General features: G+C 63.2%; 225 protein-coding genes, 10 tRNA genes and 1 pseudogene (1 of these 236 running past the window's edge). 142 read left to right on the forward strand and 94 right to left on the reverse strand.

Translation table 11 applies throughout. The features are described 5' to 3' along the window. Positions 1–61 precede the first annotated feature (61 nt). Genes aspS through lepA form a run of 3 tightly spaced genes read right to left on the reverse strand, consistent with a single transcriptional unit; the run spans position 62 to position 4,688 of the window. Complete coding sequence (gene aspS, locus V9F06_06680; GenBank protein ID MEI2617308.1) at positions 62–1,876, reverse strand: aspartate--tRNA ligase; 1,815 nt, start codon at positions 1,874–1,876, stop codon at positions 62–64. Next, complete coding sequence (locus V9F06_06685; protein MEI2617309.1) at positions 1,873–2,862, reverse strand: MazG nucleotide pyrophosphohydrolase domain-containing protein; 990 nt, start codon at positions 2,860–2,862, stop codon at positions 1,873–1,875. The genes aspS and V9F06_06685 overlap by 4 nt, the downstream gene beginning before the upstream one ends. Then, positions 2,859–4,688 (reverse strand): translation elongation factor 4, encoded by a 1,830-nt coding sequence (gene lepA / locus V9F06_06690; protein ID MEI2617310.1) that lies wholly within the window; start codon positions 4,686–4,688, stop codon positions 2,859–2,861. The genes V9F06_06685 and lepA overlap by 4 nt, the downstream gene beginning before the upstream one ends. 195 nt (positions 4,689–4,883) lie before the next feature. Here lepA and rpsT point away from each other — a divergent pair, with 195 nt between their 5' ends. Next, positions 4,884–5,153 carry a 30S ribosomal protein S20 gene (rpsT, locus tag V9F06_06695; GenBank protein ID MEI2617311.1) on the forward strand — a complete coding sequence of 90 codons (270 nt, stop codon included), beginning with the start codon at positions 4,884–4,886 and terminating at the stop codon, positions 5,151–5,153. On the opposite strand, the gene V9F06_06700 is transcribed toward rpsT, so the two are convergent. Then, positions 5,150–6,205, reverse strand: a complete 1,056-nt coding sequence (locus tag V9F06_06700; protein ID MEI2617312.1) for a hypothetical protein — start codon at positions 6,203–6,205, stop codon at positions 5,150–5,152. The genes rpsT and V9F06_06700 overlap by 4 nt on opposite strands. 305 nt (positions 6,206–6,510) lie before the next feature. On the opposite strand from V9F06_06700, the gene V9F06_06705 reads away from it, so the two are divergent. Together V9F06_06705 and fabF are read left to right on the forward strand one after the other, a co-directional pair. Then, entirely contained in the window at positions 6,511–7,467 is a 957-nt protein-coding gene (locus V9F06_06705; GenBank protein MEI2617313.1) for a D-glycerate dehydrogenase, read from the forward strand. After that, entirely contained in the window at positions 7,460–8,710 is a 1,251-nt protein-coding gene (gene fabF / locus V9F06_06710; GenBank protein ID MEI2617314.1) for a beta-ketoacyl-ACP synthase II, read from the forward strand. Before V9F06_06705 ends, fabF begins: the two co-directional genes overlap by 8 nt. 67 nt (positions 8,711–8,777) lie before the next feature. Here the strand turns inward: fabF and rpoD are convergent, their stop codons facing one another. Continuing rightward, positions 8,778–9,974, reverse strand: a complete 1,197-nt coding sequence (gene rpoD, locus V9F06_06715; protein ID MEI2617315.1) for an RNA polymerase sigma factor RpoD — start codon at positions 9,972–9,974, stop codon at positions 8,778–8,780. 271 nt (positions 9,975–10,245) lie between these two features. On the opposite strand from rpoD, the gene ruvC reads away from it, so the two are divergent. From ruvC to larB, 3 genes are read left to right on the forward strand one after another with little or no spacing between them, the layout of a single operon-like run. Then, the gene (gene ruvC, locus V9F06_06720; GenBank protein ID MEI2617316.1) at positions 10,246–10,743 is read left to right on the forward strand and encodes a crossover junction endodeoxyribonuclease RuvC; all 498 of its coding nucleotides are present in this window, start codon (positions 10,246–10,248) and stop codon (positions 10,741–10,743) included. Next, the gene (locus V9F06_06725) at positions 10,740–11,531 is read left to right on the forward strand and encodes a TlyA family RNA methyltransferase (GenBank protein ID MEI2617317.1); all 792 of its coding nucleotides are present in this window, start codon (positions 10,740–10,742) and stop codon (positions 11,529–11,531) included. Before ruvC ends, V9F06_06725 begins: the two co-directional genes overlap by 4 nt. Further along, positions 11,528–12,283 carry a nickel pincer cofactor biosynthesis protein LarB gene (larB, locus tag V9F06_06730; protein ID MEI2617318.1) on the forward strand — a complete coding sequence of 252 codons (756 nt, stop codon included), beginning with the start codon at positions 11,528–11,530 and terminating at the stop codon, positions 12,281–12,283. Before V9F06_06725 ends, larB begins: the two co-directional genes overlap by 4 nt. On the opposite strand, the gene meaB is transcribed toward larB, so the two are convergent. The 5 genes from meaB to pth all read right to left on the reverse strand — a co-directional run bounded on the left by meaB (position 12,268) and on the right by pth (position 17,081). Next, complete coding sequence (gene meaB / locus V9F06_06735) at positions 12,268–13,230, reverse strand: methylmalonyl Co-A mutase-associated GTPase MeaB (GenBank protein ID MEI2617319.1); 963 nt, start codon at positions 13,228–13,230, stop codon at positions 12,268–12,270. The genes larB and meaB overlap by 16 nt on opposite strands. Before the next feature lie 2 nt (positions 13,231–13,232). Continuing rightward, positions 13,233–13,664, reverse strand: coding sequence for a cobalamin B12-binding domain-containing protein (locus tag V9F06_06740; protein ID MEI2617320.1), 432 nt, complete (start codon positions 13,662–13,664; stop codon positions 13,233–13,235). 15 nt (positions 13,665–13,679) lie between these two features. Continuing rightward, positions 13,680–15,329 (reverse strand): methylmalonyl-CoA mutase family protein, encoded by a 1,650-nt coding sequence (locus V9F06_06745; GenBank protein MEI2617321.1) that lies wholly within the window; start codon positions 15,327–15,329, stop codon positions 13,680–13,682. Positions 15,330–15,526: 197 nt separating this feature from the next. After that, positions 15,527–16,384 (reverse strand): 3-hydroxybutyryl-CoA dehydrogenase, encoded by an 858-nt coding sequence (locus V9F06_06750; protein MEI2617322.1) that lies wholly within the window; start codon positions 16,382–16,384, stop codon positions 15,527–15,529. A gap of 73 nt (positions 16,385–16,457) precedes the next feature. Further along, positions 16,458–17,081 carry an aminoacyl-tRNA hydrolase gene (gene pth / locus V9F06_06755; GenBank protein ID MEI2617323.1) on the reverse strand — a complete coding sequence of 208 codons (624 nt, stop codon included), beginning with the start codon at positions 17,079–17,081 and terminating at the stop codon, positions 16,458–16,460. A 148-nt stretch (positions 17,082–17,229) separates the two neighbouring features. Here pth and V9F06_06760 point away from each other — a divergent pair, with 148 nt between their 5' ends. Next, the gene (locus V9F06_06760) at positions 17,230–17,634 is read left to right on the forward strand and encodes a TatA/E family twin arginine-targeting protein translocase (protein MEI2617324.1); all 405 of its coding nucleotides are present in this window, start codon (positions 17,230–17,232) and stop codon (positions 17,632–17,634) included. Here the strand turns inward: V9F06_06760 and V9F06_06765 are convergent. Continuing rightward, positions 17,625–18,380 (reverse strand): class I SAM-dependent methyltransferase, encoded by a 756-nt coding sequence (locus V9F06_06765; protein MEI2617325.1) that lies wholly within the window; start codon positions 18,378–18,380, stop codon positions 17,625–17,627. The two genes, V9F06_06760 and V9F06_06765, sit on opposite strands and share 10 nt — an antisense overlap. On the opposite strand from V9F06_06765, the gene tgt reads away from it, so the two are divergent. The 7 genes from tgt to alr all read left to right on the forward strand — a co-directional run bounded on the left by tgt (position 18,274) and on the right by alr (position 25,883). Beyond that, the gene (tgt, locus tag V9F06_06770; protein MEI2617326.1) at positions 18,274–19,473 is read left to right on the forward strand and encodes a tRNA guanosine(34) transglycosylase Tgt; all 1,200 of its coding nucleotides are present in this window, start codon (positions 18,274–18,276) and stop codon (positions 19,471–19,473) included. The genes V9F06_06765 and tgt overlap by 107 nt on opposite strands. Positions 19,474–19,638: 165 nt before the next feature. Beyond that, a complete protein-coding gene (locus tag V9F06_06775) occupies positions 19,639–20,841 on the forward strand; it encodes a hypothetical protein (GenBank protein ID MEI2617327.1) in 1,203 nt (400 codons plus the stop codon). A 68-nt stretch (positions 20,842–20,909) separates the two neighbouring features. Then, positions 20,910–22,202: a UDP-glucose/GDP-mannose dehydrogenase family protein gene (locus V9F06_06780; GenBank protein MEI2617328.1), complete on the forward strand. Its 1,293-nt coding sequence runs from the start codon at positions 20,910–20,912 to the stop codon at positions 22,200–22,202. Beyond that, positions 22,183–22,617: a holo-ACP synthase gene (gene acpS / locus V9F06_06785; GenBank protein MEI2617329.1), complete on the forward strand. Its 435-nt coding sequence runs from the start codon at positions 22,183–22,185 to the stop codon at positions 22,615–22,617. Before V9F06_06780 ends, acpS begins: the two co-directional genes overlap by 20 nt. Next, the gene (locus tag V9F06_06790; GenBank protein ID MEI2617330.1) at positions 22,614–24,158 is read left to right on the forward strand and encodes an NAD(P)H-hydrate dehydratase; all 1,545 of its coding nucleotides are present in this window, start codon (positions 22,614–22,616) and stop codon (positions 24,156–24,158) included. The genes acpS and V9F06_06790 overlap by 4 nt, the downstream gene beginning before the upstream one ends. A gap of 29 nt (positions 24,159–24,187) precedes the next feature. Next, the gene (locus V9F06_06795; GenBank protein MEI2617331.1) at positions 24,188–24,670 is read left to right on the forward strand and encodes a CBS domain-containing protein; all 483 of its coding nucleotides are present in this window, start codon (positions 24,188–24,190) and stop codon (positions 24,668–24,670) included. Positions 24,671–24,674: 4 nt separating this feature from the next. Then, a complete protein-coding gene (gene alr, locus V9F06_06800) occupies positions 24,675–25,883 on the forward strand; it encodes an alanine racemase (protein MEI2617332.1) in 1,209 nt (402 codons plus the stop codon). Between the two features lie 41 nt (positions 25,884–25,924). Here alr and V9F06_06805 read toward each other — a convergent pair whose 3' ends face one another. Then, complete coding sequence (locus V9F06_06805) at positions 25,925–26,446, reverse strand: excisionase family DNA-binding protein (protein ID MEI2617333.1); 522 nt, start codon at positions 26,444–26,446, stop codon at positions 25,925–25,927. Positions 26,447–26,683: 237 nt separating this feature from the next. Here V9F06_06805 and V9F06_06810 point away from each other — a divergent pair, with 237 nt between their 5' ends. Next, positions 26,684–28,435, forward strand: coding sequence for an ABC transporter ATP-binding protein (locus tag V9F06_06810; GenBank protein MEI2617334.1), 1,752 nt, complete (start codon positions 26,684–26,686; stop codon positions 28,433–28,435). Between the two features lie 18 nt (positions 28,436–28,453). Then, positions 28,454–30,274 (forward strand): ABC transporter ATP-binding protein, encoded by a 1,821-nt coding sequence (locus V9F06_06815; GenBank protein ID MEI2617335.1) that lies wholly within the window; start codon positions 28,454–28,456, stop codon positions 30,272–30,274. Between the two features lie 38 nt (positions 30,275–30,312). Here V9F06_06815 and V9F06_06820 read toward each other — a convergent pair whose 3' ends face one another. Genes V9F06_06820 through V9F06_06840 form a run of 5 tightly spaced genes read right to left on the reverse strand, consistent with a single transcriptional unit; the run spans position 30,313 to position 35,832 of the window. Next, positions 30,313–31,101, reverse strand: a complete 789-nt coding sequence (locus V9F06_06820; protein ID MEI2617336.1) for an MBL fold metallo-hydrolase — start codon at positions 31,099–31,101, stop codon at positions 30,313–30,315. Further along, a complete protein-coding gene (locus V9F06_06825; GenBank protein ID MEI2617337.1) occupies positions 31,101–31,805 on the reverse strand; it encodes a YggS family pyridoxal phosphate-dependent enzyme in 705 nt (234 codons plus the stop codon). The genes V9F06_06820 and V9F06_06825 overlap by 1 nt, the downstream gene beginning before the upstream one ends. After that, a complete protein-coding gene (pgeF, locus tag V9F06_06830) occupies positions 31,802–32,605 on the reverse strand; it encodes a peptidoglycan editing factor PgeF (GenBank protein ID MEI2617338.1) in 804 nt (267 codons plus the stop codon). Before pgeF ends, V9F06_06825 begins: the two co-directional genes overlap by 4 nt. Beyond that, a complete protein-coding gene (locus V9F06_06835) occupies positions 32,602–34,191 on the reverse strand; it encodes a fused MFS/spermidine synthase (GenBank protein MEI2617339.1) in 1,590 nt (529 codons plus the stop codon). The genes pgeF and V9F06_06835 overlap by 4 nt, the downstream gene beginning before the upstream one ends. Before the next feature lie 3 nt (positions 34,192–34,194). Then, positions 34,195–35,832 carry a thiamine pyrophosphate-binding protein gene (locus V9F06_06840; GenBank protein MEI2617340.1) on the reverse strand — a complete coding sequence of 546 codons (1,638 nt, stop codon included), beginning with the start codon at positions 35,830–35,832 and terminating at the stop codon, positions 34,195–34,197. A gap of 106 nt (positions 35,833–35,938) precedes the next feature. Between V9F06_06840 and V9F06_06845 the strand changes: the two genes are divergently transcribed. The 3 genes from V9F06_06845 to V9F06_06855 all read left to right on the forward strand — a co-directional run bounded on the left by V9F06_06845 (position 35,939) and on the right by V9F06_06855 (position 38,628). Then, the gene (locus tag V9F06_06845; protein MEI2617341.1) at positions 35,939–36,520 is read left to right on the forward strand and encodes a TIGR00730 family Rossman fold protein; all 582 of its coding nucleotides are present in this window, start codon (positions 35,939–35,941) and stop codon (positions 36,518–36,520) included. 136 nt (positions 36,521–36,656) lie between these two features. Beyond that, positions 36,657–37,424 carry an enoyl-CoA hydratase/isomerase family protein gene (locus V9F06_06850; protein ID MEI2617342.1) on the forward strand — a complete coding sequence of 256 codons (768 nt, stop codon included), beginning with the start codon at positions 36,657–36,659 and terminating at the stop codon, positions 37,422–37,424. Positions 37,425–37,443: 19 nt separating this feature from the next. Beyond that, a complete protein-coding gene (locus V9F06_06855; GenBank protein ID MEI2617343.1) occupies positions 37,444–38,628 on the forward strand; it encodes a CoA transferase in 1,185 nt (394 codons plus the stop codon). Between the two features lie 4 nt (positions 38,629–38,632). Here V9F06_06855 and fmt read toward each other — a convergent pair whose 3' ends face one another. After that, positions 38,633–39,574: a methionyl-tRNA formyltransferase gene (gene fmt, locus V9F06_06860; protein MEI2617344.1), complete on the reverse strand. Its 942-nt coding sequence runs from the start codon at positions 39,572–39,574 to the stop codon at positions 38,633–38,635. Between the two features lie 158 nt (positions 39,575–39,732). Here fmt and V9F06_06865 point away from each other — a divergent pair, with 158 nt between their 5' ends. From V9F06_06865 to V9F06_06900, 8 genes are all read left to right on the forward strand, one after another. Continuing rightward, entirely contained in the window at positions 39,733–44,106 is a 4,374-nt protein-coding gene (locus tag V9F06_06865) for a DUF2298 domain-containing protein (GenBank protein MEI2617345.1), read from the forward strand. Beyond that, positions 44,103–45,452, forward strand: coding sequence for a DUF2298 domain-containing protein (locus V9F06_06870; GenBank protein ID MEI2617346.1), 1,350 nt, complete (start codon positions 44,103–44,105; stop codon positions 45,450–45,452). The genes V9F06_06865 and V9F06_06870 overlap by 4 nt, the downstream gene beginning before the upstream one ends. Then, complete coding sequence (locus tag V9F06_06875; protein MEI2617347.1) at positions 45,403–46,377, forward strand: DUF2298 domain-containing protein; 975 nt, start codon at positions 45,403–45,405, stop codon at positions 46,375–46,377. Before V9F06_06870 ends, V9F06_06875 begins: the two co-directional genes overlap by 50 nt. A 121-nt stretch (positions 46,378–46,498) precedes the next feature. Further along, positions 46,499–47,065 carry a translation initiation factor IF-3 gene (gene infC / locus V9F06_06880; GenBank protein ID MEI2617348.1) on the forward strand — a complete coding sequence of 189 codons (567 nt, stop codon included), beginning with the start codon at positions 46,499–46,501 and terminating at the stop codon, positions 47,063–47,065. Between the two features lie 79 nt (positions 47,066–47,144). Next, positions 47,145–47,351, forward strand: coding sequence for a 50S ribosomal protein L35 (gene rpmI / locus V9F06_06885; protein MEI2617349.1), 207 nt, complete (start codon positions 47,145–47,147; stop codon positions 47,349–47,351). Positions 47,352–47,381: 30 nt separating this feature from the next. After that, positions 47,382–47,744, forward strand: a complete 363-nt coding sequence (rplT, locus tag V9F06_06890) for a 50S ribosomal protein L20 (GenBank protein MEI2617350.1) — start codon at positions 47,382–47,384, stop codon at positions 47,742–47,744. 44 nt (positions 47,745–47,788) lie between these two features. Next, positions 47,789–48,571, forward strand: coding sequence for an RNA methyltransferase (locus tag V9F06_06895; protein ID MEI2617351.1), 783 nt, complete (start codon positions 47,789–47,791; stop codon positions 48,569–48,571). A 111-nt stretch (positions 48,572–48,682) separates the two neighbouring features. Continuing rightward, on the forward strand, positions 48,683–48,979 hold the full coding sequence (locus tag V9F06_06900) for an HU family DNA-binding protein (GenBank protein ID MEI2617352.1): 297 nt from the start codon (positions 48,683–48,685) through the stop codon (positions 48,977–48,979). A 69-nt stretch (positions 48,980–49,048) separates the two neighbouring features. Here the strand turns inward: V9F06_06900 and plsX are convergent, their stop codons facing one another. From plsX to mtnP, 7 genes are all read right to left on the reverse strand, one after another. Further along, positions 49,049–50,086 carry a phosphate acyltransferase PlsX gene (plsX, locus tag V9F06_06905; protein ID MEI2617353.1) on the reverse strand — a complete coding sequence of 346 codons (1,038 nt, stop codon included), beginning with the start codon at positions 50,084–50,086 and terminating at the stop codon, positions 49,049–49,051. Between the two features lie 27 nt (positions 50,087–50,113). Next, positions 50,114–52,075 (reverse strand): DNA topoisomerase (ATP-hydrolyzing) subunit B, encoded by a 1,962-nt coding sequence (gene gyrB / locus V9F06_06910; GenBank protein MEI2617354.1) that lies wholly within the window; start codon positions 52,073–52,075, stop codon positions 50,114–50,116. A 4-nt stretch (positions 52,076–52,079) separates the two neighbouring features. Continuing rightward, positions 52,080–53,006: a hypothetical protein gene (locus V9F06_06915; protein ID MEI2617355.1), complete on the reverse strand. Its 927-nt coding sequence runs from the start codon at positions 53,004–53,006 to the stop codon at positions 52,080–52,082. Between the two features lie 32 nt (positions 53,007–53,038). Next, a complete protein-coding gene (locus tag V9F06_06920) occupies positions 53,039–53,413 on the reverse strand; it encodes a metallopeptidase family protein (protein ID MEI2617356.1) in 375 nt (124 codons plus the stop codon). Positions 53,414–53,578: 165 nt separating this feature from the next. Next, entirely contained in the window at positions 53,579–55,237 is a 1,659-nt protein-coding gene (locus V9F06_06925) for a penicillin-binding protein 2 (protein ID MEI2617357.1), read from the reverse strand. Continuing rightward, complete coding sequence (locus V9F06_06930) at positions 55,238–56,545, reverse strand: FtsW/RodA/SpoVE family cell cycle protein (protein MEI2617358.1); 1,308 nt, start codon at positions 56,543–56,545, stop codon at positions 55,238–55,240. It abuts the gene before it with no gap. Then, positions 56,542–57,417, reverse strand: a complete 876-nt coding sequence (gene mtnP, locus V9F06_06935; protein ID MEI2617359.1) for an S-methyl-5'-thioadenosine phosphorylase — start codon at positions 57,415–57,417, stop codon at positions 56,542–56,544. Before mtnP ends, V9F06_06930 begins: the two co-directional genes overlap by 4 nt. A gap of 143 nt (positions 57,418–57,560) precedes the next feature. Between mtnP and V9F06_06940 the strand changes: the two genes are divergently transcribed. The 10 genes from V9F06_06940 (at position 57,561) to V9F06_06985 (ending at position 68,449) form a co-directional block, all read left to right on the forward strand. Then, positions 57,561–58,952: a hypothetical protein gene (locus V9F06_06940; protein MEI2617360.1), complete on the forward strand. Its 1,392-nt coding sequence runs from the start codon at positions 57,561–57,563 to the stop codon at positions 58,950–58,952. Beyond that, positions 58,942–60,390, forward strand: coding sequence for an O-antigen ligase family protein (locus V9F06_06945; GenBank protein ID MEI2617361.1), 1,449 nt, complete (start codon positions 58,942–58,944; stop codon positions 60,388–60,390). Before V9F06_06940 ends, V9F06_06945 begins: the two co-directional genes overlap by 11 nt. Continuing rightward, the gene (locus V9F06_06950) at positions 60,314–61,258 is read left to right on the forward strand and encodes a UDP-glucuronic acid decarboxylase family protein (GenBank protein MEI2617362.1); all 945 of its coding nucleotides are present in this window, start codon (positions 60,314–60,316) and stop codon (positions 61,256–61,258) included. The genes V9F06_06945 and V9F06_06950 overlap by 77 nt, the downstream gene beginning before the upstream one ends. Before the next feature lie 4 nt (positions 61,259–61,262). Beyond that, positions 61,263–62,792, forward strand: a complete 1,530-nt coding sequence (locus V9F06_06955) for an O-antigen ligase family protein (GenBank protein MEI2617363.1) — start codon at positions 61,263–61,265, stop codon at positions 62,790–62,792. Between the two features lie 18 nt (positions 62,793–62,810). Continuing rightward, positions 62,811–63,875, forward strand: a complete 1,065-nt coding sequence (locus V9F06_06960; GenBank protein ID MEI2617364.1) for a lysylphosphatidylglycerol synthase transmembrane domain-containing protein — start codon at positions 62,811–62,813, stop codon at positions 63,873–63,875. Positions 63,876–63,879: 4 nt separating this feature from the next. Next, positions 63,880–64,995, forward strand: coding sequence for a glycosyltransferase family 1 protein (locus V9F06_06965; GenBank protein MEI2617365.1), 1,116 nt, complete (start codon positions 63,880–63,882; stop codon positions 64,993–64,995). Then, positions 64,992–65,159, forward strand: coding sequence for a hypothetical protein (locus V9F06_06970; GenBank protein MEI2617366.1), 168 nt, complete (start codon positions 64,992–64,994; stop codon positions 65,157–65,159). Before V9F06_06965 ends, V9F06_06970 begins: the two co-directional genes overlap by 4 nt. Positions 65,160–65,162: 3 nt before the next feature. After that, positions 65,163–66,782, forward strand: coding sequence for a flippase (locus V9F06_06975; protein MEI2617367.1), 1,620 nt, complete (start codon positions 65,163–65,165; stop codon positions 66,780–66,782). 37 nt (positions 66,783–66,819) lie between these two features. After that, positions 66,820–66,893, forward strand: a tRNA-Asp gene (locus V9F06_06980). A gap of 203 nt (positions 66,894–67,096) precedes the next feature. After that, positions 67,097–68,449 carry a DUF4010 domain-containing protein gene (locus V9F06_06985; protein MEI2617368.1) on the forward strand — a complete coding sequence of 451 codons (1,353 nt, stop codon included), beginning with the start codon at positions 67,097–67,099 and terminating at the stop codon, positions 68,447–68,449. A 48-nt stretch (positions 68,450–68,497) separates the two neighbouring features. On the opposite strand, the gene V9F06_06990 is transcribed toward V9F06_06985, so the two are convergent. Further along, positions 68,498–69,778, reverse strand: coding sequence for an MFS transporter (locus V9F06_06990; protein MEI2617369.1), 1,281 nt, complete (start codon positions 69,776–69,778; stop codon positions 68,498–68,500). Positions 69,779–69,949: 171 nt separating this feature from the next. Then, positions 69,950–73,090, reverse strand: coding sequence for a glycosyl hydrolase (locus tag V9F06_06995; GenBank protein ID MEI2617370.1), 3,141 nt, complete (start codon positions 73,088–73,090; stop codon positions 69,950–69,952). A gap of 173 nt (positions 73,091–73,263) precedes the next feature. Between V9F06_06995 and V9F06_07000 the strand changes: the two genes are divergently transcribed. Beyond that, a complete protein-coding gene (locus V9F06_07000; protein ID MEI2617371.1) occupies positions 73,264–74,544 on the forward strand; it encodes an ATP-grasp domain-containing protein in 1,281 nt (426 codons plus the stop codon). Positions 74,545–74,547: 3 nt separating this feature from the next. On the opposite strand, the gene V9F06_07005 is transcribed toward V9F06_07000, so the two are convergent. Beyond that, positions 74,548–74,856 carry an oxidative damage protection protein gene (locus V9F06_07005; protein MEI2617372.1) on the reverse strand — a complete coding sequence of 103 codons (309 nt, stop codon included), beginning with the start codon at positions 74,854–74,856 and terminating at the stop codon, positions 74,548–74,550. Positions 74,857–74,891: 35 nt separating this feature from the next. On the opposite strand from V9F06_07005, the gene V9F06_07010 reads away from it, so the two are divergent. From V9F06_07010 to V9F06_07020, 3 genes are all read left to right on the forward strand, one after another. Further along, positions 74,892–75,857, forward strand: a complete 966-nt coding sequence (locus tag V9F06_07010; GenBank protein ID MEI2617373.1) for a formyltransferase family protein — start codon at positions 74,892–74,894, stop codon at positions 75,855–75,857. 61 nt (positions 75,858–75,918) lie between these two features. Further along, positions 75,919–77,181: an MFS transporter gene (locus tag V9F06_07015; protein ID MEI2617374.1), complete on the forward strand. Its 1,263-nt coding sequence runs from the start codon at positions 75,919–75,921 to the stop codon at positions 77,179–77,181. Between the two features lie 83 nt (positions 77,182–77,264). Further along, positions 77,265–78,620: an aspartate aminotransferase family protein gene (locus V9F06_07020; protein MEI2617375.1), complete on the forward strand. Its 1,356-nt coding sequence runs from the start codon at positions 77,265–77,267 to the stop codon at positions 78,618–78,620. Positions 78,621–78,648: 28 nt separating this feature from the next. On the opposite strand, the gene V9F06_07025 is transcribed toward V9F06_07020, so the two are convergent. From V9F06_07025 to V9F06_07075, 11 genes are all read right to left on the reverse strand, one after another. Next, complete coding sequence (locus V9F06_07025; GenBank protein ID MEI2617376.1) at positions 78,649–79,872, reverse strand: PQQ-dependent sugar dehydrogenase; 1,224 nt, start codon at positions 79,870–79,872, stop codon at positions 78,649–78,651. 2 nt (positions 79,873–79,874) lie between these two features. Beyond that, on the reverse strand, positions 79,875–80,849 hold the full coding sequence (gene hpt / locus V9F06_07030) for a hypoxanthine phosphoribosyltransferase (GenBank protein ID MEI2617377.1): 975 nt from the start codon (positions 80,847–80,849) through the stop codon (positions 79,875–79,877). After that, on the reverse strand, positions 80,846–81,880 hold the full coding sequence (locus tag V9F06_07035; GenBank protein MEI2617378.1) for a phosphatase PAP2 family protein: 1,035 nt from the start codon (positions 81,878–81,880) through the stop codon (positions 80,846–80,848). The genes hpt and V9F06_07035 overlap by 4 nt, the downstream gene beginning before the upstream one ends. 4 nt (positions 81,881–81,884) lie before the next feature. After that, complete coding sequence (locus V9F06_07040; GenBank protein ID MEI2617379.1) at positions 81,885–82,349, reverse strand: (2Fe-2S) ferredoxin domain-containing protein; 465 nt, start codon at positions 82,347–82,349, stop codon at positions 81,885–81,887. Positions 82,350–82,463: 114 nt separating this feature from the next. Then, complete coding sequence (locus tag V9F06_07045; GenBank protein ID MEI2617380.1) at positions 82,464–82,772, reverse strand: ferredoxin family protein; 309 nt, start codon at positions 82,770–82,772, stop codon at positions 82,464–82,466. A gap of 48 nt (positions 82,773–82,820) precedes the next feature. Continuing rightward, positions 82,821–84,365: a chlorite dismutase family protein gene (locus V9F06_07050; GenBank protein MEI2617381.1), complete on the reverse strand. Its 1,545-nt coding sequence runs from the start codon at positions 84,363–84,365 to the stop codon at positions 82,821–82,823. Positions 84,366–84,425: 60 nt separating this feature from the next. After that, entirely contained in the window at positions 84,426–87,032 is a 2,607-nt protein-coding gene (locus V9F06_07055; protein MEI2617382.1) for a pitrilysin family protein, read from the reverse strand. A gap of 122 nt (positions 87,033–87,154) precedes the next feature. Beyond that, positions 87,155–88,162, reverse strand: coding sequence for a ketol-acid reductoisomerase (ilvC, locus tag V9F06_07060; GenBank protein ID MEI2617383.1), 1,008 nt, complete (start codon positions 88,160–88,162; stop codon positions 87,155–87,157). An 83-nt stretch (positions 88,163–88,245) separates the two neighbouring features. Further along, complete coding sequence (gene ilvN / locus V9F06_07065; GenBank protein ID MEI2617384.1) at positions 88,246–88,767, reverse strand: acetolactate synthase small subunit; 522 nt, start codon at positions 88,765–88,767, stop codon at positions 88,246–88,248. A gap of 8 nt (positions 88,768–88,775) precedes the next feature. After that, positions 88,776–90,518 carry a biosynthetic-type acetolactate synthase large subunit gene (gene ilvB, locus V9F06_07070; protein ID MEI2617385.1) on the reverse strand — a complete coding sequence of 581 codons (1,743 nt, stop codon included), beginning with the start codon at positions 90,516–90,518 and terminating at the stop codon, positions 88,776–88,778. 343 nt (positions 90,519–90,861) lie between these two features. Then, the gene (locus tag V9F06_07075; protein MEI2617386.1) at positions 90,862–92,064 is read right to left on the reverse strand and encodes an ISKra4 family transposase; all 1,203 of its coding nucleotides are present in this window, start codon (positions 92,062–92,064) and stop codon (positions 90,862–90,864) included. 70 nt (positions 92,065–92,134) lie between these two features. On the opposite strand from V9F06_07075, the gene V9F06_07080 reads away from it, so the two are divergent. The 7 genes from V9F06_07080 (at position 92,135) to V9F06_07110 (ending at position 96,471) form a co-directional block, all read left to right on the forward strand. Further along, complete coding sequence (locus tag V9F06_07080; protein ID MEI2617387.1) at positions 92,135–92,299, forward strand: hypothetical protein; 165 nt, start codon at positions 92,135–92,137, stop codon at positions 92,297–92,299. A gap of 249 nt (positions 92,300–92,548) precedes the next feature. Continuing rightward, positions 92,549–92,621 (forward strand) — tRNA-Arg (locus V9F06_07085). 682 nt (positions 92,622–93,303) lie between these two features. Next, positions 93,304–94,404, forward strand: coding sequence for a DNA (cytosine-5-)-methyltransferase (dcm, locus tag V9F06_07090; protein ID MEI2617388.1), 1,101 nt, complete (start codon positions 93,304–93,306; stop codon positions 94,402–94,404). 25 nt (positions 94,405–94,429) lie between these two features. Next, positions 94,430–95,248 carry a hypothetical protein gene (locus tag V9F06_07095; protein MEI2617389.1) on the forward strand — a complete coding sequence of 273 codons (819 nt, stop codon included), beginning with the start codon at positions 94,430–94,432 and terminating at the stop codon, positions 95,246–95,248. Positions 95,249–95,268: 20 nt separating this feature from the next. After that, entirely contained in the window at positions 95,269–95,568 is a 300-nt protein-coding gene (locus V9F06_07100) for a hypothetical protein (GenBank protein ID MEI2617390.1), read from the forward strand. Positions 95,569–96,209: 641 nt separating this feature from the next. Then, positions 96,210–96,297 (forward strand) — tRNA-Ser (locus V9F06_07105). An 84-nt stretch (positions 96,298–96,381) separates the two neighbouring features. Then, positions 96,382–96,471 (forward strand) — tRNA-Ser (locus V9F06_07110). A 25-nt stretch (positions 96,472–96,496) separates the two neighbouring features. Here the strand turns inward: V9F06_07110 and corA are convergent. The 6 genes from corA to V9F06_07140 are packed head-to-tail and all read right to left on the reverse strand — an operon-like array spanning position 96,497 to position 104,553. Continuing rightward, positions 96,497–97,459: a magnesium/cobalt transporter CorA gene (gene corA / locus V9F06_07115; protein ID MEI2617391.1), complete on the reverse strand. Its 963-nt coding sequence runs from the start codon at positions 97,457–97,459 to the stop codon at positions 96,497–96,499. Then, positions 97,456–98,376 carry a ribokinase gene (locus V9F06_07120; protein MEI2617392.1) on the reverse strand — a complete coding sequence of 307 codons (921 nt, stop codon included), beginning with the start codon at positions 98,374–98,376 and terminating at the stop codon, positions 97,456–97,458. The genes corA and V9F06_07120 overlap by 4 nt, the downstream gene beginning before the upstream one ends. Positions 98,377–98,403: 27 nt before the next feature. Beyond that, positions 98,404–101,064, reverse strand: coding sequence for a transglutaminase domain-containing protein (locus tag V9F06_07125; GenBank protein ID MEI2617393.1), 2,661 nt, complete (start codon positions 101,062–101,064; stop codon positions 98,404–98,406). Then, positions 101,061–102,287 carry a PrsW family glutamic-type intramembrane protease gene (locus tag V9F06_07130; GenBank protein ID MEI2617394.1) on the reverse strand — a complete coding sequence of 409 codons (1,227 nt, stop codon included), beginning with the start codon at positions 102,285–102,287 and terminating at the stop codon, positions 101,061–101,063. Before V9F06_07130 ends, V9F06_07125 begins: the two co-directional genes overlap by 4 nt. Then, a complete protein-coding gene (locus V9F06_07135) occupies positions 102,284–103,555 on the reverse strand; it encodes a DUF58 domain-containing protein (GenBank protein ID MEI2617395.1) in 1,272 nt (423 codons plus the stop codon). Before V9F06_07135 ends, V9F06_07130 begins: the two co-directional genes overlap by 4 nt. Further along, positions 103,552–104,553, reverse strand: a complete 1,002-nt coding sequence (locus tag V9F06_07140; protein ID MEI2617396.1) for a MoxR family ATPase — start codon at positions 104,551–104,553, stop codon at positions 103,552–103,554. Before V9F06_07140 ends, V9F06_07135 begins: the two co-directional genes overlap by 4 nt. Before the next feature lie 347 nt (positions 104,554–104,900). On the opposite strand from V9F06_07140, the gene polA reads away from it, so the two are divergent. From polA to V9F06_07190, 10 genes are all read left to right on the forward strand, one after another. Next, positions 104,901–107,660, forward strand: a complete 2,760-nt coding sequence (gene polA / locus V9F06_07145) for a DNA polymerase I (GenBank protein MEI2617397.1) — start codon at positions 104,901–104,903, stop codon at positions 107,658–107,660. Positions 107,661–107,738: 78 nt separating this feature from the next. Continuing rightward, positions 107,739–108,017 carry an FmdB family zinc ribbon protein gene (locus tag V9F06_07150; GenBank protein MEI2617398.1) on the forward strand — a complete coding sequence of 93 codons (279 nt, stop codon included), beginning with the start codon at positions 107,739–107,741 and terminating at the stop codon, positions 108,015–108,017. 124 nt (positions 108,018–108,141) lie between these two features. Further along, positions 108,142–109,533 carry a cysteine--tRNA ligase gene (cysS, locus tag V9F06_07155; protein MEI2617399.1) on the forward strand — a complete coding sequence of 464 codons (1,392 nt, stop codon included), beginning with the start codon at positions 108,142–108,144 and terminating at the stop codon, positions 109,531–109,533. Further along, positions 109,484–110,287 carry a 23S rRNA (guanosine(2251)-2'-O)-methyltransferase RlmB gene (rlmB, locus tag V9F06_07160; protein ID MEI2617400.1) on the forward strand — a complete coding sequence of 268 codons (804 nt, stop codon included), beginning with the start codon at positions 109,484–109,486 and terminating at the stop codon, positions 110,285–110,287. Before cysS ends, rlmB begins: the two co-directional genes overlap by 50 nt. Positions 110,288–110,452: 165 nt before the next feature. Further along, complete coding sequence (rplI, locus tag V9F06_07165; GenBank protein MEI2617401.1) at positions 110,453–110,959, forward strand: 50S ribosomal protein L9; 507 nt, start codon at positions 110,453–110,455, stop codon at positions 110,957–110,959. A gap of 3 nt (positions 110,960–110,962) precedes the next feature. Next, positions 110,963–112,414, forward strand: a complete 1,452-nt coding sequence (gene dnaB, locus V9F06_07170; protein MEI2617402.1) for a replicative DNA helicase — start codon at positions 110,963–110,965, stop codon at positions 112,412–112,414. Beyond that, positions 112,399–113,049, forward strand: coding sequence for a DnaD domain protein (locus tag V9F06_07175; protein ID MEI2617403.1), 651 nt, complete (start codon positions 112,399–112,401; stop codon positions 113,047–113,049). Before dnaB ends, V9F06_07175 begins: the two co-directional genes overlap by 16 nt. A 19-nt stretch (positions 113,050–113,068) precedes the next feature. Next, the gene (locus tag V9F06_07180; GenBank protein ID MEI2617404.1) at positions 113,069–113,725 is read left to right on the forward strand and encodes an ATP-binding protein; all 657 of its coding nucleotides are present in this window, start codon (positions 113,069–113,071) and stop codon (positions 113,723–113,725) included. Positions 113,726–113,842: 117 nt separating this feature from the next. Next, on the forward strand, positions 113,843–114,790 hold the full coding sequence (gene cdaA / locus V9F06_07185) for a diadenylate cyclase CdaA (protein ID MEI2617405.1): 948 nt from the start codon (positions 113,843–113,845) through the stop codon (positions 114,788–114,790). Beyond that, positions 114,783–116,033, forward strand: a complete 1,251-nt coding sequence (locus V9F06_07190) for a CdaR family protein (protein ID MEI2617406.1) — start codon at positions 114,783–114,785, stop codon at positions 116,031–116,033. Before cdaA ends, V9F06_07190 begins: the two co-directional genes overlap by 8 nt. A gap of 3 nt (positions 116,034–116,036) precedes the next feature. Here the strand turns inward: V9F06_07190 and V9F06_07195 are convergent, their stop codons facing one another. From V9F06_07195 to V9F06_07255, 13 genes and pseudogenes are all read right to left on the reverse strand, one after another. Continuing rightward, positions 116,037–116,654, reverse strand: coding sequence for a response regulator (locus V9F06_07195; GenBank protein MEI2617407.1), 618 nt, complete (start codon positions 116,652–116,654; stop codon positions 116,037–116,039). Between the two features lie 140 nt (positions 116,655–116,794). Further along, positions 116,795–116,868, reverse strand: a tRNA-Pro gene (locus V9F06_07200). 76 nt (positions 116,869–116,944) lie between these two features. After that, positions 116,945–117,338 (reverse strand): annotated as a pseudogene (rplL, locus tag V9F06_07205) (50S ribosomal protein L7/L12). A gap of 51 nt (positions 117,339–117,389) precedes the next feature. After that, positions 117,390–117,929 carry a 50S ribosomal protein L10 gene (gene rplJ / locus V9F06_07210; GenBank protein ID MEI2617408.1) on the reverse strand — a complete coding sequence of 180 codons (540 nt, stop codon included), beginning with the start codon at positions 117,927–117,929 and terminating at the stop codon, positions 117,390–117,392. A gap of 192 nt (positions 117,930–118,121) precedes the next feature. Then, positions 118,122–118,844, reverse strand: a complete 723-nt coding sequence (gene rplA / locus V9F06_07215; protein ID MEI2617409.1) for a 50S ribosomal protein L1 — start codon at positions 118,842–118,844, stop codon at positions 118,122–118,124. A 64-nt stretch (positions 118,845–118,908) separates the two neighbouring features. Then, entirely contained in the window at positions 118,909–119,328 is a 420-nt protein-coding gene (gene rplK, locus V9F06_07220) for a 50S ribosomal protein L11 (GenBank protein ID MEI2617410.1), read from the reverse strand. Positions 119,329–119,411: 83 nt separating this feature from the next. Then, positions 119,412–119,975, reverse strand: a complete 564-nt coding sequence (nusG, locus tag V9F06_07225) for a transcription termination/antitermination protein NusG (GenBank protein ID MEI2617411.1) — start codon at positions 119,973–119,975, stop codon at positions 119,412–119,414. A gap of 74 nt (positions 119,976–120,049) precedes the next feature. Beyond that, on the reverse strand, positions 120,050–120,277 hold the full coding sequence (secE, locus tag V9F06_07230; protein MEI2617412.1) for a preprotein translocase subunit SecE: 228 nt from the start codon (positions 120,275–120,277) through the stop codon (positions 120,050–120,052). A 164-nt stretch (positions 120,278–120,441) separates the two neighbouring features. Continuing rightward, positions 120,442–120,514: transfer RNA gene (locus tag V9F06_07235), tRNA-Trp, on the reverse strand. 15 nt (positions 120,515–120,529) lie between these two features. Next, positions 120,530–120,700: a 50S ribosomal protein L33 gene (gene rpmG, locus V9F06_07240; protein ID MEI2617413.1), complete on the reverse strand. Its 171-nt coding sequence runs from the start codon at positions 120,698–120,700 to the stop codon at positions 120,530–120,532. 109 nt (positions 120,701–120,809) lie between these two features. Then, on the reverse strand, positions 120,810–122,009 hold the full coding sequence (gene tuf, locus V9F06_07245; GenBank protein MEI2617414.1) for an elongation factor Tu: 1,200 nt from the start codon (positions 122,007–122,009) through the stop codon (positions 120,810–120,812). A gap of 100 nt (positions 122,010–122,109) precedes the next feature. Continuing rightward, a tRNA-Tyr gene (locus V9F06_07250) sits at positions 122,110–122,191 on the reverse strand. A 1-nt stretch (position 122,192) separates the two neighbouring features. Then, positions 122,193–122,267: transfer RNA gene (locus V9F06_07255), tRNA-Thr, on the reverse strand. 185 nt (positions 122,268–122,452) lie between these two features. Between V9F06_07255 and rpsO the strand changes: the two genes are divergently transcribed. Together rpsO and V9F06_07265 are read left to right on the forward strand one after the other, a co-directional pair. Further along, positions 122,453–122,722 carry a 30S ribosomal protein S15 gene (rpsO, locus tag V9F06_07260; GenBank protein ID MEI2617415.1) on the forward strand — a complete coding sequence of 90 codons (270 nt, stop codon included), beginning with the start codon at positions 122,453–122,455 and terminating at the stop codon, positions 122,720–122,722. A gap of 340 nt (positions 122,723–123,062) precedes the next feature. Next, a complete protein-coding gene (locus tag V9F06_07265; protein ID MEI2617416.1) occupies positions 123,063–125,372 on the forward strand; it encodes a polyribonucleotide nucleotidyltransferase in 2,310 nt (769 codons plus the stop codon). Positions 125,373–125,979: 607 nt separating this feature from the next. Here the strand turns inward: V9F06_07265 and V9F06_07270 are convergent. Further along, positions 125,980–126,969, reverse strand: a complete 990-nt coding sequence (locus V9F06_07270; protein ID MEI2617417.1) for a lysylphosphatidylglycerol synthase transmembrane domain-containing protein — start codon at positions 126,967–126,969, stop codon at positions 125,980–125,982. A 179-nt stretch (positions 126,970–127,148) separates the two neighbouring features. Between V9F06_07270 and larE the strand changes: the two genes are divergently transcribed. Then, a complete protein-coding gene (larE, locus tag V9F06_07275) occupies positions 127,149–127,988 on the forward strand; it encodes an ATP-dependent sacrificial sulfur transferase LarE (protein ID MEI2617418.1) in 840 nt (279 codons plus the stop codon). A 39-nt stretch (positions 127,989–128,027) separates the two neighbouring features. Here the strand turns inward: larE and V9F06_07280 are convergent, their stop codons facing one another. After that, positions 128,028–129,104, reverse strand: coding sequence for a dipeptidase (locus tag V9F06_07280; GenBank protein MEI2617419.1), 1,077 nt, complete (start codon positions 129,102–129,104; stop codon positions 128,028–128,030). A gap of 262 nt (positions 129,105–129,366) precedes the next feature. Here V9F06_07280 and V9F06_07285 point away from each other — a divergent pair, with 262 nt between their 5' ends. From V9F06_07285 to V9F06_07295, 3 genes are all read left to right on the forward strand, one after another. Next, positions 129,367–130,446 carry a M42 family metallopeptidase gene (locus V9F06_07285; GenBank protein MEI2617420.1) on the forward strand — a complete coding sequence of 360 codons (1,080 nt, stop codon included), beginning with the start codon at positions 129,367–129,369 and terminating at the stop codon, positions 130,444–130,446. 180 nt (positions 130,447–130,626) lie between these two features. Then, entirely contained in the window at positions 130,627–131,619 is a 993-nt protein-coding gene (locus V9F06_07290; protein MEI2617421.1) for a tyrosine-type recombinase/integrase, read from the forward strand. Further along, positions 131,582–132,877 carry a hypothetical protein gene (locus V9F06_07295; GenBank protein ID MEI2617422.1) on the forward strand — a complete coding sequence of 432 codons (1,296 nt, stop codon included), beginning with the start codon at positions 131,582–131,584 and terminating at the stop codon, positions 132,875–132,877. Before V9F06_07290 ends, V9F06_07295 begins: the two co-directional genes overlap by 38 nt. Here V9F06_07295 and V9F06_07300 read toward each other — a convergent pair. From V9F06_07300 to V9F06_07320, 5 genes are read right to left on the reverse strand one after another with little or no spacing between them, the layout of a single operon-like run. Further along, entirely contained in the window at positions 132,867–133,298 is a 432-nt protein-coding gene (locus V9F06_07300) for a hypothetical protein (GenBank protein MEI2617423.1), read from the reverse strand. The genes V9F06_07295 and V9F06_07300 overlap by 11 nt on opposite strands. A gap of 21 nt (positions 133,299–133,319) precedes the next feature. After that, the gene (locus V9F06_07305) at positions 133,320–134,288 is read right to left on the reverse strand and encodes a uroporphyrinogen decarboxylase family protein (protein MEI2617424.1); all 969 of its coding nucleotides are present in this window, start codon (positions 134,286–134,288) and stop codon (positions 133,320–133,322) included. Next, on the reverse strand, positions 134,289–134,843 hold the full coding sequence (locus V9F06_07310; protein MEI2617425.1) for a site-specific integrase: 555 nt from the start codon (positions 134,841–134,843) through the stop codon (positions 134,289–134,291). It abuts the gene before it with no gap. Between the two features lie 20 nt (positions 134,844–134,863). Further along, positions 134,864–135,517: a hypothetical protein gene (locus V9F06_07315; GenBank protein ID MEI2617426.1), complete on the reverse strand. Its 654-nt coding sequence runs from the start codon at positions 135,515–135,517 to the stop codon at positions 134,864–134,866. Continuing rightward, positions 135,517–136,194: a helix-turn-helix domain-containing protein gene (locus V9F06_07320; GenBank protein ID MEI2617427.1), complete on the reverse strand. Its 678-nt coding sequence runs from the start codon at positions 136,192–136,194 to the stop codon at positions 135,517–135,519. Before V9F06_07320 ends, V9F06_07315 begins: the two co-directional genes overlap by 1 nt. A 143-nt stretch (positions 136,195–136,337) precedes the next feature. On the opposite strand from V9F06_07320, the gene V9F06_07325 reads away from it, so the two are divergent. From V9F06_07325 to V9F06_07580, 52 genes are all read left to right on the forward strand, one after another. Beyond that, entirely contained in the window at positions 136,338–136,529 is a 192-nt protein-coding gene (locus V9F06_07325) for a ribbon-helix-helix protein, CopG family (GenBank protein MEI2617428.1), read from the forward strand. Then, a complete protein-coding gene (locus V9F06_07330; protein ID MEI2617429.1) occupies positions 136,526–136,834 on the forward strand; it encodes a helix-turn-helix domain-containing protein in 309 nt (102 codons plus the stop codon). Before V9F06_07325 ends, V9F06_07330 begins: the two co-directional genes overlap by 4 nt. A gap of 80 nt (positions 136,835–136,914) precedes the next feature. Continuing rightward, complete coding sequence (locus tag V9F06_07335) at positions 136,915–137,289, forward strand: hypothetical protein (protein ID MEI2617430.1); 375 nt, start codon at positions 136,915–136,917, stop codon at positions 137,287–137,289. Beyond that, positions 137,286–137,516 (forward strand): hypothetical protein, encoded by a 231-nt coding sequence (locus V9F06_07340; protein ID MEI2617431.1) that lies wholly within the window; start codon positions 137,286–137,288, stop codon positions 137,514–137,516. Before V9F06_07335 ends, V9F06_07340 begins: the two co-directional genes overlap by 4 nt. Then, entirely contained in the window at positions 137,513–138,037 is a 525-nt protein-coding gene (locus V9F06_07345; protein ID MEI2617432.1) for a hypothetical protein, read from the forward strand. Before V9F06_07340 ends, V9F06_07345 begins: the two co-directional genes overlap by 4 nt. Positions 138,038–138,065: 28 nt before the next feature. After that, positions 138,066–138,632 carry a hypothetical protein gene (locus tag V9F06_07350; protein MEI2617433.1) on the forward strand — a complete coding sequence of 189 codons (567 nt, stop codon included), beginning with the start codon at positions 138,066–138,068 and terminating at the stop codon, positions 138,630–138,632. Between the two features lie 102 nt (positions 138,633–138,734). Beyond that, positions 138,735–139,529: a helix-turn-helix domain-containing protein gene (locus V9F06_07355; protein MEI2617434.1), complete on the forward strand. Its 795-nt coding sequence runs from the start codon at positions 138,735–138,737 to the stop codon at positions 139,527–139,529. Continuing rightward, entirely contained in the window at positions 139,526–140,050 is a 525-nt protein-coding gene (locus V9F06_07360; protein ID MEI2617435.1) for a hypothetical protein, read from the forward strand. Before V9F06_07355 ends, V9F06_07360 begins: the two co-directional genes overlap by 4 nt. Before the next feature lie 126 nt (positions 140,051–140,176). Continuing rightward, a complete protein-coding gene (locus V9F06_07365) occupies positions 140,177–140,368 on the forward strand; it encodes a hypothetical protein (GenBank protein ID MEI2617436.1) in 192 nt (63 codons plus the stop codon). A gap of 97 nt (positions 140,369–140,465) precedes the next feature. Beyond that, positions 140,466–140,885 carry a hypothetical protein gene (locus V9F06_07370; GenBank protein MEI2617437.1) on the forward strand — a complete coding sequence of 140 codons (420 nt, stop codon included), beginning with the start codon at positions 140,466–140,468 and terminating at the stop codon, positions 140,883–140,885. Beyond that, positions 140,882–141,118 carry a hypothetical protein gene (locus tag V9F06_07375; protein MEI2617438.1) on the forward strand — a complete coding sequence of 79 codons (237 nt, stop codon included), beginning with the start codon at positions 140,882–140,884 and terminating at the stop codon, positions 141,116–141,118. Before V9F06_07370 ends, V9F06_07375 begins: the two co-directional genes overlap by 4 nt. Continuing rightward, positions 141,115–141,528 carry a hypothetical protein gene (locus V9F06_07380; protein MEI2617439.1) on the forward strand — a complete coding sequence of 138 codons (414 nt, stop codon included), beginning with the start codon at positions 141,115–141,117 and terminating at the stop codon, positions 141,526–141,528. The genes V9F06_07375 and V9F06_07380 overlap by 4 nt, the downstream gene beginning before the upstream one ends. Positions 141,529–141,562: 34 nt before the next feature. Beyond that, positions 141,563–142,141: a putative metallopeptidase gene (locus tag V9F06_07385; GenBank protein MEI2617440.1), complete on the forward strand. Its 579-nt coding sequence runs from the start codon at positions 141,563–141,565 to the stop codon at positions 142,139–142,141. Beyond that, positions 142,138–142,512, forward strand: coding sequence for a hypothetical protein (locus tag V9F06_07390; protein MEI2617441.1), 375 nt, complete (start codon positions 142,138–142,140; stop codon positions 142,510–142,512). Before V9F06_07385 ends, V9F06_07390 begins: the two co-directional genes overlap by 4 nt. Then, entirely contained in the window at positions 142,509–142,691 is a 183-nt protein-coding gene (locus V9F06_07395) for a hypothetical protein (GenBank protein MEI2617442.1), read from the forward strand. Before V9F06_07390 ends, V9F06_07395 begins: the two co-directional genes overlap by 4 nt. Next, complete coding sequence (locus V9F06_07400; protein ID MEI2617443.1) at positions 142,688–143,059, forward strand: hypothetical protein; 372 nt, start codon at positions 142,688–142,690, stop codon at positions 143,057–143,059. Before V9F06_07395 ends, V9F06_07400 begins: the two co-directional genes overlap by 4 nt. 330 nt (positions 143,060–143,389) lie before the next feature. After that, positions 143,390–143,623 carry a hypothetical protein gene (locus V9F06_07405; GenBank protein ID MEI2617444.1) on the forward strand — a complete coding sequence of 78 codons (234 nt, stop codon included), beginning with the start codon at positions 143,390–143,392 and terminating at the stop codon, positions 143,621–143,623. Positions 143,624–143,695: 72 nt separating this feature from the next. Further along, positions 143,696–144,286 (forward strand): hypothetical protein, encoded by a 591-nt coding sequence (locus V9F06_07410; protein MEI2617445.1) that lies wholly within the window; start codon positions 143,696–143,698, stop codon positions 144,284–144,286. Beyond that, a complete protein-coding gene (locus V9F06_07415; protein ID MEI2617446.1) occupies positions 144,287–144,487 on the forward strand; it encodes a hypothetical protein in 201 nt (66 codons plus the stop codon). Next, on the forward strand, positions 144,484–144,777 hold the full coding sequence (locus V9F06_07420) for a hypothetical protein (protein MEI2617447.1): 294 nt from the start codon (positions 144,484–144,486) through the stop codon (positions 144,775–144,777). Before V9F06_07415 ends, V9F06_07420 begins: the two co-directional genes overlap by 4 nt. A gap of 40 nt (positions 144,778–144,817) precedes the next feature. Further along, complete coding sequence (locus V9F06_07425; protein MEI2617448.1) at positions 144,818–145,216, forward strand: hypothetical protein; 399 nt, start codon at positions 144,818–144,820, stop codon at positions 145,214–145,216. 996 nt (positions 145,217–146,212) lie between these two features. After that, positions 146,213–146,288 (forward strand) — tRNA-Gly (locus tag V9F06_07430). 207 nt (positions 146,289–146,495) lie between these two features. Continuing rightward, a complete protein-coding gene (locus V9F06_07435; protein MEI2617449.1) occupies positions 146,496–146,684 on the forward strand; it encodes a hypothetical protein in 189 nt (62 codons plus the stop codon). After that, positions 146,668–147,951, forward strand: coding sequence for a hypothetical protein (locus V9F06_07440; protein ID MEI2617450.1), 1,284 nt, complete (start codon positions 146,668–146,670; stop codon positions 147,949–147,951). The genes V9F06_07435 and V9F06_07440 overlap by 17 nt, the downstream gene beginning before the upstream one ends. Before the next feature lie 17 nt (positions 147,952–147,968). Continuing rightward, positions 147,969–149,588, forward strand: a complete 1,620-nt coding sequence (locus V9F06_07445) for a hypothetical protein (GenBank protein MEI2617451.1) — start codon at positions 147,969–147,971, stop codon at positions 149,586–149,588. A 102-nt stretch (positions 149,589–149,690) separates the two neighbouring features. Further along, on the forward strand, positions 149,691–150,572 hold the full coding sequence (locus tag V9F06_07450) for a phage minor head protein (protein ID MEI2617452.1): 882 nt from the start codon (positions 149,691–149,693) through the stop codon (positions 150,570–150,572). A gap of 81 nt (positions 150,573–150,653) precedes the next feature. Further along, positions 150,654–152,060 (forward strand): hypothetical protein, encoded by a 1,407-nt coding sequence (locus tag V9F06_07455; GenBank protein MEI2617453.1) that lies wholly within the window; start codon positions 150,654–150,656, stop codon positions 152,058–152,060. 34 nt (positions 152,061–152,094) lie between these two features. Beyond that, positions 152,095–152,460: a DUF2190 family protein gene (locus V9F06_07460; GenBank protein MEI2617454.1), complete on the forward strand. Its 366-nt coding sequence runs from the start codon at positions 152,095–152,097 to the stop codon at positions 152,458–152,460. Positions 152,461–152,500: 40 nt separating this feature from the next. Next, entirely contained in the window at positions 152,501–153,673 is a 1,173-nt protein-coding gene (locus V9F06_07465; GenBank protein ID MEI2617455.1) for a hypothetical protein, read from the forward strand. A 22-nt stretch (positions 153,674–153,695) separates the two neighbouring features. Then, on the forward strand, positions 153,696–153,860 hold the full coding sequence (locus V9F06_07470; protein MEI2617456.1) for a hypothetical protein: 165 nt from the start codon (positions 153,696–153,698) through the stop codon (positions 153,858–153,860). Between the two features lie 6 nt (positions 153,861–153,866). Beyond that, the gene (locus tag V9F06_07475; GenBank protein MEI2617457.1) at positions 153,867–154,268 is read left to right on the forward strand and encodes a hypothetical protein; all 402 of its coding nucleotides are present in this window, start codon (positions 153,867–153,869) and stop codon (positions 154,266–154,268) included. Continuing rightward, complete coding sequence (locus tag V9F06_07480; GenBank protein MEI2617458.1) at positions 154,269–154,652, forward strand: head-tail adaptor protein; 384 nt, start codon at positions 154,269–154,271, stop codon at positions 154,650–154,652. Between the two features lie 13 nt (positions 154,653–154,665). Further along, positions 154,666–155,106, forward strand: coding sequence for an HK97 gp10 family phage protein (locus tag V9F06_07485; protein ID MEI2617459.1), 441 nt, complete (start codon positions 154,666–154,668; stop codon positions 155,104–155,106). Further along, positions 155,107–155,478 carry a DUF3168 domain-containing protein gene (locus V9F06_07490; protein MEI2617460.1) on the forward strand — a complete coding sequence of 124 codons (372 nt, stop codon included), beginning with the start codon at positions 155,107–155,109 and terminating at the stop codon, positions 155,476–155,478. Further along, the gene (locus tag V9F06_07495) at positions 155,471–155,719 is read left to right on the forward strand and encodes a hypothetical protein (GenBank protein ID MEI2617461.1); all 249 of its coding nucleotides are present in this window, start codon (positions 155,471–155,473) and stop codon (positions 155,717–155,719) included. The genes V9F06_07490 and V9F06_07495 overlap by 8 nt, the downstream gene beginning before the upstream one ends. Further along, positions 155,709–155,939 carry a hypothetical protein gene (locus tag V9F06_07500; GenBank protein ID MEI2617462.1) on the forward strand — a complete coding sequence of 77 codons (231 nt, stop codon included), beginning with the start codon at positions 155,709–155,711 and terminating at the stop codon, positions 155,937–155,939. Before V9F06_07495 ends, V9F06_07500 begins: the two co-directional genes overlap by 11 nt. Then, positions 155,917–156,657, forward strand: coding sequence for a hypothetical protein (locus V9F06_07505; GenBank protein MEI2617463.1), 741 nt, complete (start codon positions 155,917–155,919; stop codon positions 156,655–156,657). Before V9F06_07500 ends, V9F06_07505 begins: the two co-directional genes overlap by 23 nt. Positions 156,658–156,685: 28 nt before the next feature. Beyond that, a complete protein-coding gene (locus tag V9F06_07510; GenBank protein ID MEI2617464.1) occupies positions 156,686–157,090 on the forward strand; it encodes a hypothetical protein in 405 nt (134 codons plus the stop codon). A gap of 21 nt (positions 157,091–157,111) precedes the next feature. Next, the gene (locus tag V9F06_07515) at positions 157,112–157,513 is read left to right on the forward strand and encodes a hypothetical protein (GenBank protein MEI2617465.1); all 402 of its coding nucleotides are present in this window, start codon (positions 157,112–157,114) and stop codon (positions 157,511–157,513) included. A gap of 322 nt (positions 157,514–157,835) precedes the next feature. Continuing rightward, positions 157,836–160,190, forward strand: a complete 2,355-nt coding sequence (locus V9F06_07520) for a hypothetical protein (GenBank protein MEI2617466.1) — start codon at positions 157,836–157,838, stop codon at positions 160,188–160,190. Further along, positions 160,190–161,017, forward strand: a complete 828-nt coding sequence (locus V9F06_07525) for a hypothetical protein (GenBank protein MEI2617467.1) — start codon at positions 160,190–160,192, stop codon at positions 161,015–161,017. Before V9F06_07520 ends, V9F06_07525 begins: the two co-directional genes overlap by 1 nt. A gap of 77 nt (positions 161,018–161,094) precedes the next feature. Then, entirely contained in the window at positions 161,095–161,313 is a 219-nt protein-coding gene (locus V9F06_07530) for a hypothetical protein (protein MEI2617468.1), read from the forward strand. Next, positions 161,314–161,691 carry a hypothetical protein gene (locus V9F06_07535; protein ID MEI2617469.1) on the forward strand — a complete coding sequence of 126 codons (378 nt, stop codon included), beginning with the start codon at positions 161,314–161,316 and terminating at the stop codon, positions 161,689–161,691. Between the two features lie 19 nt (positions 161,692–161,710). Further along, positions 161,711–164,734, forward strand: a complete 3,024-nt coding sequence (locus V9F06_07540) for a hypothetical protein (protein MEI2617470.1) — start codon at positions 161,711–161,713, stop codon at positions 164,732–164,734. A 17-nt stretch (positions 164,735–164,751) separates the two neighbouring features. Next, entirely contained in the window at positions 164,752–165,066 is a 315-nt protein-coding gene (locus tag V9F06_07545; protein MEI2617471.1) for a hypothetical protein, read from the forward strand. Further along, positions 165,063–165,290, forward strand: a complete 228-nt coding sequence (locus V9F06_07550) for a hypothetical protein (protein ID MEI2617472.1) — start codon at positions 165,063–165,065, stop codon at positions 165,288–165,290. The genes V9F06_07545 and V9F06_07550 overlap by 4 nt, the downstream gene beginning before the upstream one ends. Before the next feature lie 2 nt (positions 165,291–165,292). Next, positions 165,293–165,568 carry a hypothetical protein gene (locus tag V9F06_07555; protein ID MEI2617473.1) on the forward strand — a complete coding sequence of 92 codons (276 nt, stop codon included), beginning with the start codon at positions 165,293–165,295 and terminating at the stop codon, positions 165,566–165,568. Continuing rightward, positions 165,552–165,797, forward strand: a complete 246-nt coding sequence (locus tag V9F06_07560; protein ID MEI2617474.1) for a hypothetical protein — start codon at positions 165,552–165,554, stop codon at positions 165,795–165,797. The genes V9F06_07555 and V9F06_07560 overlap by 17 nt, the downstream gene beginning before the upstream one ends. Next, complete coding sequence (locus V9F06_07565; protein ID MEI2617475.1) at positions 165,794–166,234, forward strand: hypothetical protein; 441 nt, start codon at positions 165,794–165,796, stop codon at positions 166,232–166,234. The genes V9F06_07560 and V9F06_07565 overlap by 4 nt, the downstream gene beginning before the upstream one ends. Further along, a complete protein-coding gene (locus V9F06_07570) occupies positions 166,235–167,620 on the forward strand; it encodes an N-acetylmuramoyl-L-alanine amidase (GenBank protein MEI2617476.1) in 1,386 nt (461 codons plus the stop codon). Positions 167,621–167,665: 45 nt separating this feature from the next. After that, positions 167,666–167,914 (forward strand): holin, encoded by a 249-nt coding sequence (locus tag V9F06_07575; GenBank protein MEI2617477.1) that lies wholly within the window; start codon positions 167,666–167,668, stop codon positions 167,912–167,914. 588 nt (positions 167,915–168,502) lie between these two features. After that, positions 168,503–169,195 carry an MBL fold metallo-hydrolase gene (locus tag V9F06_07580; protein ID MEI2617478.1) on the forward strand — a complete coding sequence of 231 codons (693 nt, stop codon included), beginning with the start codon at positions 168,503–168,505 and terminating at the stop codon, positions 169,193–169,195. Positions 169,196–169,206: 11 nt separating this feature from the next. Here the strand turns inward: V9F06_07580 and V9F06_07585 are convergent, their stop codons facing one another. Continuing rightward, a complete protein-coding gene (locus V9F06_07585) occupies positions 169,207–169,629 on the reverse strand; it encodes a hypothetical protein (protein MEI2617479.1) in 423 nt (140 codons plus the stop codon). A 228-nt stretch (positions 169,630–169,857) separates the two neighbouring features. On the opposite strand from V9F06_07585, the gene V9F06_07590 reads away from it, so the two are divergent. Next, positions 169,858–170,592, forward strand: coding sequence for an NAD+ synthase (locus V9F06_07590; GenBank protein MEI2617480.1), 735 nt, complete (start codon positions 169,858–169,860; stop codon positions 170,590–170,592). Between the two features lie 67 nt (positions 170,593–170,659). Here the strand turns inward: V9F06_07590 and V9F06_07595 are convergent, their stop codons facing one another. Both V9F06_07595 and V9F06_07600 read right to left on the reverse strand, forming a co-directional pair. Then, a complete protein-coding gene (locus V9F06_07595) occupies positions 170,660–170,950 on the reverse strand; it encodes a hypothetical protein (protein MEI2617481.1) in 291 nt (96 codons plus the stop codon). Beyond that, a complete protein-coding gene (locus V9F06_07600) occupies positions 170,947–171,951 on the reverse strand; it encodes a type I phosphomannose isomerase catalytic subunit (protein ID MEI2617482.1) in 1,005 nt (334 codons plus the stop codon). Before V9F06_07600 ends, V9F06_07595 begins: the two co-directional genes overlap by 4 nt. 168 nt (positions 171,952–172,119) lie before the next feature. Here V9F06_07600 and V9F06_07605 point away from each other — a divergent pair, with 168 nt between their 5' ends. Further along, positions 172,120–172,410, forward strand: a complete 291-nt coding sequence (locus V9F06_07605; protein ID MEI2617483.1) for a ferredoxin — start codon at positions 172,120–172,122, stop codon at positions 172,408–172,410. Between the two features lie 12 nt (positions 172,411–172,422). Here V9F06_07605 and V9F06_07610 read toward each other — a convergent pair whose 3' ends face one another. Beyond that, positions 172,423–173,619, reverse strand: coding sequence for a nicotinate phosphoribosyltransferase (locus V9F06_07610; GenBank protein MEI2617484.1), 1,197 nt, complete (start codon positions 173,617–173,619; stop codon positions 172,423–172,425). 139 nt (positions 173,620–173,758) lie between these two features. On the opposite strand from V9F06_07610, the gene V9F06_07615 reads away from it, so the two are divergent. The 4 genes from V9F06_07615 to menA all read left to right on the forward strand — a co-directional run bounded on the left by V9F06_07615 (position 173,759) and on the right by menA (position 178,202). Further along, positions 173,759–174,283 (forward strand): deoxyuridine 5'-triphosphate nucleotidohydrolase, encoded by a 525-nt coding sequence (locus tag V9F06_07615; protein ID MEI2617485.1) that lies wholly within the window; start codon positions 173,759–173,761, stop codon positions 174,281–174,283. Positions 174,284–174,553: 270 nt separating this feature from the next. Continuing rightward, the gene (locus V9F06_07620; protein MEI2617486.1) at positions 174,554–175,702 is read left to right on the forward strand and encodes an ABC transporter substrate-binding protein; all 1,149 of its coding nucleotides are present in this window, start codon (positions 174,554–174,556) and stop codon (positions 175,700–175,702) included. 23 nt (positions 175,703–175,725) lie between these two features. Beyond that, on the forward strand, positions 175,726–176,520 hold the full coding sequence (locus tag V9F06_07625) for an ABC transporter ATP-binding protein (protein ID MEI2617487.1): 795 nt from the start codon (positions 175,726–175,728) through the stop codon (positions 176,518–176,520). Then, entirely contained in the window at positions 176,517–178,202 is a 1,686-nt protein-coding gene (gene menA, locus V9F06_07630) for a 1,4-dihydroxy-2-naphthoate octaprenyltransferase (protein MEI2617488.1), read from the forward strand. The genes V9F06_07625 and menA overlap by 4 nt, the downstream gene beginning before the upstream one ends. On the opposite strand, the gene V9F06_07635 is transcribed toward menA, so the two are convergent. After that, positions 178,199–179,020 carry an MBL fold metallo-hydrolase gene (locus V9F06_07635; GenBank protein ID MEI2617489.1) on the reverse strand — a complete coding sequence of 274 codons (822 nt, stop codon included), beginning with the start codon at positions 179,018–179,020 and terminating at the stop codon, positions 178,199–178,201. The two genes, menA and V9F06_07635, sit on opposite strands and share 4 nt — an antisense overlap. Before the next feature lie 168 nt (positions 179,021–179,188). Here V9F06_07635 and V9F06_07640 point away from each other — a divergent pair, with 168 nt between their 5' ends. Next, positions 179,189–180,271, forward strand: coding sequence for a M20/M25/M40 family metallo-hydrolase (locus V9F06_07640; protein ID MEI2617490.1), 1,083 nt, complete (start codon positions 179,189–179,191; stop codon positions 180,269–180,271). 21 nt (positions 180,272–180,292) lie between these two features. Here the strand turns inward: V9F06_07640 and V9F06_07645 are convergent, their stop codons facing one another. Continuing rightward, positions 180,293–182,233: an ABC transporter ATP-binding protein gene (locus V9F06_07645; GenBank protein MEI2617491.1), complete on the reverse strand. Its 1,941-nt coding sequence runs from the start codon at positions 182,231–182,233 to the stop codon at positions 180,293–180,295. Between the two features lie 109 nt (positions 182,234–182,342). Next, positions 182,343–184,418: a GAF domain-containing sensor histidine kinase gene (locus V9F06_07650; protein ID MEI2617492.1), complete on the reverse strand. Its 2,076-nt coding sequence runs from the start codon at positions 184,416–184,418 to the stop codon at positions 182,343–182,345. Between the two features lie 261 nt (positions 184,419–184,679). Between V9F06_07650 and V9F06_07655 the strand changes: the two genes are divergently transcribed. Continuing rightward, the gene (locus V9F06_07655; protein MEI2617493.1) at positions 184,680–186,809 is read left to right on the forward strand and encodes an LUD domain-containing protein; all 2,130 of its coding nucleotides are present in this window, start codon (positions 184,680–184,682) and stop codon (positions 186,807–186,809) included. Here the strand turns inward: V9F06_07655 and V9F06_07660 are convergent. Together V9F06_07660 and V9F06_07665 are read right to left on the reverse strand one after the other, a co-directional pair. Beyond that, entirely contained in the window at positions 186,806–188,233 is a 1,428-nt protein-coding gene (locus V9F06_07660) for an amidase (protein ID MEI2617494.1), read from the reverse strand. The two genes, V9F06_07655 and V9F06_07660, sit on opposite strands and share 4 nt — an antisense overlap. A gap of 100 nt (positions 188,234–188,333) precedes the next feature. Next, positions 188,334–188,762 carry a Fur family transcriptional regulator gene (locus V9F06_07665; GenBank protein MEI2617495.1) on the reverse strand — a complete coding sequence of 143 codons (429 nt, stop codon included), beginning with the start codon at positions 188,760–188,762 and terminating at the stop codon, positions 188,334–188,336. Between the two features lie 84 nt (positions 188,763–188,846). Between V9F06_07665 and V9F06_07670 the strand changes: the two genes are divergently transcribed. From V9F06_07670 to upp, 3 genes are read left to right on the forward strand one after another with little or no spacing between them, the layout of a single operon-like run. After that, the gene (locus tag V9F06_07670) at positions 188,847–190,112 is read left to right on the forward strand and encodes an MFS transporter (GenBank protein MEI2617496.1); all 1,266 of its coding nucleotides are present in this window, start codon (positions 188,847–188,849) and stop codon (positions 190,110–190,112) included. A gap of 14 nt (positions 190,113–190,126) precedes the next feature. Next, positions 190,127–190,930, forward strand: a complete 804-nt coding sequence (locus V9F06_07675; GenBank protein ID MEI2617497.1) for a hypothetical protein — start codon at positions 190,127–190,129, stop codon at positions 190,928–190,930. Continuing rightward, complete coding sequence (gene upp, locus V9F06_07680; protein MEI2617498.1) at positions 190,927–191,637, forward strand: uracil phosphoribosyltransferase; 711 nt, start codon at positions 190,927–190,929, stop codon at positions 191,635–191,637. Before V9F06_07675 ends, upp begins: the two co-directional genes overlap by 4 nt. 94 nt (positions 191,638–191,731) lie before the next feature. Here the strand turns inward: upp and V9F06_07685 are convergent, their stop codons facing one another. After that, positions 191,732–193,120: an aspartate aminotransferase family protein gene (locus V9F06_07685; GenBank protein MEI2617499.1), complete on the reverse strand. Its 1,389-nt coding sequence runs from the start codon at positions 193,118–193,120 to the stop codon at positions 191,732–191,734. A gap of 295 nt (positions 193,121–193,415) precedes the next feature. Here V9F06_07685 and V9F06_07690 point away from each other — a divergent pair, with 295 nt between their 5' ends. Beyond that, positions 193,416–194,465: a phosphoglycerate dehydrogenase gene (locus V9F06_07690; protein MEI2617500.1), complete on the forward strand. Its 1,050-nt coding sequence runs from the start codon at positions 193,416–193,418 to the stop codon at positions 194,463–194,465. A 33-nt stretch (positions 194,466–194,498) separates the two neighbouring features. Here the strand turns inward: V9F06_07690 and V9F06_07695 are convergent, their stop codons facing one another. The 3 genes from V9F06_07695 to V9F06_07705 form a co-directional block, all read right to left on the reverse strand. Continuing rightward, positions 194,499–195,284: an NAD(P)/FAD-dependent oxidoreductase gene (locus tag V9F06_07695; protein ID MEI2617501.1), complete on the reverse strand. Its 786-nt coding sequence runs from the start codon at positions 195,282–195,284 to the stop codon at positions 194,499–194,501. After that, positions 195,274–195,525: a hypothetical protein gene (locus V9F06_07700; GenBank protein ID MEI2617502.1), complete on the reverse strand. Its 252-nt coding sequence runs from the start codon at positions 195,523–195,525 to the stop codon at positions 195,274–195,276. The genes V9F06_07695 and V9F06_07700 overlap by 11 nt, the downstream gene beginning before the upstream one ends. A gap of 132 nt (positions 195,526–195,657) precedes the next feature. Then, a complete protein-coding gene (locus V9F06_07705) occupies positions 195,658–196,821 on the reverse strand; it encodes a hypothetical protein (protein ID MEI2617503.1) in 1,164 nt (387 codons plus the stop codon). Between the two features lie 138 nt (positions 196,822–196,959). Between V9F06_07705 and V9F06_07710 the strand changes: the two genes are divergently transcribed. Continuing rightward, positions 196,960–198,171: a PLP-dependent aminotransferase family protein gene (locus V9F06_07710; protein ID MEI2617504.1), complete on the forward strand. Its 1,212-nt coding sequence runs from the start codon at positions 196,960–196,962 to the stop codon at positions 198,169–198,171. Positions 198,172–198,251: 80 nt separating this feature from the next. On the opposite strand, the gene V9F06_07715 is transcribed toward V9F06_07710, so the two are convergent. The 3 genes from V9F06_07715 to V9F06_07725 form a co-directional block, all read right to left on the reverse strand. Next, entirely contained in the window at positions 198,252–199,121 is an 870-nt protein-coding gene (locus V9F06_07715) for a DNA-formamidopyrimidine glycosylase family protein (protein ID MEI2617505.1), read from the reverse strand. A 1-nt stretch (position 199,122) separates the two neighbouring features. Further along, on the reverse strand, positions 199,123–200,304 hold the full coding sequence (locus V9F06_07720) for an AI-2E family transporter (protein MEI2617506.1): 1,182 nt from the start codon (positions 200,302–200,304) through the stop codon (positions 199,123–199,125). A 123-nt stretch (positions 200,305–200,427) separates the two neighbouring features. Next, positions 200,428–200,784 (reverse strand): hypothetical protein, encoded by a 357-nt coding sequence (locus V9F06_07725; protein MEI2617507.1) that lies wholly within the window; start codon positions 200,782–200,784, stop codon positions 200,428–200,430. A gap of 215 nt (positions 200,785–200,999) precedes the next feature. Between V9F06_07725 and V9F06_07730 the strand changes: the two genes are divergently transcribed. Then, on the forward strand, positions 201,000–201,410 hold the full coding sequence (locus V9F06_07730; protein ID MEI2617508.1) for a hypothetical protein: 411 nt from the start codon (positions 201,000–201,002) through the stop codon (positions 201,408–201,410). A 97-nt stretch (positions 201,411–201,507) separates the two neighbouring features. Continuing rightward, entirely contained in the window at positions 201,508–203,280 is a 1,773-nt protein-coding gene (locus tag V9F06_07735) for a heme o synthase (GenBank protein MEI2617509.1), read from the forward strand. On the opposite strand, the gene V9F06_07740 is transcribed toward V9F06_07735, so the two are convergent. Further along, positions 203,277–204,506, reverse strand: coding sequence for an alkaline phosphatase family protein (locus V9F06_07740; protein ID MEI2617510.1), 1,230 nt, complete (start codon positions 204,504–204,506; stop codon positions 203,277–203,279). The two genes, V9F06_07735 and V9F06_07740, sit on opposite strands and share 4 nt — an antisense overlap. Before the next feature lie 29 nt (positions 204,507–204,535). Then, positions 204,536–204,814 carry a hypothetical protein gene (locus V9F06_07745; protein ID MEI2617511.1) on the reverse strand — a complete coding sequence of 93 codons (279 nt, stop codon included), beginning with the start codon at positions 204,812–204,814 and terminating at the stop codon, positions 204,536–204,538. Positions 204,815–204,952: 138 nt separating this feature from the next. Between V9F06_07745 and V9F06_07750 the strand changes: the two genes are divergently transcribed. From V9F06_07750 to V9F06_07760, 3 genes are all read left to right on the forward strand, one after another. After that, the gene (locus V9F06_07750; GenBank protein ID MEI2617512.1) at positions 204,953–206,215 is read left to right on the forward strand and encodes an MFS transporter; all 1,263 of its coding nucleotides are present in this window, start codon (positions 204,953–204,955) and stop codon (positions 206,213–206,215) included. Positions 206,216–206,738: 523 nt separating this feature from the next. Beyond that, positions 206,739–208,685: a peptide ABC transporter substrate-binding protein gene (locus V9F06_07755; protein ID MEI2617513.1), complete on the forward strand. Its 1,947-nt coding sequence runs from the start codon at positions 206,739–206,741 to the stop codon at positions 208,683–208,685. Positions 208,686–209,141: 456 nt separating this feature from the next. Continuing rightward, positions 209,142–211,091 (forward strand): peptide ABC transporter substrate-binding protein, encoded by a 1,950-nt coding sequence (locus V9F06_07760; GenBank protein MEI2617514.1) that lies wholly within the window; start codon positions 209,142–209,144, stop codon positions 211,089–211,091. A gap of 76 nt (positions 211,092–211,167) precedes the next feature. Here the strand turns inward: V9F06_07760 and cphA are convergent, their stop codons facing one another. From cphA to pyk, 5 genes are all read right to left on the reverse strand, one after another. Further along, positions 211,168–213,825 carry a cyanophycin synthetase gene (gene cphA / locus V9F06_07765; protein MEI2617515.1) on the reverse strand — a complete coding sequence of 886 codons (2,658 nt, stop codon included), beginning with the start codon at positions 213,823–213,825 and terminating at the stop codon, positions 211,168–211,170. Positions 213,826–213,911: 86 nt separating this feature from the next. Next, positions 213,912–214,718 carry a cyanophycinase gene (locus tag V9F06_07770; GenBank protein MEI2617516.1) on the reverse strand — a complete coding sequence of 269 codons (807 nt, stop codon included), beginning with the start codon at positions 214,716–214,718 and terminating at the stop codon, positions 213,912–213,914. A gap of 63 nt (positions 214,719–214,781) precedes the next feature. Further along, complete coding sequence (locus tag V9F06_07775; protein ID MEI2617517.1) at positions 214,782–215,312, reverse strand: PaaI family thioesterase; 531 nt, start codon at positions 215,310–215,312, stop codon at positions 214,782–214,784. Then, positions 215,312–216,964: a Mur ligase family protein gene (locus V9F06_07780; protein MEI2617518.1), complete on the reverse strand. Its 1,653-nt coding sequence runs from the start codon at positions 216,962–216,964 to the stop codon at positions 215,312–215,314. Before V9F06_07780 ends, V9F06_07775 begins: the two co-directional genes overlap by 1 nt. A gap of 88 nt (positions 216,965–217,052) precedes the next feature. Next, positions 217,053–218,546 (reverse strand): pyruvate kinase, encoded by a 1,494-nt coding sequence (pyk, locus tag V9F06_07785; GenBank protein MEI2617519.1) that lies wholly within the window; start codon positions 218,544–218,546, stop codon positions 217,053–217,055. Between the two features lie 110 nt (positions 218,547–218,656). Between pyk and V9F06_07790 the strand changes: the two genes are divergently transcribed. Further along, positions 218,657–218,926 carry a hypothetical protein gene (locus V9F06_07790; protein ID MEI2617520.1) on the forward strand — a complete coding sequence of 90 codons (270 nt, stop codon included), beginning with the start codon at positions 218,657–218,659 and terminating at the stop codon, positions 218,924–218,926. On the opposite strand, the gene V9F06_07795 is transcribed toward V9F06_07790, so the two are convergent. From V9F06_07795 to V9F06_07805, 3 genes are read right to left on the reverse strand one after another with little or no spacing between them, the layout of a single operon-like run. After that, complete coding sequence (locus V9F06_07795; protein ID MEI2617521.1) at positions 218,917–219,834, reverse strand: dihydrodipicolinate synthase family protein; 918 nt, start codon at positions 219,832–219,834, stop codon at positions 218,917–218,919. The genes V9F06_07790 and V9F06_07795 overlap by 10 nt on opposite strands. Then, positions 219,831–221,114, reverse strand: a complete 1,284-nt coding sequence (locus tag V9F06_07800; GenBank protein ID MEI2617522.1) for a mandelate racemase/muconate lactonizing enzyme family protein — start codon at positions 221,112–221,114, stop codon at positions 219,831–219,833. The genes V9F06_07795 and V9F06_07800 overlap by 4 nt, the downstream gene beginning before the upstream one ends. Further along, positions 221,107–221,337: a hypothetical protein gene (locus tag V9F06_07805; GenBank protein MEI2617523.1), complete on the reverse strand. Its 231-nt coding sequence runs from the start codon at positions 221,335–221,337 to the stop codon at positions 221,107–221,109. The genes V9F06_07800 and V9F06_07805 overlap by 8 nt, the downstream gene beginning before the upstream one ends. A gap of 165 nt (positions 221,338–221,502) precedes the next feature. On the opposite strand from V9F06_07805, the gene ytxJ reads away from it, so the two are divergent. Then, positions 221,503–221,847, forward strand: a complete 345-nt coding sequence (gene ytxJ, locus V9F06_07810) for a bacillithiol system redox-active protein YtxJ (GenBank protein ID MEI2617524.1) — start codon at positions 221,503–221,505, stop codon at positions 221,845–221,847. Between the two features lie 44 nt (positions 221,848–221,891). Here ytxJ and V9F06_07815 read toward each other — a convergent pair. After that, positions 221,892–221,964, reverse strand: a tRNA-Lys gene (locus V9F06_07815). Positions 221,965–222,154: 190 nt separating this feature from the next. On the opposite strand from V9F06_07815, the gene hemE reads away from it, so the two are divergent. Both hemE and hemH read left to right on the forward strand, forming a co-directional pair. Beyond that, positions 222,155–223,192 carry a uroporphyrinogen decarboxylase gene (gene hemE / locus V9F06_07820; GenBank protein MEI2617525.1) on the forward strand — a complete coding sequence of 346 codons (1,038 nt, stop codon included), beginning with the start codon at positions 222,155–222,157 and terminating at the stop codon, positions 223,190–223,192. A 46-nt stretch (positions 223,193–223,238) separates the two neighbouring features. Then, positions 223,239–224,183 carry a ferrochelatase gene (hemH, locus tag V9F06_07825; protein ID MEI2617526.1) on the forward strand — a complete coding sequence of 315 codons (945 nt, stop codon included), beginning with the start codon at positions 223,239–223,241 and terminating at the stop codon, positions 224,181–224,183. 24 nt (positions 224,184–224,207) lie between these two features. Here hemH and V9F06_07830 read toward each other — a convergent pair whose 3' ends face one another. Beyond that, positions 224,208–225,080, reverse strand: a complete 873-nt coding sequence (locus tag V9F06_07830; protein MEI2617527.1) for an LLM class F420-dependent oxidoreductase — start codon at positions 225,078–225,080, stop codon at positions 224,208–224,210. Between the two features lie 101 nt (positions 225,081–225,181). Between V9F06_07830 and V9F06_07835 the strand changes: the two genes are divergently transcribed. The 4 genes from V9F06_07835 (at position 225,182) to V9F06_07850 (ending at position 230,015) form a co-directional block, all read left to right on the forward strand. Further along, complete coding sequence (locus V9F06_07835) at positions 225,182–225,541, forward strand: hypothetical protein (protein ID MEI2617528.1); 360 nt, start codon at positions 225,182–225,184, stop codon at positions 225,539–225,541. 105 nt (positions 225,542–225,646) lie between these two features. Then, the gene (locus V9F06_07840) at positions 225,647–227,365 is read left to right on the forward strand and encodes a CocE/NonD family hydrolase (GenBank protein ID MEI2617529.1); all 1,719 of its coding nucleotides are present in this window, start codon (positions 225,647–225,649) and stop codon (positions 227,363–227,365) included. Between the two features lie 67 nt (positions 227,366–227,432). After that, a complete protein-coding gene (locus V9F06_07845) occupies positions 227,433–229,121 on the forward strand; it encodes an amidohydrolase (protein ID MEI2617530.1) in 1,689 nt (562 codons plus the stop codon). Between the two features lie 12 nt (positions 229,122–229,133). Beyond that, positions 229,134–230,015: a fumarylacetoacetate hydrolase family protein gene (locus V9F06_07850; GenBank protein MEI2617531.1), complete on the forward strand. Its 882-nt coding sequence runs from the start codon at positions 229,134–229,136 to the stop codon at positions 230,013–230,015. A gap of 74 nt (positions 230,016–230,089) precedes the next feature. Here V9F06_07850 and glp read toward each other — a convergent pair whose 3' ends face one another. Further along, positions 230,090–230,686: the final stretch of a gephyrin-like molybdotransferase Glp gene (glp, locus tag V9F06_07855; GenBank protein ID MEI2617532.1), read on the reverse strand. The gene runs 648 nt beyond the window's last position; 597 of the gene's 1,245 nt are visible here — the last part of the coding sequence; its start codon lies beyond the right edge, outside the window — the gene reads right to left on this strand; the stop codon is at positions 230,090–230,092.

Consider the following 230,686-nt stretch of genomic DNA (forward strand, 5'->3'; position numbering starts at 1 on the left):
ATGTGGTAGCCAGATGACTCGAATCGGATCATCTGGCTACCAGCCTTCGCCTTCGGAAGGATTATCCGCCACTCGCGGATGATTTCGGGGTCTTGACGCTGATGTGAAGCTCATCGAGCTGCTTGAGATCGACTGTGCCGGGCGCGTCGAACATCAGGTCGCGGGCAGATTGATTCTTCGGGAACGCCATGACTTCACGAAGCGTCGACTCTCCGGCGAGAATCATCGCAATCCGGTCGATGCCTGGCGCGATCCCGCCATGTGGCGGCGCGCCGAACTCGAACGCGCGTAGCAGGTGGCCGAAGCGAGCCTCGATCTCCGCATCCTCGTAGCCCATCAGCGCGAAGATTCGCCGCTGGAGCTCGCGCTGATGGATGCGAATCGAGCCGCCCCCGACTTCAAAGCCATTGAGGACGATATCGTACGCCTTCGCCCGTACCTTGCCAGGATCGCTTTCGAGGAGCTCGATATCCCCGTCGAGCGGCGCGGTGAAGGGGTGATGCATAGCGTCCCACCGCCCGGCTTCTTCATCCCAGCCAAGCAACGGGAAGTCGATGACCCAGCAGAACGCCGCGACGGACGGATCGGTCAGCCCAAGCTCGTCTGCGAAGCGCTCGCGGAGTCGGCCAAGCACGTTGGCTGCGACAATAGCTCCATCTGCAACGAGCAGGATCAGATCCCCTGCCACCGCGCCGGTGGCATCGACGATCGCGTCGATCTCGGCTTCGGACAGGAACTTGGCGATCGGCGAACGCACTGACCGGGCCCCGTCCTCGCCAGACTCGATTGCCAGCCAGGCGAGTCCCTTCGCCCCGAAGTTCCGCGCGAACGTGGTCAACTCATCGATCTGCCCTCGGCTAACTCCCGACTTGCCGGGCACTGCGATACCCCGGACGACGCCGCCAGCCTCGACCGCGCCACGGAAGACGCCAAACTCCGAGGCTGCCACTGCCGCGGACACATCGGCAATCTCCAGCCCGTAACGCAAGTCCGGCTTATCCGTGCCGTAGAGACGCATCGCATCGTCATAGCTGAGCCGCGGGAAGGGAACTGCCTGGATCGTCATACCAGTCAGCCCGACGAGCTCAATGAAGAGCCCCTCGGTCAGCTGCATGATCTGCTCCATGTCAACGAACGACATCTCCAGATCAAGCTGGGTGAACTCAGGCTGGCGGTCGGCTCGTTGATCCTCGTCGCGAAAGCACCGTGCGATCTGGTAATAACGATCCATGCCGGCCACCATCAGGAGCTGTTTCATCTGCTGAGGCGACTGCGGCAGCGCGTAGAACTGGCCTGGATGCAGCCGGCTCGGCACGAGATAGTCACGCGCGCCCTCCGGTGTGCTCTTGATCAGAATCGGTGTCTCGATCTCGATGAAATCGCGATTGTCGAGGTATTCGCGAATCTTCTTGATGATCCGATGTCGAAGGATGAGGTTTTCCTGCATCTTCGACCTCCGTAGGTCGAGGTACCGGTACTCCAGTCGCAGCGATTCGTCAACATCTGAGTGATCTGTGATCTCGAACGGGGGAGTCCGCGCTGCGTTGAGGATCACGAGATCATTGACGACGATCTCAATGTCACCGGTCGGCATGTTTGCGTTACGTGTGCCCTCTGGGCGAAGCTGAACCGTCCCCGCGATCTGGACGACATATTCGGACCGTACCTGCTCGGCGATATGGTGCGCCTCGGGAGAGTCCTCTGGGTTGCATACTGCCTGAGTCAGGCCATAGCGATCGCGGATATCGAGAAAGATCAGCCCACCGTGATCGCGGCGGCGATTGACCCAGCCCTTGATCGTCACAGATCGGCCGGCATCCTCTGCCCGCAACTCGCCGCATGTCAGGTAGGGACGGAGCTTATCGATCGTCATCATTCGGTGGTCGAACCTCCTCGATTCAATTCGTGGCTTTCCTGTTGTTTCACTCGATTCCAGATCTCGAGCACTTCTTCGGGCGATTCTGCCCGCTCGCCGCCGAACACGTGCGGGTGACGACGCACAAGCTTGTCACTCAGCAGCGCAACCGTATCCTCAAGCCCGAACCGGTCACGTTCTGCGGCGATCTGGGCAATCATCAGGATATTGCCGAGGATGTCACCGAGCTCATCCGCGGCGTGCGACCAATCGCCATCTTCCAGCGCCTCACGCAGCTCGTCGATCTCCTCGGTGATGTAGTCGAGCGTTGATAGCTCAGACTGCTCACGATCCCATGGGCAGCCATCCGGACGACGAAGTCGTGCGTAGATTTGCCGCAGACTGGCGACCGACGTGCTCTTTGCTGGCGAGTCGTCGGCGGGAATGACGATGCACCCATCGTCGTTGGGGGCAGGCAGGCTCGCCAGGCCCAATCGCCGCTGAAGATACTGGCTGGCGGCTGCTGTGACAGCATCGCCGTACCAATTCGTGATGACTGTCGTCATCGAAGGATCCAGCGCGAGAAGGCCAGCGTCGAACGGGGCGGCTGCGCGCGCCTCAGCAAGCGCGAGCGCATCGACAACCACCAGCGAACCACCCGTGGCAGGTAGCGAACCACCAGAAGTCAGCACGTCCGCGCGCGCCGCGAGGCGCCGGACCGTCTCATCGCCAATCGCCCCCGTTGCCCCAAGGAGATACACAACCTCGTGAGCGCCAACCTCAGTCGCCAGAGAGACGATGTCCTCGGCGATGCGGCCAGACAAACCGAAAGCAGTCTCGCCGTCAAACAGTGAATCGTAGTCGCGGATGATCTCAAGCTCATCGCGAAACGCGGCAGGGATCAAACGCATGCTTCGGGCGACTACCAGCGCCGTCGTGGGAATATGGGACAACCACTCGACGCCATCACCGCGGGTGACAGCGCGGGCATCGATAGTGATCGTCATCCACCGCGCTCCGAACCGCGCTCATCGCCGAGGCTCAGCACCGCCATGAATGCCTCCTGCGGGATCTCAACACTGCCGACCATCTTCATCCGCGCTTTGCCCTCCTTCTGCTTCTCGAGAAGCTTGCGCTTGCGAGTGATGTCCCCGCCGTAGCACTTGGAGAGCACGTTCTTGCGCATCGCCTTGATCGTCTCACGGGAGATGACCCGGCTGCCAATGGCCGCCTGAATCGGAACCTCGAACATCTGACGCGGGATCAGCTGCTTGAGCTGACCAACCAGCGCCCGGCCGCGCGTGAAGGCATCCTCACGGTGTGTGATGAGCGAGAGCGCGTCGACAGGCACGCCGTTCACCAGCACGTCGAGCTTCACAAGGTCGGCTGCGCGCATGCTGTTGAACTGGTAGTCCAGTGAGGCATATCCCTGTGTGCGTGACTTGAGCTGGTCGTAGAAATCGACAATGAGCTCGCCGAGCGGCATCCCGAACTTCATCGACACACGATCTTCGTCGAGGTAATCCATCGTCTCGAACGCGCCGTGGCGGGTCGTGACCAGCTCCATGATCGTGCCGATATAACGCGACGGCGTGATGATCGTCAGATCCATCCACGGCTCGCGGATTTCCGCGATCTCACCGGGACTCGGCATATCAGAGGGGTTGTCGACCAGGATCACGTCGCCGCTGTCCTTGACGACCTCATATTCGACACTGGGAGCGGTCGCCAGCAGCTCGAGCTTGTATTCGCGCTCAAGCCGTTCCTGGACAATCTCCATGTGGAGCAAGCCGAGAAACCCACAACGGAACCCGAAACCCAGCGCGTCCGATGATTCCGGCTGATAAACGAGGGATGCGTCGTTGAGCTTGAGCCGTTCCAACGCGTCCCGCAGCTCCGGGTAGGCCTCGTTGTTGACCGGGTAGAAGCCCGCAAACACCATCGGCTTGGCCGGCCGATAGCCGGCCAACGGATCAGTCGCTGGTCGGCTGGCCAGCGTGATCGTGTCCCCGACCTGGACATCGCTGACATCTTTCAACCCGGTCGCGACGTAGCCAACTTCACCGGTCTTCAGACCGTCGATCGGTGTCATGCTCGGACGAAATACGCCCGTCTCGAGGATATCGGCCTGCTTGCCGGTGGCCATGAGCCTGATACGAGCGTCGGCTGGCAGGCCACCATCAACCACCTTGACATAAGCAATGACACCCTTATACGCGTCATAGTGCGAGTCAAAGATCAGCGCTCGAAGGGGCGCGTCGGTGTCGCCACCCGGCGGCGGGACCTGCTGGACTACAGCTTCGAGAATCGCTGTGATTCCGAGGCCGGCCTTTGCTGATGCGGGGATAATCTCCGATGGCAGCAGGCCGATCAGATCACCCACCTCCTGAGCTACTCGCTCGGGCTGTGCGTTCGGCAGGTCGATCTTGTTGATAACGGCAACGATGGCGAGATTATGCTCGAGAGCCAGGTACACGTTCGCGAGCGTCTGGGCCTCGATCCCCTGTGCGGCATCGACGACGAGCAGCGCACCTTCGCATGCGGCGAGGGTTCTGCTTACCTCGTACGTGAAGTCAACGTGCCCGGGAGTGTCGATCAGATTCAGCTCGTAGGTTTCACCGTCGCTCGCCTGATATTCCATCCGGACAGCGCGAGCCTTGATTGTGATGCCCTTCTCGCGTTCCAGATCCATTGAGTCGAGGATTTGCTCGACCATCTCACGCCGCGTAACCGTGCCGGTTTGCTCAAGCAACCGGTCGGCGAGCGTTGACTTGCCGTGATCGATATGGGCGATGATGCCGAAGTTACGGATGTGTCGTCGATCGTCAATCAATCCGTGAGGATCCTCTCGCCATCTGGCGTCGAGTCGCGTGAAGGCCAACAATCAAGTATACCGGCCGGGAGCGCGCGGCTTGCAGTGGCAGCCTGCGGCGTCGTTCGGTACAATTCCGGGGTTCGCTCGCCCACGATGTCGGGCGTGCTTTCTGTGTTCATGAGCAATCTGTCCGCACGACGGAGGGGGTCGAGCTTGGCCAACAACAAGTCAGCCGAAAAGCGCGCGAGGGTGGCCGAGCGCCGCCGTGTCCGTAACCGAACCTATCGCTCTGCGTCTCGCACGATGGTGCGCCGGGCCGAGGAGCTGATTCGGGCCGCCGAAAAGGAAGCCGCAAGTGGCGCGGTTCTCAACGCACAGGCGATGCTCGATCGCGCCGCCTCGAAGGGCGTCATCCATCCGAACAATGCCGCGCGCCGCAAGTCGCGACTGATGGCCAAGTACAACTCCATGGCGACAAGCTAGGGCGAACGACGGCTCGGGCCAGCGCTCATCCTGACAGCCTCGGCGATCTCCGCCACAAGCGGAGCAACGACCGTCGAGGCTGTTTCGCGTCCTGCTTTGATCGACGCGTCGGTATCCTGCAACAGTAGTGCAATTCGACGATGCGCTGACGCCGGTATCCGGCCGCCCCGGCTCGACGCCATTTTGATCCGAGGTTCGCTAGCGCCGGCAGCGCCAGCAATAGTCGCTGCGCCATATTCCCGGACATAGCGCAGCGAGGCGAGTATCGGGGCTTCGGACGCGAGCGAAGCAACGATCAGCTCTGCCGGTTGACCGGCGTCGAGCATCTTCTCAAGCTCGATGAGCGCCCGGCTTGTCTGCCCAGCAAACACCGCATTATTGAGCTCGAACGCAACATACCCACCTCGATCGACGACCAGGAGGCGAACGAGATCCGCGTCGATAGTCCCATCCGACGCGCTGACAAGCTTGTCGATTTCACTGGCAATCAGGCGCGTATCTGGAGTCGCCGTGGTGAACTTCGTCGGAGCCCTCTGCCAGACACCTGGGTAGAGCAGGTCCAGCAACGTCGTGGCTGCGGTGGGATGCATCTCTGCGCTGCGAGACCGCGCTCGTTCGACGACCCACGCTGCGAGATCCGCGCCACGTGGGATGACATACGACTCCTCGTCCCACCCGAGCGGCTTGATCGCTTTGCGCGCGGGGTGATTCGCCGCAACCGAACCCGCATGGCGCATCAGCACTACCGTAGTCGATGGGCAACTCCGTAAAACGGCGACCAGGTCGGCCCATGGAACACGGCCAGCTGGCTCTTCTTCGGGGTCGCTATCTGCGGAGCGTCGGGCGACGACAAACGGCTGGCTGAGAACGACAACGCGCTCTCCGCCAAAGAATGGCGCAGACTGGCACGCTGTAGCAATTTCGGAGATCGTCGACGATTGCACATCGATCGTCGTGGTACTTAGCCCCTGGGGGTCGAGCGATTGCCGAAGTGACAACACGCGCTCATCAATACGAAGATCGTCGTCGCCATAGAGAAAGATGCTCACCACTGATCCGATCCTTGGCCGCGGCGTCTGGTCTGGCGCGCTGGTGTCGAGAATGAGGAGTGGGTGAGACGAACCGAACCAGATGGGCTAGCTTTCAAGCCTGCATCCGCAGGTGGGAGTCCGGAGGAGCGGTTCCTGGGAACCGGCCAACGACGCCCGAAAACTAGTGATGTTGGCCCGAAACGCTGTAACCATCCGGCCGGTGTCATCGTCTCACCCAGGGCCAAGTATAGCCCAGCCGCGCCCGCCGCTGGCGGGCTCACCGGACACTGACTACAATGCCGAGCACACAAGGGAGGGACGTGACGATGCAGGTCGCGGTGACGAGGCGAATTGACGATGACGCACTGGCAATTCTCGCCAGTATCGGGCAGTTACGGTATTGGGATAACGACCTTCCGCCCGACCGAGACGAGCTCCTGAAGCTCCTCGATGGCGTTGATGGCGCGTTGATGCTCCTCACCGACCGGGTCGATGCCGGCCTCCTCGACCGATGTCCGTCGCTTCGGGTTGTCAGTAACCTCGCCGTTGGTTTCGACAACATCGATGTCGCTGCCTGCACTGCACGGCGAGTTGCGGCCTGCACGACGCCGAATGTGCTTACCCAGACGACGGCTGAATTCACTATCGCATTGCTGATGGCCGTCGCTCGCCAGGTTGTCCCGGCCGCCCGCGCCGCGCGCGATGGCGACTGGAAGACATGGTACCCGTTTCGATTTCTTGGCCGCGACCTGGCCGGCGCGACGCTCGGGATCGTCGGGCTCGGGAGAATCGGCGCCTCCGTCGCTCAGATGGCAACAGGGTTGGGGATGCGCGTCGTGTATAGCAGCGGGAGAACAGACGAACGTTACCAGCGTCTCGACATCGACGAACTCCTTGAGACAGCCGATATCGTGTCTCTGCACGTCCCAGCTACTCCCACCACTCACCATCTGATCGACGCCCACGCATTGGCACTGATGAAGTCGGACGCGATTCTGATCAATACCTCCCGCGGGACTGTGATCGACGCCGACGCGCTGGTCGCAGCATTGGAGGAAGGCCGGCTATTCGGAGTCGGGCTCGATGTCACCGACCCGGAGCCACTGCCGTCCGATCACCCACTCTACAGCTTCGACCGAGTGACGATCGTTCCGCACATCGCTAGCGCGACGATGACAACCCGGATGCGCATGTCGTCGCTGGCAGCGCAGAACGTCGTCGCAGTGCTGACAGGGGTCGAGCCGCCACATTGCCTGAATCCGGAGGTTCTCAGGAATGTCTGATCGCGCGGGCGCCAATCCTGTCGTCGTCACTGGCGTTGGCTGTGTTACCCCACTCGGTATCGGATCCGCCGACTCGTGGAATCGCGTCGTGGCTGGCGCTGGTGGTGTGGTCGCAATCGATCGATTTGACACATCCGGCTTTCCCGTCCGAATCGCGGCGCAGGTCCCGGGCTTCAGTGGCGATCGCTGGTTCCCACCAAAGGAGGTCCGGCGGACTGATCGGTATATTCAGCTTGCCGCGGCGGCCACCGACGAAGCAGTTCACCAGTCAGGGCTGAAGATCACGACCGCGAATCGCGATCGAGTCGGCGTTGTCATCGGCTCTGCCATGGGTGGCATGGAGACACTGGAGAGCGGCTTCGCGACGTTGGCAACTCGCGGGCCAAACAGGGTCAGCCCGTTTTTTGTGCCAATGATGCTCGCAGACATGGCGTCGGGCATCGTCTCAATCCGTCTCGGCGCGCGCGGGCCAAACCTCGCCACGGTCAGCGCCTGCGCGAGTGGAGCTCACGCGATCGGGGAATCGGCGGCAATGATCGCCCGTGGCGATGCTGATGTCGTAATTGCCGGTGGCGCTGAAGCCGCGATTACGCCGGCCGGTGTAGCCGGATTTGCCGCCGCCGGCGCTCTCTCGACCCGTAATGACGATCCAACCCACGCCAGCAGGCCGTTCGACCGCGAGCGCGACGGGTTCGTGCTTGGCGAAGGGGCCGGTATCCTTGTTCTTGAGTCACTCGAGTCAGCACTCGCGCGGGGAGCAGCGGTGCTCGCTGTCGTCTCTGGTTATGCCGCGACCGCGGACGCCTCGCACATCGTGCAGCCGGGTCCCGAAGGTGAGGGCGCGGCGCGCTCCATGCGCCTGGCAATCGAGCGTGCCGGCCTCACCCCCGCCGATATCTCGTACATCAACGCTCACGGGACTTCGACGAGGCTCAACGATGCATTCGAGACACGATCAATTCGCACCGTGTTCGGCGCGATCACGCCGCCGACGTCATCAACCAAAGGCGCCACCGGCCACCTCCTCGGCGCGGCGGGGGCGGTCGAAGCCGTCTTCTCGGTGCATGCCCTTCAGGCACAGACAATGCCGCCGACAATCAACTACGAGCACCCTGACCCGGAATGTGACCTGGACTACGTGCCAAACGACGCGCGACCGGGGGAGTTGCGTCACATCGTCAGCAACTCGCTCGGTTTCGGTGGACATAACGTTTCACTGGTGTTCAGCGCGTACGAGGAGTAATGCGTTACGCACAGCGAGACCGGCGGTCAACTACGACCGCCGGTCTCGCACATGTCGGATTCACTGATCAGTCGAGATATCCGCGAAGCGTCCTGCTATAGGATGGGTGACGGAGTTTACGCAGCGCTTTTGCCTCGATCTGGCGGATGCGCTCGCGAGTGATGCTGAACTCCCGCCCAACCTCCTCAAGCGTGCGGAACTTACCGTCCTCGAGACCGAAGCGAAGGATGATAATCCGACGCTCCCGTTCCGTCAGCTTGTCCAGCGCGTCGCCGATCTGTCCTCGTAGCAGTTGCTGCGAGGCTAGCTCGAGCGGTGGTGGCATCGAATCATCCTCGATGAAATCCCCCAGGAAGGCATCGCCCTCCTGCCCGACGGGCGCTTCGAGCGACACCGGCAGACGTGAGACATCGAGTACCTGGCGGACCTTTGCGATTGGCACGTCCATCGCGCGGGCGATCTCCTCGTGGGTTGCCTCGCGCTCGAAGATCTGCTGGAGCCGGTGGCCGGTCTTCTTGACCCGATTGATCGTCTCGCCAACGTGAACCGGCAGCCGGATCGTGCGGCTCTGGTCGGAAATGGCGCGCGTGATCGCCTGGCGTATCCACCAGGTCGCGTAGGTCGAGAACTTGAAGCCCCGGCGGTAGTCGAACTTGTCGGTGGCTTTCATCAAGCCGATATTGCCTTCCTGGATCAGATCCAGGAACGAGAGCCCGCGCCCCACGTACTTCTTCGCCACTGAGACGACGAGTCGAAGGTTGGCCTGGATGAGGTGCGACCGAGCCTTCTCTCCGTCGTCGCGATCTGCTTCCAGCTCGCGTCGCTCGGACTCGTCCGCGTAATCACACCGGGCGAGACGGTCGGCAGCGTGCAGCCCACGTTCCATCCGTTTGGCCAGCCAGACCTCTTCCTGCATCGTGAGCAGATCGGTTTCGCCGATCTCCTGAAGGTAGAGGCGGACAGAATCTGTGGCTGCGCCAGCGAGGTAGGCTTCGGCATCGTCACGCGAAGGTCTGGCGAACGGATCTACCTCGGAGACACCGTTGGACGACTCGATGGCCCGGGATCGAGTCAGTTGAAGTCGCGGTGGATTGAGATCAGCGGCTGGTGGATCGTCCAGGATTTCCACGTTATGCTCAAGCAACGAAGACCAGAGTTCGTCAATCGCTGCGATGTCCTCTTCCAACCTGGGAAACGCGGCAATGACCTCATCCGAAAGCAGGAATCCCTGATCCTTACCCTTGGATAGAAGGCTCGATACCATGCTCGATTGCCCCTCCCGCCCGTACGTCTCCAGTCGCTACAGTGGCGTATCGAACGAGTCGGGCGTATTCGCGGGGAGTTGCCGGCGAACGATCGAAGGGGTCCCAGAATGCCGGCTCAATTGGCGAACACGAGTATCCTTGTCATTCGTTGTGGGGTCGCCCGTAGCTTGCCTGATCGGCAGTATACGGCAGGTTTACCCACATTTCAATACGTTGGCAGGCGCGAGCTGACAATTGCCATGCCGAATCGGCTGATTCAGGAGCCTGATCGTGATCACTCTCGGCGTTGACCCGGGCACCGCTCTGCTAGGCTATGGTCTGGTCAGGGGTGAAACCGAACCGTCGCTCATCACCTACGGAGTCGTCTCCACTACGAGTTCCGAGATGATGGAGCAGCGACTGTTGCAGGTCTATGACGCGGTTCGGAAGCTCATCGAAGAGTATGAACCGGACGAGTTGGCGATCGAACAGCTCTTTTTTGCCCGAAACGTGACGACCGCTCTCGCCGTCGGCCAGGCACGGGGCGTCGTTTTGCTCGCGGCGGCACAGAGCGGGATACCTGTATTCGAGTACAAACCGTCCGAGGTGAAGCAAACGATCTCTGGCTACGGTAAAGCCGACAAGCAGCAGATCCAACAGATGGTTCAGGTGCTGCTTGAGATGGACGAGATCCCAACGCCGGACGACGCCGCCGATGCCCTTGCCGTAGCGATCTGTCACGTGCACTTCAGTCGAATGACTCGCCAGTATGGAATCAGGGTCCGGTGAGCGCGAGACCACGAAAAGTGCGTGCCGATGAGCTGGTTCTCCGGCAGGGGTTAGCCGAGTCGCGATCACGCGCAAAGACGCTGATAGTGGCTGGGGAAATCCGTTCCGGCGATCGCATCATCCTCAAGCCGGCCGAGTTGGTCGACGAGACGCTCCAGCTCGAAGTCCGCGCGAAGCTTCCATATGTCAGCCGTGGAGGCTTGAAGCTCGACCACGCACTCAACGAGTTCGAGATCGATGCGACCGGCATGATTGCGGCTGATCTTGGCGCGTCTACGGGCGGCTTCACGGACTGCCTGCTCCAACGTGGGGCTGCGAAGGTCTACGCGATCGACGTTGGCTATGGTCAGCTCGACTACCGTCTGCGGTCCGATCCGCGTGTCATCGTGATGGAACGAGTCAACGCGCGGTATCTCGAGGCGCTCCCTGAGCTGGTCGACTTCGTCTGCATCGACGTGTCGTTCATCTCGCTCCGATTGATTCTGCCGGTGGCCCGTCGCCTGCTCGGTGGATCCGGCGTCTGCGTCGCGTTGATCAAGCCACAATTCGAAGCCGGGAAAGAGAGCGTCGGAAAGGGTGGCGTCGTGCGCGACCCGAAGGTTCGCCAGCATGTCGCGAGACAGGTTGTCGAGGCAGCGCGGGAGACTGATTTCGCTGTCCGAGGATTGGTTCCGTCGCCCATCACCGGGCCGGCCGGGAATATCGAATACCTGATCTGGATGACGACCGGCCGAGACACAGCGAACGACGTAGATATCGACGAGGTGTTCGAAAGGGGAGATTGGTGAGGGATCCATTCGCTGCCATCGTCGCCGCGCTGAACAACACTGGACATAGCGAGACTCCAATAACGACCGAGGTTCGAATCGACCTCGACCGACGGCGGCGGACCGGCTCTCCGGAGATCGTCTTCGGCCAGAACAAGACGGACGAACAGATCATCCGCGCGTGCGAACGGCTACTTGCCGTCGAGCCGCGAGTGATCGTCTCACGAGTCGGCCGGGAACGAATGGAGCAGCTTGCCAGCGCGCTGGGCGATGTCACGGTCGAGCAGCCGTACCCGGGAGAAACGGTGATCCTCGCCCGTCCAGATGCTCCGATCGTGCGGAGCATTGGCCACGTTGCGGTGATCACTGCCGGGACGTCCGACCTTTCCGCCGCGGGGGAGGCAGCGACCGTCGCCTTCGAGCTCGGCTGCCGGGTCACTGTTGTCGCTGACGTCGGCATCGCCGGGCTCCATCGCCTCGTCCAACCGCTCCGGGATCTCATAGCCGACGATGTCGCAGTCATTATCGTTGCCGCAGGGATGGACGGGGCGCTACCGACAGTCGTGACCGGGCTCGTAGACGTGCCAGTAATCGGGCTGCCGACGTCGGTTGGCTACGGTGTCGCCAGCGGAGGGAACACCGCGCTCGGCACGATGCTATCGTCGTGCACGCCGGGGTTGGCGGTCGTCAACATTGACAACGGCGTCGGGGCCGGGGTCTTCGCGGCGCGAATCGCCCACGCCGCGGCACGCCACAATCAGGGTTCGCGCTGATATCGGCCGGCAGAACGCTGAGCAACAGCGGTCGCGACGGTGAGGGGGTCCGTGCTGCGCGCGAATAGCGACGCGAGGAGACCCTGCGTTTCCGGCTCAAGAAGAACACTGTCGACCTGTGCCGCCAGCCAGCGCCGGGCCAGTCGGGCAATCTCTCTCCGATCTCGCCTGTCGCGTCGGGATCGGCCTTCGCCAGTCTCAGCCAGGAATGCAGCATGTTGCTCGATCTTCTCGATCAGCGTGTCGGTGTTGCGTTGCTCGGTTGCCACCGTCTCGACGATCGGCGCAACCCAGGCGCCATGATCGCCTAGCCGAAGCATCATCCGCAGATCACGAACGAGATCATTCGCGCCTGCGAGATCGGCCTTGTTGACGACCAGGACATCGGCAATCTCGAGCACGCCGGCCTTGATCGTCTGAATCGCGTCGCCCAGCCCGGGCACCTGGAGCAGGAGCGTCGTATCGGCCAACTCGCCGACATCGACCTCGTCCTGCCCAACGCCGACAGTCTCGATCAGAATGATGTCAAACCCGTAGGCGTCGAGAAGATGGACGACGGCGCCAACGGCCAACGACAAGCCACCCATCTCGCCACGAGTCGCCATCGAGCGAATGTAGACGCCCGGATCGTCAAAGTTCTCGATCATCCGAATCCGGTCGCCCAGCGTAGCGCCACCAGTCAGCACGCTCGAAGGATCGATCGCGACAACGGCGACGGTCTTCCCGCGCGCCCGATAGCCACGAATCAACGCGTTGGTGAGGGTGCTCTTGCCGGCGCCCGGCGGCCCGGTGATACCGACAACATACGCGTTGCCGGTCAATTGATAGACCTCGGAAAGCGCGCGCATCCCGGCCGGCTGCCCATTCTCGACCCACGAGATCAGCCGGGCGAGGGCGGCGCGGTCGCCCGTGCGGAATCGGGCAACGAGCTCTTCTTGCCGGGTCACGATCACTCACCGCTCCGATCGGGTGCGTGCTCGCGGATGAAGCGAACCGCCTCCTCCATCGGCGTTCCAGGGCCAAAGACCTCAGCGACGCCGAGCTCCTTGACATGTGGAATGTCCTCGTTCGGGATGGTGCCGCCCGCGACAACGAGAACGTCGGTGACGCCCGCCTTCTCCAGCTCAGCGAAGATCTTCGGGAACAAGGCCAGATGCGCGCCGGACAGGATCGAGAGCCCGATGACGTCCGCATCCTCGTCGATCGCTGCCCGGGCGATCATCTCGGGAGTCTGGAACAGTCCGGTATAGATCACTTCCATACCCGCGTCGCGAAGCGCGCGAACCATGACCTTTGCGCCACGGTCATGTCCATCCAGCCCCGGCTTGGCGACGAGGACGCGAATCGGCGTCGTTCGCGGATGCGCTGTAGAGACCATCATTCCCTCCACCCCTCGCTAGACAACCAGCAACTGGCGATACTCGCCGTAGACGCGACGCAAGCTGTTTGTAATCTCGCCGAGCGTTGCGTAGGCGTTGGCGGCATCGATTAGCCACGGCATGACGTTCTCGCCGGCCCGCGCGGCATTCTCCAGCCGCTCGATCGATGTCCTCCAGATCTCGGGGTCCCGCTCATCGCGCACGCGTCGCAAGCGTTCGATCTGGCGGCCCTCTCCATGAGGATCCATCTGTAGCAATGGAATACCGGGTTCCTCGTCAGAGCGAAAGGCGTTGACGCCAACGATAATCTTGCGTTGGTCGGCCAGAGCCTGTTGGTAACGATACGAGCTGTCGGCGATCCTTCGCAGGAAGTAGCCCTCCTCGATAGCCGGCACGACGCCGCCATAGGATTCGATCTCATCGAAGATGGCGAGGACACGCTGTTCCATCTCGGTCGTCATTGTTTCGACCGCATACGAACCGCCTAGTGGATCCGTGATGTTTGCGATACCGCTCTCGCTGGCAAGAATCTGCTGAGTCCGAACGGCAATTCGCGCGGCCCACTCGCTGGGAAGCGCGATCGCTTCGTCCAGCGAGTTTGTGTGGAGACTCTGCGTCCCGCCGAGAACGGCAGCCAGGGCCTGGATCGTTGTCCGAATAACGTTGTTCTCCGGTTCCTGGGCGGTGAGCGAGCAACCGGCCGTCTGGGTGTGGAACCGTAGCCACAATGACCGCTCGTTCTTCGCGCCATAGCGCTCGCGCATCAAGCGAGCCCAGATACGACGAGCCGCGCGGAACTTGCTGATCTCCTCGAAGAAGTCGTTGTGACAGTTGAAGAAGAACGACAGGCGTGGGGCGAACTCGTCGATATCGAGGCCGCGCTCTAGCGCGGCGTCCACGTACGCAAGGCCGTCGGCCAGCGTAAATGCAAGCTCCTCAGTCGCCGTCGCGCCGGCCTCGCGGATGTGATAACCGGAGATCGAGATCGAATTCCACAACGGCATCTCTCGGGTGGCGAACTCGATCGTGTCGGTGACAAGCTTCATCGACGGCGAGGGCGGAAAGATGAACTCGTTCTGAGAGGTGAATTCCTTGAGGATGTCGTTCTGCAACGTCCCGCGGAGATTCTCGCGGGGCACCCCGCGCTTCTCGGCCGTTGCGATATACATCGCCCAGATGACGGCAGCCGGCCCGTTGATCGTCATCGACGTTGTCACAACGTCGAGCGGGATCTCATCGAGCAGCGCCTCCATATCGGCCAGCGAGGAGACGGCGACGCCGCACTTGCCGAACTCTCCGGCAGCGAGCGGGTCGTCCGTGTCGCGGCCGTAAAGGGTGGGCAGGTCAAACGCGATCGACAACCCGGTCTCACCGTGATCGAGGAGGTAGCGGAATCGCGCGTTGGTCTCTTCAGCGGAGCCAAAGCCGGCGAACATGCGAATCGTCCACAGCTTGCCGCGATACATGGAGCTATGGATCCCGCGAGTGAAGGGATACGCGCCGGGATCACCAAGATCACGCTGATAGTCGAAATCAACACGGCGCAGATCGGCGGGTGCGTAGACCGACTGGACGGCTTCGCCAGAGACGGTCGTGAACTCCCGCTCATCCGGGGGTGATCCCGCATAGCGCTCGTCACCGGGCATGCGCGAAAACGGTCCGGCCATGGAACCCTCCTTCAGTACGTGGCCTGAGGTCGGCGTCGTTGCCGACTGGAGGTGTGAGCGAGCCGAATCTGATGGCGCTCTCAATCTATCCTACCCGCAGTCGCTCTGCCATGGGTAGCGTCACAGGATCTTTTTGCGCTCCGGGCTCCGATGTTGCGAGTTCAGCGTTACTGGACCGTTCCGACGGAGTCCTGCCGCTATCGTGTTCGGTAGTCGTAGAATCCTTCGCCGCTCTTGCGGCCAAGCTTGCCGGCAGCGACCATCTTGCGGAGCAAGGGGCAAGGACGGTACTTCGGGTCACCGAGGTCACGTTGCAACACTTCGAGGATATCGAGGCAGACGTCAAGCCCGATCAGGTCTGCGAGCGCGAGTGGGCCCATCGGGTGATTCATACCCAACTTCATCACCTGATCGATATTGTCCCGCGTCGCGACGCCTTCCATCAGGCAGTAGATCGCTTCGTTAACCATCGGCATCAGCACCCGGTTGGAGATGAAGCCGGGGAAATCGTTCACCTCGACTGGCGTCTTGCCGACCTTCACCGCAAGAGCCGTCACCGCGCTGACAGTCTCATCATCGGTCTCAAGGCCGCGGATAATCTCGACCAGCTGCATCACCGGGACGGGGTTGAAGAAATGCATTCCGATTACCCGCTGGGGCCGGCGCGTCGCCGCGCCGAGCATCGTGATCGGAATCGATGAGGTATTCGACGCCAGAATCGTCCGTTCGGGAGCCATCTCGTCGGCCCGCTCGAAGACCTCACGTTTCAGGGCAAGGACTTCTGGAACCGCTTCGATCATCAGGTCCACGCCGGCCAACGAACCGAAGGATGTGGTTGATTCGATGAGGCCGAGCGCAAGAGCCATTGTGTCTGCGGAGATACGTTCGCGATCCACCCCCCGCTGCAGGTTCGCGCGAATCGTCGTCAGCCCACGATCGAGGCTCTCCTGGCTGATGTCCACCATCGTTACCGGAACGCCGGCCTGCGCCATCACCTGCACAATGCCATTACCCATCGTCCCGCCGCCGACCACCGCGACCCGCGTAATTTCCACGTCTGTTCTCCTCCGCTCACGCGCCCGGTTAGCGGCCATTCGACCGGCAATACCGTAGGCGCCGGTATTTGTATCACCTGCTGCCGGGTGGCACGTCCGCCGTCAACTCGATCGTTGGCTTTCGATTGAATTGGTTCATTGCCGGCACGAGACCCTCTTGCAACCAGACCACGATGGCATCTGCTGCCAGATCGAGCACATCTCCGAGGCGCTGCCGCTCGGCTGGCGAAAATGGCGAAAGAACATATGGCACAGTCGGGCCGGTCGCAGGTCGCGAGATGCCAACGCGAAGGCGCGGGAAGCTCGATGAACGCAGATGGTGGATGATCGAGGCGACGCCATTGTGACCGCCATCACTGCCCTCTCCGCGCAGCCGGATGCTTCCAAATGGGAGATCCAGGTCATCCGACACTACCAGCAACCGATCGCGCGGAACCTTGTACCAGCGCGCCAGCTCCGCGACGGCAACGCCACTCTCGTTCATAAACGTCTGCGGCATCGCGAGGACGAGTCGCTGGTCGGCGAGCCGAGTTTCGCAGATCTCCGATTGGAAGCGGCTGCGAGTAGTTCCCGCAGGCAGTCGACTCCGCAGGCGATCCAGCACCATGAATCCGGCGTTATGGCGTGTCCCTTCGTAGCGCCGGCCCGGGTTTCCTAGCCCGACAATTAACCAGACATCACTTCGTTCCTGGCGCACGTGGTCATCCCCCCTCGCCCGACGGCGGAACCAACGGAACCAATCAGTGTTCTCGTAGCCAGAGCGCCGCAGCCCCGATGGTATACTCCGCGCTTGATGCACCGCTAATTTCTCACGCCGCCCCGGCGGCGCACCTCGGAGCTCAGACATGAACGTGTTCGGCATGGGAACCCCGGAAATCCTCGTGATCATGATCGTCGCCCTGATTATCTTTGGCCCGGGCAAGCTCCCGGAAATTGGCGCGCAGGTCGGCAAAGCCGTCCGCGATTTCCGTCGGATCACGAAAGAGATGACCGACGAGTTCGAGGGCTCGATCAACGATGTCCAGTCGTCGGTCACCGACGTCAAGGAAACCGTCAGCAACGTCCAGAAGGAGACCGTCGCGATCGCACAGTCGATTCCGTCTGCGATCGAAGGCGGCAGCCGTCCGGCCAGTTCCGCTTCCCCGAGCTCGGCGCAGCCCAAGTCGGCAGCAACCCGAGAAGATCCCTTCGCTGATCTCGCCGCGCTCGACGAAGCCGGAGATCAGCCCGTCGCGCATCCTCAATCATAGTTGGGGCGCCGCCCCATCCACCAAACCGACTCCCCCCAACGATCTTTACGGATGACTATGCTGCCGACAAGAAGATCATTGGTTGGCGCTTCCGGCGACGCACTGTTCTGCTTGCCATAAATGATCCGGGCGAGGATCCTTCTCGGCTGCGACCACCGGCCCGCGGTGATCGATCCTCCGAGAAGGATCCGCACCTCACCGCCGGGCCGAAGAACGCGGGCGACCTCGCGGAAAACGGCGGCATCGAAGATCCAGACACCCGGGTATGTTGACGTAACAACATCCATTGACCCGTCGCTCACCGGGAGCGCGCTCGCACTCGCACACACGACAGGCACACCCCGGCGTTGCGCTCGGTGAATCATGGACATCGATCGGTCAATGCCAAGCGCGAGGACTCCTGCCCGAGCGGCCCGCGCAACAAGGCAACCCTCGCCGCAACCAAGATCGAGCAGTGTGGCAAAGATCGGTGGGTCGAGCGCCATCATGCGGCGGCCATTCCAGGCCGGCCCGTTCAGCAGTCGACCTGCGGGTTCGTGCAGAAACGCGAGCCTCCCGTAGAGGAGCGAAAACCCCCAACCCAGTGCTGCGCGGCGGATCTCGACTACAGGTCGACGGCTGGCTGGCATACTACCCGGCATGTTGATGCAGCCTCTCGATGCGTTTACCGTAACCGCTACCGATGGACGCGCGCGGCGTGGATTGCTTCGCCTACCGCGTGGCGTGGTTCGCACGCCTGCGTTCATGCCAGTCGGGACGCAGGCGGCAGTCAAGGCCCTCGACCCGGCCGATCTTCGCGCCGTCGGCAGCCAGATCATCCTGGCAAACACGTATCATCTCATGCTTCGACCGGGCGCCGATGCGCTGGAACACCTCGGCGGCGCCAGCCACTTCATGCGATGGGATGGACCACTACTCACTGATTCGGGCGGCTTTCAGATCTTCAGCCTGGCAGGAACCCGGAAGCTGACAGCCAACGGCGTGATATTCCGTTCGCATAGCGACGGGTCGCAACACGAGTTGACCCCGGAGCGCGCGATGAAGCTGCAGTCTCAGTTCGGGTCGGATATCACGATGGCCCTCGACGTTCTGGCCGGATTCGGCGCCGATGACGCCGAGCAGGCCGCAGCTATGCGGTTAACCCACGAGTGGCTGCCGCGGAATATCGCCGCCTTTCGCGCCGAAAGTGGCGACGACCCGACGCGGGGCTTGCTTTTTGGCATCTGCCAGGGCGGATTCGATCTTTCGCGTCGGGTCGCGTCGGCGGCGTTCGTCGCCGAGAGTGGCGTCGATGGCTGCGCGATCGGTGGGCTCAGCGTCGGCGAGCCGAAGGATGTCATGGGCGAGATGCTCGCGGCTTCGATCGATGGGCTGCCGGCCGACCGTCCTCGATACCTGATGGGGGTCGGATCACCAGAAGACCTTTGGAATGGCGTTGCGGCAGGCGTCGACCTGTTCGATTGCGTCCTTCCGACGCGAGTGGCGCGACGTGGCGCGCTGTACACTCCGACCGGACGCGTCGATATCGCTGCCAGTCGATTTCGCCTTGTCGACGAGCCGATCGATGCGTCATGCGACTGCTATACGTGTCAGACGTTCAGCGCCGCCTACGTGCACCATCTCTTCCGCGCGCGAGAGTTGCTCGCCTATCGGCTGGGCTCGATTCACAACGTGCGCTTCCTTCATCGGCAAACGGAACGGATGGCGACCGCGATCGAGGCGGGGACGTTTGCCGAGGACCGAAGCGAGTTCATCAGCACGTATCGCCCCGCCGACCAACAGATCGCCGCGCAACAGCGCGAGAAGCACCGCATCGCGCGTGCGCACAGCACACGCTGAGCGATCGCGCATCGCTATGAGCAGGCAATGACTTCGCAAGCTGGAGATCCGAGACCAGAGCCCGTAAGCCCGGCCCCACAATTCGACGGGCCGCGGTCACCGGAGAATCAAATCAAGAGAGCGTGGCTCGTACTCGGCGTCGTCAGCGCCTGGTCGTTTATCCTGTTGGTTGCGCTGATTTCCGGCGTCGTCTGGGCGAGTCGCCATGCGACCGAGGCTCACGACGCGCGAATCACGTTCATCAGTGGCAGTGGGGTGTTGATCCGGTCGCCGGCCGATACGGACTGGCGTCTGATCGACGCCGACCAGATGGTCAGCGAGGGCGATCGAGTATCAACTGCTCTCGGCACCGTTGTCACGCTGACCGCCTTTGACGGAACCACGGTCGAGATCGCCGAGGATTCGGTCGTGATGATCGACCGAATGCGCTCGTCACGATTCTTTGACCGGACGAAGCTGGTTACGCTGCGGCTAGAACGCGGCGCAGTCTACGCGAACATGGTTCCGTCGGGTGACTATTCCTATAGCGAGCTCGTGATCGAGGCCGCCGGATCCCGGGCGGTCATGGCATCCGAAGTCTCCAGGCAGCAAGAAGGCGCATTTCTGGTCGAGATTGTGTCGCCGGGAGATGGCTCAGCGCCAGCAGACGCCAGTGTTCGCGCGGCCGTCCTTCGTGGGCAAGCGACGGTGACGCGCGCCGATCGCGAATTGACACTGACCGAGAATCAGCAGACGGTCATCGATCCGACAGGAGTTGCCGGCAAGATTACCGCGCCGGTGCGAGAGCTTCTTGTCAACGGCTCGTTCGAGAACGGACTGGCCGGCTGGGTCGACTTCCGCCAACAAAATGCCCAGCAGGCCGGGATCGTCCCTGTCAACGCATCTGTTGACCTCGTGAGCGATCAGATCCAGGGGGCTGACGTCGTCGCGCTTGCAATCTCTCGCCCGTCTGACGGAACTGCCGGAACCGTACAGGCGGGTGTGCGGCAACGTGTCGGCAAGACGCTGCGCGTCATCACATCACTCCGACTTCAGTTCGACGTGCGGATCACAGATCAGCAGCCGGCCGGCGGCGGCGATGATCTCAACCAGTTCCCGTTGATCGTCATGCTCGACTATATCGACGTCGAGGGAAAGGAACGGACCTGGTCGCATGCCTACTACGCCGTCTCTGACCCGGATCGACCGATCGATGAATTTCGTGGTTCGCGCGTCGAACGCGACGCCTGGAGCCGCGTGTCATACGACCTGAGCAATCTGACGCCGTTGCCGAGACAGATAACCGCGGTCGTGTTGTACGCTTCGGGACAGAGTTACCAGACACGTGTAACCAACGTGTCGCTCACCAGCGGCGAGCTCCTCAGGTGATGAGGCATGCCCGGATTGACGCAAGCCACGAGCGTGGACGCAGGGTCGGCGAGAGGAATTGACGATTCATGGCGCGGATCAGCATCATCGGCAGTGGCTACGTCGGACTTGTTTCCGCGGCCGCGTTCGCTGACTTGGGCAACGATGTCACTGGTATCGACATTGATGAGAACAAGGTCGCATCGCTGCGGCGCGGCGAATGCCCGATCTACGAGCCGGGTTTGCCCGAGCTACTGACCCGCAACCTGAAGGCCGGCCGGCTCCGCTTCACAACATCCTATGCCGATGCCGTCCCCGACTCCGAGTTCGTCTTCATTTGCGTCGACACACCCCAGTCATTCAACGGAGAGGCCGACATGCGCGCGGTACGCCGCGCCGCAACGACCATCGCACAGCATCTACGCGGGGCGACAATCCTCGTGAACAAGAGTACGATGCCGATCGGATCCGGTGATCTCGTTGCGAAGATCGTCAAGGAACACACGTGCGACGAGGTGAATTTCTCCGTCGTCAGCAATCCCGAGTTTCTTCGCGAGGGCTCCGCGGTGCACGATGTCATGCACCCCGAGCGCATCGTTCTTGGATCGGATGACCGGCAGGCCGCCGAAAAGGTGGCCGATCTGTACCGTGTCCTCCAGACGCCGATCGTCATCACCGATCTCCGCTCGGCGGAGATGATCAAGTACGCGTCAAACGCGTTCCTGGCGACAAAGATCTCGTTCATCAATGAGATCGCGCGGATCTGCGAACGCGTCGGGGCAGATGTGACGGTGGTCGCGAAGGGCATGGGACACGACGCTCGGATCGGTCCTCTCTTCCTGGAGGCAGGCATCGGGTATGGTGGCTCCTGCTTTCCAAAGGATGTCAGCGCACTGGCATATATGGCCGAAGAGGCCAACACACACCCCCAACTGCTGCGTGCCGTTATTGAAATCAACAATGACCAGCGGCGGCGATTTGTCCAGAAGCTACAGGAGCAGCTCGGCGATCTGACCGATCGACAGATCGGCGTATGGGGGTTGGCGTTCAAGCAGAACACCGACGACATGCGCGAGTCACCTGCGATCGATATCATCCGCATGATCGAGCAGCGCGGAGGGACGGTTCGCGCTTACGATCCGGCTGCCGCTGAGAACGCGCGCCCGCTCCTCCCTAACACTACCATCTGCTCCAGCCCCTACGATGCGATCGACGGAGCCGATGCTCTTTGTGTCATCACGCCATGGAACGAGTTCAAACAGGCCAACCTCGGACGCGTCGCCGAGCTGATGCGGACGCCATTGCTGCTGGACGGGCGCAATCTGTATGACCCCAGCGACGTTCAAGCACACGGACTGACATATGTCGGCATCGGGCGCTGAGTACGAGCCGATCTGGGACAGCGAGGCTGCCGGTCCTGTCGAGGTCGGCATCGACATCATCGAGATCGAGCGGATCGGGCAGACGCTGGAGCGATTTGGCGATCGTTTCCTGACCCGCGTGTACTCTCCTCGCGAACGCGAACGCTACGGCAAACGGGTGCAGGAGCTCGCCGCGCGCTTCGCTGCGAAGGAAGCGACGATGAAGGCGCTGGGGACGGGCGTGCGTGGCGTTCGCTGGCGTGACATCGAGGTGCTACCCAACCGACGAGGCAAACCGATCCTCGTGCTTCACGACACCGCCCTTCGCCGCGCGCGACTGCTGGGCTTCACACATTTCGCGGTGTCACTCACCCATTCCCGCGGCGACGCTATGGCGATCGTCATCGCGTCCAAGGTCCCGGTCGATGTGAAATGACAGTGTTGGTGACGCCGGATGAGATGTACGCTGCCGAGCGGCGCACGATCGACGCGGGGACGACTGCGGATGCGCTGATGCGCCGCGCCGCTGAGGCAATTGCCAGCTGGATCGACCGCCATGTCATGACAGATGGGGCCTCAGCTCGCCGGATAACCGGGCTTGTCGGCCCGGGCAATAACGGCGGTGACGCCCTGGTCGCGCTCGGCATTCTCTCCCGTTCGAACTGGCTCTGTGAAGCCGTCACTGTCCATCGCAACGAGCCCGGCGATCTGCCATTGACTGATATCGAACGAGCTGGGGTCGTCTTCACCGAGACGCCCAATCTCGCCAACTGCGATGTCATTCTCGATGGCGTGTTCGGTTATCGCAGTCGTCCGACGCTGCCACCAGATATCGCCGTGTTGTTCCGCGGGATCAATGCGGTCCGCGCCGCGCGACCGGTTCCCATCGTCGCGATCGACGTGCCGTCAGGCATCGACGCTGGCGTCGGCGAAGCGGCAGTTGACACGTTGCGCGCCGACGTCACCCTCTGTCTCGGATTGCCGAAGTTGGGAATCACGCGTGAGCCGGCCGCGTCGATGGCAGGTGAGCTGATCGTCATCGATATCGGCATCGAGCCGCCCGAGATTCATGGTCGAGCAATGCTCCTGGACAGAGCATCGGTCAGCCCGATGCTTCCGCGCCGGCGGGCGACCGCCCACAAGCATGGAACTGGCGCAGTCCTGATCGTTGGCGGCGCGCCGACCTACTACGGAGCTCCGAGATTGTCGGCGGAGGCAGCGTTACGCGCTGGCGCCGGGCTTGTCGCGGCCGCTGTTCCCCAGCAAATCGCGCCTGTGCTCGCGTCACAGGCGCCAGAGACGGTGCTGGCGCCGCTTTCAGATGAGAACCAGTTGCGCGCAATTCTTGATTTCGTTGCCGAGCGCGAATCGACGCTCCACGCGCTGGTCGTCGGGCCTGGTCTGGGGCGATCCGCCGCGGCAGCGTCTATCCTCGACGGTCTGCTATCCGAGCGCGCTCCGGCTCCGATTCGACGCCTGACAAAGGTCGTCGACGCCGATGCGCTGAACTGGATGTCGGGGCTAGCCGGCCCTCCCGATGGACTCGAGCCTGGGTCCGCCGTCCTGACGCCCCACCCGGGAGAGCTGGCGAGACTGATGCATACCGATCCTGTATCGATCCTCGGCGATCCCGTCCACTGGGCGCGTGAGACTGCCGCGCATTTCGGGCAGGTTGTCGTACTGAAGTCGGGATATTCGCCGGTCGCACGTCCCAATGGGGATGTCTGGCTCGCTCAGCGCGCGACCCCCGAGCTGGCGACGGCCGGCACGGGCGACGTGCTCGCCGGCCTGATTGGTGGGCTGCTCGCCCAGGGTCTGTCCCCCTGGGATGCGGCGCGAGTTGCCGTGTATTCCGGCGCCGAGGCCGGCCGGCGCGCAGCCCGGCATCATGGCACGATGGGCACCGTTGCACGGGATGTGATCGACGAGATCGGGGGCGTTCTCCGTGACCTTGCTGAGCCTGTCTGGCGCACGTGACGTATTGATTCTGGAGGTGAATGATCGTGATGAATACCGATGCACGCGTGGCGACGATCATGTCGACGGATGTGATTGCTGTCACACCAGAGACAAGCGTGACTGAGCTCGCGCGACTGATGGTCGAGCATGATGTCTCGGGGATCCCTGTCGTCGATGATGGGATTCTCGTCGGGCTTGTGACTGAGGTCGACGTCGTCTCCCGGGAAATCGATGTGGATCCACCTGCTTTCGGCACATTCCTGGATGCCATCTTCCGGCTTCCGTGGGACAAGTCCGACGAAGAGTTGCGCCGGGTCCTCGCCTCGACAGCGGGAGAGCTCATGACGCGTGACGTCAAGACCATCTCGCCCGACGCGCCGATCCGTGACGCGGCGAACATGATGTTCAAGCAGGAACTGAATCCGCTACCTGTCGTCGATGAGCATGGCCGACTGCTAGGCATCATCTCTCGCTCCGACATCGTCCGCCTCGTCGCCGAGGCATCCGAAATCGCCGATCGGAGCGTCTAGCCGCGTGACAGATAGTCAGCAGGGGAGCGTCGATCGCGGCGTCGGCGTTTCCGAAACACATGCGACGATTGACCTCGACGCTTATCTACATAATATCGCGCTATTGCGCTCGATGGCGCCGGCCGGATCGGCCTTCATGGCCGTCGTCAAGGCGGACGCCTACGGCCACGGGCTGATCGGTTGCGCCCGCGCAGCCGCTGAGGTGGGTTGCGAGTGGTTGGCGGTTGCGCGAGTCACCGAGGCGATGCGGTTGCGAGCAGCCGGCATTACGACGCCGACACTCGTCCTCGGCCCGCCCGTATCCTCACGTCTCGCCGAAGCGATCCGGGCCGATGTAACCTTCGCCGCCGGAAGCTGGTCGATGGTCGAGGCGCTTTGCGCAGCAGCTCGCGAGGCAGGGCAGCCCGCGCGCGTTCATGTCAAGGTCGACATCGGCATGCGCCGGTACGGTTTCATGCCCGACGAGCTGCCGACGGCTCTCGAACGCCTGACCAACATGAACGATCTGGATATCGACGGATTCTTCAGCCACTTCTCCAGTGCAGACGAACCGGGGGCAGAACCGACTGGCGAGCAGGTATCCACGTTCTCAGCCGCAGTCGAGGTAGCGCGGAACGCGGGCATCAACCCACGTTGGGTCCACCTGTCCAACAGCGCCGGGATCATCACAGGGAGAACCGGACCGACCAATCTCGTCCGTGCGGGCGCCGCGACGTACGGGCTATCGCCATCACCCGAGGTGCCGTGCGATCCACGGTTTCGGCCGGTGATGTCGATTCGTAGCGTCGTGACCCGAGTCAGCCAGGCTCCGGCCGGCGTCGCTGTTTCCTACAACGCGATCTATCGCACGACCAACACTGAGACGCTTGCAACCATTGCAATCGGGTATGCAGATGGAATACCGCGTCCGTTGGCGAATCAGGGTTGGTTCGTGATTGGCGGAACGCCACGGCCAATCCGCGGACGCGTCTGCATGGACCAGACAATCGTCGGCGATGCTGACGGAGTGTCCGAGGGAGACCAGGTCGTCGTCGTTGGGCCAGGAGCAACGGGCGCGATGACATTCGAGGACATCGGTCCGATGGCTTCGACGAACAACTACGAGGCTGCGACCCGCCTTACCGCGCGGGTGCCTCGGATCTATGTCCGCGATGGACGCGCGGTGGCCCGAGAAGACTGGTTGTGCGACACCCCGGCGCAGGACAATGAATAAGGCCGGCGCAGTTGCGCCGGCCTTAACTCTCGTGACCGATGCTAGACGACGCCGCTCGCGTCGCTGAGCAGAGACTCGACATCGCGTTGGACGACGAACGTGCGGCCGGACATCTCGTCACGAACGTATCCGAGATGGCGCTCATCCATCCAGCGATAGATCGTCGGCCGGGTGACGCCCAGGCGTTGGGCTGCCGCGCCGATCGAGACCAGTTCCGATGGCTCGTATGCACGATACTTGGCCATTGAAAGCATTCCGCCCAGCGGCGTCTCCCAGAATGACCGCGGCACCATGTAGTCTTCTGCCATCGGTGGCCAGAACAGGAGCTGAAGGACGCTATCGATTGCTTCGAGCACCCGATCCTTCGGCTCGCGAATTTCGCCTCGGGCGAGCTGAGCGAGGCGAAGTAGATCCGTTCCCAGCGGACCACGCCTCAGTGTCGTCATATCCAGCGGACGCTCTGCGTCCGGGAACAGCCGGCTCACCAAACGGTGATGATGACTGTAGACGATCCGCAACGCCTCATCGATGACGTTCTGGTAGTCGGTTCGTTCCCCCTCCACGCCTGCTCCTTTCGCGCGGCGCAACGTGTATGTCCTCTCTGTACGTACCCATTGTATCTGCACTCTCGCGATCCCGTCAATCGTCCACAGGACGAAAATCTATCGTTTGTACGCGGGAAAAGTCAGCAGGCGAGGATTATCCGCAACCGGGCGCAAGAGAGGCGCGCGCGTCTTACCGGGCATCTGCTATAGTGAAACGTCTGACCGGACATCGTTGCCCCGGCCGAGGAGCGATCTATGCGCGTCATCTGGCGCATTCTGACCTATTTGAAACCGTATCCGTTGAGCCTTGTCGTTGCCTATGTATGCCTGTTCGTCGCCACCGGCGCGCAGCTTGCGGTGCCACGGCTCGTTCAGAGAGTGATCGACCATGGGATCGTTCAGAATGATCAGCATGCGATCCTGACAGGGTCACTGCTGATCATCGCCGTCGTGACGGTCCAGGCGGCCTTCACCTATGTCCGCTCATATCTCTTTCAAGCGCTCTCGGAACGCGTCTCGACCGACGTTCGGCATCAGCTTTACGGCCACCTGCTCACCCTGCCGTTCCAGTTTTTCGATGTCGCTCAATCTGGCCAGTTGATGTCTCGCGCGACAGAGGATGTCAACGCCATCCGGCGCTTCCTGATGTTCTCGTTGCGCATGGTGATTTACAGCGTGACAGTGTTCATCATTGTCAGCATCCTGCTCCTGCGCGAACACCTGAAGCTCGGGCTACTTTCGCTCGCGATGATGCCGGTGCTGGCATTCACGGCGCTTTACTTCTCGTCACACGTCAGGCCAATGTTCGCAAAGGTGCAGCAGCAGTTCGGCGAGATGTCGAGTGTGCTGCAGGAGAACCTTGCCGGAACCCGGGTTGTCCGGGTATTCGCGCGCGAGGATGCCGAAATCCGCCGGTTCGATCACTCACTCGACGAGTTGTATGGTCGGCAGATCGAAGCGATTCGCTACTATTCATTCTTCTTCCCATTCATGCAATTCCTTGCTGGCGCGTCGTTGGTGATCGTGCTCTGGTACGGTGGCCGGCAGGTGCTCAACGGGTCTCTCTCGATCGGCACATTTGTCGCGTTCAACCTGTATCTGACGTTGTTGGCGATGCCGCTCCGTCAACTCGGCTGGATCATGAACTCCGTTGCTCGTGCGATTGCATCCGGAGATCGTATCTTCGAGATCATCGACACGCGACCCGCGATCCGCAACCGGGCTGATGCCGTGACGCTGGACGCTCCTCGTGGAGATGTCGCGTTCACCGACGTGACGTTCACCTACCCGAATACTTCACGCCCCGCGGTTCGCGACGTCAGCCTCTCCGCGCCGGCCGGCGGCGTCGTCGGCCTGATCGGCGCTACCGGCAGCGGCAAGAGCACGATTCCCAGCCTGCTGGCCAGGTTCTACGAGGTGTCGCACGGTACGGTGACTTTCGATGGCATCGATGTGCGCACGATCGAGATCGGGAGCTTGCGGCGAAACATCGGGTTCGTGCTTCAGGAGACGTTTCTGTTCTCCTCGACCATCCACGACAACATCGCGTTCGGCAACCCGACCGCATCACGCGCAGAGGTTGAGACGGCGGCTCGAATCGCGCAGGCCTACGCGTTCATTAGCGAGATGCCAGACGGGTTTGACACTCGGCTCGGCGAACGCGGTGTGTCGCTTTCGGGCGGCCAACGACAGCGCGTCGCAATCGCACGGGCAATCTGCGCCAATCCCCGCGTCCTCGTCTTCGACGACGCGACATCCAGTGTCGACACTCAGACTGAATACGAGCTTCAGCAGGCTCTCGCGCGTGCGATGGCCGGTCGCACGACGTTCATCATCGCCCAGCGTGTCTCCAGTCTGAAGGAAGCCGACGAGATACTCGTCTTTGACGATGGGAGCATCGTCGAACGCGGGACACACCAGGGACTCATCGCGCAGGATGGCCACTATGCCCGTCTGTACGAGCTGCAGCTCAAGGATCAGGAGGAGTTCGTCACTGCGGCCGATTAGGCCGAGCGGGCGATAGCCATGTACCAAGCGACAGATCCTGACGATCTCCTCGGCAGAGCGTACGACAGCCGCATAACACGACGCCTCATCTCCCAGGTCGGGCCGTATAAACGCCCTGCGGTAATCGCAGTGGCGCTGATCCTGATCGTCACCTTCCTGGAGCTGTCGATCCCGTTTATGTTCGGGCTCGCGGTCGACATCGTCACCAACGCGATTAGTGGGACGACTGGGCGCACGTTTTTCGGCCACGCGGGAGCCACTGGGCTGAATCTGCTCGGCGCCGCCTTCCTCGTCGTGCTGGTGCTTCGGTTTCTTGCAAGCTACTTCGAGATGTTCCTCATGGGCCAGGTCGGTCAGCGCATTGTGTACGATCTGCGCGCGTCGATGTTTGCTCGTATTCAACGACTCGGTATTCGATATATCGACCGCCGCGGTGTCGGGTCGATCATGTCGCGGATCCAGAACGATGTCTCCGTCATCGACCAGCTGTTCTCCGACGGTCTCGTCGACATCCTCTCTCAGGTGGCGCTGCTGGTGGGGATCATCGTCCTCATGTGGATGACGAACTGGCAACTGGCGCTGGTCTCGTTCGCGCTGCTGCCCGTCATGGTCGTGCTGATGGTGTTCTGGCGTCGGAAGGCTATCCTGACGTACCGCACGACCCGAATCACGATCGGCCGCGTGAACGCGTTCCTTGCCGAGAATATCGCCGGTATGCGAGTGATCCAGTCATTTACCCGTGAGCCGCGCAATCTGAAAACGTTCACCGGCATCAACGACGAGAACCTCGACGCCAACATCGATGCGGCGCGGTTGTCCGCATTCCTCTTTCCGTTCGTCACCTTCATCGAATACGTGACGATTGCGCTTGTGTTGTATGTCGGTGGGCGGATGGTCGGCGGAGTCGCCTTTACCGTTGGGGAGCTCGTCACATTCGTCGCCTACGTCGGGCGCTTCTACGATCCGATTAACCAGCTGTCACAGGCCTACAACACGCTCCAGGCGGCAACCGCTGCGGGTGAGCGGATTTACACGATTCTCGATACCGAGAGCGAGATCACCGACGCTCCAAACGCGGTCGTGCTTCCGCGCATTGAAGGACACGTTGTCTTCGATAGCGTCCGGTTCGGCTACGAAGAGGCCGAGGTGCTGCACGATATCAACCTCGATGTCCAGCCAGGCGAGTCCATCGCATTCGTTGGGGAGACTGGCGCCGGCAAGTCGTCGATGATCAACCTGCTGACACGTTTCTACGACGTGCGAGACGGCGCAATCCGCATCGACGGACACGACCTCCGCGATGTCACGCAGGAGTCACTCCGCTCCCAGCTGGGTGTTGTCCCGCAAGACACCTTCCTGTTCGCCGGCACCATTCGCGACAACATCCTGTTCGCGCGCCCGGACGCATCCGAAGAAGAGATGATTGCCACAGCGAAGGCGGTCGGCGCGCACGACTTCATCGTCAACCTTCCCGGTGGATACGACGCCGAGGTCCACGAGCGAGGAGCAACACTCTCAGTCGGTCAACGTCAGCTACTCTCCTTTGCCCGCGCGCTCATTTCCGATCCGCGGATCATCATTCTCGATGAGGCAACATCCAGCGTCGATACGGAAACCGAGCTCATTATTCAGGGCGCGTTGCACACGCTACTCGCTAACCGGACATCGTTCATGATCGCTCACCGGCTATCGACGATCCGTGAGGCCAGTCGAGTTGTCGTCCTCGATCACGGACGGGTCATCGAAATCGGCTCCCATGACGAACTGCTTGAGCGACAGGGCGCTTATCACAAGCTCTATACGATGCAGTTCCGTACTACGGCCGCCGCCGCCGACTAGCGACGACCTGGTCGCGACAGAGTGACGCGAAGGTAAACTCAGACCCCCATGCCCAGTGATAGCTGAATAGCGGGAAGAGATGTCACGTCGGTGCGCTCGAATCGGTCGAGCACGCCGACCGGCGTCGCATACCCTGCCAACGCAATCGCCTCGCGAGCGCTGGCAAGAGCAATCGCGGCCGAGTTGTTCTTGTCCGACAGGTGAGCCAGCCAGATCGCCCTCGTGCGAGCAGTTGTGAGGGAAACCAGGGCAGCGGCGCAATCATCATTGCTCAGGTGACCGGTCGGGCTTTCGATACGTCGCTTCAATCGGGCAGGGTAGGGGCCGGATCGAAGCATCCGGCGGTCGTAGTTTGATTCAAGCACGATGATATCGGCGTCACGTATGGCGTCGACCACCGACTCCCCGACGTAGCCCAGATCGGTGAAAATCGCGATTCGGGTCTTGCCGTCGTCAATGACGAAGCCACACGGTTCAGCCGCATCGTGGGACACGGACACGAACCGGATCTCGACCCCCGCTTCGGCGAAATGTTCGCCGGCCGACCGTGGGCTGAAGGGTCGCTCCGAACGAATCGCCTGGAATGTGCCGCGCGTCGTGACGATCGGGCTGCCGGTGCGTCGGGCAATCGAATCAACCGACCGGATATGGTCGATATGTTCGTGACTTACGATGATTGCGGAGAGCCGGTCGTGAACGTCGAAGTCGCGGAGCGCGGCCTGGATCGTCCGGACTCCGACACCGCAATCAATGAGCATCGCCGCGTTACCGGTGTCGAGAAGAAAGCCGTTGCCGCTGCTGCCAGAGCCCAGCGAGACGAGTCGCATCATGCTCCCGGCGGCGGCGCGAAGATCGCTCGCCCGACTCGCACGATCGTTGCGCCTTCCTCGACGGCCACCTCGTAGTCGTTCGTCATCCCCATCGACAGGTCCGCCAGGTTGGAACCCGGGAAGTCACGCTTCAGGCGGTCGCGAAGCTGCCGTAATTCGGCGAACACCGGGCGAGCTTCTTCCGGTGTCGCAGTCAAAGGCGCCATCGTCATCAACCCACGCAGCTCGAGGTTCTTACGGGCCAGCACCGCCTCAACCATGGCTGCCGCGTCATCAGGGTCGCATCCGTGCTTCTGCTCCTCGCGGGCCACATTCACTTGCAGGAGGATCGGCTGGATCACACCGGCAGCCTCGCATCGTGCCTGGAGAGCATCGACCAGCGAGAGCCGGTCGACTGAGTGGATGAGCTGGAATCGCCCAACTGCGTGACGCACCTTGTTGGTCTGCAAGCTGCCGATCAGATGAAGCACCAGGTCGTCGGGCGAGTCCTCGAACTTGACGAGGGCGTCCTGGATACGATTCTCGCCGAAGTGACGCATGCCGGCCGCGTATGCCGCGTCGACGTCCGCCCGGCCAACGGTCTTGCTCACTCCGACGAGCGTAATCTCGCTGGGATCGCGGCCGGCCCGCTCGGCGGCGAGCGTGATTCGCCCCTCGACCGCAGCAATTCGCGCGGCGATGTCGGTGATGATTGATGTCACGGTCGGCCCCTCTCGGACAACTTCGCCACCATTAGCATACGACCAGCCATCGCCACGCCACGCGCCGCAGCGCGATAGGAGAAGAATCGGTCGATCTGGCAGCGAACACAACCGCCGCTGATTTCGACATTGCCCTCAGCGACACCCACCGAGGCGAGCGCCCGCATATTGGCGGCCCAGAGATCGAAGTGCGTTCCGCCGGAGGAGATGGCCTCGCCATTCGGGTCCAGGCCACTGGCGCGCCAGGCATCGGCTACCTCCACGCCAACCTCGTAGCAACACGGGCCGATCGACGGACCGATACCGACGAGAAGATCTGCTGGGCTGGATCCGAACGCATCGCGCATAGTCTCGACTGCCGCCGGGGCAATGCCGGCCACCGTGCCGCGCCAGCCAGCATGGACGACGCCGACCGCGTGCCTGACAGGGTCGTAGAGAACGAGCGGGACACAATCGGCGACGATGACTCCTAGCGCGACCGAGGGATCGGCCGTGACCAGAGCATCGGTCGCCGGGAAGCCGTCGAACGCGGGATATCGGCCACGTCCACGACTATCACGGTCGACGATTTCGACTCGTGAGCCGTGCGTTTGCCGGCCAATCGTCAGCGACGCGGGCTCGATCGATACCTCGTTCAAAAAGTCGGTCCGGTTGGCCTCGATGATCTCGGCAGTCGTTCCCCGGCCATGGCCCACATCGCCGTCGTGGCCGTCACCACGACGGCGGCCACTCATGCCGTGGGCAATCGGTTGCTCGGCGAGTGATGTGAACCGGAAGGCGACGCGCCCGTTGGAGCTCATCTCTCCTCCGTCGCAGCGCGCAGGATGATCTGATCGACGACAAGCTCGACCGGCGCCAGGTCGTCGGTGAAGACGCGGTCATGACCTGTCCATTCGCGGATATTACCCGTCTCGATCGCGATATCGCCGACCTGGCGAATCAGAGATCCTTCAGGAATATTCGCGATATTCGCTGCGAAGCTGGCGATGTCGGTCGGCTGCTTGGTGGCGATTACCATGCTGTTGGTGAACCGTGCGACATCGATGATGTAGACGTTCGGGAAGACCGACGCCATCGTCGAGGCCATGACATCGACCAGGCGGAAGTCGGTCGTCGTGCGGCCGGCGTTCAGCACGACCACGCCATCGTCGTTCAGATGGTCGCTCGCCGACTGAAAGAACTCCCGGGTCGTCAGGTGAAACGGAATGTACGGCTGACGGTACGCGTCTACACCAATAACGTCGTACTTCTTTTCGCTGCGGCTCAGGTAGTAGCGGCCATCATCGACGACGACGTTGAGGTTCGGTTCGTTCATGTTGAAGAACTTGCGGCCAATGTCGACAATCTCGCCATCGATCTCAACCCCGTCAATCGGTATTGGACCGTATGCGGCGGTGAACTGCTGGGCCACCGTGCCAGCGGCAAGGCCGACCAGGAGCAGACTGTTAACATCGTCGGGGGTCGCGTTGGCGTTGAAGTAGGAACCGACCATGAAGTAGTCCCACGGGCCACCCGTCAACTCCCGGTTGGGTGAATAGATCGAGTGGGTGGCGTGACCCTCGTTGAGAGCCAGCCGGGTCTCGTCCTGATACTGAATCACCTGAACGTAGTTGTAGCGCGTCTCCGCCTCGTAGATGACTCGGCCATATTCAGGGGGACGAATCAGGCCGGCCGGCTGAATCACCGGGACCAGCGCCACGACGAGCAACATCGCCACTGACAGCGCGACTTCACGGACCGCCGGGACCGCCGCTAACGCCAGCAGCGACGGGATGAGCATCGCCGACGCAAGAATAAGGAATGTCGTTCGGGTTCCAAACACCGGAATCAGAAGAAACGTCGGCAGGAAGCTTCCGATGATCGAGCCGACCGTCGAGAGCGCGTACAGCGATCCGGCGGTGTTACCGGCGGCGGCGACATCGTCGAGCCGTAATCGGACGGCGAACGGCGAGACACAGCCGAGCAACGTCACCGGGACCGCAAAGAGCAACATCGTTCCAAGCAACGACCCGTAGAACGCGCCGACCGACACGTTGTCGAACGCAGCCAGCGAGATCTCGAGAATTGGCCGTGACAGCATCGGAATGAAGGCCACACTGAACCCGGCAACAGCCGTCAGTGTGTACAGAACCGCGGGCTCAGGGTAGCGATCGGCGATCTTGCCTCCGAGGAAGTAGCCGATCGTCAGGTAGAGGAGCGTCAGGCCGATCAGGTTTGCCCAGATGAAGGTCGACGACCCGAAATACGGGCCAACCAGACGGGAGGCGCTCGTCTCGACGGCAATACTGCAGATGCCACCGACGAAGACAATCGTCGATAGCACGGCAGCCCGCGGATCGAGCCAGGCCGGCCGGCGGTGAGAAATACTGTGTGATGCGGATACCACGCGCTAGTAGCTCTCCAGATCGATCGGCACGTCGATGATTACCGGCATGTCGCTCGACTTCGATCGTTCCAGCGCCGAGGTCAACTCCTCCGGTGAATTCGCGCGAATGCCTTCGATTCCATATGCCTCGGCAAGCTTGACGTAATCCGGATTCACGAGATCGACCGCAACGTAACGGCCAGGGTAGGTGCGGCGCTGCGCAACCTTAACAGCGCTATGGGTCGCGTCATTGAAGATCACCATCGTCACTGGAATACGGTGATGGACTGCCGCGCCGATCTCCTCCATCGTGAACTGGAAGCCGCCATCTCCAGTCATCGAGACGACCTGCTTGTCCGGGCAGGCGACTTTCGCGCCTATCGCGGTGGGCATCGCCGACCCAAGCGTCCCGAAGCCACGTGGGAACGTGTAGGTGCGTGGCTCATAGATCGGGAAGTAGCGGACCCCTTCGTACGCCATCATCGTCATATCGTTGCAGAGGATGGCGTCGCGATCCATCCCGGCCCGCAATGCATCGATGTACTGAACGTAGCCTGCTGTCCTTACATCTGCCGGCTCCTGAAGCCGGTCGCGGACTTGCGCGACAGTGCGCTCGTCCCAACGATGCTTTGGCAGCGAGCCGGCGTCGACTTTGGCGAGCAGCTGGTCGAGCGTCGCGGCCGCATCGGCGACGATACTGACGGTCGTATCGTAGCGCTTGCCATGCTCCGACGGGTCGATGTCGATGTGAATGATGTTGGCTGGCAGCGGCATCGTCGCCTCACCAGTGGTGCGCACGCCAAGCCCACTCCCGACAACGATAGCCAGATCGCTACCACGCATGATCTCCGTCGTCGGGTTGTCGGCGGTCCAGCGGTATCCGAACGAACCGACAGCGTAGGGATGATCCTCCGGAATTGCTCCCTTGCCCATCAACGACATAACAACCGGAGCGCCAAGCGCCTCGGCGAGTCGGGTGACGCGAGCAGATGCCTCAATCGACACCGCGCCGCCGCCGGCGAAGATCATCACGTTCGAGGCGCTGGCAATGAGCGTTGCCGCGTGTTCGATCTCCGCGGAGATATCGACGGCCGGCGCCACCGGAGCAGCGACGATCTCCCCGAGGTCGAGCTCTTCGGCCATGACATCGATCGGCACCTCCAGATAGACTGGCCGAGGTCTGCCTGTGCCAAGCGCTGCGAATGCTTCGTTCATCGCAGCCGGAATCTCGGCGGCGCTCATAACACGCTTCGCCCACTTGACGAACGGCCGCATCACCGACATCTGGTCGGTGATCTCGTGCAGGTTGCCTTCGAGGCTGTCGAGATATTTGCGCTCGAGGTTCGTCGCGATAATGAAGATGTTCGACGAGTCGGCAAACGCTTCACCCACCGCGGTCGCGACGTTCGTAACGCCGGGACCGGTAACGATCAGCGCGATACCCGGCTTCCCGGTCGTCCGGTAGTAGCCGTCGGCCATGAACCCGGCGCCCTGCTCGTGCCGCGCGAGAATATTGGTAATCGTCGGGTGGTCGATGAGGACATCGTAGAGGTCCAGGTTATGCACACCGGGAATCCCGAAAACCGTGTCGACGCCGTTTGCCTCTAACGCCTGCATGATCGCGACGCCGCCGCGCACACGGCTTCCAACAGAGATCGTCATCGTCTTCGGTTCCTCCCGGCCTTGTATCGATCCGCGCATACTACCCGGACAAGTATATGCAGCGTCGTCGCTACAGGTACGATAGGCGCGATTGGGAGGGGCGTCGATGCGGACGATCTGTGTATTCTGCGGCGCCAGATCGGGTGTGGATCCGCGGTATTCGGAAACGGCGAGCAATCTCGGAGAGCTGATCGCAACATCCGGACGGCGACTGGTTTTCGGCGGGGGCGACATCGGGCTGATGGGCGCTGTGTCCGCGGCTGCCCATGCGTCGGGTGGCGCAGTTGTCGGCGTCATACCGGCGTCACTGATCGATCGGGAGCTGGAACGCTCGCCAGAGATCGCGCTGCGGGTCGTTCGGACGATGCACGAGCGCAAAGCGATGATGGTCGAGCTATCGGATGGCTTCGTCGCGTTGCCCGGCGGCTTCGGCACGCTCGACGAGCTCTTCGAGATCCTCACCTGGTCTCAGCTCGGCATCCATCGCAAGCCGGTCGGGCTGCTGAATTCGGGCGGCTTCTACGATCGGTTGCTGGCGTTTCTGGATAGCCTTGTCGCCGATGGATTTCTGCTGGGTGGCCACCACGAGCTGTTGATCGTCGATGACGATCCTGCCAGCCTCCTGGATCGGATGGACCGGTGGGTCGCGCCGGATCTGGCGAGGTGGGCGGACCTCGAAGATGTCTGACTCAAAGCGCGTTGCGCGTGATATTCCTCATATGCGTACAAGAACCGTTATCCGCAATATGATGATCGGCGAGCTCCCCTGATCGCAGATGCCCACCGACGTCGACGCTGATTGCCAATGAGAGTGAGATGATGCTGTGAACGCGACGGAATCGAGCCTGTTGGTTGCGGCCGATGGGGACATCGTCACCTGGACTCTGAATCGGCCGGCTGTCCGCAACGCGGTGAATCTGGCATTGCTGGAGTTGCTCGACGCTGAGCTCGACGCGCTTCGCCGAAATCCGCCCCGCGTCCTGATCCTCGGCGCGACCGCGCCCGGGTTCTGCGCAGGGATCGACCTCAAGGAGTCACGAGACGCGACCGCTGAATTCGCCCATGTCCGAGTCACGTTGATGCATCAAGTGCTGGACAAGCTGCGGCGCTTTCCATCTCCGGTTATCACGGCGATCGACGGGGCCTGCGCAGGTCTCGGGGCCGAGTTGGCTATTTCGGGAGACCTGCGAGTGGCATCGCCGACATCCAGATTCGGCTATCCAGAGCCACGCGTCGCCGTTCCGTCGCCGTCTCACCACTTGATCTCGCTGGTCGGGCTGGCCCGTGCCCAGGATCTTCTGCTCACCGCTCGCTGGGTTCCGGCGCCAGAAGCGGAGAGCTTCGGGATCGTTTCGAGAATCGCGGTCGACGCCGACACTGCTGCCCAGGAGCTTGCCGCGCAAGTCGCAAAGCTTGCGCCGCGCTCACTTATGTTAACTAAGGAGAATATGAACCTGAGCATCCGCGCCGGAGCTGAAGCAGCGTCCCGCCATCATATCGATGGCGTCACGAGCTCGGCATGGACAAGTGACCGCGCCGAGGCACTGGCGGCGTTCGCTGAGCGGCGCGAGCCATCGTTCACTGGATCTTGACAGGAAGGAAGAATAAGTCGTGAGTGGACCACTAGCCGGCATCCGCGTCCTGGAGCTAAGCCGGCATCTGGCAGGCCCGTTCGCGTCAATGACGCTCGGAGACCTCGGCGCCGATGTCATCAAGGTCGAGCCGCGCATCCGTGGCGATGATACCCGTGGCTATCCGCCCTTTTGGAACGGTGAGAGCACGTACTACCTGAGCGCCAACCGCAACAAGCGGAGCATCACGCTCGATCTCGGCACAACTGAAGGCCAGGAGGTGGCGCGCGCGCTCGTTGCGAAGTCGGACATTCTGATCGAGAATTTCCGGCCCGGCACAACCGAGCGTTGGGGTCTCGGGTACGAGCACCTTCGTGAGATCAACCCGCGGCTGATCTATTGCGCCATCTCGGCGGTCGGGAGCGATGGCCCCGATCGCGATCGGGCAGGCGTCGACTTACTGATGCAGGCATACGCGGGGCTGATGAGCATTACGGGCGACGAACACGGAGCGCCGGTGCGAGTCGGAACGTCGGTCGTCGACCTGACGGCGGGAGCGAACGCTGTCCAGGGTATCCTCGCGGCGCTGTACATTCGGGAACGCACGGGACAGGGTCAACGAGTCGAGAGCTCTCTTCTGGAAGGGCAGATCTCCTGGCTTACGTATCACGCCGTTGCCTACCTCGCTTCTGGTGAAGTCCCCGGCCGGCTTGGCTCGTTTCACGCCAGCGTTGCCCCATATGGTGCGTTCCCGACCGGAGATGGGTATCTCGTCGTCGCCGTCGCAACCGATGCCCTCTGGAGACGATTCTGCGGCGCGATCGAGCAGCCGGATCTCGTCACTGACCCCCGCTTCGCCACCAACATCGACCGTTGCGCCAATCGAGACGCGCTCCACCAGACGCTTGTGCCGATCCTCGCGGCGCGTGGCGCAGTTGATTGGGCCGTGGCGATGGATGCTGCGGGAGTGCCGTGCAGCCCGGTCAACTCAATCGACACCGTTCTCGGCCTGCCCCAGTCCCAGTATCGCGAGATGGTTGTCGATATTCCTCGGGCGGATTTACCGGGGCTTCGCCTGCCGGGCGTTGCGATAAAGCTGTCAGATACACCCGGCAGCGTCAGGACGCCGCCGCCGCGGCTGGGGGAACATACCGACGAAGTCCTCACCGAGCTGGGATACGACGGCGAGAGGATATCGAGCTTGCGGGAAAAGAACGTCGTCTGACCGGCTATTGAAAGGTCACGGCGCCACCGCGACGGCCGCGCCACCAGTCAGCCGCGTTCATCTCCTTCTTGCCGGCCGGCTGAACACGCACGAGGCGCAACATGCCCTGACCTGTCTGTGTCATGACATCACCGCCGACGACCACGATTTCTCCGGGACTGTTGTCGACGTCGCTAGCAACAACGACGCTCGCCGCGGTGACACGGAAGCGCTCGCCGTCGATGGTTGTCCAGGCCACTGGCCACGGATCGGCGGCGCGGATCAGCCGCTCGATTTCGACCGCCGGCCGCGACCAGTCGATACGCGCATCGTCGGTCGTCCACTCACGGGTGAACGTCGCCGCGGCATGATCCTGATCGATCGGGACACGGGTCCCACGCGCGTAACCGAGCGCGATCGCCGGAATCATCTCAGCGGCGAGCTCGGCAAGACGGATGGACAGCGAACCCGTCACATCGTCGCGCGCAACACCGATCGCGCATTGGGCCACGAGCGGGCCGGCGTCAAGCTTTCGAACCAGCTTCATGATCGAGACACCTGTCACCGGGTCGCCGTTGAGAATCGCGGCAGGGATTGGTGACGCGCCCCGGTATTTCGGCAGGAGTGACGGGTGGACATTCAGACAGCCCAGTGGCGTGATCTCCAACATCGGCTTGCGCAGAATCTCGCCGAAGGCGACCACCACCAGCAGGTCGGGCTCGGACTGACGGATGCGATCGAGCGCCACGGGATCACGGAGCGTCTCAGGTTGAATGACATCGATACCGAGCGCGTCCGCCGCGAGGCGCACCGGTGGCGGAGTCAACCGCCGGCCCCGGCCGGCCGGCCGGTCGGGCTGTGTGACGACGAGACGGACATCTATCTCCGGGTGCCGCGCGAGTGCCTGCAGTGAGGGGATAGCAATTTCGGGTGAGCCAAGAAACACAATGCGAAGCTTGCTGACCATGCCGCCGACCCTCGAATCTGAACGCCGTGACGGTCCCACCGACCGCATGCTTACTGTTGGAAAGCGATGCGGCAAGGCGAATCTTCTGCGAGTATAGAAAGCCGCAGATCGCGCGGTCAATTGTGAGCCAGTGATCACCATCAGTAAGATTCGCTGTTGTGAGTATTCGACGACTGACGCCGACACCACACGCGGTCGCTCTGATCGCTATCTTCCTGCTTGCCGGGTTCTTGCGTGTGTACGGCATGAACTGGGATCAGGGCACCTATCTCCATCCGGACGAGCGATTCATCGCCATCGTCTCGTCGGAACGCATCGACTTCCCGTCGCTCTCGAACATCGGGTCTCTTTTTGACCCGGCCCACAGCCCGATCAATCCGCGCCGCGACGGCCCGGACGGAAAGCCGCTCTCCTTCGCGTATGGAACTCTCCCGCTCTACGTTCAGAGCGCCGTCAGTTGGGCAGTGAATCACGTCTCCGACCGGAACTACCGGGACTACAGCAATATCTACCGCGTCGGCCGGCCGTTGAACGTGATGATCGATCTCGGGACGTTACTGATCGTTTATCTGCTGGCGCGCCGGATGTCGGGTCGTAGCGCGGCGCTCGTCGCGGCGCTGCTGTACGCGACGGCAGTACTGCCGATCCAGTTGAGCCATTTTTTTACGGTCGACATCTGGTTGACATTTTTCGTCACTGCGACGCTCTACTTCGCGATCCGCTTCGCCGACAGACCGTCGTTCGGTCGCGCGGCTGCTCTCGGCATACCGGTCGGGTGCGCCCTTGCGACCAAGGCCAGCGTCGCAGCGCTGTTACTCCCGCTTGGCCTGATGGCACTCGCAGCCGTCATGCGCGCCACCGATCGCCGCCTCGTCATCGGGTATCTCGCCCTGGCCGGCGTTGTCGCGGTCACTCTGTTCACCGTCTTCGAGCCGTACGCGATCGTGCGCTCCGGGCCGTTCTTCACCGACATCAGCACGCAAGCGGAGATCGTGCGAGGCAGGTGGGACGTGCCATTTACCCGTCAGTTCGTTGGGTTGACGCCCGGCTTGTATGAGGCGCGCAACCTGTTCCTGTACGGGCTGGGACCAGCGATGGTCATCGCCAGCATCGTTGCAACGATCTGGGCCGCGCGCCATGCATGGCAGCGACGTGATGTGGCGTGGGGAGTTCTCCTCCTCTGGATGGCAGCGTACGGCGCCACGCTGCTGATGACCGAGGCACGATTCCTACGGTATTCGCTGCCGTTAATCCCGGTGTTCGCGGTCTTCGTCGGTGCTCTCCTGACGCGGCCGACGGCAGCGCGCCTCAGGAAGCTTCGCGCGACCGCTGCAGTCGTCGTGCTCGCAGGGACTGCCATCTGGGCGTTCGGCTTCGTCTCGATCTACAGTCACCAGAACTCGCGCATCGCGGCATCACACTGGATGTTCGCCAACATTCCGCCCGGATCCACCGTGTCGATCGAAACGTGGGATGACGGGTTGCCACTCCCCTACCCGGGAGCACCGGCCAACACTTTCGTCCAGATACCGTTCGACATGTATGGCGACCTCGCGCCCGACGACAAAATCCAGCAGATCGCTGAAGGTCTGGCGTCTGTAGATTATGTCATTCTATCGAGTGATCGGCTGGCGGATTCTATCGACAACGAGCCGTGGCGATACGCGGTTCAGATCGACTATTATCGCCGTCTGGCCGCTGGCGAGCTGGGATTTCAGCTTGTCTATGAGGGGAAAGTCGAGCCGGGGCTGTTCGGGCTTCGTCTCAACGACCGGCCTGCCGACGAGAGCTTCACCGTCTACGATCATCCGCACGTGCGGATCTACAAGAAGGTCGATTCCCTCTCGGCGGCGGAAATCCACGAGCGGCTGCTCTGGGGCGCCTCGCAGCCCTGGTATCCAATGCGTAACGCGCCGAACAAAACACTGATGCTTGGCGTTCCGGCGAGTGAGACACCAACCAGCAACGATGCCAACTGGAACTCCGTCGCGATAAGCAACATGCCGTTTGCGATCGTGGTCTGGTTGCTCGCAATCGAGTTGCTGGGGCTGGCAGTGGCGCCGATCGCGGCTACCGCGTTTCGAGCGTCGCCCGACCGGGGCGCGTTCTCTGCGCGGATGATCGGGCTGCTTATGGTTGGCTGGCTCGTCTGGATCGGAGCGAGCCTCAACTGGTGGCCGGCTCGGACATTGGTGGTCTCGATCATCACGATCGCCGTCGCGGCGTGTGCCTGGGGCTGGTATGTACTCCGAAAGCGCAGCGGCAGGCCGATCGAGCTTCCGTCTGTCCGAGTCTGGCTGGCGGCGCTCGGGATCTGGGGCACAGGGTTCGCATTCTTCCTCATGTTGCGGGCCATCTACCCCGATTTCTGGCAAACGTGGTTTGGCGGCGAGAAGCCGTTCGAATTGGCTTATCTCCGCGCGATCGCCCGATCGACCGAGTTTCCGCCGTACGATCCCTGGTATTCCGGCGGCATCATCAACTACTACTACTACGGTTGGCACCTTGTTGCGACGGTTACCAGGCTCACCGGTCTCGGAGTCAGCCTTGGCTTCCAGCTCGCAGTCGCGACAATTCCAGCGTTGCTGATACTCCAGATCGTCGGGCTCACGACGACGATCACAAGCTCATGGCGCCAGCGCCGGCCGCGCCCAACGGTGATCATCGCAGCAGTCACATCAGTCGTTGCGGTCAGTATCATCGGCAACCTGGATGCGTTGGCACAGATCATCTCTATGCGCGGGTTGCCACGAACAGGATTCGACTTCTGGCGTAGCACGCGCGTCATCGATTTCACGATCAACGAGTTCCCGTATTTCACGGCGATCTGGGCGGATCTGCATCCACACATGATCGACCTGCCGGTCATCATGCTCGTCCTGACGCTGGTTTCAGGTCTCGTCCTCGCTCCGCCCCGGGATCGACAGACAGTCATCGTGGTCTTCAGCTTGCTCGCGCTCGCACTCGGCACAGCCGCGGTCACCAACTCATGGGATGCCCCGCTCTGTGCCGGGACAATCCTCGCGGGCGGGATCTGGGCCGGCGCGCGAGTCGGGGGCCGACCCGGAATCACGATCATCGTGGGCGCCATCGCGGCGATATTCGCCGCCTGGATCATGTTCCTACCGTTCTTCAGCGGCTTCTATAGCGTCGTTGGCGATATCAGCCGAACGGCAACGGGGTCGCCGTTGGGCGAGTTTCTTGTCGTCTGGGGTATCTTCTTTCTCGTCGTGCTCGTTATCGTCATCGCCGACGCAGTCATTCTGGGGCGGCGAAGGACGGGATGGCGCGATGCGCTCGTCGCGGGCATAGCCTGCCTGGCAGGTGGAACAGCCGCGTTCGCGTTTGCTGTCGTGCGCGGCGGAACTGTGCCTTTGAGCGCGTTCGTCGCGCTATGGCTCGCGGCCGGCATCATCAGCGCCGGATCGGCCGGCGCTGCGCCACTGCGGCTCGGACGGGTCATCACAATCGTGTCCGTCGTTGCTGCCATCGGGATCGGCGCTATTGCGAGCCACCGACCAGCGGCTGTGATCGCCCTCTCTTTCGCTCTGGTCGCCGCCTGGTATGCCATCCAGACACGGCCTGCTCGGGCCCTGCCCTGGATCCTGGTTGGGCTGGGGTGTCTGGCTATCGCCGGTGTCGAGTTCGTCTTTATTTCGGACGATCTGAGCGGTGGCGACTGGCAGCGAATGAACACCGTCTTCAAGTTCTACAACCAGGCGTGGCTTCTGCTCGGAGCCGGATCAGCCCTGCTTCTTGCGCATCTCTGGTCGCGCTCTCGAACGCTGCCGGCCGGCGACATAGACCATCGCTCTGCCGCCAACAAGGACATCACGCTCGTGCCACACCCGCGTACCGCGATGAGATCGGCTGTCGTGCGTCGCTCAGCCTGCGTTGTCGGCGCGGTCGCAATCGTGACGGGCCTCCTGTATCCCGCGTTCGGGACGACAGCACGATTGGCACAAGACATGCCGTCGTCGCCCCAATTCCTGACGCTCGACGGATACGCCTGGATGAACGGCGGCACGATCCAGAACGCAACTGGCGATACGATCGAGTTCGACGGCGACCTGAAAGCGATCGAATGGCTCAACGCAAACGCGCGTGGCAACCCTGTAATCCTGGAAGCATCGATCGGTCCCTATCGTGGCAATGGCTCGCGGACCTCGAGCGCAACCGGGCTACCGACCGTGCTCGGCTGGGATCGCCACCAGCGACAACAGCGCTACCCTGCCGGGATAGATCGACGGATGAGCGACGTCCACACGGTCTACAACGACACGTCCCTGCCAAGCAAGCTGGAGATGCTTCGACGCTATGACGTCCGGTACGTCATCGTTGGGGATGTCGAACGCTACTGGAATTCCGCCGACAATCCCGCGCCATACGCCTCGGCAGCCGGCCTCGACGCGTTCAACGCGCTGGTTGGGAACGGGCTGACAGTCGCGTTCGAATCCGGACATACACGAGTGTATGAAGTCACACCGTTCGCGCGCCTTGCCCCGGCGCCGGGCGCAGTTCACATTCGATGAGCGACATCACGACGATCGTTCGTTGGTATGGGGCGCTATCGGTAGTCGCGGTCGCGGCTCTGCCCTTCATCACGTGGCTTGGCGCAGGGCTCGGACCGCTTCGGACGGGGCTCGTCCGACCGCTGTCGATTGTCGTCATTACCGCGATCGTCTGGTGGCCCGCGGCAACGGTCGGGTTGCCGTTCACCACGCCGATCATCGTTGCGGCGCTGGGGATTTTCGCGATTCTCAATTGGGGAGTATGGTGGCGCGTTGGCCGGCCAGGTCTCGACTTGCGACAGTTGGTCGTGGCGGAGCTCGTCTGGGTAGTCCTCTTCGCCGGCTACGCATGGTTCCGTGGCTTCAATCCGGATATTGCCTACACCGAGAAGCCCATGGAGATCGCGTTGCTAACGTCGATCAGTCGATCAGCCACAGCGCCAGCCCCTGACCCGTGGCTAGCGGGTTACGGTATCAACTATTACTACTTCGGCTATCAGACGATCTCCACGCTCGTGCGGCTCTCTGCCGTGCCACCCGCGACCGCGTTCAACCTCGCGCTAGCAACGCTCTTCGCGTCAGTGGGAACGGCGACGATGTCCGCCGCCGGACAGCTCGTGCGACTTGCGCGGGGTTCGCGTGTGGCAGTCATGCTGGCTGCGGGCGTCGGGCCACTGCTCGTGCTCATCGCTGGCAATCTCGAGACAACGCGTCGCCTCCTTATCGATGGCCGATCGGTGATCGATGCGGGTTGGTGGCAGGGCGTTGGCTGGCAGGCGAGCCGGATCATCGTCGACCACAACGTCTTTCGGGCTGGAGACAGCCGCGAGACGATCAACGAGTTCCCAGCGTTTTCGTTCATTCTGGGCGATCTGCACCCGCATGTGCTGACGTTGCCGCTGCTTGCGTCGATTCTGGCCCTTGGGCTCAGCCTTCTATCGCTCGGCACACCAGTCAGCCGGGCGCGGCTCGCCGCGATTGGCGCGATGGCCGGCCTGCTCTATGCATCAAATAGCTGGGATGCTCCGACTGGCATTGCGCTTGTTCTCCTGATGCTCGTGTTGGCGCGTCGCGGCCGGATCGTTGATTGGCTGGTTGATTCGATCGTCGTTGTCATCTCCGCAGCCATCGCAGCGTTCCCCTTCGCCCTGCACTATTCCGCGCCGGTCGGAGTGCCCGACGGCACGGTTCCAGGCTGGATCACCGACCTCCCGATCGTTGGCGCCATCTTCAATACGTTTGGCATCGTCGCCTGGCGCCCATCGGGAGCAAGGGAGCTGGCCCATCGTTCACGGCGCCTGGCTCGCGATCTTCGTCGTGTTCGTCACTGCGGTCGCCATACGCGACCGGAGTATCCTCAAGGTTGACCAGCGGAATCGCATCTGGCTGCTGACGGCAGGCCTTCTTGCGCTCGGTATCGCCGTCGCCTGGGCTCCCGCCGTCATCGTCATTGGTGTGCCGTTGTCGGTCGCTGCGTGGTTCGTGTGGCGTTCGCGGGATCTTGCGACGCAAGCGCTGGCGGCGCTGTTCGCATTCGGATTCACACTGATCCTCATCCCGGAGTTCTTCTACATTCAAGACGTCTTTGGCGACCGAATGAATACCGTTTTCAAGCTCTACTTCCAGGCGTGGCTTGTGCTAGCCGTGGCCAGCGCCGCAGCATCCGTGGTAACAGTATTCCGAGTTACCGGCTTCCGCCGGCCCGCCGCCACTGTCGTGCTGGCGTTGATCATCGGGGCGACGCTCTCATATACGCCCCTGTCGGCGGATGACTGGGCATCGGGCTTCGCGCAACGGCGTGGGCTTGATGGAGAGGCGTACATCGCCTCGGCAGGCCATGGCGATCTGGAGATAATCGAATGGATTCGTGCTCACGCGCGCGACGGGGACACAATCGCAGAAGCGCCCGGCTGCTCCTATGGAGTGCTCGACGGTGTGCCGTTGAATCGCGTGTCCGCCTTCAGTGGTGTTCCCACGATCGTCGGGTGGCTGGGACATGAAAGCCAGTGGCGACGCGGCCAGATTGCCGACATCGGAACGTTCCTCGATACTCGCGCGGGCGTCGCGAATGCGGTAGTTGGCGGAGACCGGGTTGACGCGAGGCCATCGCCAAGGTTCGTCGTACTTGGTCAGCAGGAGCTACGCGGCAATGCCGTGTGCCCGACCATTGCGAAGATCGCTCCGGACGTGGAGACTCGACTCACTGAAGCCGGATGGGTTATTGTCTACGAGACATCGGGCGCCCGCATTTTCGCCCGACCTGGTGACGCGACTACGTCGCCACGTCGTTGACCACGGCTACGTGGTTTGGTAGGCTTCGCCGGTGTCCTGTCCGCAGGATTACCGATTATTGCTGCCCGGGAATATGCAGATCAGTTCGAGGAGGTTGGCAATCGGCGCACGACCAGTTCGCGTGAACGAACGCATTCGTATCCGCGAGGTACGGCTTATCGACGAAGACGGAACGCAGTTGGGTGTGGTCCTGACCCGCGACGCGCTTGATATCGCGCGCGAGAAGGGTCTTGACCTCGTTGAGGTTCAACCAAACGCGATGCCGCCGGTGTGCCGCCTCATGGATTATGGTCGGTTCCGGTACGAAGAGAGCCGCCGCGAGCGCGAGTCCCGTCGGAAGGCGAAGGGCTCAACGCTCAAGGAAGTTCGCATGGCGCCGAAGATCGACGATCACGACATCCAGACGAAAGCACGCCAGGCACAGAGGTTCCTCGAGGCCGGCGACAAGGTGAAGATCTCGGTTCTGTTCCGCGGCCGCGAGATGCTTCACCAGGACATCGGTCGCAACCTTCTGGTGCAACTGGTTCAGCAGTTGGCTGAAATCAGCACGGTGGACCAGGATCCACGCATGGAAGGTCGTTCGATGTCGGTTCTGTTGAGTCCGAAGAAAGACCTGCAGCGCCCGGATGCCACTCGTGTGGCTCAGGAGTCGACGCAGGACCAACCAAGCGCCGATCCCGCGACCTGAGCGAATCGTCCAGGCAGGTGTTTGCGGCGCCGTGCGGCGGCGCCGTTCCGATGTTCAATGAGGGTTGGGAGCTCCAGCCATGCCGAAGATGAAGACGAACAAACAGGCAGCCCGAAGGTTCAAGATTACCGGCACGGGCAAAATCATGCGCGCAAAGGGCATGAAGAGTCACTTCCGGCGCCGGAAGTCCTCGCGCACCAAGCGTGCGTTCGACCGCATGTTCGAGGTTGCGCCCGCGGATCGGAAGCGAATCCGTCGGTTGCTGCCGTACGGGCTGCCGAAATAGACAAAGACGGAGACGAGGGGGATCTGATCGATGGCCCGAATCAAGCGTGGCGTTACATCGCACCGCAGGCATAAGAAAGTCCTGAGCAGAGCCGAAGGGTTCCGCGGGACACGCAATCGCCTCTTCAAGCGTGCAAACGAAGCGGTGATGCGCTCGCTGCAATACCAGTATCGAGACCGCCGCACCCGTAAGCGTGACATGCGCCGGCTGTGGATCACGCGCATCAACGCTGCCTCACGCGAACATGGCCTGCCATATGGTCGGTTCATTGAAGGCCTGACGCGCGCCGGGGTTGAGGTCGATCGAAAGATCCTCGCCGACCTGGCAGTTCGCGACAATGAAGCGTTCGCCAAGTTCGTCGACCTGGCCAAGACGCAGCTCAGCAGCCACTGAGCACGCCAATGTCTGATGACGACCGGTCAAGTCAACGGGATACGTTGATAACGAGTCCGGCGAATCCGACGATCAAGTTTGCCCGCTCGCTCCACCGGAAGAAAGTCCGGGAGCATGAGCGGGCATTGCTCGTCGAAGGCGCACGGTCCGTCGATTCCGCTATCTCGGCAGGAGCATCGGTTCGAGCGGTAATCATCGACGATGCCCGTCGGGACGAGATTGATCGGGATCTGCTGAACCGTATCCCAGCCAGTGCGCGCGTCGTTCGTGTCGAACACGATCTTTTCGAGAGCATCGCGCTCACCGAGCATCCACAGGCACTCGTAGCAGTGATCGACGCGCCGGATCTGCCGATACGCGACGATCCGACACTGGTGCTTGTCGTCGACGGTGTGCGAGACCCGGGCAACCTCGGGACGATCATTCGCTCGGCGGGCGCGGTTGGCGCTGACGCGGTTGTCCTGTTACCAGGGACCGCCGATCACACGAACCCCAAAACGGTTCGGGCCACCGCTGGCACGTTGTACGCCATTCCCATCCGTCGCTTTCCGTCGACGGAACGGGCTGTCGAATTGCTGTTCGTCACCCAACCGATCGTCGCGATAGCCGACGCGGCGGCAGAACGAAGCTACGATACTGTGGACTGGCGTGAGCCGACCGTGGTTGTTATCGGAGGGGAAGCATTCGGCGCGTCAGAACAATCGCGTACGTACGCGAACTTGTCGGTAGCAATCCCTATTGAGGCCGGCGTTGAATCGCTCAACGCGGGGGTTGCGGCATCGATTCTGCTGTTCGAGGTCGCGCGACGACGGCGTGCGACCGACTGAAGTCCGCGTACATACGCACTCTTCTGGTTGGGTATCCGCGTAACGTGTGCTATAGTCCCGCCCTGACATCCGCCGAGCGTCTCGAGCAACAGGCGTCGGCCACACGATCGAATTGGGAGGCTACGAAGGATGAGGAAACAGGATCTGGTCAAGAGCGTCTCCGGAACGACCAACTTGCCGGAACGCCAGGTAGACGCGGTCATCCAGGCTATGTTCGATGCGATCCGCGACAGTCTCGCCAACGGCGAGGAAGTGACGATCACTGGCTTCGGTTCGTTCAGAATCTCGGAGCGCGGCGCTCGCGAAGGACGCAACCCGCAGACCGGCGAGCGCATCACCATCCCGTCGCGAAAGAGCCCATCATTCCGACCTGGCACTCAACTGAAGCGAGCCGTGAGCGGCGAGTAGCGACAAATCGTTCCTGATCCTGAACGACCCGGCCCGTCTGATATGCAGACGGGCCGGGTCGTCTCGTCGTCAGGAGCGGAGCGCGGCCGGTTCATCCGCGCCGGCCTCGGATCGTGGCCCCTGAGGCAGCGTATCTCGCAGCCGCGCGGGGAGCTCGCTCCGTGCGGCGCTGTTGGCCGTCTCGATCGCAGAGACGAGGGCGCGTGGCGATGAACGTCCGTGGGCCGCAATGACCACCCCGTTAACGCCAAGCAACGGCGCGCCGCCGATCCCATCGAAGTCGATCTGCCGGCGCATGGCGCGGAATGTTGGCCTCAGCATGGCGGCAAACAACCGTGTCCGGATCGACGCCGTCAACTCGTCGCGCATGATCCTGGAGACGTAGCTCGCAGTGCCCTCGGCAATCTTCAATGCGACATTTCCGGTGAAGCCATCGGTAACCGTGACATGCGGTGGCTTCGTGAGCATCTCGTGCCCTTCGACATACCCGACGAAGTGCAGGTCCGACGCGTCGAACAATTCCCGCGCAGAGCGCGTGAGCACGTCCCCCTTGCCGGGCTCTTCGCCGTTTGAAAGTAACGCGACCGTCGGGCGGCGAATGCCGAGAATCGCCTCAACATAGGCGACTCCGAGATAAGCATGCTGGAGCATCACCTCGGGCCGGGGATCAGTAAAGGCGCCGATGTCGAGAACGAACGCGGTCGTCCCTTTTGCCGGGATGCGTGTGCCAAGCGCCGGTCTGGAGACTCCAGGGATCCGTCCGAGGATCATCAGTGATGCCGCGACGAGGGCGCCGCTGTGGCCGGCCGACACAACAGCGCTGACTTCTCCGCGATTCATGAGGTCAAGTGAAACGCTAATAGAATTATCGCTCTTTCGGCGCACCGATCGAGACGCGGACTCCGCCATCCCGATCGTCTCTTCGGCATGAACGATCTTGAAACGGTCGATTGGAACGTCCAGGCGGCGCAGCTCTGCGGCGATTTGAAGTTCGTGCCCCACTAGCACAAGCTCGATATCGGATGTCAGGCTCGCGTCCAGAGCGGCAGCGAGATTCGTGGCCACTCCAGTGTCGCCGCCATGAACGTCCAGGGCGATTCGGACCAACAGCCACCTCCGCTCCCGCCTCTCGAATCAGACCCGACCGGGAATGGTTCGAGAGGCGCGATCATTCGTGCTAGACGTCGAGATTCTGAACCTGTCGCGCGTGAGTCTGAATGAAGCTCTTTCGCGGGGAACAGCATTCCCCATCAACATGTCGAACGTTTCGTCCACCTGAACGCGATCCTCGATGTGAACCTTCAGGAGTGTGCGCGTCTCGGCATTCATCGTCGTGTCCCACAACTGCTCAGGGTTCATCTCCCCGAGCCCCTTGTAGCGCTGGAGCTCGACCTTCTTGTCCTTGTAGCGCGCCATGATCTCCTTGCGCTCTTCATCGTTGTACACCCAGTGGACGTCCTTGCCTGACTGCAGCCGGTATAGTGGCGGCTGCGCGATGTACAGACGACCGTCGGCAATCAGGGTCTCCATGTGTCGAAAGAAGAACGTCAGCAGCAACGTGCGGATATGCGCGCCATCGACGTCCGCGTCCGTCATGACGATGATCCGATGGTAGCGTAGCTTCGACGCATCGAACTGGTCGCCGATACTCGTGCCGAGCGCGGTGATCAGCGAGCGGATCTCGGTGTTCTGGAGCATCCTGTCCAGTCGCGCCTTCTCGACGTTGAGGATCTTGCCACGCAGTGGGAGAATCGCCTGATAGCGGCGATCGCGACCCTGCTTCGCTGAGCCGCCGGCCGAGTCACCCTCGACGATGTACAGCTCGGATCGGGCCGGATCGCGCTCCGAACAATCGGCCAGCTTGCCCGGCAGGGAGAACGTCTCCAGGCTGCCTTTGCGCTGGACAAGCTCGCGGGCCTTGCGGGCTGCGTTCCGAGCCCGAGCGGCGTTCACGCACTTCTCGACAATACGTTTGGCCGCCTGAGGGTTCTCCTCGAGATGTTGGGAGAGCATCTCACCGACGACCGAGTTCACCGCCCCGTTCATCGGCGCGTTGCCGAGCTTGCCCTTCGTCTGGCCCTCGAACTGCGGGTCCGGCAGCTTGACACTGACAACAGCCGTCAATCCCTCGCGCACGTCCTCGCCCGTCAGGCTTTCGTCATTCTCCTTCAGAAAGCCGTTCTTTCGCGCGTAGTCGTTGATTGTTCGAGTCAACGCGGAGCGAAAACCGGTCAGGTGTGTGCCGCCATCAACGGTATTGATGTTGTTGGCGAAGGAATGGACGGACTCCCCATAACTTTCGTTGTACTGGATTGCCGCTTCGACAATGAAGTCGCCAACCTGGCGGTTTATGTAGAACGGCTTGGGGTGCACCGGCGTCTTCGTCTTGTTGAGATGTCGGACGAATGAGGTAATTCCGCCTTCGAAGTAGAAGGTAGTCTCGCGGTCCGATCTCTCGTCGATGAAGATGATTCGAAGCCCACGAGTAAGGTACGCCATCTCTCGGAAGCGCTGGGCAATCTGGTCGTAGTTGTACTCGAGCGTGTCGAAGATCGTCTTGTCGGGCATCCAGGTCTGGGTGGTGCCCTGTTCGGCCTTGTCGATCGTCGCAATCTTCTTCACGGGCGCGACCGGCACACCGATCCGGTATTCCTGCTGATAGAGACCGCCGTCACGCTTCACCTCGGCGATGAACCACTCCGACAGGCCATTCACCACCGATACGCCGACACCGTGAAGCCCACTCGACATCGCATAGCCACCCGAGCCGAACTTGCCTCCCGCGTGCAGGACAGTCATAACAACCTCGAGCGCCGACGTGTTCGTCTTCGGATGCTTCTTGACCGGGATGCCCCGGCCATTGTCAGACACGGTCACACTTGCGTCTGGGTGGATTGTCACGCGGATCGTGTCGCAGTACCCGCCCAGCGCCTCATCCACCGCGTTGTCGACGACCTCGTAAATGAGATGGTGGAGTCCACGGATATCGGTGCTCCCGATGTACATGCCGGGCCGGCGGCGCACCGCCTCCAGGCCTTCCAGAACCTGAATATTGCTAGCGTCGTATGTCTGCTTGGAATCAGTGGCCTGGGCCATGGTGTTATGCACCTTCCTGACGTGGCGACAGGCCAAGATGACGGGCCCGATCGCGATAGAACAGCATCGCGGCGAGAATCATCCCGGTCGCGAGAAACGCATTCAAGACAACAGCCAGCACTGCCCATTCCGGCTTTCGGGCGATGCTCTCGAGTGGGTATGTGAGCCCGGTCGAGAGAAGCAACGAAACGCCTATGAATCGAGCCGCCTGCCAGGGGTCTCGTCGGACTACCTGATAGCTGGCACGAAAAGCGGGCAACACTGGCAGACGATCGACCACCAACGCGTGGACAACGAAGTAGAAGTGGACGATGCCCCAAGCAACCGGCACAAGCAGCACGAGCCAAAGAAATGCTGCCCCCGGCAAATCAAACATCGTTAACAGGATCGTGCCGAGAACGACCGGCAACCCAACGATGATCAGTAGGCCAACGGCTGTCAGCGCCGCGACGGTGAGCCGGGCCGCCAGTTCCACGAGACTTCGAGGGCTCGTCGTGGCCCCTTCACTCCGGAGCCCGGACGCCAGCATCAACCGAAAATACGCGACAAACACGATCCCGGCGATCGCGCTGAACAGGGCAGCCGGCGCCGCAAGCGCACCCGCCGCAACGACACGTCGATCGTGCCAGCCCGGCACGTTGCTCGACTTGCCGGCCACTGGCGCAAACGCGGCAACCCGGATGCGAGGCAACCCCAACACGACCAGATCCAGGACGTTATACCCTTCCAGACGCGCGATCCCGTCCCCAACAACCGCCCAGCGGGCGCCTCGCTCGCTGACTTCAGCGGCGACATCACGCGCGCTATTGCCGACCGTCAGTTGTGGCGCAAACAGGAGCGCAAGCTCCAGCACGATGAGCGGAACGATCAGCAACGGACGGTTGATCGCGATCGCAAACCCCTCACCCAGCACGTCGATCACACTGGACACAGGCTTGTCCCCGGCGTCCCAGCCCGAGCGGTTCATCCCCAGCCCAGTTCCCGCAACGTCTCTTCGCCGATACCGAAATGGTGGGCAACCTCATGGACAACGGTTTTCCGAACCTGATCGACGACTTCGTCGTGTGTTGAGCAGATCTGCTCAATCGGTCGCTGGAAGATGGTGATCTTGTCCGGCACCACCAGGTTGTACGATGAACTGTGCCGCTCGGTTAGCGGGATGCCCTGGTAGAGCCCGAGGAGCGTGCCCCGACGAATGCCAACGTCGTCGAGATGGTTCTGGGTCGGCCAACGCTCGATGGTGACGTCGACGTTCTCCATCAAGCCCAGCAACTCCTCAGGAAGAGAATCGAGCGCGGCGACGACCAGATCCTCGAACTCGTCGTGTGACAGCTGCATCGCATCATCTCCCTCGGGGCACAACCGTAGTATTATACCGCATTTTGGCCATTCGTACGCGAATTCCCGCCATCTGAACCTGCGCGAGTTCGCCGTTTCGTCTTCCGCGAAACGGCAGTCTGCGCAGCGTCAGTCCGGCCGGATGGGGGCGGTTAGCGGGCTAGCCTATTCGGGCGTGGCAAGCGCCGCGCGGAGCATTTCTGCGCCGATCGGCAGCGCGACCTTCGAGCCAGCGCCCGCATGTTCGACGATGACCGCGACCGCAATTCGTCGGTTTCCCGAGATCGCATAGCCTGTGTACCATGAATGCGGCTCGCCCTCGCCGACCTCGGCAGTGCCAGTCTTGCCACCGACGGTCGCCCCGTCGATTTCAACCCCCCGGGCGTATCCGTAGCTCGCCGAGGCTTCCATCAGGCGTCGCATCGTAGCGGCCGACTCAGGGCTGATCACTCGATGGCCATCGCCGTGCGCAAATCGCTCGAGTACGTTGCCGTCAGGGTCGACAACCTGCTCGACAACTGACGGTCGAGAGGCGGCGCCATCATTGGCGATCGTCGCCGCGACGACAGCCATCTGGAGTGGAGTCGCCAGAATCTGGCCCTGCCCGAAGCCGGTGTCGGCCAGTAATGCGCGATTGTTCAGCTCGTCGCGGGACGAGGCGATCTGGGTCTCGGCAGTCGGAAAATCGAAAGCCAGACTCGAACCGAAGCCGAATCGCTGCGCGTAGTCGAGCAACGTGTCACTGCCGAGCTGGAGCCCGATCTGCGCGAACACGACGTTCAACGACCATGCATACGCCTGCTCGAGCGTGAAGTTGATCTGAGTAGGGTCGGGACGGTTGGGTTCTTCGACAACACGTCCATCGACCTCGAACAGACCTTCGTCGCGAAAGACGGTATCGGCATTAGCCTTTCCCGAGTCCACCAGCGCCGACGCGGTCACTGTCTTGAACGTTGAGCCGGGGCTGAACAGACCCTGCGTCGGTCGGAAGACAAGCGGGGCGTTCGGATCGGCAATGAGCTCAGCCCAGTATGCCCGGATCGCCGCCATCTCTTCGTCAGCCTGCTGGCCTGTGTTCGCATAGAGACGGTTCGGGTCAAAGGATGGAGCGCCGGCCATTGCCAGCACCTCGCCGGTTTGCGCATCCATGAGTACAACCGCCCCGGGGCGGCCGGCAAGCAGCTCATTTGCCTTCGCCTGCAGGTTGATGTCGATCGACAGACCGACGTCATATCCGCGCTTGTCTGCATGAACAACCCCATTGAGCCATTCCTCGGCGGGGTTGCCGCCCTTCTGGCCAGAGAGATACTGGTCAAAGGCTCGCTCGATATTCGTCGAGCCATACAGCGCCGGCGAATAGTAGCCGATGAGCCCGGCGGCCTCTGTGTTCGGGTAGCGGCGGATGAAGGTGCCATCCTTGATCTGCACAGAATCCGCCAGCACCTGACCATGCCGATCCAGGATCGAGCCGCGTTGGACCTGTAACGCGCGGAGCCGTTCGCGAGGGTTCTGGACGACCTGGCCGTCGGCAGTTTCGGCACTACGAGAGGCGATTCGATTGCCCTCAACCACCTGAATTCGGACGAGCTGAATCGTCACGAGCGTGAATCCCACGACGATAATCGTCGCCCATCGCAACACCGTCCTGTTATAGATCGGCAGCGATCGCGTGCCGCGAGGCCACCACGCCACCGCAAGCATGATCCCCGCGCCGGCTAGCAAGAGCAACCATCGCTCGTCGGCGCGGTCGCTCGTCTCCCCAAGGCCATATCCGACGACGAGTAGCGCAGTGATGAATGAAGCGAAGCGCAGAAACCTGTTCATCTAGCCCGCCAGATCCGGATCGGAGATACGCAATAGCAGCCCGATAATGATGAAGTTGGTGAGCAGTGAGCTGCCACCGGCGCTGATGAACGGCAATGTAATCCCGGTCAACGGAATCAGCCGCACAGTGCCCCCGACGATGATGAGCGTCTGGATCGCGAGAATCGTCGTTAGCCCAACAGCGAGAAAGCGGCCGAAGCTGTCGCGAGCGCGCAATGAGATCGAGAGGCCGCGGAACACCAACAGCAGACAAAGCAGCAGGACCACGACGGTTCCGAGCAGACCGAGCTCCTCGCCGATTGCAGCGAAGATGTAGTCCGAGTGCACTGCGGGGATGAAGGTTGGATGCCCCTGGGCCAGACCGGCGCCAAATAGCCTTCCAGCCGCCAGAGCATACTCGCCCTGAATCTGCTGGTAGCCAGCATCGATCGGATCACGCCAGGGATCGAGCCAGTTCGCAACCCGAAGCTGGACCCGGCCAAACATGTTGTAGGCGACGTAGACGCCAACTGCGAATGCGGCGAGGCCGGCGATGACATATGTCAGCCGACCACTGGCCATATAGAGCATCGCGAGGAAGACACCGAAGAACAGCAGGGCCGTGCCGAGATCGTTCTGCGCGACGACGACGAGCATCGAAAAGCCCCACATCAGAACCATCGGCATCAGGTACGGAATAGGCGGGAGCCGCAGCGGCCCCACGCGATACGTCGAGACGATCAACTCCTGATTCTCCGCGAGGTAGGCCGCCAGAAACACCACCATCGCGATCTTGGTGATCTCGGACGTCTGGATCGTGAATGGACCGATCTCGAGCCAGAGGCGTGCACCGTAGCGCTCCGTCCCGATCACCATCGTCAGAAGCATCAGCCCGAGGCCACCGAACGCCCACGTGTACTTGTATCGGCGGAGCCACCCGATGTTTCGCACGAAGGTCACGACGCCAGCCAGCAAGGCAAGGCCCATCCCGAGGTAGATCAGTTGCTGACGGGCCAGGCCGGCATAGCTATCATCGATCTCCACAAGCGACGGTGTCAGCCGCTGCATCATCAGCAAGCCAAGACCTGAGAGACAGACGACTATCGGGAATAGAACCTGATCGCCTTTGAAGCCGGTAATCGAGAACCAGATTGAGATCGCAAAAACCGCTGCCATATAGGCGAGCGATACCCAGATGTCTCGCCAGTCCCAGTTCAGATCACGCGTGGATGCGAGAAAGATCGTCAGCAGCCCAACGACCGTCATGATCGACGGCACGACGAGGAGCTGGAGCTCGGTAAACCGAATCCGGGCAAGCGCCGCTTTCATGCGCCGCCGTCGAGACGTGGACCGACGATGGTCGATAACCGCTCGCGAATCCCCGCTGGCACGATATCCAGCTCGGTAACGATTGCGGCGTCCAACGCGTCGACACAGCCACTCTCGCATTGCGTCAACGAGGCGCCGGCCAGATCCACAACGAGCGACTGGACGGCTGAAGTCATCGCTCGCAGATTCACGAGCACCGCCGCAACCGAGACAGGCTCCTCGACCTGGTGCCAGACGTCCCAGTCCGTCACCATCGCGAGGCACGCGTAACAGAGCCCCGCTTCCCGCGCTAACCGCGCCTCCGGCATCGCCGTCATCCCGATGATCGAACCACCCCAGGATCGAAACATCCGTGACTCGGCGCGCGTCGAGAACTGCGGACCCTCGATGCAGACATACACACCGCCCGATGTCACTCCCAGCCCCGACTTGGCAGCGTGTGCTGCCACCTGCCGCGACAGTGTGGCGCAGAATGGATCGGCTATTGACACATGGGCGACGATCCCGTCGCGGAAGAACGTTCGCTCGCGCCCGGCGGTGCGATCGATGATCTGGTCTGGCACAACAAAGCTGCCGGGAACGATCTCTTCGCTCAGGCTCCCGACCGCGCTGATCGAAACGAGGTGAGTCACCCCGAGCGACTTCATCGCGTAGACGTTGGCAAGGTATGGGAGGTCGCTCGGTGAGAGATGATGTCCGACGCCGTGGCGGCTGATGAAGGCGACTTCGACACCGTTCAGCCGACCGAGGCCGACTGGCGACGACGGCCGGCCGAACGGTGTATCGAGAGCGATCTGCTCGAGCTGCTCGAATGCCTCGAGCTGATAGAGTCCGCTTCCACCGATGATCCCGAGACGTGGCGATGCGGTCACCGGATCCCCCATTCATTCGTCCGAAGTCTACTTGCTGACCGATACCCGGCCAGTCATTGGTATAATCGCCAGTCCATGCGAACCACAAGCCTGCCACCCAAAACGAGTCACGTTACCATCGGTTTCGCGATCGCATCGTACCGATGATCGCGGACATCTCGCCGCAGGTTCGACGCGCGGTTGCCTGGACGCTGATCGTCGTATGCTGTGTCGGATTCGTGACACTCGGTCTGGCCGAGCGAAGCGTCAAAGGATCGGTTATCTCGCCTGTTCCCGACGCGCCACTGCCGTTCTCGCGCCACAAGGTCGTCGCGCTGGATCTCCGCGCGTATAGCTCGCTCGAGGCCGTCCAGTGGCTCCAATCCGGCGGCGTTGACCCCTACGCGATGGTGATCGTCCCGGTCGATGCCGATATCGTTTCTGCGTTGACAAAAACTGATGCCCGGCCGGCCGCCCTCGCAGCAATGGACCAGATGGTTCAGTCGGCGCAGGGAGTCCCCCTGGCTACGTGTCTTTCGAAGCCGGCCCTGCCAGGCACAGGCGTTGAAGTGGCTCAGAAGGTCACGGAGGCGATGGCCGAGCGCTACCCTGGCGCGATCGCCTATGTACTGGGCTGCGGTCTGGCAGATGAAATCCCCGATTGGCATGCCGACATCTCGCGGGCCATACGAGGGAGCGACCGCCCCGTGTTGCCCTCCAACACGCTCATACCGCTATCTTCCGGCGCGCCACTGACGCTCTTTGATCTTCCGAAACCCGATACGATCGACGCAGCTGATATTCTGGCGGCGCGCCCGCCGACCAACCGGTATTCCGGCGCAGTCATTCGAATCACCCATCCACCCGACAGCGCATTCGGTGTTGCCGCGACGGATCTGATGTCCCGCTTCGCGGCGTTGTCGCTGGTCATCGTACAGCCCGAACGGCAGGTTGAGTCGTCCGCCCTGCGTGCGTCACTCACCGGGCTGAACCTTCCCGGATCGCCATTACCCGAGGGTTTCACGAGTGTCACTGCGCCCGGTATTACAACTCAAGGGGACTGGATTCTCTCGACCGTCGGAACGGCGCAATACGCCCGAACGACCACTGACGCAACGATCTCGATCGAGTTCGTCGGGACGAACCTGTTTGTCCAGGCATTGACATCCCCCGACGCTGGCCAACTGCTGGCCTGGATCGACCCGCCGAATGACAACCCCTCCACGGAGCCAACTGTTTCCCGAAACCTGAAGTATCGGCAGGCAGAGGACACGACCATACAGCTTGCAAGCGGCCTACCCGCCGCGCGACACCGCCTCGTCCTGAGGACTGCAATTGACGAAGCCAAAGGCCAGAGTGTGTCGGTGTCTGGCTTCGTGGTCACAGGCCACGCAACACCAGCCCCGGTTGTTCGGTTGGCGGTCCTCGTCTTCCTCCTCGTCGCGACCGCTGCGTTGACCGAACGCTCCCTCGCAAGCATCCACGCTATCCGCGAGCGCGAAACGCGCCGGCCACACCGCGCGGCGGACGGACATCCACGTGTGTTTGACCGATAGCTCGCGGCCGCCACTCCACCGGGATGTCATTGTCGCGCTCGGCGCGATGATCTCAGTCGCGGGGGCAGGTATCGTGAACGCGCCCGCCTTCGCGATTGTCGCAATCGTGCTCGTTGCGATGGTCGCTGCGGTGATCTCCCCGGTCGGTCTTGCGGCTGCTTCGATTGCCACTCTGCCGTGGTTCTATCACCCGTTATCACTCGCACAGGCGGTAGTCCCTGCGTCGGAGCTCCTTCTGGTGGCAGCCGCGGTCGGGGTCGGCGTACGCACAGCAGGATCACTCGTGCTTGATCGTCCCGGTCGACGGGGAACCCTGACGTCGTTGGGAGATACCTTTCGATCGCCGCTGGTGATCGTGGCCCTCAGCGTCACGATTATTGGTCTGGTCCTCGCGATCTGGCCATATGATCCACTGCATCGCGCCGAGAGCCTGCGTGAGTGGCGGTGGACGTTGGCCGAGCCGCTGATCCTGATCGGCGTTCTCACGCTTACGGCGCGCCGTCACGCGCGACTGGTCGGGCTTGCGCTGCTAGCCGGAGCGACACTCGCCAGCATGCAAGGGATCGGCGACCTGATAACCGGCGGCGGCGTCGTTGTCGAGGGAACGCATCGCATCGCCGGACCGTATCAACACCCGAATTCGCTGGCGATCTATCAGGCGCGCGCGCTCGCCTTCGCGGCTGCCTGGTGGGCTCTCGACGGTCGCGAACGCCGATGGCTGACACCGGTCGTGGTCGTCATTGGTCTGGCCACTGTCGCAACGTTCTCTCGCGGAGCGATCATGGCGGCTGGCATCGCTGGTCTACTCATACTCTGGCACGCGCCACCGCGGTTGCGGGCAACGGGCTACGCCGCTGGCGCTCTCGGCCTTGCTGGTCTGCTGATCGTCGCCCGCGAGCGTATGCTCGACCTGTTCTCTGGCGGCAGCGGCTCACTCCGCCTGGCAATCTGGGATTCAGCATTGCGGATGATCGCGGATCGGCCGATCCGGGGGTACGGCAACGACCAGTTCTTGTACGCATACCTGCCACGCTATGTGAATCCAGTCGCCTGGAGCGAGCGGTTCACCGCACATGCGCACAACTTCATCCTCGATTTCTGGGTACGCCTCGGTATAATCGGCCTCGCCTTCGCCATACTGGCAGCGATCGCCTGTCTCCGCGCGGGGTGGCGCTTTACAGTCGGTTCCGGCATGGGTGACATGGTTCCCCTGGCGGCCGGCGTCGGGCTTGTTGCGGTTGTCGTCCACGGACTGGTGGATAATGCTTACTTCGCCCACGATCTGGCGATGAGCGCATGGGTGCTCGGCTGGCTCGCGTTCGGACGTGCCGACCCGGCAGACGGAGAGGATTCAGCCAACGATGCGAGTAGTCGTGACCGGAGGAGCTGGCTTCATCGGTTCCCATCTGTGCGAGGGTCTGCTCAACGACGGTCATGAGGTCATCATCCTCGACAACTTCATCACCGGCCGATGGCTGAACCTGCAAGACCTCGTGAACCATCCACGATTAACCGTGATCGAGCATGACGTGATCGAGCCGATTGAAGTCGATGGCGTCGATCAGGTCTTCCATCTTGCCAGCCCGGCCAGCCCGGTCGGCTATATGCGCCACCCGATCGAGACGCATCTGGTGAACTCCGTCGGGACGTTGAATATGCTCCGGCTCGCGCAGCGCGCTGGCGCATCATTCCTCTTCACCTCGACGAGCGAAGCGTACGGAAACCCGGCTGTCCACCCACAGACCGAGGATTACTTCGGTAACGTCAACCCGGTTGGTCCCCGCTCCTGCTACGACGAGAGCAAGCGCTTCGGCGAGTCGATCACGATGGAGTTCGTCCGTCAGTGGGGGTTCGACGCGCGAATCGTTCGCATCTTCAACACCTACGGGCCGCGCACCGATCCCGACGACGGACGAGTCATCCCAAGCTTCATCTCACTCGCGGAAGAACGCCAGCCAGTTGTCGTATTCGGTGATGGATCCCAGACTCGATCGCTGTGCTACGTGTCCGACCTCGTGCGTGGCCTACGGCTGGCGATGGATACGCCCGGCACGACGGGAGAGGTAATCAATCTCGGAAATCCCGACGAACGGACCGTCATGGAAATCGCCACGCTCATCACCCGCCTTTGCGGCTCCGACGCAGGCGTTCGCTACGAGCCCGCCCGGCAGGATGATCCCGAGCGCCGGCGACCCGACATTTCGAAGGCAATCCGGCTACTTGGATGGCAGCCGGAGGTCGGACTAGACGTGGGCCTTCGACAAACGGTCGATTATTTCCGGTCGGTCGAGCGCGTCACGGGCTAATTCGATGATCTCGGCGAGTGTGCTGTTTCAGCGCCCGATCGAGCGGCCGACGTTGATAGTCGGCGTCGGCGCAAGCCTCCTCGTCGTTTCCAGCGCCTGGATCTCTCCGCTGCTCATGCCGATCGTCGCCGGAATCCTGTTGCTTGCCGCGATCTCGCTCCGTCATCCCTGGCTTGGAGTGGCGCTGCTGGTCGCCAGCGTGCCGATCCAGCAAATCGGCGCAGTAGCCGGGTTAACGGCGACCCGCGCTGCGTTGATCATTGCGCTTGCTACCTGGGCAGCGGCGCTGCTGGTTCAGCGCGAGCCAGTCCGAGGAACGCGTCTGATGGTCCCGTTCCTCGTTCTCATCGTCTGGATGATCGCAACAATCCCTGTCGCCCGCGACCCACACGCAAGTGGCGCGGAAGTCTTCCGGTGGGTCATCGCACTCATTGCTTTCATGCTCGCCATGCAGTTCCTGGCAGACAGCCCTCGTCGGAGGCTGATCCTTTTCATTCTGGTTATCGCGCTCGTCGGGGCGCTCGAGGCAATGGCCGGCACCGTTCTTGGGCTGATCGGATTCGGGCCAGCAAGCTTCGCGGTAGCCGGATCGATCTCTCGCGCCTACGGGTCATTCGGAAGGCCAAACTCCTTCGCGGGTTATCTGGAGATTTCGCTCTTTCCTGCGCTCTGGCTGGGCGTCTACATGCTGACAGTGTCATGGAGTCGGGCCCGCCGCTATCGCGAGACGCGCTTGGGAGGTTTTGCGGCAAGCCGCAGCGAGCGTTGGGAGCTGGCGCGCGCCGTCGCGCTCGCAGTCGTCCTCGGCGGGTCGGCCGGCGTGATGTTGCTCGGGGTACTGATCAGCTTCTCACGTGGCGCTTGGGTGGGGGTTGCGGCGGGGCTTGGAATATCCGGGTTACTGGCTTTACGTCGCCGGATCGTCATTGCGCTAGCACTGGCGCCCGCCGCCGTGCTGGTGCTCGGTCTGGTCGTGATGACAGTCGCGCCAACCACGTTGACTGGCCGGCTGGCATCGATCGCCGACGAGGCACGACCGTTCGACGCATCCTCCATCCCCATCACTCCGGACAACTTCGCCGTGGTCGAACGGATGGCACACTGGCAGGCGGGGTGGCATATGTTCGAGGATCACCCGCTAACAGGTGTCGGGATCGGAAACTTCAATGCCCGATACCCCGACTATTTCGTCCGGACCGAGTTCCGCTTCTCCCAGGGACACGCCCATAACTACTATATCCACACCCTCGCAGAGACCGGAATAATCGGGCTGATCGCATACCTGACGACGGCGACAGGCTTCCTCGTGCTCGCCGTGATCGTCGCTCTGCGCTCTACCGATGCAATGGCGCGATTTGTGGCACTGGGATCGGCGGGCACGATGACGGCGGTCTACGTTCACAATGTGTTCGAGAATCTGCACGTGTTGAATCTGGGGATCCTCATTAGCGTCACTTGGGCGATGTCGGTCGTCGCCCATCGAATGTGGCGGCGTAGCGATCCGGATGTGGCCGATGTCCATGAAATCGACTGACGTGGAATACTCGCCACGATGACGTACGATGCATCGATCGCCGACGATCAGCAGAGCTCATCTGCAGCACTTACGCTCGAGACGGATCTGGCGGCCGCTGCGGCGCGCCCCCCGTCCATTGGCGAGCGCCTGCGTTCGCCGCAGACGATCATCTCCTTCGTCGTCGCATTCGCTCTGATCTACTTCATTTTCACGCAGATGCATATCAACATCGGCGATGTGTGGAGTCAGATCCGTACCGCGAATCCGGCCCTTCTATTCCTGGCCTTTGCCGCGTATTACGGGTCGTTCCCTTTTCGCGCTGCACGATGGCGAAGGCTGTTGTTGAACGCGGGCATCAGCGAGGACAAGGGATACGCGATCCCCAACCTCCAGGGGCTCACCGAAATCTATCTCCTGGGCTGGTTCGCGAACTGTGTGGTGCCGGCCAAGCTTGGTGACGCCTACCGCGGGTATCTCCTGAAGAAGCACGCCGGGCCGTCATTCAGCCGGACGCTCGGCACGATCTTCGCTGAACGTTTGCTCGACGTTGTCGCGCTCGTCATGATCATGATGCTCTCGGCGTTGTTCGTGTTCCACGGAAGCATCCCCGTGTCCCTTCGGCCGTGGTTCATCGTCGGCGCGGTGCTGGTCCTGATCGGCCTCGGCGGACTCCTTGCTCTAATGACAGCCAGTCATCATCTGCAGCGACTCGTGCCACGTCGGTTCCGCAATAGTTACCTGACACTCGCAGAGGGAATCGTTACGTCGTTCTCGAGGACGGGATTCCTGGCAGTGGCCAGCCTGACGGTCGTCGTCTGGATTCTCGAGGGAGTCCGTGTGTACTTCGGCGCGCAGGCCATCGGCGTGAATCTCTCATTCTCTGCGGCGATCTTCGTGGCGTTACTCGCGAGCTTGCTGACAACGATTCCGTTCACGCCGGCCGGCATGGGGTTCGTCGAGGGCGGGACGGTCCTCGCCGTGAAGCTCTTCGGCATGACTGCGGCCCAGGCGACTGCCGTGGCGATCATCGACCGCGCGATCGCCAGTTACAGTGTCATTCTCATCGGTGGATTGCTCTACCTGGTCACGAAGCGTAAGTAGCGTCATGCGGATCGCCTACGACGCCACCGCGGCCGCAACGCAGTCCGCGGGTGTTGGTCGGTACAGCCGCGAGCTCTTGCGCGAGCTGGTCAGCCTCAATGCAAATGATGACGTTCAGGTTGTCTGTGCTGCCAACCCATCCGCCGCACGGGCAGTCATGGATCAACTGCCGCCGGGGGCGATGCGGGAGCTCCGGCGAATCCCCGGCGGATATCGCGCCACCACCATCGCCTGGCAACGGCTTCGCATCCCGATTCCGGTCGAGTCGTTCACTCGCCCTTTCGAGGTCTTTCATGCCACCGATTTTGTGGCCCCGCCATCACGACAACCGATCGTTACGACCGTTCATGACCTCTCCTATCTTCGTGTCCCCGAGTTGGGAGAGCCGAGGCTCGTCCGCTATCTCACATCCGCGGTACCGAGAACACTCGCTCGCAGCCAACGGATCATTGCCGTGTCAGCATCCGTCGCCGCGGATCTCGTCGATGCCTATCCGGAGACTCGGGATCGCGTCGTCGCGATTCCGAATGGGGTAAGGCGACCGCCGGTTGCCACAATCGAGCCTGCGAGCGAGCGGGCAACCGTTCTGATGGTCGGAACAATCGAGCCACGAAAGAATCATCTCGGCGTGCTCGCAGCCATGCGCCTCGTCCGCGACCGCGTGCGAGATGCCGAGTTGCTCATCGTCGGCAGGGCAGGCTGGCGTTCTGCGGAGATCGTCGAAGCGATCGGGTCGGCCGAGGCTGAGGGGTGGGTACGCTGGCTTCCAAACGCCGGAGATTTGGACCTGGCACAGGCGTACGCCAGTTCGACGATCTTCGTCTATCCCTCCTTGTATGAGGGGTTCGGCCTGCCGATACTGGAGGCGATGTCCTATGGTCTGCCCGTCGTTGCGGGTGACATTCCCGCGCTTCGCGAAGCTGCCGGCGATGCCGCCAGTTTCGCAGACCCGGCAGATGAAATTGCGATCGCCGATCAGATTTCTGCGCTGCTGGAGGATACTGATCTGCCGGCCGACCTCCGGTCACGAGGTCTCGCGCGAGTGGCGGGCTATAGTTGGCGGAACACGGCGGAACAGACGCGGCGAGTCTATGAGCAAGCGAAGCGCGGCGGAAGGTGAGCGGAAACGAGCCAGCCCAGAACGAGCTACGGCGGACCGACCCGTCAGCACAAGCCTTTTGGGATCGACACGCGAAGCTGTCGATTCTGCTTATTGCGGGCGTGTTCTACTTCGTCTTGCTGACAATGTGCGCGACAATCCTGATTCTGCTCTGGCTCCGGTAGCCGATGATCGCGCTACTGGCTAACCCCGTCACCATCGTAGTGGGAGTCGCTGTGGCTCTTGCCGCGCTGATCGTTGGCGGCTGGACGATCGGCCTGGCGCCCGGGGCGCGGGCTACCGCCAACGAGGACATCGTCCGCAGAATCACCCGCAACAGCGCTGTCCCGATAGCCTCGCAGCTGGTCGTCAGAATGATCGACCTGGCGGTCGCGATCGTCCTCCTTCGATTGCTCGGCCCAGCCGGAAACGGACGCTACGCGCTGGCCGTGATCGTCTGGCTGTATGTCAAGACGATCTCCGATTTCGGTCTCAGCCTTCTTGCAACCCGTGATGTCGCGCGCGACCCGGCAGCAGCCGGCCGTATTGCAGGCGCGACAACGCTGATGAGGCTCGTCGTCCTGACCGGGGCGTCGCTGTTGGCAGGCGGTTATCTGGCGATCGGCTACAGGTCCGGCGATCTGGCCGGCGACACCGTGCTGGCTGCACTGCTGCTCCTCGTGTCGATCGTCCCAAGCAGCTTCACCGAGGCAGTGAACTCCGTCCTCAATGGCCTCGAGCGAATGACAGTCGCAGCCTGGCTCAACGTGACGGTCAGTGTCGCGCGCGCGCCGCTCGTCATCCTGCTCGCCGCCTCACGACTCGAGGTCGTGGGCGTCGCTGTCGCCGCGATCGTCGCGGCGATCGCGTCCGCAGCGCTCTATGCGCGAGCGTATCGATTGATCGTCGTGACGCCCATCTCGTGGCGGCTCGATCGCCGAACGATCATCGAGCTCGCTCGTGAAAGCTGGCCACTCCTGGCCGGCGCACTGCTGGTCAACCTGTTCTTTCGCGTGGACGTCTTCATCGTCCAGTCGTTCCGAGGCGACCGGGCGCTGGGCCTCTACGACGCCGCGTACAAGCTGATCAACCTGGTCACAATTATCCCCTCATACGTCACGCTAGCGGTCTTCCCGGCTCTCGCGGTGCGAAGCGGGGATATCGTCCAGCTTCGACGAGTGCAGCGTCTCGCAATCTACTTACTGGTCTGGCTCGCCTGGTGCATCGTCGCAGTTGTGTCGGGCGGCGCAGACCTGGCGATCCGGATTCTCGCGGGCCGAGACTACCTGCCCGAGGCGGCTATCTTGCTTCAGATCCTGATCCTGTTCGCGCCATTGTCGTTCCTGAACGGCATCGTCCAGTATGTTCTCATCGCGATGAACGAACAGCGGCGCATCGTGCCAGTCTTCACCGCGGCGGTCGTGTTTAATCTCGTGGCGAATCTGCTATTGGTCCCGCGATATGGCGCGCGGGCAGCCGCGGGCGTCACGGTCGCCACCGAGCTCGTGATCTTCCTCGCGCTTCTCGTCGCGACCCGCCGGACGGCGATGCCCTTGCGGCAGGAGGATCTAATCCGGCTCTGGCGGCCAACCGTCGCTGGCGCCGTGGCTCTTTTGACAGGCCTCATCATCGCAAGCACCGTTGGGTCCGTGGCCGGCGCCGCCGCGGCAGCGGCATCGTTCGCCGTCGTGTCTCTCGGTGTTCGTGTGCTCGGATCGGACGAGCTCCATATCCTCGCACGGGCGATCGGCCGCGCGCGGAGGGAGCATCCTACTGACACGCAAGCCATAGGACCGCGTCAACCTTGACACCCTGTTCGAAGCCCGTGTATCCTTCCGGTGTTGTGGAGGCGTGGTGTAGCGGCCTAACATGCAGCCCTGTCAAGGCTGAGATCGCGGGTTCGAATCCCGTCGCTTCCGCCCTGTGAGCCGAGAGTTACTACTCTCGGCTTCGTCATTTTCAGCCACCTCCACGCGCGTCCGCCACATTCCTCCGTGTGTCCCCCCAGCCATCGGAACCCTCCCAGGTCAACCTGTTTGCGTCGCTCTGCGCGACGACTGGATTGACCAACGCATTCATTGGTGGTAATCAACACCCTCTGGCAGTGACCTCGAGGGGGTATATGTCAACACTCGGCGGATTATCAATCGGAATTGATGGCCAGGCGCTGCGATTACTGCTCAGCCAGTCGCGGAGTATCAGCCAGTCATCCTTATGGCCGTATCTCCCGGTGCTGGAGCGCCTCGGTCTGGCAATCGCTCTGGGACTGTTCGTTGGCCTCGAACGCGAACGGCGTGACAAGGAAGCCGGGATTCGCACATTCGGCTTCGCCGCGCTTATCGGCGGGCTTGGCGGATTGCTTGGCGTCAGCTATGCGTTGTTCGGGCTGGGGTTTCTTGCCCTTCAGGTCGTGATCTTCAACTGGCACACCATGGTCACCGAACGCCGGATCGAGTTGACGACTTCGTCCGCGTTCATCGTCACCGGATTTGTCGGCGTGCTGGCAGGACAGGGTCATACCCTGACGCCAACAGCAGTTGCCGTCGCGACGGTCGGGTTGCTCGCGGTGAAGGAGCGGCTCCGAGGGTTGAGCGCCACGCTGACCGAGACCGAGCTCCGTGCCGCAATCCTTCTCGGCGTCCTTGCGTTCGTCATCTACCCGGCCCTGCCATCCGGCGCTCTCGACCGTTGGGGGTTGATCGACGCGCGGGCGGCATGGGTAGCCGTCGTGTTGATCGCGACGATCGGCTTCATAGATTATGTCTTGCTGAAACTGTACGGAGCGAAGGGTATAGCACTCGCCGGATTCCTGGCCGGCCTCGTCAACAGCAAGGTTGCGATCACCGAACTAGCCAGCCGCACCCATGATGGCAGCCAGCGATACGCTCGCGCCACGTTCCACGGAGTGATTCTCGCAACGATCGCGACAGTCCTCCGCAACGCCGGGCTGCTTCTACTCCTCGCGCCTGCTGCATTCGCTGGGGCGGCGGTTTCGTTCGGACTGATGATTGCAGTCTGCGCCATCGCAGCGTACTACCGTGGTGGCCCATCAGCGACGGATGAGGAGGCGCACCTCGTCCCGCCGGACTCACCATTCTCGCTACGGTCGGTGCTGCAGTTCGGGCTTCTCTTCCTCGTGCTCCAGGTGGCCGGCACGCTGGCAGAGCGCGCGCTTGGATCTGCGGGATTCTATGTCGTCAGCGTCATTGGCGGACTTGTGTCAAGTGCCAGCTCAGTTGCCTCGGCCGCCAGGCTGCAGAACGCCGGGGCGATTTCCGCTAGCGTCGCGGGCACCGGCGTCGTGCTGACGACACTAACGAGTCTGATCGTAAACCAGCTGCTGTTCTCTCGCCTGTCGGGCGACAGAGGATTGACCAGACGGCTTGTCTGGGTCACCGGGTCAATCGTGCTCATCGGCATCGCGGGCGTCGGCGTGCAGGTGCTGATTCAGGATATGCTCGGGTTTCTGGCCTGATCAGGCGCCGAATCCGGCAACACCCTCGCCCACGGGCCGGCCGCGCGCTCAGGCGACGGCATGCCCTTCTTCGGCGCGGCGCGCGTGCGTCTGGGACATGACAATGATCGGGATCAGGGCAAGCGCCAATACCCCGCCAACGATCGACAGCGTGGCGTAGCTCGTCGTGGCGACCATGACACCGCTCATCACACCAGCGCCGGCCCCGGACAGCGAGACAACGACATCAACCGATCCTTGCGTCGATGCGCGGTGCGCCAGCGGGGTTGCGTCGGTAATCATCGCAGTGCCAGCGACAAACCCAAGGTTCCAGCCAACGCCAAGCAACCCTAGCGCAATGGCCAGCGTCGCCACCGAGCCGGTGGGCGCGAACGCAGCGATCAACCCGGAAATCGGCAGGATAACGACCGCCGCAATGATGATCGGCGTTCGACCGAGTCGATCGAGCAGATACCCGCTCAGTGGCGATGGAAGGTACATCCCCGCAATGTGAACCGCGATAACCATCCCTGTCGCGCTCAGGCCATGATGGTGGGCGCGCATATGGACCGGCGTCATCGTCATAATCGCGACCATGATGATCTGCGTCACGGCCATCACGCTGGCCCCGAAGGCGAGCAGCCGGCGGTCGACTGCTGCGACGCTGTCGAATGCGCCGCCGACGCGCGGCGCGACAATCGACTCGAATCGGCGGGCTGACAGGAGCGGGTCGGGCCGGAGAAAGAAGAACAGGATTGCCGCCGCTAGACCGAACGCGACGACGGACATCAGAAATGGGCCGGCCAACTCAGGAATATTCACTGACTTACCGAGGTCGCCCAGCACTCCACTGAGGTTCGGTCCCGCCACCGCGCCGAATGTCGTCGCGACCAGGATCGTGCTCACCGCCTGCCCGCGACGTTCGGGACGAGCGAGATCTGTCCCGGCGTATCGCGCCTGAAGGTTCGTCGCCATCCCTGAGCCATAGAAGATCAGTGACAGAAAGAGAAGCACAATGCTGCCGGTCACCGCCGCTGCGATGATCCCGATTCCACCAACTGCGCCGACCAGATACCCGACGCTCAACCCGATTCGTCGCCCCGACCGCTGCGAGAGGCGACCGATCGCAAACGCCGCGATCGCCGCTCCCAGCGTGAAGAACGCAGACGGAAGGCCTGCCAACCCGGTCGACCCAAGCATGTCCTGAGCCAGAAGCGCGCTGACCGTCACACCCGCGGCGATTCCGAGGCCCGCGAGAATCTGCGATGCCGCGACGACGCCGAGCGTGCGTCGATAGATCCGTTGAAGCTCGCCTTCCAGCAAGCTCGCGGATTCCTCCCCCACCCCCATCAGTACCCCCACACCATTTCAGTCATCTCAGTCATGCCCGCATTCACGACCGCCGTGATGCGTCGTCCAATTGTCTCACCGCTGGGCCAGTCACCCTACCGTGCGGCCAGCGTGCGTCAGGCCGGCCCGCTTGGGCCGGCCTGACGAGTATTCGCGAATCGGGTCGAGCGGCTACCCGACGATCGGCGGCAACGCCGAACTCGAGATCTTCTTGTTCAACGCGGCGATATCATCGAAGAGCGCTCGACGCAGCTGTGCGGTCGTTGTCTCGACCTGGTCTGCAAGCATTGCGTAGACATCCCGCCCACCCTGAGTAGGGCGATCATCAGATTCGTCAATCATGATGCTGAGCGACACCAGCTTCTCCCGGATGGCAGACGCGCCGGGGCGTGGCTTGCTGGCATTCACACTGAGCAGGGTTGCCTCGATTGCGTCGAGATCAGCCTTGAGCTTGGCCGCCTGCTCGTAGATACCCTTGTTGGCGTCATCCTTTCCGGCGCGATCTGACCATGCGTTCAGCTGGCCACGGACGGATCGCAACTGGTTCAGCGCCTCGTGGATGCGCGAGACCTCATCGCGAATCGCCGACTTCAGCTCGAACTGTTCCGCGAGCGCGCGATCGTCGGCGTCGATCCGTGGGTCCGGCAAGACGCGGAAGCTCTCCATCAACTCATGCCCGTCAACCGTCAGTCGGGCCTGATACATGCCGCCAACGACTCGCGGCGCAACGGCCGATTCCATCATCTGGGCAAATCGGTCTTGCGCTCCCGCGTCTTCGAGAGCTGTCGGCTTCGTGCCGCGCATATCCCAGACGATCTGGTGGCTCCCTGGCTGAGCCAACAGCTTCGGCTTCTCGTCTGCGGCGCTGGAGTATGAGCGAACAATCTTGCCTTCGATATCCAGGATATCGAGCCTCATGTCGCTCTCTGGCTTGTTCTTGAGGTAGTAGTGCACGATCACGCCGTCGGGCGGGTTTGCGCCGGCATCGAGGAACGACTCTTCTGGAGCGCCGCTCGGGGCTTCGGTCGGCCGGTACGCAACAGTCACCGGGCCAGTCATCTTGTAGTTTGTAACGTTCGGCGTACGGCCGAACGCTCGCCCATATACCCGGTAGCGCGTCGTGTCGCGCGGCTTGAACAGCACAACGTTCTGGCCCTCCATGCCCTGCTCAGCGTGGTGCAGGGGTGAGAGGTCGTCGAGCAGCCAGAAGGAGCGGCCGTGGGTCGCAGCGATCAGATCGTCATTCTTGATCGTCAGGTCGTGGATCGGCGCAACCGGCAGGTTGGACTGGAACGGCTGCCAGTTGTCCCCTCGATCGAACGAAACGTGCAGACCCACCTCGGTGCCGCAGTACAGCAGTCCCTCGCGACTCGGATCCTCGCGCACAACCCGGGTGAACTCATCCGCTGGGATGCCGTCCGTCACAAGTTGCCACGACGCGCCGTAATCAGACGTCCTGAAGATATACGGCTTCAGGTCGTCCACCTTGTACCGCGTCGCCGTCACATACGCCGTCCCGGCATTGAACGTCGATGCCTCGATGATCGAAACCATCGCGGGCTTCTCAAGGCCATCTGGTGTGACGTTGTTCCATGTCTTGCCGGCGTCACGGGAGATATGGACGACTCCGTCGTCCGATCCAGCCCAGAGCACACCGGCTTCGATCGGAGATTCGACGAACGCGAAGATCGTGCAATGAACCTCCGCGCCGGAGTTGTCAGCGGTGATCGGACCGCCTGAAGACCCGAGCAGCTCGGGGTTGTTCGTCGTCAGATCCGGGCTGATGACCTCCCAGGTCTCACCCTCGTCAGTTGACTTGTGGACATGGTTCGAGCACGCATAGAGCACGTCTGGGTCATGAGGAGAGAATTCAATCGGGAACGTCCACTGAAATCGGTACTTCATGGCCGCCGCGCCGGCCCCGAATCCGACCACCTCGGGCCAGACTGTGACGTTGCGCTTGTGGCCGCTCAGAGGATTCCAGGCAAGCATTCGGCCGTTGCCCAGCCCGGTGCCGATGCCTCCAGCAAAGACGCGGTGCGGCGCTTTTCGGCTGACTGCGATATAGCCTGACTCGCCACCGCCCGGCTCGACATAGTTGGTCCAGGTGATCGCGCCCTCATGCCCCACACTCGGCAGCTTCATCGCCCAGTTATCTTGCTGCGATCCGTAGATGTTGTAGGGCGTCTGGTTATCGGTGGTGACGTGATAGAACTGCGCGGTTGGTTGATTGAGGATCGTCGACCAGTGCCGGCCTCCGTCGAAGCTGACGCAAGCGCCCCCGTCATTTCCTTCGATGATCCGGCTTGAATTCTCCGGGTCGATCCAGAGTCCGTGATTATCGCCATGTGGCGTGGGGATCTGGTCGAAGGTCTTGCCGCCGTCAGTCGATTTCCAACAATTGACGTTCAGCACCCAGATCGTGTCAGCGTCGGACGGATCGGCGAAGACGTGCATGTAGTACCAGGGCCGGCGACGCAGATCCATGTTCTCGGTGAGTCTCGTCCAGGTATCCCCGTAGTCATCCGATCGGAAGAGCCCGCCGTTTTCCGCTTCAATCAGCGCCCAGACACGTCCAGCCTGCGCCGGGGAGATCGTAACGCCGATCTTGCCGAGCACGGCGTCCTCTGGCAGACCCGGATGTCGAGTAACGTCCTCCCACGTATCCCCGCCATCCATTGAGCGCCAGATGCCGCTATCCTCGCCGCCGCTCGCCAGCGTATGTGGGTGTCGTTGTGCCTGCCAGATCGCCGCGAAGAGCACCCGTGGGTTGGAAGCGTCCATGGCGATGTCGTGACAGCCGGCCTGGTCGCTCTTATAGAGCACGCGCTCCCAGTTCTTGCCGCCATCCTTCGAACGGAAGACACCACGTTCCTCATTCGGACCCCAGGCGTGACCGAGCGCCGCTACGTAGACAAGATCAGAGTTCGTCGGATGGACCTCAATGTCTCCGATGTGTCGCGTGTCCTTCAGGCCCAGGTTCACCCACGAACGACCACCATCGGTCGACTTGTAGACGCCATCCCCGTGCGAGACATTGCTGCGGATTTCAGACTCGCCGGTGCCGACGTAGATCACGTTCGGGTCGGAAACGGGGACAGCGATCGCGCCAATCGCCGATGTCCCGAAGTAGCCATCTGAGACGTTCTCCCAGTATGCGCCACCGCTCGTCGTCTTCCAGACACCACCCGCGCACGCGCCGAAGTAGAACGTTCCTATCTCAGTCGGATGGCCAGCCACCGCGACGACTCGACCGCCACGGTGAGGCCCAATCTCACGCCAACGTACCGATTCGATCAGCTTCGGGTCCATTGAGTCCTCCTTGATAACGCCCACTCACACTCCCGATGTTGGACGGGCCGCTGTGCGGCGCCGCCATTGCCGTCCGATTGTCGACTCGTTCCTCGGTAATGTCAAAGTCGGTGGAAACGAGGGTACACTCTCGGCAGACTGATTCTCGCGTCGCTGACGGAGCAGGGTGACCCATGCATGAAGATCGAGCTCATTCCCCACGCGTGATGCTACTGATGTCGCCATCAACCTACCGAGCCGGGGCGTTTCTCAAGGCGGCAGCCGATGTCGGAGTCGAAGTCGTCTCGGTGACGGACATGCCCGAACTTCTCCGCGAGTATTGGCACCAGGACCTTGCCGTCAGCTTTGCGAATATCGAGCAGGCCTTCCCGGATGTCGTCCGGCTTGCTCGGGAGCGAGCCGTCGACGCTGTGCTATCGGTCGATGACGCAGCGACGGAGTTGGCGGCGCTGGGCGCTCGAGAGCTTGGGTTCGTTCATAACTCCCCCGACGCAGCAGCCGCGGCCAGAGACAAGCTCCTCATGCGGACAATGCTCGCAAACGCCGGGGTCAAGAGCCCCTGGTTCGTCGTTCATCCCGTTCCCAGTGATCCACGGACCATCGCTGAGACGCTGGAGTATCCATGCGTCGTGAAGCCGATACGGCTCTCTGGCAGTCGAGGGGTTATCCGCGCCGACGACGCGGACGGCTTCGTCGCAGCCTTCACCCGAACCGGCGCGATTTCATTGGATGAGGTGACGGACGGGAGCGATCCTCAGATTCTGATCGAGGAATACCTCCCCGGTGACGAGGTGGCGGTCGAGGGATTGCTAACGGACGGGGATTTGCACATCCTGGCGATCTTCGACAAGCCCGATCCTCTCATCGGGCCATTTTTCGAGGAGACGATCTACGTCACGCCGTCCGGTCATGCTCCGGAGATTCTGGCCGCAATCGCTCGTGAGACAGCGGACGCGGCGGCGGCGCTCGGCCTGCGCCACGGCCCGATCCACGCAGAGCTTCGGATCAATGACCGCGGGGCATGGCTCATCGAAGTGGCCGGCCGATCGATCGGCGGTCTGTGCTCTACGATCCTCTCATTTGGCGCTGGAATGAGTCTGGAAGAGATCATCCTCCGGCACGCGGTCGGAATGGCGATCCCGTCGTTCGATCGCACCGGAAACGCTGTCGGCGTAATGATGATTCCGATCCCGGCAAAAGGGCTCCTGCGTGAGGTCGATGGCATCGACGCGGCTCGCGCGGTGGTCGGTATCACCGGCATCGAAATCACGGCTCCGGTGAACTACCCAATCGTTCCGCTGCCGGAGGGATCGAGCTATCTGGGATTCATTTTCGCCCGTGGGGAATCGCCATCTGCCGTCGAGGCAACCTTGCGCGAGTCCCACCGCCAATTGCGGATCCAGATCGACCCCATCGTGTCAATCGCGAGCCCGACGCCCGTCGTGGCGCGTTGATCGCTATTTCTTGCGCGGAGCTGCGCCCTTCGATGGAGCGCCAGCGCCGGGAGCAACCCAGCCTTCCGGCACCTGGGCGTTCTCACCGAAGAAGAACTCCTCCATCTCCCGGCGAAGAAGCTTGCGAGTGTCGGGATCAGCGGGGTGCAGCCCGTAATGATTGATCATGATCGTCGCGTGCTGAGTCCAGAGGCGGTAGCCTTCTTCGGAAACGTTCTCAAAGATGCGCAGGCCAAGCTCGCCGGGGAATGGCGGTGCTTCGAGCGCACGCAACTCTCGACCAAGCTTCACACACATTACCATTCGGGGCATCGCGTCCTCCAAGCCAGCGCGGAGATTTCCAGTATATGAATCGACGCGAGATTTCGTCGGACTTCGCCAATACTCTATCACCCATGGCGGTAACTCCTCCGCCCCTCCGTGTAGTCTTCTTTGGTCTGCCCTGTGATTTCACTCGCATCGTCGTCGAGACGTGTGCTCGAAGCGGGGTGAACATCGTCGGGCTGTTGGTCCCCGGACCAGACGACCGGATGGCGCCAGTCGAGGTGGCCCAACCACGCACGCTGCTTCCGATGGCTGGCTCCGGACCGAGTCATGTGCGAGCACCGTTGTTCCACATCGGGCGCACCGGCTCGGCGTCTACCCGGCAACTGGTATCGTCGCTCGCGCCCGACGTTATTGCCGTCGCGTGCTATCCGACCCGCATCCCGCCGCAAACGGCTGCGATCGCCAGGCTGGGCGCCCTGAATGTCCACCCGAGCCGCCTGCCGGCCGGCCGTGGCCCAGATCCGCTCTTCTGGACACTCCGGCGTGGCGACGGACAGGCTGCGGTGACTGTTCACGCGCTCGACGTCCAGATGGACGCTGGCCCGATCTATCTCCAGCGGGACCTGGAGTATCCCGATGGAACGACCGAGTCGGAGCTCAACGATCTGCTCGCCACCGCTGGCGGGGCACTCCTCGTCGAGACGATCGCGGGTCTGGCGACGAACGCCTTGTTCCCTACCGCGCAGGACGAAACTCGCGCGACGTACCAGACATGGCCAACAGCGGGTGACTTCGTCATTGATACCACCCTGTCGGCGCGCGCCGCGTACAACTTCATTCGCGGAGTGGCCGGCCGCTACGTTCCGGTAACGATTGCGACACCCGCAGGCGACATCATCGTCGACGAGGCTTTACAGTACGTCACTGGCGAGGGGCCGGCCGCGATCGATGCGGCTGAGACTCGATGGGTCGAGTTCGCAGATGGCTGGCTCAGGATTCGTTCGTCGATTCCGCCCGAAACCGGGATTTCGACGGAGCCACGCTGACGGATACCGATCGACATTTCCGATGACGAGCCGTGTTCAACGGCCTTGCGGAGACTAGCGAATGCGGCTTGCCACCGAAATTGACCTCGATCATATCGGGCAGCGACCCGTCTTTGGGATGCCGATCGCCATCTGGTCAATGCTTCTGACGGCGTTCGTCATGAGCTTCGGCTTTTTCATGCTGATTCCGCTCGTCTCGGTCTACTACACCGAGTCGCTCGGCTTCACCGCGGCGATGGTCGGGCTCGCGCTGGCAGTGCGTCAGTTCTCTCAGCAGGGCTTGATGCTCGTCACCGGTTCGCTGGCCGAACGGATCGGATATCGTCCTGTTTTGGCGATTGGCATGTTGATCCGCTCGGCCGGCTTCGGTCTGTTCGTGATCGCCACCGATCTTCCGCGACTGCTGCTCGCATCGTTCGTTGCCGCGTTAGGGGGCGCATTTTTTGAGGTGAGCGCCCGGTCCCTGATGGCGAGGCTGGTTCCATCGGATCATCGGACTCACGGATTCGCGATGTGGTCGCTGGCCTCGAATGTCGGCCTGGCACTCGGACCACTACTCGGAGCTCTTCTGATCCGCACCAGCTTCGCGATGGTATGCGTCGTCGCGGCGGCCGTGTATATCGTCGGCGCGACGAGCACAATGCTGCTGATCCCGCCAGGTATCCGGTCGAGCATCGGGATTGTCCGGCCGCCGGGGCTTTTCAAGACGATCGGAATCGTTACACGAGACCGCACGTTTGTCGTCTTCAGCATCATTATGTGCGGCTATTACCTGCTCAATACGCAACTCTACATCACGGTTCCGCTCGAGACCCTGCGCCTGACCGGCACCACGAACACACTGGGGTTGATCTATCTGGTCAACTCACTCGTCGCGATCGGTTTGCAGTTTCCACTGATCAAGTACGCGTCGCGACGACTCGGATCGCTCCAGATCATCACGTCTGGTGTCGCGCTCCTCGGCGTAGCGCTTCTTACGATCGGTCTCGGCGGCGGACTGGCGACCATTCTCGCCAGTGTCGCACTGTTAGCCGTCGCCCGCGTGCTCGTCGAGCCCGTCATGAACACGAGCGTGGCGGGGATCGCGTCAAAGGCAGGCGATGGCCTTCTTGCAAGCTACTTCGGGTTCAGTGCGCTCTCCGTTGCCATCGGCGGCTCAGCCGGCCAACTTCTCGGCGGCTGGCTGTTTGACCTGGCTTCCGAGCTGGGGCGACACGCTATCCCGTGGCTGGCGTTCGGCGCGATCGGCGCAGTCGTGACTGCGTCTCTGGCGCTGTATTCTCGATCGGCGGGAGCAGCCCGGCTGGAGCCGGAACTTCCCTGAACAACCCACCCACGTCCTCGCGTGCTATTCTCGCCTCGTAAAAGTCGGCGGCAAGACGCCTTCGCGTAGACGAGGAAGAGAAAATGGCCACCACGACAAGCGATACCTCCCGATTGGTCCAACTCGACAGAGACTTCATGCTGCACCCTGTCACGAATCTTCGTCAGCACGCGGCGACCGGTGCGCTCATCTTCGAGCGCGGCGAGGGTGCCCGCCTCTGGGATACCGATGGCAAGCAGTACATCGACGGGTTTGCCGGCCTCTGGAATGTGAATGTGGGCCACGGGCGGAAAGAGCTGGCCGAGGCCGGCCGCGCCCAGCTGGAGCAGCTCGCATTCCAACCGACATTCTTCGGACTTGCGACCCCACCCGTGATCGAGCTTGCCGCGAAGCTGGCCCGGATGCTGCCGGGAACGATCAATCACTTCAACTTCACGTCCGGCGGCGCTGAGTCGAACGAGTCCGCGATCAAGATCGCGCGCTACTACTGGTCAATCCAGGGCAAGGGTGACAAGGTCAAGATTCTGTCACGTATGAATGCGTACCACGGCATCGCGATGGGCACACTCTCGGCCACCGGCATCCCGGCCTACTGGCAACATTTTGGCCCACGCCCAGAAGGCTTCGTGCACCTCTCTGCGCCATACGCATACCGGAACGCCGGGGATCTCGATGACGCGGGATTCGTTGACAAGCTTATCGCCGAGCTGGAGGAAACGATCGCCCGCGAGGGAGCCGACACGATCGCGGCACTGATCGGCGAGCCGATCCAGGGCGCTGGCGGCGTCATCGTTCCGCCAGACTCCTATTGGCGGCGTGTGTCGGAGGTGCTGCAACGACATGACATCCTGTTGATCGCCGACGAAGTTATCACCGGTTTCGGTCGGACCGGCGCCATGTTCGGGGTCGAACAATATGATGTCCAGCCCGATATCGTGTCACTGGCAAAGGGCATTTCGTCCGGCTATATCCCACTTGGGGCAGTGGGCGTCAGCGACGCGATCTACGAACAGATGCTCCAGCCCGACGCGATGTTCATGCATGGATTCACGTACTCCGGCCACCCGGTCGCGTGCGCGGTAGCGTTGGCGAATATCGACATCATCGAGCGTGAGCAGCTGGCCGCTAACGCCGGCGAGCAGGGCGCGTATCTGCTGGAGCAGCTCCGCGAGCTTGATGGCCATCAGCACGTCGGCGAAGTCCGCGGCAAGGGTTTGATGATGATCGTCGAGATCGTCGCGGACAAGGAAACGAAGGCGAAGTTCGATCCCGCTTTCAATGCTGGTGGCAAGCTTCAATCCGCCACTCGCGAACACGGGTTGATCGTCCGTTGCTCGAACGACGGAATCGCGATCTCGCCACCGCTGACCCTCAGCCGCGACGAGGCACGCCAGATCGCCAACATCGTCCAGACCGCAATCGTGGACGTGCTGGGGTGATGATCGGTGCGACCGTCTGGTCAGGCGTCTAGCTGCCGGACGGTCGCTTTCTGTCGAGACTGATACGGAAGATGCGGCCACCTGCGTCATCGGAGACGAGCACGCTGCCGTCCGGCAGCGGCAGAATACCGACCGGGCGGGCCCAGCTGCTGCCGTCGGCAAGCAGGAAGCCCGACAGAAAATCCAGTGTCTGGCCGGTCGGCTGTCCGTCGACGAACGGCAGAAGCACCACCTTGTACCCCGTCGGCACGGTGCGATTCCAGGAGCCGTGGAAGGCGACCAGCAAGCTACCCTCGAACGCGCCCCCGAGCGTCGTCGCATCGGCGAATGCCAGACCGAGCGGCGCCGAATGCGCCTGCATGCGGACTGACGGTTGCGTGACGCCCTTGCAGCCGCGCTCACCAGTGTATTCAGGGTCGGGGATGTCACCAGCATGACAGCCGGGCCAACCGAAATCCGCGCCCTGGGCCAACAGGTTGATCGTCTCGGGCGGAACATCATCACCCATGCCATCTCGCCCATTGTTCGTCGCCCAGAGGTGGCCGCTAGCGTCGAACGCAAGGCCGACCGCGTTGCGCAGCCCGGTTGAGAATAGCGCGCCGTCGCCCCCGTCCGCGCTATAGCGAAGCACGGATGCGCGGCGATCATCGTGTTCGTTACAGACGTTGCACGACGAGCCGATCGAGAGGTAGAGCATCCCGTCCGGGCCGAATACGATTGTCCGTGACCAGTGGCCGCCCGTCGGAAGGTCCGGAACGACGATTTCCGGGGCGCCGTACACCCCGGCATCTTCGCGGCTTCGGACGACTTCGTTCGTCTCGGCGACGTAGAGCCAGCCACCATGAAACGCGAGACTATGAGGTTGGTCGAGACCGCGAAGCACCTCAGTCGCTTTATCGGCGACCCCGTCACCATTCTCATCTGGCAAACGCAGGATGCGACCGCCGGCCGGATCCGCGACATAGACAACCCCGCGATCGTCCAATGCCATGAACCGTGGCGACCCGAGATCCTCCGCGAAGATCGTCACTCGCAAACCAGTCGGAATTCTCAACGTGTGGCCGGCCACCTGCACGTCGATCAGATTCGCCTCAATGACGGGGTTCTCAGACAGGGATCCTGCCACTGGTGGCGTCGCGGATGCGGGAGTCGCTGTGGCCGGCGGCGGGGAACTGCCGCCACTGGCGCAGCCGGAACCGATGACCGCTACCGACAGCAGCACAAGCAACCGGCGCAGCCAGATCCTGTTCATCTCTATTCCAGCCGCCCGGTAGTCGCCGCCTCAATACCCACGGTTTCATCATCCTCGTAGGTGGAGCGTTTCAGCACACAGATGAACGGCAGGTTTCGGTACAGCTCGCGATGATCGAGCCCGTATCCCACGACGTACTCGTTGGGGATCTGGAAGCCCACGTATCGCAGATCGACCGGGACAATGCGACGCTCGGCCTTATCGAGCAACGCGCACACCGACAGGCTGGCCGGCCCGCGGGCCCGGAGATGTTCGAGAACGAAGTCCATCGTGAACCCGGTGTTGACGATATCCTCGATCAATATGACATGCCTGTTGTGGATGTCATAGTCCAGGTCACGCTCGAAATGCACGCCATCTGGCGAGTCGTCGGGATTCGCAACCGACAAATAGTCGATGACAAGAGGCCGGGTGATCGCTCGGGCGAGATCGGCGAGAAAGAACGTAACCCCCTTCAAGAGGCCAACGAGCACGAGTGATTCTCCCGCGTAGTCCGTCGAGATCTGTCTGCCGAGCGCCTGCACGCGCTGCTGAATCTCCGACTGCGAAAACAACACCCACTCGATGTCGTCCTCGGAGAGTGACGTGATATCTACCGCGCCGTAGCCGAAACGCGATAGGAGCTCGTGAAAGCCCTTGCGATTCAGCAGGACGACTTTGATCGTCGGGTACAGCTCGCGAAGTCGACGGATTTTCCGGTTCTTCCGAGTGACGAGCGATTGCTTCATTGTCGTGAGCTCGACATAGAGATCCTGCTCTGGCAGGTAGAAATCCGGCGTGAACATTTGCGCGATACGCCCGTCTCGCCAGCGGAGCGCGAACGAACGCGGCTCGTATTGCCATCGGATGCGATAGAAGTCCAGGAACGCAGCGAAGTCCGCCTCGGCCGGGTGGACAAACGGCGAGAGATCAACGGAGCCGGGTTCGTCCGGGTCTTCCTGTTCGCCGAGGTTCGCGGGCATCTCGTCTTCGCTCAATCGCCCAGACCCGTCCCTTGGCTTGCGACAGGCGCATGCGGGATCAGCGGCGCGGTTCGACGGTTCACCAGTTGAAAGATCGGGGCTGTGAAAGTGAGCCAGCGCCCCGAATAGAGGTACGCGTAGGTCGCGATCGACGCGCCGACCAATGTGTCGATCACGTAATGCTCGCCCGTATAGACCAGCGAGAACGCCATCGCAACGGCGTAGATGCCCATCGGCACGGACACTTTCCAGCCGGCCCGCAGACTGAATAGAAACACAAGAAAGGTGATCGCCTCGTGAAGCGACGGCATTGCTGCGACGGGATTCGGATCACCCAACGCGCTATACGTACGATCGTAGAGCGAAGAATTGAGATCCCGTCCAACGTTGGCCATCACACGATAGATATCCTGTTGAGGGGCACGGTCCGCGGTAAGCCACGGAGGCGCGGCCGGGGACAGAAAGTAAACTACCAGTCCCATGCCAAGCGTAATCACCGTCGCGATCAGATAACGCCGGTAGTGGTCCGGCGCCTTGCGCCACATGATGATCGCGGCGACGTGCGGCACGAAGAAGTACGACCAATGAATGAACGTCGTCACGTAGTCATACCAGTGAATATGCACCGGATCGAACAGATGACTCTGAAGCCAGATAGTTGGGGTGACGCCACCAAACATCGTGCGCTCGATCGCCGTCACCTGGGTTGTGCGGAGTTGCACACCCGTCTCATCTGCAAGCGAACGCAGTAGAGTGAAACCGAGCCAGGCGCCGCCATATGGCAGGAATGCCGCCGCGTAGGCGCGAAAACGCGAGATCGGGACGGCAATGATCATCGCGGCGACCGCGAAGCCCCAGCCGAAGAATGACGGATTGAAGAGCAGGATCGCCGTCATCGCGACGATCGCGATCGCCACTCGGACGAGAATGCTGCGCCGGCGCAGCATCCAGGCACGCAGTTGTGCGCGCCGGGACGCGGACGGCCCTGCCGCCTCGTTTCCCGGTTCTTCCAGCTCCAGATCCCGGTCGTTCATGGGCACTGGCATGAGGTCAGTCGACTGGCGACGCCAGCTCGATGCGGTACCGCTGCAGCGCCTTGCTGGTCACGGTGATCGTCGGCACGCCGTCGGCCTCCTTTCGCGCGATAAATCCGCGACGGCCCTGCTCAGCAAGCCACGCCTCGTCAAAACCATACGTCGTCATGATCGACTCGAACGCATCACGCGAGAGCGTCGCGCCGTCCGCGGTCGCTGCGCGATAGAACCGTTCGCGTTCGTTCTCTTCAGGCGTCGTCGGGGACAGGATCAATCGCTCCACGGGCTCTCCGCCTTCGAGGTGCGCGATGATATCGGGCAGGTCGGACACCTTGACGTGGCTATAGATGATCCGTTCGGGATAGACAACGATGTTGGGGCCGATATCGCACAGGTCGATTGAGTCACAGGTGTTCACCATGACATCGCGATCGAGCCCGCGTCGCTTGCATTCGATTCGCAACCGACCGGCGACGTTCATTGCCCCTTTCTGCATGCAGTGCTGAGCGGTACAAACGAGGACATGCTTGCGGCTCCAGTACACAAGCGCTCCGTTCCTGTATCAATTGTCGCGTCGACCCGCGCCAGCGTGCGACTAGCCGAAGCGATACTGGATGCCGAATCCACCGCGTGGGTAGGTCCACTCGATGTTGTCAAATTCGTTGCAGACGATCCGGCAGGTTCCGCATTCCACGCAGCCCTCATACGAAAAGAGGACAGTTCCGTCCGCTTGCGGCGCATAGCACGCCGCCGGGCAGCAGTTGACGCACTGTTGCCGCTCGCATTGCAGGCACAGGCGCGAATCAATGATCCTGATATGGGCTCGCGTCGGATCGACTGTATATGAGTCGATGCTGAGCTTCTTTTCGAGGCCGGCCCGGTCGAGAATTGTGTCAACTACCACATTCACTCCAGAATGCTTCGTCAGGCGATACACCACGCCCGAATCGTATCACCCGCCCGTCGACGACTCCGCCGAGGATTGCGCACGCCAGTAGTCAGCGATCTCCCCAGCCGTCGCGAACCAGACGCCCGGACGGGCGCGAATGTACTCGATCAGCCGGCCCAGCATCATCAGCCGGCCGGGCCGGCCGATAATCTGCGGGTGCATCGTGAGGTTGAACAAGCCACCATGCAGGTATATGCCGTCGAATTCCTCGATCCAGGCCTGGTAGACGTTCTCGGCAGTGCTGATCGGTCGGGGCCGGCCACCGCCGAACAGGAAGAACGGCGCGTCATCCAGCAACCACTGAACGGGCAGCTCAACGATATCCGTACCCGGGTGGAGCCACGGCTTGAAATGGCTCATCAGATTCGACGAATACGAGAAATCGTATTGTTGCAGGAGGTTGAGTGTATTCGGCGAGAACTCCCAGGCCGGCGATCGGTAACCGCGCGGTGGGACCCCGGTGATCGCCTCGAGCGCGGCAATCCCTTTCCGAAGCACCTCCTCCTCAGCGGCTGCGTCCAGATTGGACGCGTGCTCGTGGAGCCAGCCGTGGTGACCGATCTCGTGGCCCGCCTGATGGACCTGCGAGATCGCGTCGCGGTGAGTCTCGGCAGTCCAGCCTGGCACGAAGAACGTGGCTGGCAAACCCTGGCGATCGAGCAGGTCGAGGATAAACGGCACAGCAACCTGCGCGCCATAAGCGCCTTGCGAGAGCAACCCTGGCCGGGAGAGATTCGCCAGATCTCCGGAAAGCCAGAGCGTCTCGGCGTCAACATCGAAAGTCAACGTGACCGCGCACTGGATCCCATCTGGCCAGTCACTCACGCCAGACACTCCTGATTCCATCGCTCTGAACGCCAATCTCAACCGAGATCGAAGAAGAGCCTCGCGCAGATCCTTCAGTACCCCAAGGAAGATCGGCGTGTCCAGCTTCGTGTATGGCCTCGATGCGGCCGGCCGCAGATACTCGACCATCCGGACCATGTCACCGACATCATCGCTCTCGAACGCGACGACAAACTCCCAGTCACTGATGCCGAATGACGAGACTGTGTTCGTCAGAATATCGGGGTACTCGCGACCCATCCGGCCGTGCTCGCCCATCGCCGAACGCCGCTCTTCGAATGGAAGCTGATACCACTCATGCGTCTTCGTGAACGGATACATCGACAGATAGCGTTTCGGTGGGATGCCCTTCATGAACGCTGGAGCATGGTCGCTGCTGTATTTTGAGCCCAGTGATGCACCGGGAAACGTGTGTCGCGGCTGCAACATGGCGCCCAACGTCGTCGCGCGAATGGCCACCGCCACTCGCTGAAGCGCATCGAAGTCATCGGTGACTGCCCAGATCATCAGGTCGGCATCCGGTCGGAGGCCAACTGTCGAATAGACACCGCGGATCGCGACGCCATAGCTCGCCGCGTCGTCGAGAAGCGCGGCAAGCTCGTCGCGCGCCGCGGACCGCGACTCGGCATCAGTCGTCCGCCACTCGGACGCAATCTGATAAACCCAGAAGTTCGTATATGTCGCTTGCGGGTGCTCGCTCATGTCTCCCTGTCTCTCGTAGGACGTATCGCCGGGTCGATTATGCCACCCTCCTCCGTCACGTCATTCAGGCGGCCCGACGACGATCAGCTGGAGCGCGTCCGGGTTGATGTGACGTCGCATCGTCGCGACCACATCGCCATGGGTCTGTGCCCTGATGATCGCTCGGTATCTCTGGAGGTAGTCCAGCCCGAGTTCGTGGAATCCGATGTCGGCGAGGACGCCCGCGACGCTGCCGGCCGTCTCCAGGCCAAGCGGTAGCGAGCCAGTCAGATTCGAGACCGCGTCAGCCATCTCACGCTCGGTCGGGCCGCTCTCCAGGAACCCGCGCAGCTCCTCCTGGATTGCGTCAATCGCCCGCTCGATATTCATCGGATTCACGCCAGCTCGCGCGCTCCAGAGACCCGTCAGCAGCCCAGCCTCGTAGGCCGCATATGCGTAGTAAGCCATCCCTTGCCGCTCTCGCACGCTCTGGCCGACTCGGCCCATGAGCCCGAGCCGCCCGAAGATCAGGCTCCCGAAGCTCAGCGCGTGATAGTCATCCGCCGATCGCGGAAGCGACCGAAGACCAAGGGCGATGTCTGCTTGCGTCTTGCCCGGGATCGCCGCGGTGACCCGTTCACCCCCAGCCCCAGCAACAATCGTCTGCGGCTCCAGTCGTGGCGCGATGCCGGTCCATTGGCTGAAGTGCCGGTCCGCAAGCTGGACGGCGCGCTCGTGTCCGATACCGCCGGCTACAGCGAACAGCGAACCCGATGCGCCAAGACTCGCCTGGAACCAACCCAGCAAATCATCGCGCGACATTGCCGTAACCGACTCCTCAGTGCCAGCCAGGCGTTCACGCCACGGGTGTCCCGCAGGGAAGAGCGCCGCGCGCAGGAGATGATCTGCTTCCGAACGCGTGTCACTCCTCGCCTGACGTAGCCCGGCCAGGACCTGACCCCGAACAACCTCTATCTGTTGCGCAGGGAAGTCGGGGGAGAGGAGCGTCGTCGCTGCCAATTCGAACACCCGCTCGGTGTCCTCCGGGAGACAGGTGAGCACGATGTCCAGAGCTTCACGGCCGGCACCGACCGTGAGCGACGCGCCGAGCCCATCGAGCTCGTCCGACAGATCCTCGATCGTCCGGCCACCGCTGCCACGTGTGAGCATCTCGCCGGCAAATCGCGCGATCCCTGGCCGGCCGCCGTCCCCTGCGCTACCACCGGGGATGCGGATGCGCACCACCACCGGCTGGTCTTCCGGCTGTGCGGCAAGCGTCAGAATCCGGACTCCATTATTAAGACGCGTCTCCTGAGCAGCTGGCATCGACGTGTCGAGTCCGAGATCGCTGTTATCCGGCACGTAGCCTGCCGGTTGTGTGCCAACCGTAACAGGACCCGAGCTGTTCTCACCGTTCGTCGGAATCAGCCAACCGGTCGTCCGCTGCCGCTCCACCAGCCACGTGTTCGCCACTCGTCGCAGATCGTCCGGCGTCACGGCCAGCATGTCCTCCAGCAATTCCTCTGGAGTACGGTCTGGCGCGACGACGGCTAGCGCGCCGAGGAGGTATGCCTTGCTCGACGCGCTCTGCTGCGAATAGACGAACTGCGCCCGAATCTGCTTTCGGACACGACCCATCTCCTCTGTGGGCACGGGATCAGTCCGCAGCCGCGTCAGCTCAGCAACGATGACTTCTTCCACGCGACCAGCGTCCGAGTCGGGCCGCAACGTCGCTGAAACACCGAAAAGGTACGGATCTATTGTCAGCGACATCGACGCGCCGGCGCTCGACGCGAGGCCAGTCGTCACGAGGGCGCGATAGAGCCGCGAAGAGCGACCCATCGCGGCGCCGCCCCCGAAGCTGAACGGCTTGCCACCGGAGAGAACAGCCTCGGCGACGAGCAGCGCCGGTGTATCAGGATGAGCCGCCTCCGGCGCCCGGTGAACCATCTGTATCACGGGGTTCGGCGCTGGATGCTCCACCCGCACCCGTCGTTCCCCATACTGCGGCGGCTCCGCCGTTCGAACCGCCGGGATGTCCTCGCCGCGCGGGATCGCGCCGAACTGTCGTTCGATTCGCTCCAGCGCATCCGCCGGATCGAGCGCCCCTGAGAACACGACGACAGCGTTATTCGGCGCGTAGTATCGACGGTAATGGCGGTACAGATCATCGCGAGTGATCTCCCGAAGGTCAGAGAGATGCCCGATGACACCATTGCCATACGGGTGTGCGCGAAACGCGACGCCGGCCACCTCCTCCGAGAGAAGGAAACCAGGGTTGTTCTCGTTACCCTGTCGCTCGGAGATAATGACCGTCCGCTCGCTGGCGACCTCGTCGGCGCTGAATCGCGAGTTGACCATCCGGTCTGATTCGATGTCGAGTGCGACCTGGAGTCTGTCGATCGGTAGCGTTTCGTAATACGCCGTGTAGTCGAGCCAGGTGAAGCCATTGAGCGCGCCGCCATTCGCTGTGATCGTGCGAAAAATCTCGCCGGCTGCGATGTCGGCAGTCCCCTTGAACTGCATGTGCTCGACCCAGTGCGAGATCCCGGTGATCCCGGCTACTTCGTTCCGTCCACCGACGCGATACCAGACCCAGAACGAGCCTATCGGAGCGCCAGACTGCTGCCGGGCGATCGCGGTCAACCCGTTCGGCAGGACACGTCGCATCGTGTAATCGGCCGCCATGACACCTCCATCGCCTCAACATTGCCACCGACCGTCACTGCAGGTCAGGTCGAGTATAGGACCGTCTCCAACACAAAGGGGGCGCCCCAAACGGGACGCCCCCTGGAATCGACGAAGGAAATTCAGGAAGGGATAGTCTTCTTCGGCAACCACGTCATCATTGAGCGCAGATCCTCGCCGACCTGCTCGATCTGATGCCCGGTGGCCTGCTCGCGCAGCCGCATGAAGTTGCCGCGGCCGGCCTCGTTCTCAGCGATCCACTCTTTGGCGAATTCTCCCGACTGGATATCGCCCAGAATCTGCTCCATCGTCGCCCGGACGCGCTCGTCGATGACACGCGGGCCGGAGACGTAATCTCCGTATTCGGCGGTGTCCGAGACGGAGTAGCGCATGTACTTGATGCCGCCCTGATACATCAGATCGACGATCAGCTTCAGCTCGTGCAGCACCTCGAAATACGCGATCTCTGGTTGATAGCCGGCCCCGACCAACGTCTCGAACGCGGTCGTTACCAACGCCGATACGCCGCCGCAGAGAACAGCCTGCTCGCCGAACAGGTCAGTCTCGGTTTCCTCTTTGAACGTGGTCTCGATAACGCCCGCCTTGGTGCAGCCAATGCCACTGGCATACGCAAGGGCAAGCTCCTTGGCATGTCCGGTGTAGTCCTGATGCACGGCGATCAGCGCCGGAATACCGACGCCCTCGACGTACGTGTCACGAAGAATATGCCCCGGGCCCTTTGGCGCGATCATCGCAACATCCACGTTCGCGGGCGGAGAAATGTGGCCAAAGTGGATGTTGAATCCATGGGCAAACATCAGCAGCTTACCCTCGGTCAGGTTCGGGGCAATCGCCTCGTTGTACAGACGCTTCTGGATGTGATCCGGGACAAGCACCATGATGACGTCGGCCTCGGCCGCGGCATCGGCGACCGCCATCACCTTCAGACCGTTCTCTTCGGCCTTCTGCCACGAACGGCTGCCCTCATAGAGGCCGACGCGGACGTCGTAGCCAGATTCCTTCAGGTTCAGTGCATGGGCATGCCCCTGACTGCCGTAGCCCATGACTGCGATCTTCTTCTCTCGGAGCGCTTCCGGGTTCGCGTCCGCCTCGTAGTAGATTGTCGCCAACTGTCTGCCTGTTCCTTTCAATGTCTCAGTTCGCTGCGCACCATGCGGCAGCAACTTCACTCCCCGTGCCTTCGATCCGACGGTCAGGCTACCGCATCCTGGACAACTGTCAGTCGGGTGCTTCCGGATCCGCGCACCATCGCAACCAGTCCAGTTCGCGCAACCTCCTTTATGCCATATGGTCGGATCATGGTCAGCAGAGAATCGATCTTGTCGCTCGGCCCGGTCACCTCGAGAATGAGTGAATCCGGCGTCGCATCGACGAATCGCGCCCGGTAGATATCGGTCGCCAACCGCATGACATCGGCGCGAGTGCGTTCGGTTGCCGCAACCTTGACCAGGGCCAACTCACGCTGGATCAAGTTCTCAGCGGTGACATCGGTCACCTTGACAACTTCCAGCAGCTTGTAGAGCTGCTTGGTCACCTGCTCGACCATTCGGTCGTCGCCGCCGATGACGAACGTCATACGCGACAGACCAGTGGTCTCGGAATGCCCGACTGCGACCGAATGAACGTTAAATCCGCGCTGGCGAAACAGACTCATGACACGGTTCAGGACACCCGGATGGTCCTCGACGAGTACTACCAGGGTATGCAGTCGCATCACCATTCTCACTCCCCCTTCTCGATGAGCTCGCCGAACGAGCCGCCACTCGGGATCATCGGGTAGACGTTCATTTCCTGGTCAACGACGAAGTTGATCAGGGTTGGCCCATCCGTCGCGCGGGCCCAGACGATCGCATCATCCACTTCCTCACGTCGCGTGACAGTGCGCGCTGGAATACCGTACGCGGTCGCCAGCATCTGGAAATCGGGCTGGCTGATAAACGTCTCCGAGTAATTGCGATCATGGAACAGTTGCTGCCACTGGCGCACCATGCCGAGATAGCCATTGTTGATGATCGCAATGTTGACGTTTGCATGCTCCTGGACGATCGTGGCGAACTCGAACGACGTCATCTGGACGCCACCATCGCCGACGATCGCCCAGACTTCCGCCTCTGGCCGGCCGATCGCCGCGCCAAGCGCGGCCGGGACGCCAAACCCCATCGTTCCAAGGCCGCCCGATGTGATCCAGTGGTTCGGTGTGTCGCACTTGTAGAACTGGGCGGCCCACATCTGATGTTGGCCGACATCCGTCGCGACGACCGCGCTTCGTTCGGTCAGCTCGGACAGTCTCTCCATCACGAACTGCGGCTGCAACACGGTTTCGTTTCCGAGCGGTCGATAGGGAGGGGTTTGCCGCCAGTCATCGATTTCCGCAATCCACTCCTCATGGCGCAGCTCCTCGACGTCGGCTACCAGCATCGCCAGAGCCTGTCGCGCGTCGCCAACGACGGGGACGGCGGTCTCTACGTTCTTACCGATTTCGGCCGGGTCGATGTCGATGTGCACAATTCGGGCGTTCGGAGCGAACTTGCTGACACGGCCAGTCACCCGATCGTCGAATCGCATCCCGACGCCAATGAGCAGATCGGCCTCATGGATGGCGCGATTGGCGTGCGCGAAACCATGCATGCCGACCATGCCGAGGCACAGCGGATGTTGCTGGCTGATCCCGCCAATGCCCAACAACGTGAGTGCGACCGGGATCTGCGCGCGCTCCGCCAACGTTCGGAGCTCATCCATCGCGCCGGACAGGAGAATGCCGTGGCCGGCGAGGATGAGCGGCTTTCGCGCGTTGCGAATTTCCTGCGCTGCCAGCCGAATCTGCCGGCGGTGAGGGGTGTAGGTCGGCTTGTAGCCAATCAGCTCCAGCGGCTCAGCCGGCGCAAGCTCACCCTGCGCCAACAGCACATCCTTCGGAATATCGACGAGGACCGGACCGGGGCGGCCGGAGCTCGCGAGGTGAAACGCCTTCTGGATTGTCGGGCCGATGTCGGCTGCGTGGCGAACCAGGAAGTTGTGTTTCGTGATCGGCAACGTGATCCCGGTGATATCGATTTCCTGAAATGCGTCGCTGCCAATGAACTGCTGGGCGACCTGACCGGTGATCGCGACCATCGGGATCGAATCGAGCATCGCGGTCGCGATTGGCGTGACGAGGTTGGTTGCGCCCGGGCCGGACGTGGCGAGACAGACTCCGACCCTGCCTGTCGCGCGCGCGAACCCATCGGCCGCATGTCCGGCGCCCTGCTCGTGGCGGACGAGGACATGATTCAGACGGGGGTACTCGGGAAGCACATCGTACAGAGGGATCACCGCCCCACCCGGGTAGCCAAAGATCGTATCGACACCCTCTCGGACAAGCGCCTCACATAGCACGCGCGCGCCGTTTCGCGGGCGCGCGGCCGCGGCCTGCCGTGGCTCCGCCACCGGCGTCGGACTGCTCTCAACTGGTTTCGTGACGACCATGCGTCCTAGCCTTCCCTATCCCTGAAAATCCCGCGGCAGAGACGAATCGAGCCTCCCAAGAGGGAGGCTCGCGAAGAATCGGTCTGTCCTGTTACGTTACTCGCGCGCCCCCTTATGTCTCCTTCGTAATAATAAGGAGTACTACGCCGCGAATAATGGACTCAAGGTCGAACGCAACAGCGACCGGCGCGTCATACGACGCCAGCGGGCTGATCAGGTTCGGCTGCGAGACCAATCGCGGCAAAGGGGTTACCAATCGCGTGACAGTGAATCAGGTTCCGTACAGATGCATCTTACGAGGGGGGAATCGCATGTGTCAAGCAATCCGCTCGTGGGGTGCGCGTCATGGTTTGGCGGCGATGGGTAAGGATCGTCGCCAGGGATGGTCGATGGTGGGCTTGCCGTTGACGATGGTTTTGGGTCGGCTGGGTCGTTCGACGATGTCGACGGCAGGGTGCGGAACTGCGCACGCGGCCGGTGTCGGCGCCTGGCCCGAGGCACGACGGGCCTGACGACGGTGACTGGCACGGACGCGGGCGGCACGCCGCCAGGCCTGCCAGAGGGTCGGCCATCCCTCCTCCCAGCGCTGATTACACTCGAGTGTCCGCAACGCCAGCATTGGATTGACGTTGGCGCGCGCCCAGTGCATCCCACTCCCCTTCAGCCGGGCCTCGACCAGCAGCTTGTTGGCGCTCTCCACACACCCACTGCCGATCGGATACCCCGCCGCGACAAAGGTGTCGTAGCGTATCTGCTCGATCCGCGCGGCCAGATAGTCGTGGTTCTGCTGGATCAGCGTCCGCGCCTCCGACCCGCAGTGCGGCGCTTCACCGAGCGTCGCGAGCCGATCGAGCACCTGCTGTTCGTCGCCATGGCGTAACGCCTGGGCCTGCTGGCCGAGCCACTCGCTGGCAGACGACGTGCCCGCCCCGTAGACGGCGTGCGCCACCTGCCCCAGGTGCTCCAGCGCATGGGCGAAGTCAAGCACCCGGACCGCATCGAATCGCTGCGTGTCAATGAACCCCTGGCACCAGGCCGCCCCATCGACGACGGCGACCACCGTCCGGGCCGAAGCTGTCCCCCGGCGCTGTGTCTCGATCGTCGCCAGACGGGTGAACGTCTCCGCATCCGCCAGCCGTGAGAAATAGGATAGCTCCTGCGTCCGGACCCCGGTCGCCCTGGCCTCGACCGTGCCAATGGCCAGCGTCTTGACCTCGGCCCAGGTTCCGCCGACCAGCGGCGCCATCGCCCCATCAACGCTGAGCAGTTGCACCGCCGGACCCGCTGGCGCGGCGGGAAGCTCCCGTTCCAGCCGCGCCACCTCCGCACGCTCCACTTGCTCCTGCATCGCGCCGGCCACCTCCGTCAGCCGTCGCACGGTGGCGGCGCTGACCGTGACCCCGGTGAAGTGCTGCAGGATCTCCGGCGCCTGCGCGAAGGGCAGCAACGTGCCCAGCCGCACAATGCTCTCAACGAGCCACGGCGTGAAGGCCACCCCACTCAGGAGCCCTAGCGTCTCATCCAGGGGGGAAAAGCCCGGCCCCACAGGCCGGACAGCGCTGATACGACCGCTCCACGGTCAGCGGCTCGTCCCCCTGCGTCACCAGGCGCCGCACATGCTGGCCATGCGCCACGAGCGGCCGGCCACAATCGGGACATACGCCCGCAGGGTTCGGCATGGCCGTGACGGCCTCTCGCAGGATCTGCGCACGACCCGCCCGCAGACGCCGATCCAGTTCGATTTCCAGCTCCGTCAGGGTCGCGGCGGGATGCGCGCTTAGCCAGGCGCGGAACTCCGCCTCGATTGTGCCCAGTCCTTGGTCGCTCGCTCGCTCGTCTGGCATTGGTGGCTCCTCAGGTGCTCGGCTCCGATGATCGCTCCCCCAGCATACCGCTCACCACCATCACGCCAAACCATGACGCGCACCCCCGCTCGTGTTGCGATAATCGGCGGCTGCGGACGGCGCTGGAGATCACCGAACGGCTATGCTATGATTCTCGCCGCGCCAGCCGACGGCGCGAACATACATGCGCCCGTAGCTCAGGGGATAGAGCGTTTGGTTGCGGACCAAAAGGTCGGGGGTTCAAATCCCTCCGGGCGTACCGAAATCACCGCATAGGGACGCGGAAACCACCCGCGTCCCAAGCTCCCTCTTGCATCCACGCACGACCCACCACCACAGTTCCACCACAATCGAGCCACCATCGACCCACTCCGGGCACGACTGACACGACCGCACCCGTTCGCATACGTACGCGGGTTGCGGGGAGGACACGCACGCAAGAGGACGACGGGGACGGGCACGGGGCGGCGGGGAAACAAGGCTGGTGGGGGAACCCTCCCGCGGATGCGAGGACGACCACCACACCCGACCCCATCCCCATACCTTTCCGATTCCGATTGCCCATCCCCCTACCGTGGAGTCCCCTACCCGTATGAGATATTTCTTGGAACCCGGGTCGATCGAGGTCGAGGAGAGAGAACTGTGGTGCTAATGTGGTGGAAGGGGAGAGACCTTACGGGAGTGCTGTGATGACAGCAGACAGCAGATGCTGAGCGACGCTACACTCGTGGGCCGACAGGGATCCCAAGGGTACAGCAGGTGAGGCCGAGAGCGTCGTACGGACAGGAGAGACCCGAGAGGGCACGTACGTACGTATGCTATGATATGCCTCAAATTAACTATTTTAGGATCCGGTGAGTCGCTTCCTCTGGCAGGTCGGTAGATCGGATGGATAGGTGAGACCGAAGTCTGGGCTTCCCAAGCGTCGAGCGTTGCGGAACATGCCGACTTTTGAGTTCGGCTTCCGCGACAATCCGGCTACAACTGGCTACCGCCACCCTCAGCTTTCTGGGGAGCCATCCGATGACGGCGATATCCGCGTCGTTAGCCTTTTCGCTGGATGCGGCGGTCTGGATCTCGGCATCCTGGGCGGGTTCACCTATCAAAGGGAGCTATACCCGCCACTCCCGTTTCGGATCGTCGCCGCATACGACAACGATCCCCAAGCGGTCGAAACCTATCGGCTTAATCTCTCGCCTGATGTCCATGAGGTGGATCTAACCTCAGTTGATATGAATTACCTCCCCAAGGCCGATCTGCTTCTCGGAGGCTTTCCTTGCCAAGACTTTTCTTCGTCGGGGCCGAAGCAAGGCTTGGAGGGCAAGCGTGGCCGGCTTTACAGGATTATGGTCGAGTATATGGTGGCTCATCAGCCGAAGATCGTAGTGGCGGAGAACGTCCCGCACTTCGCGAAGATGCAGCGTGGGATGATCTTGCAGACAGTGCTTGCCGAGTTCGAGGATGCCGGATACGACTTCAAGGTCTGGAACCTTGATTGTCCCGATTATGGTCTCCCTCAGAACCGCGATCGGATCGTCATGGTCGGAGTCCGTAAGGATCTCCCAGGCGGCTTTCCGGTCGAACCCGCACCTATCTTTCAAGGCCGCCACCGCCCAATCGAATGGGCGATTGAAGACCTGGGGAGCGTTACCGACGAGTCAGTCACGAACCAGAGTCAGTACTTCGTAGCCACTAAAGCGACCGCAGGGGCGGGTCAGGGGGACCAAGAGAACATTAAGGGCTCGATTGCGTACTGCGTACGTGCGAACCCGAAAGCTCGCGTGCATTTCCACTACGAGTTGGACCGCCGCCTGACGGTCCGAGAGTGTGCCCGTCTCCAATCGTTTCCTGACGAGTTCGTCTTCCCTCATGCGACCGGGCCAAACGTAATGCAGATCGGTAACGCCGTACCACCGATCGTTGGTCATCACGTTGGCCGGTCAATCGCTGAACATTTTGAGCGGCTCGCCACCCAAAGGGAACTCGGATCTCATCTGAGAGAGCGTCGTCCGGTGCAGCTCACACTCGCTGCCGACGACTGACTGAAAACGGTGAGGGAGTCTGGTCGTGTCGATGTCCGTAGATCCACAAGCAAGCGACGACCGCTATGTGGAGATCTTTCTAACGCCGCTACGGAAGTGCGTGGATTACAGACCGGCGTTTGGGCAGAGTCAAGAGGATGGCTTCTCACTCACCCAGTTCATGACCCTCTATGGCGGAGATCCGCTATATCACTGGATTGGCTTGGATTCGGAGCTTATGTATGCCGCCCATAAAGCAGGCGGCGGCATGACCTCGGTATATCGTCAGTTGGGCGTCGGCTGTGAGCGGTTCTTTCGGGCGATAGCGATGGACTCGCTGAACCTGTCACTACCAGAAGTCGTATGGAGTTATCAGTTAGTGAGCGACCAGGGGAGAACACAGACACTGTCATTAGACGCCCGTATCGCGGCGAGGGATATCAAGGACGTCGCTGCGAGAGAGCGAGTCCTCGACTGGATCGAGCGGTCATCGGTGAGTCTTGGGGTCAATCTTGACGCCATTAATTTCCAAGGGGCGGTGTTCGAGGTTCGGCAGGGCTACAAGAGTGCAGACTCGAAGCGTCAGAATGCTGACCTCCGAAGTGGGGGGCGTGCCCACACTGAAGGATACCTGCCCGTGATCATGCTGTTTTCCCGGCAGGTGAACAGAACGGTTGAGCGTAGGTATCGTGGTGCCGGACTACTGGTTCTCGCGGGAGATACGACCGGACCTGATACGGAGAGTACCTATCAGTTCTGCAAGAACGTCGTGGGGTTCGATGCCGCAGCGTTCTTTCAAAGAAACGCCAGTCGGCTCCGTGGCGAGGTTGAGGCGATTTTGAAGGGACTGCTGTCTCCGCAGTAGCCGTCGGCTAGGAGGCTACAGTGAACGTGATGTCCGAGCCTGTCACCGCCTACATGAGTCGACTTCGGGAACTCGCTCGTGGCTCGACCCACATTGAGCGGTTCTACTTGTTCCTGGGCGACGAACAGCTCTACGACCTCGAATACGAACTCAGCAACTCCGACCACGCACGGCAGTTTATGGAGACGCTCATGGATCAGTACCGGCAGTGGAAGTCCGAGGTGGGTCCGGAGAAGTGGGGCGAACAAGAACTATATCCTCGACGAGTTGGACACGGACTAACCGGTGCCGGGCTGCGAGCGATCAGTATGGCGACGTGAGGGGGTGACCGGGGACCCGGGGATACCTGATGGAGGTGCCGCATCCTCCTTCACCCGGTGGAACGTGAATCCCGCCACGTACGGGTGGTCGGGGTTGAGCCACTGCTCCAACACAAACGGGATCGCGAGGCACTCGTCCCGGGCGTGGAACTTCGCACCGTCCCAATCGGCCTCGATATAGTCCTCGTCGTCCTCGATCTCCTGCTGGCATGCGTCGCAGACGGCTATGACTCCTCCCTCTCTTGCGTGGCGGGGCCGGGCGGTCTCCCGACCCCACACAATTCTACCCTGGCTAGACTGTGAGGGACTATCCGAGCGTCACGAGCTCGACGGTGTCAGGGCGCCACAGTTGAGCGTCGGAGATCCCAGCATCCACCGATTCGACCGCGACCCGGCTCGGCATTGACTTATCACAATAGGCACCTGGAGGGATCCCATTCCTGGCCTAGAGGCAAGATTTTGGTCGTTCGGCGGGACCGCCTACCGCGTACGTACGCGACATCAGGGGTGGACGCGGGAATTGCGGACCAAAAGGTCGGGGGTTCAAATCCCTCCGGGCGTACTCAATAGGGCTCCTGCGGTGGCAGGAGCCTTTTTCGTGCCCGTTGGCGTGCTTTCAACTGTCCGGTATACTTCCCGACGGAGAGGTGTCCGAGTGGTTGAAGGTGCCGATCTCGAAAATCGGTGTGGCTGATGAGGTCACCGTGGGTTCGAATCCCACCCTCTCCGCGGATCTGCAACCAGTCGCTCGCGTTCACCTGACAGCGCCGAAGAACGCTGGGCGCTGAGCGCGAGCGGCTGGTTTGTGTCTCTGGAAGGGTCGCATAGTTGGCCTAGTGCGCGCGCCTGGAAAGCGCGTAGGCGGGACCTCTCGCCTCGCGGGTTCGAATCCCGCCCCTTCCGCACCGAAACACCCCCATCGCCCGATTCACCACCACCGCAGACGGCGGAACGTCCAGCCCAGCGCCACCGCGATGATTGCCATCCCCGCCAGCGCACCAACGTAGCCGAATCGCCAGTCGAGCCCCGGGATATACCTGAAATTCATCCCATACAGGCCCGCAATCAATGCCAGCGTCATCAGAATGATGCTGGCAACAGTCAGCGTTCGCACAGACTGGTTGAGGTCGTTAGACACGACTGTCAAGTGGACGTCGATGATCGTCGAGAGAATATCGCGGTAGCCGTCGATGGTATCGGTGACGCGGATAACGTGATCGTAGACATCCTGGAAGTAGGTCACCGATGTGCCACCGAGAAGCGGGAACTCGCGACGCGTGAACGCATTGAAGACCTCTCGCGTCGGCGCGATAAGCCGGCGCATCTCCAGAAGCACGCGCTTGAGACGGAACACCTGCTCGACCGTCCCTGTTCCATCGTTGGAAAAGACCAGCGCTTCGAGGTCTTCGATCCGATCTCCGATCGCGTCCATCGCCGGGAAGTAGCCATCGACGATTGTGTCCGAGATTGTGTAGACAAGCATTGACGGGTCGACCTGTCGCTCGCCTTGGCAATGCTCGGCCCAACGTCGAGCGGCGACGGTTATCTCCTCGATCGCGTTGTATTGCACGGTGACAACGGCGCGAGCCGTGATGAAGACCGCTAACTCCCGCAGGATCGGCCGCTGATCACCATCGGAAAGTGTCAGCGAGTAGAGGACGACAAGCAGGTGGGTAGGATACTCCTCGACCTTCGGTCGCTGGTGAGGTCGCTGGACATTTTCGATAGCCAGCGGATGAAACGCAAACAGCCGCCCGATCTGGTCGATCTCGTTGCTGGTCGGGTTCACAACGTCGAGCCAGATCCAGTCCGATGGCGACTTCGGAATCTGATCGAACGACACGTTGCGAAAAAGCTGATCCGCCTTGGAATCGAAGAGGCGAAAGGTCACATGAGCCCGCGTTCAGACATCGCAGTGACGATTGCCGCCCGCTCCGGCATCGACGGTTGGGCGCCGGGCACGGTAACAGCCAGCGACCCGGCGACGACCGCGGCGGCCACAGCGTCATCCAGTGACGCGCCATCGGCGAGCCAGGCGGCAAGCACGCCACAGAAACAATCGCCAGCGCCAGTCGTATCGACGACATCGACCGTCGGGGCGGGGAATATGCGTACTCCTGCCTCGTCGGCGACAACAGCGCCGGCTGGGCCGATCGTGATGATCGCCGTGCGTGGTCCAAACGCGAGAAGCTGCATCGCGGCGGTCGCCGCGCCGGCAACGTCGGACGCCTCGACCGCATAACCGAGGATAGCCGAGGCCTCGGATTCGTTGCAGATCAGAATATCGACACTACCGAGGATCTCGATCACTCGCGGGTCGAATGGCGCGGCATTCAAGAGAGCAAGCCCGGTTCGCGGGGCAATGAATCCTGCGCGAATCGCATCGAACGCGGCCTCGAGGACCGCGCTTAGGACATCGAAGCCTGCGGATACTGCCGCAACCGATTGCTCGGGCTGGACGAGATCATTCGAGCCAGGCACAACGACGATCTGATTCTCTCCGGAGAAGTCGACCACGATCTGTGCCACACCGGATGTCGCCTCGGGGATCTCTGTGAGATATGTCAGGTCGATCCCTTCTGCCGCTAGCTCATCGCGACGCGCGGCGCCGAAGGCATCATCGCCAATAGCGCCGACAAATCTCACCTCTGCGCCGGCCCGTCTTGCCGCGACTGCCTGGTTCGCGCCCTTGCCGCCCGGATAAACCGCGAATGCCGTCCCGAACACTGTCTCGCCGGCACTTGGCAGCCGAGCCGCCCGGCTGACGAGATCGGTATTACTACTGCCGATGACAACGACTCTGCCCACGTCAGTCACTCCTCGGTCTACGAGCGACTACCAGTCGAGATCGTCGTCCTGGTCGTCTTCGTGGCGGTTCGTCCACGGCGCGAACCGGCTGAAGAAGTGTTTCACGAGGAGTCCGCGGAGGCGAAGCCAGGCCTGCCGGCCACGAAGAAGATCGGTCTGTGGCACCGGCCGGCCACCATATGTCTCGCGGACGTACAAGTCGGCGAGGTAGGACGTCGGCCCGCGAGTCCCCGGAACCTCGGTCGCCACCGACCTCGCGATCTCATGCGGGGTCATCGATGGATCGACATGGATCCCGCCCCAGCCTGCGCCGCGGATTGTTTTCGCGTAGAGCTGGCCGGTCGGTGACAGACCGCGCATGCCACGTAACCAGAAGAACGCAAGGGTCAACGTGCCCAGCATCAGCGCTGCAATCGCGGCCCGGATTGCCCACTCGAGGCGAGACACCGGCTGCTGGCGGTTGGTCGCGCCGACGCCGGCTCCCGTCGGAAGGTCATTCTGGTCGCGCAGGAATGCGCTATCGTCCGGCAATGGGCCGCCGATACCACCAGATTCGCGATCGATTGCGCCAGCCGCTGGATTTGCGGGCGCGGCTGGTTCGCGATTGAAGGCCGTTCGCGACGCCGTCGGCTCGAACGGCACCCAGCCATAGCCGGCCAAGTACACCTCGGGCCAGGCGTGGGCGTTCCGCTCCCGATACAGGAATCCGCCCGCGTCCTTGTCACGATCCGCCGGGAAGAATCCTGTCACCATCCGCGTGGGCAGGCCGATCTCGCGGGCCATCACGATGAACGCCGAGGCGTAGTATTCGCAATATCCCTTGTGCGAATCGAAGAGGACGAAGTCCACAACATCGCGCCCGGCCGGTGGAAACTCGACATCCTCGCTATATTCGATCGCGGTTCGCAGATAGGCCTCGATCGCTTTGGCCTGGTCGTACGGCGTCTGAGCACCCTGAGTAACCTCGAAGGCCAGGGCGCGGGTACGATCGGTGACGGTGTCCGGGAGTTGCAAATATCGGTCTCGGATTGCCTGTGGAACATCGGCGGCGCTGCTCTGGCGGAGGTCTTCGCTCTTCGCCTTCGTCTCCAGCGCATCGACCTTGTATGTCTCTCCCGACGCCAATCCGTCTCGGGCATAGATCGCCTCGACGCCACCGATATCGGGGAAGTTACCGGAGTATGTTAGTGAGGTGGCACGGTAGGTGGTGGCGTCGATTGTGTATTCAAACGTGATGCCTCGCGCTGCAAGGAGCTGACGTTCGGCCGTGATATCTTCGGACTCAGGCCGAAAGCGGGGCGGTGTCGTATCGTCGGGGAGTACGGTCGGCGTCAGTTCGACGGCCGGGCTTGCATCGCTGACCGCTGTTGCTGAGGCGGGAGTGGGTGTAGCCAGGTCCGGAGGAGTGAAGTCATACTGTTGTAGCAGCAAGACGAGCCGCTGCAGCTCGCGCGGCACTGTCGAAGGCGCGTCGACGGCCAGGTCCACTTCGGCCCGGTCAACGATCTTCCACGGCACAACGAGGTTCACTCCGCGGTCCGAGCTGAGGAATGTCTCTGGCGCGAAGACGAGCGCGCCACGGGGGCGCTCCACGCGGATCGTGTATTCGGTCTTCTCGCGGGTCTTGAGTGCCTGGTCGCCGACATCGACCGCCTCGCCAGCTCGCATCTCGATCTGCGGCTGAAGCGGCCTGAGCTGACCACTCGCATCGGTGGTCTGGGAGACATCCGACTCCCACCCGCGTCCCGTGTAGGTCGCATACCGATGCGCGGCGAGGTACGGCGCAGTCGGCTCGCCGGTGACGAGAACGACCGGAGCATCGCTCAAGCGCAACGGGCCACCCAGGTCGAAGCTATCGGAGAAGGCGGCGTACCCGCCGATACCACCGCCTCCGGGGCCACGAATACCGGTGAACCAACTGTTGAACCGCTGTTCAACTGCCCGCCAGGGACCGTTAACACTCAACCATGTATCGTGAAGCTGCCCACTCTGGACACTGGCCGGAAAGATCCAGCCAAACATCAGGACGAACATCGCTAGATACGTCGCCGCCCACATCGCGTGCCAGCCGATTGACGACGGATAGTCGATTCGCTGACGACGCCAGTTCGTCTCTCGCTCGAGCATCCGAAACCGAACGAGGAGGAGTATTGCGAAGAAGAGGTACAGGACAACTAGCCCGGTCGGCACGCGCAGGCTATAGCCGAGATTGATGAAGAGCAGCAAACCCGGGAACACGAGCGCCGGCCAGATCCAGCGGGCTCGGAACACGAACCAGACCGATCCGAACGCCAGCAGCAACGTCAAGATCGACACAAGCAGCACAAACAGATACAGGTCGTCGATCTGCTTGCCGCCAGCGATCTGGTTGATCCAGTTGCCGAACCGATCCATCAGCCAGGAAAGCTTCTCTCGGCGGTTCCCGAGCCGGTCGTCCAAATAGACCGTCATCTGATAGAGGACGACAACGACGCCGCCCGTGAGCGCGAGCAGGCTTGCGATCCAGCCGGGAATGCGTTGCTGCTTCGCGACGATAAGGCCAGAGATCAGCCCGTACAGCATGATCCGATTCAGGATCTGAAGCCCATCGGCCCAGTCCGCCTGTCGAAGCGACCAGATTGCTACAAACACCACCAGCGATGTGAGAATAAACGTCGACCAGCCCTCGCGGAGCGCAAGACGATTCATGGGCTTATCCCTCGTGCCTCGGAACGTTCGAACCCGACTGTGGAAATCCCGACCACGGAATGACCGGTGGCAACTGCTGCATGATGGACTGTCGCGGCCTCCGCGCGCCCGAGCCTACGGGCGGTGAGAATCGTCCAGGCGATACAGCCAGTCAGCACCAGCGCAAGTAGCGCGACGATCGCCACAATCAGCAGACCAGCGAGCGGCGATATCGAGCTCGCGCTACTTGCCTGCATCGACACAAGCATCACCGTGACACTGAGACCGTTCCACATGCCGTGAATGACAACGGCGCCGATGAAATACAGGACGAAACGATATCCGCCGCGTGTGCGCAGATGGTACAGACCACAACTCGCAAACGCGGTGGCGGTTACGTGAATGAACGCTACCGGCGAGCGCAGCAGCAGTAGCCATGGCCAACTCTCGCCGGCCGCCATCGAGTACCCAAGTGTTTCCACGACCGAAAATCCCAGACCGACGCAGACGCCAGTAACGAAGTGCGCATACAACGACGCTCCCGAGCCGCGGTGGATGATGGCGACTCCAACAATTTTCGTGAACTCCTCGGTTATCGGCGCGGCAACCGCGTACATCGCAAACAACGCGAACGACACGGTCATCGTATTGACGATATTGCCGCTGAACTCATCCAGGGTGCCCTGTGCGCCGATCCGTTCGACGAAGTCGCGAACCATCGCCGGATCGACGAGCGCCAACCCCGCGATAACCGCGACGATAGCGCCAGAGGCGAAGAGCACCTGCAACACGATAGCGCTCGTCGTCGCGCCGAACATACCCCAGACGGTCGAGCGAAGGACAGCGGCACGGGGGATTGTGGCCGGTGCCCATCGCGTTGCCAACCGTCCGATAAAGCTGAACAGACCCGCCAGACCGACGATGGCAACAAACGGCTCCGCCAGTGGCAACCAGCCCCAATGCGCCGACGCCAAGCCGGCGGCGATCGCAGCAACGAGCGACACCACGCCAACCCAGAGCGGCGGGAATCGAACGCCACACGTAGCAGAGCGGCGCGTGCTGGATACGAGGAGCAAGGCCGCACCGATAACGAGCACGACGCCGAAGGCCGCCAAGGCCGCCAGGTCGCGCGTCTCCGCGCCACGCCAATCAGACCAGTTGAGCGCGTAGGCCAACAGGAGTAGCATCGCCACCCCAGCGGTCGCGAGAACTGTGGCCGTTCCGTTGAGAAGCAGTCGGCTCACACCCGTGGACCCCTGCCGCCCGGCGCAATCGAGTACGTCGCCAGAGCCCGGGTGATGTCATCCCCGTACTTGACCAGATACGTCGGCACTCCAACCGCCGCCAACGTACTGACGACAAACAGGCTCGACTCCGCCGCGCCGAACGTTGTCGGCTCAATGACGACGGCGACACACTGGACGTGGCGGCTGACGATCCCGATCGCCGACTGCACCCAGTCTTCGTTAGTCGACGGCGTCACAAGGATGACCGTGCTGTTTCTCGTAAACTGCGCGCCCTCGGCCAACAACAGTTCGGCGAACGGAACACTGCCGTCGGCGCGAACGACCGCAAGCTGTTCGAGGATCTTGATCATCTGCCGCCCGCCGCGATCGGTTGGGATCGCGATATGTTGGCGCGCCGACGCGATCAGGCCAACCGCGCGGTTCTGAGCCAGAAAGTGCCGCGCGAGCGATGCCGCGACAGTGACTGCGTACTCTTCAGTGGAATCCAGCCAGAACGCGAGAGGCACCTCGTCGCCGGCCAACGACGGCATCGCGCCGAGTGTGGTGGCGCCAGCGTGTACGCCCGCCTGTAAGTCAACGACGATCCAGATATCGGCCGTCGGATCGAGCTCGAACTCCTTCACCATCATCTTGCCGGTCCGCGCCGTGGCCGTCCAGGAGATGCGGTTGAAGGCGTCGCCGGGCATGTAGTCGCGCACACCCGAGGCGTTCGGCGTGACGAATGGCGTGCGACGCTGGATCGCGGATCCCCCCGGCAGACTACCAACCGGCAGCGCGAACGCGCTCAGGTCGACGGTGGCCGGATAGACGAGCAGCTCGTGGGTCTCGGGGACGAAGCGGACGTTCGGAAATAACCCGAACGGATCTCCACTCCGAATTGACATCGGGCCGATACGGAACCGGCCCCGGCGTGAGCAGATCGTCTCCACTCGCCAGCGCCTGGAGTCGTTGGGACCGAGATGCAGCACTTTCGAGACGCGATGGCCGGGGAGATCGGAATGGTCGATAAGCTCGACCCACAGCTTGGTCAGGCGGCTGCGGTTCTGGATCCGCACCCGCTCCTGCAACGGCTGCCCAACCTGGGCGCGATCCGCCTTCGACTCGCGAGTGAGCGCGACGCCGGTCAGGCTGACTCGGCCCCAGAACCAGGCAATTACAAGCAGGCCGACGAGCGCGAAGAAGACCTTGTCCAGAATGGCCCACTGGTTCAGCTGGCCGAGGACAAAGACGATGAACGCGAGCGCAATGAGTTTGAGCGCGTTCATTGCGCAGTCCTGCGAGCTCGCCAGCCCCCGCTCGATGACCGTGGCTGGGACGCCACAACCCGCGAACCGGGAACCGGAACTGCCGACAGTATCTCCTGAACGAGATCGCGAGAATCGATGCCCTTCATTCGCGCGGCCGGGTTCACGATCACGCGGTGCGCGAGCGTCGGCACGGCTAGATCCTTCACGTCGTCGGGAGTGACAAAGTCCCGGCCCTGAAGCGCCGCCCACGCACGCGACGCTGTGTAGAGACCCAACGAACCACGTGGGCTCGCGCCGAGGTAGATATCATCATGCTGCCGTGTGGCCAGAACGAGATCAACGATGTATTCCTGGATCAGCGGATCGACATGGACGTCCCGGATCTCGGCCTGCGCGCGCTCGAGGACGTCGGCAGTAACGATCTGGTCCAGTGAATCCAGCGGATGCGCGTACTGTTGGCGGGTAAGGATGTCGATCTCACTGGAGCGGCCGGGATACCCGAGCGACAACCGCACGAGGAATCGATCGAGCTGCGCCTCCGGCAGCGGGAACGTGCCCTCGTACTCGATCGGGTTTTCGGTCGCCATAACAACAAATGGATGCGGCAGTGGGTGGGTGACCCCGTCAACCGTGATCTGCGCCTCTTCCATCGCCTCCAGAAGCGCGGACTGCGTCTTCGGTGTGGCGCGGTTGATCTCGTCCGCGAGCACGATCTGGGCAACGATCGGCCCCGGGCGAAACTCGAACGTGCCGCGCTGCTGGTTGAAAATGCTGACGCCGGTCACGTCGCTCGGGAGCAGGTCGGGGGTAAACTGAATACGCTTGAACGTACAACCGATGCTTCGGGCGATCGCCTTCGCGAGGACGGTCTTACCGACGCCGGGCACGTCTTCAATCAGCACATGGCCTCGGCTGAGAAGTGCGACGAGGACGAGCTGTACCTCTCGGCCCTTGCCGACGATCACTCGCTCCACATTTTCCCGGACGCCTGTCGAAATCTGCTCGACGAACTCCATCGTAGTCCCTTCTTGCGCCGCCGGGGGAGTGACTTCCCGACTCTATGATTCACTATCGGCATTGGCCCAGCGCCAGAACACGGGCTCCGGCCACCTGAAGGTTGTAGAAAGTCGGTGGGGGGTCTGGCGCTAGAACGCGCTTCCTCTGAATGGTGGCGACGAATCCTGTACGATCGAAGACCCTCCAAAGTATAACAGTGCCCTGTTGCGTTATGTACAGGCACAGCCAGCCGCGGAAGTCGATCCACTACATATGATGACACGCGAGCCGGCCATTCGATTCCCAATCCGGATTGCGGACGCGCGCCCGTATAATGACTAGTCGTGTGAACGGAAGGAGCCCGGACGTGGCAGCAAGTACGGCAACAGTACCGCCGGCGCGACGGCGCCTGATCCTGGTCGACGGATACGGACTCGCGTTTCGCGCATTTCATGCATTACCGCTCACGCTCACCACCCCCGAGGGAGAGCTCTCCAATGCGACGTTCGGCTTTACGTCGATGCTTCTCGACGCGCTTCGGACGCACGAGCCGGACTATATTCTCATCACCTTTGATGTCGGCAAGTCCTTTCGCCACGATGAGTTCGAAGACTACAAAGCCCACCGGTCACCGATGCCCGAAGAGATGCGCGGCCAGTTGCACCGCATCCGCGAGGTCATTCACGCCCTCGATATCCCGATCTACGAAGCGGACGGATACGAGGCCGATGATGTCATCGGCACGCTGGCGCGACAGGCAAACGAGCGAGGCATCGACGCGTTGCTGCTGACCGGTGACAGCGATCTGTTACAGCTCGTCAACGACCATACCCACGTCATTCTTCCCGGAGCTCAGCGTTTCGGTGACTATCGTATGTTCGATCTCGATGGTGTCGTACAACGCTACGGATTCGGTCCCGACCGGCTTCCCGACTTCAAGGCGCTCGTAGGTGATAAGTCCGACAATATCCCCGGAGTACCGGGTATCGGCGAGAAAACGGCCAAGTCGCTCATCGATGCGTATCCATCAATTGAGGAGATTCTCGCCCATACGGATGAGATCACTCCGGCCCGGGCACGTAACGCGCTGGCCGAAAATGGTGAGCTCGCGTTGCAGTGCCTGAAACTGGCGACGATTGTCCGCGATGTGCCGGTCGAGCTCGACATCGACCGCACCGTCGTCCATGACTTCGACCGCGAAGGTGCGCTGGAGCTATTTCGATCCCTGGGCTTCCGGTCGCTGATGAGCCGTATCCCCGAATCCCACAGGAACGCGGTCGTCTCACCAAGCGAAACGACGTCCGGCCAGATCGCCACGCCGAAGCTCGCGACCACACGCGACGAGCTGGATGTGCTGGCCAGCGAGATCGGCGAGGCCGGCGAAATCGCGGTGGATGTTGAGACCGACGACACCAACCCGGTCACTGCCAACCTCGTCGGAATTGCCATCGCGACGGCGGAAGACCGCGCGTGGTACGTGCCACTGAAAGCCCCGGACGGCGCTGTGGCGTCACTGGACGATGTGCGGGCGACGATCGGCGGGGCGATTGCTCGGCACGCGAACGTTGTTACGCATCACGGAAAATTCGACCTGACGGTGATGCTTCAGGCGGGGCTGCCGGCGTTTGACATTGAGTTCGACACGATGCTGGCGGCCTACCTGCTGGGAGAATCGGGGATCGGGCTGAAGGACCTCGCCTTTCGCTATCTCGGCTGGGAGATGACCGAGATCACCACATTGATCGGAAGTGGTCGGGACCAGCGAACGATGGACGAAGTCCCTCTTGCCGATGTTGTCCCATATGCTGGCGCAGATGTCGAAAGCACGATGCGACTTCGGCCGATGCTGCAAGCGACTCTTGAAGAGCGCGATCAGATGTCGCTGCTGAACGATATCGAGCTGCCGCTCGTGCCGATCCTTGCAGACATGGAGCGGGTCGGCATCTCCGTCGATGTCGCCGTCCTCGAAGACCTCGCCGAGAGCCTGGCGGCGCAGATCGAACAGCTGGAAGAGCAGATCTACGGCTTAGTTGGTCACGAGTTCAATCTCGGCTCGACTCGCCAGATGGCGACCGTGTTGTTCGACGAGCTCGGGCTACCATCGGGCCGGCGCACGAAGACTGGCTATTCTGTTGGGCAGGAGGTCCTCGAAGGACTCCGCGGCGCGCACGATGTTATCGACCGCATTCTCGAGCACCGAACGATCCGCAAGATCAAGTCAACCTACGTTGACGCTCTCCCGCAGCAGGTGGACCCGCGAACCGGGCGGATTCACACGACGTTCAACCAGACGATCGCCGCCACTGGCCGCCTGTCGTCCACCGACCCGAACCTGCAGAACATACCGATACGCTCGCCGCTGGGTCGAGAGGTGCGTCGCGCGTTCATCGCCGCAACGGATGACAAGAGCAGATTGTTCGATGGGCCGGCACGACTCTATTCTGCCGATTACTCGCAGATGGAGTTGCGCATCATGGCCCATTTCAGCCAGGATAGCGCGCTTCTCGACGCCTTCAATCACGGCATCGATGTCCACCGGGCCACAGCCGCCCAGGTGTTCAACGTGCCCATCGCGGACGTGACGGCGGATATGCGCTCCACCGCGAAGACGGTCAACTTCGGCATTATGTACGGCATGCAGGCATACGGGCTATCACGCGACACTGGCATGTCTCGACAGGACGCCACGTTGTTCATCGAACGCTACATGAAGCAGTTCGACGGGGTGCGCGCGTATCTCGATGGGACTTTGGCCGACGCACGCGACAAGGGTTACGTCAAGTCCCTCTATGGACGGCGACGTTACGTGCCCGATATCGCGAGCGGAGGGCCGCGCCGGCTTGCCGCCGAGCGCGCGGCGATCAACATGCCGCTTCAGGCGACTGCCGCCGACATCATGAAGATCGCGATGATCGACGTCGCCAGGGAGTTGTCAAGCTCTAACCTCCGGGCGCGTATGCTCCTTCAGGTTCACGATGAGCTGCTGTTCGAGACACCGGAATCCGAGGTAGAAGCACTTCGCGAACTCGTCTCGAAGACGATGCGCGGCGCAGCTAAGCTGACAGTCCCGCTCGAGGTCGAATCTTCGGTCGGGCTAAACTGGGGAGACATGATCGACCTGGATTAAACAGCACGTTGTCTGGGTTATAATTGATCGTCTACCTCGGAGCGCGAGGTAGCAGGATAGCAAGGATTACCGATCACAATGCCAACCTATGAGTACGCGTGCGATAGTTGTGGTCATCGCTTCGATATTCGCCAGAGCTTCTCCGAAGATCCGATTCGTGACTGTCCGGTCTGTGGAGCCGGCGTGCGTCGCGTCGTATATCCCACCGGTGTGATCTTCAAGGGTTCCGGTTGGTATGTGAACGACAGCCGCTCGGCCGCAACCACCCCCAGTGCGTCGAAGCCGGTGTCGGATTCTCCCGGTACAGCCGAGAAGTCCGACAAAAAAGAGACCGTCAAGAGCGCGCCAGACTCCTGATCGCGCAACGCGGCCCGCCGGGAGGCCGGCGACACAGCCAGATTCGACACAACGGGGGTGAGCGCTACGAAGCCGCCCCCGTTCTGCATGTCCCGCGACGAGCACGCTGAAAGGTTGAGCGAACATGCCACTCATGATCTACAACACGATGACTCGGTCGAAAGAGCCGTTCGAGACCATCGAGCCGGGAACGGTGCGGATGTACGTCTGCGGGCCGACGGTATACGCGGACGCTCACATCGGCCACGCGATGTCGGCGCTCACCTTCGACGTGATCCGCCGATATCTGGAGTGGAACGGGTACGTCGTTCACCACGCGCAGAACTTCACTGATGTCGATGACAAGATCATCAATCGCGCGGCCGACCTCGGTATCGACCCGCGCGCGCTGTCCGAGCAGCTCATCGAATCATGGCTCGAGGAGACGGCTGCGCTGAACATTCTGCCGGCCACTGTCTACCCTCGCGCCACCGACGAGATCGACGGGATTGTCGAGATGATCCAGTCACTCATCGATACCGGACATGCCTACGTCGTAGAGGGGGGAGACGTCAACTATCGTGTCTCGAGCTTCGCCGGGTATGGCAAGCTGAGCCACCGCAACCTCGATGACATGCTGGCCGGCGCCCGGGTCGACATAGATCCGCGCAAGGAGAACCCGATGGACTTCGCCCTCTGGAAGTCCGCCAAGAAAGGCGAGCCGGCCTGGGAGAGCCCATGGGGACCCGGCCGGCCGGGCTGGCACATCGAGTGCTCGGTCATGGCGATGGAACACCTCGGGAATACGATCGACATTCACGGTGGTGGATCCGACCTTATCTTCCCGCACCATGAGAACGAAATCGCCCAGTCCGAGGCATTTCCTGAGAATCGCCCATTCGCTCGCTACTGGATGCACAACGGGATGCTCCAGCTCGGCGGGGAGAAGATGAGCAAGTCAATCGGCAACCTCATCCCGCTTCGCGAGCTGATCGCGCACAACGACGGGCGAGCATTTCGGCTGGCGGTGCTGCAGTCGATTTATCGCAACCCGCTTGTCTACAGCGGCGAGGTACTCGAAGCGGCACGGCGCGGGCTGGAACGGCTCGACACGGCAGTCCGTGGCTACGACGCGATGGCTACCGCGCACGACGCCGAGGCACACGCCGCAGCCGCCGAGGCCGAGGCACGCTTCCGGGCTGCGATGGACGACGACTTCAACACGCCGATCGCCGTCTCCGTCCTCTTCGACCTTGCCCGGATGGCGAACCGTGCAACCGGCGACGCGAAACACCTCTATCAGTCGGCTCTGGTCGAGCTATCCGGCGTCCTCGGGTTGGAGCTCGGCAAGACTGAAGGATCTCAATCCGGGGACGCAGCGCCATTTATCGACCTCTTGATCGCGATCCGCGATGAATTACGAACTGCGAAGCAGTGGGCGCTGTCGGATCGCATCCGCGATGCGTTGACAGAACGGGGGATTGTGGTTGAGGACTCGCCCACCGGCGCGACCTGGCGCCGAAAAGAACAGACCTGAACACCATCGCCGTGGTGGCACGTCACCCGGCGCTGAGTGGCTCTACGGCCGGAACGCAGTTCAGGAGTCGCTTCGAGCCGGCCGGCGACGGCATCGCCGGTTGCTCGTCAGCGACGCCGCGGAACTGAAGGAACGCGTCGACGCAATCGCGCAGCTTGCCGCGTCTTGTGGCGTGCGGATTGAGGTCGTCCCACGCCATCGCCTGGACGAGCAGATCATCGGGCATCATCAGGGGGTCGCGCTCGAGACCTCACCATACGATTATTCGGAAAGCCTCGATCTCCAGATGCTCGCCAGCAACTCAGCAACGCTACTGGTGCTCGACGGGCTGGTGGATCCCCAGAATGTCGGGACGTTGATGCGCACCGCGGAAGTCACTGGTGTCAGCGCGGTGGTGATCCCGACCGACCGAGCAGCGGCGATCACACCATCAGTCGTGAATGCGTCGGCTGGCGCCGTCGAGCATCTCATGATCCGGCAGGAGGTAAATCTCACGCGTTGGCTCCAGCGCGCGAAGGACGCCGGATTCTGGGTCGTTGGGTTGGCCGGCGAGGAGGACTCGGAGCCGCTGTTCGACGTCAGCATGCGCCCGCCCGTGGTTGTCGTTGTTGGCTCGGAAGGGGCCGGGTTGCGCCGGCTCGTCCGCGAGAGTTGCGATATCATCGCCGCGATCCCGATGGTTGGGCGGATCGAATCACTGAACGCGGCGGTCGCAGGATCGATCGCGCTCTACGAGGTGGTTCGAGACCGCTGAATCCGGTGACACGGTGGTGAGATGATGGTCGAACGGTATACACTTGTTGGTCGCGCGTTCGGGTCGCGTCGATGCTGCATGGCCAGGGCCACGCGTGTCACGATTCGCCCGCCTGTCGCAAGGGGCGACGCGCGTTCTTTCGACAGACAGTGAGGAAGGGTCTTCGTGGTCAAGGTCATTCTGATGCAGGACATCCCCAAGCTTGGCGATGCCGGGACAGTCCAGGATGTCGCGCCGGGTTACGCGCGCAACTACCTCATCCCCAAGGGGATAGCCACGATCGCCACGACTGGCTCGATCAGACAGGTCGAGGAGCGACAGGCCGCTGAGGCTCGGCGCATCGCCCGGCAGGAGGAAGAGCTCCGAGGTCTGTCCGATCGGATTCAGGGCACCCGGATCGAGATCCAGGTGCGTGCCGGCGAACAGGGCCGTCTCTATGGGTCGATCACTGCCGCCGATGTGGCCGAAAAGCTGGCCGCCGCTGTCGGCGAGGAAATCGATCGCCGCAAGGTCGACCTGGAAGATCCAATCCGCTCGCTCGGCGAGCACGAGGTCACGGTTCGACTGGTCGGCCGGCTGACCCCGACAATCGTCGTCGTCGCATTCGACCCGGACTACGTCCCCACGCCCGTGGAGCCGGAGTCGAGCGACGAGGACAGCGAGTCCGAATAACCGATGACGGCACAGGCGGTCGATCGTCTACCACCCCACAATATCGATGCGGAGCAATCCGTGTTGGGGTCGTTGCTGATCGACCGCGATGCCGTCATTCGGATCGCGTCGTACGTCAAGCCCACCGACTTCTACCGCTCGGCTCACGGGATCGTCTACGAGGCGATCATCAACCTCTACAACCGCCGGGAGCCGACCGATCTGATCACGCTCGTCGATGAGCTCCGACGAAACAACCGACTGGACGACGCCGGTGGCGAGACCTATCTCGCTGAGCTGATCGCCGCGACGCCGACATCCGTTCATGTCGAGTATTACGGTCGTATCGTCGAGCGAACGGCAACGCTACGGCGACTGATCGGCGCTGGCACCGAAGTTGTCACGATCGGTTACGACGATTCGCTCAACGTCGAGGACGCCATCGATCGAGCGGAACAGGCGGTCTTCAACGTCTCGCAACGCCGCTCCACGCGCGACTTCCGGACGATTGGCGAAGTGCTCGAAGAGTATTTCGACCGGCTCGACACTCTTCACCAGCACAAGGGCACGATCGTCGGCGTGCCAACCGGATTTGCCGACATCGACAAGCTGACGGGTGGGCTTCAGCCATCTGATCTCATTATCATCGCCGCCCGGCCGGCCGTCGGCAAGTCGGCGCTCGGGCTGGGGGTCGCCTACAACTCGGCCGTCCGCTTCGGGAAGACGGTTGGATTGTTCGTGCTGGAGATGTCAGCCGAACAGATTGTCCAGCGCCTTCTGGCGATGGAGACCGGCATTGATTCCCACCGCCTGCGCCTCGGATATATCGACGACAGTGAATGGTCGAGTGTGACCCGTGCATTTGGACGTTTGTCCGAAGCGGCGATCTATATCGACGACACGGCGTCGGTCAGCATCATGGATCTCCGCTCCAAGGCCCGTCGCCTGCACGCGGAGCGCGGCCTTGACATCATCATCGTCGATTACCTGCAGCTGATGACCGCGGGTGGCCGAGGCGACAACCGCGTCCAGGAGATTTCGACAATCTCCCGCTCGCTAAAGCAGTTGGCGCGTGAGCTGAACATCCCGGTCGTTGCGCTCGCCCAGCTCTCACGCGCCGTCGAGACACGCCAATCCCACGTCCCGATGCTCTCCGACCTCCGCGAATCCGGCTCGATCGAGCAGGACGCCGATATTGTGGCGTTCATCTATCGCGAGGAGGTCTACGACGCCGACACGGAGCGCAAGGGAATCGCCGATATCATCGTCGCCAAGCACCGCAACGGCCCGGTCGGAACGGTACACTTGCGGTTCTTCGACCGCACAGCGCGCTTCGCGGACCTTGAGACATACCGCGAGCCAGAAGCTGTAGCGGCGATCTCTTTCGTCGAGCCAACCGAAGGACCTGCTTCGTGCCCGCCGAGTACTCCGGAGGATCAGCTCCCCCCGTTCCGGCTTCGATGCTCGCCAGATTGATCTCCGATGTCTGGGATCCGATCGAGGTTAAGGTCGTCCTCGCTGTCGCAATCATGGGCGGAACCTCCGAGCCTGTCCGTGAATCGTTCTTGATCGAAGAGCCGACGCTGCGGCACGGCGCGCGGGCGGACGGATCGGATCGTGACGTTAGCCTGCGGCTGCAAGAGGGTCTGGATCGAGCGATTGTCCGCGGGTTGGTGTTGCGGCTTTTGGACGAGACGGGCACGCGATGGCTGCTGCTCGGCACCGACGAAAACCAACGCACCGCGCGTGCTCCGATTGCTACGCCCGCCGATATCAGCCCGCCGTGGCATGGGACGTTGATTCTTGAACGCCCGAGTATATTCACGATGTACGAGCAGAACATCGGCCTGGTGACGCCGATCATCGCCGATCGCCTGGTCGACGCGCTCGAGCGCTATCCCGAAACGTGGATCGAGGACGCCATCGGAGAGTCAGTCAACTACAATCGTCGCAACTGGAGATACATCCAACGCATTCTTGAAAATTGGGCCGCGGAGGGCCGGAACGATGAAGCCGATCGGCGAGGTGCTCAGGGGGATATCACTCGAGAAAAGCACCTCCACGGAAAGTACTCACACCTCTTCCGACGAGGAGATCTGCCCGATCTGTAACGGCGCAGGCTACTTGCGGATGGACGCAACAGTCGGCAGCCCGAATTTCAGCAGGCTTCTACCATGTGTCTGCAAGCTGGAAGAGCGGCGCAAGCGATCCCAGAGCCACGCGCGCCAGTTCAGCGACATGTCGCCGTTTCGCGATATGACGTTCGAGTCGTTCGATCCGGCGATCCGTGGAGCCCAGGAGGCGTTCGAGAGCGCCCTCGCCTTTGCTCGCCACCCACACCGCTGGCTGGTTCTTGTCGGCCCCTACGGATGCGGCAAGACTCACCTTGCGGCCGCGATCGCGAACTATGCGCTCCACGAGCTCCAGATGAATCCGGTATTCGCGGTTGTCCCGGATCTGCTGGACTATCTGCGGACAACGTTCGGGCCGGACGCGGAGGCGTCTTACGACGACCGATTCGCCGCATTCCGCGGCGCGGATCTGCTCGTCCTCGACGATCTGGGGACGGAGAACGCAACGCCGTGGGCGCGCGAGAAGCTGTTCCAGATCATCAATCACCGCTACAACGAGAATGCGCCGATGGTCGTCACGACGAACGATCTCGACCGTGTCGATCCGCGGATCCGGTCTCGACTGGTGGACTGGCAGCTCGCCACGACGATCTACATCGACGCGCCGGACTACCGGGATCGATCACCCCGCCGGCCACGATCTCGCGGACGCTAGTGGATCCTGGCGGATCCAGTGGTCTGACGGAGACATCGCACGCGCGTAGCGGCAGCAATAGACGCCACTGGGCTACAATCAGGTAAGGATCACTGTCGTCGCACGTCTGGGTAGGCTATGCCAGAACTGCCCTGGATATTTACCAGGCTCGATGCCCGCGCGCTGATCGATATCTTCGCGGTATCACTCATTTTCTTCTGGCTGTTGTGGTTCGCCCAACGAACGCGCGCGGCACAACTCATCCGCGGACTGATCATCCTGATCGTCAGCGTGCTCGCCGCTTCGCGGATCTTCAACCTGACGGCCTTGAACTGGTTGATCTCGCGATCCTGGCCGATGCTCATCGTTGCGATTCCAATTATCTTCCAGCCAGAGCTTCGGCGCGCGCTCGAGCAACTAGGACATACCAGTGCCTGGCTACGGCCACCGTTTGCGATTAGCCCCGACCGTGACGCCGAACGCACGCTCGATGGAATCAGCCGCGCCGCCTCTCAGCTCAGCCGCATCGGCTACGGAGCGTTGATCGTGATCGAGCGAGAGACTGGCCTGCAGGAATACGCCGACCGCGGCGTGCGGATCGACGCACTCGTCTCTCGGCAGATACTGATCAACATCTTCTTCCCGAACTCCCCACTCCACGACGGCGCGGTGATCATCCGGGGCGACCGGATTGTGGCGGCTGCCTGCATCCTGCCACTCTCCCAGCGAGAGATCCCCGGAGGAAAGATCGGCACACGACATCAGGCCGCGGTCGGTATCACCGAGGAGTCGGATGCGATCGCAGTCGTTGTGTCCGAAGAGACGAACCGCATCTCGATAGCTCACGACGGCCAGTTGACGGAGAATCTCGATACCGAAAGGCTGCGCCGAGCGCTACTCTCGTTGCTGAGAGTCGGAACAGCGGCGGAAGAGAAACGGTCGCCTCGTTCGTCACTCCTGCGCGGCCTGTTCAACCGGTTCGTTGCCGACGATTCCACGCCGTCCCAGGATGGCCAAAGCGAGACTCCGCGCAGAACGGGCTCGAAGCCAGACTCTTCGAAAGATAAGACGAATAACCATGATTAGACGTGTACGCACATTTGCCGACACGGGCAATCTCGTGCGCTTTGGCCTCTCACTGGTGCTCGCGTTCGCGCTCTGGGCATGGGTGACAAACGAGAATGATCCGGAGCAGACCTACATCGCGAACAATGTGCAAGTTGAAATCCGCCAAAAAGCGCCGAATCTGGAGATCGTCTCGCCGCTCGATGTCGTTGAAATCAGGATTCAGGCGCCCCGCAGCGTCATTCAGACGCTGGATCCGAGCCGCATCGTCGCCTGGGTGAGTCTCGACGATCGGACTGGTCCGGGAACGGCGACAGAAAAGGTGGGGGTAGATGTGCCCCGCGGTGTGCGGACCGCCAGAGTCACGCCGACGGAGATTCCGGTCGCGTTGGATACGCTCGTATCGCAGACATTCCCAGTGAAGCTTCTTTCGCCGAACGACCTTCCTCGTAACCTGGAGGTCACGAAATCGAATGTTGACATCGACACGGTAACGGTGACAGGGGTTCAGCGGAACGTTGAACGTGTTGCCCAGGTCATCGTCCCGGTGGCTATCGGTGGCCGAACGACGTCGTTTACGGCCAAGGTAACCCCACAGGCCGTCGACGAAAACAACATGCCGATCGACAGCATCACTCTCACCCCATCGACAGTCACACTCTCAGTCGACCTTGCCACGCGTGGCAAGGAGATCCCCGTCTTCGTCCAGTGCGGTTGCACTGCCGCGCCGGGGTTCCAGGTGCTGGGCTATCCGCAAGCCTCACCATCGACCGTCCTTCTCGACGGTCCCTCTGACGCCCTCGCCCAGATTCAGTACATCTACACGACGCCGATCGACACAGGGGGCCTCACTGCGACGACCGTGCTGAACGACATACAGATCGAGACATCTTCGCTACCGAAAGGCGTGACGATTGATCCATCGGTCGTCAGCGTCCTTGTCCAGGTCAGCCAACAGGTGTCAACGCGGACGTTCGAGGACATTCCGATTCAGGTATTGAATCGACCTCCGGGCGCAACTGTCACGGTAAGCCCGCCGACGGCGAGCCTGACCGTTGAGGGACCCCAGGAAGAGATCGCAGCGTTGACGGGGTCAGAGATTTCGATTGTCGTCGATGTCGGAGGGTTGGGCGCCGGGGTTCGCGATATACGCCCACGCGCGATTCTTCCGCCGCGCGTCCAATATGCCGATGCGCCACAGCAGGTGACGGTCACGATCGTCCTGCCACCACCGCCGACACCAACGGCTACCGTGGCTCCCTGACGATCACGGCCGCGCGGGCGACCCCATCTGGACCTCGTAGGTCAGCAGGATAGCCTCCGCAACCTCGCGCATGGACTTCCGATTGTCCATGCTCGTCTTCCGCATCCGATTGAACGCCTCAGACTCACGGAGGCCGTGGACTTCCATGAGAACTCCTTTGGCGCGCTCAACGAGCTTGCGCGTCTCGAGTGCCTCACGAAGGTCAGTAACCTCCTGCTCGAGGTGGCACATTTCACGGAAACGGGAAAGTGCAAGCTCGATCACTGGCATCAACTCTGTCTCGCGGAATGGCTTCACGAGATATCCGCAGACTCCAGCGTCCTTCGCCCGGCCGATGAGTGAATGCTCGGAGTACGCGGTCAGCAGCACCACCGGGGCGATGCGTCGAACAGCCAACTCCTGAGCGGCGCTGATCCCATCGAGCTCTGGCATGCGAATATCCATGATGACGAGATCGGGACGCAATCGGTCAGCAAGCTCGATCGCCTCACGGCCGTCGCCCGCCTCACCGACAACGTCATATCCGAGATGTGACAACATCTCGCGCAGATCCATACGAATGAGCGACTCATCGTCTGCGATGATAATGCGCGTGCTTGGGGGTGATGTCGTCGTCGACATGCGAATACCCTACTCCTGCAAACGAATCGCTGCGAGATCCGGCTCCGATTCTACGCTGTATCGGCAGCCGCCCGCTGACGGGTCCAGGAGACCAGGCAACGATGCGTCGATGAATCATCGTCAGTCGAAGTGGTCGTCGGTCGGGGCGAGAGGATTCGAACCTCCGACCACCGGTACCCCATACCGGTGCGCTACCGGACTGCGCCACGCCCCGTCGTTGGTCGTCAGTATACGATAATCGGAGGCCGCACGATGCGCGCGGCCTCCGATTGATGATCAGACGGTGGTGGCTACTTGACCTCGGCCTTGGCGCCAACCTCTTCGAGCTTGGTCTTTGCCGCCTCGGCCTCGTCCTTGGTCACGCCCTCCTTGACAGCCTTCGGGGCGGCCTCGACGAGGTCCTTTGCCTCCTTCAGGCCCAGGCTGGTCAGCTCACGGACCGCCTTGATGACCTGGACCTTGTTCGCGCCGATCTCGGTGAGGACGACATCGAACTCGGTCTGCTCTTCCACAGCCTCGGCCACGGCGCCGCCGCCTGCCGGCGCAGCGGCCGCCATCATCGGCGCGGCTGCCGACACACCGAAACGATCTTCGAGCGCCTTGACGAGGCTGTGACAGCTCGAGAACGCTCATCTCCTCGATCGACGCGATCAGCTCGCTCATCTTCTCTTCGGACATCGCCATAGCTTGACTTCTCCCTGTTCCCTGTTGCTCGAAATTCTCATGCGTCCCGAATCAGGCGGCTGTGCTTTCGTCTTCGCCGCCAAGTTGCGTTGATCGCGCCTGCAGGACATACAGGAGCGAGCGGATCGGCGCGGCAAGCACGCCAACAATCCCGTACAACGGGCTCGCTAGCCCGCCGACCACCCTCGCGATCAGCACGTCACGACTTGGCAGGCTGGCAAGCGCCTCTACCTGATCTGCGCGAAGTAGCTGACCCTCGAGCATCCCCGCCTTGATTTGGAGAATGCGTGAGGTGCGAGCAAAGTCCGAGACGACCTTGGCCGGCTGGACCGGGTCATCGAACGCGGTAACGATGGCCATCGGCCCGACAAGCTCCGGCGCGAGCGCGTCCATCTCGTTCTGCTGCGCTGCGCGTCGGGCGAGTGTGTTCTTCGCCACCCGAACCTCGGCATTCAGCGGCCGCAATTGCGTCCGCAGGTTCTGCATGTCCGAGACGGAAAGCCCGCGGTAGTCGGCCAGGATCGTCAGTCGGGAACGGCTGAGGACTTCAGTCAGTTCCGCAACGGTATCGACCTTCTTCTTCGTTGGCATCCGGTTCACCTCCTTCCCTTCAGAATCCAATGCAAACGCCCTAGCGCCAGACGGCACGAGGGCGTCCACACAGATCCCGATAGGGATTGCGAAACAATTCCCCGCGTCCTCGGCCGGATGATTAAGCTCGAAGTCGAGCCCCGGCTGTCTTCGGCGCGAACGTTGCGTTGGTGTATCCAGCGTCCTGCGTGACTATCCTGCCTGAGCCGCCGAAGCGACGGTGGTAGCAACGTCGAGCGGGATGCCGGGGGTCATTGTACTGGTGAGCGTGATCGTCCGCAAATAGATGCCCTTGGCTGCCTGGGGCTTGTGGCGCTGGATCGCGTCGATCAGCGCATTCGCGTTTTCCACCAGGCGGTCTTCGGAGAAGCTCAGCTTGCCGATCGCAACGTGAACCAGGCCAGTCCGGTCGTTACGGAACTCGACTCGACCGCCCTTCAGCTCACGAATGACACCGGGAAGATCCTCCGGGGTGCGAACGACGGTGCCGGAGCGGGGGTTTGGCATCAGGCCGCGACGACCCAGGATTCGTCCGAGTCCGCCAACCTTGCCCATCTGGTCAGCCATTGCGATCGCCGAGTCGAACTCGAGCCAGCCATCGTTGATCTGCTTGACGAGATCGTCGCTGCCGACATAGTCCGCGCCGGCCTCTTGCGCGATGCGCGCCGCGTCACCGACGGCGAACACGAGCACGCGCGTTACCTTGCCGGTGCCGGCCGGGAGAATAACGGTCGAGCGAACCGCCTGATCTGCCTGTCGCGGGTCGATGCCGAGTCGGAAATGCATCTCGACAGTCTCGTCGAATCCGACGTACGACATCTTCTTCAGCAGTTCGACCGCATCCTTGACCTCGTATTCGCGTTCCGGCTCGAGCAGCTTCACTGCTGCCTGGTATTTCTTGCCACGCTTGGGCATGTCTGTTCCTCCTGTGGTGCGTGCGGGGCAGCGCGCCCCTCCCACGATGTAGCTCGTAGCGAGCCTAGACGATCTGGATTCCCATGGACCGCGCGGTGCCTTCGACCTGCTTCATCGCTCCGTCGAGATCGACCGCGTTGAGATCGCGCATCTTCAGCTCGGCGATCTCGCGGACCTGATCGAGCGTGACCTTGCCGGAGATGGTCTTGACGTTGCCGGAGCCTTTGTCAATGCCCGCAGCACGGCGGAGAAGGTCCGCGGCCGGCGGCGTCTTGGTGACGAAGGTGAACGAACGATCTTCGAACACCGTGATAACAACGGGGACGATCTGTCCCACCATGCTGGCGGTGCGCTCGTTGTACTCCTTGCAGAAGTTCATGATCGCGACACCGTGCTGCCCCAGCGCCGGGCCGATCGGCGGCGCGGGGGTCGCCTTACCTGCGGGAATCTGCAGCTTGATATACGCCCTGATCTTTTTAGCCAACCGTCAAACGTCTCCCTTCCTGACCTGTTATCGATGCAAGAGGATGCCCGCACCACCGTGCGGGCATGTCGTAGCGCCCGATCCTAGACCTCGCGCTCAACCTGCAAGAAGTCAAGCTCAACCGGCACCTCGCGTCCGAAGAACGACACGAGTACCTTGATCTTGCCCTTCTCCTGGTTGATGTCGTCGATTGCACCACGGAAATCCGCAAATGGGCCGTCCATGATCCTGACTGTGTCGCCGACCGAGAGGGACACCTTGACCTTCGGCGCTTCGGCCGTCATGCCGCGCATGATCGAGTCGATCTCCCCATCATCGAGCGGCATCGGCTTGTTGCCCGAGCCAACGAAGCTGGTGACGCCGGGGGTGTTTCTGACGACATGCCAGGAATCTTCGTCCAGGACCATTTTCACGAGGACATAACCCGGGAACACCTTGCGCTGCACGGTCTGACGCTGGCCGGCCTTGATCTCGATCTCGTCCTGGGTCGGGACAACCACCTCGAAGATCCTGTCGGCCACATCCATCGACTCGACGCGGTGCAGCAGATTCTGGCGCACCTTATTCTCATAGCCAGAGTACGTGTGAATGACGTACCACTGGCCCTGCGAACCAGTCTCTTCGGCGCGTTGTGTGTCCCGTGCCATAGCCAGGCGCTCGCGTATCGACCGTGTCACCGTTCCTCGTCTCCCGTTCCCGATCCGCGTGGCCCGACCTGAGGTCAGGACGGAATCCATTCCCAGATCCGGATAAAGACCGCGTCGATCCCGCCCAGAACCGCGCCGAGAATCGCTGCCATCGCGATGACGAGCAGCGTCAGGTTGCGGGTCGTCTCGGTGTCCGGCCATGAGACCTTGCGAACCTCGGTCATCGTGTCTCGCACCAGCGTCTGGAGCGAGCCCACGAAACCACCGCGTTGACCGCCCTTACTCGTCGTCCTGGTCGACATGTCGCCTTCCTCGTCGTGTGGATCGTGCCTGACGGCGGCGCGCCGCTCGGCAATACCGGCGCCGTCGCCGGGCTATCAACACAAAGACGGGGCGAGCCTCGGCGCTTCGCCCCACAACCGTCGCGTCACCGTCTGGTTCTTCCCCTCCTCCAGAGAGGAAGGGGCAGGGCCGGCAGGAATCGAACCCGCAACCTGCGGTTTTGGAGACCGCTGCTCTACCAATTGAGCTACGACCCTAAGATATCGGCGCGTCTACCGCGTTTCGCGGAAGAGCCGATGCGAGCGACAGCGCGGGCAGAACTTCCGCAACTCCAGGCGGCTCGGGTCATTCCGACGATTCTTCTCGGACGTGTACGGGCGCTCCTTGCACTCCGTGCACTCGAGCGTAATGACCATCCGGTCCGCCTTGCTCTTCTTGGCCATTATACATCACCCCGATTCCGGCCGAGGAAGGTGTCGGGCGGCCAGTGAGCCGCCCGACACGGCAATTATTCGATCTTGAAGTATACCGCAGCCTCAGCGTTGACGCTGGCTACTTGGTGATCTTGGTAACAACGCCAGCGCCGACCGTGCGACCACCCTCGCGAATCGCGAATCGTAGCCCCTCTTCGATCGCCACCGGCTGGATCAGCTCTACGTCCATCTGGATGTTGTCCCCAGGCATTACCATCTCAACACCCGCCGGCAACTGGATCGCTCCCGTGACATCCGTCGTCCGAATGTAGAACTGCGGCCGGTACCCCGGGAAGAACGGCGTGTGACGCCCACCCTCTTCCTTCGACAAGACGTACACCTCCGCCGCAAACGTCGTGTGCGGCTTGATCGACCCGGGCTTCGCCAAGACCTGCCCGCGCTCAATGTCCGCTCGCTCAACGCCCCGCAGCAAACACCCGACGTTGTCCCCGGCTTCCCCCTGGTCCAACGTCTTCTGGAACATCTCGACCCCGGTCACCACTACCGCTCGCGTCGGATGGATCCCGACGATCTCGATCGTCTCCCCAATCTTCACCAGCCCACGCTCGATCCGACCGGTCACGACCGTCCCACGTCCCTTGATCCCGAAGACGTCCTCCACCGGCATCAGGAACGGCTGGTCCACCGCTCGTGCCGGCGTCGGAATGTAGTCGTCCACCGCCTGCATCAACTCCAGGATCGGCGCATACTCCGGCGCCGTGATGTCCGTGCTCGTCGACTCCAACGCCGCAAGCGCGCTCCCACGAATGATCGGAATCTCATCCCCAGGGAAGTTGTACTGGCTCAACAACTCCCGCACTTCGAGCTCGACCAGCTCCAGCAGCTCCTCGTCGTCCATCATGTCGACTTTGTTCAGAAACACCACCATCGCCGGCACTTCTACCTGCCGCGCCAACAGAATGTGCTCCCGCGTCTGCGGCATCGGCCCGTCCGGCGCGCTCACCACCAGAATCGCACCGTCCATCTGCGCCGCACCCGTGATCATGTTCTTTACGTAGTCCGCGTGCCCGGGACAGTCCACGTGCGCGTAGTGCCGCGCGTCTGTCTCGTACTCCACATGCGAGATCGCGATCGTGATCCCACGCTCGCGCTCCTCCGGCGCATTGTCGATCGAGTCGAACGACCGGAACGCCGCCTCACCCTTGATCGCCAATGTCTTCGTGATCGCCGCCGTCAACGTCGTCTTTCCATGATCAACGTGACCAATCGTCCCAACGTTTACGTGCGGCTTCGTCCGCTCAAACTTCTGCTTCGCCACTGTCCCTCGTACCTCCTGAGCTCGGCGCGATGGTGCCATGCGCTACTGTGACAGAATGAACACGCAAAAGGCCCATCTTTACGCGTTAAAGACGGGCCGGTGGGGAGAGAGGGATTCGAACCCCCGAAGCATTGCGCAGCTGGTTTACAGCCAGCCCCCTTTGGCCACTTGGGTATCTCCCCCTGGAGCCGACGATGGGACTCGAACCCGCAACCTGCTGTTTACAAAACAGCTGCTCTGCCATTGAGCTACGTCGGCGTGCGATCGAGCACCGAGCGGAAATTGTATCGAGAGTGTCGTAGCATGTCAACGGCCAGCGTGAGCTTCACGCAGGGTTGATTTTCGATTGCTGGCATGTGGCCTTTCTGATATCGTTGTATGTTGAAGACGTACGCTGCCTACGGGCGGCATGAGAGCAAATTGCGCAGGGAGGCTGCTCGCGGATGACATTGCAGAAGACCCAGCGGGACGACATCGTTGAGAACTATCGAACCCACGACACCGATACCGGGTCACCGGAAGTTCAGATCGCGCTCCTCACCGAGCGGATCAATGGGTTGATCGAGCACCTGCGCGAACACCCGCACGACCATCATTCCCGTCGCGGGCTGCTGAAGCTCGTTGGACGGCGTCGTCGGCTGCTTGCGTATCTCAACCAGAATGATAGCGACCGATACCGGACGCTGATCGCCAGGCTTGGTCTGCGGCGCTGAGATTGCCACCGTTCGCGTCTTCAATCCGCGGCCAGAATCGTGCGAACGCCAGCCCAGGGCCAATTGGCCCTGGGCTGTTCGTGTGTTATCCCGGCTTTGGAGTAACTGGAAGGAGCTTGCCAACCATCGACGCTTGACCAACCAGGCCGATGACTTGCGTTATAGCCATCGCCAGGAACGCCGCGGAGGTGAGCGTTAGGAACTGAAGCATGGGGACGGCTCACGCCTTCAAGCTCCAGTCCCTAACCCTCACCGCGGTAGAGCCGGCGGAGCCGTTACCCGCCCGGCAATGATATGCCGCGCATTGACGCGCGGTGAGAAGTAGGGAAACAGAACAACCATGGATAATCGTCCAAACATTACCGAGATACGCCTGACTGTTGCCGGGCGCGATCTTGTCTTCGAAACAGGCAGGATCGCCGGCCTGGCCGATGGCGCCGTCACCGTACGCTACGGCGACACGCTCGTTCTTTCGACCGCCGAGGGCGAGGCCGAGCCTCGCGAGGGCATGGACTTCTTTCCGCTGACGGTGGATTACGAAGAGCGTATGTTCGCCGCTGGCAAGATTCCAGGCGGATTCATCAAGCGTGAGGGCCGACCGACCGAGCACGCGATCCTGTCGGCGCGCCTCACCGACCGCCCGATCCGGCCTCTATTCCCATCCGGCTATCGCAACGAGGTTCAGGTCATCACGACGGTTCTCTCGGCAGACCAGGTCAACGATCCAGACATCCTCTCGATCAACGGCGCTTCCGCCGCGCTGACGATCTCGAGTGTCCCGTTTCAGGGTCCAGTTGGCGCAGTCCGCGTCGGGTACGTTGACGGCCAACTCGTTATCAATCCCCTTGCGACGGAGGAGTCCAGCGAGCTCGACATCGTCGTGGCCGGCACCGCCGACGCGATCATGATGGTCGAAGGCGAGGCGCACGAGATTCCCGAGCACCTGCTTGTCGACGCGATCGCGCTCGCGCACGACGAAATCCGACGCATTGTTGATGCTCAGCTCCAGCTCCAGGCACGCGTCGGCAAGCCAAAGCGAGACCCGAAGGTCACGCCAAAGGACGAGACTGTCACCTCGAGTCTCCGCGACTATGTCGGCAGTCGACTCGACGATGCCCTGTTCAATGCCGACAAGGAAGCCCGTCAGTCGGCAACGTCAGAACTGAAACGTGACGCCGTCCAGCACTTCGTTGAGCAGGCACAGGCGTCGGGCGCAGATGCAGCTGCCGCGGCGAAGACCTATACCAACGCGTTCGAGGCGTTGATGAAGGCGACCGTTCGTAAGGCGATCCTCGATCGAGGCGATCGGCCGGATGGCCGCAACCCGTCAGAGATCCGGCCAATCTGGTGCGAGACCGGCTACTTGCCGCGCGCCCACGGGTCGGCGATCTTCACGCGTGGTCAAACCCAGGTCGTCACAGTCGCAACACTCGGCTCGACCAAGGAAGACCAGATGCTCGATGGGCTCGGCCTTGAGACATCCAAGCGTTACATGCACCACTACAACTTCCCGCCGTTCAGCGTCGGAGAGGTGCGCCGAATGCGCGGGCCTTCTCGCCGCGACATCGGCCACGGAGCGTTGGCCGAGCGCGCGCTGATCCCCGTCCTCCCCGATCAGACGGAGTTTCCGTACGTCGTTCGCGTCGTCTCCGAAGTCATGAGCTCCAACGGGTCGTCATCGATGGCGAGCGTCTGCGGCTCGACAATGGCGCTGATGGATGCAGGCGTGCCGATTGCGGCGCCGGTTGCCGGAGTGGCGATGGGCCTCATCACCGACGACTCCGGCCACTATCGCATTCTGACTGACATCCAGGGCATCGAAGACGCGCTGGGCGATATGGACTTCAAGGTCGCGGGAACCGAAGAAGGCATCACCGCGATCCAGATGGACATCAAGGTCAAGGGCATCACGACCGAGATCATGCGCGAGGCACTGGCACAGGCCCGAGAGGGTCGGCTGTACATTCTCGGCAAGATGGAGCAGGCGATTGCCGAACCCCGCACCGAACGTTCGATGTACGCGCCGAGCATCGTCTCAATGAAGATCAAGTCCGAGCAGATTGGCGCTGTGATCGGTCCGGGTGGCAAGGTGATTCGCGCCATCCAGGAGGCAACCACCACCAAGATCGATATCCAGGATGACGGCACCATCTACATCTCCGGCGTCGGCCAGGAAGCGACCGACGAGGCGATGTCCCAGATCAGGAAGATCACCTACGAGCCGCAGGTCGGCGAGCGGCTGAGCGGCCCAGTCAAGACGATCATTCCTGCCGGAGTGTTCGTCGAGATAGCGCCGGGCCGTGATGCATTCGTCCATATCTCGCAGCTCGCTGAGGAGCGAATCGAACGAGCCGAAGACGTCGTTGCCGTCGGCGACAGGATCGACGTCGTCATCACCGACGTTCGGTCAGACGGGAAGCTCGATGCATCCCGCCGCGCGGTGATCACCGGCGAGATGCCGCCCCCACGCGCTCCACGACCCAGCGGCCCGCGCCCCAGTGGCCCGCGACGCGACGGGCCGCGCCACGACGGGCCGCGCCACGATGGCCCCCGCAACGAGAGCGACCGTCCGGCGCCGCGTCAAGAGCACGCGGACGATGGTCGGCCACGCGACTCCCGCCGGCCAGGCTTCCTGAAGCCAAACGAGTAGTCCAACTGACCTGAAGCGAACGCCCGGATCGATATCGATCCGGGCGTTCTGTCATCCTCGTGAGCGGATCTGGCCGGCCGCGCCGCTATCAGATAGCTTGAAAAATCGCTCCCATGATTTGTGACTGAAACGACGAGTCTGACCAGGATATGACGAACAACGCAAACATGAGCGCGCAACAGCAGAATACGATGAAGCCGAAGACTGCAATCAGGATCCAGAAGGTGCGGCTGCGGCCAGGTTCGTGTCGCGCCGCTGGCGGGGGGGCGCCCGACCATTGCTGAGGCGTCGCGGCCCAGGCCGGCGGTGGTTGAGGTGGGGTGAGGCTCTGATCCGCCACCGACGCCGGTGGCGTCTGCATCACCGGCGGCTCATTGATCGGGCCAGAAACGATCGGCGACTGGACCGTTGGCTGCTCCGCGTCGATATCGGGGCTTTCCACGCTCGACACGGGCCCGAGACTCCCCCGCGCCGGTTGACCACCCTCAATGCGATTGCCGCAGACCGCGCAGAAGCGGGCGCCGGCCGGCAGTGGACTCCCGCAGACAGCGCAACTATCGTGACTTGTTGGGGTCTCACTCATTTCATCCCGCTCTCTCATGTTCTGTCAGGACGCCTCCGACACCGTCTCCACCGCGCTCGGCGCATCCCTCCAGCGCGAGACGCGGACCAGTCCGATGCTGCCGATCAGGATACCGAACCAGAGAGTTGCAAAGCGGATGAGCAAGGTCGCGGCGCCGGCCAGACCGGGAGTCATCGCCGGGTCGTCGATTGTAAGGAGAAGCAGGCCCGCGACGGTCAGTTCCGCTGCGCCGAGTCCGCCTGGCAGCATCGACGCGCCACCGATCCATGTTGCCGAGGCGAAGACGAAGATCCCGGCCGTAACCAGGCTCCAACTGGGGTCGATCCCCAGACCGACCAGCACCAACACAAACGCGAGACACTCACCGAGCCACGACGCGACGCCCAGGCTGACCGCAACCAGGAGTGGTCGCGGTCGCAGTAGCTCATGCGCTGAATCGTAGAGTTGCTCCAGCAGATGCACACGCGCGCCGATGCGCGTGCCTTCCAGCCACCTGAGCAGCGAATGGACTAGCTCCTCGCGCTGGATCAACACAACGACGAGGGCCATCAGGATTGTTCCGGCCACCATGATCTGCCAACCCTGGCGGAAGACTAACAACCCGAAGGACGCCAGGATGAGCAGCGCGAAGCCATCTGAGAGACGTTCGGCGAAGATAACTGGCGCGGTCCTCGCCATCGGCACGCCAGTCCGCACCCGCACAAGATACGCCTTGAGGTACTCTCCGACCTTGCCGGGGGTGAGCGCCATCGTGAATCCGGCCAGGAAGATCTGAGCAGAATCCCAACGTGTCAGCGACCGGATATCGAGCACTCGAAGGAAGTACTGCCACTTTACGAAGCGCAGCACGTAATTGATCACCGTCAGGCCCAGGATGAGAGGGAGTAGCCGCCAGTCGAAGTTACGCAGGGCATCGGCAAGGTTGCCTGCATCGAAAACGAGAACCATAGCCGCCATGACGACGACGCCGGCCAGTACCCCGATCAACAGGCGAGAACGAATCTGGTCGAACATCAGCCTCGGGTTTCTGGGTGGCAGCGGCCCGGCGTCCGCTCGTGGGGTGCGACGATCGTATGTGATCTGCAGCTCATGTGTCCAAGTATGCAGCGTTGCTCTTTGACAGGGCGAGCCGACCTTCTGTAGCATCGGAACGGAGATCCCCGTCCCACGGGGAGTGAGAAAGGTTGAATCCCGTGACACCAGAACTTCAGGCGCGCTACGAAGAGCTGCGCACTCATATAGCCGGGCTCGGCTCGGCGCTTGTCGCGTTCAGTGGCGGAGTGGACTCTGCGCTCGTGCTGAGGGTCGCACACGACGCGCTGGGCGACCGAGTTGCCGCTGGAACCGGACTCTCCGATACGTATCCCGAAGAGGAGATGCGCGAGGCGCGCGAAATCGCCAGCGAGATCGGGACGGAGTTCATCTACGCGCGGACGATGGAGCTGACGGATCCTCGCTACGCCGCCAACAACAGCCAGCGCTGCTTCTTCTGCAAGACCGAGCTCTATTCTCGTCTTGCTGAGATCGCCCAGGAACGCGGATATGAATGGTTGCTCGACGGAACGAACGCCGACGATCTCGGCGATCATCGTCCGGGCATGCGCGCCGCCCGCAACTGGAACGTCCGTAGCCCGTTGGCCGAGCTTGGGTTCCGCAAGAAGGAGATTCGCGAGCTTTCGGCGGGGCTGAACCTGCGCACCTGGGACAAGCCGTCGTTTGCCTGCCTGTCCTCACGCTTCGCCTACGGCGACCCGATTACCGTCGAGAAGCTGAAGATCGTCGCAAAGGCGGAGACGGCCATGCGCGGGCTTGGCTTCCGTGGCTTCCGGGTGCGGCATCACGAAATGGTCGCGCGGATCGAGCTGCCGGAGGCCGACTTCGTCCGCGCGATGGAGCTGCGCGAGGAGATCGTCGCGGCAATGCGCGAGGCAGGCTATGCCTATGCGGCGCTTGACCTCGCCGGGTTCCGGTCTGGCAGCCAGAATCTGATGTTGCGTCCGAAGGTTGTCGCCGCGTCGACAGCAGAGGGGTAGACGGCGCACCGGAGACGATCCGGCGCGCCCCAGCTCTATCTATTCTCCCCAGGTTTCGCGAAGGATGCGGACCCAGTTTTCGTGGGCGATCTTGCGAAGCGACTCGTCGTCGTAGCCACGATCCTGAAGCTCCTGCATCAGCTTCGGCAAGCCAGCCGCGTCGCGCAGGTCAGTCGGCATCTGCGCGCCATCGAAGTCGGAACCCATCGCTACGCCGTCGATGCCGAGCTTTTCAACGAGGTGATCGACGTGATCGGCCATGATCGACAACGGCATGTCTGCGTCGCGGCCGCCATCTGGCCGAAGGAAGCCGACGTTGAAGTTCAGGCCAACGATCCCGCGGCTGTCGCGAATCGCGTCGAGCTGCTTGTCGGTCAGGTTCCGCGGGCTCGCGCAGATCACATGCGCGTTGGAATGGGTTGCGACCAGGGGATCCTCGCTGATCGCCGCGACGTCCCAGAAGCCCTTCTCGTTGAGGTGTGACATGTCAATCATCACCCCAAGGCGATTGCAGTCGCGAACGAGCTGCTTGCCGGCTTCGGTCAGCCCGTCGCCAACATCGGGGCTGCTGGGAAAACGAAATGGCACCCCCTCCGAGAACCGGTTCTGCCGGCTCCAGGTGAGCCCGAGAGAACGCAAGCCAGCCTGATAGAACACCTCGAGCGCGTCGCCTTCGGTATCCAGCGGTTCGGCGCCCTCGAAGTGCAACACCATCGTGAAGACGCCCTCGTCGAGATTGCGCTGCAGCTCAGCTGCTGTGCGGGCGATGCGAATCTTGCCCTCTGATTCTCGCTCGGCACGGAACAGCCTGGCGAGGTGGCTCATCGCCTGCCCCTGCGCATATTCGAGTGTCATCATCGGCGGGCGCTTCGACTCGTCCAGATATCGTCCCATCGCCGCCTTTGCGCGCTCCTCGGGGTCGGCGTCCAGAACCTCGTCCGGCAGCGGGTCGGCAATGTAGACGGCAAAGAAGCCGCCGCCCAGACCACCCTCGGCGGCGCGTGGCAGGTCGATGTGACCTTCGTCGGATCGTTCGAAGATCGACCGCCCGCCGGCCATGCTCAGGACAGTGTCGTTATGTCCATCAAAGATCAGCGGAAACCTGTTCGTGCTCATTCGTGTCTCCTCCTGCTGGCGCGGCCGTCGTTACTACGGCCAGTCGCCAGCATACCCGGGCAGGCATCAGCGGTCGATAGCCACATCACCATCCCGCGACCGAGGTGTTTCGGATTCGCCGACTTCGATCCCGGAGCAAGATCCTTCGATCCAGGCGAGGATCGGGCGGCCGCTTTGACGCCGGCCCACTCCGCTGCTAGAGTCGCTCGCGGCGGGCGGGAAGGAGTACTTCCCTACTGAACACCGCAACACGGGAGGTTCCATGAGCGACGATACCTCGTTGAATCTGGGTCTACTGAAAAGCCTCTGCGAGTCGGCCGGAATTCCCGGCCGAGAGGACGCGATCCGCGACATCGTCGTCGCCGAGATGCGCGGGCTCGTCGATGATGTGTCGGTGGACGCGCTCGGCAACGTCGTCGGCGTCCGGAAGGGCACTGGCGGGCCTCGGGTCATGCTGATGGCTCACATGGATGAGATCGGCTTCATCGTCAGACACATCGACGACAAGGGCTTCATTCGAGTTCATCCAGCCGGGGGATTCGATCCACGCGTCTTGCCTGCCCAGCGCGTTCTCGTTCACGGGTATGCAGGGGAACCGCTTCTCGGGGTGCTGACGACCGCCGCGAAGCCGATCCATCTTCTGAGCCCTGGTGAGATCAAGCCACCAACGGTCGAAGAGCTCTACGTCGATGTGGGCCTCGCCGCCGATGAGGTCCGGGCGCGAGTTGAAATCGGCGATGTGGTAACGATGCAGCGCACGGTCGAGATGATCGGCAACAACGTTATGGGCAAGGCGTTCGACGACCGGATCTGCGTGTTCCAGATGCTGGAGGCACTCCGCAAGCTGGATGGCCCGGTCGCGGCCGAGATCATCGCTGTTGCCACAACTCAGGAAGAGGTCGGGCTCCGAGGGGCTACAACATCGTCGTATCACGTCGACCCCGATATCGGAATCGCGCTGGACGTGACGCTTGCGCGAGATATCCCTGACACGAAGGACCAGGACACGGTCACAAAGCTGGGCGCTGGCGTCGCGATCAAGATCATGGATACCGCCTCGATCTCGAATTACCGGCTCGTCCGGCATATGCGCGAGGTCGCGCATGCAGCCGGTATCGATTACCAACTGGAGATCCTCCCACGTGGCGGCACCGACGCAGGCGCGGTGCAACGAACCCGCGGCGGCGTCGCGGCGATCACGATGTCGATCCCGACACGGTATGTCCACACCGTCAACGAGATGTGCTCGCGAAGCGACATCCAGGCGGCCATCGACCTGCTGGCCGAGTACCTCCGGCACGCCCACGAGGGCGTCTACGGATACGACGCCAGCCAGGCCTGATCGTCAAAGCTACTCGATCAGAAGAAGCACCCGCGGGCGGTCGCCCGCGGGTGCTGTCGGTTCCCAGGCAAATCACCGGGCCGGCCGGGTTCGTCATGACCCGACCTTGTCACTACCAGGCAGCGACGCTATAGTATCTATATGTACGTACACTCTGAACAAACCCAGGACAGCGAACAGATGACGATCGTTGACGCGCACCGGCGATTCATCGACGAGGATCTGCGCCTGTCGCCCCGTTCTCGGCGTACGTACGACTATTCGCTCCGGCGATTCCTCGACGTGATCATCCGGGATTTCGGGCTCGATCCGGCGACCGCGCCGGTGACCGATCTGACGATCGAGCATGTCACCGCGTTCGTGGCGTCCGAGATGCCCCGCGATCTTCGGACTCCCGAGGAGGTCTCGAGGATGCGCACGGTTCAAACGCAGTTAGCTGCGGTGCGCAAGTGGTACGCCTACCTCGCCGCCTACGACTTCCACCCGGATCTGCCAAACGACAAGTTGCGGACGAGGGTCCGTGCGATGATGCCGCGGTTTACTCCACCCCCGCCGGATATTCATCTCGACGACATCAAATGCATCGTGGACTACACGCTGAATCGGCCACACGAGACGCGGCCCCATCTGGAGCTTCGCCGCCTCAAGGTGCGGGCGATGATCCTGTTTCTCTACCGCACCGGCGTCCGGGTCTCGGAGTTCTGTGCCCTCCGGCGCCGCGACATCGACCTCGAGCGCGGGGAGGCATCGATCTATCGGGCGAAGGGTGGGAAAAGCCGGACGGTTCTGTTCGACGCGGCGACCGCCGAGGCGCTTGTCTCGTACTGGACAGCCCGCGGCGACCAGGGGCGAGGAACGGGCGCCTTTCCTGCCTTCTCCGGACGTGACAAACTTGGAGAACCGGGGCGCAACATCGCGCCCCGCACCGTCGAGCATATCGTCGCCGAACTAAGCACAGCAGCCGGAGTCGAGACGGAGATCACACCCCACTCGTTTCGACATGGCCTGGCGTCCGAGCTCGTTCGCCGGCGCGTCCGTGAATCAACTGTGCAGACGCTCCTGGGCCACGCGTCCCCGGCGACCACGAGGATCTATGTTCATAAGACCGCGCAGGAAGTTGCAGACGAATATCAGGATGCGTTCGGCCAGTACCGCAAACCGGCCGGCGCGTAGCGTCGCGGTCCTCTTCGCCACACTGCTACTTCTCTCTGGTTGCGCCGCGCCACGCGTCATACGCGAGACGCCAACCACCATCGCTCCGGAGACTCCTACGCCGGTTGCGATTGCCAGCCCCACGCTCGCCAGCCCGACCGTGTCGCCGACGACAGATGCCAGGAGCTACACCGTCGATCGAGTGGCGCTGGCAACCCGCGTCGACGCCAACGGGGCGCCGATTGTCGAGACGACCGTCGTCTCCGAGACGGCGCGGCAGATCTTCCTGTGCGTCCACGTCCTCGGCATCTGGCCAGGAGCGCCATTTCGCGCCTACTGGATTGAGAACGACCAGGTAATCGGCCAGAGCGACGCACTGGCGATCGAGACGCAGGGCCGACCCACCTGGGTCGCGCTCGAATATCGACCGCCGTTTGCGCTCAAACCGGACGCGGACTACGCGGTCGAGCTGCTAATTGACAATCAGAAGATCAATCGGTTTGTCTTCCGGGCCGGCAAGGGAGATCCGGCCAAGGCGGTGGCGGAGGCGGCGTTCGCGACGGGATTCAATACTTCGGGGAAGCCCACCGGCGTGCGCACAAGCTTTCCTGCCGACGCAACGGAGTTGATCTTCCGAGCGCGAGTATCCAACATGGTCGATCCCACTGGCTGGATCTTTACCACGCTCTGGTATCGCGACGACGTTCTGGTAGCGCAGCTCGGTCCAGACGAAACGGACAACGGCCGACTGCTTTCGTTCACGCTACGCCCCGGCGGCGATTTTCCGCCCGGCCCATACGCTGTGGCGTTATTGCTAAATGGCATCGAAGCGCGCATCGTGCCGTTTGAGATTACGTCGGCTTCGAACGTGCCGGCCGACGATACAGCTGGCACACCGTCTACGCCGGCGAGCAGCAATGCGCGGGTCACCAGAGCCGTGCTGACCGATCGAGTCGATTCACAATCGAACGCGCCCGAGGGTGACGAGATTACCGTCTGGAACGCGGTCGGCCGGACGACCGCGGATCTCTGGCTGGCAGTCGCGGTAACCCGGCTGACGCGCGACGACATCGTCGAGATCCGCGTGAACCAGACCGGGACGCTCTACGCCAACCAGCGACTTCCGCGCCAGGCAGTCGCGTCGGGCTGGGTCTCCGCGCCGATCAGCCTCAGCGTGCCGTCAGTGCCAGATGGTCCGGTCGAGTACACGCTCACCGTGCTGTTGAATGGCAATCGGACGCAGACAGTTACCGTCCTGGTCGTTCCCGTCACTCGCTAGTCTCGGCGTCGCCATCCTGGCTTGGCGAGTTCAGCGCATAACGCTCGACGAGCACCGGCATCTCACGATGGAACTGGCTGTTCGCGACAACCCGCGTAACGCCAGCCATTTTCGCCGCGCGAAGCGTCTCGACCTCTTTGTGTGGCCCAAAGACGAGCACCGGGATGCCCGAAGCAGCGATCTGCCCGATGCGCTCCCAACTCTCGCCTGTGTCCACGGCCGTGCCATCGACTACGACGAGCCGGACATCGCCGCTCGCCAGACCATCGGATACCTCTCCGATAGAGCGCGTGAGGACGGCGTTGTACCCGAGTCGTCGCAAGGTAACGCGGATATTGACCGAGAAGAACAGATCGCTGAACAACACAATGACCGTGCCGCGCTCTGTCGGCGGAGAGGGCGGTCGGGCTTCGCTCGTCACCGGGGCAGCTCCAGTCACCGATCAGTCGGCCGGCAGTTCCAGCTCGTCGACCAGATCCCGGGCGGCGTGGAGCCACTGAGGATCGGTGTCGTCCGGGACCGAGCAGCCGTTCGCAAGGATGAGCTTCCGCCCGCCTGTCTGCCGGATCGCATCCTCGGCCTCGGAGCGGATCTCGGCGTCGGGTCCATTCGACAACGCGCCGAACTCGTGCCAGCCGCCCATCAGGCAGAGGTCCGTCTTTGCGCGCGCGTCCGCGAGGCTCGGGCCGGCCAGACGATCGGACCACGACAACACCTGAACCGGGTAGTCAAGCACGTCATCGAAGAACAGATCGCGGTCACCGTGGACATGGACGATATTGAGCCAGCTATCGCGCGCGCCCTGGAGAGCCAGCAGGTCGTACGGCCGCCCGAGCTCACGGTATTCTGCGGCGCTCATGACGGAACTGGCGCATCCCTGGAGAGCGAAGAAGACACCGTCGGCGCCGGAGTCGATGCAGTCCTGGATATGAGCTCGCAGGTTCTCGGCGATCGTGGCCAACGCTTCGTGGACGGCGCTGGGATTCGTGCGAGCATGCTCGAGGAACAGATCGTACGACTCGGCGAAGTGAAGCGCCTCACAGAGCGGTGAAAACACCGTCATCACAATCGGCGTCTCGTAACCGACGGCGTCGCGCAGTGCCTGGATGGCAACTGCCCGTTGGTGGAAGAAGCGCGATCGAACGATCTCGATCGGCTCGATCAGCCGCCAGTCCTCAGGTGTACGGACACTACGGCGGGGAAATGGATAGGGCAGATCCGGCATGATCTTCAGGATATCCAGATCGAACTCGGCCTCGAAGAACTCGAGCGTTGCCTCCGCCATGCGGCGGCCGGAGCCCCCTGGCTTGAAGTGATGCCAGAAGCAGACGGGGATGCGATCGACCTCCTCGCCCATCACCGCGGCCATCACCCGTTCCGTCTTGGTCATCTCGTCCATCATCATCGCCATCTACTCTATCTCCCTGTCTGATGGGCTAAGAAGCCCGATGTTATGCCCAGATGGAACAGTGGATGGAACACGTCGTCCACTCGCGGCATCCAGCTGGTCGCTGGCAGCGCGCTGTTCGGCGGTCGCCGGCCAGACGTAGACGTCCAGTGTATACGCGACGGAGGCATGCCCGAGCCGCGCGCTGATCGTCGACGGCGGCACCTTCAGCCGCGCCAGCCAGGTCGCGCCCGTGTGCCGCAGGCCGTGAGGCGTCAGGTGCGTCACGCCGGCGGCGTCGCAGAGATGGAGCAGGTGACGCCTGATCGTGTTATGGCTGGCCATGCCGCCGGTGCGGGATGTGACGACCAGCTGGCGTGCGTTCCACCCTGGCGCCATCAGGCGGGCGATCGCATCCTGGCGGCGCCGGTGGTCGCGCAGCGCGTCGACGCATGTCGCTGGCAGCTCGATGGGGCGCCGGCTGGCGCCCGACTTCGGCGCGACGCCGATCGTTTGCCGGCCATCGGCGTCCTCGGTGCGAGTACGCTCGACGCGAACGACACCGGCGTCGAGGTCCACGTCCGACCATGCCAGGCCGATCACCTCGCCGGGCGCAGCTGCGCGAGTAGCATCAGCAGCCAGGCCGCGCCGAAGCGCTCGTCTGCATCGATCGCGACCAACGCGCGCGCGATCTCGTCATCCGTCCAGGTGCGTGGTGGTGTGCGCTCGACTGGTGGTGTCTCGACGGCCAACGCCGGGTTGTGCGTCATCCGGCGGGCGCGCACTTCAGCCGACAGGGCGGACGACAGCAGCGCGCGCGCCTGGCCGATCGTGCCGGCAGAGAGGCCGGCCTGTTTCGTCCGGCTGTTCGGCGCTCGCTCCAGTGACGATATCCAGCGGTCGATCGTCCGATCGTCCAGCCGATCGAGGCGGACATCGCCGAGGTAGGGCGTGATGTAGAGCCGCGCAGTCGTCTCCCATCGGTGGCGGCTGGATACGCGAGCGCGGCGCCGGCCGCCGATCCAGTCGGCGACGGCGTCGGCGACCGTGCGGCCATCGCGACGAGTCTGGACGCCGTCCAGCAGCTGAGCCTGGCGGCGTGTGCGAGCGTCATGGGCGGCACGAGCGGTTGTGAACGCGCCGCGCACCTCCCAGGGGCGCTTGCCGGTGGCGGCATCGAGCGGCAGGCGGAGCTTGTAGCACCACGTCTCGGAGCCGGTCCGATAGACGCCTGGGTACTGTGCGCGAGCCATCAGGATCGTCCGGCGCCGCGCTTGGCATCGGGCAGATGGTAGACGTAGAGCCCGATCACCTCGACGCTGACACTGCCGTCGAGCGTGGCGACAAGACGGCCGTCACCGTCGCGCAGCTCGATCGTGCCATCGGCGCGGGGCATCCAGCGCTTCAGCGTCACTTCGGCTCCCATCCGGACCGCCACAACCTGCCCAGGTCGCGGCCGGTGCCCGGACGGATGATCGAGGATCACCGCGTCGCCGTGCAGGATGCCGATCGCCGCCAGGCAGTCTCCGGTCACGAGCAGCGCATATGGATCCCGCGCGCCGGCGATCATCTCCGCGACCACGTGGATGGCTGGCATGTCGTCGAGTGGGCCGGTGAAGCGCACTGAATCGGCCGGGATGTACCCATAGACCGGCACGGCGCGCGTGGCGTCCACCTCGACGCCACGAATGGGCGCCTCTATCGCCGCTGCCGCCAGGCGCCAGAGCGGGAGACCGAGCGCGATCGCGATCGGCTCCAGCTTGTCGCGGCCGGGCGCGGCGACCGTGCCGCGCTCGATCTGCGAGATATAAGTCTGCGGGATCCCGGTCCGGTCCTCGAGCTGGACCTGAGTCAGTTCGAGCTCAAGTCTCCGGCGGCGGATCAGGTCGCCCAGCATCGTCGGCTGGGGAGGGCGGCGGCTGCGGTCCATGTCATGGCTCCATCACTAGCGGCGCATCATCTATCGGCTCTCATACTAGCGGCCGAATGTGCTACCCCGTAGTTGCGCGCAACACTAGATGGTGTTACACTATCGACAGGCCATCTATTGAGGATGACCGTATGGAGGGCGCGATGAGCGTGACACAGGACGAGCGGCAGACGGCGCCGCCGATCAACGTCCGGCTCGACGCGGATCAGCTGGCGGCGCTGGCGCGGTTGGCGCGCCGGCGGGGCCGGTCGAGCCGGTCGGCGCTGATCCGCGAGGCGGTGGACCGGCTGATCCGTGACGAGGAGTCGGTCGAGAGTGACGAGGCGTCGTCATGACGGCACTTGCGGGGCTGCCGGTGCGGGTGCAGCTGGATCTGTCCGACGACGACATCCGGCGCGTGGCGGCAGCAGTCGTCGCCGAGGTGGCTGCGCTCGTGCCCGCCTGGCTGCCGGATCGCCCACTCTCGCGGGACGACGCGGCCGCGTGGCTGCGTGTATCGGCTGAGCAGCTGCGGCGATGGGAGAGATCCGGGACGCTGGTCCCGGCACGGGCCGGGCAGATCGTCCGCTACACGCCGGCGCAGCTGGCGGCGTTCCTGGGAGGGGGTGATCGGGGGGATGCAACCGGGGCCGGTCAGTGATCGGCGGACAGCACGACGCGGGCGATGAGAGCGCCCGGCGTCGCGACGAGTCGTTTAGCGTGAAACAGGGGAAGCCTACCATGAGTGACTATGCACACGAGTACCGGCAATACGCAGAGTGGGAGGATGCCGACCGCGCGGCGCGCGCGATCGCAGACCGAACCGGTGCGCCAGCTGGCGTCGCCCGGACTATGTACTTCGACGGCGTCCGGACGCACGTCGGCTATGACGCGCTATCGTGGGATGCCATGCTCGATCAGCAGACGCCGGGCGAGTGGGTAACCGGGTTCCGCTGGGCGGGCGCGGAAATGTTGACGGATGACGACTACTGGCAGCGCCAGCGCGAGCTGCTGGAGCTGTTGTCAGCGCAGCAGTCCCGCGACCAGCGCGCGATCAGCGCCGCGCTAGACAATCAGACCATCGGCGCGATGTCACGAGAGGCGGCGCGATCATGACGATCTACCAGGACTACAAAGTGACATACCGCGATGGGAGCACGAACGTCTTCACTGGCGATAGCCTGGCATCGGCTGCGCTTCAGGCTATCGCGCACGGCAACCCGGTCTGCTTCGAACCGATCTGCACGCGCTGCCACGAAGCGATACGCGCCGGGACGACGTTAGAGATAGAGGCCGGTCGATACGTACATCCGGCATGCGCAGTGGAGGGCGGGCTAGCATGACAGATAGGATGCGCGACGATATCCACGGGCTATCTCCGGATGAGCGGCGGCGGCTCGTTGACGACATGACTCGCGAATTTTCGCGCCGGCGTCCGAAACAGAACCCGGCGCCGATCGTGCAGCCTCGACTGACACGTGGCATCGCCTACAGCGGTCTTCTGACGGAGACCGAATACGAAATGGTGGAGTTCACGACCGGCGCGGGCGGCGTCGATATCGTCCGGTCTCTGCTGTATCGCAACCGCACCGGCGCCGAGGCGCTCGGGTTGCTTGCGCCGGATACTCCGCCCTTCGCAGTCCATCCGGCGCTGGTAGAGCGTGCAGACGTGGCGCAGGGCTGCGCACACTCGCCCGTACGCTACGATAGAGGGCAAGTGGCTATCCGTACGCCATCTGCCGACGCGGTGACGTCCCCGGGCATTCTAGGGCTCCAGGACATCTTGCGGGATTGCGCCGCGGTCGGCGCGACGTTGTACATGGCCACGATGATAGCGGTGCTGATCGCCACGATCGCCGCCTGAGTGCGGATGCTGAAGGAGCACACGAGACATGACGTACGATCCGACGCGCGACCTGACCAAGCTGAAGGGCAAGGAATACCTCGAGGTGAAGTACCGGCTGTTGTGGCTGCGCGATCGCGACCCGGACGCGCGCATCACGACCGAGCTAGTCACACCGCCGACGGCGGACGAGCTGGTTGTCCGTGCTGAGGTGACATTGACGACGGGCGGCTGCGCGACCGCGTATGGCGCGTGCGGTCGCTCCGAGTTCGGGGACGCACTCGAGAAGGCGGAGACGAAGGCGATCGGTCGGGCGCTCGGGGCGCTCGGTTTTGGGACACAGTTCGCCGGCACGGAGCTGGACTATGGCGCAGATGACGGCCGCGTAGTAGATGCGCCGATGGCGCCGCGCACGGCTCCGGCGATTCAGACGGCGACTGATCGACAGGTCCGCGCGATCATCGCGGTTGGGCGGGCCGCCGGCTGGCCGGACGATGAGATCAAGACACGGATGGTGGAACGGTATGGCGTCGAGAGCCGCAGCGCGCTCTCGACGTCCCAGGCATCCGACTTCATCACACACCTGGAGACCGAGCCAGCGCCGGCGCGCGGATAGCCAACGCTGAGGCGTGATCGTAAGCCGGGCGCGCGGATAGTTGACGCGCGCGCGGCTATAGACGGGATGCGACTAGATGTCACGTCGATACGGCGAACAGGAATGAGCGTGCAGGCTATGGCGCGGGTGTGGGATGACTCGCAGGCACGCGGGACAGGGCTGTTAGTGATGCTCGCAATCGCGAACTACGCGAAAGCGGATGGCTCCGGCGCCTGGCCGGCTATCGGGACGCTGGCGCGAGACTGCCGACTGAGCGTCCGGGCGATCCAGGACATCATCCGACGGCTGGACGCTGCGGGGGAACTGCGCGTCGAGCGCGGCGCCGGGCCGTCCGGGGTGAACCTCTACACGGTCACGCCGGGGGCCGGTGCGGGATCTGCGGGGGGTGCAGAATCTGCGGGGGCTGAGGTGCAGATTCTGCACCGGGGGGGTGCAGATTTACGTACTGAAGGGGTACGTAAATCTGCACCCTATCCATTAGTGAACCATCATAGAAGCTACACACAGCAGGGCGCGCGCGTGAGCGTGGCGGAGATGACACACGCGGAATGCCGGGTAGCCGCGATGGTGCGCGCGGTTCCGGGCGCGGCGAATATCGGCGACGGCGAGATCGTCGGGCACCTGCGCGACGTGATATCCGCGCTCCCGTCATCGCCGGATGATGATGCGCTCGTTGCCGACGCTCTGCGGTTCCGTGACTACTGGGCGGACAAACGCGCCGGCAAGTCCGGGCCGTGGAAGTCGTGGCGCACGTCGATGACCAACTGGTTCTCCCGGACGCAATCCACGCGCTTGCCACCGCCAGGCGCGCGCGGGTCGTCGACGGCGCCGGACTTCTCGGGGATCAATCAGGTTGCGGATGCGATCCGCGCGCAGGAACGGGGGGCCAGCCGATGACCGGTGATTCGTTCGCGGCGGGGATGTCGCGCATGGCAGCGATGTGGCCGCGCTCGGCGCCAGCTGCCACCACCGCGGCGGTCTACTATGACGCGCTCGCCGACTTGTCGGACGATGTTTGGGCAGCGGCGGTGACACAGTGCCTGCGTGACTGCACGTTCTATCCGGTGCCGGCGGAGATCCGGCAGCGTGCCGACGATCTGCTAACAGCGTCTGGGTGGTTGCCGGAACCGCCGGAGGCGGCGTGGGCGCGCGTCATGGCGGCGGTGCGACGATTTATCCCCGGGCAGCCGAGCGACGGGACAACACTGCCAGAGCCTCACCTGTCGGTCGTCCGGCAGGTCGGCGGGTTGTACCTGATTGCGACTGCCGCCGACGATTTCACCGTCCAGCAGGCGCGTCGGGAGTTCCTGTCGCTCTACGCGGCGGAACGCCGACGGATGGTCAACGCGCCGACAGCGTTCAACCAGCGGCTGGCGGGCCTGCCGTCGCCGCTCGCGCTGCAGCGCGGGGAACGATAGCGACGATGGCTCTAGCGACGCGCACGATAGCCGCTACGTCGCGTTCCGGCCGCGCATGGCTCCTGAGCCATTCACGAGGTCTGGCCGCGTTGCAGGGCATTCTGGCGCGTCTGGCAGGAGGACGACATGAACGAGAAAACGATCGGCGATCGGACGATCGGCGAGGCGATCGCGGGCTGGCATGTCTGCGCCGGCTGCGGGCAGCCGATCGTGCCGGGGCTGATGCAGCGCGACGGCGCCGGGAGGCCGTACCACATGCGTTGCTGGCTCTATCGGCCAGCGGAGGACGAGCCGGAGGACGACGAATGCCCGTTCTAGCGCGCGACTGGGTCTGGGTCGCGTGCCTGGCGGTGTTGCTGCTGACGGCGGCAAGCGGCTGGGCGGACGTGATCGCGACGATCGGAGGGCTGATCTGATGCCGGTGGACTGGAGCCGTTACCCGGCTAACTGGAAGGACGTCCGCGAGCGCATTCTGGACCGTGCTGATCACTGTTGCGAACGCTGCGGCGCGCCTGACCGGCGGGTCATCGTCCGCGACGATCCGACCGACCCGGCGGCGTGGCGCACCGCGGAGATGGGCGAGCTGCGCGACGACGACGGGACGCCGCCGACGCTGGTCATCCTGACGATCGCGCGCCTCGGCGTGCCGCACCTCGACGGGCGTCCCGGCGACAAACACGACAAGATGGACGTCCGCGAATCGAATCGGGCCGCGCTCTGCCAGCGCTGTCACCTGCTGGAGGACATGGACGATCACGTCCGGGCGGCTGCCGAGACACGCCGCCAGCGCCAGCGCACCGCCGGCCAGCGCGTGCTCTTCGGCGGTGCGCGGTGACGCCGCCGGTCAACCTGGCGAAGCTGGCGCGCCGTGCCGCGCGGCTGCACGAGCGGATCGCCGTGGACCTCTGTCCGGACGGCGACGGCGGCCGGCTGGTGTGCGGGACGTGCGGCGCCGAGCGGACGATCACACCTGACGACATCGCCTGGTATCTGCGGACCGGCTGGCCGGAGTGCTGCTACCGGACCATGCGCTGGGTCCGGGGCGGCGAGGAAGGAACGACGAAATGATTGCTCTTGCACAGGCGGTTTCTGGCAGTGCGAGCTCTTCGGCCGGGTTGAAGCGCTGTCGAGACTGCGGGCGGCTGCTGCCGTTCGACGAGTTCTACTGCCACACGACGACGGCCGACCGGTTGCGGGCCGAATGCAAGGACTGCAAGCGCGCCTACCAGGTTGCTCGGTCGCGAACTACGGATGGGCGGGATGTGCTCAAGCGCCGCAACGCCCGCGCCAAAGCGAACGGGAAGCGCGCCGCGCGGGACCGGGCGCGTTACGCGGCCCGCGTCGGGATCATCCCGCGCGAGCCGTGCGAGGTCTGCGGCCGCGGCGACGCCCACGCACACCACGAGGACTACGGACTCCCGCTGGACGTCCGCTGGCTCTGCCCGGAGCATCACGGCCAGTTGCACCGTACCCGCTGATAGGGCTTTACCATCTAGTGAGGAGACGTCTTTCATGAATCTGGTAGTGACAACCTCTCACGATGCCACGGTCGATGAGGTCGTGCCGGAGCCGATCACGCGGCTCTACATGCCGCCGTCGTCCTACGCCTTCGGCGACGCCGAGTTCCGTCCGGCGCCCGACCTGGCGCGCGGCGCGGCGAAGTTGCTCGCACAGTACCCGGAGGATCTGGCAGCGCTCAACGTCATCCAGCCGGTCTACCTCTGGCGCAAGAAGGGCGGCACAGCCGCCGGCAAGGAGGTGCTGGGCAAGACGACCAAGCTCACCGGTATGTCGAGATATCTGTCCGGCTACGTCGATAACGAGCCGGTGGACATCGTGATCTGGCTGGCCGCCGACAATCTGGCGATCCGCTCCGACCGCGGGATCGAGGCGGTGCTGTTCCACGAGCTGCTGCACGTCGGGCTGAAAGAGGCCGACGACGAGGATGAACCGCCGGCGGCGATCGTCCTGCCGCACGATTGGGCCGGTTTCCGCCGCGAGATCGAGGCCTTCGGTCTGCACACCGCGGACGCCCGCCAGGTGGCGCAGGCCTTCGCGCAGGTCTCTCTGCCGATCCGCGGTGACCGATGATCGCCGACGCGGAGTACGGGGCGCTGGTCATCTTCACTGCGCAGGACATGGTGGACGACGTGCGACGCGTGCTTGAGCGCACCGCACGTGTTATGGCGGCCGACGCCGATCTGGTCGCGCGGATGGGCGTCGGGTTGACAGCGGCGCAGGAAGCCGTAAACAGCGCGATCGTCAGCGAGCCGGTGTTCGTCCGGCTGGCCGGGTTGCGGGCTATCGCAATCGCCACGGCGACCGCGCGCGACACGATCCGCGCCTATCCCGAGGCGGCGGTCGAGCTTGGCGTGGAGCCGGCGAACGTGATCGCCGCCGCCGCGGAGTTCCGCGATACGGTGCATGCACTCCGGATCGTGCGCCAGTCGAGGCTATCGTGACCGGCTGTCCCGGCCGATCGGCAGAGCGCAGGGCGGCGATCGCCGCCCTGCGCCGGGACCTGTTGCGGGCGGAGTGGGCGCTGGCGATCGCGACGGTGGCGTACCACCGGGCGATTCACGCGACAGCGCTGGCTCGGCGCGCCTATCGTGCCGAGCTGGGCAGGAGCAGTGAGTCATGACGACGCTCCAGAGCGCGGTTGCACGACACATGAGCGAAGCGGAGCTGATGGCGAACGTGATCGCCAGGGCGAGCCATGCCGGCTGGCACGTCATGCACATCAACGACCGCCTGTACCGGCTAGCGGCGAAGGAGGGCCGGGGGGACGCGATGATCGGTGGGAGGGGGTTCCCTGATCTCGTGCTGGCGCGCGCCGGGCTGGTGATCTTCGCCGAGCTGAAGGCGACGATCGGGCGGCTGGCCCCCGAGCAGTCGGAGTGGCTCGCGGCGCTCGATCCCGGCATCTGCTCCTCGCGGCACCGGGTCGTTGTCTGGCGTCCCGTGCATCTGTTTGACGGGACGATCGACGACGCACTGGCCGGCCCGTGATGATAGCTCGCAAACTGCCAGTGCGCAGATTCCGGCGCGTGGCGGGTGGTTGGGCTGAGACGACCAGGACGTCCCAGTACGTCTTGGTCGTGGAGAACGACGGGTGGCACACGGCCATTGCGCGGGGCGATCGGGCAGAGATCGAGCGGATATATCGCAGTATGAACCCGACGGTAGCCGGGCTGAGGATCGAGGCAGCATGAGGGCAGGACTGTGGGCGCTGGCTGGGCTGATAACCGAACCGCTGTACCGCCGGACGCACTGGCGGTGGGCGCGAGCGCTGGAGGACGCGGTATATCGGCGGCATATCGAGGGGAGTGATGCAAGGCGATGAGCGCGATTGATGAGTACGAGGAATGGCCGTGGATCGGCGTGGCCGATCTCGTGGAGCTACTGAGGATGGCGGAGCGTCGGTCTCCGGGCGCGCAGCTGGTCGCCAAGGTGTCATTCACCGAGGAGGCCACCCTCCTCATCTGCGACGCACGCGAGGACGGAACGCCCGGGAGGATCCTTGCCGTGATCGACATCGTCGACGAGCAGGTGAAGTGGATCGAGGAGTCATGAAGCCGGCAACGGCCACGTTGCCGTATGATGATGCGTCTACCTGATCCGTTGCTGTTCGTGAAGGGGTGCGCCATGTGGCGGTTGGTTCTCGCGCTTGGTCTGGTGCTGTCGCTATCGGCGTGCGGCGGCGATAGCGACGACAACGTCACGGCCACGCCGGCCAATCCGCCGTCAATCGCGCCGAGCACACCGAGCGAGGCGGCGTCAGCGACGACGTCCAGCGCGCCGACCACCACGGCGCCAGCTCCGGCGGTACAGCCGACGAAGGCGGCGACCCAACCATCGGTGGCCGCGACCGAGACGCCCTCGCCGGCCGTCGTCACCGCTGATGACGTGGTGGCCGCCTTCGTCGCAGCCGGGCTGGAGGCAGAGGGAGCGCGGCCGATGACGCGCGATGACTACGGCGCCGCGCCATTCGTTGGTGAGGGCGTGCGCTTCCTGATCCCGTCGCTGGGTGAGGACATGGGCGGGCGGATCATCGTTGTGCCGGACGCCGCCGACCGCGAGCGCCTGGCGACGTACTACCGAGATCTGGGCAAGCAGAGCGCGATGTTCTTCAGCCACGTCTTCGAGGTCGGTGACGTCGTCGTTCAGATCAATGGCCGCCTGGCAGACGACGTTGCCGCGCAGTACGAGGCGGCGTTACACGCGATCGGGGGGTAGATGCTGGGATGGATGAGCCGGCGCGCCGAACGGGAAGCCGAGCAGCGCCGGCGGCACATGGACGCTTGGCTGTGGACGTTCGACCCGACGATCCCGGCCGCGGTTCGCGTGCGCGGCCGGCAGATGGTGCTCGACGCCGCGCGCCGCGACCGCACGCTGGCGGCGTGGATCCTCGATCGACCTCGAGGCTCCGCCGGGTGACCGACGAGCCGCCAGGCTACCTGATCGGCATGGCCGCGATACAGCGGGCGGCGGACGCGCCACCGTTCGCCCGCCTGGCGGCGGCCGTGCTCTTCTCGGCGATTCGTGACGCGCGCGGCTGCGATGTGCACGCCGCGCGCGCCCGCGTCTGGCTGATGACGCACGGCGCCGACTGGCTGTGCGTCATCCTGGACAGTGCCGCCGACCCGCACGACGTGCTGGCGCGGTCGTTGGCCGATGAAGCCTGGTACGCCAGGGCTAGACGGGCGGCGCAGGATGCGCCACGATAGAGGCAGAGTATCTAGCGGTCTCGCGCATAGCGGAGGAGTAATGGCAGACATCCGACCCGATCCACGCAACGCCAACCGCGGCACCGAGCGCGGGCGCGGCATGCTCGAGCGGTCGATGCGCGCGTACGGCGCCGGACGGTCGGTCCTGGTCGACCGGAATGGCGTTCTCATCGCCGGGAACAAAACCGCCGAGGTGGCCGCCGAGCTGGGCTTGCCGGTGCGCGTGGTCGAAACGGACGGGACCGAGCTGGTGGCCGTGAGGCGAACCGACCTGGATCTGAGCCGGGATAGGGCCGCCGTCGAGCTGGGCATTGCCGATAACCGCGTGGGGCAGGTCTCGCTGGAGTGGGACACCGACGTACTGGCCGAGATCGGCGCGGACATCGACCTGTCGCAGTTCTGGAGCGCAGACGAACTGGCGACGCTGATGGCGCTCTAGCCGTGTGATGACGACTGGCGTGCCGCGTTTGACTCCGTGCCGAATGGTGATAAGCCGCTGTTTGAGCAGATGACATTCACTGTGATGGAGAACAGGTGGAGCAGATACGGCGGGCATTGAGCATTGCGAGACAACACGGCCGTTCAATGACACCGGAAATGAGAACAGCAACGGGAACGTGCTGGCGCGGATGTGTGAGGCCTATGTACGCCTAATGAAATCCTGGTACGAGCCGACGCGGCGGCGCAAGATACTAACGCGCTGGTTCAACACTGGCCACTACTCCGACAAGGTCGTCAACAATAGCCGACTGCACACCGGCTTGTGCGTATTAAGGGCGTGCTGGGAGGACGAGCGATTCATCGGTTGCGTGCTCGTCTCTCGACGGAGCGCAAGCTACAAGGGCTCATTGAGGGACGGGTTAAAACGAGTTATCGGGCTAAACCGGATGGCATTGACCGACTCGGTAGCACGTAACTGACTCGAATCATGGGCGCTATCTGTCGCGATGCGCCTACTACGTAAGTATGCGCCAGCATATCAAGTGGGTTGTCACGTTTGCGCTCAGGTGCGCAGTGCGGCGACGGCACGATCTATCGCGGGTTGCAGGCTGATCGTTTCTGACGCAGATCAAGTCGCAATGACCAGATCATGGGAGGTTCCTGCTATCGGGATCGGAGGCATCATGCGCGAGAATCGCGCATGAGCCTAGCGGACGGAGGCTCCAAGAACCGACAGGCGGCCGCGTATCGCCTTAGTCGCGTTACCGCGACTAAGGGCAACCACAGTGGCACGGAAACCGGCGGGGCTTCGAGTGCGTCCATTCATTGACGCGGGCGCACGGCCGGATTCCGGGCTACCAACTCTCGCTATATGACTACTGTCAACTTGACCAGCATTCCTGCCGCGAACGCCTAACCATACGCGATTCTGCCGTTTGAGTCGACAATGCGAACGCGGATTGGTGCTGGCATGTATCGCGGCGATACCCTAAACGCGCGACAAGCATCGTGGCCGATGCGCCCGCTATCCATGCGGGAGAGGGCGGTTCGACTCCGACCGTCGCGCTCCAAAATGCAGATGGTGCGGTGGTGGTAGATGGCTGGTAAGGCGGCATGGACTACCGCCGATATGGCATCGGCCATCCGCGAGACGGCTGGCATCAAGACGGCTGCCGCGCGCCGGCTCGGCTGCAACGTTTCGACCATCGACCGATATATCGCGAGATATCCCGACGGTCGCAGCTGCCTACACCGAGGCGCGGGCGGGGATCGTTGATATGGCTGAATCGGTGCTGGTTCGTCGGCTAAACGCGGGAGAGTGGGACGCGGCGAAGTTCGTGTTGACGACGCTCGGCCGCGATCGCGGCTGGACACCCCGCGCCGACGTAGACATCACGACGGCCGGAGCGCCAGTGGTCTTCACACTGGCGCTGGGTGATCGGACCGACGATGACGGCGACAGCTAGCGCGCCGCAGTCGATCCAGTACCGCCGCCCTTGGCTCTACCCGGCGCAGGGCGCGGCGATCTTCCACCCGGCGCGCTATGGCGTGATCGAGGCCAGCACGAAGGCCGGCAAGACGGTCGGCTGCTTGGCATGGATCGTGGAGCTGGCCGCGCTGACCGGCCGGCCAGGCCGGTCGTACTGGTGGGTCGCGCCGATCTATACGCAGGCGAAGATAGCGTACCGGCGGCTCAAGCGCGGACTGCCGCGCCAGCTCTACACGTCCAACGAGTCCGAGCTAACGGTCACGCTGGCCAATGGCGCCATCCTCTGGTTCAAGGGCGCCGAGAATCCGGACAGCCTCTACGGCGAGGACGTGTACGGGGCAGTGATCGACGAGGCCAGCCGCGTCAAAGAAGATTCCTGGCACGCCGTCCGGTCGACACTGACGGCCACCCGCGGGCCGCTACGTATCATCGGCAACGTGAAAGGCCGGAAGAACTGGGCCTACCGACTGGCGCGCCGCGCGGAGGCTGGCCATCCGCACATGCACTACGCGCGATTGACGGCATGGGATGCGGTGGCCGGCGGGGTACTGAGCGCTGCGGAGATTGAGGACGCGCGCGATGCGCTCCCGGATCACGTCTGGCGCGAGCTGTACCTGGCCGAACCGTCTGACGATGGCAGCAACCCGTTCGGCCTGGCCGCGATCGAGGCGTGTCTGATCGGCGCGCCCAGTGGCGCGCCGGCGGTCGCGGCAGGCTGGGACCTGGCGCGCGCCCAGGACTGGACGGTCGGCGTCGGGCTAGACTCCGACGGCAACGTCGCCTGGGCCGAACGCTGGAACGAGGGCGCGCTGCTACCCGGCATGGCCGGCGCGTACTGGGCCGCGACGATCGCGCGCATCCGCACGACGACGGGCGCGACGCCGGCGCTGGTCGACTCGACAGGATTGGGCGATCCGGTCTTTGAGCAGATCGCGGCTGCCGGCGGCAACGTCGCGCCGTTCGTCTTCTCGGCGAGATCCAAGCAACAGCTGATGGAGGGGCTAGCGGTCACGATCCAGCGCGGCGAGGTCGGTATACCGGAGGGTGTGATCGCTGACGAGTTGCGGGCGATGGAGTACGTCCACACGCGCACCGGCATACGCTACGGCGCACCATCCGGACTACACGACGACGCGGCCATGGCGCTGGCGCTGGCCGTGTCGCTCTACACGGCGCCGCCGGCCTACGACGGGATCCTGACGCTGGCCGATGACGAGATGGTCACGATCGGGCCGCGCTACTAACGGGACGAGGGACGGGGATGGTCACGACGAACGGCAACGGCTACGCCGCGATGGAGCCGGCGGCGCTGGCGGAGCTGGCGCAGCGCCAGGCGTGGGATCTGGAGATGGTCGAGGAACGGCTGGCCGAGCTGGAAATGGCGCTGGACGCCGACGGCTGGCAGCAGCTCGGCGGCTCGTTCGACGGCGAGTTCAGCCGCGACGCGCTGGACACGATCATCCGGCGCAGCCGCTACGCCTACCTGGCGAACCCGCTGATCAATCACGCGCTCGAGGTCCAGTCCCACTACGTCGCCGGGCTGGGCGTCGATATCGCGGCCGTCCATCCGGCGGTCAACGACGTCGTCCGTGCGTTCTGGGAGGACCCCGGCAACCGTGCTGAGCTGACCAGTGACGCGTCGCTGCAGCGCGCCGATATCGAGCTGAGCGCGACGGGGAACGTGTTCCTGGTGCTCTTCACCGACGCGGTGACCGGGCGGGTGCGCATGCGGTCGATCGCCGTCGAGGAGGTCCGCGACATCATCACGGACCCGGACGACATCAGGACGCCGTGGTTCTACCGACGAGTCTGGGAGGAGCAGCGCCGAGGGGCTACTGGCGCGGCGCCGGCACGGCGCGAGGCGCTCTACCCGGACTGGCGCTATCAGCCACCGCAGACGCAGCGGCCGGACACGATCGGCGGCGTGCCGGTGCAGTGGTCTGCGTCGGTGATGCACCGCCATGTGGGCGGCATTGGCCGGATGCGCTTCGGCGTGCCGGAGACGTATAGCGCGCTCGACTGGGCGGTGGCTGTGCGCACCGACCTCGAGCGCTTCGCGACGATCCGCCGGGCGCAGGCCGCGTTCGCGACGCGCATCACGACCGCGGGCGGACGGAAGGGCGTCGCGGCGACGAAGGCGCGCCTGGCATCGGCCGTCGGAGCTCCTGGGCCCGAGACGAACCCGCCACCGATCACCGGCTCGACGTTCGTCGGCGCCCAGGGGGGCGCGGACTATGACCTGGTTCGGATGGGTGGCGCCGCGCCACACCCGGACGACGCGCGCCGACTCGGGCTGATGGTCGCCGCCGGCATTGGTGTGCCGGAAACGATATTGTTCGGGAACGCCGATGTTGGCAACTTGGCAACCTCTAGGACCCTCGATCGGCCGACCGAGCTGAAGATGGCGGCGCGTCAGTCGTACTGGCGCGACACGATCGCCGATCTGCTGAACTACGCGATCGATCAGGCGGTGATCGCGCCACGCGGAGCACTCCGTGCCATCGGGCGCGCGATCGGGGGCGCGTCCGGCTCGCCGGTGGTCGTCATGCATCCGGATCCGGACCGTGACGGTGCGCCGATCGATCGCACGCCGATTATCACGTTCCCGGACATCCTCGAGCGCGACGTCAAGGCGCGCGTCGAGGCGATCGGCATCGGCGCTCGGCTGCTTCCACCGAGCGCGGAGCGGACCGTCGCGCGGCTGGTGCTGGCAGCGCTGGATGTGGACGACATCGACGCCGTGCTCGACACGCTCTACCCGCCGGACGCGCCGGACGCCACGCTAAGTCAGCCAGCAGCGCCGGCTGACATGGACGCGCAGTTCATCGCTGCGGTGAGGGATATGCGCGAGGTGCTAGCGACGATCGCAGGTCGATCATGAGCCGCTGGCGGCGCGAGCTCGTCGCCGGACCCACGAGGACATCATCGCGTACCGCTGCCGGTATTGCCGGCAGCGGCATATCAGCCATGCAGGGAGTATGCGGTGGCGCTGATCCCGATCGCCCATGACCGAGATATGACCATGCTGGCGCAGGCGCTCGATCGCGTCCTCGAGGCTGCCGCACGACGCGATCGGGAGCGGGCGACGGCACCGTTGCAGCGCGCGCTGGCGGGCGAGCTGCGGTCCGCCTGGCGAGCGCAGTCTCGCGCGGTGCTGGCCGCGCTGGCGACAATCGCCAGTGAATTCGCCCAGCAGACCGATGAACGAGCCGTCCGCACGCCGGCGGCTCGTCTCGTCGAGGCTGAGCCGCCGGCGTCCTGGGACCGTCTCGCCGACGCCGCGCTCGCCACGACGACGGCCAGGATGGTCGGATCGATGCGGCACTACGTGCAGCTCGCGCTAGACACTGGCGCCGGCCAAGTCGCGGCGCAGATGGGGATCAGCGGCACGTTCACGCTGGACAACCCGGCCGCGGTCGGCTACGCAGACGACTACGCCGCGACGCGCGTGACGCAGATCAACGACGGGACGCGCCAGGGTATCCGCCGGCTGGTCAGCGAGGCGACCGCCGACGGCTGGAGCTATCAGCGGCTGGCCGGGGCCATCCGTGAGACGTACGCAGGCTTCACCGAGCCGAAGCCGCAGCACCACATCCGAGACCGCGCCGAGCTGGTCGCCGTGACCGAGGTGGGCAACGCGTATGAGGCCGGCACATCCGGCGCGATCCGCCAGATGGAGTCCGCCGGGCTGACGATGGAGAAGGCATGGCTGACTGTCGGCGACGATCTAGTCAGCGATGCCTGCGCAGACAACGAGGCCGCCGGCTGGATCCCGGCGACGGCGACCTTCCCATCGGGCGACGATCGACCGTTGGCGCACCCAGCATGCCGGTGCACGCTGCAGTATCGACGCGCGCCGGGGTAGTTGACGCGATTCTAATCGGGCCACTATGCTGGTCACGATATCGTTATGGCATCTAGCAGGCATATATCTACAGGGGGCTGCGTGGATGATCGAGTAGACGAGGCAGGGCGGGTCCTGTCGGCTGCGAATGCCGGCGCCATCGTCACCGCCTGGCGGGCACTCGGCGCACTGCTATCGCGGGCGCTGGGCGCGACGCCGCAGGACGAGGGCGACACGGCGGAGTCGGTCCGCGAGGCGCTCAGCCACGGCGACACCGAACGCGCGCTGGCGCTGGCGCTGCGCTCCGTCCATCCGGTGCCGGGCGACGGCTACTGGCTCTGGGTGCAGGACGTGTTCGACGCGTCGGTCGTCTATCGCTACGAGACGCCGGCGGGCGCGACGCTCTTCCAGCGCGACTACGCGCTCACGGACGCCGGCGCCGTGAGTTTCGGCGATCCCGTCGAGGTGATGCAGCGCACTGAGTACGTGCGGGTGTCGCCCACGTCGGAGGCGCAATCACTGCGGTCAGACCTGGTCGCGTTGGCGGAAGCGGCGCTCCGCGACGATGGCACTGTGCCTATCCGGATCATCGCGCCGGGCTGGGGGTCGTCGGGCTACTACGCGCCGGCGATGCTCGAACGCGACGGGCCTCGTGTCTTCACAGCAGGTTTACACATGTATCTCGATCACCCGTCCGTCTCCGAGGCCGACGACCGGCCGGAACGGTCAGTGCGTGATCTGGCCGGGCGTCTGGTCAGCGACGCGCGCTGGGACGCGAACGGGCCAGCCGGGCCGGGCCTCTACGCGGACGCCGAGGTGTTCGCGCCGTACCGCGACGTGATCGGCGAGATCGCGCCGCACATCGGCGTATCGATCCGGGCGTCCGGGGCGGTTACCGAGGGCGAGGCGGAGGGCCGGAAGGGCCGGCTAGTCGATCGGCTGGTCGGCGCCGAATCGGTCGATTGGGTCACGCGCGCCGGCGCCGGCGGTCAGGTCGTGACGATGCTGGAGTCGGCGCGCGCCGCGCGTGCCGCCAGGACGGACGAGCCGGCCATTGTGTCGCCGGCCGAGACGCGGGGATCAGAGGGGGACGACATGGACGATCTGACCGAGGCAACCGCGCGGATCGCGGAGCTGGAGGCCGAGAACGAGCGGCTCGTGGCCGCACAGATGGCCGGCGCGGCGCGCGCGCGTGTGGCCGAGCGGCTGGCCGCTGTCGAGCTGCCGGCGTTCGCGACGCGGCGCATCACCGAGGGGTTGGCCGATATCGCGCCGGTGACGGACGCGGGCCAGCTCGACGCGGCGGCGCTGGACGCGGCGATCGATGCCGCGGTCGCGACGTGGCGCGCCGACCTGGCCGGGATGACCGAGGCCGGGACGGGCGTCACCGGCATGGGTCCGTCCGGCGGGGCGGACGCCAGCGCGCAGCTCGAGGCGGCGCTGGGCAACGTGATGGGCGTGTTCGGGCTGTCGCAGGCCGGGCGCGAGATCGCCGTCCGCGGGCGCTAGGACGCCGCGGGGCTGGGGATAGGGGAGTACGAGCATGGCGCGAAACCAGAAGTACGGCGAGGGCCGATTCCTGTCGCTGGCGGCCACTGATCCGGCGACGCCGGCCAGCGGCGATCCGGTGCTGGTCGGGCAGATCCCGGGCGTCGCCCAGGTGAACGAGGGCGCCGGCGGCAACGCGGCGACCGCGACGTCCGTCGATACCGGCGGCGTCTATGACCTGTCGGTCAAGGGCGTCGACCAGTCCGGCAACAGCGCGGTCGCGGTCGGCGACATCATCTACTACGTCACGGCCGACACGCCGAAGCTGAGCAAGAAGAACACCGGCGTTCGCTTCGGCTACGCGCTGGGGGCGGTCACGTCGGCCGCAACCGCGACGATCGCGGTCAAGCTCGGTTACTAGCCGGCACGGGGAGGCGCGGGGGCGCCGGAGGGGGAATACGATGGCTGAGTTTCTCGATCTGCTGGAATCGGTCCGCGCCGACCAGGCGTCGGTCTCGACGCTGTTCGGCGACGCCGGCGTCGGCGTCCGCCACGGCGCGATGCGCGAGTCGGTGGAGTACCAGCGGCGGCTCGCCGAGGCCGCCGGGCTGCTGGGCGACGTCATGGCCGGGCGGCGCCCGGACTACCTCCTGCGTGAGGCCATGACGACCAGCGATTTCCCATTGCTGTTCGGCGACATCATGGACCGCGCCGTCCTGGCGTCGTACCGCGAGTACACGCCGGTCTGGGAAAACTTCGCCCAGGCACGGACGGTCAGGGACTTCCGCACCGTCAACGTGTTCAGGCTGGATGGCGCCGAGTCGGTCCTCGCGGCGGTGCCGGAGCGCACCGAGTACCCGATGGCTAGCCTGACCGAGACGCGCTACCAGCTGACGGTCGGTAAATACGGCCGGGCGCTCCAGTTCTCGTGGGAGACGATGATCAACGACGACCTGGACTCGTTCGCCACGCTGCCGGCGCGGCTGGGCCGGGCGGCGCGGCGCACCGAGCAGCGCGTCATGTCGGCGCTCTACGTCGATGGTTCCGGGCCGCACGCGTCGATGTTCACCGCCGGCAACGCCAACATCGTCACCGGCAACCCGGCACTGTCGATCGCCGGCCTGCAGACCGCGTTCGGCAAGCTGGCCGCGCAGACCGACGCCGACGGCGAGCCGATCCTGATCGAGGCGGTCGAACTCGTGGTGCCGCCGGCGCTGGAGATGACCGCGCTGTCGATCGTCAACGCGACCGAGCTGATCATCGACCCGAACGCGACCGCCGGCACGGCGCAGCAGCAGATCAAGACGGCCAACTGGATCCGCCAGCGGGTGCGCGTGTCGGTCGATCCGTACATCCCGGCTATCGCCACCACGGCGAACGGCTCGACGTCGTGGTTCCTGTTCGCCTCGCCGTCGAACGGCAACCCGGCGCTGATCGGCGCGCGGTTGCGCGGTCACGACGCGCCGGAGGTGTTCATCAAGGAGTCGAACCAGCGCCGCGTCGGCGGGGCCGGGCTGAACCCGCTCGACGGCGACTTCGCCACGGACACGGTGGACTACAAGGTCCGCCACGCCTTCGGCGGCGCGCGCGCCAACCCGAAGATGGCAGTGTCCAGCAACGGGTCCGGCTCGTAGCCGGATGACGGACGCGCGTGAGGTGACGCGGCGCCTGGGACTGCCGGCGCCCGTCACCGTCACCGACGACTACCTGGCCGCGCTGCTGGCCGAGACGGTCGCGCTTCGGGCGGCGATCGACGGGCTGGCGGAGCGGCTGGCGCCGGAGACGAAGCCGGCGCGCAAGCGCCCCACGACGAAGGAGTAGCCCAGCATGCCGGCGACCTATGACGTCACCACTGACGCAGGGCAGGTCCGACTGTTGTGTGGCGACACGGTCACGGCCGACGCGCTCTTCCAGGACGACGAGATCGACGCATTCCTCGGCATGTACGGCGGCGACGTGCTCCTGGCGGCGGCGCTGGCGTTGGACACGATGGCTGCTACGCAGGCGATGATCCTGAAGGTCATCACGCAGAACGGCGTAGCGACCAACGGCGCGGCCGTCGCGGGCGCGCTCCGTGAGCAGGCGGCGGTCCTGCGGCGCCAGGCGGCGGAGTTGGGTGATGGAGACGCCGATGATGCGCTCTGGGATAGCGTCGAGACCGTCGGTATCTGGGATCCGTTCGCCTGGCGCGAGCGGATCGCGTCCCAGGGGATGCGAGGAGTAGGGTAGGTGGGATTGCGCTCGATCGTGGATCCGCGGCTCACCGCCAGCCTCACCACCGCCGGCCACTATCCGCAGTCGGTAACTGTGCAGAGGGCGACACGAATCCGCGACGCATACGGTGAGCCGGCGGAGACCTGGGTGGCCATCAGCGGGATGTCAGGTATCGCAGCAGCGGTAGCGCCGACAGGTGGGACTGAGGTCGTTACCGCGACCGGGGCATTCAGCGACGCGACCGACACGATCCTGCTACCGGGCGAGTATCCGACGATCACGGCAGACGACCGGGTGACGGACGTCGCTGGCCGGGTCTGGGACATCCTGACGATCGATATTGGGCCGTTCGGCGAGTGGACGAACCTGGCCTGCCGCGTCCGCACGGTGGGGGCATAACGTGGCCGGCCAGATGCAGATTGACGTCCAGGGTGCAGAGGAGGTCGCGGCGGCGATCCGTGACGCACGCGGGCGGCTATCCGGGGCGGGGATGCAGGCCGCGTTGATGGCCGGCGCACTGCCGATCATGAACGCGGCCAAGACGAACGCGCCAGCCCTGACCGGCACCTTGCGCCGGTCGATCCATGTCCTGTCACAGTCCGCGCACGAGGTCGAGGTCGGCACGAACCTGATCTACGCCGCGATGCAGGAATACGGCGGGGTGGTCGCGCCGGTGAACGCGCGGTTTCTACGATTCGAAACGGCGGGCGGCGACGTCATATTCACGCGCGGTCCGGTCTACATCCCGGCGCAGCCATACATGCGCCCGGCGTTCGAGTCGGAGCGCGGGCGGGCGGTCCGCGAGGTGGCCAGCGCGATCCGTGACCTGATCGCGGCCGGAGGGCCGGCATAGATGGCAGATATCGAGACGGCGCTGGTGGACGCGTTAGAGACGGTGACGGCCGCCGGCGGGCGCGTCTGGCCGAAGACCTGGCCGCAGGATGCAACCTGGCCGGGCATCACCTATCAGCTGATCGCGAGAACGCCGGAGCACGCACTGAACCGGGCCGTCGGCTGCTGGCGCGACCGCTGGCAGATCGATTGCTGGGCCACAACCTACGGCGGCGTCGTGTCGCTCACAAGCGCGGTGACGGCTGCGCTCCTGGCGTTCCACGGCGTCTCGCCGCGGGTGATTGCGCTCGGGATCGAGGACGGGGGCGATATGGCTGAACCGGCGACACAGATACACCGGAGGCGACTTGAGGCGGTGATCGTCTATGTATGAGCAGCATGAGGGGATCGTGCGGACGGCGATCGCGCTCCGCACGCTGGCCGACGCGCTGCTGGCGCAGCTGGGCGTCACCGCGACGACCGAGCAGCCAGCGCCGGCGCCGAGCTGCGAGCATCCGCCGGCGCAACGGCGCCAGCGCGCCGCGTTCGGGCAGAACGGCGAGCACTGGACGTGCGGCGTATGCGGGTACGAGTACGACGACGATGGGGGTACGGAGGCGCTGGATGGCCGCTAAGGCACGCTACCGCGTGATTCGACCGATCACCTACCCGGCGCTGTCCGGCGCGTCAGGGGACGCTCCAGAGCGCCGGCGGCGCATGCCGGGCGCGGTGGTGGACGACGTGCCGGCGGAGTCGGTCGCGTGGCTGGTCGCCCAGGGCGCGATCGTGCCGGTCGAGCGCCGGGCGACGATGCGGGGAGGGGGTGGGGCCGATGTCGCGTCACGGAAGCGATGACGTCGCGTTTGTCCTGATCGACGGCTACGACGTGCGCGGGTTTCTCACGACGCTGGACGAATCACGCGAGGCCGGAACCGAGGACACGACGGTCCTCGGCGATGCGTGGGGGCAGGTCGCCGCGACCGGCGTCAACCGCTACGAGCTCTCCCAGGAGGGCTTCTACGACGACGACGCCGGCGCGGTCAACGCCGCGCTGGTGGCCGGCAACGGCACCGCGCGGGTGATCGCCTTCGGCTTCGCCGGCAACACGGCGGGCCAGCCGATGACCGGCGTTGCCGGGCCGCTGCAGGCGAAGTACGACCGCGAGGTCACGGTCGGCGAGCTGCACAAGGCCACTGCCGAGTACCAGGCGTCCGGGGCGATCGAGGACGGCGTGATCGTCCACGCGCTCGGCGCCGAGACGACCGCAACCGGCGACACGACGGCCGCGCCGGTCGATAACGGGGCGAGTAGCGCGGACGGCGCGGCGCTGTACCTGGCGATCACCGCGCTGGCGCTGGACGGTGGGACGGGCGTTACGGTCACGGTCGAGCACTCGGCCGATGACGTGACGTACACGACGCTCGGCACGTTCGCGGCCGCGACGGCGATCGGCGCCCAGCGCATCACGGTCGCTGGCACGGTCAATCGCTACCTGGCCGTGTCGTGGGCATTCGGCGGGGCCGCCGGCGCGGCGCGGTCGGTGACGTTCATGGTCGGGGTCTGCCGGCAGTAGGCCGGCCGACGGGGCAGAGGGGGACGACATGGCGAAGTACGGAAGTGACGATCTCAAGGTCGAGTTCGATAACTCAGGCGGCACCTTGGTGGACATGAGCGCGCACGTCACCGAGATCAACGGATTCAGCAAGCAGGCAGTGCTCGAGGAGTCGACGCCGTTCGGCGCGGACTGGGAAGCGTCGCTCTTCTCGGGTGTCAAGCTGGTCGACGACGTCGAGTTGACCGGGTTCTATGACGACACGGCCGCCACCGGCCCCGATGCGATCTTCAACAGCCTCGGCGACACGCGCACGCTGAAGCTCACCTGGGGCAGCACGAAGAGCTCGAGCGTCGAGGCGATCATCGCGCAGTACGACCGCAACCCGGCGGTGAAGGAGTCGACGAAGTACACCGTGACGTTGAAGCCGACCGGGGCCGTGACCGAAGCGTAGCCGACCAGTGAAGGAGCCACGATGTTTGTGACAGGGATCACCGAGCGGGTCGAGCTGGACGGTGGCGAGTGGATCGAGATCCGCAAGCTGTCGGCGAAGCAGCTGGCCAACGCGGTCAGGGCGCGCGAGCGCGAGGTCGCGGAGAGTGTGCGCGCGTTCGGCGGTGACGTGATGACGGCGATACAGTCGGCGCGCGCGAACGGCGTGACTGATACGGCGGTCGCGGTCGCGGACGAGGATCCGCTGAACAGCCACGACCGCTGGATGGTGCTCAAGGACGGCATCACCGCCTGGTCCGACGCGCGCAAAGTCAACGCGCCGAACATCGAAGAACTGGACGAGGAAACGAGCGCGCTGATCGCGCGTCGCGTCCTGTCGCTATCGCTCCCGTCGCGTGATGAGACAGCGCGGGGAAACGCCTGACGCAGCTGCACCGGGCGCTGGAGGGGGAGCCCGGTGCAGCTGCGCCGCCGGAGTGGGTGATTAGCCGGGTCTGCGAGGAGTTCGATATCGACCCGGTCCGCGCGCTCTGGGTGATGGACCATGCGCCGGCCGGGATGATCGCCGACATCCTGGAATTGCGGGCCTACGCGGCGACGTGGCAGGCGCTGGGCCAGGCGGGTGACGCGAAGGGCCGCAACCGGATCTACGCCACGCCGGCGGGCCAGCGGGTCGCCGAGATCGAAGGCGGAGCTGGCACGGGCCAGACGGGCGGCGCGGGACGCGGGGGACGGGGAGTAGCGCGATGGACGCCGGGACTATCAGTATCCTGCTCAAGGCCACGGATCAAGCGTCGTCTGTGCTCGGCGACGTGGAGCAGAAAGCCGGCGGGGTTGGCTCTAAGTTGGGCGAGGTTGGCCGGACTGCGGCGGGGTTCGTCATCGGGTCGGCACTGACGAATCTGCCCGGCAAGCTGATCGAGATGGCAAAGGGCGCGGCCGAAGACGCCGCGTCGACCGCGAAGCTCCAGCAGGCCGTGACGAACGCGGAAGGGTCGTTCGACGGCCACGCGGCCGCGATCGACACCGCGATCAGCAACGGCCAGAAACTCGCGTTCTCCGACGATCAGGTCCGAGACGGACTAGCCATTCTCACAGCGACGACCGGGGATGCAGATGAGGCCATGCGCCGGATCGGCATCGCGCAGGATCTGGCGCGGGGTACTGGCATGGATCTGGTTACGGCGTCGAAGCTCGTGGGTCGGGTGAATGACGAGAACGTAAACGTCCTGAGCCGTTACGGCATACAGGTCGACAAAAACGCTACGGCACAGGACCTCCTCAACGCGGTGGACGGCAAGTTCGGCGGACAGGCGGCGACGTTCGCGGCCAGCGACGCCGGTAAGATGGCGTTGATGACCGATAAGGTCGGCGAATTGCAGGAGCAACTCGGCGCGTACCTGATCCCGGTATTGTCGCTGGCCGTCGGAGCCATCATCGGGATCGTCGACGCTGGCGCGCGTTTCCTGTCAGTATTCGAGCCGGTCGCGACCTTCATTCAGGCCAATCTGACGCCGATCCTGATCTTCCTCACGCCGGCCATTATCGGGCTGGGCGTTGCGATGCTCGCGAGCCTGATACCGGCGTTGATCTCGGGGGCCGTCGCGTTATGGGCGCAGGTAGCCGCATGGATCGCCCTCAACCTGGCGATGCTGCCGATCATCGCCGTCTTTGTCCTGATCGGCGCCGCGCTGGTGTTGCTCTACCTGGCGTGGCAGAGCAACTTCATGGGCATACAAGGGATCGTGGCAACGCTGGTCGGCTATCTGTCGACCGCGTGGGACGCGGTCGTAACGGTCTTCAACGTGGTACTCCCGGCGGCGATGCAGACGCTCCAGGGTTATTGGCAGGTGTTCTCATCCGTCGTGTCCGGCGTCGTGGCGATCATTGCGGCGCTGTTGACCGGCGATTTCGCTGGTGCGTGGGATGCCGCCAAAACGATGGTGTCCGGGGTCATTGATGGTATCGGGCAGATTGTCGGCGGGCTACCGGCGCTGGTGCTCGGGTTCATCGTCGATATGGCGACGCAAGCCGGACAGAAGCTGGCCGAATGGGCGACGGAAGCCGCGACGAAGGCCGGCGAGTTCCTCTCCGGGATCGTCTCCGCGATCACGTCACTACCCGGCGATATCGCCGGGATCGTTACCGACATGGCCGGACAGGCGGTAACGCTACTGGCCGGGTTGGTAACCGACGCGGTTTCGAAAGGTGGCGAGATTCTGTCGGGAATCATTACGGCGATCACGTCACTGCCCGGCGACGTAGCGGGGATCGTTACCGATATGGCCGGGCAGGCAGTCGAGCTTCTCGGTGGGCTGGTGACTGACGCCGGCACAAAGGCGGGCGAGATTCTGTCGGGAATCATTACGGCGATCACGTCACTGCCGACTGACGTCTGGAATCTGTTCGATAGTATGAGGACACAGGCGGTCGCGGTCATTGACGACCTGAAGACCAACGCGCCGGGCTGGGGCCGGGATATTCTGCAAGGGCTGATCAACGGCATCACCGGGCTATTCGGGACGCTCGCCGGAGCTATGTCGGCGATGCAGACGGCGGTAACGAGTTCCGTGTCGACCGCGTCGTCGTGGCTGTACGACGCTGGCAAGAACATCATCACGGGACTGATCAGCGGCATCGAGGACATGGCGTGGCAGGCGGCGCAGGCGGCGATCGCGGTCGTGCGCGACGCAGTCAACGCGGCAAAGTCGTGGTTGGGGATCAGCTCTCCGTCCAAACTCGCGCGGGACATCCTCGGGCAGCCATTCTCCCAGGGGATAGCGCGCGGCATCATGGCCGGCGTGCCGGGGATCGAACGGGCAGCGACGGCCGCGGTCTCGGCGACGATGGCCAACTCCCCGGCGCTCGGCGCGGGGGGGCTATCGCCGCTGGCCGCCGGCACGCTGTCCGGCGCAGCACTCTCAGGTAGCGTCGGCGACGGGCGACGAGCAGGTCTGGCCGCGGCAGGGGGGGCGTCGGTCGCAGTCAACTACTACGGGCCAGTGACGATCGAGGCGCAGGACCGTTCTGCCGCTGATCGCGCCAGCCGCGATATCGGCTGGGCTGTGCAGGCGTCGCTGCGAGCGAGGGGGGCGGCATAGTGGCAGGGCCGCGACACGTCTACAAGTTCGTCTCGACAGATGGCACGATCACGGCGCTGTTTCCGCTGGCGCGCGCCGAATTCTCGACCGATCAGCCACTGATGAACGCGACCGCCGCCGCGGTCGGCATGGACTACGCGGTCGATCTGCACCGCACGGGCCGCGCTCCGCTCGGTGTAGCTCGTGAGACCGTCCGGGCGCTGGTGACGGCGCCGGACAGCGCCGGGCTGGATAGCGCGAGCGACCAGCTGGTGAGTGATATCCAGGCGATCGGGCGCGGGCAGCTGTGGTCGATCGGCGCCGACGGCAGCGAGCGCTGGGCAGAGGCCAGGGCGGTCGATGTCGCGCGGCCGGTGGTCACGTATCAGTCACTCCGGTCGGCGGCAGTGACGCTCACGTTCGATCGATACACCGACTGGCGCGCGCCAGACCTGACGGTTGCCACCGCATCCCTGCGCAGCGGATCGGTGAATGTCACAGTCACTAACGACGGCAACGGCGACGTGCATGCTATCCGGTTCCTGCTAGAGGCAAACGCCGCCAACGGCTTCGCCACTCCCGCGGTGACCCACGGGCTGACCGGCGAGACCTGGGCGTCCACGCGGACGGCCGCGAACAACCAGCACAAGTTGCGCGTCGACGCCGGGGCCTACACGGTCGAACGGTCGACCGACAACGGCGCGACGTGGGCGAGCGACTACGCCGCGTTCTCTCAGGGATCCTTACAGGTCGGCTTCATGCGACTCCTGCCAGGGTCGCAGACACTCGTCGTCACCGGCTGCCCGAATGCGGAGCTACGTATCGAGTTCTGGCCGGTGTATCGCTAGTGGGTGGACGCACGCCGTGGCGGCGATCACAATAGAGGGCATATCACTAGTGCTCGCGCAGCGCGACGGAGGTCTATATGCCAGCGACAGCAGAGACCGGGCGACCGGGATATAGCCGGACTGAGGTGGAGATCGCCGAATGGCGCGATGGGCGGACGCCGGACGACGGGCCGCCCGACTGCGCGAGGACGGTCGTGTCGTGGGAGACGCCGCAGGGCCGGCCGGTGATCCGCGAGAAGCAGATCGAGCGCCTGGAGGCGCGCTACCGACGGAAGCTACGGACAGGAGAGATTTAGGTGCCATTTCAGAACCTCGCGGCCGACATGCTGGCCGACGCGATCACGGGCGGCGCGTCCTACAACAAGTTCACCAATAGCAACGCGTACCTGGGCGTGGGGAATTCCAGCACGGCGCACGCAAAGGCGCAGACGGACCTCCAGGGGGCCAGCAAGACGCGGAAGGCCATGGATGCCACCTACCCAAGCCGCTCCACGAATGTGCTCACGTTTCGCTCCACGTTTGCCACTGGCGACGCGAACCATGACTGGTATGAGTGGGGCATCTTCAACGCGGCGAGTGGCGGGCAGATGCTAAGCCGGAAGGCGGAGAACCTCGGGACGAAGACCTCGGCTGCCACCTGGCAGTTCACTGTCACCTACACGATCAACGTCTAGACGAGTCTGGGCGTAGACTGTGGCGACACTCAACGTCTCCATCGCAGCCGGCAACGACGACGGTTACTGGAACGCCGGCGGCACGTACAGCAACTCCGGGTCGGCCGCGAATCTGTCGACTGGTTGGTCGGCTTTCCTGCGATTCACCGGCCTGTCAGCACTCGATGGCGCGACGATCACGGCGGCGACCGTGTCGATCACCGCAAACAACAATTCGTCAGGCGCTGCCACCGTCCGTATCCAGGCTGCCGCAGTAGACAACGCGTCGGCGCCAGCGGACGCAACGGGCTGCGCCGCGCCGACGCGAACCACTGCATACGAGGACTGGACGCTCCCGACATACAGCAGCGGCACCGTCTACGCTTCGGTCGATATCACGGCTGTCATCCAGGAGCTGGCCACGGCCGGCTATCTGTCATCCGGCGTGGCGCTGATCTATCTGGGCAACTACAGCGGCTCCACGAACCGGCCGTTCCGTACCTATGAGCACTCAACCGGGCCGGCCGCACAGCTCGACATCACGTACGTCACGACGATCGAGAAGTCCGCCTCGGATGCGACCACCGTCTCGGTCGATGACATAGGAGCGGTCTCGGCATCACTCGCCGGGAGTGACGCAAGCACGGTTGCGGCAACCGAGGTCGCGACCGTTGATGTAGTCGTGGTTGTGTCGGCGGCTGACGCGACCACGGTCTCGGTCGACGAGGTGGTCGTTTCCATCGGCCTCGGCGCTGCCGAGGCGGTTACAGCCGGCTCGGACGAAGCGTCGTCGATCAGCGTGGTTGCCAGCGTCGTGGACAGCACCACGCCGGCGGCCGATGAGGTCGTTGCCGGCGCAATCACGCTGGCGGCAGACGATACCAGCACCGTCGGCGTATCCGAGGCCGTGCCGGCGATCGCGCTGGGCGCGGTTGACGCGGGCGCGGTGAGTGTCACAGAGTCGACCAGCCGGCGAGTGATCCCGATCACCTATGACCCGCGGCTCGCGCTGGATGTCTACGATGCCGCCGGCAATCGCCTCGGATCGGGACCGGTGACCGGCATCTTGTCAGCGGACTACAGCGGACGGCTGGATGAGCTCGGCGCCTGGTCGGTCACGATCGACGCGACCGAGCCGAGCGCGGCACTCCTGACGCGCGGCCGCGAGATCCGCTTGCGCCGGGAGGGCGAGGGTCTGCTCGTCCGCGGCATCGTGGATACGCCGGATCTCCGCGTGGGTGACCGCGACGACCGGGTGCTGACGGTGGGCGGTCGTAGCATCGGCGCGCAGATGGTCCACAAGAACACGCTCCTCGGGATGACGTTCTCCGGCGCGGCGGTGTCGAGCGTCGTCGGGACACTGCTGTCCGGCACGGGGTGGACGGCCGGCACGATCGATACCGGGGTGCTAGCGTCGGCGCGCTTCGACGGCGTGTCACGTTGGGCGGCGCTGCGGCAGGTCGCCGAGACGATGGGCTGGCACGTCCGCGAGGACAACCTCAACCGGGTCGTCCATCTGGGGGCCGCGGGGGCGGAGTCCGGGCTGGTCATCCGCAACGTAGCTCAGCCGTCGGTCGATCTCGGGGTGGTGCCGCTGGCCGCGCTCCGCGCCATTGGCGACGATCCTGAACTATGGAACTACGTGGTCCCGCTCGGCGCCGGTGAGGGCATCAACGCACTGACACTCGAGCACTCCAGTCGCACGACGCCCTACACGATCCAGACCGCGACTGGGCCGGATGGCAATCCGTACTGGTATCTGCGCGACGGCGCGTCGGTGACCGCCTACGGCGAGCGGACGAAGGTCCTGGACGTCGATCAGGTGGCGCCGATCAGCAATAGCACCGCCGAGATCGTGGCTGCGGCAGACACGCTGTACGACATCGCGGCCGCCTGGCTGGGGTACCACGCGACACCGGCAGAGCACTACGAGGCCGACGTGGCGCTACTCCGCCATATCGAGGCGGGCTCGCCGACCTTCCTGCTCGGGCAGACGGCGCGGCTTCAGTACGCCGGTGTCGTCGCGGACGCCGGCGGTCGACGCGCATGGCGCAGCATCGACGCGGCGGTTTACATCATGGGCTATCGGCGGACATTCCAGGCGGACGGCTCCGACCGGTGGGAGCTCGAGCTGTCGACGGCTGACCAGCACAGCGAGGGCGCCGGCGATCGGATCGCGCGGGCGATCGAGGATCTGTGGGCGCTCAAGGTCGCGATGCGCCCGTACACGTATCGGGAGATCCACGGACCGTACCGGGAGAGCGTCGATAGCACGCACACAGCAACGGTGACCGTGGACTATGACAACGCCGTGACGTACTTGCACCGGGCGGAGCTGCGGCTGGTGAAGCGCAAGGTCCGATCGAATGTCTCGACAGCGGCGTCCGGTGGCGCGCCGACCAGCAACGCGTCGCCGACTGCGGCTAATTCTGGCGGTGGCGTCACGTCGGATGGTGGCACGGCGCATACGCACTCTATCGACGCGGCAGTGACCGCCAACGATATCGGCGAACACTATCACCAGATCGGGCAGGCACAGCCGACGACAAGTTGGACTGACCCGGCCTACCTGCAGCAGATGATATTTGCCAGTGGGTGGGGGTCAGGACTCGATTACGGTATCTATGGTGGACGGAACGGGACAGAGGCGAGTACGACGACGTTGTGGACGAGTGGGTTTACGTTCCATAAGCACAACATTTCAGCAATCGCGACGAACTCCGAGGCTCTGCATAAGCATACGATCCCGGCACATACGCACTCGATCGATAGCCACTCGCACACGATCCCGACGCATACGCACTCGCTGAGCTACGGGATCTATGAGGGGCCGACGGCCGCGACTCCTGCGTTCGGGCTCTCGATCAACGGAGTGGACAGGACCAGCGCGCTGGGTGGGCCATGGAACGGCGACGTCGTCCTGGACATCACGCCGTACCTGGTGGACGTAGACGGCCACGTACTGCGCCAGGCGAACGCGCTCGTGGTCTCGTCTGCGCAGCTATGCGACGTCGAGCTGACCGTCAAAAGTTTCGTATCGGCGCTATCAGTGGTGCCGATCTAGTCGAGGAGGAGTCACCGATGCTGTATCACCGAGTCATGGAGATCGTGCCGCGCGCGGCGGGCGTCGACGCGATGGTCGCCTGGTATGACGATGATCCCGACACGAACCCGCGAGCCGCGATCACGCTGTACGACGCGATCCCGCTGGACGCGGTGAATCTCGGGCAGGTGACTGCCGCGATGGTCGACGGTGCCATCATCGCTCGACAGCAGCAGATGGAGGCGGCGCAGGCGGCGGCGGTGCCGATGCGGGCGGACGTCGCGGCCGCGCTGGGCCGGACACGTGTCATCCGTGGCGATCGCGTCGAGCGCGTAGACCGGAAGCACCGATGACACCATACACGCTGGTCGTCCATCTGATCGGCGGCGGGCAGCTACACGTGCGCTGCACGGACCACCAGATCATCGACCGTGGCGTCGACCACCACGGCGTTGGCATCCCGCCCGCACTGGAAGTGACGCAGCCGGCTGATGCATCCCGGCGGCTGGCCTATGTTCACTTCGGCGCGATCGCGGCGCTGGAGGTGCTGGACCGTGAGCCGGACGATGGGCAGTAGCAGTGGACCAGACCGCGTGGGGGACGCTGGGCGACCAGGGCGGGGCCATTGGCGCGCTAGTCTTCGTCGTCATAGCGCTCATCCGCGGCTGGATCGTGCCGGGCTACGTCATGGCACGCGACCGAGAGATCGAACAGGAGCGACGAGATGAGCTACGCGCTGAGGTCGCGTACTGGCGCGACGCCGCGAACCGGGCCGGTGGCCTGGCCGAGGCGGGCGTCGACGCCGCCACATCGGCGCGCCGCCCGCGGCGGAGGGTGCATGGACCGTCTGCGTAGGCTCATCCGGCGGTCGACTCCGGCGCGACTGGCGGTGATCTCGGACGCCGCCAGTCGCGAGGCTGATGCAGCTGCGCGGGCAGCGTTCGAGGTCCGGGCGGCGCGGATCGAGGCGCGGCTGGCCGCGCTCGATATCGCCGTCGACATGGCGGCGTCGCGGGCAGCGCGCGAGCGGCATGCGCGGCCGGGTCAGGAGAGGGGCGCCCGGCCGCGAGAGAGCGCCACGTGATCGCGGCGACGGACCCGGTTACGGCAGAGGTCGCCTGGGCCGCATATGGCGCGCTGGTACTGCCAGTGCTGATCTGGGCGCTCCACGACGCTTGGGTCGACCTGGCCTACGCGCGGGGCGCGGCACTGGTCGTCGGGCCGGACCGACGGGCGTCGGATCGCACCGATGCGATGCGTCGGCACGTGGCGCGCGAGCGCGTGGCGCGGACGGCGGTCCGCATGGCGGCGACCCTGGTCGCGATGGAGGTCGCGCTGGTCGCGTCCGGCGTGGCAGCGGTCGTGGCGGCGATGGAGATCCCATCGCGCGGGATGACGTTGGCCGGGCTGATCATGGTCGGCGCGCTAATCGTCGCGCAGACCGGCCTGGCGACGATCGCGGTGCTCGGCCGGCGAGACCGTACCAAGATCATCCGTGACCTGACACCGGAGGAGGCATAGGTGGATCTATTCGGCGCCGGATCGGTCTCATGTGCGGCGGCGCAGGGCTGGGCGCGGTCGACCGGCGCGCACCAGCGGTACGTCGACGTCGCGCCACTCTACTGGTCGATCGCTCCACGTTATGGCGTGCCGCCGGAGGGGCCATACGGTCAGGCAGCGAAGGAGACCAATCGTGGCCACTACACCGGCGTCGTGCCGTGGGAGTACCACAACTGGTGTGGCCTCAAGACGACGGCGGGCGGGAGCAACAGCGACGCACGAGCGCATATGCGCTTCGGATCGGACGCGGATGGCGTGCTGGCTCACGTGCAGCACTGGGCGCGCTACGGGGGCGCTACGGCGCCAGCTCCCGGCGACGCGCTCCTCGACACGCGCTGGCAGGCCGTGGCATGGACGATCGCGACGGTCGAGGAGATGGGCGGCAAGTGGGCGCCGAGCGCGTCGTACGGGACGGAAACCGCTGGCGTGATCGCCAGTATCCGGGCATACGCCCGGGCACATCCAGAGATGAGGGACCCGCAGATCATGGCTACTCAGTACGACAACATCTTCCGCAGCGTGTCGCTGGTGGACGCGCGGGCGCAGCTCGAGCAGCGCGCGCCGGGCGCCGGCGGCGTCGAACGCGGTCCGTACGAGACGATCCCACTCGATCAGAAGCGCGGGATCGTGATCCACTATCGCGGCGTGGTGACCGGCGTGACCGATGGACTGGCGAGCTACAGGGCGGACGCGATCTATCACGTCGGGAAAAACTGGTCGCGCAACGGCGAGACTCCCGTCTATGGCAGCGGCATCATGTACCACATCGGCATCGATGGGCAGGGCGCCGTCTATCTACTCCGCGACCTCAATCGCGTACTGTGGCACTGCGGGGCGTGGCCGCAGAACGCGAACACGATGGCGATCCAGATCCCGCTGGGCGGCTCGCAGAGGGCCACGGACGCGCAGCTGGCAGCGCTCGATCGTGTCTGCGACGACTGGTTTGCATTCACCGGCGCGGACCCGAAGCGGGAGCTATGGGGGCATCAGGAGTTGTCGCCGACGGACTGTCCGGGGACGTTGATGGCGGACTTCGTGCGCCCGTATCGCGCCGGTGGACCGCAGCCAGCGCCGCAGCCGCCAGCGGTGGTGACGGCGCCGGATCCGTGGCGGTCGCCGCATGGGACGTTCTGGGTGCCGACGGCGTTCATCGATCACATCTCCGCGCGACCGTGGCTGGATACTGGCTATGCGCTCGGAGGCGCGCGCGAGGAGGGCGGGGTGCTGGTCCAGTACTTCGAGCGCGCGCGGCTCGAGCTGCAGCCGGACGGCACGGTCACGCGTGGTCTGGTCGGCGCGGAGCTGCTCGAGCTGCGTCGCGATCGGCCATCATCGGCGGATCGATAGAGGTTTCACCACTAGTCGGCATCCCGCTGTATGGAGGGGCACACGATGGAGATCAACATCGCACTCGCGACGGTGCTGGCCGTGCTAGTCGGCGTCATCGTCGACGCGATCCGCCTGGCAGTGGATCCGCCGAGCCGGTGGATCCCGGTGGTCGCGCTCGCGGTCGGCGCCGTCGGCGGTGGTGTGGCAGGCGCGCAGACCGGCGCGATCGTCGACGGGGTCGTCGCAGGCGTGGCGGCCGGCGCCATGGCCGCCGGTATCTGGCCGGGGACGAAGGCGATCCTCAGGCGATAGCGGGAGCCAGCGCGCGATGGTTGGCCGCGAGCGTGCTGGCGGCGATCAGCGCCCACGGGCGTCAACGCGCGACTCCTTCACTCAGCACTCCCGGCAATGATGCCGGGAGTGTTTCTCTATCTCCTTGAGACGGCGGCGGTGGCGGCTCAGCGCAGGTGACATCCCATGGACCACTGGATGGAACACGCTCCATCACTGCGGCGGCTGGTGTTCCATCACGGCGCATGGCAGCGATGACGATATCTCGCATCCAGACGCGGGAACCGGTCGCGCTGTGGGCTACGGTGGCGCGTCGTGGGGCTAGGCGATGAAGTCCATCATCATCGCCATGACGCCGCATGCCCCTTTCGCCTCCGAGAGGCTCGGTGGTGATCATCCACGTTGGCGCACAACGTACCACAACCGCATGGGTCAATCCGCAACGTAACCACATCGCTGTCATCCGGATTATCACTGGCACAGCGGCCCCAACTGCTGTGACCCCCAATAACCCCAAACCCCCTCCCCCAGGCAAGCCGCCCGTCAACGGGTCGGCTTGCTGCTTTTCGCCCGTAGAATGTGCAGAGAAACGTGGCGAGGGGGTGAAGCGTGATCGATATCAAGGAACAGGTGGTCATCCGACGCTTTGTCGGAGGGCCGCTACACACGGCGTGCTATGCGATCATCGTCCCAGGGGTGGGATCGATCGTCGTCGACGCGCCGCGTGACGCCTGGCACGGCGCGATTGACGCCGCAACAGAGCTTCAGGCTCCGCCGCGCCTTGTCGTCGCAACCCACGGCCACTGGGACCACATCACCGATATGGCTCGACTCCAGGAGATGGGCATCCCGATCGCCGCCCATCCAGCCGACGCCGGCCTCTTCGCCGATCCTCACGGCCAGGGGTTGACGTTGCCGTTTATCGTCGATCCGGTCCGGATCGATCGACCGCTACGCAACGGCGACAGGCTGACAATCGGTCCCGTCGAGGTGCGCGTCCTCCACACTCCCGGCCATACGGCGGGAAGCATCACCCTCTGGGTGCCAGCCGCGGAGGCGCTGTTCACTGGCGATACGTTGCTGAAGGGGGGCGCCGGACACACAGCCGAGCCAGGTGCGTCGTTGGAAGCGCTCGCGGTGAGCGTGCGCAGGCTAGCGGACTTCCCGGGGACGACGAAGATCTACGCGGGCCACGGCGCGCCAACAACTATAGCCGACGAAGTGTGGTTGACGACGCTGACAGATCCCGATGCGCCTCTGGTGCAATGGCGCCCGAATAACGAGCGACGCAAGCGCTCGTAACGGCAGCGCGCCTAGATGAGCGATTGAATCGCGCGCACGAAGAATACGACGTTTGCGAGTTGAGCCACACACAACGCCAGGGCAACCGGGCGCACACGGAGCCGACCGAACGAGACACTGATCTGCGGCGAAACGAGCGAACCGAACACCGCCACTTGAGCGAGCAGAGCGCCCGCCACCAACCGCCCGGGCAACGCCGCGGTTGCGGCAAGGCCAACGGTCAGCAGAGCAATGCCGATTGACATGAGGATGTCGAAAACCAGGACGGCAGCCTCGCCCGACGCCAGATAGCCTCGCGGCGCGCGTTGTCCGTGCGACTGGACATCAGCGGGGACGACACGGGAATCGACGGAATGCGCGAACGCGACGGCCATCGAGCGGATAGACAATATCGTGAGCACGCCAGCCGCGACGAGTGCAACCACTACTAGCAAGACACTCTCCCGATCCCACCGAACTCCTGGCCGCGGCATCGGCCACATCCACCGCCTCGACATATACAACGAACGGAAACTCGTATGGATGCGTTTTTCGCCCATTCGCGGATCTCTGTCGCGGCGGGCTATCCCCTTGACGATACCCCGGTTGCTGCTACCGTGGTCGCCGACGTCGACGGTGACCCTGATCGACGCTATACGCCGTTGGCTGGATGAGGAGTGGGCATGAGCCTTGCCGAGAGAATCGAACAGTGGATTGCCGCACAGATCGAGGTGGCCGGCGTCTCTGGCGCGGTCGTCGGGCTCAGCGGCGGCATCGACTCCGCAGTCGTCGCCGGCCTCTGCGCGCGCGCGCTCGGGCCGGACAACGTACTCGGCGTGATCATGCCCGCTCATTCGCTGCCCGCGGACGCCGCAGACGCCAGGCTGGTGGCCGAGGCGTGGGGAATCGAGCATCCGACAATCGACCTTTCGGGCGTTGTCGACACGTTGATGGCGATTCTCCCCGAGGGAACTCAGCTCGCGAACGCGAACGTCAAGCCACGGCTACGCATGATCGTCCTCTACTACATGGCGAACACACTCGGGCGAGCAGTGGTAGGAACCGGCAACCGCAGCGAGCTGATGGTGGGTTACTCGACAAAGTACGGCGACTCAGGCGTCGATCTCCTGCCATTAGCCGGTGTCTATAAGCACCAGGTCTACGAGATCGCCCGCGAGATCGGCGTGCCCCAGACGATCATCGACCGGCCGCCGAGCGCCGGCCTTTGGGAGGGGCAGACCGACGAAGCGGAGATGGGCGTTACCTATGCGGACCTCGACCGAGTGCTGGCGGCAATGGCAGCCGGGGTCGAGAGCGGCGTCTCGCCCGACGTGGTGACCCGGGTTCAACGCATGGTGCGTGGATCCGAGCACAAGCGACGCCTGCCACCGATGTTCTCGGCCGACGAGACTGCGTAACCACTCGGAGGCACGCTTCGCATCGGCCAACAGCTCGAATCTCGGGCCGGTGGAACTGACGCGCTGCTCAGGCACGGCCCTCGCGCATCGCGATGTTCAGCTCGACCTTGTCCAGCGCGATCTCCCGAGGGAATCGCAGTCGCAGCGCCAGCAGCGCGACACCGAGGCTTTCCCCCTCACTGGTCGCGAACATGCCGTCCGGCATTCCGTGCGCCAGAAGATCCGGGGCGAACCCCTCGTAAACCGCTGCGCGTTCGGCGGGATCCATCAGCATCGCCCTGGCTCGCCCGTCGTCGACTCGATCGTAAAGCAGGCCAAGACATACCTGCATCCATCGGTAAGAGCGCCTCACGCTCATGGGGCGCCAACTCCCAGGCGCTGGATCGCGTCGTCATCGTGACCAGCGGCCCGAAGGGGTTGGACAACATCGACGTCGAGATCGGGGATCGACGCCACGACCGCGCGGGCGTGCCCGATCAGGCGTATCGCCGGAATATCGGCAGGCAGCACAACGCTACCGCCAACAGGAAGCCGCAGGCCGTCGATTGCCAGGTCCCCCTCAATAACAGTCAGCACTCGACATGTTGCAGGGGCTGCGTCCAGAATTCTCGATCCGTCAATCGTCGCGCGCTCCAATAGAAAGTGACGACAGGCCACAAGCATCTCTCGCCAGTCGTCCAGCCAAAGTGGCGCAACCCGGCGTGCGCGGAGGAGGGGGTCAATGACCGGAAAGCCTTGTTCGAGGTGCAGTTCGCGTGGGCGTCCCCAGTCATACAGGCGATAGGTAACGTCGCTGGTCTGTTGGACCTCGTAGAGCAACACGCCTGCGCCGATTGCGTGAACGGTTCCTGCCATCACAAAGAAGACATCACCGGCGCGAACTGGCTCGCGCACGATGGACATACCGATGCTGTCTGGGTCAACGACGCCGGTTACGCCGGTTACCAGGCTGCTGTCCTCATCACTCTCCAGTATCAGCCAGGCTTCGGTCTTCCCACGCTTGCCCGGCGGCGCCGCCGCATCAGATGGATGAACCTGGATCGAGAGATCCTGCTGGGCGTCGATCAACTTGACGAGGAGCGGAAAATCGCCCAGCGACCCCGCCGCAGCCATCCCGTGCGTCCCGAGCAATGCCATGGGCATCATGCGTGCCAGATCGCCGAGCGCGATGCCATCGAACCGGCCACCCTCGATGACCGCCTCGGCCCCGCTCTCGAGCGATTCACCCACCGAACCGTCAGGGAGCGTCTTGCCCCAGGATTCCAGCCTGCGACCGCCCCACACTTTGTGATCGAAGCTGGGACGCAGCAACAGCGGGGCCGCGATCCGATCCTTACGTTCCAATCCTCGTCCTGCCACTGACGCTCCTTCGAAGATATCGCGACGCGGGTGGATGCCAGTTGCTCTGATCTTGGCAGCGAGCAATGATCGGCGTCAACCAAGTTGCCCGATTGAGCCCGCTCTGATAGACCTTGAGAACGAGCCTGCAGCGTTCCAGGCATTCCAGATCCTGATGGGAGCGAGAAGGTGAGCACGCTCAGAGTCCGAATCGACCCGGATCGCTGTGTCGGCTTTGGCCGATGCGCAGTTCTGGCTCAGGGAATCATCACCATAGACGAAGATACGAACAAAGCGGTCTATGACGAGCAGGAAGGCGAGAGCGCCGATCCGAAACAGCTCTTCGCCGCAGCGCGGGCCTGCCCGACGCAGGCGATCATGATCGAACAGTTCGGCCGGCGACTCTACCCGCAGATCATTGAGCCGATGCCGGGAGAGATCGCTCGCAGGCTCGCCGAAGCTGAGGCCGCCGAGAAGTAGCCACCGGCAGGACTAACCGTTCTCGTTCATCGGCACGACCTCTGCGCCAACAGTCTCCAGTTGGGCAAGTACGTGGTTGCGGATCGCGTGAGGCGTCGGCACGTCCTCCAGCACGCGACCGCCGGCCATAACTGGCTGAAGTTGAGCAACCCGCCACGCGCCCGCTGGCTCCTGCCCGAGCGGCAGCACTTCGTCTGACAGCGTATCGAGGTCTCGCCAGACCTGCTTCGCGCCGCTCATCTTGCCTCGCTTGGCAACTGGTGTCCCTTCGATCTCGACGATATCCATCCCGAAGTCAATCGTTCGCGCGTTGGCGATGCTTGTCCCGACCCCGAAGCCATCGACCCACGGGCAAAGGGTATCCACCTCGCGTTCGTCGAGGCCGCCACTGGCGAGGAGCTTCACATGCTCAAAGCCTCGCAGATCAAGCTCCCAACGAACCTCGCGCAGGATCTGGGCAAAGTTTCCGCGGCGCGACCCCGGCGTATCGAGCCGAACGCCATACAGCCGCTCGCCGAGCGCCTCCGCGACTCTCACTGCCTCGAATTTCTCATCCTGGAACGTGTCGATCAGAGCGATCCGAAGCGCGTCGTCTTCGACAATCGCGTCGTACAGCTCCATGGCCCGGACGGTGTCACCGACCATCAGCATCAGTGAGTGGGGCGTGGTCCCGGTCGGATCTTCGCCAAGCTCGCGTGCGCTCTTGACAACACTGACGCCGTCGCAGCCGCCGATAAATGCGGCCCGCTCGATAATCGGGGCGATTGCCGGATGCATCCGGCGAGCGCCAAAGCTTGCCAGAACACGGTCGCGAGCCAACACTCGTATCCGGGCCGCTTTCGTCGCGACACCCGACGCCTCGCAGATCAGTCCAAGGATCGCCGTTTCGAGCCGCGCGAAGGAGAGGTAGTGGCCCTCGATCTCCATAATCGGCTCATAGGGGCGTACGATCGTCCCCTCCGAGATGCCGCGGATGTCGATGTCGATGCCTTCGAGAAGCGCGAGCACCTCTTCGAGGCCGGCAAAGACGGCCCATGGATAGCTGTGCGGAAGACTCTTGACAGAGAATTCGGCTCGCACACATCTGTCGAGTCCGGCTTCGCGGATGATCTGCTCGGTGCGGACAAAGTAGACATCAGTTGTGTCGCCCGAACGGATCTCATCGACCGTTGCCTGGAAAAATCGCGGCGCTCGCCGACCGTCAGTCATGGTTACCTCACCGCCCCTGCCTACGCCCCCAAGCCCGACAGCGTGATCCTACGCGATCGGATTGACGAACGCGATACCCACCGCGTACAGTGTACGTACAGTTGGTGTCGCTGGCGAAAGGAACGTGGACGTGGAGAAAATGCCCGGGGTGCTCAGCCGGCAGGATATCGAAGCGCTCCTCGCTGGAGATCCGCCGCTGCTCGAGGGGCTGGTAGATCCAGCCCAGCAGCTTCAGGCCAACGGTGTCGACATCACACTGGAAAAGGTCTCGCGATTCCACGGACCCGGACTGCTCGGTCGCGCAAGCCACGAGCGACGGCTGCCTGAAACAACCGACGTCCCATTTACCAGCGACGACACTGTGTTCCTCGCGCCGGGCGCGTATCAGGTTCGTTTCAACGAGACAGTGCATCTGCCCGGTTGGCTCATGGCTTACGCTCGGCCGCGATCCAGCCTCTTGCGCTCGGGCGTCGCGCTGCACACTGCAGTCTGGGACGCCGGGTACTCCGGCCGAGGGATGTCACTGATGGTCGTCTATAACCCCTCCGGATTCCGGGTAGCTCGGGACGCGCGCATCTGTCAGCTCGTCTTCCATTGTCTGACCGAGACCACAGAGACTGCCTACGCAGGCGCGTACCAGTTCGAGGGTCGATTGGCGACCTGAGAGCACGTCCGATCAGGGCAGACTCGACGCTGCGGAGCGGCCACGGCAACTCGTTGCTGAGGCCGATGACGCCCGCCCGTCCGCGGATTATCCCAACCCTCCATGACCGATGCCCCCCCCTATCGCGATCACCGCGGTCGAGCGCGAGATCGCGGCGCAGATTATCGTGCAGCACATCACAATCGCGCGGCGCCGCTGCTAGACTTAGCGCCGATATATTGTCGTTGGAGAGCGATCGTCGCTGCGGCGTCTCAGGAGCACAAACCGAAGATGAACAGGTACGTTCGGGTATTCAGCGCACTCGTCGCACTGGCCCTCGTCACGACCCTGTTGGCGGCATGCGGAGGGGCTTCCACGGCGCCAACGGCAACTACGGCGGTCGCGTCGCCCACGACCGTTGTCCAGGCGACCACAACGGCGCCAACAGAGACCGTTGCCACGGTCACCGGCGCGTCGTCCCCCGTCGCCGAAGCCACCGTCCCCGCCCAGCTGACGAAGGTTACCGTGGGCTTCATCCCGGTTCTGATTTTTGCCCCGGTCATGCTGGCACACGACAAAGGGTACTTCGCCGACTACGGGCTGGATGTTCAGCTCGAGCCGCTGGCCGGCGGGTCAGACATGGTCGTGTTGACGGCGAACGGCAACTTCGACATCGGTCTTGGCGGAACCGGGCCGGCATTCTTCAACGCCGTCGCCCGCGGAATCGACCTGACGATTGTGTCCCCGCTCCATTTCGAGCGTGGTCAGGCGGCAACCCCGTTGGTTGTCTCCAAGAAGCGGTACGATAGCGGCGAGCTGACCAAGCCGGGGGACCTGAAGGGGAAGAAGGTGTCGGTCAACGCGCGCGGCGCAACGGAATACTGGCTCGACACGGCGCTGCGGACCGATGGCCTGACGATCGCCGATGTCGATCTTCAGACATTGCCGTTCCCCGACGTCGCAGCCGCGCTGGATGCTGGCGCGCTCGACGGAGCGATGCTGGGCGAACCACTTGTGACCCAGGCCGAGAAGAACGGGCTGGTTGTCCGCCTCAAAGCCGACTTCCCCGAGAATTTCCAGCCGACGTTCGTCTGGGTGAATCCCGGCTTTGCAACGAAGACGCCAGACCTCGCCACCGGCTTCATGGCCGGGATGCTCCGCGGATGCCGCGATCTGTGGGGTGATAACTGGGATAGCGACGAGAACCTTGCGATCCTCAACAAGTACACCAAGGTTCCGCCGGATCTGATCCGCGAAGCTGCCCGAACGTACTGCGAGCCGAATGGCGAGATCCATGCCGATGACCTCAACACATTGCAGACGTTCTTCAAGGGTCGGGGCCTGCTCGAATACGACACGCCACTTGATGTTGAGAAGCTGATCGATCGCTCCTTCGCCGAGAAGGCAGTCAAGCTCATCGGCGTTGCCGAGGAGCAGTAGCACCGCCGGAGGGCCAACCCGGTATGGAAAGCTCCACCGCCAAGCTGGAAGTGCGTGACCTCGTGGTTACGTATCCATTGGCTCGCGCGGTTGTGACGGCGATCGACCATGTCTCGCTCTCGATTCCGGCCGGCCAGTTCTGCGCCATCGTCGGTCCATCAGGATGCGGGAAGAGCACGCTGTTGCGTTCTATTTCGGGGCTGGTGAAGCCGGCCGCAGGCACGATCGCGATCGCCCATGAGACCTCCGACAAGCCATTGCAGGCAATGGTCTTCCAGGGCCGCTCGGTTTTCCCATGGATGACGGTCCTCGAGAACGCTGCCTATGGTCTGGCAATGCGTGGCGTCGACCGGCAATCCCGTGAGTCCACCGCCGAGCGTTTACTGCGGCAGGTAGGGCTGGGCGAATTCGTGAGGGCCTTTCCTTCGCAACTGTCCGAAGGGATGCGCCAGCGTGTCGCTATTGTTCGCGCGTTCGCCGTCGATCCCGAGCTGCTGCTGATGGACGAGCCGTTTGGCGCGCTCGACGAGCAGACCCGGCTCACCCTTCAGGGCGAGCTTCTGCGTATCTGGGAAGCGACGGGGAAGACCGTCGTGTTCGTCACCCATTCGATCGACGAGGCGATGACGCTGGCGGACCGGATCATAGTTCTAAGCCCACGACCGGGAACAATCAAAGCGGATATCACGGTGCCGTTCGCTCGCCCCCGCACGATCGAAGCGGTTCGTTCGGCGCCGGATTTCGCGTCGCTCTTCTTGCGAATCTGGTCGCTTCTGCGCGATGAAACGCTGTCCCCGGCTCCGGCGGTGACGGCATGACGAGCCTTGCTGCGCGCCGCTGGCTGTCGCTGCTGCTGGCGTTCCTCGGGCCGATCCTCGTCCTCCTCGTCTGGGAGATACTCGCGCGAACCGAAACGATCAACCCGCTCTTCTTCCCGCCCCCGACATCTCTGGAGGCTACGGCACGCGGGCTGATCTCTTCTGGACAGCTCTGGGATGACATCCGTATCAGCATGCTCCGCGTAGGTGCGGGGTTTCTGATTGCTGCCATTCCAGGTGTGCTAATCGGGATGCTGATGGGTCTCTGGTGGCCGGTTCGCGCTGTCGTCTCGCCGATCGCGGCGGCGTTTTTCGCGGTGCCGAAGATCGCGATCCTGCCACTCGTCATCATCATCTTCGGTATCGGCGAGATATCGAAGGTCGCGATGGTTGCGATCAGCGTCTTGTTCCTCGTTGTCCTTGCCACCATGAGCGCCGTGCTGGAGATCGAGAACGGTTACTTCGATGTCGCGCGAAACGCAGGCGCCAGCGTTTGGCAGCAAATCCGGACGGTCGCGTTGCCGGCCGCGCTGCCGGGTATCTTCTCCGGCCTGCGACTCGCCCTTGGCTTCTCGCTGCTCGTGATCGTCGGCACCGAGTTTCTCGCGGCAAAGAACGGCATCGGCTATCTGATCTGGAACTCATACCAGACGTTCGCTATCGAGAAGATGTATGTCGGATTGATTGTTACCGGCCTGCTCGGCTGGCTGCTCAATTTCGTGATGGATGAAGTGGAGCGTGTCGTGATGCCCTGGCGCTCACCCGCCGGCCGGCGACTCTCGATTCCGGTGCCAGAATTCGCCCGCAACTGGTTCATGGCAACTCGCCCGTTCTCGTTCACTGCCTCGATCATCCCGGCACTCGTCGGGACAGCGTTGGCGGCGTACTCCGGATCCTTCTCAGCCGGCCTATTCCTTCTCGTCGTCGTGGCGTCGTTGCTGGTCCATGCCGGCACGAATCTCATCAACGACTACTTCGACCACAAGCATGGAGCGGACACCGCGGAATCAGTCGGCAACGCCGGGTTCATTCAGAGTGGGATCATCAGCCCCAGGGCCATTCTGGCCTTCGGGCTGGTTCTGTTTACGGTCGCGACAGCACTCGGGCTGGTCATCGTCGCGCAGGTCGGTTGGCCAGTGCTGCTGTTTGCTATCCCGAGCGTGCTGGCTGGCTACTTCTACACGGGCGGACCGAGACCATTGGGATATGTCGCGCTCGGCGAGGCGACCGTCTTCCTGTTCATGGGTCCGGTTATCGTTGTCGGCGCCTACTACGTCCAGACACAACACGTCTCGTGGGAAGCAATCGTGCTGTCGATACCGGTCGGCCTGCTGGTGACCGCCATTATTCAGGCGAACAACATCCGCGATATCAGTGATGACACTGAGGTCGGCAAGCGGACATTGGCCACGTTCATCGGCCAGCGCTGGGCGCGACGCGAATACGCCGCGCTCGTCATCGGCGCATACGTCGTTATCACTCTCGTGGCCGTTGGTGGTCTGCTACCGGCCGGCCTGCTGATTGTCTTCCTGACCATTCCCCGAGCAATCGAGCTGGTGCGAATCGTGAGTCGGCGCGACGACGCGGGCATGCTGAATACAGCATTGCGCCTTACCGCCGGCCTTCATCTGCAGTTCGGCGCACTGCTGTCACTCGTTCTGTTCATCGCCGCGATCCGCTAAGCGGCCTCGCCGTTATTGGCGCCCGGCGTAATCCAGAACGAAAACGTCCCGAAGCGAAACACGTCGTGATCCGGATGACGCTCGTCTGGCTCACGACCCGACCAGATCGTTTCGTATGCCTGATGCATGGCAATGATCTCTGCCGGCGCAAGCGGAGAGCGATTATGCGACGGGTAGATATGGTCGACGATCGACGCGAGCTCGGCCAGCGTCTGCAGCGTCGCTCGATACTCCCGCGGATCGCTGCCGGCCCGAAACGCGAACATCGGGCCATCATAGACCGCGTCACCCGGGAACATCACGCGAGCGTCGCGGTCGAGAAACGTCAGGCCGCCGGGTGAATGGCCGGGCGTGTGGAACACCTCGATCGTCCGCCCGCCGAGGTCGATGAGATCGCCCGCGACGAGCGGGGCCGCCCAGTTCGCGCCAGCGATAGCGGCACGCTGGGCATCGAATCCCGCTGGAAGCGATCCATGGAGGTGTTCTGGCTCGAGCCAGCGTCGAAATCGATCGTTCGGGTAGCCGGCCGCGAGATCCTCCGCTTCGGTCGGATGCACCATCACACGGGCGAATCGACTCGTAGCGCCGATGTGATCAAAATGGGCATGGGTCTGCAGGACGATAGGCGGCTTCCGACTCAACTCGGCCACCAGTCCCGCGAGATCGCCTACCCCCATCCCAGTGTCAACGACCGCGACGGCATCTGTTCCCTCAATGAGGTACGACTTCACGTCTTCAGAATGCAACGGCTCCGCGATCATCACCACCTCATCGCGGAATCGCTCCACCTCAAACCAGCTCTGATACCAGGTCCCCATTGAAGCCGCCCGTTCACAAGCACAATCGACTGGGATATGTGGCCCACGTCCGGCTCGCAGAGTACGCACGCCAGCCAACTTCGTCAACCCGCCGTTGACAGCCGCGACGTGCCGCGCCTATCCTCCTGCGGCTCATATGGAGCGCGTGTTCGGGAGGGGGATGCCACGGTGGCCGAACCAACGTCGATGTATGACCTTGTCAAGACGCTGACTGAGATTCCAGGGCCAACAGGCCAGGAGGATCTGGTTCACCAATGGTTAGCCGATCGCTGGTCGGGCGTCGCCGAGGAAGTCATCGTCACCGGAGTCGGCAACGTCCTTGCCAGAATAGGCGGGCATGGCCCCAACCTCATCATTCTCGGCCACGGCGATGAGCTGACGCTGATGGTGACTTCTATCAGCGACAACGGGCTCCTTCGCGTCTGGCCAGCAGGTCGTGATCTGCGCGGACGGCCGGCGCTCCGGTACGTACCAATCAATCAGCCAGTCGTCGTCATGGCAGATTCTGGCCCGACTGATGGGCAGCTGGTCTACGCCAGCGGCCACGTCATCAGCGCGTCCGAGGAGAAGGGGCATTTCGACTGGGCGGACTGGTTTGTAGATCTCGGCTATACCAACCGTGATCGTGTGATTGACCTCGGTATTCGCCCAGGCTCCCGCATCGTGGTGAATCCCTCCACCCGGCGGCTCGGCGACGCGATCATCGGCAAGGCGATGGACAACCGGGCAGCGCTGGCCATCGCGACCTCGGTGGCTGAACGCGCGGACATCGCGCAACTGCGCCACACACTGTGGGTTGGCTCTACGATCCAGGAAGAGAACGGAATGTTGGGGGCGTCCAGTATCCCCGAGGCCGCAGACTTCACGTTTGCGATCAACCTGGACGTCGGGCTCTGCGGAGATGTGCCGGGGACGAAACCAGAGACGCACCCCGCGAAGCTCGGCGGTGGGCCAATCCTTGTCCACCAGGATTCCTCGGTGCACTATTCGCATCGGATGACGATGGCACTGGCCGAGGTTGCCGAAACACAATCGATCCCGGTGCAGCACGCCGTCTACCAGAACTATGGAAGCGACGGCGCGGAGCTGATCCGGCGCGGGATCGAGACAGTCCTGCTGACGATGCCGACCCGGTACACGCACTCGCCGAACGAGATGGTGACCGAGCCGGAGCTCATTCAGTGCGTGGATCTGATCCTCGCCTACCTTGAGCGTGACCCGTTGCCGCCGCGCTGGGGCGTCGCTGGCTGATCGGCCGCGTCGCCACGGCAGTCAGTCCGCGGCGACGATCAATGAGGCCTCATCGCCGATGCTGGCGCGTTCGACGCGGGCGGCGAATTGTTCGTTGTAGAGCCGGGAGTAGAGTCCGGCGCGTTCAATCAGCTCGCTGTGGGTGCCCCGCTCGACGATATTGCCATGGTCAACGACCAGGATTAGGTCGGCGGCCAGGATCGTCGAGAGTCGGTGCGCAATCGCGATCGTGGTCCTGCTGCGCATCAGCGGCTCGAGCGCGGTCTGGATCAGGCGTTCCGATCGAGTATCGAGGGCCGAGGTCGCCTCATCGAGAATCAGCACTCTCGGGTCCTTGAGAATCACCCGCGCGATCGCGAGTCGTTGCTTCTCGCCACCCGACAGCCGGAAGCCACGCTCGCCGACGACGGTGTCATAGCCGAGGTCGAGTTCCATGATCCGATCGTGGATCGCGGCCGCCTTCGCCGCGGCGACCAGCTCGTCGTCGGTCGCGTCGGGCCTGCCATACCGCAAGTTGTCGCGAACCGACGCGTGGTAGAGATGCGTCTCCTGGGTAACCGCGCCGATGACCGATCCGAGTGACTCAAGCGTGACATCACGAACGTCATGGCCGTCGATCGACACAGACCCGTGCTCGACGTCGTAGAGTCGCGCCAACAGATACGTCAGCGTCGTCTTGCCGGCGCCAGAGGGGCCAACGAGCGCGATCAGCTCGCCTGGCCGGCCCTCGAAGCTGATGCCTTCCAGCGTCCACGGCCGGCTCTCGCCTTTGTCGTCAACAACACCGTTGCTCGCGGCGGCCTCGCCATAGCGGAAATGGACACCGTTGTACGCAACGTGCCCCTCGACGCGAAGCGGGTCAAGCGTGACAGCATCGGGTGCGTCGATGATTTCCTGTGGTCGATCCAGATAATCGAAGATACGCTCGAACAACGCCAACGCTCCCTGAATGTCAATCTGGATATTCAGCAGCGCGCCAAGCGGGAAGAACAGGCGAGCCTGAAGCGTGGTGAATGCAACGAGGTCACCGATCGTGAGTGCCGCACTACTTCCCGAGGAGATGATCGAACGGCCGGCAAGCCAGTACGCGAGTGCTGGCGCGATCGCAAAGAAGGTCCCGACAGTCATGAAATACCAGCGCCCGACCATCTGCTGCCGAAGTTGCAGGCCGGAAAGATGATCGTTCTCCGCGCCGAAGCGCTCGATCTCCTGCGACTGGCGGCCGAACGTCTTGGTGAGCAACACGCCGCTGACTGACAGCGTCTCTTCGACCATTGAGCTCATGTCAGCCATTGATCGTTGGGTCTGGCCGGAGAGACGGCGACGTGTCTGTCCGACGCGTTGCGTGAGATAGAGCGCGATCGGCAGCAACGCAAACGACAGCAGTGTCAGCCGGCCGGAGATCAACGCCATCGCGACGACTGTCGAGATCACGGTTGTCAGATTCGCGACGATACTGGCGGCCGTGTTCGTCAGAACCGACTGAACGCCACCAACGTCATTCGAGAGCCGCGACTGGATCTCACCGACGCGGGTATTCGTGAAGAAGCTGAGGGACATTCCCTGAAGGTGCGAGTACAGCTTCAACCGGATATCTCGCATCACTGCCTGGCCAACACGATTGCTGAGGTATGTCTGGCCGACGCCGATCAGGCCGGCGGCAATCGGGGCCACGATCATCAGAGCGACGTACAGATTGAGCAGTGACATGTCACGTGAAGGAATCGCGTGGTCGATGATCTGCTTGAGCAGGAGCGGATTGACAAGGCCAATCGCCGACGACACCAGGATCGCAAACGCGATCACTCCAATTTGGGCGCGATATGGGCCGAAGACGCCGATGACTCGGCGAAGTGTTTCACGATCCTGGTTCGGGTTACGTGTCGTGCGCGGGGTTTCCGGGCTATGGTCTGGCCCGCCCCGATTGATCGGCATTGGCCGTAGGTACGCGTATTCTCGCATGGCAACTCCTCTGATCCATCAACGATGTCAATGATGATCAGTCTAGGAGTGCGGGCTCAATCAGGGACCCCGCCATTCGAGCAGGTGAAGGATCGCTCGTCCGGCCAGCTCAGTGAGTAGTCGTTGGTGTGTCGAGTGGAAATGTCATACAGACGTTCGTCCCAAGGCCGGCGGAACTGCCGACTCGGAGTGAACCGCCCAATCTTTCCGCCCGTTCCCGCATACCCTGGATGCCAAAGTGATTCGAGAGGCGCTCGTGCTTGAGCGTGGTCGTGTCGAATCCTGGCCCGTCATCGCGAACCTCAACACAGATCTCAGTATCGATCGTGATAGAAATCGACACGTCAGCGTCGTACGCATGCTTCCGGCAGTTTGTCAGGCACTCCTGAACGAAACGGTAGATCGTCGCTTCCATGTGATACTGCAAGAGCGGCAACGCGAGCGGCGCGTTGATCGTGACTTGCGTTTCGACATCGATCATATGCTGCGTCGCGAGCTCCTGGATCGCTTCCTCGAGTGAGTGGTGCTCGAGTGGCGCGGCGCGCAAATCAAAAACGGAGCGGCGCGCCTCATCCAGATTCGCCCTTGCCAGCCCGAGCGCCCGGTCGACTCGCTCGACGAGCGGTGAGTCCCCCAGTGTGGCGCCAATCGCCTCCAATTGCAGGATAATGCCGACGAGTCCCTGCGCGATCGTGTCGTGGATCTCGCGAGCGAGGCGATTCCGCTCCTCGGAAACAGCAACGTCAGACGCCTGCTCGAAGAGCACTGCGTTCTCGATCGCCACGGCTGCGACGTTGGCAACTGTTGCAAGGAGCTCGATATCGCGCGCTCGATAACTGTTGGGAGCATATGACTGCGCGCTGATACTTCCAATCACATCGTTCCCTCGAACCAGGGGAGCGATCAGAACTGACTGGATCCGCACAGACATGTCGCCATACCGCTCCCAGCCCTCGAAGTCAGCCGCCAGGCATGCTTCGACGATCTTCGGCTTCCGCTCGGTCATGGACTCGTAGTACTCAGGCGGAAGGTGAACGTCGTGGCGTGGCGAGAACCTCTGGCCGAGATCCGAGATGTAGACAAGGTCGTTCGTCCCGTCCGGCTGGCGCAGCACGATCAGGAACGCATCTGCGACCATGATTCGCATGATCTCGTGATGGATCGAGCGATAGATCTCGGAAAGGTTCAGCGAGGACGACACGACGGCAGAGACCCGGTTGATGATCTCCATTTCGGTGATCTGCGCTTGCGCGTTCTCGAATAGTCTCGCGTTCTCGATCGCGACCGCGGCATTGTCAGCAAAGACACCAACGATCTCGGCATCCGTGTCCGCGAAGGAGCCATTGAAGATGGAAATCGTCAGGACGCCAATTGATTCGCCGCGAACCCGCAGGGGCGCAGATAGCAGCGACACGGTCCATCGCGGCTGTTCGACTCTATCTTTCGCGCCTGTCCCGGCCACAACATCATTAGAGATAACCGGCCGGCCGCTCCGATAGCAGCGTCCCGCGAGGGTTGTCTCGACCGGCGCGAGTGTGCCTGACAGGGCGTCATCCGGATCTCCCGATGAAGCAATCAAACGAAGCTCCTGCCCCGACTCGTCGGCCAGCCGAAGTCGCGCAGTTGCGCCGTTCATCAGGGTGGCAGCTTCGGTGACAATCGTCTGCAGCGTCGCCTCGACCGCGAGTGAGCTTGTCACTGCCGCGCCAACACGTTGGAGTGCCAGCAGGCGGGCGCGACTGGTGGCTTCGGCGGCCGCTTTGGTCTCGAGCTTTCCGGTGATGAGCGATAGCGCCGTGGACGCGAACTCGCGCACGAGCCGACGGAGAACGCGTTCGCTCTCGATCATCGCAGGTGAGTGACGGTCGGCGGGATTCAGGCCGCGGTCGAACGCATCGCACCCGCCCATCAGCCCGGCAAGGAGATCGTCGACGCCCATATGATCTCGATCGATCGCCCGTTCAAGTCTCGCGAGGAAGCGCCGTTCAGTAGCTGCGTCGCCGCGCGTTGACTCGATGAGCGCGTCGATGACTTCACCGATTCGATCTCGCAGAACAGACTGGCTCATCCGTTGATAGGCAGGGCTTACGTCCCAGGCAACATCGCGCCACGCGGCAGCAACCGCGTCGCGATGCCGAACCAGCGGATGGTTCTCGAAGCTAGTCTCAGCTTCAGGCTCTGTCATTACAACGCCGAGCGTCTTCCTGCGATCGGTTCCGCGCGTTACCGGTCATTGCGGAACACCGCCTGTATCCCCGCATAGGGGTAGGGATTCTACCTGATTCCGCACGATCGGAATGTCCGAACCGATCGCGTGATGGGGATATACTCGGAGCGACGACCGATGATTCGTTGTCAGTAAGGAACTGCCGTGGTCTCCGCCCCGTCGAAACCGGATAAGAAAGCCTTCAGACGCCGCGTTGACGCAGCGGTTGCGGATGAGCAGTTGCGGACCGCCCTCCAACGCGCCTTACCGGAGTTTGGCCGGCGGCGCGTCCGCGCGTTTGAAGATCAGGATTTCTCCGCGCGCCGCCGCCGCGTTCACGACATCAAGGCCAGCGCGATGGCTGAACTGCCGGATCTCATAGAGCGTTTTACTCGCGAGGCCGAGGCCGTTGGCGCAGTCGTTCATCGCGCCGCAACGGCCGAGGACGCGCGCAGGATCATCTGCGACATTATCGACGAGCAAGGCGCGCGACTTGTCGTCAAGAGCAAGTCCATGGTCACCGAGGAGATCGAGCTGAATCCGGCGATCGAGTCACGAGGCGTCCGTGTCGTCGAGACCGATCTCGGCGAATGGATCATGCAGCTCGCGGGGGAGCACCCGTCCCATTTGATCGCGCCGGCCGTCCACAAAACCCGTGAGCAAATTGCGGAACTGCTCTCGAAAGAGGTTGGGGAGGAGCTGCCACCAGACCCGGATCAACTGGTCCGGGTTGCTCGAGAGCGGCTGCGCCAATCATTCATCGACGCGGACGTGGGCATTTCTGGCGCGAATATCGCCATCGCCAACAGTGGCACGCTCGTTATCGTCACGAACGAAGGCAATGGCCGGCTAGTCACGACGCTCCCGCCGGTCCACATTGCAGTCCTCGGGATCGAGAAGATCGTCCCGACGATGGAGGATGCAACCGCGATCCTCCAGGTCCTTCCACGCTCTGGCACCGGCCAGAAGATCACCAGCTATGTGTCGTTCATGACTGGGCCCAGCCGCAGCGCCGACATCGAATTGACACTGACAATCGGCGTACACGGCCCGAAGGAGCAGCATATCGTTCTGCTCGACAACGGAAGATGGGCCGCGCGGGAGGATGACGAGCTTCATGAGGCGCTGCATTGTATCCGTTGCGGCGCGTGCTCGAATGTCTGCCCGCCGTACCAGATTGTCGGCGGCCACGTGTTCGGCCATATCTATACTGGTCCGATCGGGCTGATCATGACGGCAATGCATCATGGGCTCGAGCATGCCGCCGGCCCGCAGAGTCTCTGCGCGTCCTGCAACGCCTGTGAAATGGTCTGCCCGGCCGAGATTCCGATACCGCGACTGATTCTGGATGTGCGTGCCCGCTCTGTCGAAGCATTCGGCATGCCTGCCACCAAGGGATTTGCAATCTCACACTGGGCCGACCCGAAGGCGGGCGAGCGTTGGGCCGGCCTCGCAGCGCGCGCAGCGAGCATCGTCGCCGACAACGATGGAATCGTCCGTCGCATTCCCCTGCAGCCGGCCATGACGAACGGACGAGCGCTCCTGGCGCCGACCACCCGGCCATTCCGGTCCCGGTTCGCCGAGGCGAACGCTGCGCCTGTGCGCGAGCTTGCCAGTAGCCAGGTAGCGGGCAGAACCGCCGCGATCTTCCCCGGCTGCATGACCGACCGCATCACGCCAGCAATGGCAGAGGCGATGGTTCGCGTCCTCCGCGCCTGTGGCTGCGACGTTCGTTACCCGGTCGATCAACACTGCTGTGGGCTGGTGGCACTGAACTCCGGCGACCGACGCCACGGGCGGGAGATGGCGGAGCAGACGATCCGCGTCCTCGAGGCGACCGAGGCTGACTGGGTCGTAACCACCAGCACCAGTTGTCTTGCAGCGATGCTTCAGGATTATCAGCATCTATTCCGGCACGACGAGAGCTGGCGCACACGCGCGGCCAACCAGGCTGCCCGCATCGTCGACATCACCACATTCATTGACGAACACGCCCAACTGGATCCTTCGGACTTTTCGCCACCAGCGACGTCGCCAGTCGTTACGTATCACGATGCCTGCCAGTCGCACAACGCGCTCGGTCTGGGCGCCGGAGCGCGACGTATCATCCTGGATACACTGGGGCTGGAGCTGCGTGAGATGGCGGATTCGAGCGTGTGCTGTGGGTTCGGCGGCGCGTTTTCAATGGACTACCCGAACGTCTCGAGCGCGATCCTCGCCAAGAAGCTTGACAATATTCTCGCGACCGGCGCGGAGATCGTCGTGTCTGACAACCCCGGGTGTCTGATGCAGGTGCAGGGCGGACTGGCCAGCCGCGACAAGCCAGTCCGGGTTCTGCACATCGTCGAGCTACTGGCCGAGCGTATCTAGGGCTCGGCAACGACCGGCGGTCGACGTTTCCAGACCTGTGTTGCCTGCTCGAATGCGCGGGCGATCTGCAGCACGCCGAAATCATCATGCCAGCGGCCGACGATCTGGACGCCGACCGGCAGCCCGTCCTCGGTGAACCCGCACGGAACCGAAATGGCCGGCAGGCCGGTCAGCGTGATGAAGTAGGCCGACTTCATCCAGTCGATGTACGTCTCCATCTGCACCCCGTCAATCTCGGTCGGGTATTCGATCCCGACCGGGAACGGTGGCACCTGATTCACCGCGCAAATCAGGAATTCATAGGATTCAAGGAACTCCGTAACACGGGTATAGAGCTGAGAGCGCAACACCTGAGCCCGGTTGATCTCCAGAGGAGTCAAAGCCAGCCCCTTCTCGGTGTTCCAGATGATCGTGTCTTTGATCAGCTCGCGATGGCTGCGCAGCTTCTCATGATGGCCGAGCGCAAAGTCAAGCGCGCGCAGCGTCTGGAAAGCCTCGTTGGCGCCGGTGAAATCAGGCGTCGCCTCGTCAACCTCACAACCAAGGTCAGCGAACACTCCGCGCTGGCGCTCCAGCACCGACCGCACCTGCGGGTCGAGCGGAAGCCCACCCAGATCAGGCGCCCAGGCGACGCGGACCCCGGCGAAGTCGCGATCCAGTGGCCTCGCGAAAATGCCGCCCGGCTCGTCGATCGAGATTGGCGACCGTGGATCAGGTCCCGCGATCGTGCCAAGGAACAGCGCCACATCGTCGACAGTCCGCGCCATCGGCCCCTTGACGCCGAGATTGCCCCAGGCATTGAACGAGGGGACGACGGGGACTCTGCCAGGTGAGACACGGAAGCCGACCACGTTATTGAAGTTGCCGGGGTTCCGCAGCGATCCGCCCATGTCGCTGCCGTCAGCGATCGGCAACATGCCACATGCAAGCGCGGCGCCGGCCCCGCCACTCGACCCGCCGCACGTTCTGCCCGTGTCATACGGATTGAGCGTCGCCCCGAATACCGGGTTAAACGACTGCGATCCCGCGCCAAACTCCGGCACATTCGTCTTGCCGATGGTGAGCGCGCCGGCGGCCTTGATCCGCTGAATCATCAACGTATCGTGCAACGGCACGTGATCGCGGAATATCGGGGAGCCAAACGTGGTGCGAATCCCGGCTGTTTCCTCAAGGTCTTTGTGCGCGATCGGTAGCCCGTGAAGCGGCCCGACGGCTTCTCCCGCCGCAACCGCGTCGTCTGCAGCGCGCGCCATCGCCATCGACTGTTCGGGGTCGACTTGTGAGACGATCGCATTGACCCGAGGATTGACGCGCTCGATCTGCGCGAGGTGCGCTTGCATCACCTCGACCGCAGAGAGCTCTCGCAAACGGATACGACTCGCCAGATCGCGCGCAGTCGCGAAACAGATATCGTCATTCGTCACAACGCACCCTCTCCATCACGTCACGTCCCGTGGACGACGGACACTATCGTCGCCGGGACAAGCCGAGGATGCAAGCAGACGCGGTCAGAATTTCAAGTGGCTAGTGGCGGCAGGTCGCGCAGAGGCCGAACACTTCGAGCCAATGCCCGGAGATCGCGAAATTGGTGCGCTGGCCGAGCTCTTCCAGCAGTGGAGCGACGGTGCACTCATCAAACTGAACCACCGCGCCACAGTCCGAGCAGATCAGGTGATGTCGGTGCTCACTGTCTCGTTCGGTGCGGACATAGGTGTGGCAACCATCAGGGCGGTGAAGGCGGTCGAGGACACCACTGTTAACCAGCACATCGAGCGTGCGGAAGACGGTTGCTCGCCCGACCGCTTCGCCACGCCCCGCCAGGAGGCGCAGTAACTCATCGGCGGTAAAGGCGCGATCCTGCTCGTCGATAATCTCGACAAGGGCGCGACGCGGGGCTGTGACACGGTACCCCGACTCCTGTAAGATGCTCAGCGCTTGCTCGATCGTATTCATCGTTTGCCGATCCGGTCGTCAACTCTCCCGCAGGGCGAGTGTAACACGACGCCCTGACTGGTGGCCGGATTGTGAGGGTCAACATTGTCGCCCGAAACCGAGGTCGTTGCTCCGGAGATGGATGGCGAGGAACTCCCGCCTGTTCAGCATCGCAAGTTCGCGGCGTTGAACAATCGTCAGTTCCTGCATTTCTGGATCGCCATCACGCTTGCGCTGGCCGGCCTCTGGATCCGGATCACCGTACAGGGATTCCTCGTCTATGACATGACGAGCGATAAGTTCCTGCTGGGTCTCGTGGGCTTTCTGAGCGCGATGCCCGTGCTGTTACTGTCGCCCATCGTCGGCGTCGTCGTCGATCGTTTCGAGCGCCGCAAAGTCCTGTTCGCTACTCAGGCGTTCATGGCAACGAATCTCCTCGTGCTCGCGACGCTCGACGCTTTCGGCGCGCTACGCGTGAGCCACATCCTCATCATCGCGACGCTGACTGGCGCAGCATCCGCCTTCGACTGGCCGGCTCGACTCTCGCTCGTCCCCAACCTCGTCAAGCCGCACGAGCTTCAAAGCGCGGTGGCGCTGAATTCGGCGGCCTTCAACGGCGCCCGAATCGTCGGTCCAGTGGTGGGCGGCATGCTGATCGCCGTTATCGGCACGGCCGCCTGCTTCTATCTCTCTGCATTCGCCTTCCTTCCGTCAATGCTGGTTCTTCTGACGTTGACGGTGGATCGCGCGCTGCCCGCACAGAAGCGCGACTCGGCGATCCGCACGCTGGTCGATGGGTATCAGTACATCTGGAAGTTTCCGACCCTGCGCAGCCTGCTTTCTGTCGACCTCGTTCCCGTGATCTTCGGGATGTCGTTCTTCACGCTGCTTCCAGCGCTCACCCGCGACGTCTACGATCGTGGTGCGGAGGGGCTTGGATTCCTGTACGCAGCAGATGGCGCGGGCGCGTTTATCGGTGTGATGATCATCGCTGCGATGACTTCGCTTCGGCGTCGTGGCTTCTGGGTCATTGTGTTCGTGTTCTTGTTCGCGGTTATCCAGATTCTCTTCTCGTTTGCCCCGACACTCTATATCGGGATGGTCTTTATCTTCGGGCTCGGGCTGGTAAGCGCAATCTATGGGACGCTCGCCGACACGCTGATCCAGACGATCGTCCACGACGAGTTTCGTGGGCGCGTGATGGCGGTCTATTCGACATTCTGGGGGTTGACGCCGATCGGCTATCTGCAGATTGGCATCATTGCCCAACATTGGGGTACCCAGCGGGCAATCCTCGTCAACGCCTGCGTCGTCCTGCTCTACGTTCTCGCGCTGATCAAGTGGAACCCCGAAGTGCGGCGGCTCAACTAGCAGGCGGTGACGGAATGGCGCGATGGGCTAACCGGATCCAGCGAGCGTTGATCGCCGGCAGAGCCCCTCGGCCGGTTCTCACCCGCTCAACGACGATACAGCCTGCGCCCCGAATCGCTACCATCGGGCTCGAGTCCTCCCTTCACGCCTGGCTTCCTGGCGCATGCGATCTCTCGGCCGGCACGTCGGCGCTCGTAATCGATCCCCGGCCCTCATCTCGACCAGCCACGCCGCTCATCGAGATCATCGTCGACTCAGCTCAAGATTCTCCGCTGATCGCAGAACAACACTCATCCTGGTCCCGACTGACCGGACTTCCCGGCGCAGCACTGCAGTCGGTCGATGTGCCCTCCCGGCTCCTCGAGGCCGATCACGTCGTCGTCCTCACTGCCCCCACTCGCTCAGCGGGGGTTGCAAGGCTCTGGATCGACGTCGTTCATCCAAACTCCGCGATGCGGGCGCTGGCTCTGCCACACTACGGCTTCGTCGAGTTGGCAGCGTGGCTGCCGGCGACGTGGGTCGTGAGGCTTGCCGTAGATTCCATTGCCTGGGTTGCCGTGACGCGCAGCGTGGTGATGGCCGAGCTCCTTGCGGTTGGTCTGAACCGGCTGTCCGAGCAATCGGCAGGGATCGAAGCGCTCACGCCATGGGAGGAGCCGGGCGTCCAGCGGCTCTTCGAGTTGCAGCTCGATGGCGCGGACTGCGGAACAACTATCCGCGCGATCGATGACACGGTCGCACAAGATAGCCTGCTCGTTGCGCTGGCGGAAGCCATCAGTGCGACGATTGTCGTGGCAGAGGAAGGTGGGCTGAATTGACCGAAATTCCCGTCTCCCCGATGCAAGGTCGTCCGCAACCAGGCCGGGACGACGTGCTCGGGTCAGACCGCCTCCGAATTCTCAGCGACCCACTCGCTGCAGTCCTGCTTGGCCGGATACGGGATCGCAGCGCCAGCAGCACGGAGTTCTGCGCGCTGAGCGAGCAGATCGCAAACCGTGTGCTGTGGACGGCGCTAGACGATGTGGCTTTGGGGACCAGCCACGTAATCGGGTTCGATGGCCGGGTCATTCAGGTTCCTGCGCTGGCCGAACGTGTTGCGGGGATCGTCATTCTGCGGGCCGGCCTGCTATTTGCTCCGCCATTTCGCGCACTGCTGCCAGACGCGCCGATCTATCAGCTCGGCGTTCGCCGGGATGAGCTCCGCCTCGAAGCGCAAGTCTATACCTCGAACCTACCAGCCAACGTCGGGTGGGCAGATCGTGTCGTCGTGCTTGATCCAATGATCGCGACCGGAAGCTCCGCCTCCTGCGCCGTCGAGATCATTCGACGCACGCACTCGGGTCATATCGTAATCGCATCGATCATCGCCGCGCCGCTCGGTATCGATGCCTTGCTACGCGCCGATGCCGAATGCAGCATCGTGACCGCAACCCTGGACGACGGGCTGAACGAACACGGATACATTGTTCCGGGACTGGGTGACGCCGGCGACCGATTATTCGGCACGAGCAACCCTCCCGGCTGACGATCCACGCCCGGAAATTGGCACAAATACGACACCACCCGCCCGGGACGAGCCCTGGCGGGTGGTGCAAGATTCGGATTCGCGCGGGTGATTGCTACCCGAGCTCGGCAGCGTATTCGTTCTCTGCCTGGGTCAGCGCCTCGTCGGTGATCGCGACCATGCGGTCGATCTCGTCGATCGTGACGACGAATGGCGGCGCGAGGTGGATCGTGTCCCAGACGCGGGTCAGCAGGCCCTTCTCGTTCACGAGCTCGGAGACGCGCTTGGTGAACTGCGCCTCCCGGCCGAACTTCTCCTTTGTCTCCTTGTTCTTGACGATCTCAACGCCGCACATCAGGCCGAGGCCACGAACGTCGCCAACGGACGGATGCGACGACAGCTCCTGGAGCTGCTTCTTGAGGTACTCGCCCTTCTCGGCAGACTGCTGCACGAGATTCTCCTGCTTGAAGATCTCGATATTCTTCAGCGCGGCCGAGCAAGCAACGGCCTGACCGCCGAAGGTCAGCAGGTGACCGAGAGCGACATCGCCCTTTTCCTTGAACCCCTCGAATACGGAGTCGCGGACGGCAACAGCGGCGATCGGCGCGTAGCCAGAGGACAGCCCCTTGGCCATCGTCACCATGTCGGGGACGATGTCGTAGTGCTCGATCGCGAAGTAGGTGCCGCTCCGGCCCCAGCCGTTGATGACTTCGTCTGCGATGAGCAGGACGCCGTGGGTGTCGCAGATCTCGCGCATCCGCTTCCAGTACGCCTTCGACGGAACCTGGACGCCGTTTGCCGTCGAGATCGGCTCAGCGATCACTGCGGCGACCGTGTCAGGTCCCTGGAACAGAATCTCGGCCTCGACGGCGTTGGCGCATGCCACCTCGTCTGCCTCGCCGGTCAGGCCGGGGAACTGCGATCGATAGTTATTTGGCGATGGGACGTGATAAACGCCGTGCATGAACGGGCCGAAGTACGCCTCGTTGCGCGCAGAGGTGAGGCTCATCGCGCCATAGGTCATGCCGTGGTACGAGCCGCGACGAGCGATGACCTTATAGCGCTTCGGAAACCCGCGCATGACCTGCACCTGCTTGGCGATCTTCAGCGCGCTCTCGACGGCCTCGGAACCACCGGAGCAGAAGAAGAGCCGGTTGAGATCGCCAGGAAGAATCTCCGCGATCGTCTCAGCCAGAGCAACCGTCGGGACGGTCGTGTAGTTGGCCGCAGAAACGTAGGCCAGCTTGGCAGCCTGCTCGGCCATTGCCTGGCCGATCTCGGTCCGACCGTGGCCAGCGTTGACAACCCACAGGCCGGCGATGCCGTCGATATACTCTCTGCCCTCGACGTCGTAGAGCAGCGCGCCCTTGCCGTGGTCGAAGACCTTCATCCCCTTCTGGGCGGCGAGCTCCTGCCAGTTTGCTGAGTGAATCCAGACGTGCTCCAGCGCGCTCTGTGCGTACTGCTCGGCCGTCTTCGTCGCGCTTGTCTGATCCTGTGCCATAGTCTGCCTCCCTCGTATTCCGAACGCAGCGCCTGTCGCGACTTCCGCCCTCGTTGTCGTAGCCGCCGGTGCTCCGCCGTCCGCGTCCATGCTCATACGAGTATAGCACCCACACTGCCGTGCGCGGCCACAATTCGTCGTCTTTCGGTACGCCCACGTCTGGCATATTGCCGATTCGGCAGTATCACGGCCTGATGGAGCGCGAGATATCGAACGGACAGGACGCCGTTCGACACAGTGCTACAATGCGCCAAATCGGACAACGATAGCGGCAACAGGACGGGGAGGCGATGGCGTGGCGCATAAGGTACTGATCCTTTCTCGCAAGTTTCGCGAAGGCAATCGCGAGTATCTCGACGAGTTCCTCGCCCGACGTGGATGCGAGATGATCGACCGCGAGATGCGATATCCCATCGACCAGGCACAGCTTTGCGACCTGGCGAGCGAAGCCGAAGGCATCATTACCGGTCTCGAATGGATCTCGCCGCGAGTGATGGAAGCCGCGCCCAACCTCAGGGTGGTGAGCGCCGGAGGTGTCGGGTACGACCATATCGATGTCGAGGAAGCAACACGACGCAACATCGCTGTTGGCATCTGCGCTGGCTGCAACAATCACTCGGTCTCAGAGCTTGCCTTCGCGATGATGATCAATCTCGCCCGCAACGTGCTGGTGGTCGACCGCTCGATCCGCGATGGTGAGTGGTTCCCCTACGACCGCATCCCGCTGGAAGCGAACTCCGAACTGTGGGGCAAGACGCTTGGCATCGTCGGCCTCGGCCGAGTTGGAAAATCAACCGCGCTGCTGGGCAAGGCATTCGGCATGCGGGTGCTGGCGGCAGACATCGCCTGGGATCTGACGTTCGCCAACGAGCACGGCATCTCGTACATGCCGTTTGAGGATGTCCTGCGTCAGTCCGACTTCGTGTCGTTGCACTGCCCGCTTGACGAGTATACGCGCGACCTCATCGACGAGCGTGCGATCGATCTGATGAAGCAATCAGCGTTTCTTATCAACACTGCGCGTGGGCCGATCGTCAAGGAGGTCGCGCTGGTCGAGGCGCTGCAGTCCGGGCGTATCGCGGGCGCCGGCCTCGATGTGTTCCAGTTCGAGCCACACCCTGACAACCCATACACCGAGTTCTCGAACGTCGTGTTGACGCCTCACATCGGTGGCACGACGAAGGAAGCATTTGACCGTGCGCTGTATCTCGCGCTGGTGAACGTCACCAATGTTCTGAACGGCAATCCGCCACACTGCCAGGTGAATCCCGAGGTAACGGCATACCGGGCGCTCGGGGGCAACCGCGAACGCCGCGTCATACCGCCGCCGTCATCGGTCGTCTGATCGCACACCTGGTTTGAGCGAGAAGGCCGCAGCCTACAGGGCGGCCTTTTCGCGCTTCTCCATAATGTTTGTCGAGTGGCCAGGATCGAGACGCGCCGAAGGGTTGATGACCGTCACGCAGTGGTTGACCGCGGTAATGGCTTCAGCCGCGCCGGTCGCAATGAGCTTGAACTTCGCGGGGTACGTAACGACGTCGCCGCAGCCGTAAATCCCCTCGATGTTAGTCGCCATTGTGATCGGGTCGACGCGGATGGTGTTGCGCTCGACCTCCAACCCCCATGTCTTGAGTGGCCCGAGGTCGGCCAGGAATCCGATCGCGACAATCAGATCGTCGGCATCGACCGTCTGCTCGCTCCCCTCCTTCAGATGGTGGAACGTGACAGACTCGAGCCGGTCGTTGCCGTGGACGGCCTTGACCGCGTAGTCGGGGTAGTGGAGGTGAACACCCTCTTCGGCCATCTGCGCGATCGCGCGCTCGTGCGCGCGGAACTTGGATCGGTGAACGAGCCGGACCGACCGAGCCAACGGCGCAAGCGTGTTCGCCCAATCGACAGCCGAGTCCCCGCCACCGACGATCAGCACGTGCCGATCGCGGAAGTCATCGACGTGCTTGGCGAAGTAATGAACGCCGCCCCCACCTTCGAATCGCTCGATGCCCGGAACCTCGAGCCGTTTCGGCTCGAACGCGCCGATGCCGGCCGAGATGATGATCGTCCGGCTGTAATGCGTGCCAGTCGTCGTCCCAAGGATGAAACAGCCGGATGCTTCGTCACGAGTGAGCGATGTGACGGCAGTCTTCAGGACAAACTCACAGCCCATGCCAGCGGCCTGTTCGACAAGCTGCCTCGACGTAGTCCTTGGCGAGCACCTTCGGGAAGCCGGCGATATCGTAGATGTACTTCTCGGGGTAGATCGCCGTCAGCGCGCCGCCGAGCTCTTCAAGCGCTTCGATGACTTTCGTTCGCTGGCCGCGCATACCGCCATAGAAGCCAGCAAACAAGCCGACCGGCCCACCGCCGATTACGGTGATGTCGTAGATTTGATCCACTGGAATCGACACGCTACTCTGTTCCTCATCTGGTCGCCGCGGGAAAATGGCAAATCTCCGCCGGCACGATCGTGCCCGAGCCGGGCCGGTGCCCTGAAGTATACCGACGGAGCAATTCCGCTCATTTGACGCTGGACCGACGAGCTACGTCGCGGTCTTCGGCGCCAGGTTACTTTCGTTGGCGAATCGAATCGCGTTCGGCAGATCGAGACGATAGAGCGCCAGGCGCGCAGCGGTAAGCGCCGCGTAACTCTCAACCGACACCTTGTCGGGCGCATCATAGAGCGCGCCGAACCCGGCGGCGACATTCTGGGCGACATTCCACCAGCTCGCGCCATCGACCCCGTTGACGATATTGCCGGCCAACGGTTCGAGGTAGGCGTGCCACTGCTCCTCGAGCTGCTGCCAGTCGACGCCGAGCACCTGCTCGGGCACCCGTGTGCGATATAGCTCGGTGTAGGCTTCGAGTCCGTATTTCTCGATCAAGAACTGGGAGAACGACCCTGCTGCGTCGTACTCCAGCCTCCTTCGGACTCGCCCCTCGTAGGTTGCCTCATCCCGCAGGAACGCGAGCGTCGGCAGGATGCCGGCCTGATATGCCCAGGCAGCCGCCTGAATCGCCGGGACATAGCCGGCCGCCTGTACGTCGGCGTCCATCTGATAGGTCGCAAACCCCTCGGCGAAGAAGAGACTGTTCGGCAATCCGATGTGGTTCCCGGCGATGACGTGGGCAACCTCGTGTGTGATCAACCCCTGCATCTCATCCGCCGCAACGCTGCCATCCTGAAGGATGAAGATCTGATGGAGGTCTGACGCCGCAAACCCCTGGCAACCCCGGCAGTTCTCGTCGAACATCTCATCCGCCAGAAAGACGGTGAGTGGGGAGTCATCGTGAATGTTCAGAAATGCGCTGACGTTACCGATTCCCCGCTGCGCCATCTCGGCGACCGATGACGCAATCGCCGGGTCGAACGCGCCCGGACGCCAGGCGACGGTCACTGCCCCGAACGTCTGCGTTTCGGAGTAATACTGCTCGACGAGACCGAGCGGTGAGATCGGCGAAACCAGTTGCGGCTTGTTGACGGCGGGAAGCTGCGGCAAGGAAACCGGCACGACGGCGCCGGCCGGGGTCGTACCCTGGACCGCGCCCGTCGAAGGACTCGTGGTTTCTCGCGCGACGGCGCTCTTCGTCGCGATTTCAGCGACCGGATTCGCAGGCGGCCTCTGCTCGCGCGGAAGAATGGCGAAGACGCCGATCATAATCACGACGACTCCAACGATCGAAACCAGTGTTACCAGACCTCGCACGACTTCCGGCGCCTCGTCTCATACAGCATGCCCGAACCGGGGTCCCGACCGTCCGCGACCACGGGAGGGTACAATCTCACAGAGGAGTGCGGCAACCCGGGAAACGTCCAGGGCCGCCCATCGAGGAGGTTTGAGGACATGGTCGAGACTGCCAGTGGCATCGTCGGTTCGCTACTTTCAGAGCGGGCGAAACGCTACGGCCCAGCACGGCTCGGAAATCCCCGCGCCGCGGCATCGAAGATTTCCTTCGTTGCCGGTTTCCCCGATCCCGCCACGCTGCCAAAGGCGGACGTGATCGAGGCGACGCGCGTCGCTCTGGAGCGCGAGGGCGAGTGGGCGCTGCAATACGGCGCGGCCCGCGGGTACGACGGGCTGATCGACGAGCTTGTCAAGAAGCTCGCTCGCGATCAGCGGATTCAGGCAACGGCAGACAACATCCTCATCACCAACGGCTCGTCACAGGCACTGGCTCTCATCGTCGACATGCTGGTCGATCCGGGTGATGTCGTGCTCAGTGAGCAGCCGACCTGGTCGGGGGCAGTTCACAATTTCACGGTTGCCGGCGCCGACGTGCGGCCGATTCCGATCACCGCGGAAGGAACCGACATCGCTGCCCTTGAGCGCGAGCTGGAGACGCTTCGCGCCGAGGGTAAGCAGGCCAAGCTGTTGTACATGATCCCGAACTTCCAGAACCCGACTGGCGTGACGACGACACTGGAACGCCGCAAGCGGATCATCGAGCTCGCTCGGGAACACGGTGTGCCGATCGTTGAGGATGACGCCTACTTCGATCTGCGCTATGCGGGGGAGCGACTGCCGACGCTCTATGAGATGGCTGGCGACGGCTCCGTCATGTACCTCGGCACGTTCTCCAAGATCATGGCGGCAGGCGTCCGGCTGGGCTGGGTAGTCGCCAATACTGACGTGATCCAACGGTTGACGGGGATGAAGCTCGAAGGTGGCACCAGCCCATTTGCCGGCTACGTCGCCGCCGAATTCTGCGCAAACGGGACGCTCCAGGAGCATATCAGCGAGCTCACCGCTCTGTATCGCCGTCGGCGCGACGTCATGCTGGCGGCGCTCGAGCGCGCGATGCCGGCAGGGACAACGTGGACGACGCCTGAAGGTGGGTTCTTCATCTGGATGACCCTCCCCACTGGCGTGACCGCTGGGGAACTGCAGGCGGCAGCCTCCGCGCGAAACGTCGAGTTCCTGCCCGGGCCGGCCTGCCACTTTGGTGGCGCTGGCAGTGGCACCCTGCGCCTCGCCTATTCATTCTCCGATGACGAGAAGATCGAGCAAGGTATTGCGATTCTCGGCGGGCTCATCGAAGAAGCAGCCAGCCGCTAGCGCCTGACCCGCGCCGTCCTGCCCCGGACCAGCCAGACGCTGATCCGGGGCAGCGCATCTGCGGGGTTGTCTCACCTCGGTCAATTCGCGTCGGGGACGGGCTGGCAAATCGGGCAGCGATATGTGCCCCGCGCATCGACGCGTTCCTTCACGATCGGTGTCCCGCACCTCAGGCAGGGGATGCCCTCACGCCCGTGGACGAACGGGAAGTCGCCGCGCTCCGGGATAGCCTTGCCGTTGAGAATATTCGCACCGCCAATCGGGATGGCGATCGCCATGATTTCACCGACAGCGTCAAACAGCTGGTCGATTTCGGTGGGAGCAAGTGTTCGAGCGAGCCGCTCGGGGTGGAGCCGAGCGCGATACAGCACTTCATCGACGTAGATATTTCCAAGCCCGGAGACAAACGTCTGATCGAGCAGGAGCGGCTTCAGCCGAGATTGAGGTCGCCGCGCGATAGCGCCATGAAACCATTGCCGCTCGAAGGCGCTTGAGGCAACGTCCGGCCCGAGTCGCAAGTTGTTGAAATAGCCATCCAGGTCGTCGACCGGCATCAGCCGAACGCGAGCGAAGTGGCGGATGTCCGTAACATACAAACGTGACCCACTGGCGAAGTAAATGATCAGATGTGTCGACTTGTGGGGCAGCTCCGCGCCATAGGCAGGCACGGGATGGCCGGCATCAAAGCCCGGGATCGTCGGGCCACGACCGACCAGCTGTCCGCTAAGCTTGAGGTGAATCACCAGCGCCAGATCACCCGCCAGGAGGGTGAGGTACTTTCCGTGTCGCCGAATCGCTGAGAAAGACAGCCCCACAAGCTGCTCGAGGCCAAGGCCATCACTCGCAACGAGCAGCTTTGGCAGACGAAGATCCACCTCAACTATTTCATCGTGAAGAAGCTGCTCGGCGATGCCGCGACGCGCAGCCTCAACCTCCGGTAGCTCAGGCATGTTACTCCCTGGGTTCGTCGGGCGAATTCGGGCGATTATCTTGCTGCGCCGACGTCTTCGGCGCAGGTTCGGAAGGATCGGCCGGCACATGCGGGCCACGATGGTCGCTGTCACCGAGGAACTGAGTCAGCACCGAGCGCCACGCCGATGCGTGCAGATGTTGACCGACGGGCGCGACCGCAAACTCACGACGCTCGCGTCGCACGCGAAGAGCATCGTAGATGATCACCTGAATGGCCGCCGCGAACGGTATCGCCAGCAACGCGCCAAGCGGCCCCATGAACTGGCCACCGGCAAGCACCGCGAGAAATACCGTGAGGGGCGACAGACCAATGACGCCACGCATCACGCGTGGCACGAGGATGCTGTTCTCGGTGAACTGAAGAAGCACGATAAAGCCAGCGACGATAGCCGCCTTCTGCCAGGAATCAAGCAGCGCCACCGCGAACGCCGGGATTCCGCCGATCCACGGTCCGATTACGGGCACGATCTCTGTGACACCTGCGAAGAGCGCCAGCAACAGCCAAAAACGCAAACCCAGGAGCCCATAGCCAAAGCCGGACGCAACGCCGATGATGACACAAAGCAGCAGCTGCCCGCGCAGCCAATCTCCGACCTTCGCCTCGACATCGATCCAGACCGAGTTCACTCGATCTCGCGTTGCTGGCTGCAGATTCTGGAGCAACAGCCGCTTCACGAGATGCTTCTCCATCAGATAGTAGAAGCCGATGACAAACGTGGCGACAAGCCCAAAGATCACTGCGCCGACGCCGGTAATCAGGCCAATGGCAGTGCCGCCCGTCGGTGGTGGCGGGTTGTCGAGCCGGAACTTCAACTGCATCAGAAGCCGATAGCCCGTGCGGGCTAGCAGGCGACTATCGCTTGTGCGCCACTGATCCGCGAGCTCCTGGATGAGACTCGGCGCCTGCGCCGAGAAGGTCCGTGCCTCGGCGGAAATCAAGGGGACGAAAATGAAGCCGAGCAGCACAAGGCCCAACAGAAGCACGACATAGACAGTCAGGATGCCAACGGCGCGCGGCATTCCGCGAGATTCCAGCCGGAGAACCGGGCGTTCGATGACCGTCGCAAACAGAATCGAAAACAGCATCAGGAGCACGATCGTCTGGGTCTGGACGACGAGGTAGAAGATCAGAAGCACGATCAAGAGGGACGCCGGCGTCAAAGACGGGCGCGATCCTGAATCGCCTGTTGGCCCTCCGTTAAGGCCTGCGCCGGTCACCACCGCCTCGTCATTCGCTGGTCGATTCCCTCGTTGTGGGGGACGGAGACATGCGCTCCGCCGAGGTCAGAAGCTGACCGCGCCCTCTGGAAGCATCGACCAATCGACTTCCCAGTATCGGTCATCGTACGGATCGACGCGCTGGGGTGTGACCTGCGAGTTCCAGATCGTCGGAAATGCATACGCGGCGACGCCGTTGATCGTAAAGGTTCGGACAGTGCCGCCCGGCTGTGACACCGGGAAGATCTCGCGTGGGGGCCGGGAGATGACCTCGCACTGGAACCAGCCATGCTCCGGACAATGGCCGGCATGTAGCTCCCACGGCAACCCGGAAGTGACCGCGCCGAGCGGGATGATCTGGGTATTGTCCAGTCCACGGCTGCAAACCGGGCAGCGCAGCGGCGTTCTCCGTCTCGACGCCATGCTCATCCTGCTCCTCACGGTACGAAAAGCTTCCGAGACACGACGCAGGCGGTATAGAATTTCGAGACGTGCGCCGCGCCGGTATCGTACCATAGGGTTGGGATGTTTCCGGCTCTGTTGCTGTGACTTCCGAGCACCCGTACAATCCACGTCGGGGGGATTAGAGGTAACGGGCTGATGACAGTGCCCGGAGCCACCAGAACTGGAGGGGACAGTTGGCGCACTCCGAAGTGATCGACAGCCTCATTGCGACCTATCGCAACCTGAACATGAAGATTCGGCCGCTAGGGTCCACGACCGCAAGCGATGGCCAGACGGCGCTGTCCGCGATCGCCTCGCTCCGCGAATCGGAGATTCGCGCGTCGCAGACAATCAAGCTGATGACGCTCGGCGAGGTCGGCGCAGCGATGGCAATCCCGGAACCGCCACCTTCTGCGAATCCGACCAACATCCGGACTCTCCTGTCGGAGTTCGGCACCGCGCGCGAGGCGATTCTCGCGACCGTTCGCGAGATGCCCGACGAGGCCCTCGCCGCCGAGCGCACGGGCTTCGAGGGCGCAAGCTCAATCAATCAGGTCCTGCAGCAGCTCATTGAGCGCGATCAGAAGCTGATGCAGTCGATCTAGAAATCGCCACAGGATCGCCAGCGCTGGAGGAGCCGCGGCCGGAACGGTCGTTCGGCGACTCGGTATATCTGGCGATGGATGGGGAAGGTGGGGAGACGTGACGCAGGCAAGAGCACGGGCGCACCTGTCGTGGCTCGGGGGGATTCTGGCGGCGCTTGCCCTCGCTCTGATTATCGTCGCCGGATTCGACTCCAGCGGCGCGAGCGGGGCGTGCGCATCCTGGGGGCAATGCTCCGGCTGGAGTTTCCTCGCCCATTCGGCCGGCCCCATCGGGACACTGCATCTCGTGGTCGCGGGCCTGATCGGGCTGGCGACGATCACCTTGCTGGCGATCAGCCGCCTGGTTCGAAATGACACGCGCGTCAACGCGATCGCTCTGGGCGCCACCACGCTCATTCTGATCCAGCTGAGCATGATTTTCGTCCCGGCGAACGGCGCGGCTGCCATCTGGGCTGCATCCATCCATCTCGGCGCAACAGCACTTCTGCTGGCCTGTGCCCTGGCGCTAATCCAACCTCTTGTTGCAGCGAGCGATATCAGCACAATGCCCGCGACCGCGGCCAGGGCGTGGTTTCGCCCGCTTGTCGCGGGCGCCACGGTTGTCTTGTTCGCCGTTCTGGTTTCGGGCGCCTACCTGGCCGCATCGGATGCCAGCAGCGCCTGCGCCAACTGGCCGGCCTGCGGCCTCTCGATGGGCCAACCACTTGTCGGCCAGATTTCAACGCTGGCTGTTCACCAGATTCTCGTTGGCACTGCGATCGCCCTGCTCGCGCTGGTGCTACTCATTGGCGCCCACCTGCGCGTGGCGACCCCGCTCCTGATTGGTCTCGCGGCGGTATTCGCGGTCGAGATACCGATTGGCGCATTGAACGCCTCCGGAGCGCCGCCGGCTGCAATCTCGACGCTGCATTTCGGGGTGGCCGGCATCGCCTGGGCACTGCTCGTCCAGATCCTTCTGCTCACCAGAACTGCGCCATCGGAGGCCGCCGCAGCGCCGGGCGCAGTGCGCGACGTCCTTCGCGATTACTTCCGTGTCACGAAACCCGCCATCATGCTGCTGCTGCTGACGACGACTCTCGGCGCGATGCTGATTGCCGGGGCCGGCTGGCCCCCACTCAGTCTCATCCTCCTCACCTTGCTCGGCGGGGCATTTGCGTCGGGCGGCGCGAGCGCGATGAATTGCTACATCGACCGTGACATTGACGTTGTTATGTCACGCACTCGCAAGCGACCGATCCCGACCGGGCGACTGACTGGCGACCAGGTGTTCATGTTTGCGCTTCTGTTGAGCGCGCTCGCGGTTGTGGTTCTTGCGCTATTCGTCAATCCGCTAGCCGCGTTGCTTGCGCTGGCCGGAAATCTGTTCTACGTGTTGATCTATACCCGCTGGCTGAAGCGTTCAACGCCACAGAACATCGTTATCGGCGGCGCGGCGGGGGCGTTCCCTCCGCTCGTCGGCTGGGCAGCGGTAACAGGCTCGCTGAACCTGACCGCCGTGCTGCTGTTTGCAATCATCTACTACTGGACTCCGCCCCATTTCTGGAGCCTTGCGCTACTCAAGGCACGCGACTACCAGCGGGCCGGCGTCCCGATGCTGCCGGTGACGCACGGAGATGCGCACACGCGCCGGATGATCCTGCTCTACGCGCTCCAGCTCGTCGCCATCACACTCCTGCTTGTCCCGGCTGGCTATGTTGGCAGTATCTATCTTGTGGCCGCGATCGTGCTCGGTGGCATCTTCCTCAGCTACGCGGCGCGGATGTATGTCGAGGGCACGTCACGTCTGGCCTGGCGGTTGTTCAAGTATTCGAACTACTACCTGGCGGCGCTGTTGCTGGCGATGGTCGTTGACCGCGCGTTGACGCGCTAGCGCCCGAAGCGCCAGACCAGCATCGGGACCAGCATCTCGTCGGCGGTCAGAGATCCGTGGGCGCCCAACGCGGGCGGCTTGTTTTCTCCATGAACGCGATACGGGAATGATGCGTTCGCCCGCGCGAGAAGCAAGAGATCGCCGATGCGACTGATCAGCTCGGGGTGATGCGGGGGAGGCCCGAACAGTCCGTGCAGCATGGCATCGGCGACCGGCACGACTGCGCCGCGTCCGCTGACTGCCGACGCCAGCATTGCCCTTGAGCCAGTCGGGACGGTGAGACCGACGGCACGACGTTCGCCCGTCGGGGGGCCGGCCCATCCTCCGACGACTCGCGCGAGATCAGCCAGCGATATCTGCCGTTCGGGATCGACGGTCGTATGTCCGTGGTCGGCCGTCACGATCACGACAGCATCCTCGCCACGATCTCGAAGCGGGATCAGGACACCGTCGACAAGCGCGCGCTGGAACAACCGGAAGTCGAGCCGAGCGGCGTCGCTCGCGGGTCCCCAGGTGTGGGAGAGCATGTCGACCCCAGCCCAATAGCCGAACACGAATCGTCGGCCCGGCCGGCGGACGGCGCTCGACAACCGAGCCGCCATCTCCGCCAACGTTCGATGCCCCAGATATTCCGTATCGCCCGACTGCGCCAGAGTCAACGGACTACGCTCGTACTCCTGGTGAGAGACAACCACCGAGCCAACCCCGACGTCTCGAAGCCGATCGAAGATGGACGGCGTAACGACCATGGCGCGTGGATCCAGGCGCTTTGAATCGATTGAGCTACCGTCTACCGGCTTGAATCGCACGAGGTTAATGACACGTCCAAGGGCTGGCAGGAAGACAGTGTAGCCGGCCATTCCATGTGAGCCAGGCGACGTTCCATATTGCAGCGACGTCAGCGCCGCAGCAGTGGTTGTTGGAAACACCGAGGTTATCGTCCGTTTGATGACCGGGGGGATGACGTCCACACAGAACGCGTCTCGTTCGAGCGCCGCCGAGCTCAGCCCGTCGACGACGACAAGCACGACAACGCGCGCGTTATCGAGCAGTTCGCGCGGAAGAATGCTCTCATCGAGCGGCGATACGAGGGGATTGACGCAAACCGGCACACCGAATGCTCGAAGGATGGAAACAGGAAGGTTGGCGATCGAGCCGCCATCGTAGGCGGGAAGCACGGCGTCAGGCCAATCTGTCGCCTGGTGAAACCAGGCGTCGAGTGGCAATGAACCCTGCTCGCGGTGGGCGCCTTCAGTCAGACGCGAGTCCTGTCCTGCTTTGACCAGACTGGCCGCGTGGTCTGCTCGCCACGAACAGGGATCTGGTTGCGAACCCGGTCGCGCTCGGCAGTATGATCACAACCCGGGACCGGACAGCGATACAGCAACGTATAGGTCTGCGTTGACTGGTCCGAGAATCGTGTGGGTTTGCCGACATTCTTGAACAAGGTCATCTCGACGCCGTGATCGGGACAGATCGGCGTCCCCTCCTTCTCGAGCGTCGTCCCACGCATCCAGCGCATCAGCTTGATCACTTGCCTGTCACCCTCCGCCACTCTCCCACCAGCGCAGCAACAACAAGTCGATTATCAACCATCGGGCAGCGCCCGGCAACGTCAAGCGTGATCGTGATACCCTGCGCCAGGCACAACATCGACGGCCAGGGGAGACGGATGGCAACGACCGACGAACGCGACAGCACGGCTGCGCCTGCAGACGAACGCGCCACCGAGCCAGCGGGCATGTTCCAGTCGATCAGCGCATATCCTGGTTTCCGACTGTTGTTCCTTGGGACGATGGCGACGAACTCCGCTTTCTGGATGTACCAGATCGCGATTGGGTGGCTGGCGCTCGATCTGACTAATTCACCGCTGTTCGTCGGCCTTACCGGATTCGCTGGCGGAATACCTCTCCTCCTCTTCGCGCTCCCATCCGGCGTCATCATCGATCGGGTCGACCGACGCTCAGTCCTGATGGTGGCACAGGTGGGGATCATGATCGTCGCCACCGCATTCGCAGTCATGATCGCCACTGGTATTGCGAACCGCTGGTCAATTCTCGTGCTCGCGTTTCTCTACGGCACCGTGATGTCCTTCGTATTCCCAACGCGGAACGCGATCGTGCCAAACCTTGTGGATCGGCGCGATCTCGTCAACGCAGTCGCCCTCAATGCTGCCGGCCAGAACTCGACGCGTGTCGTCGGGCCGTCGCTCGCCGGGGTGCTCATTGGCATCATCGGCGTCTCCGGCACGTTCGGGGTTGCCGCAGCCATGCAGATTCTGGCGCTGGTCTGGACGGCCAAGCTGCCGAAGATGGCGTCCGATGTCGCCGCACGGACTACCTCGCTACGACGTAACCTCGCAGAGGGCATCCGGGCCGTCACCCAGGATGACTTCCTGAAGGGTCTGATCCTTCTGGCAACGATCGTCACGGTTCTGATCATGCCGTACATCAACCTGATGCCAGTATTCGCCCGCGATGAGATGGGGCTCGGGGCGACCGGTCTGGGAATCCTGATGGCATGCACCGGTCTCGGCAGCGTAGTGGGCGCGCTCGCTGTGGCCCGCTGGCGCAGGCTCGGATTCCTGCCCGGCATCCAGATCTGGAGCGCGGCAGCCTTCGCCGGCCTCGTGCTCGTATTCTCGCTGACATCTTCGCTCCTGCCAGCGGCGGCGCTGTTGTTCGTCGCCGGAGTCGTCAGCGCCGTGTACATGGCGATCAACCAGACCGTGCTCCAGCTGCGGGTGGATGACGCAGTGCGCGGGCGGGTGCTGTCGATCTATCTACTGACGTGGGGGATGTTGCCGCTCGGTCAGCTTCCGCTGGGCGCGATCGCCGATCGCGTTGGCGCGCCGATCGCAACCGCTGGGGCCTGCGTTGCGGCGGTAGTCCTGATCGGGTTCGTCACACTCCGATATCCATCCTTGCGTAACTGACCACACCCAGAAAGTTGCCCGATGATCCGTCGGGTTGCCTCTCCGATAGATCCCATCGCCTGAACACATACGTATATCGGGTATGTGCGCACTATGGTCGCGGCGTGTTCGGTTTCCATGAGGAACACAGAACCTGCCGGAGCGCTCATGAGGCGCGTAGTATTTCGCCGATAGAGACCATTTTCATCTCAGGCGGCTGTTTGTTATAGTCTGCATGGTTTCTGGCCAATTGAGTTGTCTTGTAGATCACGGAGCCGGCGGCGCGTCCTGCATTCCACGTCCGAAAATCGGGAAGATTTCGGACACTTCGGATTGCGCGAACGTCCGACACGCCTGTATCCACGACGTGCTCGAACGAGTGCCCCTTCCGGACGGAGTGCGCCAGCTCCTCGTTCGGGCGGCTTAAGGATTCGGCGGCTACCGGCGCCCTGCCGGGAGACACGCGCGAATGCGCAGCGACCGGCTATGCCGGCCGCCTGATACACATCTGTCGTTGATAAAGTGCCAAAGGGGATGATCACGGATGGAGAACTACTTCCACGAGATCGATGAGTTGCGGGCCGAGGCTCTCGAGGGCCGTCTGGACCGCCGCTCGGTGCTCAAGCGCGGTATCGCGCTCGGCTTGAGCGCGCCGATCATCGCCGGACTCCTCGCCGCCTGCGGTGGCAGCGAGAAGGCCACGTCTACACCTGCCGCGGCCGCGACAAGCCCCTCGGGTGGTGGCGAGGCAACCAAACCAGCCGCCACAGCCCCATCGGGTGGCAGTGAGGCGACGAAGCCCGTCGAGGCAAGCCCGACAACTGGCGGCGGCTCTGGAGAAGCGACCGAGCCGGGCCATGGCCGCGGCAAGGCGGACCTGCTGCGTATCCTGTACTGGCAGGCGCCGACAAGCCTCAACCCGCATTTCTCGCAGGGCACCAAGGATTCGGCAGCAGCGTCGCTCATTCTTGAGCCACTCATTGACGTCGATATCGCGGGCAACCTGATCCCCGTCCTCGCCGCCGAGATCCCCTCGCTGGAGAATGGTTCTGTCGCGAAAGACGGCACCAGCATCACCTACAAGCTCCGGCAGGGTGTCACCTGGTCCGATGGGGAGCCATTCACTGCCAACGACGTCAAGTTCACCTGGCAGTTCACCACCGACGAGACTGCCGCGACGACGACCATCGCAAAGTACATCGATATCAAGGACATTGAGGTGGTCGACGACCACACGGTGACCATCCACTTCAAGAATCCGACCCCGGGCTGGTATTCGCCCTTCGCGACCGGCTTCGGCGGGCAGATCCTGCCTGAGCACATCCTGAAGGACTTCATGGGCGCAAACGCCCGGAACGCCGCGTTCAATCTCGCCCCTGTCGGAACCGGTCCGTACAAGCTGACCGAGTTCAAGCCCGGCGACGTCATGATGTGCGAGATCAACGACAAGTACCGCGAGGCCGACAAGCCCTACTTCTCCAAGGTCGAGTTCAAGGGCGGCGGCGATGCCACTTCCGCGGCCCGCGCCGCGCTGCAGAGTGGCGAGACCGACTGGGCCTGGAACCTCCAGGTCGAGAAGTCCGTCCTCGTCCCGATGGCCGAGGGCAGCACCGTCGGCGATCTCGTCAACACTCCGAGCGTCAACGTCGAGCGCCTTCTCGTCAACTTCGCCGACCCCAACAAGGAAGTCGACGGCGCGCGCTCCGAGCCCAGCACGCAGCATCCCTTCCTGTCCGATAAGTCGGTCCGTGAAGCGCTCATGCTCGCCTCCGATCGCCAGACCGTCGCTGACCAGCTCTACGGGCCGGCCGGCAAGGCGACACCGAACATCCTCGTCGCGCCGGAGAAGTTCGCCTCCCAGAACACCTCGTTCGAGTTCAATCTCGACAAGGCCAAGCAGACGCTCGACGCGGCCGGCTGGACCGGCAGCCCGCGCGCCAAGGGCGGCGTCCCGATCAAGATCCTCTACCAGACCACGATCAACCCACTGCGCCAGAAGACGCAGGAGATCATCAAGCAGGGCTGGGAGAGTATTGGCGTGCCGACCGAGCTGAAGTCGATCGATGCGGGTGTCTACTTCTCGTCGGACGCCGGCAACCCTGACACGGCTGCCCACTTCTACGCGGATATCGAGATGCTGACCGATGGCCCAGCGAGCCCGTACCCGCTCTCGTACGTGGCTGGCTGGAAGTCGATCGATCCGGATGTTGATCTCGCGCAGAAGTCCAACCAGTGGGCCGGCGGGAATATCCATCGCTGGGTCAACGAGGACTTCAACAAGCTGTACACCCAGGCGGTCACCGAGCTGGACGAGGCCAAGCAGGTCAAGCTCTTCTGGGGCATGAACGACCTCGTCGTCAACGAGATCGTCGTCGTTCCGCTCGTCCATCGTGCCGACGTGACGGCGAACAGCAAGAAGCTGAAGGGCTTCAAGCCTTCGCCGTGGACGCCGGATGTCCACGACATCGCCAACTGGTACTTCGAGGGGTAAACAACGAAGCGTCGTCACCCTCGCTCTCGCCGCAGCAGCCTTCCGGTTCGCCCGGAGGGCTGCTGAAATCTCCAGATCAAGCCACGTGAAAACAGGGGTTGGAGGCACTGGACCGAGTTCCAGCCCAACTCCTCAGTTTGATATAATCGCCCCATATCCTGGTCAAATGAGTGGTCCTGTAGGCTAGTGAACTGATGGCGAGACGCGCGTTCCACGTCCGTGGGCGGGAGGAACCCGGACACTTCGGAACTTGCGCTCGGAGAATGCGCCTGCATCTACGGCGTGATTCACCGTTCGCCGCTCACTGACGGCGCGCGCCAGCGCTTCGTCCGTACAGTTCCGTGGCTATCCGCGTCCCCGCAACGTGTCGGGGACAAGCCTTTGATGCCCAGCTGCCCGGATCATCCGCGGCTGCGCATACCACTCATGCTTACGAAAGAAGAGGGACGACCAGGGATGGACGAACGAACTCCGGGATTGGATGAGATTCGCGCCGAGTTGCTCGCAGGCCGCCTCGACCGGCGAACGGTGCTGAAGCGCGGCATGGCGCTTGGCCTCAGTGCCCCGATCATCGCCGGCCTCCTTGCCGCCTGCGGCGGCAGTGAGAAGGCCACGTCGACACCGAAAGCCGAAGCAACCACCGCCGCCACGCAACCGGCCGCCGCCTCAAGCCCAACCGCCGCAGCCACAGCGCCGGCGGCCACCAGCCCAACCACCGGCGGTACAACCGCAAGCCCGACAGCGCCCGCAGCCGTGCCAAGCGTGCCCGGCCATGGCCGCGGCAAGGCGGACCTGCTGCGTATCCTGTACTGGCAGGCGCCGACGATCCTCAATCCGCACTTCTCGCAGGGCACCAAGGACTCGGCGGCGTCATCGCTCATTCTTGAGCCGCTTATCGACGTCGACATCAAAGGCAACCTGATCCCCGTCCTCGCCGCCGAGATCCCCTCGCTGGAGAATGGCGGCGTCTCGAAGGACGGCTTGAGCGTCACCTACAAGCTCAAGAAGGATGTCACCTGGTCCGACGGGGAGCCGTTCACTGCCAACGACGTCAAGTTCACCTGGCAGTTCACCACCGACGAGACTGCCGCCACCACGACCATCGCAACCTATCTCCCGATCAAGGACGTTGAGGTGGTCGACGACCATACGGTGACGATCCACTTCAAGAACGCCGCGCCAGGGTGGTACTCACCGTTCGCGACCGGCTTCGGCGGGCAGATCCTGCCCCAGCACGTCCTGAAGGACTTCACCGGAGCGAAGGGGCGCGATGCCAAGTTCAATCTGAACCCGATAGGCACGGGTCCGTACAAAGTGACCGAGTTCAAGTCCGGCGACGTCATGATGTGCGAGATCAACGACAAGTACCGCGAGGCCGACAAGCCCTACTTCTCCAAGGTCGAGTTCAAGGGCGGCGGCGACGCCACCGCCGCAGCCCGCGCCGCGCTGCAATCTGGCGAGACCGACTGGGGCTGGAATCTCCAGGTCGAGAAATCCGTCCTCGTCCCGATGGCCGAGAGCAGCACTGTCGGCGATCTGCTTAACACCCCGAGCGTCAACGTCGAGCGGCTCATCGTCAACTTCGCCGACCCCAACAAGGAAGTCGATGGCGCGCGCTCCGAGCCCAGCACGCAGCATCCCTTCCTGACCGACAAGTCGGTCCGTCAGGCGCTTTCACTTGCTGCCGATCGTCAGACCGTCGCCGACCAGCTCTACGGGCCGGCCGGCAAGGCGACACCGAACATCCTCGTCGCGCCGGAGAAGTTCGCCTCCCAGAACACCTCGTTCGAGTTCAATCTCGACAAGGCCAAGCAGACGCTCGACGCGGCCGGATGGACCGGCAGCCCGCGCGCCAAGGGCGATGTCGAGATCAAGATCCTCTACCAGACCACGATCAACCCACTGCGCCAGAAGACGCAGGAGATCATCAAGCAGGGCTGGGAGAGCATCGGCGTGCCGACCGAGCTGAAGTCGATCGATGCGGGTGTCTACTTCTCGTCGGACGCCGGCAACCCTGACACGGCTGCCCACTTGTACGCCGATATCGAGATGTACACCAGCGGTCCGTCGAGCCCGTATCCGATCGACTACATGACGAACTGGAAATCGGTGAACCCGGCTGTTGATATTGCGCAGAAGTCCAACCAGTGGGCCGGCGGGAATATCCATCGCTGGGTCAACGAGGACTACAACAAGCTGTACACCCAGGCGCTAACCGAGTTGGATGAGGCCAAGCAGGTCAAGCTCTTCTGGGGCATGAACGACCTCGTCGTCAACGAGATCGTCGTCGTTCCGCTCGTCCACCGTTCCGACGTGACGGCGAACAGCAAGAAGCTGAAGGGCTTCGAGACTTCGCCGTGGACGCCAGATGTCCACGACATCGCCAACTGGTACTTCGAGGGATAGCCCGACCGTCAGATCGCAACAAAATGGCCCCGCGGGTTTGTCCCGCGGGGCCATTCTCATCTCACACTATGGTTGATCAGGCGCGTCCGCCGGCAGGTTGGGAACCAGATGCGCGTGACACCGCCAGCTCCCAGACTTCGGCGGGCTTGTCGGCCAGCAACACGACGAGATCGTCCGGCCGAGCGTGATCCATCGCTGCTGCCGCGGCGTCGAGCTCGTTCAGAATCACGGTCACTCGATCTTCATTGACCCCGTTCTTGACGAGCGTAGCCTTGATCAGCTCTGGAACCTCGCCGCGCTGCCGGCCACGCGGATTTGAATCCTCGCGGATGATGAACTCGTCGAACACTGGCGCCGCCACCTCGGTGAACCGAATCACGTCCTCGTCGCGGCGGTCCCCGGGAACCGCGATCATGCCGATCGTCCGTGACGGCATCATCCGCCGGATGAACTCGGCGAGCTCCTCCATGCCATGGGGATTGTGACAGTAGTCGACGATCACCCGGAATCCGCCGACCTCCATCAGGTTGAGCCGACCCGGAGCCTGGTAGAACGAGGTCGAGAACGACCGTAACCCGGTCCGAATCGCTTCCAGCGGCAGGTTCGACCCAAAGGCCGCGCCGGTTGCCGACAGGGCGTTCTTGATATTCACGCGCGCCCGGCCCTCGAACGTAGCCGGAATGTAACGAACATCGAGCACCGCGGTCTCCCGCTTACCCTCGATGAGATAGATCACCTCGCCGTTAGCAGTCTGGCGCAGCACTACCGCCTTGCCGCGGGCCCGCAGATGCTCTCGCACCTTCTCGTTGTTTTCGTCCATCGTCACGTAGATCACCTCGCCGCGTGATCTGGACTCCATCTCGATGCACCACTTGTCGTCGGCGTTGAGCACGACGAATCCGTCGCGGAACGTGGCGCCGGGAACGACCGCCTTGACTCGCGCGAGATCACGGATGGTGTTGATTCCGCCAAGACCAAGGTGATCGCCGGCAACGTTCGTAACAACTGCGACATCGCAACGGTCGAAACCGAGGCCGGATCTCAGGATCCCGCCACGAGCGGTCTCCAGGACCGCGTGATCGATGGTCGGGTTCTGTAGCACCATCTGCGCGCTCTGCGGGCCACTCATGTCGCCACGCAAGATCTGGGTGCCGTCGATGTAGATGCCGTCGGTCGTTGTCATCCCGACGCGACGGCCGGCCATCTGCAGAATGTGCGCGATCATGCGGCTCGTCGTGGTCTTCCCATTCGTCCCGGTCACCGCCACAATCGGCACGCGCGACGACGCGCCGCGCGGGAAGAGCAGCTCCAGGACCGGTCTGGCGACATCGCGCTGAACGCCTTCGGTCGGGTGCGTATGCATTCGGAATCCGGGGCCGGCATTGACCTCGCAGATCGCCCCGCCCTGATCCTTGACCGGCTTGTTGATATCGAGCGTGATCATGTCGATGCCAGCGACATCGAGGCCGATGACCTGCGCCGCCTGTTCGGCGATCTCCACATTATCCGGATGAATATCATCAGTCCGGTCGATCGAGATGCCACCGGTCGACATGTTCCCCGTGAGCCGAAGCTGGACGAACGTGCCTTTTTCTGGCACGGAATCCAACGTCAGCCCGTCCTTTTCAAGCAGGGTGATGACTGATTCGTCAACGCTTATTCGTGTCAGAACCTTCTCGTGTCCGATGCCACGTCGTGGGTCGGCATTGGTCACATCGATTAGCTCACGAACGGTGCGCGAGCCATCGCCGATCACGTGCGCGGGAACCCGTTCGGCGCAGGCGATCATCTTGCCGCCGACGACCAGGATCCGATAGTCACGCCCAACGATGTAGGACTCGACGATCACCGTCCCGCTTCGGCTCGCTTCGTACGCTCCCGCAAAGCTTGCCCGCACCTCGTCGTCGGTCTTCAGGTTGATCTGCACGCCGCGCCCGTGATTGCCATCGAGTGGCTTGAGCACGACGGGATAGCGGACCGTCCGCGCTGCCGAGACTGCTTCCTCGGCGGTACTGACTGTCGCCGATCGTGGGACAGGAATCCCGACGCTCCGCAAGAGCTGGTTCGTCAGGCGCTTGTTGCTGGCGATGTCCACGGCGATATCGCTCGTAGCAGAGGTAACGGTGGCCCAGATACGCTTCTGGTGAACACCGTGTCCGAGCTGGACCAGCGAGCGACGCGGATCGAGGCGGATCACCGGAATTCCCCGGCGCTCGGCCTCATCGACCAATGCCTTGGTGCTCGGACCATATGCGATCCGCTCGGCAAGCCGAATGAGCGTTTCCAGCTCCGACTGATAGTTGAACTCAGCGTCATTGCGATAGACGAGCGCGTTAACCAGACGAGTTGCGAGTCGGCCGGCTGCCAGGCCAAGGTCCGGCTGCTGGTATTGAAAGATGACATTGTAGACGCCACGCGCGTCGGTCGAGCGCGTCAGTCCGCGCGTGCCCTCGGAGCCGGCGAGCGACTGGAGCTCGAGCGCCACGTGCTCGACGACGTGGCCCATCCATGTTCCCTCTCGCAGGCGTTCGATGAACCCGCCTGGTCGCCCCAGCGAGCAATAGTGATCGTAGAGTGTCGGCATCAACCCGATCAGGTCGTCCGTGAAGCCTTCGATCAGGTTCGAGGGCCGATCCTCGAGCTCGCCAATATCGAGCTTCAAGACGATCACGGGGACGCGAGCCCAGATGTTCGGGCCACGGTAGACGTGGGAATCCAGGATTTCGACAGCCATCGCCAACCCCCTACAATCCCTGAACGTGCCGCGGGCCCGAGAGGCCAGCAGCTATCAGACATGGACGGTGCAAGCGGGCGTGGATCCTAGCCGACCAGGACCTTACGCTCGCCCATATCAAATCGGCAGCCTTCGGCAACAAAGTGAACCAGGACATTTGCCACAGTCAGCGGATGCTTTCCGTGGCTGGCGAAGACGTCGCTCTTCATATGCGAGCCGTCCACGATCAGGACAGACCCACGACCGACGACTTCCATGGTTCCCTGCGGCCAGATGAGCGCGGCAGTATCTTCGTCGATGCCGAGCCCGAGCAGTCCCGGGTTGAAGCTCACCATTGTCACCAGTCGACCGACGCGGTCACGCTCACGAAAGTGCTGGTCGATGATGACTGAATCGATCAGGCCCAGGCCCGGCGACATCGTCGCGTTGTGCGGGCGAGGCGTCGAGCCGCTGGGCCCGCCAGCAACCATGATGGCGCTCATCACCGATGCCCCGGCGCTCGTTCCGCCGATGGTCGCGCCCTCACGATGCTTCCGAACAATCGTTCGCGCGATCTCGGTGCCTCCCAGGATCGCGGCAACGCGAATCTGATTCCCACCGGTAATGAAGATGCCGGTGCTTTCCGCGACAATGTCGACCAGCTCGCCGCGGTTCGCATCCTCACGGTCTCCGACGAAGACGACATCCGCCGTCGTCGCCCCGAGCTCGAGGAAGATGCCCTTGTATCGCTGGCCGGCGTCGTCGATTGCTGAGGCCGTCGGGATAATCGCAATACGCGCGGCATCCCCGCCTGACAGCTCGACGAACCGCCGCAGTATCTTCCGATTCCCGAACTTGTCCTCAGCGCCGCCTATAGCGAGTAACGGCCCGAAATCGATTTGACCCAACTGCACTCTACGCCCCTGATCCGAATCCCGCTCCGTGCGATGGACTATACGGAAGCATGCATCGTCCGGTCAACGATTCGCGGATGCTGTGCGTCGCGCAGCGTCCGCAAACGGAGAATCATCGTATTGCATACCGTAGGAATCACGCCACGCCTCGGCTTGCGCCGCCGACACACGCATGAATCGGCCCTCTGCCTCAGCAAGCAGCTCCTCCGTGTCCACCTGTCGTATTTCAGCGCGCGTATCGATCGCGCGAGAACGTCGCTCGTCGATGCGGGCTGTTACCCGCACCCGTCGTCCAACCGCAAGCGGTCGTCGATACGTCACCGCCATCCGAGCGGTAACGGCAATATCGCCCTCGTTCGTCACGGCCCAGTTCATCGCCTCGTCGAGAATCGTTGCGGAGATTCCCCCGTGAACCATCCCGAGGTAACCCTCGTGCTCGCGGGCCGGCGTAAACTCGGCCCAGACCCCGCCGCCTTCGAGCGGCCGGAACCGCAGGCGCAGTCCGATCGGATTCAGGCCCCCGCAGCCGAAGCAATGGTGGCCAATCGTATCCTCATTGATCGGCGACGCCGAGGCATCCCAGGGTTCGCTCATCAGGCATCCTGCCCTGAGCTCGATGACGCCGCCGACTCGACCCACGGGCGGGCGCCGCGATCGCGGAGCATCCCGAAGATGCGAAGCTGCTCGTCCACACACATGATCGCAATGGCGTCGCCCGGTTCGCTCGCATCGAGGGCTGCGAGTAGTGCGTCGTACTCGCCGAGCGCCACATCGTACAGCCGGCCGCCAGCGCCGGCCGCCTCGATCACACCGCGCATGATTGCGACACCCTCGCCTGCCGGGCGTCCACGCAGATACTTCGGCGTCTCCTTCAGGTAGACCATGTCTGCGCCAGCGGCCGCAACATGTCCGAGCGCCACGAAGACGGAATCCTGTCGATCCCCGGCAGTGCCAACAATCACCCGCAGTCGGTGGCCAGGCGACATCAACGAGCGGGAGAACTCGATGAGCGACTGCAGGCCGCTTTCATTATGGGCGTAGTCCACGACCACAAGGCGGCCATCGAGGCCATACACGTTGAGACGTCCAACGTTATGTCGCACATCAGGAGTGAACGTCGCCACCCCGCGGGCGAGATCCGCGTGCGAGATGCCGAGGCTTAGCGCAGCCGCGGACGCCGCGAGGACGTTCTCGACCATATGTCGCGCCCGACCTGCGTATGTCATCGGCGCATCGCTGAGATTGAAGAGCAGGGTACGGGATTCGCCTTCCAGGAGAACTACCTCATCGAGGTCGCGCACGACCGCCCAACCACCATCGGCGACATGCGCCTGGATCGCAGGGTTGTTGGCATCCTGGCTGGTCAACGCAATCGACGCTCGCACGCGCGCGCGCTGCGCCAGCACAAGAGGATCGTCAGCATTGAGAACGACGGTTCCCTCCGGGCGCGTAACCTGAATCACGACGCTCTTGACTTCCGCCAGAGTCCCAATCGTCGCAATACCGTGCATATCGAGATGGTCGGCCGACACGTTCAACATCACGCTAACGTCGTTCGACTCGTACCCCAGCCCGCGCAGCAAGATTCCGCCACGGGCCGTCTCGAGCACCGCAACTTCGACGAGCGGGTCCGCAAGCACGCGGCGAGCGCCGGCAGGCCCGGTGTAGTCGCCATCAAGAACGAGCTCGCCATCGATATAGACGCCGGACGTACTGCACCAACCGACGTGCTGGCCCCTCGCGCGAACGATGTGCGACAGGAGGCGAGTCGTCGTCGTCTTGCCGTTTGTGCCAGTGACCCCGACCGCTGGAATCCGGCGGTCCTCGTCGCGAACATACTCGGGCCGGTCGTCGCATCGTTGGTCGTTGGCCAGAATGTCAGGCAACGCATCGACATCGTCTGAGTTCAACTCGCCATCGATTGCGGCCACCGCCAGCTCCGCTATCCAACGAGCCACGCCACGCCATTCCCACGGATAGAACAGCGCAAGGTGGTCGGGAGTGTCCAGGGCTCGCCAGCCGGCTTCTGGTGGCGTGAGGCCCGCGCGCTCGTGCAGCGCGCTGACGACCGCTGGCAGAGCATCGATGATCGTTTCCGGCAACGTCATGCCGAGCACCTCCGACAGCCGGCGTGACGAATCCTCTGGAACTGGCTCATCGGCATCCAGCACCAACTCGAGCTTGATCGCCGGACAAAGGAGAAACATGTTCGGGCCATCCAGGTCGCGGATCTCCACAAGTTCCACGACGACACCGCCTTTGGTTGCGCGAACGGACACAGGGTAGGAGTGATGATACTCCCAATGAGAGTATGGCAGGTATTGGTCCGTGGCGTCAGTCAGTAAGCGTGCGAACGTGGAGCAGGTTCGTTCTGCCGCTCACACGATAGATCGGGATGCTGCCAACAAACAGGGCTTCATCGCCGACGTTCGCATATCCGGCTTCAATGGTCTGCCGGGAAGCGGTCGCGAACAGCTCGTCGATATCGTCGGTCATCGAGAAGACGAGCGCGCGAATTCCCCAGACAAGCGACAGCTTGCGAGCGACGTACGGATCGGTTGTCATCGCGATCACTGGCACGCCGGGCCGGAACTTCGCCACCAGGCGAGCGCTTGCGCCGGACAACGTAAACACGACAATACAGTCGATCGGCGCAGCGTCGGTCATCTCGCGAGCGGCGCGCCCAAGCGCATCGGTAATAATCTGTTCCGGGTCGGTAGCCGGGAGCGTTCGGCTGACAGCCGGGGAACGAATCGGCCCATGTCGCTCGACCTCGTGGATAATCCGGCTCATCATCTCAACCGCGGCAACCGGATGCCGGCCAGTTGCCGTCTCGGCGCTCAACATGACGGCGTCAGTGCCGTCGAGGACAGCGTTTGCGACATCGCTCGTCTCCGCCCGAGTTGGAACCGGCTGCATGATCATCGATTCGAGCATCTGGGTCGCGGTGATCACCGGCGTCCCCGCTCGGTTACACGCGGCAATGATCTCCTTCTGGACGATCGGCACACGCTCAAGCGGCAGCTGAACGCCCATATCGCCGCGCGCGACCATCACCGCGTCGGCAGTTCGGACGATCGCATCCATATCATCGATGGCCGCAGGCCGCTCGATCTTGGCGACGATTCCGGGAGTAATGCCGAGTGTTCGCGCATATTCGCGGGCGACGATGATGTCGTCGGCGCTGCTGATGAACGACAGGCCAAGATATTCCACGCGCTGTCTGGCAGCGAAACGGATGTCGATCTTGTCCTGCTCGGTGAGGCTGGCGTTCTGTAGCCGGACGTTTGGCAGTGTCACACCCTGGCGGCCGGCCAGCGGTCCTCCTCGGCCAACGCCACAGACGACATGGTCATTTTCGATGCTCTCGACCACGAGTTCGATTAACCCGTCGGCCAGGAGGATTCGTGATTCCGGCTGCACAACACTCAGCAGATCCGGGTAGGTGACCCCGAGTTGCTCTCGCGTGCTGATCACCGGCGTGGAGTAGACGCGCACTTTCGTGCCACGCGCCAGCATGGCTGGTTCAGAACCCTCCAGCGGGCCAGTGCGGATTTTCAGCCCGGGAAGGTCAAGGAGGATCGGGATATTCCTGCGACGAGATTCTGCGATCTCGCGCACCATCGCGATCTGTCGCGTCCGTCCTTCGATCGTGCCGTGGGCGCAATTGACCCGCGCGACATCGACACCGGTGTCAATGATCGCTGCCAGGTTGTCCACCTCGCTGACCGAAGGACCGAGTGTCGCGACGATCTTTACCTGACGACGAAACGGGGACCCAGCCGCAAGAATCGATGAAGCAGCCGCATCACGGGCGGTGTATACCATGCAACTCTCTCCGCATGTTCCAGCTCGTCGAAGCCATCAGACAACGACGCCGCTATACTAGCCTACGCGATACGTCCAGCCGACTGGCGCCAGATCGGGAAAGAGCCAACGTGATCGAGGAATTCACTGTCGAGGATCTGCAGTATCTCTACGTCGTCGTGCCGAGCGACGAGGCCGAAGGTACCGAGAATCTCACTGCCGCCGAGATGAGCGACAAGCAATTTCGTGAGTGGATCGTCGGGAAGAGCGAATGGCACGGCATTCAGGTCCTGCCGACGTTCGGCAAGCTCGAGCTCGAGACGCGGGTAAAGATGGTCAACCGACTGGTGCGACGCGGAATCAGGATCCACCTTGCGCCTCGACCACCCGCTCAGGCCTGATCCGCCGAGCTGTCTTCGCTCAGAATGCCGCAGTTGCAAGCCGTTGTCAGTAAACGCTGTACGGTTTCGTTGGTAAGCTGCGCGTCTGGAAGCCGGCTTGTCGTCGTCGCGATGACGCCTTGTCGAGCAAGAATCGTCTTCGCGCTGCCAACGAGCAGTCCGAGCGACTGTGCCTCGTAGACGAGGAACGGCAGGATCCGTAGATAGATCTGTTCGGCCCCTGCCCGGTCGCCAGCCTGGTATGCAGCCCATGCGTCAACGAGCTCGCGCGTCAGGTCACAGCCGGGGATCAGCCCGTCCGCGCCCGAGTCGAGAACATCGAGCAGATAGAGTCCGCCGTGGCCGCCAAGGATGCGGAGCCGGCCACCGGCGACCTTCCGCGCACGGGTCGCGTTGGACCAGTAGGGCAGCGCCTCGACCTTGTATGACCGCACGTTGGGAAACGCCTCGGCCAGCTCCAACACGAACTCGACACCCAGCTCGACGCCGATCGCAAACGGAGCGTCCTGAATCATCACCTGCCCGTCGGTCGCTGCCGCGACGCGGCCGAAGTGTGCGCGAAGGTCATCGCGAGTCCAGTCTGGCCGACGCGGTGGCGCGACCATGACTTCGGCGGCCCCGAGACGGTTGGCCATCGTGACCAGCCGGCAGGCGTCGTCGGTCGTATCTGCCGTGCAGCCCGCCAGAACCGGCAGGTCGCCCGCAGCGGCGAGCACGGTCGCGAGGACCGCTGCCCGCTCCTCGAACGTGAGGTAGATCCCCTCTCCGGCAAGCCCGAGAGCCAGAAGCCCATCGGCGCCGGCCGCCCGTTGTTCACCAACGACCCTGTTGAGTGACGCATGATCGACCTCGCCGTTCGAATCGAACGGCGTTACGATCGCGGGAACAACCCCGCGCACACCTGTCATCGGTCACCGCCCTCGTCACCTATGCGTCGTTCCCAGCCGGGCGCGAACAACGGCAGGAAGTTCTGGGCCTGATACGGATGCTTTTCGACCTCGCTCCAGTTCAGGTCTATGCCGAGCCCGGGCCGATCCGGCACAACAATCGCGCCATCACGCACCACCACCGGAGGCTCCACGATCTCGCGCTCCCAGCCGGAGTTGAACTCATCGAATAGCTCCTGAATCATCAGATTCGGCGTTGCTGCGCCGAGCTGGACACAGACGGCGGTGCAGATCGGCCCCTGGGCCTGATGTGGTGCGACGACTGCGTAGTGTGCGTCCGCCATTGCGCACACCTGCCTCGTTCGCCAGATGCCGCCCATGTTGCCGGGATCTGGCTGGAGTATGTGAACCGAATTGTGCGACAGGAGCTCGGCAAACTGCTGGGTGCTGGTGAAGCTCTCGCCGGTGGCCACTGGAACGGAAATTCGGCGCGCGACTTCCGCGGTGGCGCCGATATGCTGATGAGCGATGGGTTCCTCGAACCAGGCCGGCTCATAATCGACCAGGCGCTCACCAACCCAGATAGCCTCTGCCACGCTGAAACGGCTGTGGCCCTCGATCATGATCTGGATATTCGGCCCGACCGCCTCTCGGACACCGGCTACGATCTCCAGAGAGAGCGTTCGCTCGGCCGGCGACATCACTCGCCAGGCCGCCCCGAAGGGATCGAACTTCAGCGCGCGATAGCCCCTTGCGACGACTTCGGCGGCTCGCTCCGCGAACGCCTCAGGGGTGCGCGGGCCGGTGTACCAGCCGTTGGCATAGACGGGCAACGATTCGTGATAGCGTCCGCCAATCAGATCGTAGACTGGCCGGCCTGTTTCCTTACCAATAATGTCCCAGCAGGCTTCCTCGATCGCTGCGACAGCATTGCCGTGGATCTGTCCACCATCGGAGTAAAGGTCCCGAGTCATCCGCTGGACGATTGTTTCGACCTGAAACGGATCCATCCCCTGATAGCGTGGCGCAAGCTCGTGGATCGCGGTCTCAACGGTGCGACCGAATGCGTTGAGCGTCCCCTCTCCCAGGCCGTAAAGACCCGGCTGATCGGTGTCGAGCCGAAGAAAGAGCCAGTTCTTCCATGGATTCCCAACGAGGTACGTCGTCGCCCGCGTGATCCGTGTCACGTCGCCAACCACCTTCCGATCTGACACGTGCGTGTTTCGCGCGCCCACATCATCGCAGGTCGTCAGGCTGATGTAACTGTCGAGCTGGCAGAGTGGGCCGCGATGGCTAGCCATCCTGCTCCGCGACGAAGCGAGCCGGTAGATCGACCAGAATCTTTTCGAGACGTTCGATCTCGGAGCGCAGCGTCGTGACACGGCGCGACGCGCGATCGTGGTCGATGGGGGCCACCATCATCTGCCTCTCGAGCAGCTGCGCGTAACCCTTGATCACGGCAACCCGGTTCATCAGATCGTGGAGATCCCTCCGCGTGATAACGTGCGTCTGCTCGTCGTTCATTTCACGTGGATCCCCTCGTGCTACCATAGAGACGGTTGCGCGACGCCCCCCGGCAGTCCTTCCGCATCGCGATAGAAGATAGTGAACGCAGCCCGCGTGCCATGCTGGGGATTCAGCACGCCCCGGGTGGCGGGGTGTTCGTGAGGTAACGTCAAGAGGGATATCTTGCCGACTCATTACGATCACATCGCATCGATTGCCGACCTGGACCGACTGCTCGACGAGTCAGCGTCGCGGGTCATCATCCTCTTCAACCACGACCCCTCGTGCCCCATCAGTGCCCGCGCGTTCCGGGAAATGGCGCAGGTATCGCATGACGCTGCGATCGTCGATGTCTCCCGATCTCGTGAGGTCACGGCCGCAGTCGCGCGCCGCACGGGTTTGCGGCACGAATCTCCGCAGGTGCTTGTCCTCTCGGATCGGCGCGGGGTCTGGAGCGCGTCGCACTTTGCGATCTCGGTCGCAGCTGTTGAGCAGGCAGTGAACCTGGCCAGCCAGCCGCCAGAATGACCAGCAACGCAAAAGCGCCGGCCAAGTGGCCAGCGCTTTCGTTGTGAGCCGCGTAGGACTCGAACCTACAACCCACTGATTAAGAGTCAGTTGCTCTGCCAGTTGAGCTAGCGGCCCATCCGTCGGGGCGGCTATACGCCGTCCTGCGACGTCGGGAATCGTAGCAGACGTCGCCAGACCGCGCAATCCCGGCCGCGAAATCGCGCAGAGGGTGGTTACGGTTACGGTTGGTACAATCGCCGTTGGCATGCCGCGATTCGCCCGGCCACTGCATGAGCCAGGCGAGGATGGGTGATGGGATGGTGTCGTGGAGCGAGTCGATCGATTTTTAGCTGCCTGCCACCGTCAACCGGTGGATTGCACGCCAGTATGGTTCATGCGTCAGGCAGGACGCTATATGCCCGAGTACCGCGCGATCCGCGCCCGGCACACACTCCTGGACATCTGCGCCCAGCCCGAGTTAGCCGCCGAAGTGACGCTTCAGCCAATCAATGCGTTCGATGTCGATGCGGCGATTATCTTCGCCGACATCCTGCTGCCGCTCGTGCCGATGGGGATGAATCTGGAGTTTGCGGCCGGCGAAGGGCCTGTGCTTCACAATCCGCTGCGATCGCGCGCCGATATCGACGCGCTTCGCGATATCGACCCGGTAGCCGACCTGAAATCGACGCTCGACGCGTTGTCGATCGTCCGGCGTGAGATTGATGGCAAGGTCGCGTTGATCGGCTTTGCCGGCGGACCATTCACACTCGCAAGTTACGCGATCGAAGGCGGCTCCTCTCGCAACTACCAGATCACCAAATCGCTGATGTATCGGGATCCGGATACGTGGTTCACGTTAATGGAGAAGATCACCCGGATGACATCCGCATACCTTCTGGCCCAGGTAGCCGCCGGCGCGCAGTGCGTCCAGATCTTCGACTCCTGGGCCGGCGCGCTCTCTCCGGATGACTATCGTCGCTTCGTCCTGCCAGCCACGAAGTCGATTGTCGACTCAGTACGGTCGGCCGGCGCGCCGATAATCCTGTTTGGGACCAACACAGCCGGCATGCTCGATGCCATTGCGAGCGCGGGAAGCGATGTCGTCGGCGCAGATTGGCGAATCGGCCTCGACGATGCCTGGCGCCAGATTGGGCACGACCAGGCGATTCAAGGCAACCTCGATCCGCTGCTTCTCTTCGCTCCCGCGGATGAGTTGCGCAGTCAGGTCGCCGCGGTGCTGGATCGCGCCGGCGGCCGACCGGGCCACATATTCAACGTTGGGCACGGTATTCTGCCCGAAACGCCAACGGAGTCTGTCCACGCAGTCGTCGAGATGGTGCACGAGATGACGGCTCACGAGTAAGACGAAACCGCTAGTCACACGAGAATCCGTGAGGGAGGAGCCCCAGGTGAGAACAATTGGCGTACTGATGATGGCGTATGGCGGGCCGAACAACCTCGCCGAGATCGAGCCGTATCTGGCTGATATTCGCAACAATCGCCCGACGTCTCCGGAGCTGCTCGAAGAAATCACCAGTCGCTACAGGCAGATCGGCGGGAGATCACCGATTCTTGAGCTGACCAGGGCGCAGGCGACCGGCGTCGAGCGCGCGCTGAATGACGCGGCGCCGGAGGGTATCGCCTACCGAACTTACGTCGGCATGCGTCACTGGCACCCGTATATCGGCGAGGTCGTGCCGCAGATGCTCGCGGATGGTGTCGAGGCGATCGCGGCAATCGTCATGGCCCCGCACTTCAGCCGGATGAGCGTTGGAGCGTACCTCGGGAAGCTGAACAAGGCACTCGTAGAGCAGGGCTCGACAATCCCGGTCATCCCGATCGAGTCGTGGAAAGACGAGCCGGCCTTCATCGAAGCCGTTGCAAGACGGATCGACGACGCGCTGGATCGCTTCGCGCCAGAAAAACGCGCTGACGTGCCGCTTCTTTTCACGGCACATTCGCTGCCAGCACGGATCCTGGAATCGGGCGACCCCTATCGGGAGGAGCTACAGGCTTCAGTCGCCCTTGTCGTCGAGCGGCTTCAGCCACGCAACTGGCGCTGGGCATTCCAGAGCCAGGGCGCCACAGCCGAGCCATGGCTTGGCCCGACGGTCGAGGACACGCTCGAGGAATTGGCCGCGCAAGGCTTCGACAGCGTGCTGTTCGTCCCGATCGGCTTCGTCTGTGACCATGTCGAGGTGTTGTACGACATCGATATCGAGCACAAGCACCAGGCGAACGAGTTGGGTATTCGACTTGAGCGGATCAACATGCTCAACGACGATCCCGGTCTGGTGGCAGCGGTGACACATGCGGTCTCGCGCGCAGTGATGCAACCGACTGTCGGCGACTGAGTCGGGCCTGGAGCGGCGGCGATCTCACGACGGGGCGAGCCCGACGATCTCGGCGTATCGCGCGACTGTGGCGATATGCTGGTCCGGCGTCGAGCCTTGCCCCATCGTGTTGATTGCCATGTGGGTCGCTCCGGCTGTTCGCCATGCTTCCGTCTGCTCCAGCCATTCCGCCTCGGCAGCGGGTCGGAGCGTGATGCGGCCTTCGAGGCCGATGGACGCAGGATCGCGGCCGGCCATCTCAGCGGTGCGAGCAATCAACTCCTGGTTCCGCCGCAGCTCATCGCCCGGCATCCCGCTAGGGAACCAGCCATCAGCCAGCCGGCCAATCCGCCGCATTGTTGCGTCGACGTAGCCACCCATCCAGATCGGGATCGGTTGCTGAACTGGAAGCGGATTGATCCCGGCCTCCGGAATCCGATGATCGGCGCCGGCGAAGTCCACGACCGGCTCTGTCCAGAGCCGTCGAAGCACCTCGACCTGCTCTTCGATTCGCCTGCCGCGTGTGCGGAACGACTCCCCGAGCGCCTCGTACTCGACTTCGTTCCAGCCAACACCAACGCCGAGCCGCAGCCTGCCGCCGGCCAACCGGTCGATCTCCGCAGCCTGTTTGGCGACAAGCGCCGTCTGGCGCTGGGGCAGGATGAGCACGCCAGTCACCAGCTCCAGGCACGTGGTGATCGCCGCAAGATAGCCGAACATCACGAAGACCTCATGGAACTGGTGTTCGGTACTGTAGGGACCACCCCAGCCTGGCCGATGCGCCAGCCCGGCGCCAAGCACATGATCATATGCGAGCACGTGCGAGAACCCCGAACCTTCGACGGTCTGTGCATACGCGCGAACTGCCGGCGCATCCGGTCCGATCTCTGTCTGTGGAAACACAACACCGATCTTCATCTCACCCCCGTCGCTGATTTTCTTTGTAGACCCGACTGCCGTTTCATCATTGAAACCGAGCGCCGTTCGTTATACTGGGGCGCATGAGCATCCAGCGCAACATGCCAGCGGACATTTCGCTCCCCGAACCCGCCGCGAGCGTGGCTCGTCGAGCGCTGATCGAGGCACGTCTCCGTGGGCTGCCAGCCGCCGAGGAGTATCGAGTCATCACCGAACGGCTCTATCGGGCCGGGTTTCGGGATATGCCACCCGGCATGCTCGTCAGCTGGATCGAGACCGAAGTAGCCGCCGACTACGAACACCTCCTCGAGATCCGGGCGCTCGGGGAGCGTGTGTTCTCCAGACTCGCGTCAGGCGATCTCGCAGCCGCCGCCTGGGCAATTGCCTGCGAACTGTCGCCCGACGAGCGCCAGCGGCTTACTGCGGGGATCCACCGACTTCAGGAGCTCGACGAGAGCTAGACGACCGGCCAGTGATTGGTTGTCGCCCCTTGCTTCCAGATCCCGGGAGGCATGCTAGGATACGCCCGTTCGACAATCCAGCGAGAAGTGAAGGTGGTGACGACGATGCTCACGTTGACGGTCGACCGTCACGTCTCCGTGCCGATGCGCGATGGCGTGATCCTCTCGGCGGATGTCTATCGCCCGGCCGGCGTCGGTCCATTCCCGACGGTTCTCGTTCGAACCCCGTACGACAAGGGAAGTCATGGCCCGAGCCCACTGTTGATCCGCGTCGCGAGCGCCGGATATGCGGTGATGGTCCAGGATACCCGTGGCCGGTATATGTCGGGCGGCGAGTTCATCCCGTTCGTATATGAGCGCGACGACGGATTCGACACAATCGAATGGCTCGTCGCCCAGCCATGGTGCAACGGAAAGATCGGGATGTACGGGGGATCGTACGTCGGGGTAACCCAATGGCAGGCGGCGCTGAGCCGCCATCCAGCGCTGAAGGCAATCGTGCCAAACGTCACTGCCTCCAACCTTCATCACGGCTGGGTCTACCAGGGAGGCGCATTCGAGCTCGGCTTCAATCTCTCGTGGACGGCCGCCGGCCTCTCGCACGACACCGCGCTGAAGGCCCATGGCGGCGACATGTCCGCGCCCGATATGCAGGAGCTGCTCGACATTACCGATAGCCAGACAGCCGCCTTCGAGACGCTGCCACTACGCGGCCGCGAGATTCTCCAGCGGCACGCCCGCTACTACGATCAATGGCTCGATCATCCTTCCTACGATGACCTCTGGGAGACGCTCGACGTCAGGCCTGCCTACCATGACCTGTCTGTCGCGGCACTGAATCTGGGTGGTTGGTACGACATCTTCCTCGCTGGCACGCTGGAGAATTTCAGTGGGCTGCGGGCGGCCTCCGCTGATCCTTCGCGCCACCAGCTGATGGTCGGCCCGTGGCATCACGAAGGCCTGCGCAGCGGCAACCCGATCGGCCGCATGACCTTTGGCATCCGATCGACTGGTGGTTATGTCGACGAGGGCGGGATGCACCTGCGGTGGTATGACCGTTGGTTGCGCGACGAGGACAATGGCGTCGAGGGCGAGCCTCCGGCCCGCTTGTTCGTGATGGGCGCAGGACGCTGGCGGACAGCCGATTCCTGGCCATTGCCCGGAACCGACTTCCAGGACTGGTTTTTCCATTCCGGCGGGCGCGCCAACAGCGCCAGCGGCGACGGCGTGCTGTCACGCGACGCGCCAAGCGAGGAGCCGCAGGACAGTTTCGTCTACAACCCACGCAACCCTGTGCCAAGCGTCGGTGGGCCGCTGTGCTGCAACAACGTCTTCACCCTTGGCGGCGCGTTCGATCAGCGCGCGGTCGAACAGCGTGAGGACGTGCTCGTGTACACAACCCCTCCACTCGAGCACGACATCGAGGTGACGGGGCCGCTGAAGGTTGTGCTGTTCGCCGCGTCGACAGCGCCCGACACCGACTTCACCGCCAAGCTGGTAGACGTCCACCCGTGCGGTCTGGCACAGAATCTCAATGACGGGATCATCCGGGCACGCTACCGACAATCGATGCGTGAGCCGATGCCTATCACGCCAAATGAGGTGGTGGAGTACGAGATCGATCTCATCGGAACAAGCAACATGTTCCGCGCCGGTCACCGAATCCGCGTCGAGATTTCGAGCAGCAATTTCCCGCGTTTCGACCGCAACCCGAACACCGGCGAATCGATTGCGACCGCAACCGAGCTGGTGAACGCCATGCAGACGATCCATCACTCCCCCTGGGCGCCGTCGCGTATCGTGCTACCCGTCGTCGAGGCGTAATCGGCGCTCGGCCAGCCAGCGTGTGCGATGATCCGGCGTGTGAGGCGGCGAGAGGATAACGGAAGGTATGCCAACTGTGACTGATATTCTCGTGCGCGATCTTGCGCCGGATCTGATCCTCACCGGTGGACGCGTAGTAACGATGGATCCGGACCTGCCGGAGGCAACGGCGCTGGCGGTCAAGGATGGCCACATCCTCGCTGTCGGCGGCGATGTCGCGATCGAGGAGCTGGCCGGCCCGGGAACGCAACGGTTCGCGCTCGGCGGCCGGCTGACAATCCCCGGAATCATCGACACCCATAACCATATGATCTCGATGGGCACTGTGCTGAACGAAGTTCAGCTCTACGCTGCCCGGTCGATCGACGAAATCAAGGAGCTCGTAGCCGACCGGGTGCGGACCTCACCGCCGGGCGCGTGGATCCTCGGACGCGGTTGGGACGAGAGTCTGCTGGCCGACAAGCGCTTCCCGAATCGCCACGACCTGGACGAGGTCGCGCCGAACAACCCGGTCGTCCTCGATCGCGTCTGGAATATGCTCCTCGCCAATAGCGCCGCACTTCAAGCGGCCGACGTCGGGCGGCACACACCGGACCCTCCGGCTGACGCGCTATACGCGGGTCGGATCGAGCGAGACGAGCGAGGCGATCCAACCGGTATATTCCGTGACCGCGCGAAGGAGTTGATCAAGCGCGCCGTGCCGGTCCCGACGACCAGCGACGTCGAGCATGCTATCCGGACTGCTTGTCGGGAGTTCAACGCTCACGGCATGACATCCATCTGTGATCCCGGTCTTTTCTCCGACGAGATCCATGCCTACTACAACGTGCTGTCCGCCGGTGACCTGACCGTCCGCGTCGGGATGTGCATCGCGGGTTGGGGGTTCGGAACGGCAGACCAGGAAGCGACAATCGAGACGAGGGTCGACTCGACTGGCGTCGCGTCCGGTTACGGCGATCCCTTGCTGAAGTTCGATGTCGTCAAGTTCATGCCCGACGGCGGCGTCGGCGATCGAACGGCACTGATGTTCCAACCCTACCTGAATGAGCCGAACAACTGCGGGCAGTTCGTCTTCTCCGAACGAGATCTGTTCAACCACGTCGACTGGTGCCACGACCGTGGATGGTCGATCGACTGCCATGCCTGTGGTGATCGGATGATCGAGCTCGTTGCGAAAGCGTATGCCGCCGCATACGAGCGCCGGCCCGACGCGCGCATTCGCCACCGGCTACACCATGCATACCTGCCAACGCCGACCGCTCTCGAGCTGATGCGGGAATATCGTATCCCGGCGCTGGCGACGATCCCGTTCCTCACAAACCTCGGCGAGAGCTTCGTCACCAGCCTGGGGGAGGATCGGGCATCGGGGATCATGCCGCTGCGAAGCTACCTCGATGCGGGCGTTCCGCTCGCCCTCAGCTCGGACGCGCCGGTGACCACGTTCAATCCATTCGTCGGCTTCTACAGCGCGGTTACGCGCAAGACGGTATACGGACGCACATTGGGTGCGGACGAGCGCATCTCCCGCGAGGAGGCGCTACGACTCTACACACTCGACGCGGCGCGGGTGACGTTCGAAGATGACATCAAGGGATCGCTCTCCCCGGGCAAGCTCGCAGATATTGCCGTGCTCGACCGCGACATCCTCACTGCGCCGGAAGACGATCTCGCCGGTACTCGCGCGGCGCTAACGTTGATCGGCGGCCGGGTTGTAGTGGACAAGCTGTCTGGCACGATAGCCGGCCAGGGACAGTAAGGGAGGCGCCGAGTGCCGCTCTGCTATTTCCGCCCTCGGGAGGCGGCTCACGACTTCCATGTACTTGGCTGGGTCGACATCGCGGCGAATCGCATCGTGCCAATGGATTCGTCGCTCGCCGACCTTCTCGAGATGCCGGCCGGCCAGCGTGCCGAGCAGATTCACGAGGAGGTCACAACATCTGGAGCGCACATCGCGTTCGATGATGCGTGGCTGCTTCCGCCCATCGACGAGCAGGAGGTGTGGGCGGCCGGCGTCACCTACGAGCGTTCGCGCGACGCCCGGATGGAAGAATCGCAAACCGACGATATCTACGACCGCGTCTACGATGCCGCGCGTCCGGAGATCTTCTTTAAGGCCCCACCCTATCGGTGTGTCGGCCCGTATGAGCCAATCGCTATTCGGCATGACTCCAGCTGGAATGTCCCCGAGCCCGAGCTCGCGCTCGTGATCGATGGACACGGCGATATCGCTGGTTACACGATTGGCAATGATGTCTCTTCTCGCTCGATCGAGGGAGAGAATCCGCTGTATCTCCCGCAGGCGAAGATATTCACGGCATCCTGCGCGCTGGGTCCCTTGATCATGCTCGCCGACGAGATCCCCGACCCACGCAGCCTGTCGATCGCAATGTGGATCGAGCGCGGCGACGCGGTCGTCTGGCGCGGAGAGACGTCTACCGCGAGCTTGCGCCGATCGCTGGAAGACCTGATTGACTGCCTGCTCGTTTCGCTGGAGTTTCCGGTCGGCGTCGTGCTGATGACCGGCACCGGCCTCGTGCCGCCGGCCGAATTCACGCTGGAAGCAAGCGACACCGTCCACATCCGCATCGACGGGATCGGAACGCTATCGAACCATGTTCGACGCCTTGCCCCTCGGCGACGCGCGAAGTAGCCATCCGCGCCGATGGGGCGAGCGGACGGTTGATCTCCACGGGAGGCAACGTCTGGGGGATCAGGCTGTCTGACCTACGCTCCTATCGTCGATCCGGGAAGAATCTGGATCCGAACGATATCCCCGGCCTCCAGTGTGGAATACGCCTCAGGGATGACGATCAGGCAGCTTGCCTGAGCCAGCCCGCCGAGCATGGCCGCCCCCTGCCCGTCAGTGGGATGGACGGTGACCGACCCCCCACTCACCGACGCGATACCACGCACGAAGCTCCGTCGGCCCGCCCGGTCGGAGAGGGCAACGGCGAGGTGAGCGTCCATCTCGGGCAGACCGATCGATGCAAAGCCCAGCATCCGGCGGATGGCCGGCCACCCGAACTGCAGAAACGACACCCATGCGGCGACCGGATTTCCAGGCAACCCGAGCAGTGGCGTCGTGCCCAGAGTGCCGAATGCCAGCGGTCTTCCCGGCTTCATCGACACTTGCCAGATGTCGATCGACCCCTCCTCGCGGAGGACATCCTTCACCAGGTCGTAATCACCAACCGACACGCCACCGCTGGTGATAAACAGATCAGGCATGTCCTCCGTCAGTAATCGATCGCGTATGTCTGCTTCAGAGTCCCGGGCAATGCCGAGCGGCACGACCGTGCCACCAGCCTGGCGGACCAACGC

It is taken from the genome of Thermomicrobiales bacterium (assembly GCA_037045155.1).
Classification (GTDB): domain Bacteria; phylum Chloroflexota; class Chloroflexia; order Thermomicrobiales; family CFX8; genus JAMLIA01.

What these genes read in the sequence shown, in the direction of transcription:
- aspS (MEI2617308.1), bottom strand. Translation starts at nt 1,876, where the DNA reads ATGATGACGATCGATAAGCTCCGTCCCTACCTGACATGCGGCGAGTTG.
- V9F06_06685 (MEI2617309.1), bottom strand. Translation starts at nt 2,862, where the DNA reads ATGACGATCACTATCGATGCCCGCGCTGTCACCCGCGGTGATGGCGTC.
- V9F06_06705 (MEI2617313.1), top strand. Translation starts at nt 6,511, where the DNA reads ATGCAGGTCGCGGTGACGAGGCGAATTGACGATGACGCACTGGCAATT.
- fabF (MEI2617314.1), top strand. Translation starts at nt 7,460, where the DNA reads ATGTCTGATCGCGCGGGCGCCAATCCTGTCGTCGTCACTGGCGTTGGC.
- rpoD (MEI2617315.1), bottom strand. Translation starts at nt 9,974, where the DNA reads ATGGTATCGAGCCTTCTATCCAAGGGTAAGGATCAGGGATTCCTGCTT.
- V9F06_06740 (MEI2617320.1), bottom strand. Translation starts at nt 13,664, where the DNA reads ATGATGGTCTCTACAGCGCATCCGCGAACGACGCCGATTCGCGTCCTC.
- V9F06_06745 (MEI2617321.1), bottom strand. Translation starts at nt 15,329, where the DNA reads ATGGCCGGACCGTTTTCGCGCATGCCCGGTGACGAGCGCTATGCGGGA.
- V9F06_06760 (MEI2617324.1), top strand. Translation starts at nt 17,230, where the DNA reads ATGAACGTGTTCGGCATGGGAACCCCGGAAATCCTCGTGATCATGATC.
- tgt (MEI2617326.1), top strand. Translation starts at nt 18,274, where the DNA reads ATGTTGATGCAGCCTCTCGATGCGTTTACCGTAACCGCTACCGATGGA.
- V9F06_06765 (MEI2617325.1), bottom strand. Translation starts at nt 18,380, where the DNA reads ATGAACGCAGGCGTGCGAACCACGCCACGCGGTAGGCGAAGCAATCCA.
- V9F06_06780 (MEI2617328.1), top strand. Translation starts at nt 20,910, where the DNA reads ATGGCGCGGATCAGCATCATCGGCAGTGGCTACGTCGGACTTGTTTCC.
- acpS (MEI2617329.1), top strand. Translation starts at nt 22,183, where the DNA reads ATGTCGGCATCGGGCGCTGAGTACGAGCCGATCTGGGACAGCGAGGCT.
- V9F06_06790 (MEI2617330.1), top strand. Translation starts at nt 22,614, where the DNA reads ATGACAGTGTTGGTGACGCCGGATGAGATGTACGCTGCCGAGCGGCGC.
- V9F06_06795 (MEI2617331.1), top strand. Translation starts at nt 24,188, where the DNA reads ATGAATACCGATGCACGCGTGGCGACGATCATGTCGACGGATGTGATT.
- V9F06_06810 (MEI2617334.1), top strand. Translation starts at nt 26,684, where the DNA reads ATGCGCGTCATCTGGCGCATTCTGACCTATTTGAAACCGTATCCGTTG.
- V9F06_06815 (MEI2617335.1), top strand. Translation starts at nt 28,454, where the DNA reads ATGTACCAAGCGACAGATCCTGACGATCTCCTCGGCAGAGCGTACGAC.
- V9F06_06820 (MEI2617336.1), bottom strand. Translation starts at nt 31,101, where the DNA reads ATGCGACTCGTCTCGCTGGGCTCTGGCAGCAGCGGCAACGGCTTTCTT.
- pgeF (MEI2617338.1), bottom strand. Translation starts at nt 32,605, where the DNA reads ATGAGCTCCAACGGGCGCGTCGCCTTCCGGTTCACATCACTCGCCGAG.
- V9F06_06840 (MEI2617340.1), bottom strand. Translation starts at nt 35,832, where the DNA reads ATGACGATCTCTGTTGGAAGCCGTGTGCGCGGCGGCGTCGCGATCATG.
- V9F06_06845 (MEI2617341.1), top strand. Translation starts at nt 35,939, where the DNA reads ATGCGGACGATCTGTGTATTCTGCGGCGCCAGATCGGGTGTGGATCCG.
- fmt (MEI2617344.1), bottom strand. Translation starts at nt 39,574, where the DNA reads ATGGTCAGCAAGCTTCGCATTGTGTTTCTTGGCTCACCCGAAATTGCT.
- V9F06_06870 (MEI2617346.1), top strand. Translation starts at nt 44,103, where the DNA reads ATGAGCGACATCACGACGATCGTTCGTTGGTATGGGGCGCTATCGGTA.
- rpmI (MEI2617349.1), top strand. Translation starts at nt 47,145, where the DNA reads ATGCCGAAGATGAAGACGAACAAACAGGCAGCCCGAAGGTTCAAGATT.
- rplT (MEI2617350.1), top strand. Translation starts at nt 47,382, where the DNA reads ATGGCCCGAATCAAGCGTGGCGTTACATCGCACCGCAGGCATAAGAAA.
- gyrB (MEI2617354.1), bottom strand. Translation starts at nt 52,075, where the DNA reads ATGGCCCAGGCCACTGATTCCAAGCAGACATACGACGCTAGCAATATT.
- V9F06_06920 (MEI2617356.1), bottom strand. Translation starts at nt 53,413, where the DNA reads ATGCAGCTGTCACACGACGAGTTCGAGGATCTGGTCGTCGCCGCGCTC.
- V9F06_06925 (MEI2617357.1), bottom strand. Translation starts at nt 55,237, where the DNA reads ATGAACAGGTTTCTGCGCTTCGCTTCATTCATCACTGCGCTACTCGTC.
- V9F06_06930 (MEI2617358.1), bottom strand. Translation starts at nt 56,545, where the DNA reads ATGAAAGCGGCGCTTGCCCGGATTCGGTTTACCGAGCTCCAGCTCCTC.
- V9F06_06940 (MEI2617360.1), top strand. Translation starts at nt 57,561, where the DNA reads ATGATCGCGGACATCTCGCCGCAGGTTCGACGCGCGGTTGCCTGGACG.
- V9F06_06950 (MEI2617362.1), top strand. Translation starts at nt 60,314, where the DNA reads ATGCGAGTAGTCGTGACCGGAGGAGCTGGCTTCATCGGTTCCCATCTG.
- V9F06_06955 (MEI2617363.1), top strand. Translation starts at nt 61,263, where the DNA reads ATGATCTCGGCGAGTGTGCTGTTTCAGCGCCCGATCGAGCGGCCGACG.
- V9F06_06960 (MEI2617364.1), top strand. Translation starts at nt 62,811, where the DNA reads ATGACGTACGATGCATCGATCGCCGACGATCAGCAGAGCTCATCTGCA.
- V9F06_06965 (MEI2617365.1), top strand. Translation starts at nt 63,880, where the DNA reads ATGCGGATCGCCTACGACGCCACCGCGGCCGCAACGCAGTCCGCGGGT.
- V9F06_06975 (MEI2617367.1), top strand. Translation starts at nt 65,163, where the DNA reads ATGATCGCGCTACTGGCTAACCCCGTCACCATCGTAGTGGGAGTCGCT.
- V9F06_06985 (MEI2617368.1), top strand. Translation starts at nt 67,097, where the DNA reads ATGTCAACACTCGGCGGATTATCAATCGGAATTGATGGCCAGGCGCTG.
- V9F06_06990 (MEI2617369.1), bottom strand. Translation starts at nt 69,778, where the DNA reads ATGGGGGTGGGGGAGGAATCCGCGAGCTTGCTGGAAGGCGAGCTTCAA.
- V9F06_06995 (MEI2617370.1), bottom strand. Translation starts at nt 73,090, where the DNA reads ATGGACCCGAAGCTGATCGAATCGGTACGTTGGCGTGAGATTGGGCCT.
- V9F06_07000 (MEI2617371.1), top strand. Translation starts at nt 73,264, where the DNA reads ATGCATGAAGATCGAGCTCATTCCCCACGCGTGATGCTACTGATGTCG.
- V9F06_07005 (MEI2617372.1), bottom strand. Translation starts at nt 74,856, where the DNA reads ATGCCCCGAATGGTAATGTGTGTGAAGCTTGGTCGAGAGTTGCGTGCG.
- V9F06_07010 (MEI2617373.1), top strand. Translation starts at nt 74,892, where the DNA reads ATGAATCGACGCGAGATTTCGTCGGACTTCGCCAATACTCTATCACCC.
- V9F06_07015 (MEI2617374.1), top strand. Translation starts at nt 75,919, where the DNA reads ATGCGGCTTGCCACCGAAATTGACCTCGATCATATCGGGCAGCGACCC.
- V9F06_07020 (MEI2617375.1), top strand. Translation starts at nt 77,265, where the DNA reads ATGGCCACCACGACAAGCGATACCTCCCGATTGGTCCAACTCGACAGA.
- V9F06_07025 (MEI2617376.1), bottom strand. Translation starts at nt 79,872, where the DNA reads ATGAACAGGATCTGGCTGCGCCGGTTGCTTGTGCTGCTGTCGGTAGCG.
- V9F06_07035 (MEI2617378.1), bottom strand. Translation starts at nt 81,880, where the DNA reads ATGCCAGTGCCCATGAACGACCGGGATCTGGAGCTGGAAGAACCGGGA.
- V9F06_07040 (MEI2617379.1), bottom strand. Translation starts at nt 82,349, where the DNA reads ATGAACGTCGCCGGTCGGTTGCGAATCGAATGCAAGCGACGCGGGCTC.
- V9F06_07050 (MEI2617381.1), bottom strand. Translation starts at nt 84,365, where the DNA reads ATGAGCGAGCACCCGCAAGCGACATATACGAACTTCTGGGTTTATCAG.
- V9F06_07055 (MEI2617382.1), bottom strand. Translation starts at nt 87,032, where the DNA reads ATGGCGGCCGATTACACGATGCGACGTGTCCTGCCGAACGGGTTGACC.
- ilvN (MEI2617384.1), bottom strand. Translation starts at nt 88,767, where the DNA reads ATGCGACTGCATACCCTGGTAGTACTCGTCGAGGACCATCCGGGTGTC.
- ilvB (MEI2617385.1), bottom strand. Translation starts at nt 90,518, where the DNA reads ATGGTCGTCACGAAACCAGTTGAGAGCAGTCCGACGCCGGTGGCGGAG.
- V9F06_07080 (MEI2617387.1), top strand. Translation starts at nt 92,135, where the DNA reads ATGCTGGCCATGCGCCACGAGCGGCCGGCCACAATCGGGACATACGCC.
- dcm (MEI2617388.1), top strand. Translation starts at nt 93,304, where the DNA reads ATGCCGACTTTTGAGTTCGGCTTCCGCGACAATCCGGCTACAACTGGC.
- V9F06_07125 (MEI2617393.1), bottom strand. Translation starts at nt 101,064, where the DNA reads ATGAATCGTCTTGCGCTCCGCGAGGGCTGGTCGACGTTTATTCTCACA.
- V9F06_07135 (MEI2617395.1), bottom strand. Translation starts at nt 103,555, where the DNA reads ATGAACGCGCTCAAACTCATTGCGCTCGCGTTCATCGTCTTTGTCCTC.
- V9F06_07140 (MEI2617396.1), bottom strand. Translation starts at nt 104,553, where the DNA reads ATGGAGTTCGTCGAGCAGATTTCGACAGGCGTCCGGGAAAATGTGGAG.
- V9F06_07150 (MEI2617398.1), top strand. Translation starts at nt 107,739, where the DNA reads ATGCCAACCTATGAGTACGCGTGCGATAGTTGTGGTCATCGCTTCGAT.
- cysS (MEI2617399.1), top strand. Translation starts at nt 108,142, where the DNA reads ATGCCACTCATGATCTACAACACGATGACTCGGTCGAAAGAGCCGTTC.
- dnaB (MEI2617402.1), top strand. Translation starts at nt 110,963, where the DNA reads ATGACGGCACAGGCGGTCGATCGTCTACCACCCCACAATATCGATGCG.
- V9F06_07175 (MEI2617403.1), top strand. Translation starts at nt 112,399, where the DNA reads ATGCTCGCCAGATTGATCTCCGATGTCTGGGATCCGATCGAGGTTAAG.
- V9F06_07180 (MEI2617404.1), top strand. Translation starts at nt 113,069, where the DNA reads ATGGACGCAACAGTCGGCAGCCCGAATTTCAGCAGGCTTCTACCATGT.
- cdaA (MEI2617405.1), top strand. Translation starts at nt 113,843, where the DNA reads ATGCCAGAACTGCCCTGGATATTTACCAGGCTCGATGCCCGCGCGCTG.
- V9F06_07190 (MEI2617406.1), top strand. Translation starts at nt 114,783, where the DNA reads ATGATTAGACGTGTACGCACATTTGCCGACACGGGCAATCTCGTGCGC.
- V9F06_07195 (MEI2617407.1), bottom strand. Translation starts at nt 116,654, where the DNA reads ATGTCGACGACGACATCACCCCCAAGCACGCGCATTATCATCGCAGAC.
- rplJ (MEI2617408.1), bottom strand. Translation starts at nt 117,929, where the DNA reads ATGCCAACGAAGAAGAAGGTCGATACCGTTGCGGAACTGACTGAAGTC.
- rplA (MEI2617409.1), bottom strand. Translation starts at nt 118,844, where the DNA reads ATGCCCAAGCGTGGCAAGAAATACCAGGCAGCAGTGAAGCTGCTCGAG.
- nusG (MEI2617411.1), bottom strand. Translation starts at nt 119,975, where the DNA reads ATGGCACGGGACACACAACGCGCCGAAGAGACTGGTTCGCAGGGCCAG.
- secE (MEI2617412.1), bottom strand. Translation starts at nt 120,277, where the DNA reads ATGTCGACCAGGACGACGAGTAAGGGCGGTCAACGCGGTGGTTTCGTG.
- rpmG (MEI2617413.1), bottom strand. Translation starts at nt 120,700, where the DNA reads ATGGCCAAGAAGAGCAAGGCGGACCGGATGGTCATTACGCTCGAGTGC.
- rpsO (MEI2617415.1), top strand. Translation starts at nt 122,453, where the DNA reads ATGACATTGCAGAAGACCCAGCGGGACGACATCGTTGAGAACTATCGA.
- V9F06_07265 (MEI2617416.1), top strand. Translation starts at nt 123,063, where the DNA reads ATGGATAATCGTCCAAACATTACCGAGATACGCCTGACTGTTGCCGGG.
- V9F06_07270 (MEI2617417.1), bottom strand. Translation starts at nt 126,969, where the DNA reads ATGTTCGACCAGATTCGTTCTCGCCTGTTGATCGGGGTACTGGCCGGC.
- V9F06_07280 (MEI2617419.1), bottom strand. Translation starts at nt 129,104, where the DNA reads ATGAGCACGAACAGGTTTCCGCTGATCTTTGATGGACATAACGACACT.
- V9F06_07285 (MEI2617420.1), top strand. Translation starts at nt 129,367, where the DNA reads ATGAGCGACGATACCTCGTTGAATCTGGGTCTACTGAAAAGCCTCTGC.
- V9F06_07290 (MEI2617421.1), top strand. Translation starts at nt 130,627, where the DNA reads ATGACGATCGTTGACGCGCACCGGCGATTCATCGACGAGGATCTGCGC.
- V9F06_07295 (MEI2617422.1), top strand. Translation starts at nt 131,582, where the DNA reads ATGCGTTCGGCCAGTACCGCAAACCGGCCGGCGCGTAGCGTCGCGGTC.
- V9F06_07305 (MEI2617424.1), bottom strand. Translation starts at nt 134,288, where the DNA reads ATGGCGATGATGATGGACGAGATGACCAAGACGGAACGGGTGATGGCC.
- V9F06_07315 (MEI2617426.1), bottom strand. Translation starts at nt 135,517, where the DNA reads ATGGCTCGCGCACAGTACCCAGGCGTCTATCGGACCGGCTCCGAGACG.
- V9F06_07320 (MEI2617427.1), bottom strand. Translation starts at nt 136,194, where the DNA reads ATGGACCGCAGCCGCCGCCCTCCCCAGCCGACGATGCTGGGCGACCTG.
- V9F06_07325 (MEI2617428.1), top strand. Translation starts at nt 136,338, where the DNA reads ATGAGCGTGACACAGGACGAGCGGCAGACGGCGCCGCCGATCAACGTC.
- V9F06_07330 (MEI2617429.1), top strand. Translation starts at nt 136,526, where the DNA reads ATGACGGCACTTGCGGGGCTGCCGGTGCGGGTGCAGCTGGATCTGTCC.
- V9F06_07335 (MEI2617430.1), top strand. Translation starts at nt 136,915, where the DNA reads ATGAGTGACTATGCACACGAGTACCGGCAATACGCAGAGTGGGAGGAT.
- V9F06_07340 (MEI2617431.1), top strand. Translation starts at nt 137,286, where the DNA reads ATGACGATCTACCAGGACTACAAAGTGACATACCGCGATGGGAGCACG.
- V9F06_07345 (MEI2617432.1), top strand. Translation starts at nt 137,513, where the DNA reads ATGACAGATAGGATGCGCGACGATATCCACGGGCTATCTCCGGATGAG.
- V9F06_07350 (MEI2617433.1), top strand. Translation starts at nt 138,066, where the DNA reads ATGACGTACGATCCGACGCGCGACCTGACCAAGCTGAAGGGCAAGGAA.
- V9F06_07355 (MEI2617434.1), top strand. Translation starts at nt 138,735, where the DNA reads ATGAGCGTGCAGGCTATGGCGCGGGTGTGGGATGACTCGCAGGCACGC.
- V9F06_07360 (MEI2617435.1), top strand. Translation starts at nt 139,526, where the DNA reads ATGACCGGTGATTCGTTCGCGGCGGGGATGTCGCGCATGGCAGCGATG.
- V9F06_07365 (MEI2617436.1), top strand. Translation starts at nt 140,177, where the DNA reads ATGAACGAGAAAACGATCGGCGATCGGACGATCGGCGAGGCGATCGCG.
- V9F06_07370 (MEI2617437.1), top strand. Translation starts at nt 140,466, where the DNA reads ATGCCGGTGGACTGGAGCCGTTACCCGGCTAACTGGAAGGACGTCCGC.
- V9F06_07380 (MEI2617439.1), top strand. Translation starts at nt 141,115, where the DNA reads ATGATTGCTCTTGCACAGGCGGTTTCTGGCAGTGCGAGCTCTTCGGCC.
- V9F06_07385 (MEI2617440.1), top strand. Translation starts at nt 141,563, where the DNA reads ATGAATCTGGTAGTGACAACCTCTCACGATGCCACGGTCGATGAGGTC.
- V9F06_07390 (MEI2617441.1), top strand. Translation starts at nt 142,138, where the DNA reads ATGATCGCCGACGCGGAGTACGGGGCGCTGGTCATCTTCACTGCGCAG.
- V9F06_07400 (MEI2617443.1), top strand. Translation starts at nt 142,688, where the DNA reads ATGACGACGCTCCAGAGCGCGGTTGCACGACACATGAGCGAAGCGGAG.
- V9F06_07405 (MEI2617444.1), top strand. Translation starts at nt 143,390, where the DNA reads ATGAGCGCGATTGATGAGTACGAGGAATGGCCGTGGATCGGCGTGGCC.
- V9F06_07410 (MEI2617445.1), top strand. Translation starts at nt 143,696, where the DNA reads ATGTGGCGGTTGGTTCTCGCGCTTGGTCTGGTGCTGTCGCTATCGGCG.
- V9F06_07415 (MEI2617446.1), top strand. Translation starts at nt 144,287, where the DNA reads ATGCTGGGATGGATGAGCCGGCGCGCCGAACGGGAAGCCGAGCAGCGC.
- V9F06_07425 (MEI2617448.1), top strand. Translation starts at nt 144,818, where the DNA reads ATGGCAGACATCCGACCCGATCCACGCAACGCCAACCGCGGCACCGAG.
- V9F06_07435 (MEI2617449.1), top strand. Translation starts at nt 146,496, where the DNA reads ATGGCTGAATCGGTGCTGGTTCGTCGGCTAAACGCGGGAGAGTGGGAC.
- V9F06_07440 (MEI2617450.1), top strand. Translation starts at nt 146,668, where the DNA reads ATGACGGCGACAGCTAGCGCGCCGCAGTCGATCCAGTACCGCCGCCCT.
- V9F06_07445 (MEI2617451.1), top strand. Translation starts at nt 147,969, where the DNA reads ATGGTCACGACGAACGGCAACGGCTACGCCGCGATGGAGCCGGCGGCG.
- V9F06_07460 (MEI2617454.1), top strand. Translation starts at nt 152,095, where the DNA reads ATGGCGCGAAACCAGAAGTACGGCGAGGGCCGATTCCTGTCGCTGGCG.
- V9F06_07465 (MEI2617455.1), top strand. Translation starts at nt 152,501, where the DNA reads ATGGCTGAGTTTCTCGATCTGCTGGAATCGGTCCGCGCCGACCAGGCG.
- V9F06_07475 (MEI2617457.1), top strand. Translation starts at nt 153,867, where the DNA reads ATGCCGGCGACCTATGACGTCACCACTGACGCAGGGCAGGTCCGACTG.
- V9F06_07485 (MEI2617459.1), top strand. Translation starts at nt 154,666, where the DNA reads ATGCAGATTGACGTCCAGGGTGCAGAGGAGGTCGCGGCGGCGATCCGT.
- V9F06_07490 (MEI2617460.1), top strand. Translation starts at nt 155,107, where the DNA reads ATGGCAGATATCGAGACGGCGCTGGTGGACGCGTTAGAGACGGTGACG.
- V9F06_07495 (MEI2617461.1), top strand. Translation starts at nt 155,471, where the DNA reads ATGTATGAGCAGCATGAGGGGATCGTGCGGACGGCGATCGCGCTCCGC.
- V9F06_07500 (MEI2617462.1), top strand. Translation starts at nt 155,709, where the DNA reads ATGGCCGCTAAGGCACGCTACCGCGTGATTCGACCGATCACCTACCCG.
- V9F06_07505 (MEI2617463.1), top strand. Translation starts at nt 155,917, where the DNA reads ATGTCGCGTCACGGAAGCGATGACGTCGCGTTTGTCCTGATCGACGGC.
- V9F06_07510 (MEI2617464.1), top strand. Translation starts at nt 156,686, where the DNA reads ATGGCGAAGTACGGAAGTGACGATCTCAAGGTCGAGTTCGATAACTCA.
- V9F06_07515 (MEI2617465.1), top strand. Translation starts at nt 157,112, where the DNA reads ATGTTTGTGACAGGGATCACCGAGCGGGTCGAGCTGGACGGTGGCGAG.
- V9F06_07520 (MEI2617466.1), top strand. Translation starts at nt 157,836, where the DNA reads ATGGACGCCGGGACTATCAGTATCCTGCTCAAGGCCACGGATCAAGCG.
- V9F06_07530 (MEI2617468.1), top strand. Translation starts at nt 161,095, where the DNA reads ATGCCAGCGACAGCAGAGACCGGGCGACCGGGATATAGCCGGACTGAG.
- V9F06_07545 (MEI2617471.1), top strand. Translation starts at nt 164,752, where the DNA reads ATGCTGTATCACCGAGTCATGGAGATCGTGCCGCGCGCGGCGGGCGTC.
- V9F06_07550 (MEI2617472.1), top strand. Translation starts at nt 165,063, where the DNA reads ATGACACCATACACGCTGGTCGTCCATCTGATCGGCGGCGGGCAGCTA.
- V9F06_07560 (MEI2617474.1), top strand. Translation starts at nt 165,552, where the DNA reads ATGGACCGTCTGCGTAGGCTCATCCGGCGGTCGACTCCGGCGCGACTG.
- V9F06_07575 (MEI2617477.1), top strand. Translation starts at nt 167,666, where the DNA reads ATGGAGATCAACATCGCACTCGCGACGGTGCTGGCCGTGCTAGTCGGC.
- V9F06_07590 (MEI2617480.1), top strand. Translation starts at nt 169,858, where the DNA reads ATGAGCCTTGCCGAGAGAATCGAACAGTGGATTGCCGCACAGATCGAG.
- V9F06_07595 (MEI2617481.1), bottom strand. Translation starts at nt 170,950, where the DNA reads ATGAGCGTGAGGCGCTCTTACCGATGGATGCAGGTATGTCTTGGCCTG.
- V9F06_07610 (MEI2617484.1), bottom strand. Translation starts at nt 173,619, where the DNA reads ATGACTGACGGTCGGCGAGCGCCGCGATTTTTCCAGGCAACGGTCGAT.
- V9F06_07615 (MEI2617485.1), top strand. Translation starts at nt 173,759, where the DNA reads ATGCCCGGGGTGCTCAGCCGGCAGGATATCGAAGCGCTCCTCGCTGGA.
- V9F06_07620 (MEI2617486.1), top strand. Translation starts at nt 174,554, where the DNA reads ATGAACAGGTACGTTCGGGTATTCAGCGCACTCGTCGCACTGGCCCTC.
- V9F06_07625 (MEI2617487.1), top strand. Translation starts at nt 175,726, where the DNA reads ATGGAAAGCTCCACCGCCAAGCTGGAAGTGCGTGACCTCGTGGTTACG.
- menA (MEI2617488.1), top strand. Translation starts at nt 176,517, where the DNA reads ATGACGAGCCTTGCTGCGCGCCGCTGGCTGTCGCTGCTGCTGGCGTTC.
- V9F06_07635 (MEI2617489.1), bottom strand. Translation starts at nt 179,020, where the DNA reads ATGGGGACCTGGTATCAGAGCTGGTTTGAGGTGGAGCGATTCCGCGAT.
- V9F06_07645 (MEI2617491.1), bottom strand. Translation starts at nt 182,233, where the DNA reads ATGCGAGAATACGCGTACCTACGGCCAATGCCGATCAATCGGGGCGGG.
- V9F06_07650 (MEI2617492.1), bottom strand. Translation starts at nt 184,418, where the DNA reads ATGACAGAGCCTGAAGCTGAGACTAGCTTCGAGAACCATCCGCTGGTT.
- V9F06_07665 (MEI2617495.1), bottom strand. Translation starts at nt 188,762, where the DNA reads ATGAATACGATCGAGCAAGCGCTGAGCATCTTACAGGAGTCGGGGTAC.
- V9F06_07675 (MEI2617497.1), top strand. Translation starts at nt 190,127, where the DNA reads ATGGCGCGATGGGCTAACCGGATCCAGCGAGCGTTGATCGCCGGCAGA.
- V9F06_07685 (MEI2617499.1), bottom strand. Translation starts at nt 193,120, where the DNA reads ATGGCACAGGATCAGACAAGCGCGACGAAGACGGCCGAGCAGTACGCA.
- V9F06_07695 (MEI2617501.1), bottom strand. Translation starts at nt 195,284, where the DNA reads ATGGGCTGTGAGTTTGTCCTGAAGACTGCCGTCACATCGCTCACTCGT.
- V9F06_07710 (MEI2617504.1), top strand. Translation starts at nt 196,960, where the DNA reads ATGGTCGAGACTGCCAGTGGCATCGTCGGTTCGCTACTTTCAGAGCGG.
- V9F06_07715 (MEI2617505.1), bottom strand. Translation starts at nt 199,121, where the DNA reads ATGCCTGAGCTACCGGAGGTTGAGGCTGCGCGTCGCGGCATCGCCGAG.
- V9F06_07725 (MEI2617507.1), bottom strand. Translation starts at nt 200,784, where the DNA reads ATGGCGTCGAGACGGAGAACGCCGCTGCGCTGCCCGGTTTGCAGCCGT.
- V9F06_07750 (MEI2617512.1), top strand. Translation starts at nt 204,953, where the DNA reads ATGGCAACGACCGACGAACGCGACAGCACGGCTGCGCCTGCAGACGAA.
- V9F06_07755 (MEI2617513.1), top strand. Translation starts at nt 206,739, where the DNA reads ATGGAGAACTACTTCCACGAGATCGATGAGTTGCGGGCCGAGGCTCTC.
- V9F06_07760 (MEI2617514.1), top strand. Translation starts at nt 209,142, where the DNA reads ATGGACGAACGAACTCCGGGATTGGATGAGATTCGCGCCGAGTTGCTC.
- cphA (MEI2617515.1), bottom strand. Translation starts at nt 213,825, where the DNA reads ATGGCTGTCGAAATCCTGGATTCCCACGTCTACCGTGGCCCGAACATC.
- V9F06_07775 (MEI2617517.1), bottom strand. Translation starts at nt 215,312, where the DNA reads ATGAGCGAACCCTGGGATGCCTCGGCGTCGCCGATCAATGAGGATACG.
- pyk (MEI2617519.1), bottom strand. Translation starts at nt 218,546, where the DNA reads ATGGTATACACCGCCCGTGATGCGGCTGCTTCATCGATTCTTGCGGCT.
- V9F06_07795 (MEI2617521.1), bottom strand. Translation starts at nt 219,834, where the DNA reads ATGACAGGTGTGCGCGGGGTTGTTCCCGCGATCGTAACGCCGTTCGAT.
- V9F06_07800 (MEI2617522.1), bottom strand. Translation starts at nt 221,114, where the DNA reads ATGGCTAGCCATCGCGGCCCACTCTGCCAGCTCGACAGTTACATCAGC.
- V9F06_07805 (MEI2617523.1), bottom strand. Translation starts at nt 221,337, where the DNA reads ATGAACGACGAGCAGACGCACGTTATCACGCGGAGGGATCTCCACGAT.
- V9F06_07830 (MEI2617527.1), bottom strand. Translation starts at nt 225,080, where the DNA reads ATGAAGATCGGTGTTGTGTTTCCACAGACAGAGATCGGACCGGATGCG.
- V9F06_07835 (MEI2617528.1), top strand. Translation starts at nt 225,182, where the DNA reads ATGCCAGCGGACATTTCGCTCCCCGAACCCGCCGCGAGCGTGGCTCGT.
- V9F06_07840 (MEI2617529.1), top strand. Translation starts at nt 225,647, where the DNA reads ATGCTCACGTTGACGGTCGACCGTCACGTCTCCGTGCCGATGCGCGAT.
- V9F06_07845 (MEI2617530.1), top strand. Translation starts at nt 227,433, where the DNA reads ATGCCAACTGTGACTGATATTCTCGTGCGCGATCTTGCGCCGGATCTG.